General features: G+C 34.9%; 151 protein-coding genes, 21 pseudogenes and 3 riboswitches (1 of these 175 running past the window's edge). Of the genes and pseudogenes, 44 read left to right on the top strand and 128 right to left on the bottom strand.

Translation table 11 applies throughout. From position 1 onward, the window contains the following. Positions 1–148 precede the first annotated feature (148 nt). Positions 149–419, top strand: a pseudogene (locus tag JFU18_RS27665) (IS4 family transposase); the annotation flags it as partial. Between the two features lie 81 nt (positions 420–500). On the opposite strand, the pseudogene JFU18_RS27660 reads toward JFU18_RS27665, so the two are convergent. From JFU18_RS27660 to JFU18_RS27650, 3 genes and pseudogenes are all read right to left on the bottom strand, one after another. Next, positions 501–688, bottom strand: a pseudogene (locus JFU18_RS27660) (ParM/StbA family protein); the annotation flags it as partial. A 35-nt stretch (positions 689–723) separates the two neighbouring features. After that, positions 724–1,125, bottom strand: a complete 402-nt coding sequence (locus JFU18_RS27655) for a peptidase U61 (RefSeq protein ID WP_201050390.1) — start codon at positions 1,123–1,125, stop codon at positions 724–726. Positions 1,126–1,248: 123 nt separating this feature from the next. Beyond that, a complete protein-coding gene (locus JFU18_RS27650; protein ID WP_201034028.1) occupies positions 1,249–1,635 on the bottom strand; it encodes a YflT domain-containing protein in 387 nt (128 codons plus the stop codon). Between the two features lie 113 nt (positions 1,636–1,748). Between JFU18_RS27650 and JFU18_RS30005 the strand changes: the two genes are divergently transcribed. Next, a complete protein-coding gene (locus tag JFU18_RS30005; protein ID WP_080448183.1) occupies positions 1,749–1,904 on the top strand; it encodes an acyl dehydratase in 156 nt (51 codons plus the stop codon). 118 nt (positions 1,905–2,022) lie between these two features. Here the strand turns inward: JFU18_RS30005 and JFU18_RS27645 are convergent, their stop codons facing one another. Continuing rightward, the gene (locus JFU18_RS27645) at positions 2,023–3,561 is read right to left on the bottom strand and encodes an alpha/beta hydrolase (protein WP_201050388.1); all 1,539 of its coding nucleotides are present in this window, start codon (positions 3,559–3,561) and stop codon (positions 2,023–2,025) included. Positions 3,562–4,130: 569 nt separating this feature from the next. On the opposite strand from JFU18_RS27645, the pseudogene JFU18_RS27640 reads away from it, so the two are divergent. After that, positions 4,131–4,495 (top strand): annotated as a pseudogene (locus JFU18_RS27640) (YxeA family protein). A 115-nt stretch (positions 4,496–4,610) separates the two neighbouring features. On the opposite strand, the gene JFU18_RS27635 reads toward JFU18_RS27640, so the two are convergent. From JFU18_RS27635 to JFU18_RS30000, 5 genes and pseudogenes are all read right to left on the bottom strand, one after another. Beyond that, positions 4,611–5,321, bottom strand: a complete 711-nt coding sequence (locus JFU18_RS27635) for an alpha/beta hydrolase (RefSeq protein ID WP_201034030.1) — start codon at positions 5,319–5,321, stop codon at positions 4,611–4,613. A gap of 382 nt (positions 5,322–5,703) precedes the next feature. Further along, positions 5,704–6,399, bottom strand: a complete 696-nt coding sequence (locus tag JFU18_RS27630; protein WP_207192172.1) for a polysaccharide deacetylase family protein — start codon at positions 6,397–6,399, stop codon at positions 5,704–5,706. A gap of 421 nt (positions 6,400–6,820) precedes the next feature. Next, on the bottom strand, positions 6,821–7,504 hold the full coding sequence (locus JFU18_RS27625) for an N-acetylmuramoyl-L-alanine amidase family protein (protein WP_201034031.1): 684 nt from the start codon (positions 7,502–7,504) through the stop codon (positions 6,821–6,823). 126 nt (positions 7,505–7,630) lie between these two features. Further along, positions 7,631–8,633 (bottom strand): annotated as a pseudogene (locus JFU18_RS27620) (sensor histidine kinase); the annotation flags it as partial. Further along, a pseudogene (locus JFU18_RS30000) lies at positions 8,600–8,680 on the bottom strand (DNA-binding response regulator); the annotation flags it as partial. The pseudogenes JFU18_RS27620 and JFU18_RS30000, both read right to left, overlap by 34 nt. Positions 8,681–9,084: 404 nt before the next feature. Here JFU18_RS30000 and satA point away from each other — a divergent pair. Next, complete coding sequence (satA, locus tag JFU18_RS27615; protein ID WP_201034032.1) at positions 9,085–9,636, top strand: streptothricin N-acetyltransferase SatA; 552 nt, start codon at positions 9,085–9,087, stop codon at positions 9,634–9,636. Between the two features lie 98 nt (positions 9,637–9,734). On the opposite strand, the gene menA is transcribed toward satA, so the two are convergent. The 3 genes from menA to JFU18_RS27600 form a co-directional block, all read right to left on the bottom strand. Continuing rightward, positions 9,735–10,646 (bottom strand): 1,4-dihydroxy-2-naphthoate polyprenyltransferase, encoded by a 912-nt coding sequence (menA, locus tag JFU18_RS27610; protein WP_098168595.1) that lies wholly within the window; start codon positions 10,644–10,646, stop codon positions 9,735–9,737. A 393-nt stretch (positions 10,647–11,039) separates the two neighbouring features. After that, a complete protein-coding gene (locus JFU18_RS27605; RefSeq protein ID WP_201034033.1) occupies positions 11,040–11,423 on the bottom strand; it encodes a hypothetical protein in 384 nt (127 codons plus the stop codon). 185 nt (positions 11,424–11,608) lie between these two features. Further along, complete coding sequence (locus JFU18_RS27600; RefSeq protein WP_201034034.1) at positions 11,609–12,181, bottom strand: histidine phosphatase family protein; 573 nt, start codon at positions 12,179–12,181, stop codon at positions 11,609–11,611. 212 nt (positions 12,182–12,393) lie between these two features. Between JFU18_RS27600 and JFU18_RS27595 the strand changes: the two are divergent. Continuing rightward, positions 12,394–13,071, top strand: a pseudogene (locus tag JFU18_RS27595) (IS4 family transposase); the annotation flags it as partial. Between the two features lie 159 nt (positions 13,072–13,230). Here the strand turns inward: JFU18_RS27595 and mntA are convergent. Genes mntA through JFU18_RS27580 form a run of 3 tightly spaced genes read right to left on the bottom strand, consistent with a single transcriptional unit; the run spans position 13,231 to position 15,796 of the window. Beyond that, complete coding sequence (gene mntA / locus JFU18_RS27590; RefSeq protein WP_201034035.1) at positions 13,231–14,166, bottom strand: manganese ABC transporter substrate-binding protein/adhesin MntA; 936 nt, start codon at positions 14,164–14,166, stop codon at positions 13,231–13,233. A gap of 17 nt (positions 14,167–14,183) precedes the next feature. Further along, positions 14,184–15,050 (bottom strand): metal ABC transporter permease, encoded by an 867-nt coding sequence (locus JFU18_RS27585; RefSeq protein ID WP_201034036.1) that lies wholly within the window; start codon positions 15,048–15,050, stop codon positions 14,184–14,186. Then, positions 15,047–15,796 (bottom strand): metal ABC transporter ATP-binding protein, encoded by a 750-nt coding sequence (locus tag JFU18_RS27580; protein ID WP_201034037.1) that lies wholly within the window; start codon positions 15,794–15,796, stop codon positions 15,047–15,049. The genes JFU18_RS27585 and JFU18_RS27580 overlap by 4 nt, the downstream gene beginning before the upstream one ends. Positions 15,797–16,119: 323 nt before the next feature. Between JFU18_RS27580 and JFU18_RS27575 the strand changes: the two genes are divergently transcribed. Genes JFU18_RS27575 through JFU18_RS27550 form a run of 6 tightly spaced genes read left to right on the top strand, consistent with a single transcriptional unit; the run spans position 16,120 to position 21,271 of the window. Beyond that, complete coding sequence (locus JFU18_RS27575; RefSeq protein WP_098273952.1) at positions 16,120–16,479, top strand: ArsR/SmtB family transcription factor; 360 nt, start codon at positions 16,120–16,122, stop codon at positions 16,477–16,479. Next, entirely contained in the window at positions 16,469–18,901 is a 2,433-nt protein-coding gene (locus JFU18_RS27570; RefSeq protein ID WP_201034038.1) for a heavy metal translocating P-type ATPase, read from the top strand. The genes JFU18_RS27575 and JFU18_RS27570 overlap by 11 nt, the downstream gene beginning before the upstream one ends. Before the next feature lie 59 nt (positions 18,902–18,960). Next, a complete protein-coding gene (locus JFU18_RS27565) occupies positions 18,961–19,545 on the top strand; it encodes an SCO family protein (RefSeq protein WP_063217972.1) in 585 nt (194 codons plus the stop codon). 53 nt (positions 19,546–19,598) lie between these two features. Then, positions 19,599–20,279: a DsbA family protein gene (locus JFU18_RS27560; protein ID WP_201034039.1), complete on the top strand. Its 681-nt coding sequence runs from the start codon at positions 19,599–19,601 to the stop codon at positions 20,277–20,279. Beyond that, positions 20,276–20,710: a disulfide oxidoreductase gene (locus JFU18_RS27555; protein ID WP_201034040.1), complete on the top strand. Its 435-nt coding sequence runs from the start codon at positions 20,276–20,278 to the stop codon at positions 20,708–20,710. Before JFU18_RS27560 ends, JFU18_RS27555 begins: the two co-directional genes overlap by 4 nt. Positions 20,711–20,752: 42 nt before the next feature. Beyond that, on the top strand, positions 20,753–21,271 hold the full coding sequence (locus JFU18_RS27550) for a PCYCGC motif-containing (lipo)protein (RefSeq protein ID WP_201034041.1): 519 nt from the start codon (positions 20,753–20,755) through the stop codon (positions 21,269–21,271). Between the two features lie 142 nt (positions 21,272–21,413). Here JFU18_RS27550 and JFU18_RS27545 read toward each other — a convergent pair whose 3' ends face one another. The 7 genes and pseudogenes from JFU18_RS27545 to JFU18_RS27515 all read right to left on the bottom strand — a co-directional run bounded on the left by JFU18_RS27545 (position 21,414) and on the right by JFU18_RS27515 (position 26,322). Then, complete coding sequence (locus JFU18_RS27545) at positions 21,414–21,602, bottom strand: hypothetical protein (RefSeq protein ID WP_085311853.1); 189 nt, start codon at positions 21,600–21,602, stop codon at positions 21,414–21,416. A gap of 88 nt (positions 21,603–21,690) precedes the next feature. Beyond that, complete coding sequence (locus JFU18_RS27540; RefSeq protein ID WP_201050386.1) at positions 21,691–22,692, bottom strand: phosphotransferase; 1,002 nt, start codon at positions 22,690–22,692, stop codon at positions 21,691–21,693. 293 nt (positions 22,693–22,985) lie between these two features. Continuing rightward, a pseudogene (arsC, locus tag JFU18_RS27535) lies at positions 22,986–23,391 on the bottom strand (arsenate reductase (thioredoxin)). Between the two features lie 25 nt (positions 23,392–23,416). Further along, positions 23,417–24,457, bottom strand: a complete 1,041-nt coding sequence (gene arsB / locus JFU18_RS27530; protein WP_201034043.1) for an ACR3 family arsenite efflux transporter — start codon at positions 24,455–24,457, stop codon at positions 23,417–23,419. Positions 24,458–24,475: 18 nt separating this feature from the next. Further along, a complete protein-coding gene (locus JFU18_RS27525) occupies positions 24,476–24,913 on the bottom strand; it encodes an ArsI/CadI family heavy metal resistance metalloenzyme (protein WP_063217977.1) in 438 nt (145 codons plus the stop codon). A gap of 60 nt (positions 24,914–24,973) precedes the next feature. Then, on the bottom strand, positions 24,974–25,300 hold the full coding sequence (gene arsR / locus JFU18_RS27520; protein ID WP_161939634.1) for an arsenical resistance operon transcriptional regulator ArsR: 327 nt from the start codon (positions 25,298–25,300) through the stop codon (positions 24,974–24,976). 512 nt (positions 25,301–25,812) lie between these two features. Further along, positions 25,813–26,322 carry a DinB family protein gene (locus tag JFU18_RS27515; RefSeq protein ID WP_201034044.1) on the bottom strand — a complete coding sequence of 170 codons (510 nt, stop codon included), beginning with the start codon at positions 26,320–26,322 and terminating at the stop codon, positions 25,813–25,815. A 526-nt stretch (positions 26,323–26,848) separates the two neighbouring features. On the opposite strand from JFU18_RS27515, the gene JFU18_RS27510 reads away from it, so the two are divergent. Next, on the top strand, positions 26,849–27,097 hold the full coding sequence (locus JFU18_RS27510) for a cytoplasmic protein (RefSeq protein WP_201031366.1): 249 nt from the start codon (positions 26,849–26,851) through the stop codon (positions 27,095–27,097). A 397-nt stretch (positions 27,098–27,494) separates the two neighbouring features. Here the strand turns inward: JFU18_RS27510 and JFU18_RS27505 are convergent, their stop codons facing one another. The 5 genes from JFU18_RS27505 to JFU18_RS27485 all read right to left on the bottom strand — a co-directional run bounded on the left by JFU18_RS27505 (position 27,495) and on the right by JFU18_RS27485 (position 33,017). Further along, entirely contained in the window at positions 27,495–28,439 is a 945-nt protein-coding gene (locus JFU18_RS27505) for an acetyl-CoA carboxylase carboxyltransferase subunit alpha (RefSeq protein ID WP_063217980.1), read from the bottom strand. Between the two features lie 32 nt (positions 28,440–28,471). Further along, positions 28,472–28,918, bottom strand: coding sequence for a MarR family winged helix-turn-helix transcriptional regulator (locus tag JFU18_RS27500; RefSeq protein WP_000817662.1), 447 nt, complete (start codon positions 28,916–28,918; stop codon positions 28,472–28,474). A gap of 517 nt (positions 28,919–29,435) precedes the next feature. After that, positions 29,436–31,292 carry an alpha/beta fold hydrolase gene (locus JFU18_RS27495; RefSeq protein WP_201034045.1) on the bottom strand — a complete coding sequence of 619 codons (1,857 nt, stop codon included), beginning with the start codon at positions 31,290–31,292 and terminating at the stop codon, positions 29,436–29,438. A gap of 58 nt (positions 31,293–31,350) precedes the next feature. Continuing rightward, entirely contained in the window at positions 31,351–31,917 is a 567-nt protein-coding gene (locus tag JFU18_RS27490; RefSeq protein WP_001072320.1) for a TetR/AcrR family transcriptional regulator, read from the bottom strand. 335 nt (positions 31,918–32,252) lie between these two features. Beyond that, positions 32,253–33,017, bottom strand: coding sequence for an SDR family oxidoreductase (locus JFU18_RS27485; protein ID WP_201034046.1), 765 nt, complete (start codon positions 33,015–33,017; stop codon positions 32,253–32,255). Positions 33,018–33,184: 167 nt separating this feature from the next. On the opposite strand from JFU18_RS27485, the gene JFU18_RS27480 reads away from it, so the two are divergent. Beyond that, on the top strand, positions 33,185–33,625 hold the full coding sequence (locus JFU18_RS27480) for an Lrp/AsnC family transcriptional regulator (protein ID WP_001178566.1): 441 nt from the start codon (positions 33,185–33,187) through the stop codon (positions 33,623–33,625). A 135-nt stretch (positions 33,626–33,760) separates the two neighbouring features. Here the strand turns inward: JFU18_RS27480 and JFU18_RS27475 are convergent, their stop codons facing one another. Further along, the gene (locus tag JFU18_RS27475; protein WP_002192795.1) at positions 33,761–34,966 is read right to left on the bottom strand and encodes a M20 family metallopeptidase; all 1,206 of its coding nucleotides are present in this window, start codon (positions 34,964–34,966) and stop codon (positions 33,761–33,763) included. 88 nt (positions 34,967–35,054) lie between these two features. Then, positions 35,055–35,156, bottom strand: a riboswitch (SAM riboswitch). 75 nt (positions 35,157–35,231) lie between these two features. After that, entirely contained in the window at positions 35,232–37,541 is a 2,310-nt protein-coding gene (locus JFU18_RS27470; RefSeq protein WP_201034047.1) for an AAA domain-containing protein, read from the bottom strand. Positions 37,542–37,652: 111 nt separating this feature from the next. Here JFU18_RS27470 and JFU18_RS27465 point away from each other — a divergent pair, with 111 nt between their 5' ends. After that, complete coding sequence (locus JFU18_RS27465; protein ID WP_201034048.1) at positions 37,653–38,045, top strand: VOC family protein; 393 nt, start codon at positions 37,653–37,655, stop codon at positions 38,043–38,045. Between the two features lie 276 nt (positions 38,046–38,321). Then, positions 38,322–38,645: a hypothetical protein gene (locus tag JFU18_RS27460; RefSeq protein ID WP_201034049.1), complete on the top strand. Its 324-nt coding sequence runs from the start codon at positions 38,322–38,324 to the stop codon at positions 38,643–38,645. Between the two features lie 52 nt (positions 38,646–38,697). Here JFU18_RS27460 and JFU18_RS27455 read toward each other — a convergent pair whose 3' ends face one another. From JFU18_RS27455 to JFU18_RS27430, 6 genes are all read right to left on the bottom strand, one after another. Continuing rightward, positions 38,698–39,030: a DUF1904 family protein gene (locus tag JFU18_RS27455; RefSeq protein ID WP_201034050.1), complete on the bottom strand. Its 333-nt coding sequence runs from the start codon at positions 39,028–39,030 to the stop codon at positions 38,698–38,700. Positions 39,031–39,314: 284 nt separating this feature from the next. After that, positions 39,315–39,623 (bottom strand): monooxygenase, encoded by a 309-nt coding sequence (locus tag JFU18_RS27450; protein WP_201034051.1) that lies wholly within the window; start codon positions 39,621–39,623, stop codon positions 39,315–39,317. 181 nt (positions 39,624–39,804) lie between these two features. Beyond that, entirely contained in the window at positions 39,805–40,143 is a 339-nt protein-coding gene (locus tag JFU18_RS27445) for a DoxX family protein (RefSeq protein WP_201034606.1), read from the bottom strand. Positions 40,144–40,400: 257 nt separating this feature from the next. Continuing rightward, positions 40,401–40,820, bottom strand: a complete 420-nt coding sequence (locus tag JFU18_RS27440; RefSeq protein WP_113935859.1) for a MarR family winged helix-turn-helix transcriptional regulator — start codon at positions 40,818–40,820, stop codon at positions 40,401–40,403. A 472-nt stretch (positions 40,821–41,292) separates the two neighbouring features. Continuing rightward, positions 41,293–44,490: a bifunctional P-450/NADPH--P450 reductase gene (cypD, locus tag JFU18_RS27435; RefSeq protein ID WP_201050384.1), complete on the bottom strand. Its 3,198-nt coding sequence runs from the start codon at positions 44,488–44,490 to the stop codon at positions 41,293–41,295. 505 nt (positions 44,491–44,995) lie between these two features. Then, positions 44,996–46,474, bottom strand: coding sequence for an MDR family MFS transporter (locus tag JFU18_RS27430; protein ID WP_033715031.1), 1,479 nt, complete (start codon positions 46,472–46,474; stop codon positions 44,996–44,998). A 464-nt stretch (positions 46,475–46,938) separates the two neighbouring features. On the opposite strand from JFU18_RS27430, the gene JFU18_RS27425 reads away from it, so the two are divergent. Further along, on the top strand, positions 46,939–47,508 hold the full coding sequence (locus JFU18_RS27425) for a hypothetical protein (protein ID WP_201034053.1): 570 nt from the start codon (positions 46,939–46,941) through the stop codon (positions 47,506–47,508). A 203-nt stretch (positions 47,509–47,711) separates the two neighbouring features. On the opposite strand, the gene JFU18_RS27420 is transcribed toward JFU18_RS27425, so the two are convergent. The 4 genes from JFU18_RS27420 to JFU18_RS27405 form a co-directional block, all read right to left on the bottom strand. Next, positions 47,712–48,110 (bottom strand): DUF1259 domain-containing protein, encoded by a 399-nt coding sequence (locus JFU18_RS27420; RefSeq protein WP_002033128.1) that lies wholly within the window; start codon positions 48,108–48,110, stop codon positions 47,712–47,714. A gap of 319 nt (positions 48,111–48,429) precedes the next feature. After that, complete coding sequence (locus JFU18_RS27415; protein ID WP_201034054.1) at positions 48,430–48,591, bottom strand: hypothetical protein; 162 nt, start codon at positions 48,589–48,591, stop codon at positions 48,430–48,432. A gap of 394 nt (positions 48,592–48,985) precedes the next feature. Next, positions 48,986–49,309: a PepSY domain-containing protein gene (locus JFU18_RS27410; RefSeq protein WP_201034055.1), complete on the bottom strand. Its 324-nt coding sequence runs from the start codon at positions 49,307–49,309 to the stop codon at positions 48,986–48,988. A gap of 20 nt (positions 49,310–49,329) precedes the next feature. Beyond that, positions 49,330–49,800, bottom strand: coding sequence for a hypothetical protein (locus JFU18_RS27405; protein WP_201050383.1), 471 nt, complete (start codon positions 49,798–49,800; stop codon positions 49,330–49,332). A 176-nt stretch (positions 49,801–49,976) separates the two neighbouring features. Between JFU18_RS27405 and JFU18_RS27400 the strand changes: the two genes are divergently transcribed. Together JFU18_RS27400 and JFU18_RS27395 are read left to right on the top strand one after the other, a co-directional pair. Then, positions 49,977–50,651, top strand: coding sequence for a response regulator transcription factor (locus JFU18_RS27400; protein ID WP_098169126.1), 675 nt, complete (start codon positions 49,977–49,979; stop codon positions 50,649–50,651). Continuing rightward, a complete protein-coding gene (locus JFU18_RS27395; protein WP_201034056.1) occupies positions 50,648–52,021 on the top strand; it encodes a sensor histidine kinase in 1,374 nt (457 codons plus the stop codon). The genes JFU18_RS27400 and JFU18_RS27395 overlap by 4 nt, the downstream gene beginning before the upstream one ends. A 260-nt stretch (positions 52,022–52,281) precedes the next feature. On the opposite strand, the gene JFU18_RS27390 is transcribed toward JFU18_RS27395, so the two are convergent. The 19 genes and pseudogenes from JFU18_RS27390 to JFU18_RS27300 all read right to left on the bottom strand — a co-directional run bounded on the left by JFU18_RS27390 (position 52,282) and on the right by JFU18_RS27300 (position 73,805). Further along, the gene (locus JFU18_RS27390; protein WP_002017170.1) at positions 52,282–52,497 is read right to left on the bottom strand and encodes a hypothetical protein; all 216 of its coding nucleotides are present in this window, start codon (positions 52,495–52,497) and stop codon (positions 52,282–52,284) included. A gap of 352 nt (positions 52,498–52,849) precedes the next feature. Next, a complete protein-coding gene (locus JFU18_RS27385) occupies positions 52,850–54,295 on the bottom strand; it encodes a L,D-transpeptidase family protein (RefSeq protein ID WP_201034057.1) in 1,446 nt (481 codons plus the stop codon). 215 nt (positions 54,296–54,510) lie between these two features. Then, positions 54,511–54,852 (bottom strand): annotated as a pseudogene (locus JFU18_RS27380) (YhfM domain-containing protein); the annotation flags it as partial. Between the two features lie 319 nt (positions 54,853–55,171). Continuing rightward, positions 55,172–55,801 (bottom strand): class I SAM-dependent methyltransferase, encoded by a 630-nt coding sequence (locus JFU18_RS27375; protein WP_063217998.1) that lies wholly within the window; start codon positions 55,799–55,801, stop codon positions 55,172–55,174. Positions 55,802–56,043: 242 nt separating this feature from the next. Then, positions 56,044–57,342, bottom strand: a complete 1,299-nt coding sequence (ltrA, locus tag JFU18_RS27370; RefSeq protein WP_201034360.1) for a group II intron reverse transcriptase/maturase — start codon at positions 57,340–57,342, stop codon at positions 56,044–56,046. A gap of 556 nt (positions 57,343–57,898) precedes the next feature. Beyond that, positions 57,899–58,894, bottom strand: coding sequence for a D-cysteate sulfo-lyase (gene cuyA / locus JFU18_RS27365; protein WP_201034059.1), 996 nt, complete (start codon positions 58,892–58,894; stop codon positions 57,899–57,901). A gap of 245 nt (positions 58,895–59,139) precedes the next feature. Beyond that, positions 59,140–60,378 carry a DUF4073 domain-containing protein gene (locus JFU18_RS27360; protein WP_201034060.1) on the bottom strand — a complete coding sequence of 413 codons (1,239 nt, stop codon included), beginning with the start codon at positions 60,376–60,378 and terminating at the stop codon, positions 59,140–59,142. 196 nt (positions 60,379–60,574) lie between these two features. Next, a pseudogene (locus JFU18_RS27355) lies at positions 60,575–62,116 on the bottom strand (serine hydrolase domain-containing protein). Positions 62,117–62,664: 548 nt separating this feature from the next. Next, entirely contained in the window at positions 62,665–63,810 is a 1,146-nt protein-coding gene (locus JFU18_RS27350) for a hypothetical protein (RefSeq protein WP_002190120.1), read from the bottom strand. Continuing rightward, positions 63,807–65,144, bottom strand: a complete 1,338-nt coding sequence (locus JFU18_RS27345; protein ID WP_002190121.1) for a F390 synthetase-related protein — start codon at positions 65,142–65,144, stop codon at positions 63,807–63,809. Before JFU18_RS27345 ends, JFU18_RS27350 begins: the two co-directional genes overlap by 4 nt. Beyond that, a complete protein-coding gene (locus JFU18_RS27340) occupies positions 65,137–65,988 on the bottom strand; it encodes an MBL fold metallo-hydrolase (protein ID WP_201034061.1) in 852 nt (283 codons plus the stop codon). The genes JFU18_RS27345 and JFU18_RS27340 overlap by 8 nt, the downstream gene beginning before the upstream one ends. Further along, positions 65,985–66,971, bottom strand: a complete 987-nt coding sequence (locus tag JFU18_RS27335) for an NAD-dependent epimerase/dehydratase family protein (protein WP_201034062.1) — start codon at positions 66,969–66,971, stop codon at positions 65,985–65,987. The genes JFU18_RS27340 and JFU18_RS27335 overlap by 4 nt, the downstream gene beginning before the upstream one ends. After that, positions 66,968–68,131 (bottom strand): ATP-grasp domain-containing protein, encoded by a 1,164-nt coding sequence (locus JFU18_RS27330; protein ID WP_201034063.1) that lies wholly within the window; start codon positions 68,129–68,131, stop codon positions 66,968–66,970. The genes JFU18_RS27335 and JFU18_RS27330 overlap by 4 nt, the downstream gene beginning before the upstream one ends. Further along, entirely contained in the window at positions 68,121–69,110 is a 990-nt protein-coding gene (locus tag JFU18_RS27325; protein WP_201034064.1) for a beta-ketoacyl-ACP synthase III, read from the bottom strand. Before JFU18_RS27325 ends, JFU18_RS27330 begins: the two co-directional genes overlap by 11 nt. Before the next feature lie 679 nt (positions 69,111–69,789). Next, on the bottom strand, positions 69,790–70,434 hold the full coding sequence (locus JFU18_RS27320) for a hypothetical protein (RefSeq protein ID WP_201034065.1): 645 nt from the start codon (positions 70,432–70,434) through the stop codon (positions 69,790–69,792). Between the two features lie 91 nt (positions 70,435–70,525). Beyond that, the gene (locus JFU18_RS27315) at positions 70,526–70,939 is read right to left on the bottom strand and encodes a DUF6892 domain-containing protein (RefSeq protein ID WP_201050382.1); all 414 of its coding nucleotides are present in this window, start codon (positions 70,937–70,939) and stop codon (positions 70,526–70,528) included. A gap of 171 nt (positions 70,940–71,110) precedes the next feature. Continuing rightward, positions 71,111–71,869, bottom strand: coding sequence for a DUF975 family protein (locus JFU18_RS27310; RefSeq protein ID WP_201034066.1), 759 nt, complete (start codon positions 71,867–71,869; stop codon positions 71,111–71,113). A 351-nt stretch (positions 71,870–72,220) separates the two neighbouring features. Next, complete coding sequence (locus JFU18_RS27305; protein WP_201034067.1) at positions 72,221–73,141, bottom strand: class I SAM-dependent methyltransferase; 921 nt, start codon at positions 73,139–73,141, stop codon at positions 72,221–72,223. Between the two features lie 190 nt (positions 73,142–73,331). Next, entirely contained in the window at positions 73,332–73,805 is a 474-nt protein-coding gene (locus JFU18_RS27300; RefSeq protein ID WP_002128099.1) for a DUF4188 domain-containing protein, read from the bottom strand. A 482-nt stretch (positions 73,806–74,287) separates the two neighbouring features. Here JFU18_RS27300 and JFU18_RS27295 point away from each other — a divergent pair. Continuing rightward, positions 74,288–75,453 (top strand): annotated as a pseudogene (locus JFU18_RS27295) (LPXTG cell wall anchor domain-containing protein). Between the two features lie 71 nt (positions 75,454–75,524). Here the strand turns inward: JFU18_RS27295 and JFU18_RS27290 are convergent. Continuing rightward, positions 75,525–76,196, bottom strand: a complete 672-nt coding sequence (locus JFU18_RS27290) for an ABC transporter ATP-binding protein (RefSeq protein WP_012261244.1) — start codon at positions 76,194–76,196, stop codon at positions 75,525–75,527. After that, entirely contained in the window at positions 76,196–77,260 is a 1,065-nt protein-coding gene (locus JFU18_RS27285; RefSeq protein WP_201034068.1) for an ABC transporter permease, read from the bottom strand. Before JFU18_RS27285 ends, JFU18_RS27290 begins: the two co-directional genes overlap by 1 nt. 185 nt (positions 77,261–77,445) lie before the next feature. Here JFU18_RS27285 and JFU18_RS27280 point away from each other — a divergent pair, with 185 nt between their 5' ends. Both JFU18_RS27280 and JFU18_RS27275 read left to right on the top strand, forming a co-directional pair. Then, a complete protein-coding gene (locus JFU18_RS27280; protein ID WP_201050381.1) occupies positions 77,446–78,108 on the top strand; it encodes an ArsR/SmtB family transcription factor in 663 nt (220 codons plus the stop codon). A gap of 28 nt (positions 78,109–78,136) precedes the next feature. Next, positions 78,137–79,396, top strand: a complete 1,260-nt coding sequence (locus JFU18_RS27275; RefSeq protein WP_201031406.1) for an MFS transporter — start codon at positions 78,137–78,139, stop codon at positions 79,394–79,396. Positions 79,397–79,513: 117 nt separating this feature from the next. Here JFU18_RS27275 and JFU18_RS27270 read toward each other — a convergent pair whose 3' ends face one another. From JFU18_RS27270 to JFU18_RS27260, 3 genes are all read right to left on the bottom strand, one after another. Continuing rightward, positions 79,514–79,984: a DinB family protein gene (locus JFU18_RS27270; RefSeq protein ID WP_201034069.1), complete on the bottom strand. Its 471-nt coding sequence runs from the start codon at positions 79,982–79,984 to the stop codon at positions 79,514–79,516. A gap of 237 nt (positions 79,985–80,221) precedes the next feature. Continuing rightward, entirely contained in the window at positions 80,222–81,598 is a 1,377-nt protein-coding gene (locus JFU18_RS27265; protein ID WP_201034070.1) for a sensor histidine kinase, read from the bottom strand. A 1-nt stretch (position 81,599) separates the two neighbouring features. After that, positions 81,600–82,277 (bottom strand): response regulator transcription factor, encoded by a 678-nt coding sequence (locus tag JFU18_RS27260; protein ID WP_000781971.1) that lies wholly within the window; start codon positions 82,275–82,277, stop codon positions 81,600–81,602. Between the two features lie 610 nt (positions 82,278–82,887). On the opposite strand from JFU18_RS27260, the gene JFU18_RS27255 reads away from it, so the two are divergent. Then, complete coding sequence (locus tag JFU18_RS27255; RefSeq protein ID WP_002033084.1) at positions 82,888–83,400, top strand: DUF6141 family protein; 513 nt, start codon at positions 82,888–82,890, stop codon at positions 83,398–83,400. Positions 83,401–83,622: 222 nt separating this feature from the next. Here the strand turns inward: JFU18_RS27255 and JFU18_RS27250 are convergent, their stop codons facing one another. The 3 genes from JFU18_RS27250 to JFU18_RS27240 form a co-directional block, all read right to left on the bottom strand. Next, a complete protein-coding gene (locus JFU18_RS27250) occupies positions 83,623–84,465 on the bottom strand; it encodes a YitT family protein (protein WP_242488464.1) in 843 nt (280 codons plus the stop codon). 331 nt (positions 84,466–84,796) lie between these two features. Continuing rightward, entirely contained in the window at positions 84,797–85,066 is a 270-nt protein-coding gene (locus tag JFU18_RS27245) for a 2TM domain-containing protein (RefSeq protein WP_201034071.1), read from the bottom strand. 216 nt (positions 85,067–85,282) lie between these two features. Next, entirely contained in the window at positions 85,283–85,924 is a 642-nt protein-coding gene (locus tag JFU18_RS27240; RefSeq protein ID WP_201034072.1) for a hypothetical protein, read from the bottom strand. 290 nt (positions 85,925–86,214) lie between these two features. On the opposite strand from JFU18_RS27240, the gene JFU18_RS27235 reads away from it, so the two are divergent. Both JFU18_RS27235 and JFU18_RS27230 read left to right on the top strand, forming a co-directional pair. Next, complete coding sequence (locus tag JFU18_RS27235) at positions 86,215–87,246, top strand: S66 family peptidase (protein WP_201034073.1); 1,032 nt, start codon at positions 86,215–86,217, stop codon at positions 87,244–87,246. 196 nt (positions 87,247–87,442) lie between these two features. Next, on the top strand, positions 87,443–87,838 hold the full coding sequence (locus tag JFU18_RS27230; protein WP_201031412.1) for a DUF3224 domain-containing protein: 396 nt from the start codon (positions 87,443–87,445) through the stop codon (positions 87,836–87,838). 231 nt (positions 87,839–88,069) lie between these two features. On the opposite strand, the gene JFU18_RS27225 is transcribed toward JFU18_RS27230, so the two are convergent. The 9 genes from JFU18_RS27225 to JFU18_RS27185 all read right to left on the bottom strand — a co-directional run bounded on the left by JFU18_RS27225 (position 88,070) and on the right by JFU18_RS27185 (position 98,027). After that, complete coding sequence (locus JFU18_RS27225; RefSeq protein ID WP_201031413.1) at positions 88,070–88,447, bottom strand: hotdog family protein; 378 nt, start codon at positions 88,445–88,447, stop codon at positions 88,070–88,072. 85 nt (positions 88,448–88,532) lie between these two features. Further along, a complete protein-coding gene (locus JFU18_RS27220) occupies positions 88,533–89,780 on the bottom strand; it encodes a DUF1015 domain-containing protein (protein ID WP_016101045.1) in 1,248 nt (415 codons plus the stop codon). A 13-nt stretch (positions 89,781–89,793) separates the two neighbouring features. Further along, positions 89,794–90,966 carry a 3-phosphoglycerate dehydrogenase family protein gene (locus JFU18_RS27215; RefSeq protein ID WP_002185427.1) on the bottom strand — a complete coding sequence of 391 codons (1,173 nt, stop codon included), beginning with the start codon at positions 90,964–90,966 and terminating at the stop codon, positions 89,794–89,796. Positions 90,967–90,978: 12 nt separating this feature from the next. Continuing rightward, positions 90,979–92,061: a 3-phosphoserine/phosphohydroxythreonine transaminase gene (gene serC, locus JFU18_RS27210; protein WP_002084568.1), complete on the bottom strand. Its 1,083-nt coding sequence runs from the start codon at positions 92,059–92,061 to the stop codon at positions 90,979–90,981. A gap of 209 nt (positions 92,062–92,270) precedes the next feature. Continuing rightward, positions 92,271–92,462, bottom strand: a complete 192-nt coding sequence (locus JFU18_RS27205; protein ID WP_002084566.1) for a DUF378 domain-containing protein — start codon at positions 92,460–92,462, stop codon at positions 92,271–92,273. 88 nt (positions 92,463–92,550) lie between these two features. After that, positions 92,551–93,618, bottom strand: a complete 1,068-nt coding sequence (locus JFU18_RS27200) for a glycoside hydrolase family 113 (protein ID WP_201034074.1) — start codon at positions 93,616–93,618, stop codon at positions 92,551–92,553. A 138-nt stretch (positions 93,619–93,756) separates the two neighbouring features. Beyond that, a complete protein-coding gene (locus JFU18_RS27195) occupies positions 93,757–96,147 on the bottom strand; it encodes a penicillin acylase family protein (protein ID WP_201034075.1) in 2,391 nt (796 codons plus the stop codon). 79 nt (positions 96,148–96,226) lie between these two features. Continuing rightward, the gene (locus tag JFU18_RS27190; RefSeq protein ID WP_201034076.1) at positions 96,227–96,988 is read right to left on the bottom strand and encodes a DnaD domain-containing protein; all 762 of its coding nucleotides are present in this window, start codon (positions 96,986–96,988) and stop codon (positions 96,227–96,229) included. A 457-nt stretch (positions 96,989–97,445) separates the two neighbouring features. Continuing rightward, complete coding sequence (locus JFU18_RS27185) at positions 97,446–98,027, bottom strand: TetR/AcrR family transcriptional regulator (RefSeq protein ID WP_002190148.1); 582 nt, start codon at positions 98,025–98,027, stop codon at positions 97,446–97,448. 221 nt (positions 98,028–98,248) lie between these two features. Here JFU18_RS27185 and JFU18_RS27180 point away from each other — a divergent pair, with 221 nt between their 5' ends. Together JFU18_RS27180 and JFU18_RS27175 are read left to right on the top strand one after the other, a co-directional pair. After that, positions 98,249–99,481 carry an MFS transporter gene (locus tag JFU18_RS27180; protein WP_201034077.1) on the top strand — a complete coding sequence of 411 codons (1,233 nt, stop codon included), beginning with the start codon at positions 98,249–98,251 and terminating at the stop codon, positions 99,479–99,481. 131 nt (positions 99,482–99,612) lie between these two features. Beyond that, entirely contained in the window at positions 99,613–99,786 is a 174-nt protein-coding gene (locus JFU18_RS27175; RefSeq protein ID WP_002013769.1) for a hypothetical protein, read from the top strand. 153 nt (positions 99,787–99,939) lie between these two features. On the opposite strand, the pseudogene JFU18_RS29995 reads toward JFU18_RS27175, so the two are convergent. Then, positions 99,940–100,191: pseudogene (locus JFU18_RS29995) on the bottom strand (IS1595 family transposase); the annotation flags it as partial. A gap of 90 nt (positions 100,192–100,281) precedes the next feature. Between JFU18_RS29995 and JFU18_RS27170 the strand changes: the two are divergent. Further along, a pseudogene (locus JFU18_RS27170) lies at positions 100,282–100,559 on the top strand (hypothetical protein); the annotation flags it as partial. 68 nt (positions 100,560–100,627) lie between these two features. Here JFU18_RS27170 and JFU18_RS27165 read toward each other — a convergent pair. The 12 genes and pseudogenes from JFU18_RS27165 to JFU18_RS27115 form a co-directional block, all read right to left on the bottom strand. Continuing rightward, positions 100,628–100,955, bottom strand: a pseudogene (locus JFU18_RS27165) (DUF3895 domain-containing protein). Positions 100,956–101,258: 303 nt separating this feature from the next. Then, positions 101,259–101,438 (bottom strand): annotated as a pseudogene (locus JFU18_RS30575) (hypothetical protein); the annotation flags it as partial. 154 nt (positions 101,439–101,592) lie between these two features. After that, complete coding sequence (locus JFU18_RS27160) at positions 101,593–102,078, bottom strand: immunity protein YezG family protein (protein WP_201034078.1); 486 nt, start codon at positions 102,076–102,078, stop codon at positions 101,593–101,595. Then, the gene (locus JFU18_RS27155) at positions 102,079–102,519 is read right to left on the bottom strand and encodes a DNA/RNA non-specific endonuclease (RefSeq protein WP_000804099.1); all 441 of its coding nucleotides are present in this window, start codon (positions 102,517–102,519) and stop codon (positions 102,079–102,081) included. A gap of 125 nt (positions 102,520–102,644) precedes the next feature. Next, positions 102,645–103,880 carry an IS110 family RNA-guided transposase gene (locus tag JFU18_RS27150; protein ID WP_201034079.1) on the bottom strand — a complete coding sequence of 412 codons (1,236 nt, stop codon included), beginning with the start codon at positions 103,878–103,880 and terminating at the stop codon, positions 102,645–102,647. Positions 103,881–104,034: 154 nt separating this feature from the next. Continuing rightward, a complete protein-coding gene (locus JFU18_RS27145) occupies positions 104,035–104,820 on the bottom strand; it encodes a recombinase family protein (protein WP_201034080.1) in 786 nt (261 codons plus the stop codon). Between the two features lie 534 nt (positions 104,821–105,354). After that, positions 105,355–105,822 carry a DUF2004 domain-containing protein gene (locus JFU18_RS27140; protein ID WP_002141600.1) on the bottom strand — a complete coding sequence of 156 codons (468 nt, stop codon included), beginning with the start codon at positions 105,820–105,822 and terminating at the stop codon, positions 105,355–105,357. A gap of 14 nt (positions 105,823–105,836) precedes the next feature. Further along, positions 105,837–107,639, bottom strand: a complete 1,803-nt coding sequence (locus tag JFU18_RS27135) for an HNH endonuclease (protein WP_201034081.1) — start codon at positions 107,637–107,639, stop codon at positions 105,837–105,839. Positions 107,640–107,671: 32 nt separating this feature from the next. Then, the gene (locus JFU18_RS27130; protein ID WP_002013799.1) at positions 107,672–107,998 is read right to left on the bottom strand and encodes a hypothetical protein; all 327 of its coding nucleotides are present in this window, start codon (positions 107,996–107,998) and stop codon (positions 107,672–107,674) included. Next, positions 107,998–108,717, bottom strand: a complete 720-nt coding sequence (locus tag JFU18_RS27125) for a DUF5081 family protein (protein WP_002137255.1) — start codon at positions 108,715–108,717, stop codon at positions 107,998–108,000. Before JFU18_RS27125 ends, JFU18_RS27130 begins: the two co-directional genes overlap by 1 nt. A gap of 22 nt (positions 108,718–108,739) precedes the next feature. Then, positions 108,740–109,045: a WXG100 family type VII secretion target gene (locus JFU18_RS27120; RefSeq protein WP_016091772.1), complete on the bottom strand. Its 306-nt coding sequence runs from the start codon at positions 109,043–109,045 to the stop codon at positions 108,740–108,742. 25 nt (positions 109,046–109,070) lie between these two features. Further along, entirely contained in the window at positions 109,071–109,493 is a 423-nt protein-coding gene (locus JFU18_RS27115; RefSeq protein WP_002033061.1) for a hypothetical protein, read from the bottom strand. Between the two features lie 375 nt (positions 109,494–109,868). Between JFU18_RS27115 and JFU18_RS27110 the strand changes: the two genes are divergently transcribed. Further along, positions 109,869–110,951, top strand: a complete 1,083-nt coding sequence (locus JFU18_RS27110; protein ID WP_201034082.1) for an S-layer homology domain-containing protein — start codon at positions 109,869–109,871, stop codon at positions 110,949–110,951. Between the two features lie 147 nt (positions 110,952–111,098). Here the strand turns inward: JFU18_RS27110 and JFU18_RS27105 are convergent, their stop codons facing one another. The 5 genes from JFU18_RS27105 to phaZ all read right to left on the bottom strand — a co-directional run bounded on the left by JFU18_RS27105 (position 111,099) and on the right by phaZ (position 114,553). Continuing rightward, a complete protein-coding gene (locus JFU18_RS27105; protein WP_201050380.1) occupies positions 111,099–111,548 on the bottom strand; it encodes a VOC family protein in 450 nt (149 codons plus the stop codon). Between the two features lie 308 nt (positions 111,549–111,856). Next, positions 111,857–112,057 carry an NETI motif-containing protein gene (locus tag JFU18_RS27100; RefSeq protein ID WP_000166305.1) on the bottom strand — a complete coding sequence of 67 codons (201 nt, stop codon included), beginning with the start codon at positions 112,055–112,057 and terminating at the stop codon, positions 111,857–111,859. Beyond that, positions 112,041–113,237 carry an MFS transporter gene (locus JFU18_RS27095; RefSeq protein WP_201034084.1) on the bottom strand — a complete coding sequence of 399 codons (1,197 nt, stop codon included), beginning with the start codon at positions 113,235–113,237 and terminating at the stop codon, positions 112,041–112,043. Before JFU18_RS27095 ends, JFU18_RS27100 begins: the two co-directional genes overlap by 17 nt. Positions 113,238–113,350: 113 nt before the next feature. Then, positions 113,351–113,575 (bottom strand): hypothetical protein, encoded by a 225-nt coding sequence (locus tag JFU18_RS27090; RefSeq protein ID WP_002013808.1) that lies wholly within the window; start codon positions 113,573–113,575, stop codon positions 113,351–113,353. Positions 113,576–113,635: 60 nt separating this feature from the next. Then, positions 113,636–114,553 carry an intracellular short-chain-length polyhydroxyalkanoate depolymerase gene (gene phaZ / locus JFU18_RS27085; RefSeq protein WP_201031426.1) on the bottom strand — a complete coding sequence of 306 codons (918 nt, stop codon included), beginning with the start codon at positions 114,551–114,553 and terminating at the stop codon, positions 113,636–113,638. A gap of 174 nt (positions 114,554–114,727) precedes the next feature. On the opposite strand from phaZ, the gene JFU18_RS27080 reads away from it, so the two are divergent. From JFU18_RS27080 to JFU18_RS27065, 4 genes are all read left to right on the top strand, one after another. Beyond that, complete coding sequence (locus JFU18_RS27080; RefSeq protein WP_002013810.1) at positions 114,728–115,147, top strand: MarR family winged helix-turn-helix transcriptional regulator; 420 nt, start codon at positions 114,728–114,730, stop codon at positions 115,145–115,147. A gap of 15 nt (positions 115,148–115,162) precedes the next feature. After that, positions 115,163–116,362: an MFS transporter gene (locus tag JFU18_RS27075; protein ID WP_002128166.1), complete on the top strand. Its 1,200-nt coding sequence runs from the start codon at positions 115,163–115,165 to the stop codon at positions 116,360–116,362. Positions 116,363–116,461: 99 nt separating this feature from the next. After that, positions 116,462–117,721: a serine hydrolase domain-containing protein gene (locus JFU18_RS27070; RefSeq protein ID WP_201034085.1), complete on the top strand. Its 1,260-nt coding sequence runs from the start codon at positions 116,462–116,464 to the stop codon at positions 117,719–117,721. 159 nt (positions 117,722–117,880) lie between these two features. Next, on the top strand, positions 117,881–118,252 hold the full coding sequence (locus tag JFU18_RS27065; protein ID WP_201034086.1) for a cupredoxin domain-containing protein: 372 nt from the start codon (positions 117,881–117,883) through the stop codon (positions 118,250–118,252). Between the two features lie 313 nt (positions 118,253–118,565). Here the strand turns inward: JFU18_RS27065 and JFU18_RS27060 are convergent, their stop codons facing one another. The 3 genes from JFU18_RS27060 to JFU18_RS27050 form a co-directional block, all read right to left on the bottom strand. Beyond that, complete coding sequence (locus JFU18_RS27060; RefSeq protein WP_201034087.1) at positions 118,566–119,654, bottom strand: saccharopine dehydrogenase NADP-binding domain-containing protein; 1,089 nt, start codon at positions 119,652–119,654, stop codon at positions 118,566–118,568. Positions 119,655–119,774: 120 nt separating this feature from the next. Beyond that, positions 119,775–120,086, bottom strand: coding sequence for an ArsR/SmtB family transcription factor (locus JFU18_RS27055; protein ID WP_002013825.1), 312 nt, complete (start codon positions 120,084–120,086; stop codon positions 119,775–119,777). 65 nt (positions 120,087–120,151) lie between these two features. Continuing rightward, the gene (locus JFU18_RS27050) at positions 120,152–120,346 is read right to left on the bottom strand and encodes a hypothetical protein (RefSeq protein WP_201034088.1); all 195 of its coding nucleotides are present in this window, start codon (positions 120,344–120,346) and stop codon (positions 120,152–120,154) included. Positions 120,347–120,745: 399 nt separating this feature from the next. On the opposite strand from JFU18_RS27050, the gene JFU18_RS27045 reads away from it, so the two are divergent. Continuing rightward, complete coding sequence (locus JFU18_RS27045) at positions 120,746–121,021, top strand: hypothetical protein (RefSeq protein ID WP_002165394.1); 276 nt, start codon at positions 120,746–120,748, stop codon at positions 121,019–121,021. Between the two features lie 355 nt (positions 121,022–121,376). On the opposite strand, the gene JFU18_RS27040 is transcribed toward JFU18_RS27045, so the two are convergent. The 9 genes and pseudogenes from JFU18_RS27040 to JFU18_RS27000 all read right to left on the bottom strand — a co-directional run bounded on the left by JFU18_RS27040 (position 121,377) and on the right by JFU18_RS27000 (position 130,175). Further along, a complete protein-coding gene (locus tag JFU18_RS27040) occupies positions 121,377–121,610 on the bottom strand; it encodes a hypothetical protein (RefSeq protein ID WP_002131164.1) in 234 nt (77 codons plus the stop codon). A gap of 265 nt (positions 121,611–121,875) precedes the next feature. Continuing rightward, a complete protein-coding gene (locus JFU18_RS27035) occupies positions 121,876–122,022 on the bottom strand; it encodes a BC1881 family protein (RefSeq protein WP_000738549.1) in 147 nt (48 codons plus the stop codon). 551 nt (positions 122,023–122,573) lie between these two features. Continuing rightward, entirely contained in the window at positions 122,574–123,035 is a 462-nt protein-coding gene (locus JFU18_RS27030) for a CarD family transcriptional regulator (protein WP_002131165.1), read from the bottom strand. Positions 123,036–123,253: 218 nt separating this feature from the next. Beyond that, positions 123,254–123,697 (bottom strand): annotated as a pseudogene (locus tag JFU18_RS27025) (acyl-ACP desaturase); the annotation flags it as partial. A gap of 70 nt (positions 123,698–123,767) precedes the next feature. Further along, on the bottom strand, positions 123,768–124,649 hold the full coding sequence (locus JFU18_RS27020; protein WP_201033798.1) for an IS3 family transposase: 882 nt from the start codon (positions 124,647–124,649) through the stop codon (positions 123,768–123,770). Between the two features lie 8 nt (positions 124,650–124,657). Further along, the gene (locus tag JFU18_RS27015) at positions 124,658–124,954 is read right to left on the bottom strand and encodes a transposase (RefSeq protein WP_201031948.1); all 297 of its coding nucleotides are present in this window, start codon (positions 124,952–124,954) and stop codon (positions 124,658–124,660) included. Between the two features lie 375 nt (positions 124,955–125,329). Beyond that, positions 125,330–126,559: a serine hydrolase domain-containing protein gene (locus JFU18_RS27010; RefSeq protein WP_085311913.1), complete on the bottom strand. Its 1,230-nt coding sequence runs from the start codon at positions 126,557–126,559 to the stop codon at positions 125,330–125,332. Positions 126,560–127,066: 507 nt separating this feature from the next. Then, positions 127,067–128,593 (bottom strand): annotated as a pseudogene (locus tag JFU18_RS27005) (thiol-activated cytolysin family protein). Between the two features lie 412 nt (positions 128,594–129,005). After that, entirely contained in the window at positions 129,006–130,175 is a 1,170-nt protein-coding gene (locus JFU18_RS27000; RefSeq protein WP_201034090.1) for a serine hydrolase domain-containing protein, read from the bottom strand. A gap of 366 nt (positions 130,176–130,541) precedes the next feature. On the opposite strand from JFU18_RS27000, the pseudogene JFU18_RS26995 reads away from it, so the two are divergent. The 3 genes and pseudogenes from JFU18_RS26995 to JFU18_RS26985 all read left to right on the top strand — a co-directional run. Beyond that, positions 130,542–130,798: pseudogene (locus tag JFU18_RS26995) on the top strand (IS4 family transposase); the annotation flags it as partial. 433 nt (positions 130,799–131,231) lie between these two features. Further along, entirely contained in the window at positions 131,232–131,381 is a 150-nt protein-coding gene (locus JFU18_RS26990; RefSeq protein WP_170972744.1) for a hypothetical protein, read from the top strand. A 162-nt stretch (positions 131,382–131,543) separates the two neighbouring features. Further along, positions 131,544–132,077 carry a GNAT family N-acetyltransferase gene (locus tag JFU18_RS26985; RefSeq protein ID WP_201034091.1) on the top strand — a complete coding sequence of 178 codons (534 nt, stop codon included), beginning with the start codon at positions 131,544–131,546 and terminating at the stop codon, positions 132,075–132,077. 712 nt (positions 132,078–132,789) lie between these two features. On the opposite strand, the gene JFU18_RS26975 is transcribed toward JFU18_RS26985, so the two are convergent. The 3 genes from JFU18_RS26975 to JFU18_RS26965 all read right to left on the bottom strand — a co-directional run bounded on the left by JFU18_RS26975 (position 132,790) and on the right by JFU18_RS26965 (position 136,329). Continuing rightward, positions 132,790–133,458 carry a protein kinase family protein gene (locus tag JFU18_RS26975; protein WP_201034092.1) on the bottom strand — a complete coding sequence of 223 codons (669 nt, stop codon included), beginning with the start codon at positions 133,456–133,458 and terminating at the stop codon, positions 132,790–132,792. 404 nt (positions 133,459–133,862) lie between these two features. Continuing rightward, complete coding sequence (locus tag JFU18_RS26970) at positions 133,863–135,503, bottom strand: M20/M25/M40 family metallo-hydrolase (RefSeq protein WP_201050379.1); 1,641 nt, start codon at positions 135,501–135,503, stop codon at positions 133,863–133,865. Positions 135,504–135,579: 76 nt separating this feature from the next. After that, entirely contained in the window at positions 135,580–136,329 is a 750-nt protein-coding gene (locus JFU18_RS26965; RefSeq protein WP_137058891.1) for an IclR family transcriptional regulator, read from the bottom strand. 263 nt (positions 136,330–136,592) lie between these two features. On the opposite strand from JFU18_RS26965, the gene JFU18_RS26960 reads away from it, so the two are divergent. The 3 genes from JFU18_RS26960 to JFU18_RS26950 all read left to right on the top strand — a co-directional run bounded on the left by JFU18_RS26960 (position 136,593) and on the right by JFU18_RS26950 (position 140,288). After that, positions 136,593–138,017 carry an amino acid permease gene (locus JFU18_RS26960; RefSeq protein ID WP_201034093.1) on the top strand — a complete coding sequence of 475 codons (1,425 nt, stop codon included), beginning with the start codon at positions 136,593–136,595 and terminating at the stop codon, positions 138,015–138,017. Positions 138,018–138,322: 305 nt separating this feature from the next. Then, a complete protein-coding gene (locus JFU18_RS26955) occupies positions 138,323–138,670 on the top strand; it encodes a VOC family protein (protein ID WP_201034094.1) in 348 nt (115 codons plus the stop codon). Positions 138,671–138,941: 271 nt separating this feature from the next. Further along, entirely contained in the window at positions 138,942–140,288 is a 1,347-nt protein-coding gene (locus tag JFU18_RS26950) for a short-chain fatty acid transporter (protein ID WP_201034095.1), read from the top strand. 40 nt (positions 140,289–140,328) lie between these two features. Here the strand turns inward: JFU18_RS26950 and JFU18_RS26945 are convergent. The 4 genes and pseudogenes from JFU18_RS26945 to JFU18_RS26930 form a co-directional block, all read right to left on the bottom strand. Then, positions 140,329–140,682: pseudogene (locus JFU18_RS26945) on the bottom strand (group-specific protein). Beyond that, the gene (locus JFU18_RS26940; RefSeq protein WP_201031434.1) at positions 140,679–141,254 is read right to left on the bottom strand and encodes an NAD(P)H-dependent oxidoreductase; all 576 of its coding nucleotides are present in this window, start codon (positions 141,252–141,254) and stop codon (positions 140,679–140,681) included. The pseudogene JFU18_RS26945 and the gene JFU18_RS26940 overlap by 4 nt, the downstream one beginning before the upstream one ends. A 22-nt stretch (positions 141,255–141,276) precedes the next feature. Further along, entirely contained in the window at positions 141,277–141,666 is a 390-nt protein-coding gene (locus JFU18_RS26935; protein ID WP_201034096.1) for an SWIM zinc finger family protein, read from the bottom strand. 264 nt (positions 141,667–141,930) lie between these two features. Continuing rightward, positions 141,931–142,251 (bottom strand): hypothetical protein, encoded by a 321-nt coding sequence (locus tag JFU18_RS26930; RefSeq protein ID WP_002110869.1) that lies wholly within the window; start codon positions 142,249–142,251, stop codon positions 141,931–141,933. 38 nt (positions 142,252–142,289) lie between these two features. Further along, a riboswitch (SAM riboswitch) is annotated at positions 142,290–142,388 on the bottom strand. 121 nt (positions 142,389–142,509) lie between these two features. Between JFU18_RS26930 and JFU18_RS26925 the strand changes: the two genes are divergently transcribed. Further along, on the top strand, positions 142,510–142,701 hold the full coding sequence (locus tag JFU18_RS26925) for a hypothetical protein (protein ID WP_002084448.1): 192 nt from the start codon (positions 142,510–142,512) through the stop codon (positions 142,699–142,701). 31 nt (positions 142,702–142,732) lie between these two features. On the opposite strand, the gene JFU18_RS26920 is transcribed toward JFU18_RS26925, so the two are convergent. The 9 genes and pseudogenes from JFU18_RS26920 to rraA all read right to left on the bottom strand — a co-directional run bounded on the left by JFU18_RS26920 (position 142,733) and on the right by rraA (position 152,341). Then, complete coding sequence (locus tag JFU18_RS26920) at positions 142,733–143,455, bottom strand: YwiC-like family protein (RefSeq protein WP_201034097.1); 723 nt, start codon at positions 143,453–143,455, stop codon at positions 142,733–142,735. A gap of 184 nt (positions 143,456–143,639) precedes the next feature. After that, the gene (locus JFU18_RS26915; RefSeq protein ID WP_201034098.1) at positions 143,640–144,341 is read right to left on the bottom strand and encodes an ECF transporter S component; all 702 of its coding nucleotides are present in this window, start codon (positions 144,339–144,341) and stop codon (positions 143,640–143,642) included. Beyond that, a pseudogene (locus JFU18_RS26910) lies at positions 144,314–144,607 on the bottom strand (ABC transporter ATP-binding protein); the annotation flags it as partial. The pseudogene JFU18_RS26910 and the gene JFU18_RS26915, both read right to left, overlap by 28 nt. 141 nt (positions 144,608–144,748) lie before the next feature. After that, positions 144,749–145,879 carry an RNA-guided endonuclease InsQ/TnpB family protein gene (locus tag JFU18_RS26905; protein WP_201034099.1) on the bottom strand — a complete coding sequence of 377 codons (1,131 nt, stop codon included), beginning with the start codon at positions 145,877–145,879 and terminating at the stop codon, positions 144,749–144,751. 640 nt (positions 145,880–146,519) lie between these two features. Next, positions 146,520–147,890, bottom strand: a pseudogene (locus JFU18_RS26900) (ABC transporter ATP-binding protein); the annotation flags it as partial. Next, entirely contained in the window at positions 147,863–148,741 is an 879-nt protein-coding gene (locus tag JFU18_RS26895; protein ID WP_033710053.1) for an energy-coupling factor transporter transmembrane component T, read from the bottom strand. The gene JFU18_RS26895 and the pseudogene JFU18_RS26900, both read right to left, overlap by 28 nt. Before the next feature lie 23 nt (positions 148,742–148,764). Continuing rightward, positions 148,765–149,577 (bottom strand): DUF4430 domain-containing protein, encoded by an 813-nt coding sequence (locus JFU18_RS26890; RefSeq protein WP_201034100.1) that lies wholly within the window; start codon positions 149,575–149,577, stop codon positions 148,765–148,767. Positions 149,578–149,700: 123 nt separating this feature from the next. Then, positions 149,701–151,521 carry a DUF4430 domain-containing protein gene (locus JFU18_RS26885; protein WP_201034101.1) on the bottom strand — a complete coding sequence of 607 codons (1,821 nt, stop codon included), beginning with the start codon at positions 151,519–151,521 and terminating at the stop codon, positions 149,701–149,703. Between the two features lie 340 nt (positions 151,522–151,861). Then, on the bottom strand, positions 151,862–152,341 hold the full coding sequence (gene rraA, locus JFU18_RS26880) for a ribonuclease E activity regulator RraA (RefSeq protein WP_002190176.1): 480 nt from the start codon (positions 152,339–152,341) through the stop codon (positions 151,862–151,864). Positions 152,342–152,539: 198 nt separating this feature from the next. Between rraA and JFU18_RS26875 the strand changes: the two genes are divergently transcribed. Further along, the gene (locus tag JFU18_RS26875) at positions 152,540–153,970 is read left to right on the top strand and encodes a YfcC family protein (RefSeq protein ID WP_201034102.1); all 1,431 of its coding nucleotides are present in this window, start codon (positions 152,540–152,542) and stop codon (positions 153,968–153,970) included. 142 nt (positions 153,971–154,112) lie between these two features. Here JFU18_RS26875 and JFU18_RS26870 read toward each other — a convergent pair whose 3' ends face one another. The 4 genes and pseudogenes from JFU18_RS26870 to ybaK all read right to left on the bottom strand — a co-directional run bounded on the left by JFU18_RS26870 (position 154,113) and on the right by ybaK (position 159,361). Beyond that, a complete protein-coding gene (locus JFU18_RS26870; protein WP_201034103.1) occupies positions 154,113–154,940 on the bottom strand; it encodes an endonuclease I family protein in 828 nt (275 codons plus the stop codon). 474 nt (positions 154,941–155,414) lie between these two features. Beyond that, positions 155,415–156,296, bottom strand: coding sequence for a 5'-methylthioadenosine/S-adenosylhomocysteine nucleosidase (locus tag JFU18_RS26865; RefSeq protein ID WP_088039825.1), 882 nt, complete (start codon positions 156,294–156,296; stop codon positions 155,415–155,417). Between the two features lie 174 nt (positions 156,297–156,470). Beyond that, positions 156,471–156,574, bottom strand: a riboswitch (purine riboswitch). A gap of 199 nt (positions 156,575–156,773) precedes the next feature. Then, positions 156,774–157,499: pseudogene (locus JFU18_RS26860) on the bottom strand (helix-turn-helix domain-containing protein); the annotation flags it as partial. Positions 157,500–158,884: 1,385 nt separating this feature from the next. Next, positions 158,885–159,361, bottom strand: coding sequence for a Cys-tRNA(Pro) deacylase (ybaK, locus tag JFU18_RS26855; protein WP_016100996.1), 477 nt, complete (start codon positions 159,359–159,361; stop codon positions 158,885–158,887). A gap of 341 nt (positions 159,362–159,702) precedes the next feature. Between ybaK and JFU18_RS26850 the strand changes: the two genes are divergently transcribed. Next, positions 159,703–160,998, top strand: coding sequence for a histidine--tRNA ligase (locus JFU18_RS26850; protein ID WP_207192169.1), 1,296 nt, complete (start codon positions 159,703–159,705; stop codon positions 160,996–160,998). A gap of 155 nt (positions 160,999–161,153) precedes the next feature. On the opposite strand, the gene JFU18_RS26845 is transcribed toward JFU18_RS26850, so the two are convergent. Together JFU18_RS26845 and JFU18_RS26840 are read right to left on the bottom strand one after the other, a co-directional pair. After that, positions 161,154–161,435, bottom strand: coding sequence for a DUF1292 domain-containing protein (locus tag JFU18_RS26845; RefSeq protein WP_201034104.1), 282 nt, complete (start codon positions 161,433–161,435; stop codon positions 161,154–161,156). A 363-nt stretch (positions 161,436–161,798) separates the two neighbouring features. Continuing rightward, complete coding sequence (locus JFU18_RS26840; RefSeq protein ID WP_201031444.1) at positions 161,799–162,851, bottom strand: pyruvate kinase; 1,053 nt, start codon at positions 162,849–162,851, stop codon at positions 161,799–161,801. A gap of 267 nt (positions 162,852–163,118) precedes the next feature. Between JFU18_RS26840 and JFU18_RS26835 the strand changes: the two genes are divergently transcribed. Then, complete coding sequence (locus JFU18_RS26835) at positions 163,119–164,792, top strand: alkaline phosphatase (protein ID WP_201034105.1); 1,674 nt, start codon at positions 163,119–163,121, stop codon at positions 164,790–164,792. Between the two features lie 84 nt (positions 164,793–164,876). Here the strand turns inward: JFU18_RS26835 and JFU18_RS26830 are convergent, their stop codons facing one another. After that, positions 164,877–165,557, bottom strand: coding sequence for an NAD(P)H-dependent oxidoreductase (locus tag JFU18_RS26830; RefSeq protein ID WP_002167961.1), 681 nt, complete (start codon positions 165,555–165,557; stop codon positions 164,877–164,879). 127 nt (positions 165,558–165,684) lie between these two features. On the opposite strand from JFU18_RS26830, the gene JFU18_RS26825 reads away from it, so the two are divergent. Next, a protein-coding gene (locus tag JFU18_RS26825) for a winged helix-turn-helix transcriptional regulator (protein ID WP_002128279.1) crosses the window boundary here: on the top strand, positions 165,685–165,792 show its 5' portion. It continues 267 nt past the right edge of the window; the window shows 108 of its 375 coding nt (coding positions 1–108); the start codon lies at positions 165,685–165,687; its stop codon lies off the right edge, out of view.

The following is a 165,792-nucleotide window of genomic DNA, read 5'->3' as shown; positions in this document are numbered from 1 at the left end:
CCCCCATTTATTGAACATTCTAAATGGATTTGGAAATAATAAATGGGGTACCACCACATCGCTATCAAGATAATAAAAAGAAATGCCCCCTAGAATGAAAAAATACGCTATTCTTTCTGTAGAATCATAGGAAAGGATGGCGTTTTTTATGTCTGTTTCTGTGTCTGACGAATTACAACTATTTGCTCAAGAGATTCAAAGTTTTTTATCTCCAAATACCTTATGGGATCTTGCTAGAGATGTTGGCTTTGTACAACGAAACCAGTAAGTACCAAGCAAAAGATTTAGTAGCTTTATGTGTATGGTTGAGCCAAAATGTAGCTATGACTTCTTTAACTCAGTTATCTAGCTGTTTAGAAGCATCAACAGAAGTACTCATCAGTCCTGAGGGATTGAATCAACGATTTAATAAAGCGGCCTAATTCAAAAAATGGAACCCGATAGGGTTTATTTCGCATGCAAATCTTTAAATTCTCTACACTTAGCCTTTTAAAAAAGAAATTTCCCATGTAGTATGCAAAGTCTAAGTCTATAAAACTTACCTTTGTTAAATCTTCACTTTCAGCATGATTAGGTACAGGGCTAGTGTGGAAGCTTCACTCTTGATCGTCATCTCAGAATCTACATCCTGTCGATATGCCCGCTTGGTAAAGCCAATTCCTACATCAATCGCATACAGAGATTTCATACTTTTTTCCTCACTTTCTCTTTTTAGACTTAAATCTAGGCACTCTCTTCTTTCCCTTCTTTCATATATTTCTTTTCATTTTTCGTTTTTTCCCCGTCTATGTCCTTACTATTTTGATTTATTTCGTAATCCTTTTCATCTTTTTTCTTTTTTTTATTTTCGTTTTCTGTTAAATCTTTAATGGTAGAAATGACAACTGGTGTGGCTGTAAGCAGTTGTGGTAATGTTTGTTTTGCAACATTAGCTGCAGTTACAGAGAATTGTTTACTTGTCTCAGTTACCTTCTCCAATGTTTCCTTTATGTTTCCTCCTTGTAGTTTGTCTTTTACGCTTTTTCCTTTTGTTTGTATAGCTTTCCGATTTTCTTTTTTTAATAGGGAGACCATGACTCCGGTCGTAATCCCAATCACAGCATATTTAAATATTGTATGTTTCATTTTTCTCATCCTTCTCTACTTTTATTTTCTTCAATGCTACAGCCTAACATATAGTCTATTTCAATCTTTTCTTGAAATAGGAAATTAGCATTACCTTACCTATTTATCAGATGTTGCAATCTATTAGAGGGAATGATAGTTTTGCGGCTGCCTATCACTCGCCATTGGTGTTTCAGCTGTTACTAGGAGTAAAATTCTCCCTTGATCTAGTTTTTCTTCATATAAGTTAGCTTTCTCCTTCGACAACCCCATTTCTTCCATTTGATTTCGGAGTTCGTCCCCTTTTTTGGAGAAAAAGTTGATAATACTTGTGCCCAATCCTTGTTCTTTTACTCCAATCGTATTTGTGTTTGTATCATCCGCAATCCTTTTTGTTAGATGTTTTTCATGTGCTAAGACATAAATGTCATCTTGGCGAATCCCTTGCAATTCTAGCTCTTTTACTTTCATAACTACTTCCTGTTCATTTTGATATTCATGAACCACCGGTTTTCTTTCATTCTTATGCATGGTATCTCTTTCCTCCTTTAGATTTTTTATTTAGTTGTTATGTAATATGTAATACACCTATTTTAAAGATGTTAAACTTAAATTTTCAAAAAACTTAATACAATAGGTTATTAATGTTTTTGAATATCAAAGCGATGTCACGAGAACTTTGCTTTAATAACAGTGTTACAAATAACGATTTGTTTGGAAGGCAAGCCCCTTATTTTATAGAAAATTTCTATTTAGAAAAAGTTACAAAAGGAGTACAAGATATTTTTTTCGTTAATTAAATCAAAGGAAAATATAAAAACACTCCTTTTCAAAGAGTGCTTTTAAAAAACATATAACCTAATAAAAATGTTTCTATTTTGATTACAGAAAGAAAGTCTTTATTAAAACATATGGTTGCTAATTTAATTGCGATCTTCCTTGCACCCAAGCAGCAATATCACTTATAACATACTCAGGTATATTAGCAGGACTATAATATTCATCCGGCTTACTTATTTCCCCATCACCCTCTGTAAAGAAATGATTTAACTTTGGATATAGTCGATAATCAACGTTATCTCGTTCTTTTAATTGTTCTTTCCAAAGAGGAATTTCGATTTTTGATTGAACTTGATAGTCTCTTTCTCCTTGAATAATAAGAAGCGGTGTCTTTTGTTCTTTTGACATTTCTGCTGCTTTAATTTTCCGGATAGAATCCCAAAATACTGCTGATCCTAAGTAAAAATCTTTTGGGGGATTCTGACTAGAGAAATTGGGATCATTTAATAATTCAAATTGCGATTTGTAGAATTTATATTCCTCTAGGTTCATTGCTCCAATAGAAAAAAGGTACTCAAATTGATCTAAAACAACGTCTTGGATCGTACGAGCTGGCCCTCCCATTACAATTGCCCCAGCAATATTTTGATTTTGGTCTTTTTCAATCATTTTCGGAAGCATCATTCCACCTTGACTATGACCCAGAATATAAATTTGATTCTTATCTATTAGAGGCTCATTTTTAAGAAATTGAGTTACAAGAAGAGCATCATCTGTTGTCTCTTTATCAACTGTATAAAAGGGACTGAATTGTGTTTTCAACCCATGTTCATATGTTCGTTTATTATAGCGAAGGACAGCAATTCCCTTCGATGCAAGACCTTCAGCTAAATCGCGAAATGGTTTTAAAGCAAACGCTGTTTCATCCTGATCAGTTGCTCCAGATCCTTGAACAAGAATAACCGCTGGGAAAGGACCCTTTCCTTTTGGAACAGACAATGTTCCTGGTAATGGAAATGCACCACTTCCAACTACTACTTCTTTATCAACAAATGATTCAGGCTTACTATATGATGGACGCTCTGCAACAGGACTAAACGACATGCTGAGTTGAAAATCGTCTATTTTTCCAGATGGATCTAGTTTTATTAGTAAAGGTACAGTCATTTGTTCAAAAACTAATTGAATCTCCACATTTGTATGAACAGGATTTGTCTCTTTTTGTGTAACCTCTCCAATTTCTATAAAAGAACCTGCTTGTAATTGAACTGGCAGTCCCTCCCAATAGCTCTTCAACCATTCTTTGGATATTATTTTCTGTAATGACCTTGAGGTTAAATCAAATGCAGATTTATAATCTTCACTATTCATATGGCGAATAAATGAAAGAGTAGTAGATATAATAGGATTTTCATCATCACTATTGTCTACTTTTTTTATAGTTGTGTTTGCTTCCTTTAATTTCGAAATAAATTGGTGGTTAAATAGATAATTATATGTATCAGGATATAAGCTTGTTTTCAATACTTCCGTATTCCGTCCCTCATACAAACTTGAAGAACTCGTAAAATTCCCAGTTGAAATTACTTCCTCCGCATATGAGACTGAGGGAATTGTTATTGTACAAATTGCACTGACAAGTAATAACTTATTACTTATTCTTTTTTTCTTACCCATAATTATTGATTCTCCTTTCAAAATTAAAAATTTCTAATACAGTATGCCAACTATAAGGAAAATAAAAATTATCAAAGAGATTAATAATCTATTTTACGATCCCCCTCTCAAGTTAAAAAGCTATCATTAACAAACTTCAATAAAAAATGCCTTCCCCTCTTTTTTTATCATTGGATTTTCCAATGACATAGAAGCACAGCGCTGCATTACATGTAACTGCCCATGGGATTCTCTATTCCAAAAGAAAAAGCACCCGACTAGATGCTTTCTTTAATTGTTCTCACTATAATTTATTTAGATAATTCTCTTATTACTGTAAGATAAATTTATTCTAGTTCCTAAATCCCACTTATTTCTTAATTCACTCATACCAATATAAAACCAAATAACCTACCATCAAAAAATAAAGAAAACAGGTTATTTGGCTATTCATTCCGTAAGCTTAATGCTCAAGGTAATCTTTTTTCACACGGTTAAACTTTATTAAGAAAATCTTAAGGAATTTCCCTCTATATTTATAAGAATTTTTTTATACTGAATCATGTAAATGAACAAGAGGAGAAACGATCATGAAGAAATTTGTAATTTGCATACTAGGAATAGGCCTCCCTATATACTTACTACCTTTCATATTACGCGGAGATTTAGACAGATTTAATCCGATTGCTGAAGAAAAAATGTATACGCTATTGCGGAGGAATATGGCGTTCCAGATTACCATCATAAAGGAAGAGCTATGTACTCGCTAAAAGGTGTTGATGAATTAAGGAATGAGAAGGAATATAAAATAGGAACGAACACTCCTAATGATTTTATAAGAAAAACTTACTTAAAAATTCATGTGAAAGGTAAGTATGTCTATTCCTACGACATTATTTCTGAAAAGGACATTCCGGAGAAAATAAGGGGACAATTGAAGATAGCAAATAAATAAAAGAGCCAATTCGTACGAGTTGGCTCTTTATTATCTCTCCCACCTACCGTTAGGCTATCTTCCTACACATGCTTGAGATGGGAGAATCCTTTCGGTAAATTTATTACATTCGCTATCATTGTTTTAATAACCATTCTTCAATTACTTTCACTGTTTCATCTCGTTGTGCTTTTGGCGTAATTAAACTCGCATTATCACCTTTTTGCTCACCATACATGCCAAAATGCGCATGATTGCCGCCTTTTATCATGTGCATAGTTGTATTCTTTGACATTAACTTTTTATTGTTCTCTATTTTTTCTACGGTTGCTAAAGCATCTACTTCCCCATAAATTGATAACATCGGAAGCGATTTAGTAGAGAAATCATCTGCAGGATACGAACCTAAGAAAATGATCCCGTCTACCTTGTCTTCATGTTGAAAAGCATACTTAGAAATCATAGCTCCCCCCATTGAATGCCCCGCAACATACCATTTTTGAACTTCAGGATACTTTTCAATTACACTGTCTACCACATTGATTCCAAGTATCGCTAAATTTAATGGTAACTTAGGCATCACTACAAAATGCCCATCTTTTGCAAGAGCTTCCCCTAAGTAACTATAAGCCTCAGCTTCTACTTTAGCTCCTTGATAAAAAATAATCCCTACTTTAGCATCTTTCTGTCCAAAAACTATATTATCTTCATCTTTTTTATCATCTACTAACGACAAAGCCTCTTTCGTTGGTTTATAAGTAAACTGCGACCAAACAAAAAAAGTAATACTTCCCATAAGTAAAATACCTAGTAAAGAGTACAGAACAATTTTCATCCACTTCTTCACATATATGCCCTCCCTAAGATGTGTATATTCTATACTTTAATTATTATTACTATAATTGTCGAATAATCTTAACTAATAAAGTGAAACTTTAATCAGTGGGGTTTTACGGGCAGTTGATCCCCCACCTAACTTCTTTGCTTCCGCTGAATTTTGAGGTGGGGGTCTTACTGCCCGTTAATGCGGGATAAGTTTAGAAAAAATAATACGAGCCCTGAAATGCCGTTTTAACATAAATTCAATATATTATTTTAAAAAGAAGCTTCATAAGCTAATTAAAATTTTATAAAGAAAAAGCCGATTTCCTTATCGTATAGGAAATCAACTTTTGGCTTAGTTATTGATTTAGTAATAAAAACACCTTTTTAAGATAACTAAGTTTATACTATAGACGTTGATCTTTCTGGAAGTTTAGACGAAAATGATCTTCATCACTATATACACCAAATTCATACCCTTGCTCTTTATAAAATTTAATAATTTCAGGAAGAGCTTGTAATGTTTGCGCCTTTTCATGCATTAAAACAACTTCTACTTCTTCTGTTGTCTGTTTCTTTACATTTTCGATAATCTGAGTTGGATTATCTTTTAACTTCCAATCATTTGAGTCTATTGTCCAATCCCAAACTTTTATTGCTGCTTCTACAATTTGTTTACGAACTTCCTCTCCCTCTAATCCTGGTGCAGATCCATATGGCGGACGGACCAGTTTAGGAGTTGTACCCGTAATATTATGGATAAGATCTAACGTTTCTTTCATCTCTGGTACAAATTGTCCCTTTTTGTATAGCTTATCACTATTATGTGTCATACTATGTGCACCAATATAATGTCCTTCTTTTACTGCTCGTTTTACATTTTCCTGAAAACCTGTATTTTGTAAATTACTACCTTGCATAAAAAATGTCGAAGCAACATTTTGCTCTTTTAGTACATCTAAAAATTTCCCAGTCAATTCGCTAGGACCGTCATCAAATGTTAAATAGACAACTTTTCCTACCGGTTTTCCATCAGGTCTTTTTTGTTTTGCTGGTGATGTTTCCTTTTTCTTTTCTTGTTGTTGCGTATTAACTTGTTTCATACTTTCATTAGCTACTCCCTTCGCTGGGATAGAGTGCCATTTTCCAATTAAAAAGAAAGTGAAAAAGGTCGTTGCTAAAACAACTCCTAGAGATATTATTACCTTAGTTAATCGACTTTTTTTTTCTTACTTTGTGATTCTTTCATTATTTTTCGATCCTTTCCCTATTAATTTTCATATTCATTATTTATAAGGCTGAATCATTAGTTTCAACCGGTGTTTACAATAAATAGATTAATAGAGATGGATAAAGATAAAATGCAGATAATGTCGAAATCAGTTAAAGAATAGCTTATTGCATCCACTCTTTAGAAAAATATTTGTTTTTAATTTGAAAACTGGATATACACCAAAAATAAAAAATACTACTCTTCCTAATTAAGATTTAGAAAGAATAGTATTTTTCTATTTGCCTATTTTATTACATCGTAAAATAATTAATAATGCCATCCACAATTCCTTTTTGCGATTTTGCTTGGAATTCTTCTGAATTCATTCTTTTTTCATCACTCGCATTAGATGTAAACCCTAATTCTATTAGGATAGCCGGAGAAGGATTTTCTCGCAAGACAAGAAAATCACTGCCATGAATGCCTCGATCTCTGCTGTCTATATTTTGATCAAAAATAGCTTCTTGTACAATCTTAGCTAATTTTTTATCTTTCCTTTTATTAGATCCATAATGAGTTGTTATTCCCTTTACATTTGTATCCTCAAAAGCATCATGATGAATGCTAATATAAAGATCCGCCGAATGGTCTTTCACTACTTTAACACGCGCTTGTAATTCTTCCTTTTGCTTTGTTTCTGGAAGTAAACTCATATCTTGTTCACGTGTCAATATAACTTTTGCATCCGTTCTTTCTTCTAATTCTTTCTTTATATTTTGTGCTACTTTTAAATTAAGCTCTTTTTCAATCGTTCCAAACTTCTTTCCTTTCGTCCCTCTATCTCCTCCACCATGCCCCGGATCAATTACAATAGTTTTTCCTTTTAATCGTAAATCCTCTTTTGATATATTTTTGTGCCCCTTAGCATGTATGAAACTAACACCAGTGCCCATTATTAATATAATAAACAAAAGCAATATCGCTCTTTTTTTCATTTTAATAATCTCCTTATCAGCTTTTCATTCCGTTTCTAATGAAAATAGTACTGAATGCTGATAAAGATAAAATGCAGATAATGTCGATTTTGTTTAAAAATGATAAAAACGTGTAGAACGAAAATTCTACACGTTTTTATTTAAATAGAAGAAAAATAATACTCCATCTTCTGTATTCAAAACACCATATTCCGCGTCATGCAGTTCTAATATATTTTTTGAAATAGCAAGGCCCAATCCTGTTCCACCTTTGGAGCGTTGACGAGACGTATCTCCTCGATAAAAACAATCCCATATTTTCTCTAAATGTTCTAGTTCAATATGTGCTCCTTTATTTTCTACACATACTTTTACACGTTCATTCTCTTCTATTGTAGAAATAATAATATCCTCATGTTCTGGTGTGTAACGAATCGCATTCGTAATAAAGTTAGTAACCACCTGTTCTATTCGATGTGGATTTGCAACAACCTCAATTTTAGAAAGTTGTTTATGCACATGTAATTGCTTAGCTGTTATATCCGAAGTTAATTGCTCACATATATAATCAATCATCTCGTCAATATGGAAAACATCCATTTCCATTTTATCTACTTCCTTTGACATTGCTTTAAAGTAATAATCCTTTTTATTACTAGCAACACCATCCTCCAAAATTGAAATACAGCTCTTCATAATACTTAAAGGTGTTTTTAACTCATGTGAAACACCAGACAATAAATTCTTTACGTGTATTTTCTAATTGCTTTTCTTTCTCTATATCTTCCTGCAATTGATGAATATACGAATGCAACGCTTTAGAAAGTGTATTAATATTTTGTGATAAATCACCTATTTCATCCTTTGTAGTAATAGGTATCGTCTCTGAAAAATCTAAGCCTGCGATTTTTTTTGTAGTATCATTTATTTGTAATAGTGGTTTGGCAATTTTCTTTGAGTAATAGAACGATGTCAAAACAATTAAAATCAGTACAAATAGAATTAAATATACATAATAATCCTTTATCATTTGCACAGCTTCATCAACTGGTTGCAATGATGTCATAGCAAATATGTAATTTACCTTACCATCTGCATCTATTGTTGGTTTGATTAATAGTTTATATTTAATATCATTTTCTTCATAATCTCACGTAAAATATCTTCATCTTCTACGATTAATATTGTTCTTTGCATCTTTTATCTTCTCCACGATTTATTTTATCCCGCTTTAATGGGCAGTAAGACCCCCCACCTCAAAATGCAGCGAAAGCAAAGAATTTAGTCGGGGATCAACTGCCCATAAAAGTCCGATTGGTTCAACTAATAATCAGTGGGGGATGAAGAAAACCCCCACTGATTAAAGTTTCACTTTATTGTTAGGAAGAAATAGTTCATTTTATATGTTAACCAATTATAAATCTTTCACTATTTCCGTCACTACTACATACAACATAGTTATATCAAGATAATAGCGTGACAGTATAAAGATAAAATGCAGAGATAGCCTTACTATTGAAATGCTATTATAATTTTGTAATTGGAATGAATTTGAATCACATAAAGAACCAGAAGAAATACTATTATTTGGAGGTATCACGATGAGCCTTGTAATTAGAGAGTTAGAAACAAATGATTTAGATAATTTCCCGGAGATTGATGGCAGTTTTATAGTGAATGCTCGGTTAATTCTTTCTCTTTCAAAAGGAAATAGACGCATACAATATACAGTAGAAGACGTTCCGAGTTATGAAAAAAGTTATTTACAAAATGATAATGAAGAACTGGCGTACAATGAATATATGAATAAGCCTAATCAAGTAATTTACATAGCACTGTTACATAACCAAATCATTGGATTCATAGTGTTGAAAAAGAATTGGAATCACTATGCTTACATAGAAGATATCACGGTGGATAAAAAATATCGTACACTCGGAGTTGGTAAAAAATTAGTTGATCAAGCAAAGCAATGGGCAAAAGAAGGCAACATGCCCGGGATCATGCTTGAAACGCAAAATAATAATGTCGCAGCATGTAAATTTTATGAAAAATGTGGATTTGTAATTGGTGGATTTGATTTTCTTGTTTATAAAGGTTTGGATATGACAAGTGATGAAGTTGCAATTTATTGGTATTTGCATTTCAAATGAGAATGTTCTTAACGTTAAACAAAATCAAAATAAAAACCCCACTCTCTCTATACTAAAATTGAAAAAGTGGGGTTAATTTACTTAACAATATTTTTTATTTAAAACAGATAACTAATTAATAATCCTGCTGATAATAAGAAGCCAAAAATCGTATTTGTCATCGCTGTTGATTTCATTGCGATGCGCATATATCCAGGATCCTTTGCTCCTTTTTGGAAACTTTGAATTGCAGAGATTGGCTTTCTCAAACCTAGGAACATAACTAATGCCCAAGGGCTTATATAACCCATCAATACAATCACCGCAATCCATAAATAAGCAATGAAAAAGGCTACAGCTAGTGTTACTATTGCTTTTTCTCTCCCAAGGAGGATTACCAACGTCTTTCTTCCACCTTTAATATCTTCTTCGATATCTCGGATGTTATTCGACATGTTGATTGCACCTACTAAAATTCCAATTGGAATGGAAATCAATACACTTTCAATCGTTATCGTATTTGTTTGAATAAAGAAAGCAATGAGTACAAAACATGTCCCCATTAACAATCCAGAAACTAATTCTCCAAACGGAGTGTACGCAATTGGTAATGGACCGCCTGTATATAAATAGCCAACCGCCATCCCAATTAAACCAATGACGACTAACCACCAGCTGCTATTCATACAAATATAAACTCCAATAATTGCTGCTACTACATACAATAAAAGTGCAACTGTTAACACATTTTTTGGTTTCAATCCGTGACGGACAATTCCGCCACCAATCCCAACAGAATCAGCGGTATCTAATCCACGTTTGAAGTCATAGTACTCGTTAAATAAATTCGTTGCTATTTGCAATGCTAAACACGCACTCATCATCGTAATAAATAAAAGCCAATGAATTTCTGCAACATAAAGTGATGCCACTGTTCCTAAAATCACAGGAGAAAACGTCGCCGTTAAAGTATGCGGGCGCGTCATCTTCCATATTAATTTAGCGGAACTAATTTCTTTTTCATTCCCCATAACTCTGTTCAATCTCCCTACATTTTAAGTATAAATTACTAGCAGTATCTTTCTATCTATTTCCTGCTTCACATCTATTATATCAAAAAAAGAATTAGCGATAGAACTTTAATGCTCTTGCTTGCACCATAACTTTGCATCAAAATATCGTTTTTTCTAATATGGGGTACAGCCGCATGTCCGTCAACTTAAGAAATTGGTAGTTCCCCAAAACGAAGAAAATTTTCGTTTTGAGGACACTTCAAAATATTAGCTTGAGGGCATGGGACTGAACCCCTAATGCTTTATTTTAATAATAATTCTTTTCATAAAATAAAACCCATTTATCAGTCTAAACCATTTTTTAGATTTAACAATAACAAGTGTACATTTTTACCTTTCAGATGGTCTCTTTTATTCTAATTTCTTCATTTCTTTCAGCCGTTCTATATCCTTTTCTGAAGCCTTTTCTATTTTATACAATTCATAGCTACCCTTTGTCTCATTTATTACTACAAATTCAATTTCATTCCGAATATAGCTTTTAGTTTTTCCTTTTTTATAACCAATAACATTATCTAATATAGTTTCTCCACTATCTTTTTTATATAAATTATAGCTAACAGGTGGACGACCAATTACATACTTATTATCAGAAAATCCGACTATATCATCTCTCCCTAATCCTGTCGAAACACTCCAGACAAAAATAATCTGAAATATAGAAAAAACAACCATACCGCATAAGAAAACAAATAGGATTGCTTTAAAAAATAACTTTAAAAATATCCTGCCCAAAAACATTCCCTCCCATTTCACCTCGGGATAGCAAGAACAAAACGTGAATTTTGCACGCTAAGAAACCGAATTTTTATATTGTTGAACTCAATCCCCGTCAGTGCCATAAGAAAAAGGGTTACCGCAGTAACCCTTTTTCTTATAATACACGTCATTTAGGTAAGCTATGGATGAATAAAGTCAATCTATGAAATTTCCCACAATCTTTTAACTTCCACCAATTCCTGCCCATTGAATTCCATTCTATATATATCTGGTTTTGATGTCTGTAGTAAAAAATTCAAGTCATACTTACTGTCATAATACCCCATCATCAAAGTCATTACAGCTCCATGAGTGCCTAATACTACTTTCTGTCCTCGATAGGTGTTTAATAATTCTTTTAAAACTTTTATAGCACGTTTCTGACAGTCGACATTCGACTCTCCTCCCATTAAAGCAAAGTCAGGGTCTAAGAATGACTTTTCTATCAAAGGGAATAATTCTTTATCCGACATTCGTTCCTCTTCAGCAATAAAAATTCTCTCTTTTAAGTCCTCAAATACTATAACTTCTTGTCCTATTTGCTTCGCTAACTGCTGAACAGTTAGAATTGAGCGATTGTATGGACTTGAGATAACAACGTCGATTCCCTCACCTTGTAATGCATCTATTATTCGTTGAACATCTAATTTTCCTTTTTCAGTTAATCCTCTTGTCTCTTCTTTTCCAAATTTCGGTGAATCCCCGTGTCTCACCATATATATGAAAGTTTTCATAATTACCTCCATTTTTCCAGTTCCCTTTACAATTCCTCCCTGATGTTAGCATATATATCCAAGTTTGTCTCCTTTAATTAACAGAAAACTGTGCGAATTTGAAATGAATTCACGATATTTGTAAGAAAGACGCGAAGTTTTCACTATCCTCAGGTATAAAAAAACGTTATTCTTTCTAAACAAGCTTGATTATTAGAAAGGATGAGATTTTTATGAATCTTTCGATTCGAAGCGAGCTACAATTATTTGCTGAAGAATTACATCAACATCTTACCCCCTCATTCTTAGAAAAACTCGCTAGAGAACTAGCTTTTGTACAACGAAAGCGTAAATTTTCAGGACGTGATTTAGCTATTATTTGTGTATGGATTAGTCAACCTGTAGCGAATGATTCCTTAGTTCGACTGTGTAGTCAACTTCATGCTGTTACAGGAACTCTTATGAGTCCAGAAGGACTAAATAAACGCTTCAATAAGAAGGCTGTTTGCTTTTTAAAACATATCTTCTCTATATTATTTAAAAATAAAATTTGTGAAACATCAGTGATTCCAAGCTCTTCAATTACCTATTTTCAACAGATTCATATTTTAGATGCGACGATTTTTCAAGTGCCAAAACATTTAGCTAGTGTGTATCCTGGATCGGGTGGTTGTGCACAAACAGCAGGTATAAAGATTCAATTAGAATATGATTTACATAGTGGACAGGTTTTAAATTTTCAAGTTGAACCGGGTAAGAACACTGATAAGACCTTTGGAACAGAATGTTTAGCAACATTACGACCTGGCGATTTATGTATTCGGGATTTAGGCTATTATTCACTGGACGATTTAGATCAAATGGACCAACGAGGCGTGTATTATATATCGCGACTTAAACTAAATAATTTGTACAATTACATCCGATTTACATTGGATACATCCTAATTATTAAACATAGAAAATTAAAACATAATACATAAACGAAAGGGCCGACTCCTAGGAGTTGGCCTTTTTTCTCTTATTTTAAAAATCTTCAATAGTTACTCTACCTTGATAAACAGATAGGTTTTACTTTTGTAACCCATTAATAATTGTATCTATATTCCATTTCATCATTTTCAAATACGTATCTCCATCCTCACCTGTTTTACCTAGTGAGTCTGTAAAAATTGTCCCTGCAATCGGCACGTTTGTTTCTTTTGAAACAGTTTCCATGCTACGTCGATCTACACTTGTTTCTACAAATAAAGCTGGAACTTTGTTTGTTTGAATTACACTTACAACATCTCTAATTTGATCTGGCGTACCTTGGTTTTCTGAGTTAATTTCCCAAATGTATCCCGTCTTAATGTCATACGCTTTTCCAAAGTATTTAAAAGCACCTTCACTAGAGATTAAGAAACGTTTTTCCTCAGGAATTTGATGAATTCTATTCACTGTCTCATCGTGTAACTTTTGAAGTTCTGCTACATACTTGTCGGCATTTTTAGTATAGAACTCTTTATTTTTAGGATCTTCTTTAATTAATGCCTTTTTCACATTTTCAGCATATAAAATACCATTTTTAATATTCATCCATGCATGTGGATCTGGTTCTTTTTCTAACCCCTTAGTTTCTAAATAAATAGCCTCTACACCTTCACTTACTTTATAAACCGGTGCATCTTTTTCTGATTTGTTTGCAGTTTTCAATAGTTTTTTAAACCATGCTCCGCCCTCTTCTAAGTTTAATCCATTGTAAAACACCATATCTGCATCTGTCATTTTCATAACATCTTTCGGTAATGGATCATATTCATGCGGGTTAGCTCCAATCGGAACAAGACTATGAATCTCAACTTTATCTCCACCAATTTGCTTTACCATATCATATATAATGGAGTATGTAGTTACAACTTTTAATTTTCCATTGCCCTCTTCTTTTCCATTGGTGTTACTCGAACACGCTGTTAATGCAAATACGAAAATACAAAGTATCGATAATAAAACATTTTTGAATTTCATCTTTATCCTCCAATCAATTATGACAACTCTGCTCTATTTTTTCTAATTTTGATAGCTCTCCAAAACAAACCTTGTGACGGTGAAAAAAAGAATGCCAATGCGAAAAAGAATGTTGCGACAAGAACAATTGTTGCACCTGAAGCAAGATTATAAGAGAAACTAAAATATAGCCCTACTACAGATGAAAGTGCACCAATACCTGCGGCTAAATAAATCATGACCCATAAACGATTTGTTAATAAATACGCTGTAGCCGCTGGTGTAATAAGCATAGCGACAACTAGAATAATTCCCACAGTTTGAAGTGAAGCAACTGTAACCATTGTAAGTAAAATCATTAAACCGTAATGAATCCATTTGTTCGGCAATCCATAACTTTGCGCCATCGTTGGATCAAAAGTGGATACGAGTAGTTCTTTATAAAACAAAATCACAAGACCAATAATGACAACTCCAATATTAAGTGTCATCCACATATCGGAAGAGCGAACTGATAGAACATTCCCAAATAAAATATGATACAAATCCGAACTACTCTTCATAAAGGTAATTAAAATAATCCCTATAGCGAAAACAGATGTGAACATAATCCCTATCGCCATATCATGTTTAATTCTACTATTTTGACTTACAAATCCAATTCCAACCGCAGTAATAACACCTGTTAAAACCGCCCCTATGAAATAGTTCATACCGATCATATAAGAAAGTGCTACTCCAGGAAGAACGGCATGTGAGATCGCATCACCCATTAATGCCATACCTCGTAAAATAATAAAACATCCTATTACCCCACAAATCACTCCTACCATAACGGAAGTTAAAAGCGCCTTCTGCAGAAAACTGTACTGCATTAATGCATCTATAAATTCTACAATCTTCATGATGAATGTACCTCCGCTGCATTATTAAACAATATTCCTTGATTCACATATGCTTTTGACATAACAGTTGGTTCTAATACTTGTCGTACTTCCCCGTAATGAATTAAGCTTTTATTCAGTAATAGTAATTTATCAAAATAGGACTCTGCTTTACTTAAATCGTGATGTACAACAACAATCGTTTTCCCTTCTATACGTAGCTCTCTAAGAATTTTAATAATTGTCTCTTCACTTGTTACATCAATTCCAACAAATGGTTCATCTAGGAAAAATATCTCTGCCTTTTGTGCTAACGCCCTCGCTAAAAAGACACGTTGTTGTTGTCCGCCTGAAAGCTCACCAATTTGACGATTTTTAAACTCTTCCATTCCGACCTTTTTTAAACATTCAAAAGCCCAATCCCGATGCTCTTTCTTCGGTCTTTTCATCATACCTAAAGATGGATACGTTCCAATTAGCACGACATCTATAACTGTGATCGGGAAGTCCCAATCTATATCACTCCTTTGCGGTACGTATGCAACATGTTTTCTAGCGCTCCGAATATCCTCCCCAAGAACTTGAACGTATCCCTTATCATTTGGAATTAAATCTAAAACAGCTTTCATTAAAGTAGATTTTCCCGCTCCGTTTGGACCAATAATTCCAACGAGTTTCCCTTTTTCAATATCGAAGGAAACATTTTGAACGACTTGATTCCCTTGGTAAGATACAAATAAATCTTTGACAATTATAGCCTCATCCATTTTTTATGCATTCCCCTTTCTTTTTTTCGTATATGTAATTATTTTGCACTAAGGCAACTTTCAAACAAAAAAATATAATGTGAATGTAAATTCACATAAAAGTTTCCTTCAGGAAACTTTTTTATATGAGTCAAATTATATAAGTTAGATACAAATTTGTAAACTGCTTTTTATTACTTTATGAATATATTGTGAAAAGTTGCCTCTAAAAAACAAAAATATCAAACTTTTCTAAATTCATTTTTGACACACATATTAGCCAATGCTAATATGAATAAAGAATAACATATTAGTAATTACTAATACGAATGGAGAGAATACAATTGTGCAACTCAAATGATTCAGATGTAAAAGCCAAGTTCATCCGTGGCTTTGCTGATAAAACAAGATTACAAATTCTTCAATGTATGATGGATGGCGAAAAAACAGTATCTGAAATTGTGGAAATCACTCAAGGAAATCAGTCAAACATATCTCAGCACCTAAACTGTTTAAAAGGATGTGGAATCATTCTAGGCAGACAAGAAGGAAAATACGTCCACTATTCCTTACGTAATAAGCAAATTGAACAGTTACTCACTATGTTTGATGTTGTTTTTCATGAAGTACAAAATGAAGTAGCGTCATGTGATAAAAACGATGCTTGTTTATCTCAAAAAGGAGAAAACGATCATGACAGATAAGAAGGAAAAACAAACTTCATCATGTTGTTCTTCAAAAAAAGAGATTCCGATTGTTCCTATCGCAAAGGAAACCTCTTGTTGTAGTACTGAAAAAGAAATAATAATAGAAACTTCGTCATGTTGCTCCTCTAATAAAGAGATTCCGGTTGTTCCTATCACGAAGGAAACCTCTTGTTGTAGTGGAAACAATGATTTTATAAAAACAGAAAATAGTTCTTCCTGCTGTTCATCTGAATTAGCTCTAGAAAAAGAACAAACAAAATCAAAGTCTTCTTGCTGTAGTGATAGCTCATGCGAAGACACGTCACCTCTTCTTGCTACTCAGAAAATATCTGGAGATGGCGTACAAACATATCTTGTGGAAGGAATGGATTGCGGTGCATGTGCCTTAACAATCGAAAAGCATCTGCAAAATGTTTCAGGCGTAGAAGAAGTTCGAGTAAACTTTGCTACTGGAAAAATGCATATTCGTCATGACCGTGATGTGGATGACATTATAAAAGAAGTGTCTAACGCAGGATTTGCGGCTTCCTTGGCAGGATTTCGTAGAGGGGCCGCTCCTGTTCAAAAAGCTAAAAATACAACTTTGATTCTCTCAGGATTATTTTTAGCTTTAGGGTTTGGAGGAAGTTTTACAAACATATCCCCTCTTCTTATTACACTTCTCTATGCGGCGAGTATTGGTATCTGTGGTTATAAGCCTGCTAAAAGTGCCTTTTATGCAATTAGAAGTAAATCACTTGATATGAACGTTCTTATGATATCAGCTGCAATTGGTGCTGCATTAATTGGTCAATGGCTAGAAGGTGCAACCGTTGTTTGGCTATTTGCATTAGGAGCAACTTTACAAAATAAATCAATTGAACGTACACGGGAATCTATTCGCGGACTGATTGATTTAGCACCGTCAGAAGCTTGGGTAAAAGTCGGAACTGAACTTATAAAAAAATCTGTAGATGATATTGCAGTGCATACAAAGATCGTTGTAAAACCCGGTGAAAAGATCCCATTAGACGGCACAGTTATAGGAGGCACTTCTACTGTAAACCAAGCTCCGATAACTGGTGAATCTATCCCAATTGATAAACAAATTGGTGATTCCGTATATGCGGGGACGATAAATGAGGAAGGTTCACTTGAAATCACGGTAACTAAACTTGTTGAGGATACTACGTTATCTCGAATTATCCACCTTGTAGAGGAAGCGCAGGAAAAGAAAGCACCGACAGAAGCATTTGTGGATCGTTTCGCAAAAATCTATACACCAATCGTTTTTGTATTAGCGATTGGTGTCATGATCATCCCTCCCCTTCTTGGGATGGGCGAATGGATGGAATGGATTTATAAAGGATTAGAACTTCTTGTTGTTGCGTGTCCTTGTGCTTTAGTTATCTCAACTCCTGTTGCGATCGTATCTGCAATAGGAAATGCCGCAAGAAACGGCGTACTCATTAAAGGTGGTACTGCACTAGAAATTGCAGGTTCATTAAATGCTATTGCGTTTGATAAAACAGGTACATTGACTGAAGGAAAACCAAAAGTAATGCATGCGCGAAGCTTACATTGTACGGAAGATGAATTACTATCCATTGCCGCAACAATTGAAGAATATTCTAATCATCCAATTGCAAAAGCCATTACAGCGTATGCGAAAGAACACCAATCTTCTCTTCAAAGTGGAACAGATTTCCGCGCCATTGTAGGAAAAGGTGCGCAGGTCACGATAGACGGCGAAACATACTACGCCGGAAATAAAGCATTATATGAAGATTTTGGGGTTTCACTTCAAATATGGAACGAACCGATCGGGGAGATGCAAAGAATTGGTCAAACCGTAATACTTGTTGGAACGAACAAAGGAATTTTAGGAATGATTTCAGTAGCAGATTCTATTCGCTCTACTACTTATGAAACGATTCAAGAATTAAAACGAGCAGGTATTCAGGAAACTGTTATGTTAACAGGAGACAACGAAGGAACAGCTGAACATATTGCACAGAAAGCAAAAGTAGATCGTTATTTTGCTAACTTACTTCCAGAAGATAAAGTGCAATCTGTAAAACAACTTCAATCTGAAGGAAAAATAGTAGCTATGATTGGGGACGGTATTAATGATGCCCCTGCCCTTGCTACTGCAAATCTAGGAATTGCCATGGGCGGTGCTGGAACTGATACAGCAATGGAAACGGCAGATATTGTATTAATGGCAGATAATCTTGAAAAACTTCCGTATACGATGAAACTTAGCCGGAAAGCATTGCACATTATTAAACAAAATATATGGTTCTCATTACTTATTAAATTTATTGCCCTTGCCTTTATCTTCCCAGGGTGGCTTACTCTTTGGATGGCTGTACTAAGTGATACAGGCGCTGCGCTTATTGTAATCCTAAACAGTATGCGTTTATTACGAAACAAATAATAAAATGCGGGGCTACCTAATAGCTCCGTACCTTAAATAAATTTTGAAAGGATGTACATATGAAAAAAATGCGTGTCATTACATTACTTATCCTTATTTCTATCATTACGATTTTAGGAGCATGTAGTGATAATAAACTAAGAGATTCACTCGATTGGGATGTAGAAAAGTTTACATTTACAGATCAAAATGGCAAAAAGTTTGGCTCATCTGAATTGAAGGATAAAGTTTGGGTAGCCGATTTTATTTTTACAAGTTGTGAAACTGTTTGCCCTCCTATGACAGCTAATATGGCAAAACTTCAAAACATGTTGCAAAAAGAAGGTATTAAAGATGTAGAGTTTGTATCGTTTAGTGTAGATCCTGAAGTGGACACACCTGAAAAAATAACAGAGTTTATGAAAGTATATGAAATGGATGCGAAGCGAACTCATTTTTTAACAGGGTATACACGACCAGAAATTGAAAAATTTGCAAAAGATAACTTCCAAACACTTGTAACGAAACCAGACAATAATACACAAGTTATACATGGTACAAGTTTTTATCTTGTAGACAAAGATGGGAAAGTTGTGAAGAAGTATTCAGGTCTTCAAAACACACCGTATGAAGATATGATCCGTGATATTAAAAGAATTCGCTAAATAAAAACCGCTTATTATGTTTCTATTAAACTTTAAAAATCCGAGGTGTTTACATGAAAAAAAGGCAAAGTTCTCACATGAAATTATTGTTCGTTGTCACATTAATCATTTTCGCTGCTGTTACAGCTTTCGTCGTTTTAAATAAAGAAGATAAAGTTGCGACAAATAAAGTAATAAAAGATTTACCCCCTATCGGCAAACAACCTACTTTAGGAAAAGAAAATGCGCCAGTCTCTATTATTGAGTTTGGCGACTTTAAATGTCCTGCTTGTAAAGCATGGGGTGAGCGTATCTTCCCTCAGCTTCAAAAAGACTATATCGATACAGGAAAAGTTAAATTTTCATATGTAAATGTTTTATTCCACGGAACAGAATCTAAATTGTCTGCTTTAGCTGCTGAATCTGTTTATAAACAAGACCCACAAGCATATTGGAGATTCCATAAAGAATTATTTAACGCACAGCCAGCAAATCACGATGATCCATGGATTACTCCTGAAAAACTATTAGAAATTGCGAAAACATATACACCAAGTATTAATACTGTTCAACTTGAAGAAGATTTGAAAAAACAAACAGCGCAAGAAGAAGTAAATAAAGATGAAAAATTAACACAAGATTACGGTGTAGAACAAACACCGAGCATTGTCATAAATGGAACAATGTTGTCTGATCCTTATGATTATGAACAAATCAAAAATTTAATTGAAAAAGCATTAAAGGACAAAAAATGATGAATACAACAAATAAGAATTTTGAATGGCGTAATTACACTTTATATTTTGCATGGATTGTATCAATGATAGCGACACTAGGTAGTCTATTTTTCAGTGAGATCCTTGGATTCGTACCGTGTGAATTGTGTTGGTACCAACGAATTATGATGTATCCGCTCTGTATTATTTTAGGCATTGCAACGTTCTATAATGAAAAAAACATAAAAAAATATGTATTACCAATTTCTATTATCGGCGGGAGTATTTCACTTTATCACTATGCAATACAAAAGTTTCCTAGTGTTTCAGAGATTAATCCGTGTGTGCAAGGTGTCCCTTGTAATGTCGATTATATTAATTGGTTCGGTTTTATAACGATCCCCTTCTTAGCGTTAATTGCTTTTTCTTTCATTACTTTGTTTATGGTGTTAACGAGATCGAATGAATAAAAACATTATGTAAAGGTAGCTCTACAGAGAGGAGACTGTATGATGTCAAAGATCGTACCTATATTTTTATTAGTAAGCCTATTAATTGGCTGTAGTTCCATTAATGATTCATCACCTACTAAGAGCGACAACACACAAAATCAATTACAAGAAACAAAGAATAATGGTGAACATTTTAAAGGTGATACATTAGAAACAACAGCTACTGTAGAAGCTCTTCCTTCTTTCTTATCATCAACTAAAAATGGACAAGTCTCACAAATTTATGGAATGGTAGGAAAAGATATCGAACTCTTACAATGGATTCCTTGTTATTGTGGGTGTGATGAAAACTCAGGACATAAAAGTAATAAAGATTGTTTTATCCGTGAGATGAAAGAAAATGGTCAAGTTACATGGAATTCACATGCAATGAATCACGCAGAGTGTGTAGATATCGCTTTCCAAGCTGTTTTAATGAAACAAAACGGAGCGTCTCCTTTAAAAATTCGAGAATACATCGATAAACAATATAAAAAAGACGGTGTAAAAGCTACTCCAACACCGATGCCAAGTGCTTAACATAATAAAATTATTTATCACTAAAAAAACAGCCATATTGATGGCTGTTTTTTTAGTAATTGATTGTTGCTATTTTCCCAAGCGATAAAGAGACTACTCTAGTCAGGTGCATAAAGTTTGTTTGTTTCATATTCTCTTCGTATTATGCAACAACCTCAAATTTCAATGTGTTTCGATTTACTACGATATATTCACCTTTTGATTTATTCATTACTAGAGAGACTTCTTTAGTATGTGTTATTTCAAAACTATCATTTTTTATATCCACCAATAATTTTACTTCCACATCACTTTTTCCATATTTCAAGCCACTATAAGATAATTTCGTCATTGTTATCATCCCTTTTTTATATTACCTATTTTTATTATACTATACATTATTGAAACTTATAAAAAAGCAACAATCTTTACGAAAAAGCCTACCCAAATGAACTGGCTCTTTCTCCACTTAACAATGAAGACAATCTTTCTCTTCTTATTTTATAGCCTTTCAAATGTTCCTTTAATCCCCTCCCATCATCTAATACATTCATCGTCTTTTTAACAAAATTCCAATTCAAACTACCAGATAACCATAGTAATGAAGAAAGTCTTTTATACTCGTTTAAAGTTAAAATATTACTAGCTTTATACCCTTCTAAAAATGCACTAGCAACACTCGAACATACTTCATGAGACTGTATTCCTTTTGTTCGAGAGTACCATTTTATTATAAAGGCTAGTCCTTCAATACGATCTACATACCCAATAGATTCAAAATCTACAATTCCTTTTACACATTGACTTGAGTTCCATATAACATTTAAAGGATTTAAATCTGTCTGTACAATAAACTCTAAATCACTCGCATGTGCGCATTCTATATGATATTTAGCTAGATCTATATACCCCCGCAATTCTTTACATGTACTGCCCTTATTTTCTAACAGCTTTATAAACTCACCATATCCATCTAAATGAGATTTCTTTTGAAAAATCGAGCTTTGAAATGTACTAGAAATATCATGTATCTTTCTCGCTTCCTTTCCAAAGGATTCTGCCATAGTTTCTGTACAATAAGTAATATGCTCTCCTTCAATCCAAGTAGACAATACAAACCGGTACTGTTCTTCATTCCAAGTGAGTAATGTAAAGTAATCCCCCGCCCTATTCTCCTTAATCTGCATAAATGGAATTCCATGCTCTCGTAAATAATACGTAAATCGTACTTGCTCTTTCAATTGTTCATTTGATAACGTTCCAAAGGCCGGATTGATTGTTCGATCGCTATTTATAAACCTTGCGGAATATCGATCTCCATTTACCATGATTTTATAGTGTAGATCTGTATGCCGACTATTTTTATGTAATTCTTCTTCCACTATTAGTGTATGAATTTCTTTAAAATAATTCATTAATATATCTTTTATTATGTGTTTCATACTATTCTCCTTACATGTAAAAACTTTTAAGATAAGAGGTTTGTAACACCCGCCTAATTTACTCAAACGGAAAATAATAACCTACATAATTAAACACATTTGTAAAAATCATTCTTGTTTAATTCAGAAATCATACGTTACACCGCCTTCCTGAAACTGTTCTATTATAACAGAATATTCCTTATTTGTTCTGGTAGTTGGTTTAAACCGCTGCATTAAGTAAATGGATATATAATGAAATATATAGTAAAAAAGAGCGAACCTCCTGATAGAAGGTTCGCTCTTTCCTTTATTTACTCCCCTATTTCAGAAAATCGTTTTATACGTTCCCCAATTTCATCGCGAACACGTTGAAATTCAGACCACTCTTTTCCTCGTTGGATCATCGAATCCCCAGTGAACACGGTTCACGTGCGAAGGTGTCGAAGGACAAACAGAATCTGCATGACTACAAAGGGTAACAACTAAATCAGCGTTATTTAAAATATTTACATCAAGTATATCTGATGTTTGATCTGTTATGTCGATATTTACTTCTTTCATCGCTTTAATAGCATTTGGATTTACTCCGTGTGCTTCGATCCCTGCAGAATATACATTCCACTTATCTCCTACATATTGTTTGCCCCATGCTTCCGCCATTTGGCTTCGGCATGAATTTCCTGTGCATAAGAAATAAATTGTCTTTTTGTTTTCCATGTTGTTTTCCACCTTTATTTTTAAATTATACTGGTTGATCATTAAAATATTTACGCTTAAACCAAAAAGCGACGTTTACAAGTGCAATCATTACAGGTACTTCAACTAAAGGCCCGATAACAGCTGCAAATGCTGCGCCTGAATGAATACCAAACACACCAACTGCTACAGCAATTGCTAACTCAAAGTTATTACTACCTGCTGTAAATGCTAACGTTGTAGTCACCGGATAGTTTGCACCAATTTTTCTTCCCATAAAGAAAGAAACAAAAAACATTACAATAAAATAGATTAATAACGGAATTGCTATTCTTACTACATCTAATGGTACGCTAACAATCATTTCCCCTTTTAAAGAGAACATAATGATGATTGTAAATAATAATGCAAGTAATGTAAGTGGACTAATCTTCGGTATAAATACCTTTTCATACCATTGTCTTCCTTTTAACTTAACGAGTACAAAACGTGTTAACATACCTGCTATAAAAGGAATTCCCAAATAGATAAATACTGATTTCGCTACTTCTACCATTGTAATATCGACAATAGCCCCTTCAATCCCTAACCATTCTGGAATGACTGTTACAAACACGTATACATAAACGGAGAAGAATAACATTTGGAATACCGAGTTAAAAGCCACTAAACCTGCCGCATACTCTTTATCCCCATCAGCAAGGTCGTTCCAAACAATTACCATTGCAATACAACGTGCTAAACCAATCATAATGAGCCCGACCATGTATTCTGGCTTATCTGGAAGAAAAATAATTGCTAAAACAAACATAAGTACAGGACCAATAATCCAGTTTTGCACTAAAGATAAAACCAACACTTTTACATCTTTAAATACCCGGCCCATTTCCTCGTAACGAACTTTCGCCAACGGTGGATACATCATGACAATTAAACCAACAGCGAGCGGGATGGACGTCGTTCCAACTTGTAATGTATTTAGTCCGTCTACTACACTAGGAAACACAAACCCTAAACCAATCCCAACAGCCATAGCTAGAAAAATCCATAGTGTTAAATATCGATCTAGAAAAGATAAACGTTTCATTTTATTTTCCATCTCCTATTAACAACAAGAATTTTTTTCTACTACGTTAGAAGTCGTGCAACAAGATGAATCTTCAATTTTATGAACATCACTATGTGCTTTCGTATAAAAGAATTCCCACTCGTTCCCATCAAAATCCGTTACCCAAAACTTATCTTGAACTGCATAGCAACAAGTCGTATCCATCTCATCACGTGCAAAGAACCCTTCTTTTTCTAATCTTTCTTTATGAAATGTAATTTCTTCAGCTGTATCCACTTGGAAACCAAAATGATTTACCTGATTTCCCTTCACTTCATCTCGTACGTTTAGCGTAAAATTAAGTCCTGGCGTCTCTAATAAAAATTTTGCATAATCTACTTTCACCTTTACTGGTGATACGCCAAATACCTTTTCGTAAAATTCAATAGACTTCTCTAAATTCGTAACATTTATCCCAACGTGAACATATCTCATAGCTTCTTCCTCCTCTTTACATGTTATTAATCAATTTTTTTTGATTAATAGTGCAAAATCTTAACAGCAACTACCTTTGCCTGTTTTTCTAAAGATACAGCATAATTCTTCTGATAATAAATTATTTACTTCCGCATCATTTAAATCATAATAACTCCACGTACCCTTTGTTTCTTTTACAATTAAACCTGCATCTAATAAGATTTTTAAATGATACGACAACTTAGATTGCGTCATTTCAAAAACTTCTGTTAAATCACATACACAAGTCTGGCCCCGCTGGCAAAGTTCATACATAATCTCTAAACGCTTCTGATCCGCCAACGCTTTAAACTTTTTCTCATATAACTTAAAATCCTGTGCCACTGTAGTTTCCTCTCCCTTCATCAATTTTTTTTGATATTTATAGTATATACGCTGATTAATTTATTATGCAACTAATTAATCAATTTTTTTTGATTTACAAAAACCTCCTCACATCATATCTTTGCTACAACTAAAAAGGACCATAGCCTTTTCAAAAATAAAAAACTACGGTTCTTTTTACAACTTAATAGTTACAATGTTTCCGAGGAATGGAGTCTCTATAACTGTTTTAAATTTTAATTTGACCATTATAGCGTAGTGCCCCATCACCATCAAGCTAAGAAAAACAAATACCCCCAAATGAAAAAAATCGATATAACTCTTCGGCAAATAAAGATAACTCTTGTTTTTGGTACATATTCATAAAAAGCACGTCACCCTTTCTCATTAACATAAGAGAATAGTAATGTGCTTTTAATTTCAAAAATAGTCTAAATCCTTAAGTTGATGGTTGTGGGGCGGGACCCCAATAAGAACGGTATCTAAGGTTGGATGAGAGGTGTTAGTTCCATTCCAAAGGCCTCAGCCGAAGATTAACTCAAGTACCGATTTCGAATGACCCCCATGTGATGAAGTTCGTGTCCTGCGATGCCGTACGCGAGGGCGCGCACCGTAATGCTTAGGTTGTTGGCTGTGCCCTTGCGGGTCCACGCCTCCGCCGGTAGCCCGCGCAGCAATGTGATCGTTGATTGCCGTACGGCCCGGTAGTCTTCGGCCAATTGCTCGGTTGTCCAACTTCCGAAAGGAGGCATGAACAATTCCTGATTAAAACCAGTCAGAGACGTCTGGTCCCCTCTTGCGAACCGGAGCAGGCGGTAGGTCATGACGCGTTCCGCATCTGCAATGTGGCCCACGACTTCTTTCAGCGTCCATTTTCCTTCCGCATACCGATATGCGGCCTGGCTTTCGGTCAACGATGCCAGGAGCTCGGTCATTTGCTTTTCCTGGGCGAACAGAATATCGATGATGTTACCGTCCGGCACCAAACGGATATATTCGCCGGAGTTCCCGGCGTATTCTTCTTCTGAAGGTCTTTGATTCATGCGTATTCACCTCTTTATGTACATATAGAAAATTATAGCGCTCGTCTATGTCTAATAAATTCGCGAAATGATAGAACTTCCCTTCTAATAATTGAGGATAAGCAACTATTTAGTTGGTCAGTCGCCACACTATCCTGATTCGTTAGCACAATAAAAATTATCTGTTATACAATATTTCGAAGTTATTAATATATATAGGTAACACTTTCTTTTTTAATTTAAAGATGAATTTTCAATTGTATTTTGAAATGAACCGGAGTAAAACACGCTAGTCTAACTACTTTTTCATACAAGATTTTATGCAAAAAAGAATAGCGAAGATCCCTAGAATCCCCGCTATATCAATGATGTATAAAATCTTGTGTAAGAGATAGATAGACATAGAGACAAAAAATTTAGTAAAAACAAGGAGTTTATGAAAAACTTGCTACCGACAATAGGACGTTATGTTAACCGAACATGTATAAGATATACAAAGGAGAATTTAAGTAAAGTATCGAAGAAAATTACGAAAAGAGGGATACCAATGGAAAAATATTTTGAGGAAGCACATCGTTTTTGTTCTCATAATAGAAACCTCTTAAAAAAAGATATTATATGTGGTTGTTTCCACTGCTTAAAAATATTTAGTCCTAAAGAAATAACAGATTGGTGGGAAAAGGAAGAAGATACAGCAGAATGTCCTCATTGTGGAATTGATTCGATTATCGGGGAAAGTTCTGGGTTTCCCATCACAAAAAATTTTTTAGTAGAGATGAATAAGAGATATTTTTAAAGATTTATTGACTACCGACTTCGAGAATTATGTAAATAAGCTGTCCATGTGGACAGCTTATTGTTTTTTTGCTTAGCATGCAAAATTAGTGTCTTGTTGGCGGGACCCCATTGCCATCAACCTAAGCTTTTGAGATACCCCCATACCGAAATTTCCACCTTTTCACAGTTACTTATGAGAATTCAGCTCATTTTTTCGTTTTGGGGAACAATCAATTTCTTAAGTTGATGGGTATGTGATAATGCTTCCATTTGAACAAATTTTCCTTTTCCATACCGATCACACATCTTTTGTAGAGTAATAGTATCAGCATATCCCAGTTTAAGAGGTTACTTACAAAATATTTAAAATTTTTTTACGAGAATCCTCCGAAATGTAATACGGACTTTAAATATTTTCATTTATAATTCTCTATTTGTCTATACTTTTCATACCGCTGTTGTATAAGCTCTTCCGAGGATAATAGTATCAATTTTTTTAGAGATGATTCGATTACAGATTCAATCATTTTTGCCTGTGATTTTATATCATTTTGTGCTCCACCTTTAATTTCAGGAATGATTTCATCAATAATTCCTAAATGTTTTAAATCTTTTGCTGAAATTTTCATATGTTCAGCAGCTTCTGGAGCATACTTAGCGTCCTTCCATAGGATAGATGCTGCTCCTTCTGGCGAAATTACCGAGTACCATGAATACTCTAACATATGGATATGGTTACCGACACTAATGCCAAGAGCTCCACCACTTGATGCCTCTCCAATTACAATACAAACAATTGGTACTTTAAGTGTAGCCATTTCAAATAGATTTCGAGCTATCGCTTCAGAAATTCCACGTTCTTCAGACCCTTTCCCTGGATAGGCGCCTATTGTATCAATAAATGTAATAATAGGGCGATTAAATTTATCAGCTTGTTTCATAAGTCTTAGCGCTTTTCTATAACCTTCTGGATGTGCCATTCCAAAATTTCTTTCTATATTTTCCTTTGTATTTCTACCTCTTTGATGACCAATAACCGTAACGGGCATCCCTTTAAATTTTGCAATACCACCTATCATTGCTTTATCATCACCATATAATCGATCACCATGAAGTTCGAGAAAGTTTGTAAACAATAAAGGTATATAGTCCAATGTCGTGGGTCGGTTACGTAGCCTTGCAATTTGAACTCGTTGAAAAGGTGTAATATTAGAATAAATTTTATCTTGCATTTTATTTAAACGTTTTTCTAATTCATGAATTTCTGACGATAAATCTACATTATTTTCTTTCATAATTTTCTTTAATTCATCAAATTTCTCTTTTAATTCAATAATAGGACGTTCAAAATGCAAACTCATTTTATCCTCCAAATGTTATGACTTACCTCACTCTAATCAAAAGGCTTAGAAATAGAATCAATAAATAATTCAAAACCATCCACAACTATTTTTTGTTCTGATTCTGATAAATTATTGAGAATACTTTGATAAAATGTAATGGATTGCTCTCTTAAGCAATTAACAGTTATGTGACCTTTTTCTGTGAGGTGCAGAAAAAGTTCTCTTCTATTTTTTTCATTTACTTCACGATAAATAAGCCCCTTTTTTACTAACTTATCTACCAATCTACTTACAGTTGAAGTCTCTAATCTAAGTTTATTGGATAGTTGCCAAACAGTTAGTTTTTCCACCTCTAGTTCCTCTAACGCCATCATTTGAGAAGTTGGTAAAGGTTTTTCAAATGGTCCATTGGGCAAATTTTGAGATTCAAAAACCCCAGTTATTATAATCATTTTCTTAATATCTGTTCTTAGTTTTAAGGCATCTTCTCTTTTCAAATAGGTCACCCTCCTACAACTAATGTATCATACATCAATTGTATTATACATGAATATGTTTTTTCACAAGCTTAACCTAAGCCAATATTACAACATGGACGAGATATTTCTTCTTGTTAAAATGGTATAAGTAGATTGTTTTCTACAAATGGCAGAACATCAATTATGTATCAGGGGCCTTTATGGGGTACCGCTCATCGCAATCAAGCTAAGAAAATAAAACTACCCAAAAAACGAAAATTTTGTGATAACTTGTAACAAAAAACTCATAATTTTTTTGGGGAGTTCTAAATTCTTAAGTTGATGGGCATGGGGTAGCACCACATCGCCATCAAGCTAAAATTTTATAGCACCCCCAGAACGAAATTTTGTACTATCTTGTAACAAAATGCTCATTTTTTCGTTTTGAGGTATTTGCGTTTCTTAGTCTGATAGTGATGGGGTGGGCCCCACACAGTACGATTTTATTTCAAAGACACAACGATCTTACTACACACTGTTTATTTATCCCACACTCTCATCTGCTAGTATTACTATTTTTTATTACTAATGTTGCCGTTTCACTCGGATGGCTAAGAGGAAAATGATGGCCATATGGAACAAAATCAACCTTACCAAGATGCGATGGAGCAGAATAGCCTCTGTCATACTCCCCCCAAATAATGTGAAGATTATACTTTGTTACTTCATTGAAATCACCTTGATCGTTTTTCAGTAGTAAACTGTTAAGCTGAACCGTAGTATTTAAAATTCTAGGAGAAGTAAAACTGTTACTTATTTTTTCGATATAATGTTCAGGGATGCTCTCCATACTTTCAAACAAACCATTACTTAATAAATAACGCCCTATCAAATTAGTAGTTGCCAATTTTAATGTCCATTTGTTCATAAATTGGGGAACATTTAGCGATTTAGCATTTTTTTTAGCAACAGGTGGCTGAAGTAAAGTGATTGAATACTTCTTATCTATGTACTCTTGTACCAATGCTTCCAGAAGAATAAACGCACCGAATGAATGGCCAATTAGATGTGCACCATTAGTAGCTTTCTCCAATAACTTTTTCACTACATTCAAATAGATATCTAGAAGATTTTTCTCTTGTTTAAAAGGAGAACGTCCCAAACCTGGAAGATCCAAGATCCATACAGGTTGACCAGTTTTTTCATGAAGCTCTTGTGCTAAAGGAAATAAATCCTCTCCATCACTCAATAAACCATGTAATAAAATAAACGGTTTACCCTCTCCTTGTAATTGGTAAAGGGTAGTGTTATCGCATAATGTTCGTTTAAATAAATGATTATGCTGGCCATTTTGATACATCATTCGATAATCCAGATCAGCTACTACGGCAGGGAAAAATTTCATTACACTCGTCTTCTTAAACCAATCTCCTCCCATAATTTTTTTCGCTGAAACATTTGAAAATTTTCGTTTTGTAATAAAATTCAGTCCATCAGAAGGAATTTTTGTTATTTTACTTACTCCACTATTCATAATTGCTTTCATAAGTGGCATTGGGACAGAGATTTTTGGTGCCCTCATATTCATACTTTCCGACATAATACTTAATAATTCAGCAATGTTCTGATCGTGCTGTTTGTCTTCAACAAGTGTATATGTTTGAATAGTCGGTTGTTCCAATCTGAAAACCTGCACAATAAACTTCGCAAGCTCATCGTTTGAAATCAGTGGTAACCTATATCCCTTACCTCCAGGAATCACTGGCATGAGCCCTCTTCGCATACTCATCACAAGCAAACCTAATCCTGCTATCTGCTCTGTACTCCCTGTTTTACTACTACCGACTACAGTTGGCGGATTAATTACAGAAAGCGGATAACCTACTGCTGATGCCTGGTGACGGATATAAAGATCTGCTAAAAATTTTGTTCTCTCATATGGATTTTTTATTTTCAAATAATTGTTTCCTTCTTTAAACACATCAATTGCAATCTTGCTATTTTTATCATCAAAGGGACTCATATAACCTACAACATGAATAAATTGTTGCAAGCCCTTCAATTGATGAATGCTTTTAGCTAATTCACTAATGTGTTTGGCGCCATTTAAAAATACGGAAGCTGCCTCTTTACTTGTCGCTTGAATATCCATGGGGCCTCCTGCGTGAATAATCACATCCGTTTTCAATACCCTCTCCTTATCTTCAGCACTTAGACCTAAATCTATTTTCGTCAAATCACCTTCAATAAAGTGCATAACTGCCTTTTTTAAGATGCCTCTTTCTTGAAAAATGCGTATTGCTTTACTTTTCGACCTTACTAAAAGAAGAATTTTAACATTCTCTTTGGCTAATTCTTTTACTAATTGCTTTCCAATAAAGCCTGTTCCACCAGTTAAAAATACTGTTCTCATATAAAATCCCCTTTTTAGTACTAATTAGTACTAATTTGATGTAAAAAAAATGCTTCTTTTATCGAAGCAATTTTAAAAAATGATCTGCTGTTTTCGTAATTACAGTTGCATCCTTCAATGTTTCTGAAATAAATAACGCTCCTTCAAGATTTGTAATAAAAAGTGATGCAACCTCATCAATATTAATCGTGTTTCTGAATTCTCCATTCTCTACCCCTTGTTTAAGTAATAGAGAAACTTTCTTTTGTAATCCTGTAAAAAAAAGACCTATTTTTTCTTTTATTTGCGTGGCCTGTTTAGGACTTTGAATATAAAGAGTAATAAATGGACAGCTCCCCTTATACTCTCTCGACTGAACTCCTTGTGATAATTGCTTTAAAAACAGTTGGATACGATCTTCAACTAAAAATTGGTTCTGAGAAAGTACGTCATCAATTGCAGATTGATACATTTCAATCCAATAATCAACGACCCCTTCTAATAATACTTCCTTATTAGAAAAGTGATAATACACATTAGACTTTGAAACTTTGCTTACACGTACTAATTCATCCATACTTGTATAAGCAAACCCTTTTTCTAAAAATAATGTTGCAGCTACTTCAATCACACGTTTTTGATTCATTAATTTTACCTTTTTCATAACTAGAACTATATAGTACTAATTTAAATGTTGCAAGGATTTATTTTAATTTAGAAAAAAGTTTGATTAAAAAAGTTCCACTAACATTGATTTTACTGCAAAAAAATCTTATTTTGAATAAAGTGGAACTGAACCCCGAAATTGTGAATTCACTATCGTCTAATAGGGGTCACCATACATACCCATCAACTTAAGAAAAAGAAATGCCCTCAAAACGAAAAAATGAGCGGCTTCTCAAAATAGCTATCTGTAGAGAAAGAAAATTTTAATTTAGGGGGATATGAAAATATTAGCTTCATGGGTATGAAGTAGTGCCCCTATAAACAAAATCCTCCAGAAACATCTAAAATTTGCCCTGTTACCCAGCGGCTATCAGAAGAAGCAAGGAATGCTACTACATCTGCAATATCTTCAACTTGCCCTATTCGTCCGAACACAGATGAATTCGTAGCAAAATTTCGTATTTCCGGATTATCTAGCAATTTCGCATTTATATCTGTCTTCGTATATCCAGGCATAATTGTATTCACTGTTATACCTCTTTCTCCAAGATGTTTAGCTAGAGGAAGTGTCATCGTATTTAGTGCCCCTTTACTTAAACCATATGCAATGGACCCTGCAAAACCAAGTCTTACTTCAGCTGATGAAATGTTAATAACTCGCGCCTCCGCTCGTAATAACGGTAATGTTTGCTGAATTAAGAAGAACGGTGCTTTAATATTTACAGACATAATTTCATCAAAAACTTCTTCTGTCGTATTTTCAATTGTTCCTTGTGTACCTATCCCTGCATTGTTTACTAGAATATCAATCTCTGATGTACCAACTCTTATTTGTAATTCATTCTTCAATTGTTCTACTATCTTTTTGACACCATCAATTGAATTGAAATCCGCTTCAATTAAGAATGCCTTTCCTCCATTTGATTCAATCTCACTAATTGTTTCATCTGCAGCTGCTTTATTTCGGCCATAGTGAATTGCAACTAATGCACCGTCGTTTGCCAATCTCGTCGCAATCGCACGACCAATACCACGACTCGCCCCTGTTACTAACGCTACTTTCCCATCAAGATTCTTCATTTTTTCCACCCTTCCTACATTTTCGTTTAATAAATCCTATACTTATATTTTCATGCAAACACAAATCATTTTAAATACAGATTTATAGGTAATTCAGTTCGTTCACTTATGATATTATAGTAATAATTTACGATTCACTTTAGAAAATAAAGCAAGGAGGCTATCCAATGCAAAACGCAGTAAAACTAGATGAAATTGACCATAAAATTATGAACTTGTTGTATGAAAATGCGAGAATTTCTGTTTCAGAAATAGGACGTATTATATCCATGACGCAGCCTGCTGTAAAAGAACGCATTAACAAGCTTGAAGATCAAGGGGTTATAGCTGCATACCGAACGAAATTTGAGCCTTCTAAAATTAATAAAAACATCCAAGCATTCATCATGTTTAAAACGAGTCAATGCTCTGATTTCATCCAATTTTGTAATGCCGCTCCCGAAGTAACTGATTTATATCGAATTAGCGGGGAGTTTAATTATATGATGAAGGTCATGAGCGATTCGATGGATTCTCTCGCTACATTTTTAGACTCTTTAATGCAATTTGGATTATCATCTCCTTTAATTGTTTTAAAGAGTGAATTTGAAGAGAAATTGTCGTTCTGATAAGAGGGTACTAAGGTAGAAATATGAAGTGTATGTGGAAAAATTCTTTTATAATATAATAAAACCAGCCATAGGCTGGTTCTTTTTTCATTCAATTTCCTACTAAAAAATCCCGAGTATAATTCTCCTTCTTCCCTATCCTTGATTCTTCCGCGCCTCCCTAAACTCCTCCTTCACCTTTTCTAACAAACCTTCTTCTGTAATTAATCGATACGCTGTATTTGCTAGTGCTTTTGCGGATGTAATTAGCGCTTTATCTCCTAATTCTGAACGTGCCGCTTCTCTAAATTCATTCGTATGTGCAATTAAGTCATCTGGACCGATTTTAATGTACGGATGAATTGTCGGTACGACTTGGCTTACATTTCCTGCATCTGTTGAGCCAATTCCTACTCTTTCTTTACGGTTTACATCTTCACCTAGTAGTTCTAACTCTTCCGCTACGACGTCATTAAATGTTTTTGTTACGAGTAGTTCATCGATTTCATTTTGGAATTGATGAATTTTTACTTTTGTACCTGTTGCTAACGCTGCTCCTTGTGCGATGTTTCTTACTTTCTCTGTTACTTCCGCACATCTTTTTCTCGTTGCTGCGCGGATGAAGAACCTTGCTGCGGCGTAGTCAGGAATAATATTAGGTGCTTTCCCGCCCTCAGTAATAACACCATGAATTCTCACATCTGATGGGAGTTGTTGGCGAAGTGCATTAATACTGTTATACAGCTGGATAATCGCATCTAATGCGTTAATTCCTTCTTCTGGTGAGGCCGCTGCGTGAGCTGTTTTTCCGTAAAAATGAAAATCTAGTGGATCAACTGCTAGTGACGGACTCGTTGGAGCTGTTTTTCCGCTCGGATGAATCATAAGCGCCGCATCAATGTTTTTAAATAAGCCAGCTTTCACATAACTCGATTTTGCGCTACCATTTGGCCCGCCCTCTTCTGCTGGTGTTCCGAACACGACAACTTCTCCGCCGATTTCCTCAAGCGTTTCTGATAACGCGATCGCTGCTGCAACGCTAATTGTTCCGATTAAATTGTGACCACACGCATGACCGAGTCCTGGTAAAGCATCATACTCAGCTAAAAATGCGATAACTGGTCCTTGTTTCCCGGAACTTTTTCGCGCGATAAATCCTGTTTCATGACCAGCTATATTGTGCTGCAACTGAAATCCTGCGCTTCCTAACAACAAACTTAACGTTCTTGATGCGTAAAACTCTTGGTTACCAATCTCCGGATTCGCATGAATATTATGACTTGTTTCTATGTACTTTTCCTTATTTCTTTCTATACTCTCTTCAATTGTTTTTCTTTGTGACGTTACTCCTGTCGCTCCCATTTTTCTTCCTCCTTTTATTTTCACGTAAAAAAGCCTCTTTCTAAAAGATAGAAAGAGGCTTCTGTATATACAGTCAAAATGAGCTTCTTTCTTATCTTTCAAGTTACCTTGCTGGAATTGGCACAGTATTCATAAAGAATCCGCTGCCGAGGTGTCATAGGGCCAGTCCCTCAACCTCTCGTGATAAGAATTTTCATAAAATTGTATTAAATTATTTTTATTCTAAGTTTATTCCAAGTAAAAGTCAAGGAATTCCTATATGAATTTACCGAATATCTAAAAACCCTTTTAATACGCCAATTGTTTCAGGTGCTTGTAATCTTGCACATATGTACGGAAATTCCATACTACCTTCAAACATCATTTGAGATGTAAGAGGTGCTCCTGCCCAAAAGATTTCATCATCGATTACGATAAACGGGAATGCTTTATTTTGTCTTTGTAACTTTACATTTTTTAACGGAACTGGTCCATCACTATACACTGTTATTTGCGCATTTGTACGCATTAACGCTTGCCAGACTCGTTTATCTACTTGCTTTGTACTTGGAAGTGAAATAATAATTTTTCGTTTTGCGACTAAAATATCTTTCAATAACCCTTTCGGCTCTTCAAGATTCATTTCCATAAACCAGCGTAAACGTTTCGAAATTTTCCGCTCCCACAATTGTCTTGATGTCGTGCGATCATATACATCTCCGTGACGTTCTATATGAGCTGTTAATTGTGATAACGCTTGTTTTCTCGAAAGATTTTTACGCATGTAGTGGCAATCTGATAATTGAATGAACTTCCCTCTCGCTCTCGTAACTGCAACGTTGACGAGGCGATGATTTTTATGGTCAAAGAATAACACGCCAGGTCGTTCTTGCGGATAACTATCTACCGTATCAAAAATCATCATATCTCTTTCAGACCCTTGAAACTTATGAACTGTCGCCGCTAAAACTGGTATGTTTTGATATTTCGTTTTCTGCAACATTTCTCTAATGCACGTTGATAAAAAGCGGGACTGTGCCCTGTAAGGCGTAACTACACCGATAGATTGAACACCGTCTAACAATCCAATTAACATCATTTGCATCGCTACTAAACCAGACATAATATTAAAACGAGAACCGGAAGCAGCGTCTTTTAAAGAAAAGGCTCCCATTAAGCTCGTATCAAATAAAACACTCGCCTCATTTGCGAACGGTTGCAGTTTCGCAAGTTCTTTACGCTCTGAAACAGATGGATGATCGTACACTCTATTTTTATAAATAAATGAATTCGTAAACTTCGATATATCCGTATGCATACGTCTTTGCTCCTGCAGCATAAAAAGGTTCGGATGTGCTTCTGATTTATTTACAGAATCAACAATCCCTGCATGATAAAACATATCTTCACCGAGCCATTTGCGAACGAGTTCATGGTTCGCCATCGCAATCGGAGGTAACTGTAAAAAGTCACCACAAACGACAATACGTTTCCCAAGTGAAGCAGCTAATGCGATTTGCGGAACATAAGCCATACTTACTTCATCTACGACAACTAAATCAAATGTACGCTCATAAATAAGTGAATCAATTGCACATTTCGATAAAGTCGCACCGATTACTTTCGCATTTTCAATGTATTCTTTTTCTACTTCTTTAATTTTCGCTTTTTGCTTTCGAAGATCACTTTCAATCTCTTGTATACGCTTCTTATCAGCAGAAGTCGCTTTATATGATAAAATCTTTTCACGAAGATCTTGTCGTGTCTCTTCTAAATAGAGTCTTTCTTCTCCCCAAGATCCATTCGTCGTTTCAACTAACTTCGATGCAAGTAACGTTTCATGATTTCGTATATGTTCATGTTGACTATAACCGTAACGAACAATTTCTCCAGGCGTCCATTTCTTCTTCTTCTCAATTTGCTTCGTTACTTCACTCATTAATACGTCTACTGCCGCATTACTATGAGCTAACACAAGTACCGATTTTCCTTTTTGATAATGAGCAGAAATAATACGCGATAAATTGTACGACTTCCCTGTTCCCGGTGGTCCCCACACGTACGTTGTTGGATTGTAAAAAGAACGATACGCCAATTCATTTTTCGTATTTTTCATCTTTTCAATATGTTTCGGACTGCTCGTCCCATCAACAAGACGCTTTATACGATTACGTTTTAGCTTATCTTTATGTGCCTCTTTCAATCGCTCTTGTAGTTGTTCTAACAATTGCCACGGTTCACTGTATAAAACCGCTTCTCGTATTTCACCTTGTATATAATCATTTAATTTCAGTTCTATTTCTAATCCATGTACAGATAATACTTCCCCTGTCGCTTCCTCACCATCGAACTCAATTCGAATTGGTGAACCTTCCGGTAAGCTTACTTCCGAAATAAGCTGAAATACGTATACTGTACTTTCATAATCTGTATATAAAAAACGACCGTTAATGATAGAGATTTTACTACCACCTATCGTTTTCCAATGTTTAATTTCATATGTTAATGCATAATGCCACTCTTTCATTGTTTCCGATAATGAAGGAGTTTGAGTAGTTGTATTCATCGTATAATCTCCTTCCTTCTCCCCAAACATACTTTCTCACTATACCATATAACACGCTAAAATTTGTAAGGTTTTTATCTTGCTTATTTTCTTAATTTTCAATAATATATTGTATATAATTTTCAGAAAGAAGGAATCCACATGCCAGTTAGACGAATCGAACACGTTGGACTTATGGTTACAAACATAGAAACATCTATTTCATTTTATAAAGAAGTAGTTGGCTTACAGCTCATTAAACGTATGGGGCACCCAAATCCAGACTTAAAACTCGCTTTTTTAGGTGTAGAAGAATCGAAGGAAACAATACTTGAACTCATTGAAGGCTACAACTCTTCTCTTCCGGCAGAAGGAAAAGTACATCACATTTGCTTTAAAGTGGATTCATTAGAGGATGAAATCGAAAGACTAAAGAAACACAAAGTAACCTTTCTACTAGGAGAAGAAATTGAAACATTACCAGATGGAACACGTTACATATTCTTCGCTGGCCCTGACGGAGAGTGGATTGAGTTTTTTGAGACGGAGAGATAAAGTGAAACTTTAATCAGTGGGGTTTTGTTCATCCCCCACTGATTATTAGTTGAACCAATCGGGCTTTTACGGGCAGTTGATCCCCACCTAACTTCTGTGCTTCCTCTGGATTTTGAGGTGGGGGTCTTACTGCCCGTTAATGCGGGATAAAGTAAGACTTTAAGATAGAAAAGGAGCCGGAATTCCGGCCCTTGTTTTTAACTAGTAACAATAAAACATACCTTCAATCCGAAAATTTACCTATATTAAAAACAATTATTTTATTAGGAGTAAAGAATGATAAATACAATCTATATTATTATTTTTTGGATACTTATACTATTTCCAATCCTTTATATAATTAAGATAAAGCATTGGAATTTAAAAGTAGTTGCCGTATTTGTTGGAAGAATCCTATTAAGCATTATCTTTTTCGTAAATGGAATAGTGCTAGGAATGCAACGAAATTGGTCAGAGCCTCCCTATGAAACAGAATGGGATTTCTTTATAAAGTCTTTATTAAACGGAAAAACTGATGCACTTATACACTTATCACTTCTAATTATTATCATTACTTTAGATTTAGCAGTTATATTTTATTATAGAAATAAAAAGAAATAGGATATTCTCTCCTATTTCTTCTCTTAATGTTATAAAAATTTTTCAAATAGCTCTAACTTGCACAATGCTTCCCGTTAATATAATACACTGATTCTGTGAAAACCGTAAATACAACCTCTACTTCTGGAAGTCCAAAATCCATTACATATGTAGTAATGGCCTTGGCAAATCGATCACGAATTTCCTGTCCACGCTCGAACCATTTCACTTCAATAAGAGGAAACGCTTCTATTTCTTCTCCATTGAATACAAACGTAGAACTTGGTAGTTCCAAGGTGAAATTATCCGTACCACACTCACAGATATCTGCGAGCTCTTCTACTAATGGCTTGCTTATGCTTTTTAATTGTTCAATAGTAATTCCACGAAACACAACATGCGGCATGTGAATCCCTCCGTTAGATAGCTTTATATTTGCTCACATCATAACACAATTTATTTTGCTGCACTAACATCTATTGGTACATTTCAATGACATTCTTAAGAATGATCATATGTTATTGAAGCAATACATGTATTGTAACCTGAAAAATAATAAAGGGGTATTGTCACATCGATATCAAACTATCAAAAAGAGATGACCCTAAATTAAAAAACACGCTATTCTTTCTGTAGCATCAATTCAAAAAAAGAAGGGATTACCCCCTCCTTTTTTAAATTCCGTGTCCCTCAATATTTACTATAACCACGATTCAGTTTAGTTAACTCTTCATTAATGTGAAAAATTTTCACTCTAATATCTTTAACACCAAATGCTTGAAGTCTGTTCTTGTGCATTTCTCCATATTTTTCAGCATCTTGTTTTTCTTCAAATACATAGATGCCTCCAGCTTCTTTCGTTTCTTGATTCTCCGTCCATATTTTCCAATGGAATCCTTCTTCTTCATTAATACTTTTTGCTAAATCCCAAAATGCTTTTTCCATTTCTTCACCAAAAGGACCTTCAAACGGAAAATCAACTTGTAATAAATATGCCATTTTTATTCACCCCTTTTTCAATTCGAATGCATGTAATACCTTAAATGAATGCTACTATTATTCCTGCATTCATTTAAGATTTCACCTGCTTTTTCACAGACACTTTTATAAAATAATTACAAAATGATAGCAACTTAAACGCGTACATTTTAACGGCTTAAGATTATGTTTAAAAAATATGCTACAAACTTACCCCTACACTAAGAACAAACAAAACAAGCGCAGGTATCGCTTTCTTAAAGGGATCTTTCGCTAATACGATAAGAGTTAATGCAGCTGCAAGCATAGTACCGCCTAACAAAAATCCTGCCAATAAAGCTGCTATTGGGACCCAAATTCCTATCAACATTCCAATTGCTCCTACAATCTCAAAAGCCCCAGTTAAGAAATTAAAAAACGAAGGTAAACCAAATCGTTTGAACTCATCTGCCATTTTCCCAGATATAATTTTCGAACCTGTCATTAAAAAGAACAGAAACAAAACAACTTTTACAATATTAATTAATATTAAAATAGTAATCACATCTTTCTTATTTATTTGATAAAAACTCAGTATTGTTCATATAGTAGCTACTATCCTTTCCAATATTAAAGAGATGCAAAGTACATGCTATAGCATGTATGATACAGAAATTTGACTGCAACAAAGTGATCCTGAATCAAACATCATACAAAATAAAGCTATCTCCCCATTCATTCAAACAAATTACATGCTATAGCATATATAAGACGGAGTTTGTTCCTTATAAATAGTATAGCATCAATAAGGAACAAATATTAATAGCGCGTATCATACAATTTGTTTAATAATGATTGTAATTGTTTAATCTCTTCTTCTCTCAAATTACTCGTAACGAAATGGTGAGCGTCTTTCACTACAGGCAAGATTGTTTTCTTTAAATCGTCACCTTTTTCAGTTAAAAAAAGGTTGTGTGAACGCCTATCTTGGTCATTCAAAGCCTTCTTTACAATCCCTTTTCTCTCCATTGACTGTATCATTCTTACGACAGTAGTTTGATCTTTATCAATAGCTTCTGCTAACTCTTTTTGAGTAGTACCCCTTTGGCTACAAAGAACACTAATGATCCCCCACTGCTCTGGCGTAACTCCATAAGGCTTTAATCTCTTAGTAAAATAATTAGTCATTTTCACATCAGTACGATGAACAAGATAGCCTATTAAATCATGTAAATTCATATATCACCTCTATAAATTAAAATATAAAAGGGCATAGCATATCAATCAATTATTCACAGTGAATTTGTTTGTTTTACTAATTATATGCTATGGCATATATATTAAAGTAGGGCATTTTAATTGTCAAATGATTTATCTCCTATTTTTCTACGGCAAGATTCATTCAAGCGGTTATATCCCCCATCGATTTGACACTGTGCTAAAAACTGTTAAGCCAGTGCGCAAAAATTTAAATTTCAAATCACGTCAAGAAATTGGTTAACACCATACCCATCAAACTAAGATTATGTAACTTTGGTTTCATATAAGATTTTTTCTTTTTCTACAGTATCAATCCAGCTTATTAAAAATAAGAAAACCCCATATTCGATAAAAAATACAGGGTTTTTATAAAGCAGTTTATTTTGTTTACAGTTATACTTAGTCGAAAGAAGTTCGTGAATTAAATATTACTTATCTAACTAAGAAGAATTTAGATTCCGGCCCAAACATCTTTTCCATATCGCCCTTCTTCTTGTACACGATCCAGCCAATTCCTTGCTTCTTGTTCACTGACTTCATGAATTTCTTGATATGCTTGACAAAGGGTGTCTTCTACGTCAGGAGCCATTTTACTTCCATCACCACATATATAAAGATGAGCCCCATTATCTAATAACGAAATTAAATTGATTCTATCTTGTTTTATTAAATGCTGTACATATGTTTTAGGATATCCTTCTAAGCGAGAAAAAGCTGTGTGTAAAGAGATTAATCCATCTCTTTCATCATTTTCTAGTTCTGTACGATAGAGATAATCCTTTTCAGGATGACGACAACCAAAATATAGATGTGCTTGTCCTAAGTTAATACCTTTTTGCTTTTGAACACGACGCGCTTGCAAGAATCCACGGAATGGTGCAATTCCAGTACCTGGTCCAACCATGATAATTGGTGTTTCTGGATTTTCAGGTAATTGAAAGTTTGATTGTGGCGTTCGAATGAAACAGATAATCTTATCTTTATTATGACGCTGAGCTAAATAATTAGAAGCGACTCCTTCATATGTCCCTACCCCACTCCATGCAGGTGCATTAACAACACCAACCGTAATGCTCAGACGATCCTGTGCAACGAGTGGAGAGCTTGAAATAGAATAGTAACGCGGTTTGAGCGCAGGAAGAAGTTCTAAAAAGCGTTCAAATCGGAGTTCACAAGCCTCATACTTTTCAAGAAGGTCCAACATTGACATACGTTTCTTTAATATTTGTTCATGATAAACTCCCTCTTCCAATAATAATTCCAATTCCTTTTTATGAGGAGGGCATGCTGTGAATGTCACCATTTCTCGTATTTGTGCTCGAGTGGCTGCTTCTTGAACTTCTACACTATAACTAAGAAGGTCAAATAAACTAACAGGACTGTCTAAAGGTATGTGATTTACACTTCGTCCACTTGCACTCAGTATGACTTGATCCTTCCCATTTAATCCAAAGCGTTTTAAAATTCGGTTGACATTTTTCTTACTATTAATTGGCAGCACCCCAAGGTGGTCACCTTCTTGATACGTAGCGCCTTCTGGCAAGGATATCTCAATATGTCGCGTGCTTCTTTCACTGCTAGATGATTGAAGTTCACGATTTTCTAGTATAGATGCATAAACTGCTTCATATGTTCGCGCAAGAGGAGATCCTCCAAGACGACTAACAAATTGTAAACTTAATGTACTGCGTTCTTTCTCAATGTTTTTGTTAAGTTCCAATCCAAATGCCTTCATCGCATCAGACCACATACTTTGTTTCCATTGCTCGAGCTGTTCCTCGAAATCGCCACTTGCATCTGCTTCTCCACGTGTCGAAAATCTTGTTGCTCCTTTTTGAGCCATTTGCTCATCAATGTATCTTGGAATTCGCTGATAAGTACTCGCCCAATTATGATCTCCACAACCAAAAACTGCGTATTGAACACCTTTTAGCTCATTTGGTTTTAATTCCTCCAACCATTGCACAAACTGCCCTGCATTACTTGGTGGTTTTCCATTATAAGAAGAAGTTACAATAAGAACCGCCCCTTCTTTTGGCAGACTTCCAATTCCATCATTAAGAGCTACCACTTCCGTTTGAACACCTTCTAAACTAGCTGTATCTGCTAGTTCTCTTGCAATACCTTCCGCTACCCCTGTATCCGATCCATACAGAACAAGAAGCGAAAGATTATCGGCTCCAATAATAGAAGGAGTCTTCTGAACTTGCTGTTCGATTTCATCGTTTTTCAGTTTCTCCTCGATAGGCGCAAGAACAGTAGTATGGCTAATAGTTTGTTTTCGGGGTAGAATCCTAATTTTAAAATCACCAGGCTTTAGCGTTAATGTTTGTTTTACGTCCAGCTGATAGTCTTGATAATCAATTAATTCAAAATGTTGAAGAAGCATTCCCATTACAAGTGTGGCTTCATGAAGTGCAAACTGCATACCGATACATGCTCGTTGACCATTTCCAAATGGCTTATAAGCATGATGAGGAACCTTATCCAGCTCTTCAAATCGTTCAGGTTGGAATTCTTCCACATTGTCTCCCCACGCGTCTTTATCCCTATGTAGCTGTGGAATCAGAACAGAAATACGATCTTCTCCTTTCTTAATTGGATATTTCCCACCAATCACTGTATCCTCTTTTGCATAGAGACTGAATGCTGGAGCAGTAGGCCATAGACGTAGCGATTCATTTAAAATCATCCGGATATACTTTAATTTCATAACTTGTTGGTATGTTGGAGTGGGATCTGTTAAAACCCGATCTACTTCTTCATAAGCTTTTTTCAATTTATCTGGATTCTTTAATAAAAAATAGATTGCAAAAGATAATAATCCACTTGTTGTTTCATGCCCGACTATTAAAAAAGTGATAATTTGGAAACGAATATTTTCATCATCTAATTTTTCACCAGTTTCCGGATCCTGCACATTTAACATACGGGAAAGTAAATCATTTTCTTCCTGATTTCCACTACTTTTACGTTCAGCAATAATATTATCTACTAAAGAAAACATAGATTGAATATCATGCTGAAATTGACGTTTCGTTCTCCACATGAGTTTATCTTCTATATCCAGCCGCTGTAATTGGTGCATCGCCTCATCTAGAGCACGGCTCATGCTAGTAATAAAAGGATGAGGGGTCTCACGATAATAGCTATTAAATCGATAATTAAAACCACATAGACCAATTGTATCCAATGTAAGGCGAGTCATATCCTCCGGAACATCTACGTTTTCATTCGGATTAAGCCGTGCCCATTTTTGAACGAGTTGTACAGCAATATCGACCATCATAGCATGATAATCTTTCATTGCTCGTTGGCTGAATGTAGGCATCAAAATATTATGAGCTTTTTTCCAGTTAGGCTCGTGAGTCTCGCTTGTAAATAATCCGTCTCCAGCAAAGGCGCGAACTTTCGCTAAAGCACCCTCTATACTTTTATCAAATCTTGTTTCGTCACAGACTTCTGCTACCAGTTCATGTCCAGAAACGACAATGATGGTATCACTTAAAGTTTGAATTCGAAAAATGGGACCATACTCTTCCGCTATCTTGATAAAGGATAGGGTCGGTTTATCTTTATCGATTAATGGGAGATTCCCCAGCAATCCATATGTTTTCGGTTGAGGAATGGCAGATACTTTTTTATCCATTAAAAACACCCTTTCAAAAAAGCATGAAATAAAATATCCCATTCAATAAAAAGAAGATAGCAATGAATCGCCTGGGATAAAGATATGTAATTGATTACCTTATTTTATCTTTTCCCGAACTATTCACGATTATGATATTGCTTATAAGGTTGGTAATCTAAGTTGTTTGTTGATATTAGATTTATAACTTGCAGAGAAAATACTAAATTAAAATGAAGCGTATTATTATAATGTTTATCACAAATTGAGAGCTAAAGATTGTAGTATTGGGAAAACCAGTAGTTCCTAATGTCAATTCAAACAAATACGATAAGCAAGTATACTGTGTTACTAATGAAAAAGGATCTGATATGAATATCAGATCCTTTTTACTATATATAATTATTTCACTGGTTCTTTTCCAAGTTTAAATACCAGCGCCTTAGCAGCAGAAATTTGCATTTCTTCATAGTCTAACTAAACAGCAAAAACTTATAGGAATCATGACCTTAAGTTTTATTTTACTCTACCGATTTAACCTCTCCACAGCTTCCGCACTTGTATCTACACGTTTAACGAAAAAAACTAATAGTAGTGCAACAACATTCATGCCAAGCGCTACATAGAATGAATATTGAATTCCGGATAATAAAGCCTTCTGAGTTAACATTGCCTTCGTAGCCTCTGTGAAGGTTGTAGGATCTACATCAACCATTAGACTTTCAGCTTTTGTTTTTGTTACAGAATTCATAATCGTAACAAGAATAGCAGTACCAATCGAACCGGACACTTGTTGAGCTGTATTATTAACAGCTGTACCGTGCGGATTTAAGCGAGTTGGTAATTGATTAAGTCCGTTTGTCATAAGTGGCATCATCACCATCGCCATCCCAAACATCCGCAATGTGTAAATAAGAATAATATGTGTGTGACTAGAATCGAGTTGCAGGTTTGCTAGCATATAAGTTGAAACGGCTGTAATGGAAAGTCCTACTATACCAAGAATACGAGGGCCATATTTATCAAATAGTTTACCTGTAATTGGTGACATAATCCCCATTATTACCGCACCTGGAAGCATCATCAGCCCAGAGCTCAGCGGTGAAATACCGCGGACATTTTGTACATAAGCTGGGGTTAAAATCATACCCGAAAACATGGCCACTGCGTTGACAATTGCAATTACAGACGCAAGTGCAAACATTGGGTACTTGTAAACACGTAAATCCAATAACGGTTCATTCATTTTTAATTGGCGGACAATGAAAGTAATTAGGGCAATAGCGCCTATGATTAAGGTTGTTAAAACAACTTTATTCGTCCAACCGTCGGAGCTTGCAGAACTGAATCCATATAACAAACCGCCAAAACCGACAGAAGATAATAATAATGAGAGATAATCAAGTTTTGCATTTTTGTTTTGTCTCATGACATTCTCCGATTTCCAAATCCCTAACAGTAAGCTAATGATTGCTAACGGTAAAATCATTTCAAAAAGCAAACGCCAGTCATAATACTCTACAATATAACCCGATAGTGTCGGTCCAATTGCTGGAGCTGTAATCATAACTAATCCAAAAATCCCCATCGCTGTTCCCCTTTTTTCTCTTGGAAAGCTTACTAGCATAATATTCATTAACAAAGGCCCCATGACTGAAGAACCTGCTGCTTGAACCATCCGGCCAGTAAGTAATAAACTAAAGTTCGGCGCTAAAGCCGCTAAGGCCGTACCAAAAATAAAAATCACCATAGATGTAATAAATAAGCTCCTATTGGAGAAGCGGGTTATTAAAAATGCTGATGCCGGAATTAATATACCACTTACAAGCATATACCCTGTAGAAAGCCACTGGATCGTCGAATAATCTTTAATGTCTAAATCCTTCATTATTGATGGCAAGGCTACATTTAAAAGCGAGTTATTTAGAAATGAAACAAATGCCCCAATAAAAAGGATTACAAGCATTAAATATGGTGGTTTTCTTTTATGTAATGTTTCACTCATATATTCATTTGCCCCTTCATTATAAATTCCATTGATTCGTTTAAATCCTTTGCATATCTGCACAAGAATGCATTGTCCTTGCAGTATTTTGCCAAACTCTTCGAATGGATATTCTCTTTTTTGCAATTCTACTTGCTCAACATAACATGTTAAAATCTTTTTTATTGATTAAACCTTTATAAACACGTTTGTTAACCGAAATTAAATTAGGCTGAAATAAACAAAAGGAGCAACTGAAAATACCCTTCTAAAAGCCCCCCATCTAACTTTTTTGCTTTCGCTGAATTTTGAGGGGACGGTGTCTTACTGTCCACAAATAGCGGAATAAATCAATAAATCAACAAGACCACACACCCATTCCTTTAAATACGGGCTTGTAAATCTAGTTATGTAACCATCCATAAAAAGGAATATTACATAGGCTAAGTCTAACATTACATTTTTAAAGTGAGGGGAATAAGCTTATGCACCAATATTGGTATTTGAATTCAAATGGAAACGGGGAGCAATATAATAACCAAATTTCAATGTCATCATTACATTCACAACCTCAAATAACTAAAGCTCAGGGAATGGATGGTCTGAAGGTTCCTGATAATTTGAGTTGTCGAGTCTATCCATTTGGTTGGGATTCACCAGCCAATTATACGGGTTTCACTCCCGAGCCCCCTCCCTTCCCTTTAGGTCAGCCAATCCATTATGCAGGGATGATGCCCCAAGGACATCCTGCTAATTGGGCTCCATTACCAGGCCATGCAGGTTTTAATTTTCAAAAACCTCCCATCCCCTGGCCCCAACCATTCAATCATACAGGGATGTTCGCACAAGGTCATATTGCCGCTTTACTATCACCGCCAGCCAAAGCTTTTCATTTTAATACCAATAATAAATGGGGTGTTTTTGGAAATTCTCCAGGATGGGGGAATAACGGGCAGCCAGGAATGCTTGGAAACTTACTGACAGCAGGAAAAGGAACCATGAATGGAATCGGAATGCTTAGTAGTCTAATCGGTATGAGAAAATTCTTCTTTTAGTTAATTAGAACGGGAGGATAGGTCCATAGCTCAAACATGTCCCCTTAATGTATTTATTGTATGGTTCCAGTACTCCCTCCAAGTTCGTTTGCTAGTCAAGCGAACTTAATTAATAAAATACAAGGGAAAACCTTCATCTTATGTATGAAAGGATCTTTCAATTAAAGATCCTTTTATATTGCTCATTTAACTAAATAAATTGGTTAATTGCATAACGCTCTTCTAACTTTCCTTGCGAAACTTAGCGGATCATCAACGTCTTCGATATTAACGTAAATTAAATTCGGCTCATCACATAACCACTCATTGTGTATAGACGAAACGATTATTCCTTGTTTAATAATTGTAGCAACAAATTCAGTAACTTCTTTTTGTAAGAGCGCTATCCGACCTAGACATAATGCCTGTCCAGTTTTATTATCTCTTGATTCGAATGAGAAGGAAGTTGTTACTCTAAAACGTTTTCCTAAAATAGTTGCTTGTATTTCATCCCGATTTATTGTTGCCACGCATTTTCCACCGGCGAATCCTTCTTGGCCACCGATAATTCTTGCAAACTGTTGACAAATTAATTCATCATTAATCGCCATGCCTTTAATCATCCCCCTTTTACTGTTAGGTTATGAATGAATACATCGGTCTGAAACGGTAATGAATCTATTCTATTACAAAAAAGATGATAGCAATCTAACGAAATCTATTAGCTTGATTACTTGAATTAACTCGGCTATTATATGTTAAAACATTTTTAAAGAGCATAAAAAAGACACCCTAAGGTGCCAGCCTCCAACTTGAGAATCGTATCTATGTATGGAGAAATTTAGAAAAGAGAAGCTTCTAACTATAATTTATAGAGCTCTTATACCATGAATTACTTACATACATATTTCCTTATTTACCCGAAGAAAAATCCCCGTTATATTACTTTCTGATCAGTCTCGTTAAAGCCATCCCAATAAACCCAGCGCCCATTCCTATTAGCCATCCAGCATGAGTATCGCCTAATATAGATCCCACTCCTCCGCCAAGAAACATGCAGCCAACAAATACTAATCCTCCAATTCCCCAATTCGTCCGTTCCATAATTCAATCACACCCTTTCAATAAAACATATGCTTTTAGCTATCTAAACTTTCTTGCATAGGATGGTTAATTTTTTTGCTTAGGTTTAGCACTTTCAGGGAATTCAAAAGATGCGGAGATTGGCCGATTTGAATGAATTGCAGAAGAAGAATTTAATTTTTATGTATTATAATAACTTACGGGCTGTGGAACAAATTTTTCTTCCACTAACCAACTAATAGAAGCCTGGAGATTTTCCACAATCGGAAGCTCATCCCATCACTATCAAGCTAAGAAAAGCAATTACCCCCAAAACGAAAATTATATGCATCATTGACTACTGTTAACGAGAATTATGTAAATAAGCTGCCCATATGGGCAGCTTATTGTATTTTTTCAAATACGCGATATTTTTTTAATCTTCACTATCGATTTCTATTGTACCTGTTCTAGCACTAACATTTAAAATATTTAACAAATTATCAGGTGTCTTAATTTCCACTTCATATTCAAATTTAGATTGTGCTAAATTGTCATCTTCTAATTCGAATTCTTTTTTCACATTAATAATTTCTCCATTTGTATGCGCTAAAGAAATTTCACGAACTTGTTTCTCAGTGTAGTTTTCATTCTTTTTTGCATAATTGTAACCCATACCATAATATCCACCAACAATAGCAATACCACTTACTAAAATAGCAATTACACTTATTATTATTTTCTTTTTATGTTTTAACATTTTCATCCACTCCTTAATGATTAATCATCTATTCCAAATCTTGCTTCAAGTGCATTTTCTGCTTGCTCTAATTGATCTTCCAGCATATCGTGTTCTCTTTCTTGCGCTTTATATTGTTCAATAGTTATCGTTCCAGCTCGATAATCTGCTTCAAGCTGATTATCAGATAGATCTATCTTGTCATCTAATTGATCAATTTCTTTTTTTGCTGCTAAGTACGTACTTAAGTTTTCTTCTTTTGCTCCAACTGGTTTCGTGTTATTTGCCTTTTCAACGATAGATGTGACTTCGTTTTTGAAATCTTGTATTTGCTTCGTAGCATTTGTTGCAGGCCCTGTTTTGTGTGGTTCTTGTTGTAGTTGAGCACCTTCTATTTGTGATGTATCGTTTTCTACTTTCAGTTGTTGTACTTCTGTATCGTTAACAGCTTGAGTCGAACAAGCTGTTAAGAATAAACAAGACATTGCTCCAATCATCATCCATTTTCCCATTATGTTCTCCTCCCTTTACATGTGCACCTTATCCATGTCTTTATATTACTGAACAAACATTAAAGGAAGATTAATGCGCAAAAAAATAAAATGATATAATTAAATAGTTTCTAATCTTTCTTTAATGTTTTGAAATTATAGTGATACATATAAATAAGAAGAAAAGGAGAATGTTAATGCGAGTTCTTATTGTCGAAGATGAAAAAGACTTACAAAATATATTGGTAAAACGATTAAATGCAGAATATTATAGTGTCGATGGATGTGGGAATGGAGAAGATGCTTTGGATTATATAAGCATGGCTACCTACGATTTGATTGTGCTTGACATTATGATTCCCGGAATAGATGGTTTACAAGTATTACAAAGATTACGTGCGGACAATAATACAACTCCTGTCTTGCTTCTTACAGCTAAAGATACAATTGATGATCGCGTAACAGGACTCGACTTAGGTGCGGACGATTATTTAGTAAAGCCGTTTGCTTTTGATGAACTGTTAGCAAGAATTCGAGTGTTGATGCGAAGAAACACAGGAAATACATCTAATGTGTTTGAAATCGCTGACCTAGTGGTGGATTGCAATATGCATAAAGTAACAAGAGGAGACCAGGTTATCACTCTTTCCAGTAAAGAATTTGCCATTTTAGAATATATGATTCGTAATAAAGAAGTTGTGTTGACACGAGATAAAATTGAGCAACATGTGTGGAATTACGACTATGAAGGTGGATCGAATATTATTGATGTTTACGTCCGCTATCTTCGCAAAAAAATTGATAGCCAGTTTGAAACGAAGTTAATTCATACAGTACGAGGAACTGGTTACGTATTGCGAGTAGAATCATGAAAAGACTATCAATAAAAATGAGAGTGACCCTATGGTATACGGGGCTAGTTGTAATTATTATGGCACTCGTGTTAGCTTTTATTTTAACTTCTTCAGATAAAGTTTTGCTTTTTAATATGAAAAATCAATTGAAGAGCACAGTAAAAGAAAGTGTTGAAGATATCGAATATAAGCATGGGCAGTTAAAGATTGACGATGAATTTGAAGCCTTAGAAGATGGAGTAAATATCATCATTTATAGTAAACAAGGTGAGCTGCTGGCAGGACATAATCCAACAACCTTTAATAAAAAGGTATCGCTTAAATCCGATGAAATACAAACCATTAAAGACAGTAATAAGGAATGGATAGTATATGATTTTCTCCATAATGTAGGCGGCGATGAGCAAGTCTGGGTTCGTGGCATAATGACCATGAATCAATTATCATCGACCATGAATACGCTTATTGTGGTAACACTCATCTCATTTCCATTACTTATTCTCATTGCAGCAGCGGGAGGATATTTTATTACGCAAAGAGCGTTTCGACCTGTGCAACAAATGAGTGATTCAGCCAGTGAAATTGGTGATGGTAAAGACCTTTCGAAGAGAATTAATTTACAAGGTTCATCGAAAGACGAAATGTATCATTTAGCACAAACCTTTGACAAAATGTTTGAGCGATTGGAGACATCATTCGAAAGTGAAAAACAATTTACATCTGACGCATCTCATGAATTAAGAACACCAACATCTGTTATTATTTCGCAATGCGAATACGCTTTATCGCAGAGGAATAATCCGAAAGAAATGGAAGAATCGTTAGAAGTAATTTTAAGGCAATCGCGTAAAATGTCCGCGTTAATCTCGCAACTCTTATTATTAGCACGAGTTGACCAAGAAAAGCATAATACTTTTCAATTTGAATGTATCAATATGAGTGAATTAACGGAAATCGTTGTAGAAGAGCTTTCATTAATGGTTCAAGAAGCTTCGATTAATATAACAACAAATATAGAGGAAGACCTGTTTATTAAAGCAGATCAAACATTGATGATGCGTTTATTAATGAATTTACTAACGAATGCGATTGCTTATAGCAAAGCGAACGGCACTGTGAATATCCAACTGTTCCGGGATGAAACCAACATAATAGGTAAAGTCTCCGATAATGGCATAGGCATCAGCGAGCAACATATTGTAAAAATATGGGACCGCTTCTATCGAGTTGACGCAGCACGAACATCTTCAAACAATGGAAACACAGGTTTAGGATTGTCGATGGTAAAATGGATTATAGAACTACACGGAGGAGAAATTACCGTTGAAAGTGAATTAGGAGAAGGCAGTACTTTTACATTTAAACTACCAATTGAAAACCGAGCATAATGTATGCTCGGTTTTAGCTTTAGAATACAGATTGATTAAAAAGCTCTCTTCAGTCCTTGTTTAATAATTGTAGCAATAAATTCAGTGACTTCCTTTAATCAACATAGATCATGCACTATGAAATAAAGTGAAACTTTAATCAGCTCCCAACAAACTTCTGTACCCACCTAAATTTTGAGCTGGGAGTTTTACTTTCCACAAATAGTAAGAAGCTAAATATATAGTAAAACCCCAGAAATCCAAAGGTCTCTGGGGCTCCATTATATATTTAGCTCTTTTTGCTTTTTATTTTGTTTATGTCTATGCAGCAATTTTCGACTTATGAGAGAAATCAGTAATAAGATCAGTATTAGTACGAAAAGTTGCATAAATGACAAATCAAAATATTTAGCACCTGTAACTATTAAAAGTGTAGAAATCGTACCTTTTACAATGAAAAAAATAATAATCCATAATCCGCCTTTTTTCCAGTTCATTTTTATTTTACCCTTTCCTACGCTTAAATTCTTAAATGGGACACCTTAATAGAAATCTATTATATTAATAAAAAAGTAAACTTTTTCACAAAAATCATGTCCAATTACATGCGACGATTTCATAATAAATGAAAATGATATTCAGTGTCAATTTTATTGACTATTTGAATATCTATTTATCATCTCAATCTCTTTCTACTTCGTTTCTTATAGGCAATGAACTCTTGTTTTCAAACAAAAAAAACACCTCCATTGAATTTGCACACTAAATATGCGAATTCAAGAGGTGTTTTTTCATGTACCATCAGATAAGATTTCCTGCTTTATTTATTTCTTGATACGTAGCTATTTTCTAGTACACAATAACTGGATCATTAGTGTTCAAACTGTCATATACAGTTTTTGCAACATTAGGAAGAAGGTTTACACACCCGCCTGATCCCCCTGTTAAATAAGCATTATTTGCCCAGTCTTTTCGCCAGCCTGCATCATGGAATCCTTGGCCGCTATTTGTGAATGGAACCCAGTAATCTACCTTAACTGCATAATCAGCTTTACCTACTGCGCTGCCTTTCAGCGTGTATGGTGTTCGTTTATATAGAACGTACCACACACCTGGTGATGTATCTTCACTCGTGCTATGTTTACCAGTTACTACATTTGTTGTGACGACTAATTTCCCATCTTTATAAATCCAAATTTGTTGATCTGCAATTGAAACTTCCGCATACGTGTCTCCGATGCCATTATTCGATGTTGTTTCATAACCGATACCTTCCTTCTCCCAACCATTTCCATGGATATTAGAAGCAGATAGCGATTTTTCACCCTTTTCAAAAGCTTGTTGAACTTGTTTTGTTTCTTTTTCAACATCTAGTGCCCAGCCGTAGCCTTGTCCTTTTACTGATATGACCGAACCGGAATGGGTTTTAAAGCTGAAATTTTTATTTAATGTTGATTTAGCATTATTAATTTCAGCAATCTTATTTTTAATGTCGCTCGCATCGATTGTAACTTTCATATCCTTTGACATAGAGGCATTCTGAATTAAATCTTTCGCTTTTAAAGGATACACTTCATTCTGCACTTTATACTCAACAGACTGCCCAAGAAGATTCTGTAGTGCTTTCTCCTCTTTTTTGACAATTGGATCGTCTTCTTTAATAGGCTGTATGTATGTAGACTTCAGATGAATTTCGCTTTTATATTTCTGCTTGTCGTAATCTTTCAGTAGACTAGTAACGTCATACTGTTTTCCTTCAACGCTTTTCGAGATAACAATCTTTCCTTGTTCGAGCTTCGCCATAGCATCTTGAGGCGCTTGTAATTTTTCATTCATAGAGATGAGCTTTTCTTCTACAAGTTTTTTCATCGTTTCACTACGATACTGATCCGCCTTTTCCGGTAGCACTGAATAATTTTTTCCCTTTGAGGAAGGGAAAAATGTCCACTGGCTTTTTAATAGTTTCTTAACTTGAGGAAAATCTTTTTCCGTAAGTTCCGTTTTTGTATCTTTTTCATCTAAAATTTGTTGTTGATCAACATAGACTTTGTTTTCTAGTCCAGATGTTTTTAATTTCTGTATTGCCTGATCAGCGTTCAGACCACCGACTTTTGTGTCATTAATCGTAACATTTGAATTGAAGTGAGTTGCCTGATAATAACTCATTCCTCCAATGAGAAGTACAATTACACCAACACCCGCTGCAATAAGCTTCCAATTTGTAAAACGTTTGCTTGATCTTACTCGTTTTCTCTCAACTTCTTCAACTGATTCATTTATTGGATTATTGTTCATCAATCTTTCCCCCGTATACATTAACGTCAATCGATTTTAAACTAAAACCATTGACTAGTGTACCTTATTTTTCCTAAAATTTCATTATTTTTAAAAAGATTTTATCGCATTTAATTGATTAAATTTAGACTTTTTAATAGAAAGACACACTGAATAATTCCTTACAAGTAGTGAATCATTACAATAAATCTGAAAAAGTTAAGTACCATATACTTTTATTCAACTAACTTTTCTCCCGTAACAATCTCAAACAAAGTGGCTGCATTTTTCCCTTCTAATTGAGCATAGCGATTATCCCCCGCCATAACTTCTACTTTATCTTTATTAGGACTTATCCAAATTTGATACAACACAGCTTTCGCCTCTATTTTCGGATTTTTAAATTGAAAAACAAAGTGATAATCAGCTGAACGAGACATTTCCACTTTTTTATTTTCAAAATGAATATCATTTAATATTTTCTTTACTTGCAACACTTGATTATTGTCTGTAACTACTTTCAAATCCTCATAATTATCATCACCAACACGTTTTTGCACTTCGATTCTTTGATCTTTCCTTTGGTTCAGTTACCATTTCACTTAAAATACAAATATAATCCGTAACCTAAAAAAATTATTAATATTATAGAAATACTGAGTATTGTGTATATGACCCCTCTTAATGTTGTACTCATATAATCACCCCTCTCACGCTTCAACAATTCCATTATATAACAAATAATTCGTTGGAAGTTTAAAACATGTTTTAAACTAAATTAAGCGAAGTAAGGGATGCCATTTGACTTCCCTTACTTCGCCTTTAAAGAATAATTAGTGAGTAGCTTACACATCAAGCTTATTAAGTAACCTTTCACTATTTTTTACACAATTGTAATTATAGTGTTTTTTGACATTTGATCATTATAAATTTAAATGGAGGTTTACTTGCCATATTTTTATGTGGCTCCAAAATTTCCGTAGTTTCTATCAGTCCATATTTTCCAAAGTCTTGTTGTACCGAGTCAACATCATAAAAATACATTTTTACCCCTTCCATTATCTCGAAGTAGTCTTTACCAAGTTGTTTTCCCTTCCCAAACATTGGGGCATCTTTAGAAATAGTAGTAAAAATCATATATCCGTTTGGTTTTAACTGACTATAACAATCTTTAATAAACTTCTCTCTCTCATCCTTATTCAACAAATGAATAAGTGCATAAGAAAATATGCCATCATACAGTTTGTTATCAAAAGGCATATCCGTAACTGAACCATGGAAGAAATCAGCATTAAGTTCATTTTCCCTCGCCAATTCAATCGCTGTTTTTGAAATTTCAATACCTGTTACTTGTATTTCGTTATCAATAAAAACCTTTGCATTTCTACCGTACCCAATACCAGGAATCAATATATCCTTCACTTTCTTTTCAAGGAAAATGTCCTTCGTCAAAATTGCAGAGTCTGAAGGTTCAAATCCCCACATCATTTGATTTTCTATAAAACTTGCTTCCCAAAATTCTGTCATACATCAATCTCCTTTATATATCGTTGTTTACCGTTGAATGTTGAAAAATCATCGCATATTCACGAAATTGTATCAAACTTCAACATTAATTCGTAGAGTAGAAAACTGAAACAGATTAAATTTTCTTTAGGGATGGCTTTGCCATCCCTTTTCTGTTTCAGCTTCCCCTCATCAAACCGTACGTGAGGTTTTCCCTCATACGGCTTTCCGATGTTCTTCCTTCTTTGGCGTTCAGTTTTGTTCTATCCTCCTACTTTCACGAGTGTATATGTTGTTTTCTTCATCAAGTCCTTGATACGACCATGTTTCTTTCGAACATTTCTTTTCTTATTCCAAAAAAGGTTAAGTCGTTCTAGGACGTACCAGTCTATTTTACAGAGCCACCTCTGTCCAATTGAAGATAAGCTATAATAATTCTTGAATCCTTGCAGAATTCTATTTAAACCTTTCACCATCTCTTCCAATTGTAGATACAGTTTGTTCCTCGGCTCTGTGTATCTTTTAATGCGTTCCCGCATTTTCTTCATGGCTTTCTGGCTCGGAATATGTGCCATCACATGCACTTTCTTCCCGCCTTTCACATGTTTAGGGTATTTTCGGTGGTGAAATCCTAGAAAATCAAATCCCTCGTTTCCATCCCACGTATTCACTAGCTTCGACTTTTCTGTATGGATTGTAAGTTCTAACTTATTCATAATGGATTGTAGTATCCGAATACTCTCTAATGCTTGTTGTTTTGTTTGACATACGATGACAAAGTCATCCGCATATCGAATTAGTTCCCCCAAATGTTTACACTTCTTTTCCCAAATGGTATCCATATAGTTTAAATATATATTAGAAAGTAATGGAGATATCACGCCACCTTGTGGTGTACCTAATGTCGTTTCATGAAATTGCGCATGTTCCATGATTCCCGCTTTCAACCATTTTCTAATGAGTTTTAACACTCTTCGGTCACTGATTCTTCTTTCTACAAGCCTCATTAATTTGTCATGATTAATATTGTCAAAGTATCCTTGTATGTCTACATCTACAATCCAATGAGATGTTTTACTCGCTTTCCGTATCTTCGATATCGCTTGATGTGCGTTTCGTTTCGGGCGAAATCCATACGAACAGTCTTGAAAATCGGCTTCGAAGATAGGTTCTATCACCAATTTCGTTGCCATTTGTACAACCCTATCCTTGATCGTGGGAATTCCAAGCGGTCTTTGTTTTCCATCACCTTTTGGAATATACATTCTTCTTACAGCTTGTGGATGGTAGGATTTACTTTTCAATTCTATATATAATTCATTGAGAAAGTTTCGTTCTCCATATTGATACACGATTTCTTCAATCGTCTGTCCATCAATTCCACCGCTCCCTTGATTCCATTTTACCCTTCTCCATGCTTCAGCCAATATGTCAGGACGATATATTTTGTCATACAACGCGTGAAACCTACGACTTGAACTTTCTTTGGCACAAAGATATAAAGTCTTCCAAAGTTCTTGAGCTTTTACATCAGTGTAGTTAGCTAGTTTTCCAGCATTCACTCACTCTTACCTCCTTCCAACTTATGAACAAAGTAGAGGTCCTTCCCTACATAACGTTGTGTTGTCGTTATGATATTCAGTACTATGACCTCCTCCGACTCCCTCTTTACAGTCCACCATTTCGTATATGCTTATAGGTTTCCTCTCTCCTTTCTGAAAGAAAGGGCAAAGGAGGGTCTCCCCAGTTCCAGACACTACTTTCTCAACATACCGCCCTCCGTACCCCGAGGGATTCTTCGATGTCGTATTTCCAAGTTCTTCACATCTTCCATGGTCTTCGCCCATATTCACCAGGCTCGACTTCCCTTTGTCCTATTGCTAGGTTGCTTTTAACGAGGCGGCAAGGTTCACTTTATGTTACGGTCTGTTGATTCGCTCGCACTTCTAGTAGAAGTTACTTTGTCACAGGGCTTCAACCTTAGGATTTCTCCACCAGCTGCCTGTCAGCTACTAGGCGACTTGGCTCTTACCTAGGCTGGACTTTCACCAGCAAGCAGTGCCCAGCTTAGCTGGGCACGCAAAACAAAAAGCATTGGATACCCAATGCTTTTTACACTTACGCAAATAGAGAAGTATTCGCATATAAAGCTGGTGAACCACCTGAATGTACGAATAAAATGTTGTCTTCTTTATTAAATTTTCCTTTTCTAATTAAATCAATTAATCCTGCTACTGCTTTACCTGTATAAACTGGATCAAGTAAACTACCTTCTGTTTTCGCAAGTAATTGAACTGCTTCTACCATTTCTGGCGTCGGTAACGCGTATCCTGGTCCTACATATTCATCAAAGCATGTAACTGCCTCGCGTGAAATAGAGTTTGGGATACCAACGTGAGCTGAAGTTTCATCTACAAGTTTTGCTACTTTCTCTTCTTGCTCCGCTTTTCCTCTACTTACGTTAATTCCGATTACAGGAATTTTACTTTGTGTTCCGGAAAAACCAGTAATTAAACCAGCATGCATACCAGCGCTACCACTTACACAAACAACTGAACTGAAATCAATTCCTTGCTCAAATGACTGAGCCATAATTTCTTGCGCACAAGCAATATATCCCATTGCGCCAGTAGGGTTCGATCCACCAACTGGAATGACATATGGTGTATTTCCTTTTTTACTGACTTCTTTCGCTACTTTATGCATCTCTTCCATAAGGTCTGTTCCGTTTGGTACAACAATTACGTTTTCAGCACCTAATAAATGATATAAGAAATAGTTTCCGTTAAAGTCTGGCTTTTCTTCTGGCTCAAGCCCTTCTTCTAGCACAAGAATACATTTCATTTTTTCTTTTACCGCAGCTGCAAGTGTTAGACGGCAATGGTTTGACTGAATACCACCAGCTGTAATTAACGTATCTGCACCCTTTTCCTGTGCATCCGCAACTAGAAACTCTAACTTTCTCGTCTTATTACCGCCAGCTGTTAAACCAAGTAAATCATCTCGTTTAAAATAAATAGTTGGCCCACCAAGTGCTTCAGAAAAATTGTTTAATTTTTCAATTGGTGTATATGATTCTGTATATTTTTTTCTCGGAAATTTAGCTAAATTCATCAATAACGCTCCTTTTATACTCTTTCACAGTAAATGTAACCATACTATTATTACATGGAAAAATGATGAAGTCACCTTTCTGGATTAAAAATGTATCAAAATTCGGTACATGCAATTGCATTTACGATTTTAACTTCAATACGGTACATGAAATTTATATCAGCGATTTTTCAAATATATCGACTTACCGACAAAAAACGACAAAACAAAAAGAGCCCACTCATTAAAAAGTAGGCCCTTACCAATCACTTATTTACCGAAAAACGAAGAAGCTGCGTTAATCCTGGCTCTAAATTCATTTCGCCTTTATGGCGTACGTATACAATTTTAGTCCCATCAAATTTTGGAGGATTCGCTTTATTGTACGTGTACCACTCATTCGTTCCTTCTACATTGTACTCCATATACTCTGTTGCACCAACGATTACGTTTTTACTATCATCAGCCGTTACATCTGGTGCCATTTGTGCAATTTTTGCATCACTAATTAATAAGTTCTTTATACCTTTATCACGTTTATAATCGTAAGCCGTTACGACAACATCGTTACCATATGCTTTCACTTGCAACCCTTGTTTAAAAGAAGATCCATCCGGAGCATGAATCTCGCCGCCATTTGGACCAGCTGACCTCCAGCCTGTTTCAATACCTCCTGTATTTACAACTGTAAATCCTTTTTCATCTCCGCCTGCAATTTTCTTTTTACCAGCCCAGTCTGGTAAATTTAAATCCCAGTGCGTATGGCTCGTGAAAAAGACAACTTGCGGGTAATCTTTTAATATATCGTACAATTTATCCACGTTTAAATAGTCATTTAAATACGGTGATTGTCTTGAACCAGATACAGAATCAGGTAAAACGTGGTGAGAAAAAATAAAAATCGGCTTATTTTTATCTTTTTGACTGTAATCTTCTAAATTTTGTTTCAGCCAACCTAATTGTTCCTCACTTAAGTACACTTGATCTGACATTTTTGAATCATGGTACCTCATATATTTTTCTGTCCCTAAAAATAATAGTGGATAACCATCTAATTCTTTTTTATGGTACACCTTTTCTTGTCCGCTAAATTTCAAATATCGATTAAATAGCGTTTTTTCTGCTACACCGTTTGGCCATGTACTTTGAGATAACTTTCCATCAGCTGTCCATTTCCCAGCGTAAAACTCATGGTTCCCAATAGCCGACCATACATTTTCCGGATGCTTATTTTTGTTTAACACATGCTTCACATCATCATATTGTGACTGCTGTCCTTCTGGCGTTATATCCCCATTCATAATAAGTGCTCTAGATAGCGGCGTCACTTTGTTCATATCTTTTAATACGTGATCAAAATCCGATAAATCCCCTTGAATGTCACTAATTACATTAAACAACGTCGCTGTTTTTCGTGCTTGTGCTTGTTCTTTTCCCTCAGCATTCATCGAAAACGTTGGTAATAACACTGCCATAACGGCTAACGAAGCAACTGCCTTTTTCATACAATTTCTCCCCCTAATAATAAAATGTATAAACTAACATGTTCTGCTTTCTCTTAGGTGCTTGTCCAATTCACATTATAGGGAGGGATTGTAAAGATAGATGGAGTTAAAAGTTAAGTGTTTTTTAAGAGATTTTGTCGTTTTTTGCAAACCACAATTAGCGATTCACGCCAATCTAGCTTTCTAACCTTTAACATTACATAAATGTAAATTTTGATGTTAAATCTTTTAGTTTTATACGTTGTTTTTTATTACTTCTAATTTTCGGGAAAAATCCACTAATTAATAATGTTATAATCCATACCATTATTAGAATAAAATTTATTGTATTACCGGAATTCAAGCTGAAAACTCTCCACAAATAGGCAGCTCAAAAAACGAGAATAGCAGTAATAATAAGTAAAAATGTCCTAACTACTAATCCGATGTAGGATTTCTTCTCTTGCTTAAAAATGAAAGTTCTTCTACTTTTGTACAATCTAATCACAAATAGCAGTAAATATACACTAAGTGTGGCTCCAATAACAATTGATGTAATGGAATTACTTTTTCTCTGCTCAGCTAGAGAGAAGTAACTTTCAGGTAATTTTCCAGTTTCATATTCCATCCATGCGTGGTAAATATCCTGTCGTAAGTCTATACCACCTTCACCATTTGTAAGGATTACCAATCCATCCTTTGTATTAGGAATGAAACCATAAAAAGAATGCCAGCCTCGATTGTCACCAGAATGATAAATTAATTTCCATTGATTAGATAGTTTTTTTTCAAATATACCTAAACCATTCTCCCCTAATACTGGCTTTTGCATTTCCTCAACACGTCCACTTTTGATGACACCATTCCCTTTATTATTTGTATCCATACTTGCAAGTATCAATGTCATCATATCCGTAACATTTGTCTTGAGACCTGCAGCAGCCTGTTCGGTAAATTGGTAACTAGGGAGCTCCTCTCCAAAATATCCATAAGCTTTCGAAAGGTTATGATTTTCAGGACCTTGTAAGAATGAACTAGATTTCATTCCTAAAGGTTTCATAATTTGTTCTTCCATATAGCGATCAAACGGTATTCCGGTAACCTCTTCAATTACAAGTTGTAAAATTGTATATCCGCCACCAGAGTAAATTGTTTCTGAACCTGGTTTATTGGTAACCTCCACTTGTTCATTAAGCCATCCTTTTCCAGACAGAGACTCCTCGATAGAATTAAGATTTTTCCCTGGTGCAACCCCAAGGTATCCTTTATGTGCAGACAGTCCTGCTGTATGACTTAATAATCTTCTTATCGTGACTTCATTATTATTAAACTCTGAATTAGGTAATTTCCATTTGGTCAGATATTTTCCAACGGGATCATCTAGTGATAAACGACCTTCATCTACAAGATGCAAGATTCCCCACGCTGTAAGGCTTTTAGATATGGAACCAGCTTGAAACAAAGTATCATCACTCACCGCTTTTTTTGTCTTTTTATCTACATAACCGTAGTTAAGTGTATAAGCAATACGCCCCTCATGTACAATCCCTATTGCAACCCCTGGTACCCCATAATTCTCCTGCCATTTTGGGACCTGTTCATCCAGCTTTTTTTTGAAATCCTCTATACTCCTATCAGTCAACGTGCCTGATTCTGCCCTCACCACATTTGTAAACCATGCTTCATTCGTAATGAATATACAAATCATTAAACATAAAATACTTTTGCATATTATCGATGCTTTTTTTCTATTCTTCATTTGCTCCACCTCTTTTTTCAGAATATTCTACCCATCAATCAGAGTATCCCATTCTAATATCCCGTTCTATCGATTTTTATTACTTAACCTTACAAAATTGTAATAAAAATCAAAGCGCTACATACTTAGGGGTTTTATTGTCCTTTATCCGAGGGCAATGAAATTCATAACAAGATAGACATGAATTTATATTTATGGTTTCAGTTAATGCCCTTAAAATACTAGTTCGGTTAATCAATTGGATATATTCCACACTACAAATATTTATTTTATAAAAAGAAGAACCCCACACATTTTGATTAAAATGTACGGGGTTCTTTTGGCTTCCTTAAATTTTCATGAAAAAGATTGATTATTTTATGTAGCTTACTTAAATAAACACAGCTATTCGTTTAACATAGAGATTTCACTTTTTAAAAAAACATTTTGTTCAATCAACTAACAGAACAAGATTAAACACTTAACTCATATTATTAATTTTTCTTGTTTCTGTGGATAAATATAAAATACTTATAGCTCCTACATATTACGAATCTTAACTTTTTTGTTTAAAAGCGATGTTTTTTTGCCATCGGTTCTATATATGTATTTAATATCCACATTAATACTTTCCATACCCTTTGTTGGCTAGGTGGTAAATGAGCGTTATATACATAACTGTATTCGATCTGCTGTATTGCACCACGATTTCTTTTGAACTCTCCAGCCCCAGCACTACAATGACAAATTAAATCTTTTTCGATAGAATCCATTGTAATAAGGAGGGAAAGTATACGGTATAAACCTTGTTGCTGGTCAGAGTTTGTATTATAGCCAAGGATCGGCGTTGTCATAACTCCATCCCTAATAAAATAAGCAATAACACCATCAATTGTATCCCCTTTTTTTATGGCCTTTATCTCAAATAAACGATGCTGAAGAGCATTCCATAAATAAGCGGGTGTAAACATTGGGTTATGGGCGGAATATTTTTCAATATATAGTTGGTTGTATAGCTGGGAAATTTGTAAAATATCCTCCTTTGTTAATTCTTCATTCGCAATGATTTCATAATTGCTTTTCTCTAATAAACTTTTATCGTTTAATAAGTCTTTTCGTTTTTTTCGATTCATTTTTTTATAGTGTTTCGGATCAAATAAGTATATAGAACGAGACATAATTTTCTTGTAACCTACTGTAGATAGTGCTTCTGTCGTTACGGGATATAATTCGTTATTTAAAGAACGAATTAAAATTGTATGCTCTGGAAATTTCTCAACAAATAGATTCGTAATTTGTTCGATTTGTCGTTCGTTGATAGAGTGATAAAGATTTGTTGAAAGCATCCAATTATTTACGACAATTACTTTATTAATATTCGTTCGTCGTAACCAACTTCCCATAAGATGAATTGGATAGGTTAATAGCTTCTCTAGCCATGGTTTTTTCAACTCCCATAGCTCTTCTAACGCATAAGATACGTAATGTGTATAAGGAGAACATACATATGAATTTTCGAACTCTGCGTTATTAAGAGTAACTGGTAAGATGAGATCATCAATTTCTAATAGAAAGAGCTGCGTGTTAACATTTTCAATAAATGCTGTAACGCCCTTTTGAAAAAGAGGCAGGAAACTATCTCGCACATATGCTCCATCTTTTTTCGATTCCCAATCAATGCTATGCAAGGAATGAACATCATGTAACTGAATCATTTATGTTCACCACGCCTTACAAGACTTTCTATTCTTTTTAATTTTTTATCATATACTTGAATATCGTAATGTGAAAAGAAAAAATGTGGTATCGCACACTTTTTAGTAGCCCACAGTGTCTGTAACTCTTTCATTACATTTGATTTACATAATTCCAGATTTTCAGGGAGTGCTTTAAGTTTAATTTCAATTTTGTCTACGCTATGCTGTATTACTTTAAATTCTTGAATGTCACTAGATGCAAACAAAATTGCTCTTCTAATGAAATCTGGAAAAATAGATATTTCTTTATTATCCAATTCACTTATTCCAATAAATATATCGTCACATCGACCATCAATTCGTTCTAATGCTAAGAAAGGTGAACCACAGCTGCACGGCATTTTTTTCTCAATTAATATGTCATTGAGACGATAGCGTATAATAGGCTGTGTTTTCCTCATGAAATCAGTAATAATGGGAACGAATATCCCTTTCTCTTGATCTAAGTATTCTTTTTCAATATGAACGAGGTCTTCATTAATGTGTAACGTCCCCTGCTTGCAGGTGGTAGCAAGAAAACCTTCTGTACATTGGTAAACTTGGTGTACTGTTTGCTTAAAAGTTGCACGAATAAAGTCTCTATCAATATCTTCAAGCACTTCTGCTACAGAGATAATTTTTTGGGGACAAATCGTAATGAGTCCTTCTTGCTGCCAGTAAGCGATTTTCCGTAACATAGACGGAGGTGCAATTAAAATAGATGGCTGTATTTCATTTAATCGCGTGATATGCTGCTGAAACGAATCTAGTAAATCAAAAAAATGAAATGAGATTCGCTCATTTTTTGTCGCTTCGTATAAATTGCTATTTGCACGTAAGAAAAAAGCAATCGTGTGTTTATGTAAAATGCTAGATGGAAGCACCTTTCCAATAATCGAGCCAGCCCACAACGTTTGTTCTTCCTCAGAAACGAGAAAAACCCCACGATTTCCACTAGTACCTGATGATAAACCAACAGTTATATTACGAATGGTTGGGGAGAAATTCCGGGTCTTTTCTGCTTCAAATGCTACATGAAACGCTTCTTCCTTTGAAATATGAACTGTATTTAATGTATCAAAATGTTCCATCATTACTTCTTTATCAATAATGGGGAGTGCAGCCAAATTCCCCTTTTGAATTTCATTTAAAAATGGCGTATATAATTGGCGATAAAAAGGAGACGCCTCTATCGTGAACAAAAGCTGTTTTTCTATTTGTTGTTTATGAAACTGTTCCAACTGTTTACGATTTGAAAATCTCGAGCCATATTTTGTTTTCAAGTATTGCTTGAGAATTCGTAGTTTATTCATAGTACACCCCTGCTTTAATTTTATCCCATGTATGTTCACAATGAGTTGGTACAATTTCAATCTCAGGTGATGTTTGTGATAAATGGTGTAACTTCTCAATATTCTTTCGATAAGATTTTGGATCGCTAGTTAAAAGATTGGCAATCTTACTAGGAAATACAAGATTTTGATAAGTTTTACTTAGCCACACTGCGTCTGCACAAAGAAAGACAATTTTATTACTCTGTAAATGAACGAATAGACCAAATTGTCCCGTTGCATGTCCTGTTAAGTCAACAGCAAATAATGAGCCATCATCAAATACATCATACCCCTCTTCAAACTTTCCATATGTAGAAGGTAAGTTAAGCGGTGGAATTTGATCAATGAATGACATTCTTTTCTCTAAATCTATCGGCAGTGTATCTTTTAGACACCCTTTTAATAGAGCACCAAATTTACTTCTCTTTTTAATATCCTCATAAGCTTTTGCGAAGGTTAGTATTTTCGCTTTTGGAAAGTCAGGTAAACCAGCTGTATGATCGCCATGGAAATGAGAAAGAATAATATATTTAATTTCTTCTGGCTGAATACCATCAAGAAGAAGTTGCTGTTTAATAGATTGCTCTTCCGTGAAATGAACAGGCGTAAGTTTTGCATATACAGAGTAAGGAAATTTTTTTGTCGCCTCTTTAAAATGTCCCGCATATCCAGTATCAAATAAAATATATCCTAATACTGGATGCTGGAGTAACCCTACTGTAGCAGGAAAGCATATTTGTTTCCAACTGCCCTTGGAGTATGCAATTTTTTCTGGATGTGTGCAATATCCTGTATCATATAGCTTTAAAGATTTGATTTTCATTGTATTTTCCACCAGTCTACAAATTTTGTAATTCCTTCTTCTATACTGATCTTTGGAGCATATCCTAGTTCTTCTTTAGCTTTATCAATATTTAATGTCTGGCTTTTTGAAAGGACACTAACAGTATATTTTGTGAGAATAGGTTCTTTTCCGAATAAAATAGTTTTTGAGATTCCTTCTAGTATAGCAGCTAGTGAAAAAGCGGTTTTGTAGGAAATTTTTTTATATTTTACTTCCTTATCAAGACGCTTCATTACATTTTCTATGACCTCATATAAATTTACACGCTCGTCATTTGTTATATTGTACTTTTGACCTAATGTATGTTTTGGGGAATGCATACAAAGAAGTAAAGCATCTACAACATTCTCAACATACGTAATATCAACAAGAACATTTTCAGTACCAATCCTCGGTAAAGCACCCTTTTCACATACTTTAATAAGACGCGGAAGAATAGCGTTATCTCCTGGTCCGAATAAAGCGCGCGGACGTATTGTGATAACTGGTAAACCATGCATGAAAGCTTGATCAATAGATTGTTCGGCCATGTGCTTCGTTGTTGCATAATGATTTACAAATGTATTAGGAAGTTTCGCGTTTTCTACTACATTTTGTCGCTCATCATAATAGAAATAAATACTTGGTGTTGATACGTGGATAAGGCGTTTTATACCGTACTTTTGACATCCCTCGATAATATGTTTCGTTCCTAACACATTCGCATTATAAAAATCTTCATATTTGCCCCAAGGGGAAGAAAGTGCGCCGCTATGAAAGATATAATCTTTATCTTTACAAACTTGTAGCACACGATCCCTGTCTTCAAGAGGACAATGAACAAACTCGATTCCATTTTGTTCTAATACCTTACCGATTGTTTTATTTCTTCCCGCTGCCGTTACTTCATAGCCCATATTTTTCAGTCGAAAGGCGAGTTTTTGTCCTAGAAAGCCCGTTCCACCAGTTACTAGCATTTTCATAAATCTTCACCATCCCACGATATGTCATATGTTGTTTGCTCTAAAATAGTCCGTTCATGTTTATAACTTTCACGCCATAATTTATACATGCTAAAAAACTGATAAAAAAATGGTTTCCAATCATTGTGACGATAAACGATATCTGGATAAGAGCATAGAACTTTTAACCATCGCTTACGCTTTTGTTTACTTTTTAAATAAGGAAATCCATATAGAAGCATCGCTAACCGAATTGCGCACTCAGAGTTTGGTCTTGGAATGAGTGTATTGTTTACTGTTTCATGAAAGAAAGCCGGCAATATTTCCTCATCGAATAAATGTAATCCACTTGTAGTACGTGGATTACATTCAATCGGAATCGCATCCCCATCCTCTGTAACGATAAAATCAAAAGCAATTTGTCCTGAGAAATTCAGCTCTTTTACAATATGCGTAACAAACTGATCAATTTTAGGATGATTCATATGCTTAAATGCAATGGTAGCGCCTAAGCCTGCCGTGAATTCCGTTTTATACGTAGAGTGAGCTAACACTTTCCCAGATTGTGCAATACTGTAGGAACAGTGCTGCGTTCCTCGTATAAACTCTTGCACAATATAGTTCGACTTATCTATCATGCTTTCTTTTAGAGCATCCTCTTTTGTAATAAATTCCACTTTATCAGAAAAACGGGAGAAAATCGGCTTTTGTACAAAAGGAGTATGAGCTGGCGTTTTGTGCATCATTGAACTTATCGCTTCTTCAATATTTACTCTATATGTTGCAGGTACTTGCCACCCTAAATTCGCTACGAACTGAATAAATTCCCACTTATTATGCAGTAATGAAAGTTTTTGAAAATCATCTACTAATACATGGCAAAATGCGCTTAATTCTTCTCTATATTTAGATATATAAAACACTTCTTCACAAGTAGGAATAAGCAAATCCACATTGTGACGTTGAATAATGGATAGTAGCGCACGGATACTTTCATTTGTTTTCCACTTTGGAGAAGGAATTTCATAAAAATAATCCGTACTCTTTGAAACTTTACTTAATGGATAAGGAATACTATCTGCAATAATAACGGTATGTCCAGCGTTATGAAACAGTCTGCATAAATGCAGAGTTGCTGGTGCACGTGCCCCTGTAATTAATACTATTTTCTTAGTATTCAAGAAGGATGCCCCCGATTGAAAGTCCTGCAGAAGTACCTAATAATAGTATTTTATTTCCACGTTGCACTTTCTTTTGCTTAATCGCTTCGAAAAGAGCGACTGGAATAGATGCGGAAATCATATTACCGTAGTCTTCAAAAATGGTCATAAAGCGCTCTTCATCAACCCCTAATTTTTTACGAATGAGTCTCATAGCTGGCCCACTTGCTTGGTGAGGAACAATTAAATCAATATCGGCCAGGGAATAACCCGTATCCATAAGTAGCTTGTCGATAAACTTCAACAAATACTTAGAAGATAGTTTAAAAATGGCTCTTCCATTCATATCGAATAAGAAGTCTTCTTTTCGTTCCTCACTATACTCCCTAGGATGAATCATCGTTCCACCGCCACGAATTTCTGATAAATGCGCACCAGAGCTATATGTTTCCATATGGGAAGCAATAATAGAAGATGTATGATCACCTTTTGTTATGACAACAGCTGCCGCACCGTCACCGAATAAAATGCTGCTTTCATTTTGTCTCCAATTTAATCCAACAGAAGAAATTTCAGAAGAAATAATAACAACATTTTTGTATCTCCCGCATTCCATTGCGTAAGAAATTGTATCAAGTGCTGTTATGAAACTTAGACATGTTGAATTGATATCAAAACATGGAATACCAGAATGCTGTAGCCCGAGCTGTTCTTGAATAAGTGATGCTGTAGAAGGTATTGCCTGTTGAATCGTTCCGCTTCCGCAAATAATACAATCGATATCATCCCAAGTTAACTTAGCATCTTCTACAGCTTTTTTTGCAGCTTCCGCCCCCATATAAGAAGACGTTTCCCCATCAACAAAATATCTTGTTTTTACCCCAGCTTTTTTTAATGTCCAGCCTTCTGGCACATGTAGCATGCGATCTATTTCAAAAGATTCTACCTTTCTTTTCGGAAGATATGTGCCAATTCCTTTTATACTAATATATCTTTTCATTCTCTATCGCCTCTTAATCTTTTTATAAATTTAAAAATCCTTTACATCTAAACATTGTTGTGGATACATACAGAAAGTATTTTTATAAAATCCTGCTATCCCCTTATGTACTTCTAATCCTATTTCTCTTCAAAAAAGAGCAAGCTCTCTACTTGAGAACTTGCTCTTTTTGCATGAGAATTCTTCAAATACACAATCTAGAAAAAAACTTTTATATCAATTTAATTATATTATAACAATTATCCAAAAATATTTAATAGTATTTTTTGTAAATAAAAGTGAAAATGTGGTACAAACTTACGCGAGAGGATAGTTTATTGAGCAGCAAATATACACATATGGAACGAACATACATGTAATTTTAACATCTTCTATTTCCCCTTTTGTTTTCACAAAAGTTACTGTAATTTAAAACCTAAAGTATGTATCTCCATATCTTTTATACCTATTTACTATTCTATTGAGATTGAAGTATGATAAATCAAACCGAGGTAGTAAATTCAAATAAAAAATCTACTACTTTTGTAGAAGAAACCTTCATTAAATTCAGATGTAATCATATTTGAATAGTAAAAGAACGCTATTTTTTTAATAAGAATCGCGTTTTTTTACGCTTGATTGCAATTAATATTTTTCATTTAATAGATGTGTAGCGATATACCTATCAGTAATCTTTGTATTAACAATTATGCGTAACTTCTAGCTCATTATTAGCATAAATTGTTCCGTAAGTAGCACAAAGTAACATTCCACCACAAACCTCACTACTCACTTGAAAGTTTATGTTATCTTCAAATGTATCTATACTATTAGGTCTAATTGTATCTACAAGTTTTTTGAAATCAAGAACCGGTAAATATTTCGTTATGATTTCATAGCTTAATAAATTATCTTCATTATTATATGCATTATATTTCTGAATTTCTCTATAAATCGGACTTGGACTATACGGATCATATTGCAATTGTCCATTTTCATCTTCGAATTTTTTTATTTCTTCTTTTACTATATAATCTGGATAATCTTCACTACTTTCATCTTCATCACCAAATTCCCAAAATGGATATTCTATATCACATAAATGCGTTATAATCCACATTAGAAATTGCTCATTTATAAATCCAACATTGGTTTCTAACTCTTTGAATCTATTACCATAATATTTTTTAGCTTTTTCTACCATTTCTTCTTGAGTCATATTATCCGTCGCCCCTGTTATATCACATCCATCTAAATCTATAAAAATGCTATTGAATTTACCTAAAATGCCCAAATCAACAGTTTTACTCCAGTAGCCTTCACCATCTTTATCGATTATTATCATAATATCCTCCATTCTGCTTTGTTCGTTGCATAAGAAAAAGTGACTCTTTCTTAATAAGAATCACTTCCATTATTATATAACTTTTCCCTCATTAATCCTCAATTTCAATTCCGACTTGTTTAAATGGTTCTAATACTTTTGGGTAACACATTGAAATATATTCCACTATTTTTAGATTTTTTAAATTTTGAAATCCTTCAACAGATATTACATCAAATAAACTGTCTTCACCATCCCAATCTGGCTTTAAGATATGATAAATTTCATTTCCTCCATCAAAGCAAAGGGATTCAATCTTTTCCAAATCACTTGTTTCCAAAATTAACTCTTCTAAAAAATCTCTAATTTCAACAATTGGCCCAGCTCCTGAATACCATTCGAAATTATTCGTATACTTTTCTATTAAGTCTTTTAATTCTTTTGAAAATAATGGCTCTTTATCTAATAAAGCATCAATTACTACTAATTTAAAATTAAAATCCTGAAATATCTCACTCTTCCCCATTTTAAATTCCTCCAATGTTATAATATCCTTACCCAAATTATTATAAGTAAAACATATCCAATTGCAGCTACTTTATTTCTTTCAATATCATATTAAAAAGGGATATGCTTAATTGCATGACCACAATCGAGAAAATATACATTAAAAATATTTTCTTACTAATTATATTCTTTATATACTCACCTTCGCTTCTCTAGCATCCTGTTTCTTAATTAAGTCTAAGTAAAAATGCGAGACAGTTGTGTTGTAATAAGGGGAAATGAATATGAATGACAGATTAAATGTAAACATACCTATAAATGCTGTTAATAAAAACCAACCAATAAAAGATAGCCAAAGAACAAATAACTTGAACTTATGCCCTTTCATTATTCTTTTACTCTCCCTTAGTGCTTCACTTGCTGTATAATCCGGATTCTCTATTAAAATATAATATGCCATTGAATAAGAAAAATATTTAATAATACCTGGAACAATTAATAACAGGCTCCATAAAAATAGAAAAATAGCCTGCAACACTCCTAATTTCATTGATTTAAACAAATTGTTCTTCCTAAACCCCACAAATACATCGTCCACCTTAGCATCTTCATTTTTACCTAAGCGTAAGGTGAAAACAGAATACCCATAATTAAAGATACCTTGTATGACACTGTAAATTAAGAAACAAATCAGTCCTATAAAAAAATAACTTAGAATAAGTAAAACTAGTGCTGTTGGATCTACTTGTGGTTGCCCACCAATTGAATAAATAAAGAAAACATCCAAACCAATTACCCCAATAAACAGGCCAAGTATTAAATATATAAAACTAGCAATCGCTGATGCACTTAAAGTTGGTACAAAATAGTATAACGCCGATACCCCTATACTTACTCCCCATTTCCCATCTAACGAATTAAGTGCTGCTTTCTTTAAATTTCTTATCAAACTTGCACCCTCCTTTTTTCCATATTTTAGTAAATAAAAATTTTACAAATAAAAGAACTTGTAACAAGCCCCACTACAAGTTCTTTTAGCTTATCAAAACAAAATATACTTTCTACATAATCGGGGGTAATTTCTAAAATATGGTTTATTAAAATCATTATATAACATAATCGCGAATTTTCGTTGAACATTCTGTTTTTTCGACAAATACACCCCACATTCTTCCTTATGTTCATCTAGATGTAGTAACTCATGTAACAATATATCTATCATTATCTTTCTCAATAAATCCCATCCTCTTGTTTTCCACAAAAAAAGACACAGAGATCCCTCCCCATGCCTACTAATCCTCTACTTCTTCACCGCATGTACATAATGCACCGTCTCAAAAGCTTCTAAATAATCGTTTCGTCCTTCAAAATATAATGTATGAATATCCTTTGGTGCTAAGTGCTCATAAATGAGTAAACCCGCCTTCTCTAATAGTGCTTCCATTTCGGTATAAGAAAAACATGATTTCATCGGTTCTCCGCCTATCTCAGCCATCTTTATCATATTTTCAACTCGATTGGATAATCCTTTTTCCGTAAATAAATTTTCATCAGGATAATCGAAAACGATAGAACTTCCTGCTGGAACTATCTCGAATAAATATTCTATTAAACTGGAAAGTTCCTCTTTCGTTAAATAATACGTAACACCTAAAAGGCTAAAGAACGTCTTTTTATTTTCAAATCCTTCATTACATAACTGTTCATAGGAAAAACCTTTCGTGAAATCCATGGAAACAAAATGAAGATTATTTGGCATTTCAAGTTCTGCTTCCTTCACTCTTTTCTTCTTAAACGCTTGCGTAGAAGGATGATCCACTTCAAATATTTCTATTTCATTCTCTAACTCTCTATGTCTAAAACTAAATGTGTCTAAGCCCGCACCGAGTATAACGTATTGTTTTGCTCCTAAAGTAACTTCATGTAGTAATACTCGTTCACAATATGCCGCGCGTGCCAAAGGTGTTGGTGATAATTGAACTTGTGTAATCCATTTTAAAATTTCTTTCGGATTGTCTTGAAACTGCTGTGCAATGCCTTTATTGAAAAAATGTATTCCTTGAACCATGTTCGTTTCAATATCATTACGTTCTTTTTGTGAAATAAGATCTTTAGCTACATAATCATCAAAGATTTTAGGACTATCAAATTCACTATGATACGCCCTTCCGAAAGCTGAAACTAACGACGTTACACTTGCTTCACCTTTTTTCACGCACATACACTCTCCTTCATTTCCACAACAAAAATAGGGTCCCCCTGGCCAGGAGAACCCTATTATACACTTTATTTTTATATTGGTAAATTATAGCATAAATAAGTTTTTTTGTCAAGTTTTCACCCTGCTAACACTCCGACACTTTGTATATTCTCCGGCAGGAACATCGAAATTATATACACAATTTTCCGAATTATTTATTCATTCTTTTTTGAGCAGTATTAGTATCTTGAGATACCGGTATGTGTTCGGTAGCTCTAGATAAACCTGTTTTTGGCATATTAACATAGATTGCTTCAGAAGCACCTTTTTCTATTTGATAGGTTTCGTGAAAAACACCGACACTCCCATTATCTTTAATCTTATTATTGTAGGATTTCCAAGCATATGAATGGTTTTTTCCGTGAGCATAGTTTACTAATTCGTCGAATCCCTTCCAGTATTGAATTAAGATTACTTTTCTCCAACTAAATAAGAATTCTGTATGTAAGAAACCCCATTGTGGATTTTGATATAATTCTTTAATCATAGGTCCCATAGCATTAAAAACTGGTATCCACTTCCAAAATTTTAATAGGTTATTAATACGCATACCAATAATAAAAACAACAAATTCTTGATCCTTGCTATTGGCTATATGCCTGCCGTTAAAAATTTTAGCACCCACTTTAATCCCCCTTTTTTACTGAACATAAATAATGTGCAGCTCCCAAATAAACCATAACACTTTTCCATGAATCTTCCAATTAATTCAACATAGATTATGAAAGGCTGTATTTAACTATAAAGGGTATATATTTCCTACCCTTTTATTATTAATATTTGTTCTAAACCTCCTTTTCACCAGGAACATTTTCATAATATATTTCAATAACGATAGCATTGTCGCCCCCTTTCTAAACAGAATATTTTTTAGTTCATTTGAGTTAGGACAACATCACACTCCTTCGTATTTTTTGCAAGACTAGCTTTCAACCTTGAGGGAACACCCAAAAGCTAATCAACTACCCTACTCTATGAAATAAATAAGCGAATTTAAAAATTACATAATCATAGATTCTTATGCAAATACTTCCTCTAGGCGCCGAACATGGTATATAATAATAAAATAATCTACTTCTATATGCTCAATTTCACACAAAACAGCTCATGCATATGAAAGAAAAGAGGTACAAAAATATGAAAACAAAACAAACAATCGCTGCGTCTACACTAGCTTTAGCAATGATTGCTGGCGCAAACTCTACTCATGCGGAAGTAACTGATGCTACTCCCCAGCAAAGTACGGGAGATCGCTTAGCTGAAATTAAGCAACATAGACAAGAGTTAGATGCGAAATTACAGCAGCACAAAGAAAATGTGGATCAAACATTAAATGAACTTAACCAAGTTAAGGAAAATGTTGATACAAAGGTTAATGAACTACATGAACGTAAACAAGTTGCAGATGAAAAAATTGGCGAGATGAAACAACATAAACAAGAGTTAGATGCAAAACTTCAGCAAGACAAACAAATCGCCGAAGATAAAATCGCTGAAATTAAAGAGCATAAAAAGCAAGTAGATGAAAAAGTTGCTGAAATTAAAGAGCATAAGCAAACTGTTGATGAAAAGGTTAATGAGATTAAAGAACATAAACAAACTGTTGATGAAAAAGTGAATGAAATTAAGCAGCATAAAGAAAATATCGATGCAAAGGTTAATGAGCTTAAGGAAGTAAAAAAACAGGTAGATGACAAATTAGCTGAGTTAAAGAAAGCGAAACAAACTGCTGAGGACAAACTTGCTGAAATTAAAGAAAATAAACCGAATACAGGTAACACATTAGAAGAACTTAAGAAAATTAAAGGCAATTTAGATAGTCTTTCATCTAACTTAGAACTAGCTAAACAAGATGTGAAAAACAAATTAGCTGAGTTACAAGAAGCTAGACAAGATTTACTAAATAAAATAAACGAAATGAAACAAGCGAAACAAACTGTTTCAGACGATTTAACAAAGAAAAAACAAGACTTAGATATTAAAATAAACGATTTTAAACATACTGAGAAAAAATTGATGACAAATTAGCTGAGTTACATACAACAAAGCAAAATGTAGATAACAAAATTAATGAAGTATCACAACCAAAACAAACGACAGTGAATAATAACACTACTACTACACCTTCTACTGTTCCAGCGAAAAACGATGCTAGAGAACTTCCTAACGCTGGTAGTGAGCAATCAAGTAACGTGCCTTTAGGAATGTTATCTGTCTTAGGTGGACTTTTATTAGTAACACGAAATAAAATTAAAACGTTATTCTCAAAATAAAGCCATTATATCTATTTTAAAATAATCATACAAAGGCCAACTGCACAATATGTACGGTTGGCCTTTTTTCTTTATATTAACTGCCCATCTCTAAGCGTCAATATACGATCACATACATCAAGCATTCTTTCATCATGTGTAATCATAATTGCTGCTTTTTGACTTTCTTTCACTTCACGTTTCATCATTTCCACGACTTCACGTGCGCGTTTTGAGTCTAAGCTTGCCGTTGGTTCATCCGCTAATATTAAATCTGGGTTGTTCATGAAAGCACGAGTGATTGCTACCCTTTGTTTTTCCCCGCCCGATAGTTGATTTGGATAATGAGTTTTTCTTTCAGATAATCCAAATGCTGCTAGCAAGTGATCCGCACGCTTTTCCGATTCTTGTTTGTTGTCTTTTTTTAACTTTGCAATGTAAAGCAATTGTTCTTTTACATTTAAATATGGAACAAGATTTGCGAACTGGAAAATGAAGCCGATTTTTTTCAAACGAATGTCTGTCATTTCCTTTTCTGATAACTTCGTAATATTTTGCTCACGAATGTAAATATCCCCTTTTGACGGTGATAGTAAAGCACCTGCGATTGATAATAACGTACTTTTCCCTGATCCAGAAGGACCGACGATTCCGATAAATTCTCCAGCTTTCACATCAAGCGACATCGGATGAAGGGCTGTTACTTCCGTATTCCCTTCTCCGTACACTTTACTTACTTTGTCTAATTTTAATAATGAAGTCATTACATCCCGCCTCCAATTGCTTCTAATGCATCAACTTTTAATACTTGATATAACGAAATAAGTGTTCCTAAAATACTAATGACGATAAAGATTGCTGCATATTGTGCAATCATTGGTGTTGTTAATAAGAACGGCATACCCGCTGGTAAAATTTGTTCTAATCCTTGTACAAGAACTATACTGATTATCATCGCAACGACTGATAAGAATAACGCCTGCACGACTAAGCTATTTGCTAAATAAGAATTTTTCGTACCGATTGCTTTTAGTACACCTAATTGCTGTGTTTTTTGCAACGTAATTACGTAGAAGAATACACCGATTAGTAACGCAGCGATAACAAGTAAGAATGCAATGATCATCGTTAATGCTCCTTGCTCTTCTTTAAATCCTGGAATACTTTGCAGTACTTCTTTTTTGTCGATAACATGTGCATTTTTAATTTCTTTATCTGTATTAAGCGCAATTGCACTATAATCTTTTTGGTTTGGTTGTGAAATAGCACCCCATACGTCTTCATTTACATAAACGACTGGTGTATGGCTAAACATTTGATCTTTCGTAAATCCAACGATTGTAAATTCTTTCTTTGAAACAGGATCAATAATTGTATCCCCAATATCAATTCCTTTTTCTTTAATTGATTCATCAGCAACCATTTCGTTATTTGCTGTACCTAATTTCTCACCTTTTACAATGTTCGGTTCTAAAAATGAATCACGTTCACTTGAGAAAATAGCAACATCCACTTTTTTCGAACTATCTTTCTTTTCATACGTTGAAACTTTCACACGAAACGGAACGGCCTCTTTCTCGCCTACTTGATTTACTACGTTATCTACATCATCTTTCTTAATTTGTGAACGAAGTAATTTATTTTCCGCATCATCTGCTAAAACGAACTTATTTGCCTCCATATTTTGAATCGATGAAGCATTATCATATGATAGTCCATTTGCTAATCCTGAAATAACAAGGACTAAAAATGATAATAACACCATAATCAGTCCGATTAATCCGTATCTTAATTTTGATTGTTTTAATTCCCGCAGAGCTAAAAACATTTCGCTCGCTCCTTCCTCTTTCTTTCTATGCATTTATCATAAAAAAGAAATATGAACGGAATATGAACAGAAGATTACAGAGCAAAAAAATAAATTTTCTGAAAGTATTGAAAATAAATAGAATCCTTGATACAATTCAGTCAAATAATATTGACCGAGTAATTTAATTCAAGGAGTTGATCATGTTGAAGCCCGTATTAACACTAACTACTTATAGCCAACTAAAAGCATTAAGCGATCCACTACGTGCCGAAATGATGATACGTCTATGCGAACGTCCTTATACTGGACAATTACTATCTGAGAAATTCGGCATTTCAAGGGCGAAAATTCATTATCATTTAAAAGAATTAGAAAAGAATGGGCTTATAGAGATCGTTTATACAGAAGAAAAGAATGGGATTGTTCAAAAGTTTTATCAATCTGTCGCTAAAGGCTTCACCCCTGCCGCAGATCTATTACCTCATTTAGAAATATTAAGCGAATCCGGTCGCCAAATCTTTTTACAAATGATAGAAAGAACGAAAAGCCAAATTCTCTCTGCACCAGAAGAAGCTTTTACATTACAAAATGCAAGTGAAGATCCAGCTAAGTGGAATTACGTTTCATCCTGCTGGGAATTTGATGCAACGCCAGAACAATTTCAAGTGTGGGTAAAAAAGTTTTATGAATTAATGGCTGAATTAAACGAAATCACAAAAGGTGCAGATAAAGATCCGAATAGTAAACCTTATTATATTTCTACTACTGCACTTCAAATCGCTGAGAGAACAATGCAGCAATTTGTAAAAAAGAAGAAAAATCGTAATGCGATTTTTTTACATAAACGGTCAAATTTATTTTACTGAATAATTTTTTTATAAAGGAGTAGATAAAGTGGACGTATTAAAAAACCAGAATTTCCTCTTACTATTTTTAGGGAGAATTTTTACAAACATAGGAGATAGTTTGTATTATGTAGCAGCGATGTGGCTCGTATATGAGCTGAGTGGTGATCCTTTTTATTCTGGATTGGCTGGTTTCCTTACATTATTACCTTCTGCATTACAATTTCTTACCGGTCCATTCGTTGATAGATGGTCAATCAAAAACACCCTTGTAATCACACAAGTCCTGCAATGCATTCTTATATTAATCATTCCTATTACACACTACTTCGATCTATTAACAGTTCAGCTACTACTCATCATTATGCCCATCGTAGCCTTTATCGAACAATTCGCCTATCCCGCACAATCAAAAGCTTTACCACTTCTACTGCATAAAACACAATTATTAAAGGGAAACTCACTCTTTTCCTTTGCTTATCAAGGCATTGATTTAGTTTGTACAACTCTTTCCGGAATATTAGTAGCATTACTTGGCGCAATCACTTTATATATAATCGACTCTTTCACATTCGCAATTACTGCGATTTTGTTTCTTTCATTAAAAATGCCGACACAAACCGAAACAGGCACATCACTTTCAACAAAGCAATATTTCTCTGATTTAAAAGAAGGCTTTTCAATCGTCTTTCGTTCATTAATGGGCATCTTCTTAATCGGTTCAGTTGTCGCTAATTTTTCAATCGGTATGACGATGGCAATACTCCCTTCTTTCGCCGATTCTTTAGGGGGGGTTAAATTATACGGTTTCTTTTTAGCCGCTATATCCGCCGGTAGTTTAATTGGAGCACTATTCAGTTCATGGGTTGGTAAACATAATATTAGCCATGTCTCCATTATTAGCTTTGCGACTAGCGCTTTCTTTTGGTTTCTCTCTACGTTTGTACCGTTTCAATGGTTATCAATTTTTTTATTCGGCTTAGCTTGGATACCAATTGGTGCGACCAACATATTATTTGCGACAATTAGTCAAACTTTAATTCCAAATCAATATCTTGGACGCATCAATTCAGTCACACGAAGCATGGGTACAATCGCTATGCCGTTCGGCTCTTTAATTGGCGGATACACCGCAAATGTATTTAGTAGCCAACTCATTTTCGCGCTCGCTAGCATCGGAATTTTATTCATTTCTCTCGTATGGCTACTTCATCCGAAATTACGTTCATTGCCGAAAGCTGATGAAATTACAGCGGATACTTTTGGGCTTCGGTTTAAGGAAGAGCGCGGGAAAGGTGCGGCTTTATAGCAGGAACAAATTTAACCCCGTTCTAAATTTGAGACGGGGTTATAATTATAGTTATTTAATTTTGAATGTAAAATACCTCACTAAAAATATAACAATAGCACCAACTAAAACGTTCAATTATCGATTTGATGGCCATGATCCCTGCATTTTTCTTAATTGCATAATTTGGCCTGTATGATAAGCATCATGAAGCATGATGTCTAGTAATTTACCCTCAAGTGAACTTTGCTCAAGCTCTTTTTCGGAAATTGCACTCAATACCTTTCTTAAATTACGTTGGGCATTTTCACAACGTTCAACGACTTTCTTCCATTCCTTATCATCATTAGATTGATTGGTAAGATAAAAGGTTTCATCACCGTCGAGATTATGTATCCATTCACGGCCTTCCAAGTTTGCTGCAAGTCTCTCTTTGTAATAAATGAGATGATTAACGTTCTCCCAAATGGTTTTAGTTGCCTCTCCATATGGTTTCCAGATAGCCTGTTCGGCTGTAAGTCCTTCTATAGCATGTTTAAACGGTGCATACCAACTCTCTTTATCGAATGTGGAATCTAGTACGTTTAATAACAAGTCAATTCGTTTCAAAGTAATCGCCTCCCTAAATAGTTAAAGTTTCAATAAAATCCTTATAACTCTGTAGAGATTCTACATTTTTAAATAAACTTCCTGCTAATCTTATTCCACAAACTGACCCAATTGTGAAATAGAATGACTCGCATTTTTTCAAACAACTTTTTATCACTTTACACGTAAGTGATAATATATTGACCAATTGACAAAAATAAGAAGAGGCTGTTCTAAAAACAGCCTCTTCCTTTCCATCTATTTCGGAAGCTCCACCTGAACAGTAGTCCCTTCCCCTTTCGTGCTATATACCGAAACGTTTCCATTATGAAGTTCAACAATTTTCTGTACAATCGATAACCCTAAACCACTACCTTCTATGTTTCTTGCCCTTGCCGTATCTACTTTGTAAAAACGATCAAATATACGATCCATTTCTTCTTTTTCCATACCGATTCCGTTATCTGATATAGAAATGACAATACCGGATTCTAATTCTTCTACAACAAATTCAATCGTCCCGCCATCGTTTGAAAACTTAATGCTATTCGTAAAAATATTACTCCATACTTGATGTAGTAAGTTTTCATCACCTTTTATGACGATGTTTGGCACATCAAACTCAACAGCGATATCTTTTTCACGCCATTTCCATTCGAGCATAAAAATGACGTCTTTAATTTGCTTCTGCAGATTGAATTCTTTTATCTGTAAAACCTTCTCTTCTTTATCTAAAGAAGCAAGCGTAAGTAACTGTTTACATAAACTAGACATCCGCTTACTTTCACCCTCAATAATTTTCAAGTAACGTTTTCTTTCCTCTTCACTCATATTCTCCGATTGTAATGTTTTCGAAAAACCTTGTATCGAAGAAAGTGGAGATTGGAATTCATGAGAAACGTTAGAAACGAACTCTTGTCTCATTTGGTCTAATTCTTTAATGCTCTTTGTCATCTTTTGAAAATTAGTCGCTAGTGTACCAATTTCATCTTTTCGATTTTCATCTAATTCGATATCATATTCACCACTTGCAATCTTTTGAGTCGCTTTCGTAAATGTTCGAATAGGACGAACAATATACCCTGCTGCGATCGCTATAAAAATGATACTTAATACAACGATGAAACCAAGTAATACCGCTAGAAAAATTCTCATTTCACCAAATTGTTGCTGAATATCAGGGCGAATGAATAAAGCGTACTGTTTATCATCGTGTTTCAGCGGTACACCGACACTATTAATTAATTCATTATCGAAAAATCCTGTAATAAAGAGGCGCGTTGGATATGTGGAAACACCATTAAACGTTTCGCCATTCAATACTTTATGAACAGTATCATCACTAATTGTTATCTTACGAAACGCATTCCCAATACGCTTTCCATGATTTTCGTCATCTACAATATAAATTTCATACCCTAACTTCGCAATAGACTGTAAGTATGCCTCTTTGTTTTCTTCACTTTGCTTTTCATATAACGATTTTACTTCTTCCGCATACATTAAAATCTTTTCACTGTTATACGGTTTTAACTTCACTTGATAGTACACATTTGTTAATAAAAAACCGATAATACTGCTAAGTAGCATGATTCCAACCGTCATAAAAACAAATCTAGAGTATAATGATTTCATTTTATTTCAACTCCAACTTATAACCGAGTCCGCGTACTGTCGTAATTTGAAAGTCATCTGTTCGTTTTGAGAAACGATCTCGTAGCCTCTTCACATGAACGTCAACTGTTCGTTCATCTCCTTCAAAATCCATTCCCCATACTAATTCAATTAATTCTTCTCTCGAGAATGTTCTTCCAGGATAACTAGCAAGTTGTGATAATAATTCAAATTCCTTTAATGGAAGCAAAATCGTCTGACCGTTACACTTCACTTCAAACCCTTTTCGGTCAATTGTTGTACCGTGCAGCGTAATAATATCAGCACTCAGCATTTGATAACGACGCAATAATGCTTTCATACGGAAAATGACTTCAGCTGGCTCAAACGGTTTTACAATATAATCGTCCGTACCAGAAATGAATCCTTTTTCTTTATCTACTAGCTGATCTTTTGCAGTTAATAAAATAACAGGTATATCATGATACTTCCGGATTTCTTCGCATAACGTATAGCCATCAACAAACGGCATCATAATGTCTACTATCGCAAGATGAATATTTTCTTTCTCTAAAACGCCTTGCGCTACCTTTCCATCTTCCGCTTCAAAAACTTTAAAGCCCTCTTTTTGTAAATGGTAATGCAATAACTCTCTAATATGTTTATCATCATCAGCTAATAAAATATGTATCATCTTCATTAAACCCTCTCTTGTTCATCCTTCTACATCCTTACATTAAGAAACAATTGGATTTTTTGCAAGAAAAAGAAAAACAATTACAGCATTAATTTTTTCATGGCAATGAGCTAAATTTTAAAATCCATTACGTGAAATTATTGAGGTTATCAAAGATACTACGCATTAGAACCGCAATACAGTACAACAGATCGTATGATAATGTAGCTTTGGAATAAAGGTTCATAAATAATACCTACAAGCCAATATTTTACGATAAATAAAAAGAATCCATTTTGAAATAGATTTTAAATAGACTAAACTAAGAAGAGGATATTACGTTCAATATATGAGTATATATCCTCTTTTCTTATAAACATTAGATTACTTATACAGATAATAAAAATAAAACTCTATATGTATACTGAATTCGGAAAAGTTTGTATAATTTAGGTAGCTAACGTATCTCATAACGGAAAGCGTTGTGAGGTCTTTAGACTGAGCGTTAATTTTTTTAGGGGTGAAGTGCTATGAGAGTACAAGAGGTTCTCATAGAGAATAACAACAAAGGATACATATTACTGGATCAAAAAGGATTCCCTGTAATAAATCATTTAGGAGGTGACAATTATTAATGAAACAACAAGAACGTATTATCTTTCGTGAGGTTCAGCGACCACAACAAATTTGGGTATGGATACTCATATTTGGGATCGCAGCACTGATGTGGTATGGATTCATTCAACAAATTATCCTTGATACCCCGTTTGGAGATAAACCAGCTCCCAATGGTGTGTTAATTGCTTTGTGGTTGTTTTTTGGGATTGCCTTTCCTGTATTAATGCTTGGGGTATTGAAACTGATTATAGAAGTCCGTGAAAAAGGTCTTTATGTTCGTTTTGTTCCTTTTCATTTTCAATATAAACAGTACCTTTTCAAAAATATATGTCACTATGAAAGCATTACTTACAGTCCACTAAAAAGATTCGGAGGATGGGGAATTCGTTTTAACCTTAAGGGTGAAACGGCCTATAACATGAATGGAAAGAAAGGTATAGAGTTAAAGTTGAAATATAACACAGTGGTAATCGGCACTCAAAAACCGGACGAATTAAAAAAAGCATTGGACTCGGCACAAAAAGCATAATGAAAATTAATCGTCAACAAACGGGTATCATTGTGGAATAAGAAAGGACATTACATATTAGTCATATAAAATATATAATGTCCTTGAATTTATTTGTTTTTTGAAAATTTAGGTCTTGATAATTAAGTGATCAAAATAGATTCTCATATTTTCGCATTAAGATTATTTCAATAAAAAATATTGCTCATTTTCTGCCTTTTTAAAAACTAATTCTAACTCTTATTAAGCCTTAGAAATATCAACAAATCCTTCTCCGAACACATCACGAACATCATGTATAGCGATGAACGCAGCCGGATCTGTAGTTTGAACAATCCGTTTTAGCTTCACTACTTCTTGCTTATTAATAACAATATAAAGAATTTCCTTCGGAGTTTTCGTGTAATAGCCATGACCTGAGTACACAGTAACCCCTCTGCCCATTAAGGTAGTTACCTTCCCGGCAATTTCATTCGGGTTATCAGAAATAATCGTAATGGCTTTCTTCGGATTTAAACCTTCAATTACAAACTCCATCACTTTCGTTGCTACATATAGCATAATAATTGTTATCATCAGTTTTTCTGCACCAATGATGAAATAAGATGAAAACGCAACAATTAAATCGAAGAACAATAAACCATAGCTAATGCTCCATCCTAAATATTTATGCGTCATCCTTGCTAAGATTGTAGTACCTGCTGTTGTTCCGCCAACGCGAATAATAAGACCAATCCCGCACCCAATAAATATTCCTCCGAAAATGGCATTTACAAGCATTTCATCCGAAGCAATCGTCCAGCCTTCTGTCAAATGAAGAAATAGCGAGTTCGTAACTACAGCGATAATCGTATAAATTGTTGTAATCTTATTTAAAAATTTATAACCAGCTATTAACAAAATCGCATTTAAAATTAAGTTAACTAAGCCTGGTGACCATTCAAATAAATAGTACGTAATAATCGTGATACCAGTTACTCCGCCTTCTCCAAACTCGTTCGGAATAACAAACAAATTGACACCTAACGCAAATAGAAATGCACCAATAATAATAAAAATAATGTCTGTCGTTCTTTTTTCATACAGTACCTCACTTCTTATGTAAATATTTATTCTGTCATAAACTCTCACCATTATATCGTGGAATATTCAAATCGAACAGTGGTTTATTTTTATTTTAATATAGGATGATAAAACAACTTTATCCTATATCCACATGTAATTTAAAAAGTAAAACAACTGTATTTATTATGTACTACAAGTAAAGTTTTGATTTCACATGCAGTTGATGCTAAAAAAATGAATATGAACACTCGCACAAACTTCGAATACAAAACAAATAGGCGAAGCTATAGAATAGACTTCGCATCAAACATTTGATTCCAGGGATTTATATTCATACATTACAGAAATAAATTTACTTATCTTTCTCCATATATCCTTTAATCTTTCGTTCTTCCCACTCTTTTCCGAATATCCCAAATGGAAAAGTTGTCAATCCGTGTATAACGATACCAATCCCCCAACCTGCAAGTGGATATAAAAACCATAATTTACTTGAATCAGAGCTTATATTTATAATAAAAAGCATTAAGTTCACTAGTATATAGACCGTTAAATGAATATAAAACGCTTGTAAATTCTCTACCCTTTTTTTAGCTCGTAAATAAACCTCATCTCGCTCCACCCCTAAACACCTCTTTCCATATTGTTTTTTTCACCTTCGCTCCAGTATTAACATCATATTCTAATCGAAAATCCGTTATTCTCAAAAAAACATAAAACAAAAAAGTACCCATCGAATTATCATACATATGATGATTCGATGGGTACTGCATGATACATTTAGTTTTTACATTTATTGTTTGGAGTAAATTGCAAATAACGACTTATACTCGCCTTATTAAGACCAGATCCATACATCCTCATTATTTTCAACGTTGCTCTTTACTTCATGAACTTTTTCGATATGATCCGTTGTGTTGTAGTTAATAGAAATTCCGCCCCAGCCTACATACTTCATATCAATTTTTACTTTCTCACCTGTATGAAATACTTGTTCCTTCGTTAAGAAAACATCAATAATATCTTTTTTCCCGTTTAGCGATGGATACTCAACTACGACATATTTAGTAGAACTATCTCCTTCATCTTCCATCGTTCCTATTTTTGATACTTCCCCAATTACATAATCAGGAGAACCATCTTCTTTCATGTGCATACCTAATTTATTTGACGTATTTTCAACTGTATTTGCAATCATATATTCAGTAAAATTACGCATCATAGATCCAGTAGCTTTAACCTCATCCCCTACTTTCACATTTGAAAGGGAATCTATATATACACTTACAGGTTCCTCATATTGCTTAGATTTTACGACAATTACACCGTTATCTACTTCTACTACTCGCCCTTCTAACGTCGAGAAATTCGATTCAATAGAAGCGGCACTCGCTTTTGATAGTTCTAATCCTGGTAAATTCGTTCCTGATAATGCTGCGATTCCTAAAGCACCTGCTAAAATTATTTTTTTCATACCCATATGTAACCTCTCCATTCATGATGATTATATTTTTTGATTGTATACGACCAACCTGTAACTATTATAGTTACAGGTTATATAAAATAGCAACCATCTTTCTTATGCAATGTTGCATACTGTGATTTTCAAATATAAATCGATTATTCCTATATTCAACACGAGTGCTAAATTCTTGAATACCAGCAGGTAAACGGATTGATGATGAAGAAACTAATGTCATGCATCATATTTTTTCAATGCTACAGTTTGTATAATCGTAGTCCATTACATTATGTAGGAGCGGAGTTAAAATGTTAATAAAACCAAAGAGATTACAGGCAGGAGATATTGTGGCAACAGTAAGCCCTTCGTGGGGAGGAGCAGGTGATTCTGAGATAAGATGGCGATATGAACAAGGAGTAAAAAGATTAGAAGAAGTTTTCGGTCTTACGGTTGTCCCAATGCCGAATAGTTTAAAAGGTAGCGAATTCATTTATAACAACCCAGAGGCTCGTGCGGAAGATTTAATGACAGCATTTAAAGATACGCGCGTGAAAGCAATTATTGCGAATATTGGCGGTGAAGATAGCATCCGCTTACTTCCTTATATAGATTTTAATGTAATACGTGAAAATCCGAAAATTTTTATGGGGTACTCTGACGTTACCGTTTCACACTTGTTTTGTCATAAAGCAGGAGTTTCCTCTTTTTACGGTCCAGCCATTTTAACTGATTTTGCCGAAAATGTAGAGATGGATCCATATACATTTGAAATGGTAAATCGGACTCTCTTTTCAAATGAGACAATTGGCGAGATTCAACCAGCTCCTAAATGGACAAGTGAGCGTTTAGAATGGATAGAGGTAAATAAAGATACAAGGCGTACGATGCAACAAAACAATGGCTATGAACTACTTCAAGGCTCTACTACCGTACAAGGACGCTTAATTGGTGGCTGTATAGAAGTATTGGAATTTACAAAAGGAACGGAACTTTGGCCTGAGAAAAAACATTGGGAGAATACCATCATTTTCTTTGAAACTTCTGAAGACCAGCCAGAACCAAGCTATATAAAGTATTGGTTACGAAATTACGCAGCGCAAGGCATTCTTCAAAAAGCAAAGGGTATCATCTTTGGTAAACCAAAAGACGAAATGTATTATGAAGAATATAAACATGAAATACTGCAAGTTATGAAAGAACATAACTTAGAAGATTTGCCGATTCTTTATAATTTAAATTTTGGCCATACCGAGCCGAAGTTTATTTTACCTTACGGTGCGATGGCAGAAATTGATTGTGAAAATGGGTCTTTCTCTATTTTAGAGAGTGGCGTGGAATAAAGGAAAACTTTAAATAAGTATAGCCATTTTCCTGATCCTACAGAAAAAATAGCGTGTTTTTTCATTTTAGAGAGTATTTTATTTTGGTTAGCTTGATAGCGAAATGAAAGGACCCCAATAAATAAAATCACTCCTATGAGATATGACTGTGAATTGATACTTTTTAAAAGTATATAATTGGAGGGAGATTACGTTTATGGAAGTAACATTTACAGTAAGTAAATGGGATGAAAAACTAATTGATGATACTAGAAAAGATTTCCCTATTAATATTGCCCATGTTGAATATGATATTGATGGTGAATTAAAAGGAAAAGCTTTTGTTGAATACTTATTATATTATTTAGACTCAAATATAAATGATGGTCACTTGGCTACTGCTAAAATTTCTGGATTTTTACACTTTGAAGGAATTTATAAGGGGCAACAAGGGACATTTACAGCTATAGAGCAAGGAATATTTGATAAAGGAAATCTAGATTCCCCAGGAACAATTATTAAAGCTACTGGTAACTTAAAAAATCTGAGAGGGTCCTATAATTATCAGTTTACAGGTCAAACCAGTAAACTGATTTTAGAGTTTGAATTTTAGCAAAATACCCTATAATTTAGTGGAAAGGACATTTCTTGTAATACTAGGAATGTCCTTTTTTTGTTGACGAGCTTATTCAACTATTCTTCTATTAGTTAAGAAAAGAACAGAGTATATTACATAACGTCTTATTATCAGTATTCAGCAATGTGTAAAATTTTAATTATGGGGGGAATTAAAATCTAAGCCCGAGAGACATGGCCCCCACCTATTCATTACTTTTCCTACTTACTAAAGAATAATTCCCGAAAAACTCCCCTTCATAACTTCTTTTTCAAGTTGGTTCCTACATATAAACATCGCAATAATTTTTGTACGATGTTTTTCATCGGGTTCAAACTGTTCAATAGTTACGTCACAACGAATTGTATCACCGCTAAAAATAGGACGTAAAAATTCAAAATCCATCTTGCGAGCTAGTACGTTATAGTCACCGCCAATTTTTGTAGGCAGCGTTGATGTTAACAGCCCTTGTACAACAAATCTCCCCTGCTCATCTGGTGTAACATGATGAACACCTTCATCTTTAGATACTTCTGTAAATAAAACAACATCTTCTTTTGTAAAAGTTCGCTCAAAGGTGATTTTTTCGCCTACTTGTAATTTCATCGATACCCCTCCTCAAAAACACTTTTAACATAAGAAAAACCGAAACTATAATCATTTCGGTTTTTCAATCTAAAGAAGTCTATATTTATTTTAACGAATGAACAAACAACCCACTGCGCAGTTTCGGTTCAAACCACGTTGATTTTGGCGGCATAACTTCCCCTGCGTCTGCGATTGATAATAAAGCTTCCATTGATGTCGGATATAATGAAAACGCTGCTTTATATTCACCGCTATTTACAAGGCGTTCTAATTCTTCTAATCCGCGGATTCCTCCGACAAAATCAATGCGTGAATCAGATCGTGGATCATGTATTTCAAGTACTTGGCTTAATAAATGATCTTGCAGAATAGATACATCTAATCCTTTAACGAGATCATTCGCATCAAACGTTTCCTCTTTCACAGTGAGCTTATACCACTTCTCGTTTACATACATGCCAAATGATTTTGGTTCATTTGGTTTATACGGAGAACCATTTGCTTCTTCTACATAAAAGTACTGCGTAATTTGCTTTAAAAACTGCTCGACTGATAAACCGTTTAAATCTTTCACAACCCGGTTATAGTCCCAAATTGATAATTCATCATGAGGGAATAAAACAGATAGGAAGAAATTGAATTCCTCTTCTCCTGTGTAATTCGGATATTGCTCTCTTCGCATTAGCCCAACTTTTGCCGCTGATGCTGAGCGATGATGTCCATCTGCAATGTAAAGATTGGGAATGTCTTCAAATGCATTTACTAAAGTCGTAATTACTTCTTCATCTGCAATCTTCCACGCAACATGCCTAACACCATCTTCTGCTGTAAATGTAAAGATTGGCGCATGTTCTTCTTTCCAGCTTGCAATGAAACGTTTCACTTCTTCTTTTGTACGATACGTTAAAAAGATTGGCCCCGTATTTGCGTCGCACACATCTACGTGGCGAATACGATCAAGTTCTTTTTCATGACGCGTTCTTTCATGTTTTTTAATTGTATCATCTTCATACTCGTCAATCGATGTACAAACGACAAGGCCTGACTGCGTTCTTCCTTGCATCGTCAGTTCATAAATGTAAAGCGCTGGCTCCTCATCTTGAACGAACACTTCTTCTTGTATAAATTGCTTTAAATTTTCACCCGCTTTTTCATATACGCGATCATCGTACGGTGAAAGTGCCGGGTCTAAATCAATTTCTGCTTTATCAACGTGTAAGAAAGAATATGGATTCCCTTTTACAACTTCTCTTGCCTCTTCACTATTTAATACGTCATACGGTAAAGCTGCTACTTGTGCTGCTTTACCTTCTACTGGACGAATAGCACGAAACGGTCGGATTTTTGCCAAGTTTCTCTCTCCTTTACACAATCATTCGAACAGCTACAACACCTGTGATTTTGCTTATATTTTCCACAATATTCTCTTTCATTATATCATCAATTCCGTTATCAATATCAATCATTGTGTACGCCCAAGAATGTTTACTACGATTAATCATATCCGCAATATTAATATGATGTTCTGCTAAGCATCCTGTAATTTGTCCTACCATGTTCGGAACGTTTTGATGCATAATTGTAATTCGTTTTTTTCCGATGTACGGAAGTTCTACGTTTGGATAGTTTACTGAATTACGAATATTACCTGTCTCTAAATATTCACGTAATTGACGTGCAGCCATTACTGCACAATTTTCTTCAGATTCAGACGTAGATGCACCAAGATGAGGCGTTGCTGTTACATTTTTCATCTTTATCACATTTTCATTCGGGAAATCTGTTACGTAATGTGTAATAATATCTTCTTCTAACGCTTTTTGAAGAGCTGTTTCATCTACAAGTTCTCCTCTTGAGAAATTGAATAGACGCATTCCTTTTTTCATCGTCTCTATAGCGTGTTCACCAATAATTCCCTTCGTTTGGTTCGTAAGAGGAATATGAAGTGTAATATAATCACACGTTGCAAAGATTTCATCTAGGCTAAACGCTCTTTGTACTTGCGTAGAAAGACGCCATGCTGTTTCAACTGATATATACGGGTCGTAGCCAACAACGTCCATCCCTAAAGATAACGCATCGTTCGCAACTAAAGCACCAATTGCGCCAAGACCGATAACACCTAAACGTTTCCCCGCAATTTCTGATCCAACGAATTGCTTCTTCCCTGCTTCAACAAGCTGTGGTACTTCTTCTCCATCCAACTCTTTCGTCCAGCTCACTCCGTTTATAATATTACGGGAAGACATAATAAGGCTTGCGATAATAAGTTCCTTCACTGCATTCGCATTAGCCCCTGGCGTATTAAATACTACAATCCCTTTTTCCGTACAACGCTCAACAGGAATATTATTTACACCGGCACCAGCTCTTGCAATCGCCTTTAAATCTTCTGAAAACTCTTCTTGATGTAAAGAATAGCTGCGAAGTAAAATACCATCAGGATGACCTACTTTGTCTCCAATTTCATAGCGATTCCCATCAAAAATTTGCAAACCCTTTTCGGCAATTTGATTTAACGTCTGAACACGAAACATATCCCCATCTCCCTATCTATTTTCAAGCTCAAATTCCTTCATATAGTCTACTAATTCTTGTACACCTTGGGTTGGCATCGCATTGTAAACACTAGCGCGCATACCGCCGACTGAACGATGTCCCTTTAGCGTAACGAAACCGCGCTCTTTCGATTTTTGTAAAAACTGATTGTTAAGCTCTTCTGACGGTGTTGTAAACGGAATATTCATAAGTGATCGATACGTGGGATCAACTGGTGAAGTAAACAATTTAGATTCATCTAAAAAATTGTAAAGAAGTGAAGATTTCATTCTATTTTGTTCTTCAATCGCAGATACCCCGCCTTGTTCTTTCAACCACTCTAGTACAAGTTTTGCTACATAAATACTAAAGGTTGGCGGTGTATTATATAGGGAGTTATTTTTACTGTAAGTTTCATAGTTTAACATCGTAGGACAAGCACTATTTGCACTGCCAATTAAATCTCTTTTTATAATTACAATCGTTAAACCCGCTGGCCCTAAATTCTTTTGCGCACCCGCATATATGAGACCAAACTTCGTAACATCATATTGTTCTGATAAAATATTTGAGGACATATCCGCAACGAGCGGCACTCTTTCTAAATGTGGAATATCCACATATTTTGTCCCCTCAATTGTATTGTTCGTTGTAATATGTACATAATCTAGTTCTTCATCATTTGGTAAATCATCCATTTTAGGAATTGTAGTAAACTTCTCTTTTTCAGAAGAAGCAATCACTTGTACTTCTCCTACTTTTCCGGCTTCTTGCAGCGCCTTTTTAGACCATGAACCTGTCAGTACGTACCCAGCTTTTTTATACGTACTCATTAAATTTAACGGTATCATAGAAAATTGTAATGACGCACCGCCCTGTAAAAATAAAACTTCATACTCATCAGGAATGTTCATTAATTCACGAAGTAAGCTACTTGCTTCATCAATAATACTTTGGAAATAAGAAGATCTATGGCTCATTTCCATAACAGACATGCCTGTCCCGTTATAATTTACAAGCTCCTTTTGCACTTTCTCTAAAACTGGCAAAGGGAGTATAGATGGTCCTGCTGAAAAATTATACACTCTCTCCATCACCCAGATAACCTCCCTATTTCTCATTTTTATTATTTTTTAAACTTTCTGAATTATAACCTATATACAATACACGGTCAATTTGTTTTCCGTTATTACGGTGCAAGACGCAATGGAATCGCTTGCATGTGCACCTTGCTTTTTATAAACATACAAAAAAGTGTTAAGTACATAATCGTACTTAACACTCTAGTAATTAAGTATAATAGCTACTTACTCGTAAAGAACCGATCGAAAATTTGATAAATAGCTGAAAGACCAAAGAGCCAATAAATAGTATCCACAAGCGCCGGCATAGAACCAAACCATTTCTCAACTACATTATAATCTAACGCCACAAACAACCAATTCAAACCGCCAAGAATCACCAAAATTACTGTAAGGTATGACAAAAATTTCATTATGATTGCCCCCTAGGTGATAAGATGGTGAAAGGCCTTTCACTAAAATATATGTAATAGATTCTAAAACTTACCTATTTTATAAAATTTATTTTCGATACCGACCATTAATAACTGTCTCTGCTTCTTTACTATGTATTTGATATGAATGATTACTATCATTAGATCCGATAAACCAAATTGAAAAACCTTTAAAATATGGCTTCGCTTCTAATACATCTCGGTAAGCACGCCACCCGTTAAGTTGTACATCTTTCGAAAACACATTCGTAACATCTGGGTTCCACGGGCTTTGTAGTCCAAGTTCACGTGCTGGCACATTAAATCCACCAAAATAAACTGGCTTTCCAGTTGTTTTATGTAATGTCTCAAGTTGCTGAATGACATTTTGGCCACGATTGTATACTGTCGTCGCAAATAAGCTTTGTTTTACTTCTTCGTATGATGGATTTCTTTTTCCTGAAACTTCAAACCAACTATCAATACTTACAATGTCCACCTTTTTTAAATACGGGCGATTTATTTTCTCTTTAAATTTCGCCTCATAAGAAGGATCAAAGCTTGCAGTTAACCACCAATTCATTTGATACAAAACATTTCCTTTATACTGCTGGCGAACAAAATTAATCGTATCATTCCAATATCCTTCTGCATATTCCATATTCACGAAATTAGAAGCGATTTTCAGCCCATAAACATTGTACTTACTTGTAATGGAATTAAAAATATCTTGTAAAACAACCGTTTTCCAATTCCAGAAGAAATCGTTAATATTACTAGGGTTCCACTCTGTTTCTCCAATATTTCCTTGCTGAATAAATGGGAACGGTTCCACTATAACTTGAATATTACGCTTTAATAATTCTTGAATTAAAATAATAGCTTGTTGCTTTTGCGCCTGATTAATTACCATATTAGTCGAATTCACATTCGGAATATCCACTTGAATCGGTACATTCACCGTATTTAAATTCAAACGTTCTACATCAGCTAACACTTTCGCTACATTGCCTACTTCCCATACCGTTACGTTTCCTGATTTTATTTTTCCAGATTGAACAGTATTTACATCCGCCTGTATATTTCCCTGGAAACAAAAAGCAAACAACATGATACACACTCCTAAAATACTTACTAAACTCTTACTTTTCTTCACAAGTTTCCCCCTGTATTTTTTGGCTCTCTTGATTATTTTATACAACATTACACATATATTCCATAAGAAAAATAATTCAAAAAAAAGAGCGGTTCTCCCGCTCCTTTACAAACCATTCCATCTCAAAATATCTACACATTATTTAGGGACTAAATTTAACACTTTCCCTTCTATCCCATCTGTATTCAGTGTAGTCGTATGATACTCACCGTTCACCCAATCATCTATTTGATCATGATACCAATCGCTTCTAAAATGTCCTGACTGTCCCGGCCCCACTATATGATAACCGTTTGACATATCTTTCGTATCAATAACGAATCGCCAAGAAGCCCCATGATTTACAATACCGTTATCTCCGTAACTCGCTGCTTGAACGGTAACTTGGCTTCCGCCAATTGGAACTGGTTTCTCACGATTAAATGCAAGTAATGCTAACATACTAGATGATCTCGAAATCGGATGTGTAAAAGCAAGTTGATGGTAATCGCCCCACTTCCACTCCGCAACATTCGGTCCATATTCCTTCTGTAATTTTTTCATTACATTCTCGTACGATGTATGCACAACTTTTGTGAAGCCTCCGTACTTCGTAAACCAAGCGCTATTTTCTCCTGCTACTTCTTTTCGAATCAATTCATCAACTACTTGTGACTTCCCTTCAAATAACTCCATCACATCTTTCGGTATTTCTTTTGAAAATAGCGTATTCGAAATCTCTTTCATTAACAAATGGAATATTAATGGTGCCGCTTCATCTTTACTATCGTAAAAATTCCACTTTGTTAATTGTTTTACGCCCTCTTTCTCTACTTCATTTAAAGATGCTTTATTTAACTCTTTTAACAATATAGGAGTAAACTCTTTCCCATATAAATTTTTTTGATCCATCTGTAAATCTTCTAAATCTTTCACCGTATACTTTTCCTTCTCTTGTAAAAACTCTTGAATACGCATTTGCCTATATGGCTGCGCCCACGTATTACTAATATGGTACGGATAATTATCATCAACGATTTTATTATTTGCAGTTGAAATAAACCCTTGTTTTGGATTTATTACTTTTGGAAGTTGATCAAACGGAATATACCCTTCCCATTCATATTCGTCTGTCCATCCAGGTACAGGCAAACTACCATCGCCTTTTTTACGCACTGGTATATTTCCGTTCGCTTTATAAGCAATTGTGCCGTCATTTGATGCAAACAAAAAGTTTTGAGTCGGTGTGTGAAAATCTTGAAGAGCTGTCTCAAACTCATTCCAATCTTTCGCCTTATTCATATTTAATACAGCCTTTAACTCAGCTGAAGGCTCTAAAGCAGTCCATTTCAAAGCGAATACTGTTTTCGTTTTCTCTTTCCCCTTATCCGCAAACTCTGAAATGACTGGACCATGCCTCGTAACCGTAACGTTATACGGAATTGTTTTCCCGCCTTTTACTTTAATAGATTCATCAACAACCGTAGCCTTTTCCCACTTATCGTTATACAAAAATTCATTTTCATTATTAGGATTTCGCTTCTCAATATATAAATCTTGCACATCAGGACCTGTATTCGTAACGCCCCAGGCAATCTCTTTATTATGCCCTAACATAACACCAGGAACACCCGCAAAAATAACTCCACTCACATTTACATCTTTCGTTTCTAACGCAGTTTGATGCCATATAGAAGGTGTCGCAAGAGATAAATGAGGATCATCCGCTAAAATTGGCTTACCAGATACACTCTTTTCACCACTCACAACCCAGTTATTACTACCGTTAAACTCTGGTGGAATAACTGTCTTTGAAAAACTTTGTGCTACGTCCACATTTGTATTTTTCAATTCAGCTAGCAATCTAGGTGCATCTTTCGGATATGTAGGAAATAGCTCATTTGCTTGCTCTTCCGGAAGATTTTTCAACGCCCAATATCGAAATGCCTGCCCATGCCAATGTCCTCCTAAATCAAACGCCATATACTTTCCAATCGTTAAAGAGTCCACAATTGACCATTCAGCAGGTTCATAGCCTAATAAAGTAAACTCAACCGGCAATTTCTTTTCGGCCTTCGCTTCACGTATAAAAGTATTCACCCCATCAGCAAATGACTGCAGGGCATATTTCGCTTCCCCATCATATTGACTAACAGATGCTTCTGCCGCTCGCCGTAAACCGAGCGTTCGAAACAATTTATCTCGATCAACAGCTACTTCCCCTACAACTTCACTTAACATACCAGAAGCTTGTCTTCTACTTAAATCCATTTGAAACAAACGATCTTGCGCTTGTACATACCCTTGCGAAAAATATAAATCATGCGCATTTTCCGCTTTAATATGTGGTACACCTTTACCATCCCGCTTCACCGTAACAGCATGTTGTATATCCTCTAGCTTTATCGTTCCATCTATCTTTGGCATAGATCTCAGCGTATATATGTTCAAAAAAATCATAGCGCAAATAAACAAAAAAAGAACGATACTACTAGACCAAATAAAAATTCTTTTTCCCCTATTTCGTTTCTTTTTTATGACGACTTCCATACAATCCCTCCTCTCTCAATCTATTCGCTTCTATTGTGAAAGAACCTTTTAGAAAAGAAGAAATCATTACTTGCTCATGCTATGGATCATACAAACTGAATACTTCTCTCTTACGCACTATTTCCTTTCCTTTATTAAAGCTTACTCGTCCTTTCTTACACCAATTCCTCAAAATCCCCTTTACATAAGCAAGTGTCCCCTTATTATTTTCAAACGCAATTTTAAGTGCCTCTAGTACTTTATCTCCTGAAACTCTTTGCATCCATCCCTTTAATTCCTTCACTATATATGGAGATAAACTACTAATATTTTGTTCGTAAAACTTGTAAACTTCACTATGCGGAGTGACCTCCTCTACTCTTTCTACCTCTTCCTTCTCTTGAATAATTACTTGTTGTGAATTACTATCAATCTCTTCCTCTGGCATACCAAAATATTGAAGTAATAACGGAATCTTGCATTCTTCTTCAAGACATTTACGTAAAAACTTATGTAGGAACTCTTTACTTTTCACCATTTTCAGCTCACGTAATACACATTTCTCTATGTTCGTATTAAAAATAGGATTATAGTGTAACCAATTTATAATGAATAACTCTTTCGTTTCCGCATCATATACAATCTTCCCGTATTCCACAAACCGGTTCAATAACTTCTCAACAGTCTCCATACTGTAACCAGTTTCAAGCTCTGCCAAACGCTTCGGTAATATGTAAATACCACATTGCTTCGTTTTCGTACCAGTTAACAAATATATATAAAAATAACGCTCCTCTGGCGTTAAATCTAATATGAATTCATCTTGCCAAAAGTTCACCTGCACATTACGGTACACCGCCATCAGTTTTCCTCCCGCTCTTTACTAGTAAAAAGGAAAATTCCAATCCTTCAATATAAATATAGGAATGAGGTAACGGTTTTGGCATTCGAGTTCCAAATTTTTTTAACTACTACAACGACGGTTTTATTTTTTCGCGCTTGTTTTGTTCTTGTAGTTGTTTTTGTTTTTGTTTTTGTTTTTGTTTTTTCTTAGTGATTTATTACTTGGTAGGTGCTTATAAGGGGCTTTGAAGGGGCTTATATAGTGTTTTCATTTCTCTCTTATCCGATGCCTAATTACAAATGTCTCCAACAATCTTCATATATTGCAGACAACCATTATGATTCACCTGCTCATATTTACACGAAAATAAAAAGCACTTGTTGCCTTCGTAGACAATTCAGTGCTTAAAGTTAAAAGCTTATAAATAAAAGTGTCTATAATCGACATAGTTGATTGAAATACAATTCTGTTACATTTATTTTAGTAACGATAATATGATACATACCGAATTATCTACAACTGAACGTTCTGGGCGAGATTTCATTAACACTGTTAATCCAATTAATGAAGTGACTAGCGTTTGTGCCAATGCTTTAGCATTCACATCACTTTGCAGTTCTCCAGACTGAATTCCTTTAGTAATTAATTCTTGAAATATAACTGAAAGATACATTTGATGTTCTCTAGTCAGCACTTCAAATTTTTCATTATGAGGGGCAATCTCAACCATTGTGTTAATACAAAAACAACCTTTATTTGATTCTTTTTTATATTCCTCTTCCACCATATTTTCAAAAAATATACGAATGGCCTCTTTTACAGATTGTTCTTTTTGAAGTTTTGTTCGAATGCTAGCTGCGTGTAAATTCGTGTATCTCCGTAATGCAGCTTCAAACAGCCCTTCTTTATCACCAAATGCTGCATATAAACTCGGTCTTTGTATTTCCATTTTAGCAGTTAGATCACTTAATGAAGTAGCAGCGTATCCTTTCTCCCAAAAAAGTTGCATAGCAGCATCCAAAGCTTTTTCTTTATCAAATTCACGTAGTCGAGCCATTTAACCCCTCCTCTTTTTTCACCTGTTTTCTAAATTATAAATCACGTTTTTATGTACTAATCAGTATATTATATATCGTATTAAATTATAAATGATATGTCAAAAGAAACTGAATTTAATTCACAATTCACTTGACATAGTAACTTATCCCTGATTATATTTGACTTACGAAATAACATACCGTTCGGTACGTTATTTTAATAACAAAAGGAGATGATATTATGGATACTAAAGAAAAAATGACAGCTGCTCTTACACAGAATAATGATCAGTTCCAATCACCTATCAATACAATCATGCCCCGCTATATAACTCTATTATTTTCAATAGCTTGCGGGATGGCTGTGGCGAATATATACTTCGCCCATCCTCTACTTGATTCTTTATCAAATGCGTTTAAGATCAACCATTCAACTATTGGTGTCGTTATTACGATTACTCAAGTTTGTTATGCACTCGGATTACTTTTATTAGTTCCACTTGGTGATTTGTTAAACCAAAAAAGACTTATCATTGTTCAAATGCTTTTATCCGTTTTCGCTTTAATTTTGGTCGGAGTCGCTCCTTCCAGTACCGTACTTTTTATAGGTATGGCCTTAGTCGGAATTCTTGCGACTGTTACGCAGACACTCGTCGCATACGCATCCATTTTAGCTAACCCAAAAGACCGTGGGCGAATAGTAGGTTTCGTCACGAGTGGTGTCGTAATAGGAATTCTACTTGCACGTACATTTGCTGGAACATTAACAGATTTAGCGGGATGGCGTTCCGTTTATCTCACCTCTGCTGTACTTATGCTCTTCGTAATTGGTTTGTTATATCGTAATTTACCTAGTCTTGAACATAAAAAAACAGCTATGACCTATCGTAAATTATTACGTTCTGTTCTCTTATTATTTGTAGAAGAAAGGATCTTACGTATTCGCGGAATATTAGCATTGCTTATTTTTACTTCATTCAGTATTTTATGGACTTCATTAGTTTTACCTCTAAGTGTTGCACCATATAATCTATCCCATACAGCTATCGGAGCATTTGGTCTTGCTGGAGTTGCTGGTGCATTAGCTGCCACTAAAGCCGGACAACTTGCTGATCGCGGATTCGGAGAGAGAACTACTGGCATAGCCTTATCCTTATTAGTACTTTCATGGCTCCTAATTAAATTAATGAACCATTCTCTATTCCTACTAGTTATCGGTGTTATCCTTTTAGATTTAGCTGTGCAAGCTGTACATGTCACCAATCAAAGCATGCTTTTCACAGTGCGTCCAGAAGCGAGAAGTCGCCTCACTGCCAGTTACATGATTTTTTATTCTATCGGCAGTGCTACAGGCGCAATTCTTTCCACAAACATTTATGCAAGCTACGGATGGAACGGAGTTTGTATATTAGGTGCATCCGTTAGTGCTTGCGCTCTTTTATTTTGGGCAATGACCTTACGGCGATCATCATAAATAAAGGCTGTTTTCTCAAAGATTGTTACTGCTAAAACTAAAAGGCAGATTTAATCTACAAAACGTGTAGAATACTTTGCTATAATCAACCCAGGATATATAATTATGGTTAATCGAAAGGAGGGATAATAATGAAACAAGTAGCTCTCCATCAATTGCACAAAGAGCATAATAAACGAATAGCAGAATTTCATAAAAAACACGAAATTGAAATTCAACGTGGTGAAAATGGGAACGGTTTGTTAGCTAAATGGGAAAGATTTTTTTATAACAAGGTAATTTTCCCTCTAAAGAATGTGAAATAATACCTACCTATTAAATGAATTGTCATCCTTGTACAGTTCATTTTTGTATCGCATTTTAAGTCAAATACGCATTACTCTTTTTTTCTTATTCAACTAAACTACTCCATTAGTTAAATAACAATAAACCACTGAATCTACCTAAAAAGCATCTGATTAATGATGCTTTTTATCTTTTCTTAATGCTTCAACTGTGAAATATTTAGATTTTTGGCAAGCTGAAATAAGTATTTGCTCTATCCAATTTTCAAATGCTAAGTTTTTATGTAACTCAAGCCAACGATATCAGTAGAGGTGACTATCCAAATAATACGTACAAACGCCTTGAAATCGTTCCATCCATCTTTTCAAGCGGCGATGAAAGTTATTAACGTGTTGTATGTGGAATATCCCTTTTTTTACTCGTTGATAGAGAGCAACAACCTATACGAAAACAGCCTAAATAAAAGGAGAATAATTTATTAGTGCATTTTTTAATATACTTTTTTACAAAACTATAAAACTGTGAAAAATACGATTCAGGATTCTCCAGAACGAACAAAATCCGCTATGAATAATCTTCTAAACACTTTGCGGATTTCATATGCGCCACTACATGAAAAGGCAGTCGAGACTGCAAAAGAAGTTGGTATAGTTGAAGTAAAACGTAACAAGAAAAAAGCAGTTTTCTAAATGCTTACGAAAATATGCATTTAGAACTTAATAGAGAAAGACTCGGTTTCAAACGTAAATATGTAAGATGTAAAAAAACAAAAAGGGGTATCAATCTTTCTTGATTGATACCCCTTTTTACTTTGGTTACTGAACTAGCTCCGTAGAAAACATTCATTTAATTCTGGACAACTTATATGTTAAAAATTTCTTCATTCAATTTATAAACCCTATCTCTTTTCTCATCATTTTTGATAAAAGTAAGCTTTCCTTCTGTAACAAACCCTTCTAATATTAAGCATACTTGTCCAAAGGCTTTAGGCTTATTCGTTGTAAATCTTTCATCTGATATTTTACCAGATCGTATTAATTGTTCGCATAGCTCAAGTGCACTTATTTCTTCAGAATTAAATAATCCCAAAATATCTTTTTGCAAGGGCGATAAAGGTGCTCGGGATCTCAGCTACCTCCACTTTTTCTTTTTCTTCTTCAAATAAATCTTCAAATGAAATTTGATTCATTACATCTTTTCCTTTCTAACAACTGATTTGTATAACATGAACTGAATCCTATAGGTACGAGAACTTTAAATATTAGTTATTGTTATGTAGTACTTACCTTATTACATGAATTTCAAACTCATGTACATCATTTCATATAGTATGTTTTGATTATACCAAATATACGTTCTGTCTTCTATTGTAGAATTTTTTATAACAGGAATGAAAGTAATAGTGAATATTTATCTCCTCGTTAGTTGTATATCCTATGTGAAAAAACGGGAATAGTTTACATAATAAAATTATAGTTCTCTGTTGAATTTCAACGCAAAAAAAGCACTTGATTGTTGCCTTTAATCGACAATCAAATGCTTTAAGTTCATATGTTTTTAAGTAGCATAAATTTGTAAGTTTTATAGTAACAGTATGACAACTTTTGTATATCATGACAACTACTACGTTAAAACTTGCGAGTTTGCACGAGTTCATTAGTTTAGTATACATTCCATGTGTTTATATTCATCACCCAATAAAATGTCATCTCACCTAAGCTCGTACTTCGTTTTCTATTCTATCATTGCACGTAGTACTCTATGATAGGAAAACCATCATGGAGTATGTATTTTCAAACACCTTATATCTATAACTCTAGTAGAGATCATTTTTGTGTATTAATATATTCTCTAATTAGTTTCACATCACTTTCTCTCTTTTCATCAGGAGAAACTCCTAACTTTTTATACTTCCATATAATTAATCTCTCATAATGATTATAATTATTTTCTTCCTCTAATAAAGTATAATCAAATTCAACATCAAACTTACCAGTAGAATATAACTCAAATGTTAAATTAGTCCAAGGTTCCTGCTTATTTCTTTTAAATTCTTCCCATAACTCTCTGAAGATACTGTCAAGAAGATTTAATTGACGATCAGTCTCGTCTTCATCAATCCCTTCCATATCTTCAATATCTAAACTGTATATCGGTTCCTGCTTATTTTTTGGATAGTAGAAAAATACCGTCGAATCACTATATTCATCAACTTCTGAATATACCATTACTTTTTCCCATGGTTCTGGAATAATACTGTTTAACTGCATAGCTAATTTTTGATAAATACTTTCCAAGTTCTCTGTATTCATTTACTTTCCTCCATATACATTTTTCAAACTAGCTTTAAATTTTTCTCCATCAATTCTATATTTTATGTTAAAGCTAACGGGCCTTACAGAATTCCCCTCATATACAGGTCTAATATCAACTATAACTTCCCGCTTATCTCTTAGAGCTTTTGCCCAAGCAGATTCCAATTTTTTATAAGCACTTACATTAACATTACCATTCATTGCAACTATATTATCAATAAGCGGAGATCCATTAAATTGCGTACCGATTAAATGTCCACCATGATCGCCTTGAGTACTAGGAGCTTTAACTCGGTCTTCTCCTCCAGCAGCTAGCTGATGCTTACTATTACGTTCTCCCATCTCTAACGTTAATTCTCCAGAAGCTCTCTCAATTCTTCCTAGTTCATCTGTTTGATATAGATATCCATTCGTTTCATATTTCACATTAGGTTTCAATTTAAATTCATCTGAAAAGTGACTACCATCTTTAACTACATCATCAACAGCCTTACTAGTATTACCCGTACCCTATGTTGTAATCTTAAACCCTCACAATAAAAAAACAAACCACGTAAACCTTATTAAACTTCTTCTTTTTCTTCCACTACCGGCAACTCATAAGCTGTTTTATATTTCATCATGCCATATACAATGTTTACAAGCCTTCTCATAATACATACCAATGCTTGTCCTTTTGTTTTTCCCTCTTTAAGTTTCTTTTGATAATATGCATGAAACACTGGGTTTCTAGGTAACTTACTTCCTTTCGCTACTTGCACTTGCTGTACAGCTAAATTATAAAATAAAGCGTGTAACGCCCTGTTTCCTTGTTTGCTTTTATGTGTCTTACCTTTCCCACCAGAACCAAAGTAAACAGGCGCAATCCCCGCAAATCTTGCTAATTTGTTGGCATTTGGAAATCGCCTTACATCCCCAATTTCTGCAATTAATGCTGATGCCGTCACAAGTTCTATTCCCGGCATCGTCTCTAATTGATAATCTAGTAGATTTACTAACTGTTTTAATTCTCTTTCGATGTATTTCATTTCCTTCTTTTTAAACTCAATCTCCCGTACAATACTTCTTACTAAAAAGTTTCGCATTTCTTGATACTCTTTCATTGTTTGTCCATCTTCTTTTACAAGTTTTAATATGTCACTTGCTTTCTTTACTGAACATGTATTGTTGCTAACATCTAATAAAAAAGCTGTTAATTGCTTTATATTCGCCCCCTCTAAACAAGAGGGTGACGGATATTGCTGCCAAAACGCTAATGCTGTTTTCCCATCTAATTCTGAGAAAAACTTTTTATAACTTGGATAATGATGGTTTAATTGAATATGTAGTTGGTTCTTTAATGCACTTTGTGCTTTTACTAATGCATTCCTTCTTGAAACCAATTGTTGTATCGACCAAAATAAATCGTTTGGATTTACATTTGGTAGTTGCTCAAATTTGTTTACCAATATACGTGCCACACATTCCGCATCCCAACTATCATTTTTTTGTATCATCACTTGGCTCTTTCGTTCTAAAAATGATAAAGCTGGATTTACTTCTTTTACTACCTGTTCGTGATCTACTAAATATTTCGCTAACGCTCTTCCATAACCACCAACATCTTCTAAACCAAATACAACGGTTATCCCATCACACACATATGTCTCTACTTCTAATAAGAACTTCGAAAATGCAGATGGTTTATTCTCAAATTGTATTTCTCCTAGTTTCTCTTGCCGACAATTAATAATAACAGCCGTATGCTGCTCTTTATGTAAATCTACTCCTACATACAAATAGTTCTGCCTATGATGCATAACTCATCCCTCTATTCAATTATTTAGTCATATATAAAAATGTCGGCAACCTTAGTTCGAGCGTTCATCTTCCGATGCGCATAGGTACGCAAGCCTATCCATTTTCATAATTTCATAAGTACATATAGTAAAATGAGCGATTTTTTAAGTAACTTTATAAAATAATTGCTGGATGTTTCCCAATTGTTTGTATTTGCCCGTATGTATATACCCCTCGATAAAAGTTCTCTCGGTCTAACATACGTTTCACTTGCACTTTCGTAAACACCTTTCCTTTCTCAGTACAATACCCTTCCCTATTTAATCGTTCTGCCAATTGAGTTAGCGACCAATGTTTAAAAAAGTGTCTTAATTCAAATAGTCTACGTACAACTATCGCTTTCTCCGCATCTACCTCTAACACTTTTTGTCCTTTCTTTACTCTATAACCAAACATCACACCGCCCCCCGCATATCCACCTTGTTCTGCTTTTTTCTTTCTGCCTCTACTTAGCTTTAATACAATCTCAAGACGTTGATATTGATCTAATAGCTCTAACATACCATTTACTAAAAAGTCATTTGGGTCATGCGTGTATATACTGTAGTTTGGTTGTTCAATTGCTTTCACATCTACCTTGTGTTTCTTTAGCTCTCTTTGTATTAACACTTTTGCCATGTCTGAGCGCCATAAACGAGATGTATTGAGTACAATAACTTTGCCCATCTGATGATATGCCATATCCGACAATAGCTCTTGTAAACCTTCACGTTCAACTGTTAAACCATCTTCATCTACTACCGCTCCACTAATTCCTTTATCTTCATATATGTGAAGCAGTTGTAGTTTATTTTGAATACAGTACCGTTCAATTTCTTCTACTTGATACGTTAGGCTGTATCCTTCACGTACTTGTCCTTCTGTTGAAACTCGTACATAACCAACTACTTTCTCTTCCATATCAAACTCCCTCCCGTTACAGCAATTAAAGTCCCTGTAACGTTTACCCGTTTTTTGCGGATAACTTGTTTGTAACATGCATCCGTTAAAACGTACTTTACGATGACTTCAAAACATAACACAACCCTTTATTTTTTCTTCTACTATCGTCGTATACTGTACATAGCCATTACAATCTATAAAATTTAACAATTAATACACTTATAAAATTATAATCCTCTTTTAAACTTTCACGTTAAAACACAAAAAAGCACTCGTTGCCTTTAGTCGACAATCAAGTGCTTTAAGTAGCATTAATTTTGTAAGTTTTATTGTAACAGTATGACACCTTTTATATGTCGTGACAACTACTACGTTAAAACTTACGAGTTTGTACGAGTTCGTTAGTTTAATATACATTCCATGTGTTTATCATCATCGCCCAGTAAAATGTCATCTCGCCTAAGCTCGTACCTCGTTTTCTATTCTATCATTGCACATAACACTCTATGATGGTACAACCATCATGAAGTATGTACTTTTTAACAGCCTATTTTAAATTGCAACGTCTTGATAACCTACTTCAGTTACTTTTTCATTTAGCAAACGAATCCCTAGCCCATTTTCTGTATCCCATGTACAATTAAATGTAATTCCAATATCCCGACCGTCAAAAATACCTGCATAGGGAACAACAATCCCATCTAAACTTATCATTTCTAATATTTCATTAGTTGTTTCAACTAATGGATAGTTTTCATTTACTTCAATATCATAACCTAGTTCCTGACGCTCTTGTTTGTAATAGTCTAATATTGATTGCAAAAAGCTTTGTTGTAATTGTTCCCAATTTTGCATGAGTGAAGTATATGCTACATATTGTTCTTCATCAAACTTACCATCCTCATCACCTTTTACTATTAGTGCTATCTCGACTTCATTTCCCAAAAAGTTAATGCTAGTATCCTTAGACCACACAAAATCATATTCAAGCTCACCAAAAACCGCATCATTTATTTTCATCTTACTTCTCCTTTTTATTTTTTAGCAAATCCTCCTGGCTCAAACGCCCCTGCGTTTATCTCACCTACTCCACCAAGATGCCCAAATCTTTTATTTATCTCTGTCGGTACAAGTTGCATTATTTTCACATCATTTACTTCATGCCATGTTAATTGATTTTTTGTTCGATATTTGTCTATGTCTTTCGCGGTAACCCCACCAGGTTCCATTCCAAATTGGCGAGCTAGTTCAACTGAGTCATTTAGCTTATCTGCTAACTTTTGGTCTGCTTGAGCAAAATTGTATGTCCTAGCCTTTGTACCATAATTTCCTTTTCCTCCAAGCATATAGTCAATTTCAATTTGAGCCTTTGATACTGGTGAAAAATCAGGAACTCCGTTTTTATATTGAATACCTTTAATGCCAGCTTCATCTAATATACGTTTCAATTTAGGGTCTGGTGGTGGTTTAAGCGTACTTAAAGATTCTCCTCTGATTCCTTCAAATTCAACCTTCGAATTAATTGGTGAAGGTGTCTGATTATACCTTGCTTCATAAGAACTAGCAAAATCAGTTTGTCTAAAAGCAGGTGGAACTTCAGCCTCTCTATTACCCGTACCCTTAACCCCACCACTCTCCAAATTCGAGATCCTACTCTGAATACTCGCCTTTGAGGCATCATGGGCTTCTTGGAATTTCCCGCTATAGTTCGTTCCAGTTCTAGCGACACTTCCATCTGGCAGTATTTCTACACCTTTAACGAATGGGGATACGGAGTCCACACCTTTTGCTACTAGACCTTTAATGAAGTAATCCGCATCATTAATCTTATCTACGGTTTTCCAGCCTTGTATTTTTAAATTTTTTAATAGATTATTTTCCTTAAGCGATTGTACCACATTTTTACCCAAATTTGGATTAAAACCAGGCATTCCTTCTTTGTATTTTAATAATTTCGCTAAATCAGCTAATTCACTCGTGCCTTTGAATGCTTTTACTCCTTTTCCTACTGCTCCAACAACTGGGATTGCATCTAATCCGCCAAAAATGATGTTTCCTACCCTCTCTTCTTGGCTCAATTTCCGGTGTGTTCCCCAGTCTTCTCCGTCGATACCGCTTTTTATTTGTACAGCGCCGTATACTACTGCGGCAGCGGCCCCGAGTGGCGGGCAAAGGATTGTTGTGATGATGATTCCTAGGCCTATTCCTATGTCTCGCACCATTTCTAGTTTTTTCTGTTCATCTTCTATCGATTTGTATTCAAATCCTCGTGTGGATGGGACTACTTTCTTGTATTCTTCATAATTTAGTTTTGCATCTGGATTTTGTTTTTTTAGTTCTTTGTATTCCCCTCTCAGTACGTTATCAAATGCAGGTGAATCTTTAAAAATATCTTCTACAGTTATTTTATCTTTTTTTGTTTTTATTGTTTGCGGTACACTTCCGTATCCCGCGTGCGCATCTGGTAATACTGTCGTTGTTGTAGAGCCAATTCGGTTATTTGTTGTGAAACTGAGAATAGATGTATCTCTCATTTTTTGAGCGAATTTATCCATTTCTACTAAAAAAGGTTTATCTATATGTTCAGAGACTACTCGCCCTGCTTCTCCGCAATATTTTTGTAATGTCGAATAGCTTTCAAGTAATTCCCCGATTTTTTGCGATTGATCTTTTGGGTTAAAATGTATACTACCATCTGAGTCTAAATCTCGTATTCTTCCATCAATTCTTTTTAATAATTCATTTGCGTACCGTAATTTTATGAGTGCATCTTTTGTAATTCGATTCATACCATCTCCCATGTCTTGCCATGGTTCAGGTCTATATTTCACATCCATTTCGTTTTCATCCCCCAGCCGTATGGTGATTTCTACAACTTACTTAATCTTTCACGTAATTGTTCGTCCTTTTCAAGCATTTCTACACATACATTTCCTACAACTTTCGCCGATCTAGAATAGTGTTCAGCCAATTCAAGTGTTTTATGTAATATATCAGGATATTTTTCAATTACTCTCATCGCTTCACCTTTTTGATAAAAATCACAGCTTAGTAAACTCTCAATATTCGTTCCAATGACGTCTACATGGATTGTATATATGTTTTCTAACTTCATTACTATATCAAGTAGTTCTTGAAAATTAACTAATACTTCTTCTCCACCACTAGAACCGCCATCTCCCATTGATACTTGCATTATTCAATACCTCCTAACGAGAATTGTCTCGGGTCAATTAATTTTTTATACGGCATTTTTAACACGTCATACAATTTCTTATTCACCGCATAGAGGCTCACCCAGTCATATCGATTACGATCTACATCTATTTGAACGAAATCTTCTCCTTCAGTGAAATATAAGAAACATTCCCATTTCCCTCCTCTATTACTCCGAGGCCTCGTATACGTTTCCATCGCTATAACGCCTTTATTTGATAAATCTTTTTCCTCAAATGTTTGTTGTTCTGTTTCTGTCATTCTCTTTGAGAAAAATGTATCTTCTATTTCCCTCGGTTCTCTCAACAAGAAAGGGATGCGTGTTAATAATGAAAAATATACGTCTGGCTTTGGTATGTAGTCGATCTCGTATTTTTTATTTGGCTCTACTTCTGTTAATACAGCCACTCGATCTTTATCATGTTTCAAAAAACCAATTAATACATTATTAATTCTCGTGTATTCATGACAATTTTCATATTCCTTTAATAGCTCAATAATTTGAAAAGCTGCAGGGGTAATTCCATTTTCGCTTGTAAGTAAGCCTTTTTCTTTTAAACTCGTAGTTGCTTTCGTGACACATTCTTCATCAAGTAAAATAATTACGTCACGGTTTGGCAATCCAAATATATCCGTAACCCCAGCTGCACCTGCGAGAACATATAATTCAGCAGGTGCAAAATTCATTTCTTTTCCCATTCTTTTATCCCTCATTTCTCCATCACAACTGTTTTATCGCCCTTACTTCCGGTCTATCTCCGTACGTTTGAATACTTTTATCTAACTCTTTCAAAGCTTTCGTATGTCCTTCAAATGCCTCTACCATTTCTGAGTTATATTGAATGATTAAATCTAGATAACTTAAAAAGGCATCTCTCGTTTTTCCATTCCAGTTCGCACATGTAACATATGCTTTTAAGTTTTTCGCTTCGTTTAAAGAATCCTTCATACCATTTTCAATATTTTGCGCGTAAGAAATGGCACTTGCAGTGTTACTTCCTATAATTTCAACCTCTTTACCACTCATGTGGGTTCCCCCATTCTTTATATGTTTAATGGATAAGATTTTCAATTTCCTTTTTCTTTTCTTCAAAAGCCTTGGTCGCTGCATTGTATGCGGACGCTTTCTCCGCTTCTGCTTTCGCTTTATATTCCAAATACTTTGCATAAGCTGTACCTATCGCAGATCCAACATCGCTTAATGCACTTTTAAAATAGGATAATACTGTATTTAAGTCTTCATCCTTTTCATGACGTTTTTGTTCAAATTCAACTGCCGGAATTTTATTAGCTTCTAAGCCATTACTTTTACTCTCATAATCTCTCTTCGCTGATTCAGCATCTTGAATGAATCGTTTTAATTCTCTTTCTTGATCTTTTAAATAATCATGTAATTTATCATACTGGTCTCGTTTCCTCGCGCTTTCTGTAAAACCCGATGCATTTAAAAAAGCATTGTACAATTCATCTAACATCTTTCTCCCCCTTTATTACAATAACTATGTAGTTAAATTCATATATTTAAACATGAATATTCATTACATTGAGAATTTATAAATAATTATTTTTGCATATTGCTATTTTATCAAAGGGATTTTAACATTTCCATATTTTATAAAAAGCTTTCGCATTTTTCTTCAATTAAATAGCAATGAATATTTATCATCTACAAATTATAGTTTTATATAGATTATTGGAATTTAATCCACATTAAGTAAATTAATAACAAATAATCATCATTTACATGTTATAATTACGATGTGTACATTTAGCTGTATTAGCTGTATTAGATGTATATGTGTAATACGTATATTTAATAAAGTTAAATTAAACTGGGGAGGCTTTCTCAAATGGGCAAGAAAACAAGCAAAGCTAAAAAATTTTTGGGATTCGTAATCACCACAGCACTAGCAACTACAATGATGGTAGGCACAGCAAACGCACAAACAACTACGAATAACTATAAAGTAGCTGGCAATGCGAACACTGTATTTACAGATGTACCAAAGGACCACTGGTCAAAAACTGCTATTGATTACTTAGCAGCAGCAGGGATTTATAAGGGATATGGAAATGGAAAATTTGGTTTTGGGGATAATGTTACTAGAGGACAGGTAGCTTCTTTAGTCAATCGACATTTAGGTTTAATAGCAGATGATAAACATGGAAATATGTTTAGTGATATTACAAATCATATGTTTGAAAAGGATATCACAGCCATTGCACAAGCTGGAATTATGACAGGTGATGGATCAGGTACATTTCGTCCAGATGATGTATTAACTCGATATGAAATGGCAGTAATACTACAAAAAGCATTTCATTTAGAATCAAAAGGACAAGAGAAATTTAAAGATGTACCAAAAGGTCATTGGGCCTATGAATCTGTAAATGCAGTGCGTAGTAACCGTATAGCACAAGGTGACGAGTCAGGTAATTTTATTGGAAATACAATTGTAAAGCGTGAGCAGTATGCACAATTTTTATATAATGCAATAGCAAAAAACAGAGATTATAATTTCAACATCAATTCAAAAGAAGAATTGAAACAAATGTTAACAACCGCTTTACAGAATGGGACGTTTGGTCCATTTACATTAAATACATTACGTAAAGATATATCTGAAGTAAAAAAAGAATTTGGAGTGCCTGATGTTTTGAAGCAAGCACCATGTACAGAATGTGATGCACCTACTACAGCGGTATATGGAGATTATAATATTGATATGTACCCTTCGGACGCTAGATATATATGGGTAAAAATGGATATCACTATCAATGAATTAAAAGAGTGGTTTGGTGAGCCAGATGGAATTGGAGAGGATATGACTAGTGAAGGCTTTATATATAATCGAGGAAGCTATTCTCTTTATTTCAGCTTCTCTGATGGTTATATTCAACGCGCTGAAATATCTAAAAGTGAACATCATTAATACGTTACAAGCAATATAAAATATATAAAGCATAAAAAAATCCTTCAAGAACGTGCCTTTTCTTGAGGGATTTTATTTTGTTCCTATCTATTTAACATAATACAAAACTGTAAAACTCCTACTGATTAAAGTTCCACTTTATTTTTCTTAGTGCTCCGCATTCCATTCACTTAAATACGTTGCATATTCTAATTCATCTGGGTCATCATATAACATAGAAATAAACTCTAATTTATTTCCATCACAATCTAGAAAATATACGCTTGCAGCTGGCATCCACCTTTGGACAATTGGTTCTCGATTTCCTTTCCCTTGACTCCCTACTACCTCTATTCCACGCTTCTCTAACCATAATTTGGAAGTCTTTAAAAACTCTAAATCTACACGAAAAGCGAAGTGTTTCGTCTCAAATTCTTCATTTATATGTACTTCCCATAATCCGAGCATTTGCTCTTTACTTTCTCCTACCCAAAAGAACGCAATTCGTCTTTTCGATAGTCTTTTTGCTAATGCTAAACCTAACTTATTTTGATAGAAATCTATTGCCTTTTCTAAATTTCTGATATGTAAATGAGTTTCATATATGCTTTGTATCATTATATATTTCTCCCTCCTTTCTAATTTTTTTAAATATGTTTTGTTTTTATCATACAAATTAATATATTTTTAAACATCCTACTTTTGTATAATTGTTCTTTCCTTCAAATGTATAGGTGTCCAGCTCTATAACTGATGTCCCAATCCTAAAATTCAATACATTAAGCATCCTTAAATTTACATTTTCATGTAGTTAGTTTCTCTCTATACTACCTTCACTAACAAAGATCTCTAGCTAAGCCTTTCATTGTTCAGTAAAAAAACAAGCCATCCAACTCAAATGAATTGGATGGCTATTTGTTATGAGATTACTTCAATTTCCCCTCAAAAACAATTTTTCTACCGCATGGTTCAACTTCTGTTTTGCCGTTTTTCTTCACTTCATGAAAGATTGGTTCTTCCATGCGACGAGACGGTGCATATCCTTCTTGTTCCATACGTGCTAAGCAGTCTGTAATTGTTTCGTTTTCGAGTACTTCAAATTTCTTTTTATTAGGTTGTTTTGTCATGCCCTAACCTACTTTCTATTTTTCTTGATGCGAATTGATTCTTCATGTAGACCATATATACCATTGCGAGAATTCCCATTATAATCATAACCGCAATAAAAAAGCTTGTATACTGTATTTTTTCTATAAATACGCCTCCTAATACAGGTCCCATAATACTTCCTATACTAAAGGCGATTCCGGATAATATATTACCCGCTGGTAGTAAGTGTCTCGGTAATAAATCTGTCATAAATCCAAGCCCTAGTGAGAAGCACGAGCCAATGACCATACCTGCTATAAGCATACATGCAAAGACGATCCAGTAATATTGATCAAATACTGCTGCAAGTAGGAAAATGCCCGTACTTACACTGAACGTCCACGTTAAAATACGGTCTCTCCCGTATTTATCACTTAATATACCGAGCGGGATTTGTGTAATAATGCCCCCAACTGCGAATGCTGGTAATAAGAAGGAAACTTCCGATACAGACCATCCTTTGCGAAGTGCGTATACTGGTAAGTTACTATTTAACATCGCTTCAAGTACGCCGTATGCGAGCGGACCAATTAGCGCAATCCAAGCTAATCCAACGACTTGTTTATAACGAGAAAAGGATGATTTACTTTCAGTTTTTTCCTCATCTTGTGCTGGAAATGCATTTTTCGTTGGTAGTAGTAAAAGCCATCCTATTAAGCAAAGTATAGTAGATACGATAAATGGTGTTGCAAGACCGTACTGAACAGTGCTTGCTAAATACGGGCCAACTGCGAAACCAATTCCGAAGAATACACCGTATATCGATACTTGTCTACCTATTTTACTCGGGTCTGATGTTGTCGTAATCCATGTTTGTGTTCCGACATGAAGCATATGATCTCCGACTCCAACTAGAAATCTAAGAACGAACCATACCCAAAATGAAAAAGTTTGTGTAAAAAAGAATAATGAAATAATAACGAGAAACCCACCAATAACGATAATTGGCTTCATTCCAAACTTTTGCATCGGTTTTTCAAGAAACGGTGAAATAACTAATATCCCGATATATAATGCCGTCGCATGAATACCGTTAATACTTGAACTAACCCCTTCTTGTTCAAAAATCATTGCAATGGCAGGTAAAAGCATCCCTTGTGACAAACCTGAGATTGCTACAATTCCAACCATAATCCAAAAAGTAAAACGCATCGACATCCCTTTCCCTCTCCTTCTCACGCTTTCCACTTTTCATTATAAACTGTTTCTTCAAATGCGTGTACGAATATTCATAATAAAAAAGAAGCTAAAAGAATGAACCTTTTAGCTTCTTATCCTTCCCATACTTGCGCTTTCACATTGTAATGAAAATGCTTAAAATATGGATTTTCATAAAATGAAGGCCCAAATAAAATCGGATGTGTATGGACCATTGATTGCTGCACTTGCAAAGGAACTACAGCTGGTGAAACTTGCATATACATCGGATTTATAATCATTTTTATATATTGATGATCATTATATGGAGAATGATATATTAAAAATGGATTATGCATTGACTCTCTCCCCTTATACATACAAATGCTATAGTATATGCAAGTTTTATATTTCGGGAATTATTTATTGTCTAACCAATCCTCTACATGTTTTATAAATACATCTAAACAATCTATAAACGGTGAGTGTCCGCAATCTTCTAATATCTTCAACTCTGCATTTGGCAAATGTTTTGCTAATTCCTCACCGACTACTTGCGGTACGACGTAATCTCTGTCACCTTGTATGACGAGTGTTGGAGCTTTAATATGATGAATTTGCTTATTTCCCTCTACAACCCCATTATGTTCATCCGAAATATTAAATGTAATGAGCGCATAATTCACATCTACGAAATTACGTTGCGTTAACATATCATCTAAATACTTTTCATAACGATCCGGTTCAGGTTGATTATGTGTATATATTAATAGATTCCATACTGTACGGTAATATAATTTATTCATATTTTTTATCGCATCTAGCACTGGAGCAATTTGTACGGGATCTTGCGCGATTTCTTCTTTCGTCTTTACTAAACTTGATACGATCGGTTGCCCGTTAATATCTTTTTTAAAAATTGGATATCCCTTCATTCCCACTGATTCTACTAAAATCAACTTTTCGACAAATGTTGGATGATTCGCTGTAAATTGCATCGCAACACCACCGCCCATTGACCAGCCCATTAATGAAAATTTCTTCAAATTTAATTTATCTATAAAAAGTTTCACATCTTCTGCAAAGTCTTGTAAAGAATCTATCGCCTTATTATACGTTGATTGTCCAAATCCTCTTAAATCAATTGCGTAAATATGATATTGCTTTTGTAGTTTCTCAATAACTAAATCAAAGTGTTGTGACGATGTCATGTTCCCGTGAATGAGTACAAGAATTTCTGTATTTTGCCTTCCAACTTCCTGATACGCAATCGTTTCTCCGTTCGATAGTGAAACAAACTCCATTGTTGCAGGCTTAATCATCACAAGTTCCCCCATTCTATTTAATAGAAAGAAAATTCTTTACTTACTTAAAGAATAACATATAGAATGTATGTTCTCAACATAAAGCCTATACGAAATTTCCACATAAAACAACATGTCTATTACTAGACAATTATTATAAAAAAGTATATAGTTAGCTAGGTAACTAATTTGAAAGGATCAAAATACATGGACGAAAAACAACATTTTTTCCACATTGTCAGTCAAACTTCTCGTAAGTTTACGAAGAAATTTAATGAACGTGTATCTCCAACAGGATTATTTAGTGCGCAATGGGCTGTTATTTTCCGCATTAATCAAACTGGATCTTGTACCCAAACAGAATTATGTCAATATTTAAATGTTGAATCACCAACGATGACTCGTACGTTAACACGTATGGAAACTATGGGCTGGATTATTCGTACGGAAGGAAAAGATCGCCGTGAGAAGCTCATTTCCTTATCGGAAACAGCAATAGAAATGATTCCAGTATGGCAAGAAGAAGTTGATTCCTTTGAAGAAAAGACGCTAGAAGGTATTAAAGAAGAAGACTTACATGAAGCTTTTCAATTGTTACAACAAATTATCAAAAATTTAGATCATTAATATGGAGGGATGACGATGCAAAGTGAAAAACTTTGGACGAAGGATTTCCTCGGAACTTGTTTTAGTAGTCTGTTTCTCTTTTTAACATTTTACATGCTTATGACTACTCTGCCTGTCTATGTTATAGACAGCCTAAAAGGAAAACCTGAGGAAATTGGTTTAGTTGCAACTGTTTTTCTTATTTCATCTGTTTTATGTAGACCATTCACAGGAAAATGGCTCGATGATTTAGGAAGAAAGAAAATATTATTTATTTCACTTTCACTATTTTTAGCCGCTACTGTTATGTATTTCGGTACGCAAAGTTTATTTTTATTACTTGCCCTTCGCTTCTTACATGGTATTGGATTCGGAATGGCAACAACAGCAACTGGAACAATTGTAACTGATGTAGCACCAGCTCATAGACGCGGCGAAGCACTTGCTTATTACGGCGTATTTATGAGTCTACCGATGGTAATTGGTCCTTTTTTAGGTTTAACAATTATTTCTCATTTTTCATTTACTGTACTATTTATCGTTTGTTCAGTATTTTCATTACTCGCATTTTTATTAGGATTACTAGTCAATATTCCGCATGAAGCACCAGTAAACAAACAAAAACGAGAAAAAATGAAATGGAAAGACTTAATTGAACCATCTTCTATTCCAATCGCTCTGACAGGATTTGTTTTAGCCTTTTCTTATAGTGGCATTTTATCCTTTATTCCTATTTATGCGAAAGAGCTCGGTTTAAGCGAAATTGCAAGTTACTTCTTTATTTTATACGCACTTGTTGTGGTCATTTCTCGTCCATTTACAGGGAAAATATTTGATCGTTTCGGTGAAAATGTACTTATCTATCCCGCTATTATTATTTTCACAATTGGGATGTTCATTTTAAGCCAAGCGCAAACTTCATTTTGGTTCCTTGGCGCAGGTATGTTAATCGGTTTAGGATACGGAACATTAATTCCAAGTTTCCAAACGATTGCAATTTCTGCCGCTCCAAACCATCGACGTGGTTCTGCGACAGCTACTTACTACTCGTTCTTTGATAGTGGCATTGGCTTCGGTTCTTTCATTTTAGGTATAGTCGCTGCCAAATCAAGTTATCATAATATGTATTTTATCGCAGCTATTATCGTTGCGTTCACTTTACTTCTATATTATGGATTACACGGACGAAAACAAAAATTCAAGAAACAAAGTACAGACGGACAAATATCTGCTTAACGTTCATAAGGAAAGTAAACTTACCCGTTTACTTTCCTTATTTTGTATTTATTTTAAGACGAGCGTATACTTATAATAGAAACTAAAGGAGGTACCTATATGAATGTAAAGAAATCTCCCCTGCTATTACTGTTACTAGTATTACTATTCGTAGTTACAGGGCTTGGGTTTACTTTTTTTAAAAATAATAAAACGACCCCCACTAAAGCAAATGTCACAAAAGAAAACTGGTTAGACGATCCTTACTTACGCTGGTCGTATACACATATGAAAGAATTCACTTTAATAAATGAAGTAAAAAACAATCCTGATCAAGTTGCTCCCTTCCCTACCGCGTTACAAAACTTAGACGATTTTGCTGTGGAGCGTAGATTTGGAAATACGACTCCTCTAAAAAAATTTTTAGACGAAAACAAAACAGATGCTTTTGTCGTTGTACATAATGGTCAACTTGTTTATGAGCGATATTTCAATGGATATAACGAGAATGAACCTCATGGAATGGCATCATTAGCAAAGGTGTTTACTGGTGCAATTATACAATCGCTCGCTGAAGAAAATCTTATTGATGTAGAGAAAACAGCTGACACTTACATAAAAGAATTAAAAAATACACCGTTTGGAAAAGCAACACTTCAGCAATTACTGGACATGCAAGTTTCCGCTGAATACCCTACTCACGGATATATGCAGCTAGGACTAGAAAATCAAGATGCACAACTATATTTAGCTAGTAATATTTTACCCCGAGGTAAAAATTACGAGGGGCCTATGAAAATTTATGATATGTTACTAGAAGCAGAAGAAACTGCACCACCTGGTTCAGCTTTTTCTTACAATAACGGATCAACTGAAACACTCGCTTGGATTATCCGAACGATTACAGGGAAATCGTTAGCTGAAAATGTAAGCGAACGAATTTGGTCTCACATTGGTATGGAAGAAAACGCGTATTACGTTACAGATGAAACAAAAGTAGAACAAGCAAGCGCTGGCTTAAATGCAACTGCTAGAGATATGGCGAGGTTCGGACAATTACTATTAAATAATGGTCAATATAGCGGAAAACAAATCGTCCCTTCTTCTATTACAGAAAGTGTGAAAAATGTACAAGAAGGTGAGCTCGCAATTGGTCATGGTGCTTCCATTTCTTATCATAATCAATGGTGGATTCCGCACAATGAACAAGGTGCTTTCGAAGTGTTAGGCAGTTACGGACAAACCCTTTACATCGATCCGAAAGCAAGTATGGTAATCGTCCACTTCTCTTCTAACGCTGCGCCTAGTAATGAAATCCATTCGGTTTATTCCGATATGTATATTGATATTGCACATCATTTGGAGAAGCTTCCACAGTAGTGGAGGCTTTTTTTATTTACCCAAATCCTATTCCAGTTAGTACTTGGTTAGTAGGAGTTGCCGAAAGAATTACTATTTAAGCCACGCCTAAACCCCATTTATATTGATAATATTTTAGTAATTTGAAAACACTAGTGCTTAGGAAAGGAGGGATTACGAATGTCTGTGAAAAAGCTATTAACTGGATTAATCATTTCACTTGCGATGATTGTAGTTATAACTACTTTAGGTTCGCTCCGTGTATTTGCCGAATCCGACGTTGTGAGACAGCCTATTGAGGTTGAATTGAATGATGATTACTTTAATCCGAGTATCATCACAGTTCCGGTTGGGAAAACGACGACGTTGCTATTGAAAAACAAAGGAAATAGAGAACATACCTTTACGGTGAAAAAACTCGGAATTGACGCCGAAGTCCCGTCAGGAAAAGAGATAACAATTACCGTAAAACCTGAAACTCCCGGTACATATGAACTAATATGTCGGTTCCACTACTTGAAAGGAATGGATGGGAAAGTAATAGTCAAATAACAAGCGGTACCGGCCCTTACTTTTTATAAAGTGAAACTTAAATTCGCGGGGGTGTCCCTCCCCCGCAGATTATGAGCTCTCACTAATCAGTTTTTTACTGGTAGCATAAAATCGTTACATTTTCATAGCATATGAAATTTGTGTTTTGATGGTGCTACCCCATGTCCATCAACTTAAGAATTTTATAACACCGCAAAAAGAGAGAATGTACATTTTCTCATTAAGATGCATATTCTCTCTTTTTGGATATATTTGTATTTATTAGCTTGATAGCCATATGTGACCCCTACTACCACGAATAGAACGGTACCTTTTATATATTTTCTGTCGTAATATTAACTCCATATTCTCTATAAAAGTCTAAAATTGCACATGCATTCACACCCAAATCTAATAGATTTTCTGGAAAGTAAATTTTAGAATCCAGAACCACACTATCAGATGTTTGTAGAATATTCTCTGCTTGGACAGCTGCTCCTAAAGCAGTAAGATGTGTCTGTCCTAACGGATCTGATATGTTCACACATCGTCTATGCAATACACCAGTAGCATCATAACCTTTAAGGTGAATAACTATGTTATGTGCACTTCCCCTTCCGGGTTTATAGAGAATATTTTTCCTTAAATTGGCAAATTTTTCTCCGCTAATCATTTTCCAAATCCCTGTATTCACCAGAGAAACCAGTCCATATGTAGAGATTTTACTATCAAAAGCAATACGAAAGTTAGTCGAAACAGCATGAATTGATTCTGGCAGGGTTACGTGATCGGGAGTATCCAAACGATAACATTTGGTTATATAACCGTTGGGAAAGCGGACTTTGACTGGATTAGTCATTGGATAAGCCTGTCGCATTCCCTCTCGAGCTTTGACTTCAAACGGAATAGTTAACCGGTCCATATACGCTGTTGAATTTGGTCCTGCTTTGTCTTGAAGAGAATATAGTGCGTTGATATCAACCGTAACCTCTTGAAGATCTTTTGAATAAATTTTAGAAAAAAGGGCTGCTGTCCCCCCCATCCACCCTGAAGCTAATACAACAGGGGATTGCACCTCAACATTTTTTAATCCATCAATAGAACTCTTAAAGCGTTCAGTCCAACGAGTAATGTCAACCAATGGAATTTTTTTTCGAACTGCAGATAGGAGTAGTCTATCTTGAGGATCATTAACCGCATTAACAACTAATGTGAAATTATCATCCAAATTTCTTAAGGGATCATCTGTTGTGTTGTCTACCTTGACTATTTTTACTCTCTCTGATTCAAAAGGTAACGCTTTCCCTAAGGTTCTTCCTCCTAATCTAATTTCCAAATCAGGATGTCGATCATGTAAAATTCGAGCAATTTGACTACCAACAACTCCATACCCACCAACAATTAATACTGTTTTTTTATTCATCTGAAACCTCCATTTTAATTAGTGTGAGATTATAAGTTTAAATGATTAAAAACTTAAACCTTTCAACATATTATTGCTAAAAAAAGGGACAAAAGGTGTCCCTAAACTATAAATGAGTACCTAGTTCTTACATTCATCTTCAACTAAAGAAACAAGTTCTTTTAAAAGATTTATTGTTTCATTAAATTCAAGACAATAATACATTTCAGTGCCTTTTTTCTGAACTTGAAGTAACCCTGATTGTTTCAATATTTTCAAATGATGAGATACAGTAGGTCTTGACATGGGAATATTCTCCGCAATTTGCGTCACATTCAAGCTATCTTTATCAATTAAAAGTGATACAATTTGCTGACGAGTTGGATCTCCCAACCCTTGAAAACATGGTCTTAAATTTTCTAAAATATGCATTACTTTATCATTACAGTTCATTTCGCTAACATTACCTTCCGTTTAAGAATTTAATCATTTAAACGTATTATAAATTACATTACTATCTAATGCAATAAAGAAGTAGCACCAACTTTAAGTATAAATATAGAAAGTTTCATAAACAGCCATTTTCGATTTTCCAGATTTGTAAGAATGGTGGGTCTTTTTTCTATAACAATTTCCAAATCCATTCCAGCTACAACCAGGGCAAACCCATGAAATTCACGAAGCCTATATCGGATTGTATCAAAAGCTTCCAACTCAAGTGATCCTGCTTTTCCTGTTTATCCTCCTACAGAAAAACGGGCGAAAATCTCATCGATATGAGAAGAAAACAGTCTTTGATATATTAGGTGTCGTTTACAATTGTGCCATGTCTGATAATCAAGCGGCTTAATTCAAAAAAATGAAACCCGTTAGGGTTTATTTCGTATGCAAATCTTTAAGTTCCCTACACGTAGCCTTTAGAAAAAAGAAACAACCTCTACTATAATTGACGTTGTATAAACTTAGCTTGATAGCGATGTGGCGGTACCCCATGGCCATCAAGCTAAGTTTGTTTGAGGAGATGTACGAGACAGGTGTGAATTTAGGGGAATCCAATATTTTCTATTCAAATATGATAGAATAGAAGTATATCCAAAACGGAGGAACAACAAATGAACTCAAACACAAAACAGTTTATTTATGATATCCAGCAAAGAAAAAACAATTATATGGAAAATGTATTAAAGGCAATACAACACCCTAAAAAAGAGCAATCTGAACAGGTCATTCAAAATATAGTAGAGAAGATGGATATGATGATCAGTTTAGTTACTACTTACATGGTTATTGAATCAGAATCTATGAAAGAATTAAAAGAGCTTCAGGAAGAAATTATTCATGCGCAAGCATATATTCAAAAACGAAAATTTGAAGAAACACAGAGATAAAACCCTGTGTTTTTATTTGGTCGTCTATGACGCCAATCTATTATAAATCAAATTAAGGGATTAGGTACACTTACCATATTTTGTTCACTAAAGTCATTTCCCTCCAAACAACTCATTCTATAAGACTCCTTTCTAACTTACATTCTTTCTCTCACTATATGATATAAATCCTATAAATATGCTAGAAGGATAATTCATTATATGAACGAAAATAACATTTTAATAAGTTACGTTTTCTATTCCTAAATTACTAAATAATTATTTATATACGATTCTTTTTTACTAGTTAATAGGTAATGATATAGGGATACTTTGCATGTACATCTAGGTTGTTCCTTTCAGGCTATGTATCATTTTAAATACGCCCTTTATTAGAATAGTGCTCATACTTTTTTTGAGATTCTTTCGTAATACGTGCGTTAAGTAAAATTGCTAACAACAAAAACACTCCATATGTTCCCCCTGTAGCTCCTATGATAACCACACTACTACAAACAAGTACAATTAGTAGGAGCAACGAAACTAAATAAATATGTTCATAGTTCTTTGACATCTTCTCGTATTTTATGCGTTCTTTCCTTGCATCCATCTAAATTCCTCCTTTACATTATCCATTTCACTATCAAATAAATCTCGTCCTTAAAAGGGAAACAATATATCTTTTTAAATAATTAGCTTGTTTTTTTATCAACTAATTTATATAACGTAAAAAGAAATCCTACCAATATTAAGCTTTCCACCATGATAATCCCGACCCTCTCCTTCCGTTTTAACTCCAACACATCAGATAAAAGTAGCAAACAAAAAGGATCCTTCCTTCTTTTAAAGGCTGATCCTTTTCTTCATGCATTCAACTATTCTTGATTAATTAGAATAACAGCTGGTCCATCTACACGAATTCCACCAACTTCGATTTTTTCATAAGGCTCAACTGTAATAGAAATGACCCCTTCCCGCTTCTTTAATTCATTACTTAATTCTTTTGTTAACATTTTTTTCATGTGTGCACTCCTTCTTACTGCTTAATTTATTAGTGTTATGTAAATGAAATTAAAAATGGTTTCCTGGTCTGGAAACCATTTTTTGTAGTTGACCATATGGTGTTACCAGTTCGTTTATCAATTTTACGTAAAGAAGAGATAAACAATTACCTATTCACTGTCTCAGTAGATGTAAGGAACTCTTAAAGAGATAGCGGTGAGATCGATTGTTTTTTCTTCTAGAAATAATGACTTAGATAATATATTACCTAAAACAATGAAAGCCCTACCTCTCTTTCATCCTTACGGATCCTTGTCCGTGCCAGTGTGAATCAGGATTTCAAAAATCAAGTGACTATTTGATCGCGTTATTTGATGAAACTTCGAACGCTCGTAAAAGAAATTTAAAAATAAAAATGGATTAGATTGAAGTAATAACAAAAGAGGTTTCTACTCAAAAAGTGAGTTGAAGAAGTTGAATGTCTTTGAAATGATTTACTTTTAATAATAATCATATTCCCGAAAAATTCAGGATATTTTCGGGGTATGTAATACATTATCTATAATGAATCTTAACAGAAACTTTTTATTTGATTTTCAGTGATCCCTTTAATTAATCCTAGTTCACTAATCAAAAATTCATGTGCGTTATCTAACATTTTTTTTTCGCTTGTATTCAGTGCTTTTTCTTTCTTCATACGTATTAAATCACGTACAACTTCGGCACCTTCTTGTATTTCACCCGTTTTTATTTTGTCCGTGTTCACTTTATACCTTTGTTTCCATGGTAATAATCTATCTGATTCTCCATGCTGAAAAATGTGTATAATGTGTTTTAATGCAAGTATATCAGTAACTGGGCGTATACTCGAACTTAATATTTTCCCCATAGGAATCATGACTTGCATATTACTGATTGACATTTTTATAACATAATACTGTTGCTTTTTTCCTGAGAATTCTTTTTCTTCTATGGCTTCAATTATACCTGCTCCGTGCATTGGATAAACAATGTTATCGCCAATTTGAAACATATAATCCACCTCCATATATGGTAACCTTCTTAACCTTAACATATATGTTGTTTTTTATCAAATATTTTATAATATCATAAAAACATTTTTGTAGTCAACTACTTTTTTTGATGAAAATTAAATTAAGTAAAAAACACCCCCAAAACAATAGGGAGTGTGTCAGATTCCCCATAAAGGGAAGGGGAATTTCCCCGCTTATATTCTGAAATCTCTACTCATTAACATAGATCAGTTTTCCCTTGAAAACGACCAAATCGCTCCCGTATTTTTTTCAATCTTGTGTGGTACTCCATAATCTCAATTCTTGCTTTTTCAGCTAGAGGTGCAATTGGTCGTAAGTCTTTTAAACCCCAATAATCAACCACTACATCAAGTACTTGATGTAATGGTCCATAATTCGCTTCTTTTGCAATCACAGCCATTCTATTTTCAAAATCAGGCATGACAGCACCTGGCATTTTAAAATTTCTAATTATATTGGCAATATGATAGCAATAGTTAAGTTCCAATTCCAAATGTGTTCAAATGACGTCTCGATAAAAAGCATAATGAAGGGTCTCATCTTTGGCAAGGCGGCGTAATAATGTAGCAAGATCTGGATCATGCTTACTTGCAATCTTAGCGACATTATTGTAAAACACCATCGTTGCAAGTTCTTGTAGTTATATAAAATAAAAGGGCCTCCTAGGGTGCAGTGACCCCTGTCAAGTAGACAGTATTAAAAAAGCGCAACTAAGCAACCTGAGTTCTATATTTATATGGACTCAGGTTATTTAATTTCTTTTGAAATCTTTGATGATTATAAAAGTACATATATTTACGCACGGCAAGTTTGACCTCATTCGCTTTATGGAAGGAGTGTAAATGAAAACACTCTGCCTTAAAGTGACTGAAGAAGTTTTCCATACAAGCATTATCCCAACAGTTGCCTCTTCGAGACATACTTGTCTTCATCTGATATTTTTTAAGTAATTGATTATATTGACGAGATGTATACTGGGACCCTTGATCACTATGTAAGAGGATTCCCTTCACATTTCGTTTTTTCTTTGCCTTTTTAAGTGTATCTAACACAAGTTTTAAGTCGTTTCTACGACTGGTTTCATAGGCAACAATTTCATTATTGTATAAATCCTTAATAGCGGATAAGTACAAGCGCTGTCCATTGAAAATCAAATAGGTAATATCGGTTACCCATTTCTCATTCGGTTTTGAAGCTTGAAACTCCCTATTTAGATGGTTCTCTGAAATCACATAAGCTTCTTTTTTTCCGTAATAAGGTCGTTTTTTCCTAATTACGGCTTTGATACCTAGTTCACTCATCAATCTTTGGATGCGTTTATGATTCAAATGAAGGTTATATGTGGCTTTCAGCCACACTTGTATTCTTCTATATCCATAAATTCCTCTTAATTTTTTATGACACTTCAATATCTTTTTCTTAATTTCGATATCCTCTGATTGTTTTTTTGAAGGCGTCGTATGCCGTTTTATCCATTTGTAGTACCCACTTCTGGTTACACCAGCAATATCGCATAGAATGGTCACTGTATAACCTGTTTTTGTCATTTCATGGATGACTTCGAATTTTTTTATTTTGGATACGACTTTCATTCCTCCTTTTACATCCCTAAGAGCTTTTTTAACATTTCATTTTCCGCTTCTAATCGTCTGATCTTAGCTTCAGGATCTTCGGGTCTAACCCTTGGTCTACCTAAACCTGGTCCTTTCGCTTTACCGCGTTTTTCTTCTAGTCCTTTGATTCCTTCAGCTTCAAAGTGTTTCACCCAACGACTTACAACCGAGTGATGAATACCTAATTCTTTCGCAATGGTTTTATAGCTCATGCCTTCTATTAAGTATAAATCTATAGCTTGTTTCTTAAATTCTACATCGTAAGTGACTCTAATTTTTCCCATGAAAAAATCCCCTCCATAGTAAACAGGTTAATGTGCTTTCTTTTTCCTGTCTACTATAAGGGGATCATATCAGGGAATAGGTGGCCTTTTTACTTCAAAAAAAAGACTAGCAGTATATACTAGTCTTCTAAATGAGGTACCGCCACATCGCTATCAACCTAAGAAATCAATCACCCCCAAAACGAAAAAAACGATTTGAATTCACATAAATAACTGAGGATTTTTTATTTGGCTCTTATTAATAATGCCAAACTGTTCTCGTAGTACTTCCAACACTTCCCGTCCTGCCATAGCTTTTAACCATGGTATTGATGGTGGCCATCATGCGTATAATTTGTCTTGGAGTTTTCCTTTAAACAATACCTAAGTTCGGTTTCAGTCTTCGATTGCTTGGTAGACCGTGGTCCAGAAGTCTTGGATAAGATGCGATGGGGCCGGAGTGGACATCCCAACCTGGGTGAACAGAATTCCAATAAACTGTTTGTCTGGATCAGCGTAAGCTGTAGTGCCAGTTCCGCCATCCCAGCCGAATTGACCGATAGACGCGTAGTCTCCAAGATAGGTACGCACCCCCATCCCAAAGCCCCAGCCACCTTGTATCCCTTGTCCAAACGACAAATGGACGTTGTTTTTGGCCAAATCGTCTCGGTATGCTTGTTGTTCAGGAGTAAGACGGTTGGTGGTCATCAGCTGGACTGCGGGCCTAGACAGAATCCGTTTGGTTCCGTGCATCCCTTTGTTCAACAGCATCTGCAAATATGCGTGATAATCGTCGATGGTTGCGAGCAGCCCACCACCGCCTGCTTGAAATGCTGGAGGTTTGCTGTAACGTCCGCCTGTACCCTCATCCCACACGATGAACTCACCTGTCTGCGGATCTGGGTTGAAGGCAGGTGGAAGCCGGTCAATCTTGAGCTCAGGCACGTAGAAACCAGTGTCCTTCATTCCCAGTGGATCGAATATGCGTTCGCGCAGGAACGACTCGAATGTCTGACCCGTGACCCTGGCAACAAGAATGCCGAGCACTTCAATACTGATATGATACTGCCACCGCTCTCCGGGCTGGTAGCTTAGCGGAAGTGCACCTAGGCGACACATAAACTCATCTGGATCGGGCATATCCTGCCCTGGCGTGTCGAATATCCCACTCTCGAAGAACGCGTTCATGATCGGAGAACCCATCAACGTGAGATCCAATCCGAGACCGAATGTGGAGGTCAACAGGTCTCGTACAGTGATAGGACGCCGTGCTGGGACGGTCTCTTCCAGTGGACCATCGGGCTGTTTCAACACCTGCCGGTCAGCGAGTTCGGGCAGCCATTTGTCTACTGGGTCGTCTAAATGCAGTTTGCACTCGTCGAGCAGAACCATTACTGGTGAAACTGCGATCGGCTTGCTAGTGGACGCCAATCGAAAGATCGTGTCCCGACGCATTGGTGCGCCACCATCATGCCTCATTGTTCCAAGCGCTTCGACGTGCGTCTCCCCGTTTCGGCTGACTAAGGCGACGAGCCCAGGAATCTTTCCAGAATCGACATGCTGCGCCAGTACATTGCGCATTTTGCGCAATCCTGTTTCAGAAAAGCCTTTATTGTTTTGTCCCATTTTGTTCTCCTTTAGTTTAGATTGAGATTTCTAATACATATTGACAATCAATTATTAGTTCTTCAAATAGAAAAATTCCCCTTTTTAATAATTTCGACAAAATGTATTTATGTATATGGAGGCATCATACATCACTATCAACCTAAGATAAATTTATATCCATAATTCACAGAGAACGTTATTCTTTTTGTAGAAATATACAGAAAGGATGGCGATGTGTTGCTATCCCATTGTAGATTAAGTAAGAAGAGGCACTCTGATGATAGTGCCTTTTCTTTATAAAAAATCCAAATGCTGATACATAATAAATTAATAAAGATAGGCTAATTTAAATTTATGGAGATTTAATAATAAGGAATGAAATCATTGAAAACATTCATGCAGCCATTAAAAATATGATTATAAGATTCGCGAATTGATTATGATATATTTGAAAAACGCCGATATACTTTCAACTAAGTAAAAAAGCGCCCTGTAAACAGGGCGTTTCGGACGTATACGTTGCCTTTAATTATGATTAATATTAGCAGTTGGGTATAATGTTCTCCAATTGAAACCTTTATTTCATTTGTTAACGGAACATTTTGTTCATTAATAATTGTTCTCCACCATTCCCATGCAAGACCTGTACATTCTCTCGCTACGACTTTTACATTTTTTGAATTCAGTGGAAGTAGTATGACTGTAGCGAAATGAGCAGTTTTGTCTCTACCGCTTCCTTCCCAAGTTTTATGTGTTAGTACTTCTTTCCCATTTTGATCATATGAGAATTCATCCCAAGATACATCAAATTGAGCAACATATGCACCGTAATGATCAAGCGTCATTTTAGCACTTGAATATTCTGTAGTTGTCGTCTCAATATAATCTGTATTGTTATGAACAGCCGCAGTTGAATTATCTTTTAAGAAAGTGCTTGTATATGAAATTGGGTATGCTGGATTTTTAAGACTTAATTCTGCATTATCTTTAATGATATTTCGTATTTCATTAAAATCTTTTGTAATAACCTTGTTATGCTCTTTTGAATCTCCACCTACTACTACAGCGGTAAAAGTACTTTCTTCAAAAATATCTTTGTACTGTCCACTCGTTTCCACGCTGTTATTCTTAAGTAAGGCTTTAAAGGCAACTTGTACATCTTTGCTCTTAGATGTTGTTTCTAACTTCACATAAATTGTTCTGCCATAAGCTACATTTGACACCATAACAGGGGGAGCCGCATTACTTACCCCTTTACGAGTTAACTCACTAAAAGTAACACTATTATCAAAAAGATCTGATGGATTGTTAGGTAGTTCAGCACTTACTGTATAAAATATTTGCTTATATGCCGCAACCATCACTTTTTTCTCTCCATTTGCAATCGCATTAAAGTCAATGTTCAGCCCATTATCAAGATATTTAGCGTTAACATTAAGAGCACTTGCTATTTGTGATTTACTATAAACCATAGATTTTGCATACTGCATTCTTGCAGGTAACGTATGTGTTGTTGAATACTTTTCATTCCAAGTAGATACTAAATCATCTACTGCTCCAGACACATTACCATATGTTGGATTTGGAACGGTTATTGTATTTTCTTTTCTCATGCCAGGTAAGTCTATACTAATATTCAAAGGTTTTCTCTTAGGTACTTAAACTAGGTTGATTATCTGCAAAAGCTTTATTTGCAAGTTGTACGGCTCCTGGATAAGTACGATTAGCCACAGAATCAATAATCGAAATATCGACTGGTGAAGTTGTAAGTGATTTTTTCTCACGTTCAACTACTACAAATTTACCATTTGAATTGATACTTTCTTTCGGAACAAAACTCTCTACTCTATCACCATTTACTGCTAAAATATCTCTACTATCATACTTTAAACTTGCTATGCCAGTATCAATGCCACTAGCATTTTTTGTTGCATCATTTGCATTACCTGTTTGTGTTTCCGCGAAGGAAATAGATGAATAATTAATAGTGCATAAACTAACTAATAAACATGTTAGAAATTTTATTCCTTTGTTGTTTTTCTTAATTTCCAAAAAAATATCCCCTTCTGTTTTTCGTATTAAGGTATGATAATTATTTATAAATAATTGCCGAATAATAAACTTACATAAATACTTTTAAAAGTTCTTGAACTAATGGAATTACTCCACCTAAAAATTTCAAAACTGCCATTGCGATTTCCATATTATTTCCTCCTCTTTTGTTGTTGCTAAGATGTGATTTATCTTTATGTCCCTATTATAGTAATCGCTTTCATTTTCATCGACACATTCTTATATGCAATATTACATATAGGAGTCACCATACATATCTATCTATTTAAGAAGAATAAACGCCACCAAAACAAAAAAAGCCCCAAATTTTTTTGAAAATAAGTTGGGGCTTTTGAACTAGAAAAGTATATTTTTAACTATGAAAACTATGAAAAAAATTTTTCCTTTTTACCTACTTACCAAATTCAGCAAGTAAAATATTTTTAAAAGGATTAGGACTGTCAGCTCTACCCAAACTATTCCAATTGGCGACCAACGTATGCTTGCCTCCAAGTTTACCTCCAACAAGAGTAGTAAACCCTAGAATGCCACCTGTGTGTCCCCATATCGAGACACCGCTTGGAAGCTTAGTTTCATAGATTCCAAGACCATATCCATCGATTCCTTCTTTTCCTGTAGGAACTGTAGTAAGCATTTGTTTTAGTTGCTGTTCTTTCAGTAATTTACCCCCGAGCAAGTAAGAGAAGAATTTATTTAAGTCGTCAGCAGTAGAAATCATATCTCCAGCTGAGCTACCTGCACTTGGGTTATAATAAGTAACGTCTTTTAGCTCACTTACTCCGTCTGGTTGGACATATCCACGGGCATGCTTGGTGCCTGGAATAACGCTTGAATTGCCAGGTAGGAATGTATTCGACAATTCAAGCGGTTCAATAATCCGACTTTCAATCTCTTCCGCATAGCTGTTTCCGGTTACTTTTTCAATAAGAATACCTAGTAATACGTATCCTGTGTTTGAATAAGACCAGCCCTTTCCTGGGGCAAAGTCCGGGGGCAGAGAAATCCCCATCTTCACTAACTCTTCAGCCGTATACGATTTTTTTGTATCCGTAAAGTCAGCGTCTTTTGACCTTGAGTATTCAGCGATACCACTTGTATGGTTCAATATCTGCCGAATAGTAATCTGGTTACCATCATATCCGTTTCCTTGAATGACACCAGGCAACCATTTTTCGATGTAGTCGTCTAGATTCAAGCGGTTCTCTCCGACTAATTGAAGTACAACCGTTGCTGTGAACGTCTTCGTCACGCTGCCAATGCGAAAGCGAAAATCTGTTTTCATTGGTTTCTTGGTTCTCAGATCCGCTATCCCAGCGGCATAACTCCACGTTTTTCCACCCTCAGAAGTTTTAGCAAGTATCCCCGGGTATCCAAATTGCAATGTATCCCGCATTGCTTGCTTGACGGAAGTACGATCTCGTTGGGTGCTTGTTTGTAACGAACTAGATACATTTTGAGTGGGCTCTGCTTTTACAATTGAGGCTGGTGTTGTATATAACAGGGAACTTCCAGCTATTAAAAGGGCAAGACTTGCAAATGTAATTTGACTACGTGTTTTCATAAGGCATTCCTCTCCTCTATTCATATTGTATAGGTGGTTGCTTGATATTTCATACTCACCACACAGCTATCATCTCTACCGATGACAAAAAGTCAACATTGAATTCGTAATCATCTTCATAATGATTATTTTTACAAGCTCCATTCTGTCCTAATAAACGGTAAATCCCTCTTTTTGCATGTATGTTAACCTCAGAAATTATTTCTTTTCCATGAAACACTCTTATTAACTGGTTTGTTTTTCATATATAAGTTATATCTGTTCCTCCTTTCATGCTTCTTTATATTTTCATCATACACAATGAAAATCTCTTTTTCCTTACCTATTCCTTACAAATCCCTTACGTTCAAAATAGCTTCTGTGTCTCAAATGTGCCAATTAATTCTCATCAAGAAGAAACGAGAATTAAGCGAATATAAAGCGATTTATATCATAAAAGATTATTTTCTACTTATTTATGAATCTCTACAAAAAGACACCAAAGAATTAACAAAGATATTGTTTCGTCTGTTTGATCTCTTACAGAAAAACGGACGAAAATCCCATAGGTATGAGAAGAAACCGTCTTTGATATCTTAGGCGTCGTATATAACCTTTCTATGCCTCACAAGCATGTAGCGTAATCCAAAAAATTAAAACCCAATAGGGTTTATCTGGTATGAAAATATTTAAAGAACTTACACTGGATCGTTAGAAAAAAGAAAAAAGCCCATCAAGCTAAGGTTTTGAAGTACCCCCTAAATGAAAATTTTCTTTCTCTACAGTTAGTTTTTTTGAGAAGTCAGCTCATTTTTTGTTTGTGGGGTGTTAACTTTTCTTAAGTTGATAGGAATGTGGTGCTACCCCATTATGCAAAAGACAAAGGTTGGAATTTGATAGATGAAAAATAATAATTCCTTATTCAACTAACGCATGCATGAGTTAAACAACCTAAGGCTGCTTCGGTAGCCATTTTTTGTACCAACTGGCAGTTTGGTTTTCAATATGTGAAAAGGGATTTCTAAGTGATTAATTGAATATACATTTATTGTTTACTAATTTTTGGGAGGTCCCTTTATGGGGGATAAGCTTTGCTGTATTGCTACATATCAAGTTTTTAATGAAGAAAGACTAGGAGCTTCGCACGGTTCTATAATAACTTATAGTGCTGCTGTGACGGGATCTCCTGTTAGTGAGATAGGGTGTTTTTTAATTTATTTATCATAATAACGTACCCGAAGAGATTGATATGGTGACATATCAACCAACTGAGGTGGTACCACGAAATTGCAACTCTCGTCCTCAAGAATTATTTCTTTTGGGTGAAAGTTTTTTTATTATATAAGTTTCATTCTGTCATAATTTAAAGTTTTCGAGAGGAGAAATGATATGAATTCTATTTTATTAGATGTTCCGTTACAAATAGAAACAGACAGACTAATTCTTCGAGCACCACTTCAAGCTGGTGATGGGAATGTCGTACACCAAGCTATTAAGGATTCAATTAATGAGTTAAAACAATGGTTGCTTTTATTTCAGTCAATTCCTACTGTTGAAGAAACGGAAATTCTCCTGAGAAATGCCCATATAGATTTTTTGAAAAGAGAAAGCTTTCGCTATCTTATCTATCATAAGGATACTAATGATTTTATTGGAACTGCTAGCCTTCACGGAATTAATTGGAAAATTTCTAAATGTGAAATTGGATACTGGATTAATACGCAATTTAGTGGCAATGGATATATGACAGAGGTAGTAAGTGAGTTAACAAACCTTGGATTTCAGTTACTCAAATTTAGAAGGATTGAAATACGCTGTGAATCTACTAACACTAAAAGTCGTACGATCCCTGAAAAACTAGGTTTTGAGCTTGAAGGGATATTACAGAATTTACGATACGGGAAAGCCCACGCAGGACTTTAGTCCGTCTTTAGACATGGGATGAAAGCATCGTTTTTGCATAGCAAAACATGGTATACTTTATTCATAGTCATGCAAAAGACTCTAAAACGACTGTTCTCTGAAAATAGAATACATATGAGGTTGGGGTAGCCAATTCTTCTACTCCGTAAAATGTATTAAGTCGTCATGCAAAAGACGTAAAAACAGTTGAGAACGAACAATCTGTACGGTATGGTCACAGTACCGTAGCCCACGAACCTATATGGTCTGTTGTGGGAGTGGTGATGGCACACCGCAATCTTGCACGTCAGCGATACCAGAAATGGACTTCGCCTTTGGTAGCAAGAATCCCACTGACGTTAGTCAGCTGGCCCCTTTAGGGGTGGGAGTGTCAAGTAATGAAGATCTTTCAGCTGACAGTAAAAAACTAACTGATACCTGCATCTATGCAAAGATAAATTAGATTAAAAGTTTAATACTCAATTGAGTATGTTTACACAGTTTATTCCCCTTCTAATCCATTATTGTGATTTGTTTAGAACTATAGTACATCAATATATTTAAAATGAAATGTACTGAAATAGTATATTCTATTGTTACAATCATTTTATAAATAAATTACTTCATGAAGTTATAAAATTAGGACCGTACATATTAGACATATCTAAAATGTACGGTCCTTTTGTTTACTAGTGGTTCACTTATCTAACCTAAAGATAAGTATGTGGTCCTTTTACAATTTGAATTTCTTTTTAAGCTTCTTATATTTTCTATATGAACGTCGAACAATGTTTAACATGAAATACGGTATTTTAACAGGGAAAGGCAATTTATAAATAAATGGCAAGTAAAATGTAAAATATGCCTTTTCTAAGTCTCTCCACGTACTATCTTCTTTTGTTTTTAAGAAATCAGATACATCGACTACATATCCCCTTCCATTTTCCATCATCACATTTTTTCCGTGAACATCACAAGGAGTTAATCCTTGCTCCCTTGCATACTCTATAGCTTCATTGATATCAAGGATTACCTGCTTAGGAATTTTAATCCCCTTATGGATAGCATCGTATAAGGTAATTTCTTTTAAACGTTTCAATACTATGAAATTTTCTCCTTTATATATAAGATTCGAATAAGAAGGATGATTTCCGATTCTTCGGTATACTTCTGACTCTTTTTCAATTCCTTCTCCTTCTCGCGCGTAAACTTTCACTACCCAATCTTTGTATTCTTTGTGCATAAATACTGCGGCATAATTACCTGTCCCTAAACACTTCCAAAGTCTAGGAATATCTTTAACTACTATAGGCTCGAATTCATCCTCACTTCTTATGCTTACCTCTTTTAATAATTCGTCCTTTATCAATCTCACAAAACTATTTATACTCATCATTTCCACTCCGGTTTTGCTACAAGGGGGTACTACCCCATACCCATCAAGTTAAAAAGTACATTCTTCCCTAATACGAAAAAAATGAGCAGACTTCACTAAGTAACTAACTTTAGCGAAATAAATTTTTCATTTAGGGGGGTACTTCAAAATCTTAAAATGGATATTCTACGCAAATGTATATTATTGATACAATAAGTTATGTTAACTTCACATAATTATATTATACAAAAACTCAGCAAATACCGTTACAAAAAGTGTACAAGCCATATCTACTCTCTCTAAATAGTTTATTGCGAATCTATTTTAAGGAGAATTCTTACATCACAATTTCATAAATCTAAGGTTTCAAACTATTCATTACGAAAAAAAGACCGTATCACTACGGTCCTTTTCTCGCTCTTATGCAAACACTATGACTGTGTAACTTTATTAGAAACAAGTAGTTTTTCAATACATTTAGGTAACATATCTAATAACGTTTCAAATGCGTAATTTACGTCCAGACGCTCCGTCCATTGATGTGCATCTTTTCCTACTGGTCCCATATTTAATACTGGAACGTCAAACTCTTCTAATTCCTCTAGTGGAATCGAATAACCTTTATCCCATAATGGCATATTGTCTACAAGAGAACTCATTGAATCCAATGGGTTTTGTAAGCCCACATAGCTTAAATCTGAAATTCCTCCAAAATAATTTTGGTTTTCAAATGTAATGCTATGATTATAGTGGGCATACTTTTCCATTTCTACAACTACCTCTTTAATTAAAGGATTGTTGCGTGAACTCACAGCTGGATAGTATGGCGGCGCAAAGAAAAGTACAATCATTGGAGCCTTTTCTTTACATAAGATAGATAATTTGTCTACTAAATCAATAGTTACTGCACGATCATCTTTATCTTCTCTATTTTTTATAATATCGGATTGAATTTCATCTATTTTTTCTCTTCCATGTTGTTCAATTGCATAAGCGATAAGCTCTTCATACGTTAATACATTTACTTTAAGATTCGGCGGTATGAACGGATTATACTTAGAAAAATGATACGCTCGCTCCTCATACGATTCTTCGATTTTCTCTGCTACTTTCGTTACTTTTTGGCGTAACAATGAAACTACATCTGTCATCGTTTTTTCTAGTAAAAACAAATTAAATAATGTGACAGCACGATGAGGAATTTGTACAGAATAATCCTCCTTTAAATCTCTTTGAAGCAAGTTAGTTGGTGGTGGACTCGCTTCCCCTTCTACAATATCACAAAGGTCCGTATTCAACTCTAATTCCGCTGTTAATAATGCAGCCATATAGCTCCCATTTAATCCTGCAAAAGGTTCGCCTACATGTGTCTCTTTTCCATAGCAAAGGAAACCAGGTAACACCTTACCAATAGAACCAGTATAAATGTACTTATTTTGGTCACCAGGATGTCTTGAAAACATAGGCTCTGAATTTAGGACCGTTTTATATTCTAAGTCATGTTCTTTTGCTAAGTCTAATAATCTTGGAACAGCAGCTCTCATCCCTACAGAGTTCACTTCTTCATCTGGAACAGCCAATAAAAGAACATTCCCATCAAATCTTCCTTCACAAGCTTGCTCAACCATCGCCATTTGTAAAGCTAGACCACATTTCATGTCCATCGTTCCTCTACCAAATAGCCAATCTCCTTGTTCAATATCTTCACGTACATGATCTGGTAGCTCATCTTTATGAGAATAAAACATAGATGTTAATTTTTTAGGGTTAAATGCATCTTCTTTCCACACTCCATAATCTTGTACATCTACAACATCAAAGTGACTAACAAGAATTACAGTATTTTTCGTACTATCACTTTTCTTTACTAGGGCTGTAACAAAATATCGTCCATCCCCCGTCGGATTTTTTTGTAAATGATGCGGATTTTGTTTGAAATACTGTAAGTCAGATAATTGTTCTACAACAAAGTCTGGCAATATAACTTCAGCTTCTGAACCTGTAATACTAGGAATTTCAACAAGATTGCTTAATAATTGAACCAATTGGTCTTTAGATTGCCACTTTGACATATAAATCCCCCCTATTTTTCCGCATTATGAAAATCAATTCCAATATATGAATAAAAAATGACGACAGCTATCAAAATTATAATTCTGATGTACTGCCGATTTTTACTGATATTTCATGAGCTGCTTGTTTTACCTTACTAATAAGAAAAGATAGTCGATTATCATTAATTCGATGACTAATTAACCCAACACTTAATGCTCCTACTACTTTATGATTAAATCCTATAATAGGTGCAGCTACTGAAGCTGTCCCCTCTGTTTTTTCACCATAACTCACAGCATATCCTTCATTTCTGATCTGCTTTATTTGATCGAAAAGAATTTGCTTTTGTTCTGGTAAAGAAGAAAGTAAATGTTCTACAATGTGTTCCATTTCATTCGTGTTCATATTGGCAAGCATCGTTTTATTTGCGGCTCCAATCGAAAGTGGAATCTGTTCCCCTAAGTTATCGATAACTCGAATTTTTAAAGGGCTATCAATTCTTTCAATGATAATAGAATGTGTTCCATTTGGAATGTTCAAATAAACACTTTCTTCAACTTCAGAGGCCACACGCTTCATCACTTCTCTTGCAACAGATCTGTAGTCTACCTTCTCCAATTGACGTAATCCTATTTCCATCCACATTGGTCCAATCTTGTACTGTTTTGTTTCTGAAATTTGCGTAACTAATCCATGCTCCATTAAAGAGTTCAGTAACCTATGTACTGTACTAACCGGGAGATGTGTTCTATCAGCTATATCAGAAATAGCCCAATACTCTTTTTCATTTGTAGAATTCAGTAACTTAATAATACCTATCGCTCGATCAATGGACTGTACCATAACTCGCCTCAACTTTACTTGTAGTATGTTTAGCCTAATTACCTATCAATTTATCAAAAATTCAAACTGAAATCAATTAATTTATTTAATTTTCTAAAAATAGAGATATAACACTATCAAAAAATGAAAACGCAAACAAAAAAATATTGACTTTTCTTTTTAATTATCTGAAAATTAGAACAATATTTCACATCACGGAATACATTCCATAATACGGAAAAACATCAATTTTCATACTACCAATTATGAAAGTGAGGAAAACAATGACGCAAGTAAACAATACAAACAATGAATTAAAGCGCACGATGAAAGGTAGACATTTATTCATGATTGCACTCGGTGGTGTGATTGGAACGGGGTTATTTAACGGATCTGGTTTTATTATAAGTCAAGCTGGACCTGGTGGATCCGTACTTGCCTTTATGGCCGGTGGATTATTAATGTATCTCGTTATGCTATGTCTTGGTGAGCTTGCTGTAGCAATGCCAGTTTCAGGTTCCTTCCAGGAATATGCCACTAAGTTCATCAATCCCGCAACTGGGTTTACCATCGGATGGTTGTATTGGCTAAGCTGGGCGAATACGACTGGTCTTGAATTTACCACTGCTGGTATTACAATGCAGCGATGGTTTCCTGATATTCCTGTCTGGGTTTGGTGTTTAATATTTGGTGTTACAATATTCACTATTAACGCATTATCCGCTCGTAGTTATGCAGAAACAGAATTTTGGTTCTCAAGTATAAAAGTATCTGCCATTATTGCTTTCATTATTCTTGGCGGCGCCGCTATGTTCGGTTTTATTGATTTAAAAGGAAACGAACCCGCTCCGCTTCTTTCAAATTTCGTAAATCATGGTGGTTTATTCCCAAATGGACTTGCCGTTATCTTATTAACAATGGTTACAGTCAATTATTCCTTCCAAGGTACAGAACTTGTTGGAATCGCAGCAGGTGAAAGTGAAGATCCAGCAAAGACCTTACCTCGTTCTATTAGAAATATAATATGGCGCACGATGTTTTTCTTCGTCTTAGCAATCTTTGTTCTCGTGGCTTTAATTCCTTGGGAAGAGGCAGGATTAACAAAGAGTCCGTTTGTTGCTGTATTTGATAATATAGGTATTCCATATGCAGCTGATATTATGAACTTTGTTATTCTTACTGCTGTTCTTTCTGTCGCAAACTCAGGACTGTACGCCGCAACTCGAATGCTTTGGTCATTATCAAAAAATGATATGGCTCCAGCCTTTTTAAAGAAATTATCATCACGAGGGATACCTCTAAACGCTTTAATCTTGACGATAGCTATTTCTGCTTTTTCTCTTTTGACAAGCGTTGTAGCTGCTGAAACAGTTTACTTATGGCTCATTTCAATTTCTGGAGTCATTACAATTATTGTTTGGATGTCAATTTGTGTTTCTCAATTCTTTTTCCGTAAACATTATTTAGCCGAAGGTGGAAAATTAGAAGACTTAAAATTTAAAACTCCACTTTATCCACTTGTACCAATTCTTGGTTTTGGATTGTATGGCATTATATTAATAAGTCTTATCTTTATCCCAAGTCAAAGACTAGGAATCTATTGCACTGTACCATTTATCATCTTTTGCTACACCTACTATCACTTTAAGATAAAGAAAAGAATTGCTACTAACACTCATACAGAAACTAAAATTAGCGAAACTTCTTAATACTGTACGATATTTAAAAGACCGCACATTGCTTTTACTTCATATGCGGTCTTTTATCATTGACGCTTGTTCTATTACCTTTTTATCATTCCTTCATTCATTTTCCCAGGAACAGTTCCCCTATTTTCCCCATACTATTAGAAGGATGATGTCGGTATCGTTAATGTAGTAAATGCTACATTACCCGCAATTATGTTTACTGTTCATAAGTTGCTGATTTTCCTTACTATTACTCTTTTGTTTTGATATATTAAATACATACTACGTCACATTAAAAATTAAAAGTCAGACAGGAGTTAGATACGATGATAAAAGGTTTCGGAGGAATATTTTGGAGAACTAACAATCTTGATGTTATAAAAAAATGGTACAGTGAAGTGTTGAAGATTGAAATAGAAAATTGGAATGGGACTGTGATTAAACCCGAATTAGGAACTGAGACTATCTTTTCTTTCTTTGCCGAGAATGACAGTTATTTTCCTACAGAACAACAAGTGATGTTAAATTTCCAAGTACATAATCTAAACGAGACTATTCAGCATCTTGAACAAATTGTTGTACCCCTTGAAAAGAAAGAAGAGATTAGTGAATTTGGAAAGTTTATTTGGATTAAAGATCCTGAAGGACGACTGATTGAGCTTTGGGAGAAATAGCCGGTTGCAATCATTTGCTATTATGCTAACAGATGCTTTAGTTCAATAAGGTAAGTAAAAAAGTGCACCTCCGTTTATTAGACGCAGTCTAATAAACGGAGGTGCACTTTTTAATCTATCCAACTTAGTATAAGCCTATCGATTTATTAATAATATCAATCTATCAATAAATTACAATCATCTCGAATGTCTGAATTTTCCGTTAATTAAAGGTTATCCCCCAAACAACCTCGAACATTGTAATAAACATACATAAGGAGGTTGATCTATTTTGTTTCGTTCATTTACAAATGGATGTGTTGCCTTAGTGCAACGTTTCTTACCAGAACCATTTATTTTATCATGCTTATTAACCGTTTTCGTTATCTTCTTCGGTATGTTTGCAACGAGCCAAACACCTGTAGAAATGATTAATCACTGGGGTAATGGAATTTGGGGACTTCTCGCTTTTTCTATGCAAATGGCTCTTGTACTCGTGACAGGATCTGCATTAGCAAACGCTCCTCTTATTAAAAAAGGATTAACGAGAGCAGCGAAATTACCGAAAACAAATGGACAAGGTATTATTGCTATTTCAATCGTAAGTTTACTAGGAGCATACATAAACTGGGGATTTGGTATTGTTGTATCGGTTTTATATGCAAAAGAAGTGGCCAGACAGTTAGAAGGATTAGATTATAGGTTAGCAATTGCTTCTTCCTACTCTGGATTTCTCATTTGGCATGCAGGCCTTTCTGCTTCTACCCCTCTTACGTTAGCAACAGGAGGCGAAACGTTAATCAAAACGACCGCTGGGAGTATTAAAGAAGCGATTCCAATAACAGAAACGTTATTCTCACCATACGCACTCGTGCCAGTTATTATTTTTCTCGTTACGATGCCTCTCATTAACCGGGCCATGCACCCAGATGAAAAACATACGATAACTGTAGATTCTAGCGTATTCCATGAAGAAGCTGCCGCTCAAGAAGTAGGGAACAATACGTTCGCTGAAAAAATGGAAAATAGTATGATTATTACACTTTGCATCGGATTATTAGGTCTTATTTATATTTTTAACTATTTTAGTACGAAAGGCTTTAACCTTACACTTGATATCGTTATTTTTATGTTATTAATTGCCGGTCTTATTTTCCACCGTACTCCGATTCAATATATTCGCGCTTTCTCTGACTCAACTAAGAGTGCTTCAGGTATTTTACTTCAGTTTCCGTTCTATGCTGGAATTATGGGGATGATGATTGGAGTAAATAGTGAAGGTCTTTCGCTTGGAGGAGCTATTTCTACTTTCTTTATTAGTATTTCAAATGAAACCACATTCCCGCTCTTTACATTTTTAAGTGCTGGCATTGTAAATATTTTCGTTCCATCTGGAGGCGGTCAATGGGCAGTGCAAGCACCAATTATGATTCCAGCTGGCGCTGAACTTGGTGTACCTGCCGCGAAAACAGCGATGGCAATTGCATGGGGCGATGCTTGGACAAATTTAATTCAACCTTTCTGGGCATTACCGGCATTAGCGATAGCTGGTTTAAGCGCGCGTGATATTATGGGATTTTGTGTTGTTAACTTACTATATGCAGGATTTATCATTAGTCTATGTTTCTTATTTATTTAAACGAAAAGCTAGTTTTATACTAGCTTTTTTATATAATAAATCATTCATTATCTATACAGCTTATTACCTTTCTCCACTCTACCTCTGCATGATTTAATGCTTCATATGTAAACAAATCTTCACATACTTTTTCAATCATATGAGGATTGTTCTTAAGGAAATTCCACTACAATACTTTAGGGAGAACATACATTTCGCATTCTTCACTTCCCTTTATTACCTCATCAACTTCTCTTTCACAAATCCCTCTTATTAAATAATCATTTCTTAATTGTATTTGAATTTGTTGAAACGTTTCGCTGTATTTCTTCAATTGGACTAAACAATTAATATACGTACGCAAAAGTTCGTCATCACAATTGCAACACTTTATAATACGATCGATTTCATTCATAATGTACGAGCCGCTTCTTCTATTTGTAATAGCCACTTTTCACGCTTCTCTAGTTTACTCGTTTTCACAGATTGAAAAGTAGAACGTTTTATATCGCGAATACCACAAAAACGTAAAACCCCTCTTTTCATCATAATCCAATCCGCTGATCGATATAATAGGGCCACGTACCATAACGGTGAGTCTAACGTATTAATAACCCACGCTTTCTTTCCTTTAAATAAGCCTTTCGGTAATGACCCCTCATATTTATAAGCAAATCCAGCTACAAAAATACGATCGATAAATCCTTTAAAAATAGCAGGCATGCCCCACCACCATATCGGATATATGAAAAGAAGAATATCCGCTTTCTGCACTAATTCTCTATATCGCTTCGTCTCTTCTTCATTTAGTAAATCACGTCTTTTCTTCTCTTCATTAAATACAAGCACTGGATCAAATTGTTCTTTATATAAATCAAGTAGCGTAACAGAATGATTTGTTTCCTCAAGTCCTTTTTGCACATGCTCTAAAATTGCCCCATTAAAGCTTGAAGGATTAGGATGAGCGTATATAATTAGTACGTTCACTACAAAACAACTCCCTCTTTAGTTAAAGTTTCTCCTTCTTTAACATCTTCTCTACAATTTGCACATTTTTCGAACTTTGTAACAAACGATTTAATACTGTTAGTAACTCTTCTTTTTCTAAACCGTTCAGTTTCTCTTTAACCGTACTCTCACCAGCACCCTGAATATCATAAACAACTGCCGCCATATGTTTACAATAATTTTCGTACGGACACTCGCAGCTACTTTCTGCAAAATCTTCAAGATCGATAATCACTTCATAATTCCCTGCATTTCCAGTAACGAAAGCAAATACTTTCTTGTCGTGTATTTCAACATCTTCTACATGTCCCTCTTCATAATATTCATATCCTCTATCAACAATGTATTTCGGAATATACCTATGTAGTTCTTTTAATAAATATGCGTACATAACAACACCTCTTCCTTTAATTCCCTTTTGACTTCCAAAATCCTTCATGTTATTCTAATAACTGTCAAGTAGCGAGTCTACGTGACAAAACGACTGACACCTATTCGGCGAAGGTGTCTCTTTTCATTTGCAGCCGATATGAAGTGCCTCTTTCAGGCACATTCAATCTTTGACACTACACACTCAACACCCATTCCCTTGTATCAGGCTGCTTTAGCAGTCTTTTACGCTACATACTTCGTTATTTCAAGACAAAAAGAGAGCTTAGCTCCCTTTTCCCGCCTTATAAAATACCCCTTTTTCAGCATAGCGATATTCATCATCAGCTAAAGTAATTTTCCCATCCAGTTTGAGTTCATCTAATAGTCTTGATAAATAAAATTGATGTAACATTTTTTTAGTGAATTTTCCTTCATGATGCGAAACGATATGTTCTTGAATATCTAACAATGATATTGGCTTATCTTGCTCTATCATATATTCATAAACTGTACTACGCAGTTTTACGTATTTTTCGAGTGTCACAGTACTTCGCAACCCCTTTCTTCTTATTATATGTTTTCGTAATCGGTTTTTTTGCAACAAAAAAACCTCTCCGATAAGAAGAAGTTACGTATATCTTCGTCTTATCTCCCAGAACAAATATGTTCTGCTGGAATTAGCACCTGCATCGCGGTTGCTGGGTTTCATCGGGCCAGTCCCTCCACCTCTCTGGATAAGAAAATATTCACTTTAAATTTAACTATACGTAATTTTATTATAATTGTCAAATAAATATAAATAATTATATTTTCTTCTTTATTGTTCATACTACAAAAAGATGTACAAAAGGAGGCTACTACTTTGAAAAAGAATGCTCGTGGATACGTACAAGATTCTTTTCATTCCTTACAAGAAGCGAAACATTGTTTAGAAGATGCATTACAAACTGTTGAAGAAGATTTTAATCGTGCACGTATTGAACAATCACTTTACGCTGTAGAGCAAGCTCTTCAACGTTGCGATTACACCGTTCACATTTTAGAACAAGAATGAAAACTTCCCATCAAAAGATGGGAAGTTTTTTTCAAATGGCATACTTCATCATTATTACCGTTATTATTAAAAAATATACAGAATTAACGATTTCTAAAATCCCTACTTTTAATATAGAAATCTTTTTGCCATACAACATAATGGCCCGAATTACACTTGGTACAAATATGAGTGAACACCATGGATTTATAGCAAATACAATTACCGTTAATACAATATGGTATCCCCAAGATATAAAACGATACTTCGGATTATTTTTTTCACGAATCATTGTTTTTACATAAAACGTACTTCCTAAAAAATATAGAAATGAAATAAGCGCAATGAATAATGCTGTTTTATCTATTAATTTCATGGAGAAATAATAACTGATTAAACCACCTATACAAAACACTATAATCGCACAAACATCATTTAGTAATGCTCGTTCATTTTTTTGACGAGCGTAATACATATTTACAATAAACAATGGAATCATTAATACTGCGAATAAAAGAATTCGCCATTCATATAATAAAGAAATCATCCCAAATACAAATGCGATGATAAAATAAATAATTGCAGCGTGTAGAAATTCTTTTTTTCGTCTTTGCCTTATGTACATGAGAAATGGATAAGTGGCTAGATAGATAAAGAACCAGGCTAAAAACAATGGGATATGATAAAAAGTAGGTTTACCAAGTAATACACTTAATAGAAATGGGATGACAAGCATCGCCCATGCTCCATGTTGCTTCGGAATAACTAACTTCATTAACTATACACCTCCCTCTTGAAAATAATTCTCACCTACTATTATACAAATAATTTCATATAATAACGGAAGTATATTGGATCTATTTTTTGACAGTAAAAAATGCTCCTTACAATATGTAAGAAGCATGAAAGAGGCAAACGAATATGTAAGTCGCGACCCTACCTTATATGAGTATGCTTTTCTATGTCACGTTATGCTCATCTAATATACCGTATTTCTTTTTTAATCTTGTGAGGATCGTAATCCATGACGTACTAAATAACAGAAGGAAAATAACATTCGATATCGCGTGACTCAGATCAAAGTAAAAACTTGCGACATAGTAAGCAATAACTGTTTCCCACGTTGCTTCCTGTATAAAACCAAGAAGACCCCAAAAATTCATAATCCAGCCAAATAGAAATCCAACGGCAAATCCGTACAACAGTCTTCCCCACAGTTTTTTCATTAAAAATGTATTACGTAATAGTCCAGCTATAAACCCAATCATGCCCCAAGAGAACATTTGCCACGGCGTCCACGGACCTTGTCCTAAAAAAATATTAGATACAATAGCCGCCGTTGCCCCAATCATAAAGCCAGTTTCACTTCCAAAAACAATTGCAGAAACGATAATAACAAAAGAAGTCGGTTGTACACTTGGTAAAATAGAAAATGGTACCCGGCTAACCGCTGCAATCGCCGCTAACACAGCAACGATAACAATTTCACGTGAAACAAACGCCTTCCTTTCAAAACGAATATAGAAAGGTAACATAATGACAGCTAATAAAAACAAACTACTTACCATGTAATACCCGTCCATAATAAGAGTCGTAAAGAGTAGTGTACATATTACAACAGCAAAAATAAATATTATGAATGCAACATATCGTTTGGACACGCTTCGTACACATCCTCCCACGTTAATGCAAATGGCAACTCTCTACGGATGAATCGATTAATAGATGTTGTATAAAAGAAGTTACCACTAAAGAACTCTTTCGGTGCATCATTCATAATGACTTTCCCGTCAAATAACATCATGCACTGATCAACGTATTTCGCTGCAAACTCAATATCATGCGTTGCCATTACAATTGTTGTACCTTCTTTTTGCAACTGCTTAAATAGCTCTCCTACTCTTTCCTTTTTCCATGGATCTAGTCCGATACGATAAACTTAACTAAATCTATACAATTCAATCAAATTTACACAAGTTAGTGCTTCATCGTGTTCTCGCAACCCCGAAGGGGCGAGGGGTATAACACTCCACACGAGGCAGTATCGTTACCTCCTATTATCAAGCATTTATTTTACCCATCTTGATAAATTTATCGACGCATTTAAATCCCTATCGTGATGGCTATTGCACCCAACACAGTCCCATTCACGAATCTTTAAACTCCACTGTCCTTCTGGTTGAACTGAATGGTCGTATTTTACTCCACAACTTGAGCAAATCTTGCTTGAGGCGAACCATTTATCAGCTTTTACATACTCAATGCCATACTTCTCGCACTTGTATGATAAACATTGAAAGAAGAAGTTTAATTTTTGAAATGAAAATGCTTTCGATAGTTTTTTGTTTTTTAACAGGTTTGAGATAAGTAAGTCTTCCACAACAATCCTCATTGGTTTGGTTTTCACCAATTTAGCTGTTGCTTGATGGATATGGTTATTTCGGATATTCGTAATTTTCCTAGATAACCGAAGGTGCTCAGTTTTAGCTTTTTCATATCCGGCAGATTGAATTTTTACACCTTTTTTAAATCTCCTAGACATATCTCTTTGTGCTGACTTTTTCCTTTTCAAAAGTTTTTTAACCTTGGCATCTTTGTTTATATTTCGTTCTTTCATACCATTAGAAGCTACAAACAGCTCTTTTAAACCAACATCCACACCAATCGACTCATTGGTTAGTGCTTGTAATTCAAAGTCTTCTTGGAATCCTACACTAATCCACCAGTGACGACCATCAAAGGTAACTCTTGGATTTGATGGTTTTTTGTTTCTTGGTAGTTGTTGGCTTGTTTTCACTTCTCCAATGGACTGAATATCAACTACTTTCTTTCCTATAATCAGTCTTTCATAATTGGCATAAAATCCTTGGATTAAATCTTTTTTGGATTTATAAGAAGTGTGATAACCATTTTTGTACTTTTTGAACGAATGTTTTCTCGCCGTATCAAAATCTTTTGAAGCCTGTTTGGGCACTTGTGCATTAATGTCTTTTAACCACTCATATCTCTTTCGCTTCTTGATCTTTGTAAATCGTTTCTGTAAAGCTAACTGTGAAACAGATTTTCCAAATAGCTTATAGTATCTATCACTCATTCTTTTACAATAGTTATAAGCAAATCTTGCAGCACCAGCATGGTTTCTAAGCACTTTTTCTTGTTCAGGCGTTGGAATTAGTCTGACTTTCTTCGCCAATATCATCAGAATTTAACTCCTTTAATGAAAGATTTGTTCTTCTGAATAGTAGCGTGTTCCACCAGCATTCTCCTTAGATTACTCGGATGCAAACCTGTTAATTCTGATACTTGACTAACTCGTGAAAATTTCATTATTATTCTCACCTCATTGAACCAAACATAGCACATACGTTCGATACTTTCAATGAAGTTTGATAGATTCAATAAAATTTATCTTGTTCAACTAAGGGCGCAATTCCTTAGCCAGTTCTCTTATGAACTTCTCATGTTTTCACATGAGCGCAGACTATATGTTTATCTCTTTAGGGATAGAGGATTTTTCCACCACCATAGGCTTGTGGTGTACTCTCGTCAGTTATACGAGATAGTCGTTGAACGTTCATCTTATCCATTTTGACTTAGATGATTCGAGGCGGAAGACCCATTGTTCTAGTGTTTAGGATTTAACCTTGCACGATCTGATTGATTTTTTCTGCTTTCGCAACATTCACGCTCGCTATTTCTAGCCACGTTGTAGTTCAATCAGCTTTAGGGATTGCCCGCAGTTAACCCTCACTACTAGCCAATCACTTGACTAGCAGGGCTTACTGATATATTTAATTAACTTTGGTTATAATTGGTTAAATAAATCGTAACAGTTAGTTACCCTTTGTCGGTTCATCAAGCAATAATAAAGTCGGCTTTGATAATAACGTTGTACATAATGCGAGTAATTGTTGTTCCCCGCCGCTACAATCATGCGGATGACGTTCTTTAAGCGAATATAACCAAAACTGTTTTAGCATATTTTCTGCTATTTCTTTTCCTTGTTCTCCGTATAATTCACTTGCACGTTCATACACTTCTTCCCACACTGTATCAAATGTAAAATGATAGTATGGGTGCTGCGATACATATCCTATACTTTTAAATCGTTCTTTCGAATCAATTTTATGTATCACTTTTCCACTCCACTTTACTTTCCCTCTTCTAGCTTTTTGTAATCCTGCTAAAATCGTTAACAGTGTAGACTTCCCGGTTCCGTTTTTCCCAACTAGAGCTGTCCATTTTCCTTTTTCGATGTTCACTGTTAAATCTCGTAAAATAAGGGGACTATTTTTCTCATATTGAAAAGATATATGTTCTGCACTTAAGATCACTTCTTGCTTTTCACACTGTTCTACTTGCCCATCCCTATATGATATCGCTGAAAAATCATTCATTTTCATTTGCGCTTCTCGCACTGTAAACGGAATATCTTCTACATTCCACTCTAAAAACAATCTTGGAATTTGCGGGATAAATGGACGGAACTTTTCAACTTCCCACATGTTAGCTATAACCGTTTTAGGACTACCATCATAAACGATTCGGCCGTTATTCATACAAATAACGCGTGTTGCAAGTGGTATCACTTCATCCAGACGATGTTCACTTAAAACGATCGTAATTCCAAGTTCTTCATTAATACGTTTTAATAATCCTAAAAACTCTTTTGCAGCAATCGGATCTAGCTGCGCTGTCGGTTCATCCAGTAATAATAACTTCGGCTGCATGACTAATACTGCTGCTAAATTTACTAGTTGTTTTTGACCACCAGATAAAGTATGAACAGATTGATGTAACAAATCTTGAAATCCTAAAAAGCTAATGAGTTCCGCTATTCTTTTTTGAATAATATGTGATGGTAACCCGATATTTTCTAAAGAAAATGCTAATTCTTGAATCACTGTATCCATTACGAGCTGATTTTCTGGGTTTTGAAATACCATACCAATGTCTTGTGCAGATAATAAATCAGGTACTTCCTCTAATAAAACGTCATCATAAAATATCTCTCCTGAACGCGTGCCAATTGGCAGTAATTCCTTTTTAAAATGTTTTAATAAAGTTGTCTTCCCAGAACCTGAACCGCCAGCAAGTACTATAAATTCTCCTTTTTGAACAGAAAGAGAAATATGCTGTAACGCTTCTTCATTTTCATAAGCATATATAAATGATAAATTCTTTATTTCTGCATGCGCCACCATATCGATTCCCTTCCTTCCATCATAATTGGTAAACTAATAAACATCATAAATAGGAAAAACATCATTCCATCATATTGCTGGAACAGTATTGATTCCACTTTCGGATAGATAATCAATTTCCCTCCGCCATAATAACTAAATATAAATGAAGTTATTAATAGAAAAACTAAATAACTTAGCGTATACAAATCACGTCTTTCCATTCTATATCGAATATATGTCGTACGCTTCGTTACACCAAACCCACGAGCTTGCATAGAATCTGCCGTTTGAAGTGCATCTTCTAACGAACAAACTAATAACACTTGCAGTAATTTCATTCCATTTTTTATACGCTCAATGAGTGAACCTGAATCTAATTGCACACCTTTCGTTTTTTGGACGAGTGTAATTTTCTTTAACCGCCTAATAAACAAAGGAACAAACCTCACTGTAATCATCGTTAACAATGCTACTTTCGGTGAAATTCTTGAAAATAAATATAAAAATTTATGACTCGAAATAATATCGTTATAAGAAGCAAACGTAAACATAATCGCAACTAATAATAACCCCATAACAAGCCCAAACATAACTGCCTCAAGCTTAATCCGGCTATCTCCTAACCAAAATAACGTAGTCGCCCCTCTATGCGTTAATAAAGAATTAAATAAAATTACCATTAGAAAGAATACGATAGTACTTGGCAGCATGTTTCTTATTTTCTCGCCATTTCCTTGTACTATATTTAAGATTACTATTAGTATAATCGCTCCAATTAAAAAAAGAGGATGAAGACACATCATACATAGTATCATCACCCCAATATAATAGAAAAAATTAACAAAAGGATGTAAAGAAGAAAAGCTTATTTTCATAGTCCTTTACCGAAGATCCTTTCCTATTTTAATACAAACACCCACTCGATTGTATCGCCTGGTTTTACTTTAACTACACCAGCACTATAGTTTGGAAAAGCACCGTTCACACGATATTTCCAGCCACTAGTAGTAGTAATATCTTTCTCGTATAAATCATTAATACCTTTTACATAAATATCACCTTTAGAGCCCATTGCATCAACCTCTAGTCCTGTGCCCGTTAGCACACTGTAAACTGTGTCGCCTTCTTGTACATCAACCTTTTTCGCACCTAATAAGTATCCTTCATTTCCTTTTACTGAGATTGTTACTTGTTTCGCTTTAGGTTCTGGTGGTACTGGGTTTAGTGGTGGTACCGGTGGTGGCGGAGTTGGTACACTATTGTTCTCTTCTGGATTTTTCTTTTGCTCCTGCTTCGGTGTTTCTTTTGGCTGATTAACAACCTTTGCTTCTTCTTTTACTTCTGGTGCTTTCGGCTGCTGTGGTTTCTCTTCTTGTACTTTTTGTTGCTCTGGTTGTTTATTTGCAGCAGGCTGTTCCTTTGGTTTCTCTTCTTTCTTTACTTCAGGTTGTTCCTGCGCTTTTTCTTCTTTCAGTTTCTCTTCTACTTTTTGTTCTTGTTTATCTTTCTGCTCTTCTTGTGGTTTTTGTTCCGGTTCAGCTTGCTTCTCTTCCGGTTTCGGTACATCTTTTTGTTCTTCCTGTTTCGCTACTTCTTTTTGCTCTTCTTGCTTCGGTTCTGCCTTCTTCTCAGGTTTTACAGCCGTTTCTTCACATCCGGCTAATAATCCCAATGAAAGAACTAAAGAAATGAACCATTTCATCTTACTCATGCTGTCCCTCACCTTTCATATTAAAGTGAAACTTTAATGAGTGGAGATTTTGTTCATCCCCACTCATTATTAGCCCTCACTTTTATAATAAAATTAGGAGCAAATGATTGCTCCTAATTTTTGTTAAGCTGCTTTACGTCTCCATAATACATATGCAGAAGCGATACATAATACACCCATACCTACTTGTGTAGCTGCACTATGAGAAGATGCTCCTGTTTGTGGTAATTGATTCTTATTCTTGTTTGTTTCTTTATTAACTCGTTCGTTATCTACAACAACTTTTAGATTTTCATCTTTTGGTTGTTCTTGTAACTCTTCTTGTTGTTTCGGCTGTTCTACAACTTCTTTTTCTTCTACAGTTGTCTCTGGCTCTACAATTGGTTTCGTATCAATTTCATTCTCTACTACATTTGACCAATCATAAATCGATTTTCCAAGATCTTTAAACTGAAGTAAAGCTAAAAATGCTTGCTCTGTAGCCATTCCGCTACCTTTTTGATCACTTGGTAACCATTTAAACTCACCATTTGGAAGCTGGTATGACATTAAATTTTGTACTGCTTTATTAAGACGATCGTGATCTACATCTTTAACTAGCGATAGTCCAATAATTGCTTGTGCAGTACTATTAGAATTCTCTTGTCCATCAGCGGCAAAACCACCATTACCTAGCTGCTGCTTGTATAAATAATCAACAGCTTTTTGAATAGCTGGCTTTACATCTGCTTGATCTTGATAAGGAGCTAATGCTGCTAATACCATACTTGTTACATCAACGTTACTAGCACTTTCTTTACTACTTGAACTATCATATGTCCAGCCACCGTCTGTATGCTGCGCTTGTAAAAGTGCTTGTACTAAAGCAGCTCGATTCCATTTTGCTTCGGCCGGAATCTCATATTTCTTTGTATCTAATGCAAGTAATGTAAATGCGTATCCTGTAACGGAATTCACTTTATCTGATTCAAATAAATTTTGTACTAAATTTTGTCCCTCTACCTTTGTAGGATCAACATTCATTGCATTCATCATAATAATCGTTCTAGCTAAATCTGTTGCTGAAAAACGATTTAAACGCTTCTTAATCTTTTCAGCTACTGGCTTAACATAGTTTATTTTCGTTTCAAGCGGAACATTTACACCTGAACGAGCAAGTCCAATCGCAACCCAATCACTACCAATTCCATCTTGTAACATCTTTTCTGATGTTTTAGAAATCGCTTCGTTTAATTGTGCTGCTGGAATTTCAACTTTCTCTTCCTTTGGTTGTTCTGTTACTTTATCTTCTGGTTTACCATCTGGTTTTTCTGTTTTCGGTTCCTCTGGTTTACCATCTGGCTTTTCTGTTTTCGGTTCTTCTGGCTTACCATCTGGCTTTTCTGTTTTCGGTTCTTCTGGTTTACCATCTGGCTTTTCTGTTTTCGGTTCCTCTGGTTTACCATTTGGCTTTTCTGTTTTCGGTTCCTCTGGTTTTGGCTCTTCTACAGTTTTACAAGTGCCAAATTTATCTAACGTTTGTTGCAACGTTTGTTGACTCATATTGCTCCAGTCTGCAACGTAACGAAATGCAACAACATCCCCAGACTCTAATTTATAACTATCCGCCCCAACTTCTGCAGATTTATCATTTACATCATACAACCAACCGCTCGTTGCTCCGGCCATTAATCCATCGATGCCCTTTATATACGTTCCAAATGACATACTTTCAGATGTTACTTTGTCACCCATAACTTTTTGTAGCAAACTAAAAGCTGTTTCTCCATCTTCAATGGAAACTTCTTTCGGACATAACATAATTCCTTTTTGTGATTCACCAATAATTGCAAGTTTCGCTGTCTTTCCTTCAGCAAACGTAATATGTACTGTATTCGCAAAAGAAACAAATACAAGTGCCACTGCCATTAATGATGTAAGCAGCCATTTCTTTAACATTGCCATCCCAAAATTCCCTCCCTTTACTAACATTCACACAAAAAAAGACCCTTTAAGGGTATGCGGTTGACACTCTCTTTTTGTAAGTGTCGAACAAAAATGTACAACACCTCCTACCCGCATTATTCGCGGCTATATTTGTATAGGAAAAATAATTTCGTTTATGAACGCACCATTGTGATAACATTCACTTTTCTAGGCACAACTTACTTCCATTTAAGTTATCGTAAAACGATAAACCTATACATTCTGTTAATTTTAAATTTCTGTATTATTTTACTATTGACAAAGAATTTTGTCCATGCTTTATCGGATTTATTTTCTAAGAATAGTAACTTACTAACCTTTAACGATGCAAACTCTTTTCACTAATAATGACGCCATCTTCATCCGCATACACATATTCATTTGGCTTCCATTCTACTTGTCCAAATTGCAATGAAATACCACGCTCTCCTTTTCCTTCTTTTATACTTCTATTTGGCATCGTCCCTAACGCTAAAATACCAATATCTATATTCTTTAGTTCACTAGAATCACGAACATATCCATTCACAATAATCCCTGCTAGCTTTCTTTCCTCCGCAATAGCTGCCAAATTATCACCAAGTAACGCACAATTCGTAGACGCTCCGCCATCAACAACTAATACCGTTCCTTCTGGTAATGTTTGCAATCCTTCCTTCACTAGTACATTATCATCCTTCACTTTTACCGTTGCGATTTTCCCATAGAATTGTTTTTTCTTCCCGAAAGACCGAAAAGACTGGCGACATATTTGTAATTCCTTTTCAAATTCATCACATAGATCCGTAGTTTTCCACATCTCTTTCCCTCTTTTCTTTTCCTTTTATATTACATATTCTTGGATTTTTTTCGTTTCCCTGTCTAATGTTGCAACAATTTGTATGTGCAGAAAAAGGATAGAAAAACTATTGCCTTAAGAAGCCACCTTTATTATAATCTATTTCACAGATAAATTTCAGAATATTAAAAATTAACCAGGTGAAAAAGGAGGGGTTTTATGCAATTACAAACCGAGGTAAAAAAACAGCCGAGTAAACGAAAGTTTAAAATGCCTGACGCGTACGTACTACTATTTTTTATTGCTTTACTTTGTGCAATAGCTACATATTTCGTTCCTGCTGGAGAATTTAAAAGAGTCACAAACGGTACTGTTACAACGACAATACCAGGAAGTTATCATTCTGTTCCACAATCGCCGGTAGGGTTTGTTTCTTTTTTTACCGCTATTGAAAAAGGAATGACACTTGCTGCTCCTATCATCTTCTTAATTTTATTTACAGGTGGAGCCATTGCAATTCTTGAAAAAACAGGTGCTCTTGACGGTTTAATCTATCATGTAATTAACAAATTTCGGAATCAGCAATTACTTTTCATTTGCATTGTCGCCGCACTCTTTTCTATTCTCGGAACGACTGGTATTATCGTGAACTCAGTTATCGGCTTTATCCCCATCGGCATCATCGTTGCACGCACATTAAAATGGGACGCTATCGTCGGCGTAGCAATTATTTATTTAGGCACTTATGCTGGTTTTAATGCTACTATTTTATCTCCCTCACCTTTAGGCATTTCACAAAAAATCGCAGAACTCCCGATGTTTTCAGGAATTGGTTTACGTACGGCAATTTATATCTCTTTTTTAATTGCTACCATTTTGTATATTAATTGGTATGTAAAACGCTTAAAAAAATCGAATAAAGGAAGCATACTCGGAGATAACTGGTTTCCAAGTAATGCTCTTTCAAGTGAGAAAGAAACAGAGAAAACAGAAGTTCCTTGGACAATACGTCATAAATTAATTTTACTCGTTTCTGCTTTATCATTAATTGCATTTTTAATAGGCGCTTTTCGTCTACATTGGACGGACGCAGAAATGACCGCTACTTTTATATTCATAGCAATTACAGCGGGAATAATAGGTGGTATGAAAGCAAACGATATCACTTCTACTTTTCTAGCAGGCTGCCAAAATCTCATATACGGTGCTTTGATCGTCGGAATGGCTCGTTGTATTTCAGTCATTTTAGAACAAGGCAAATTACTTGATACAATCGTTAATCAACTCGCACAGTCTCTCGAAGGACATAGCCCTGTATTTGGCGTTCTCGGCATGTATGTAAGTAGTGCCGCATTACATTTCCTCATTTCATCCGGGACAGGAGAATCTGTTATTTTCATTCCGATATTAGCTCCATTAGCCGATTTCATGCATATTACACGCCAAGTTACAGTACAGGCTGTTATGCTTGGAGAAGGTGTAGTGAACTGCCTCAATCCAACTTCTGGTGTTTTAATGGGCGTTCTCGCAGCGAGCGGCATTTCTTATGGAAAATGGATTCGCTTCATGGCTCCACTTGCATTCATTTGGTTTATCATCGGACTTATTTTTCTTATTGTTGGTGTGAATATTGAATGGGGACCGTATTAAAAGACTCTTATTATACTTAACTTGATAAAATATCTATCCTATTCTCCAATCCTATAAAAATCACTTATTCTAGTATAGATATAAACAGGGATTGATCATAGTGATCAATCCCTTCTCTCAAAGCAAAATACCTTTAAATATTTTAATTCCAAATTTTATTTACCCATTCAGGATGATCAATAAAAGGATTGCGATTATGTTGATATTTTGTAAAAATCACTTCATTACGCTTTCGCTCTAAATCATCTACCGGGTCTTGTTCATTCCATTTTAGTAAAACGGATAGTTTACCCATGTATGGATCTTTATTGTTATTCACCTTTTCATTTAATTCTAAGTCTATTTCGCCGTTGTCTCCTTCATAACGAACAGCCATGTAAAATAGCATTCTAGCGATATCTCCTTTTACACTATCACGAGGTTCCCAAGAATCACTATCGTACTTACATTCTGTCGCTTCTGAATGATTCACACCACCATTATCAAAATCCAGATTTCCACGTGAGCTATTTACAGATACATCCGTCGCTCTTAAATGATGCAAATCTGTCCCAGCTCCTGCAGTCGTTCCAAAATCACCGTGAGATTTTGCCCAAACATGCTCTCGGTTCCAATTATCAACTCCTGAACCATTCGTAAGTTTCCCTTGCGAACGCCCAGTATATAAGAGTAGCACATTGTTTTTATTATTTGGATCTTCATCAGTATCTCTTAATGCTTCCCAAACCGCACTGTATGATATCTTTGTATGATCATCAATAATATTATGAAGTTCCTTCTTTAATTCTAAACCCATTTTTCCTATTGCATTATTATAATATGTATCGTCATAGCTTTTTACAATAATCTCTTGTGGTGATGCAGAAGCTACTTCACCGTGTATGATATCTGTGAATGATAAAGATGCAGTACCTAAAATAAAAAATGAAGATAGTGTAACCATAGCAAGCCTTGTATTTCTAAACTTCATATACCCATTTCCCCTTTAAAATATAATTTGAAGCTATTAACTAAAAAATGCTTTCTAGCCCCCAAAAACTTTTAGAAAGCCATACCCATCCTTTTCTATTTATTTAATACAAAACTCTATTGAGTCTGTATTATTTCCACACTTTTTGTTTATCTACTTTTCACAAGGAATATCCTTCTCTAGTAAAGATTATTAAATTATTCTTTACAATTAAAAAGTAGTTTAATGTTAACTTATAAATTTCAATTTTTTTATGCAATTATGCATATTTGATAAATCGTTCGACTTTTCTTTTTTCTATAACTGTCTTTATTTTTTGTGTAAAACCCTTCTTCCTCTGTAGAATAAGTACAAAAATAGATTGGATACCATGTAAGGCACCAATCTATTTTAATTAAAGATACTTTGGTAACTCTGAGTTCACAACACATTGTGCAGTAATGATAACATTTTTATATTGAGACAGAACTACTACTATTTATTTGGTATCGAATCTATATACTTTTTAACTACTTCATATACATATTCTTGATTTGCCGCCGCTGTGTTTGGGTTGTATTTTCCGCCGTTTGTTTTATTGTTAGATAATACGCGAATCCCTAAAAATGGTACGTCATAAGCTTTTGCGATTTGCGCTGCTGCTGCACCTTCCATTTCTTCTACAGATGTACCGTATTTTGTATGGAACCATTTAATTCTATCAACTTCATTATTCCAAACGTCTGCTGAACCTATAGTACCTTCCACCACTTTACCTTTTGTATATTTATCTTTCACTGCATTAGCTGCTGCAAGTAAATCCTTATCTCCCTCATAGTATCGAATTTTCTCAGCATTGGGATCTTCTCCTGCACTTCCTTCAGAAGCCATTAAGTCCATAGATATCCATTTTGCCGGTTCAATCCCTTGGTTCTCATCCATATTTGTTGTTTTTAATGATCCTATATTCGCGACTTGTTTTCCTAAAACAATATCAAATACGTTTAAATTAGGATCATGTCCACCTGATGTTCCTTGGTTAATAATCGCTATAGGCTTATATTTTTCAATAGCCACTGCTGTAGCGGCTGCTGTATTTTCCATTCCTTTACCTGTTTTCGCAACGATTACAGGATAATTGTCTACAGTTCCTTTATAAAATACGAAACTCCCAGATTTTTCTTCTTTCACATTTTTTAACCTTTTTGCAAATTTTTCAGCTTCTATTGGCATTGGACCTTGAATTAAGATAGGGTTTTGAGTGCTTTTTGCCTCTGCTGCTTGTTTTGGACTAGCATTACATCCTGCAAGTATTGAGAATGATAATGCAACAGTAGTTACTAGGGCAGCACATTTTTTCAACGTATTCTTCTTCATAAATAATCTCCTCTTTCTCTTGTTGTTTTCTATACTCGATGTTTTGGTCCAAAGAAAAAAGCTCTAGAAATTGTAGAAGAATCTCTACTTTCTAGAACTACGGTAGTCAAAGTTAATTAAGCAAAAGATGAGGCCATTGCTAAATTATAGAACGGTAGCGCTCAATACAGAAAGCGACCGAATACTTTAACCCGTAGTCCAGTTCTTTCATTGGGAACTAGGTAGAAACGCTCGGACCATATTACCGAGTATATACGAGTGATGTTATTTAAAATTATTATATTGGTAATATAACAAACTTTTAGTGTATACGCAATCTAAAAGTGAACATTTTTAATAAAAATAATAAAAACGTTCGTTTTTACAACTTAAATAGTTAGGATTTATCATTCTTAAATGGATAACGGCGCTAAAAAACTCACAACCTATATACTAAACTAGATTAACCTACAACAACCGATCTTTTACAGACAATTACTCCACCTTTTCAGCGTTTGAGGCATTTACTACTACATAATTCGGTATTGTCGCAACGAGTTGTATTAAATGTTGATACATACTAATTTGCATCATTTCATTCGCCTTTTCAGCATTTCCAAGCATTTGATACGCCTGCGCAATTATATCTTCCTCTGGAAAGTTAGGACGTATCGTTTCGCCAAGTAATTGAAGCACCTCATTTGGTCTATTGAGTATAAGATAGCAAGTTGCTTTAAACGATACCGCCTCTTTCACAAGAGAAACATCTTCACTTTCTCCCTGCACTCGGCTAAAGAGATACATTGCCTCTTCTAAAATTTCAATTCTTCTATCCATATCCTCTGTTAACATGTGGTGATTAATAAAAAGTAGCCCCATTTGAATTAATAATGGAAAACAAGAATAATATTTTTTTGTCACTTCCCTGCAATCCATCATTACTTCATCAAACGGTTCTTCACTAAAAGCTTCCGCTAGTCTATGATATAAATTTTTAATATCTTCCTGTTCCATTTGCAGTGTATAACAGATTAATTCATCTATACTTATGTTAAAGTACGATGCTAACAGTGGCACAAATGTAATATCCGGATAACTCTGCCCAGTCTCCCATTTGGAAACAGATGCTTTCGTAATACCGATATACGCCGCTAACTCTTCCTATGTAATTCCTTTTTCTTTTCTCTTATCCGCAATGATTTTATGAATATGAATTTCTCTCACTGTATCACCTCATACTTTTATTATATGTACTTTATTTCACACAAAATATAGATTTCAAGTCGACTTTCGTTAACAAAATCAACTGTTAGGAAACATCTCTCTAAAATAAAAGAAGCTCCAAATTTTATTATATTTAGGTCATAGATATTAAACTTAATAAAATCAAAGGCAGGAACATATTTGATATGTTCCTGCCTTTTTATTGTGGGGTACCGATACATAGCCATCTAGCTAAGATTTTGAAGTGCTTCAAAATCAAAAATTTCATCTCACCACAGTTTTCTATGAGAATCCAGTGAACAGCTTATTTACATAATTTTCGTTATTGGAAGTCAAAATGTTACGTTACAAAGATTACAATAGGGGGCAAAATTCCCTCTCCTAATTTTCCTACCGCATTTTGGACAAGTTACCACTCGACTTTCACTTGTTTGAAGTTCTATCTTACTTATTGCTATTACTCGTAAGGCAGCCATCCCTCCTATTAGAAGAAGCGTAATGAGCATTTCCATTTTTCTTGTTCTCCTTTCTTTCATTACAGTTACCTCTAATTATTTTCTAAGAGGTTTTGTGATTTTACATTTTTCCGATGCTTACGCAGATGTAACGAACCCACCAATAAATTGCTTAGACTTAATGCTATGAGTACCCATGTAATTGCTTTTCTTATACCTTCTACATATTGTCCATACGCAACTTATCCAGAAGCCACGGCTAGCATGAAACATGAAATACTCATCCATAAATGATTGACCTGTCTTTTCATGATGAAATCTCCACCTTTTTTCCTTATTGTACCATTTCAAAAAAAGTGATGTGCGGTGTTTTTTGGATTGTATATTCCATACAAGTATAGTTAACATAACGTTTCATTATCGGTAGCAAGGAAAAAGAAGAACCCTGCTCTCACAAGGGAACCTTCCTTTTTAGTTCTATGAATCTATACATTTTTTTATACATTCCTATCCTGGCACGGTTTTAGGGTTCATGTTTGTTACTAGATTAGCCAAAAAACTGTATAAAATCTTGCATGCTCTTAGCGTGGGGGTTTTCCAAAATACTGGCATCCCCCAATATGTGCTTTCTTATGGGTATTTCTTGAACCCTCATTAAAACACTTTCCCGTCCTTTGTCTATCTTTAAAAGTAACTCTGCTTGTTTATTTAAAGTCCTTGCAACGAGGCATTGTACTCCTCCTAAAGCCAAACAAATGATTAAAATTACACATCCATATTATACTAATTAAACTAAAAATTCATTCTCTTTTCATTTCATTTCATTCATTATATAAATAAAAAAGGATAATCCGCCCTCATAATGGACTAATTATCCTATAAATCTTTATCTAAATTTAATAAAATTAGAACTTCTTTTCCTATGTATACTTATTTCGTTATTTCACCAAACTGCGCTCTCGTCACTTTCGCCAAGTCATCAACTTTAAGCTCAATTTGCACTCCAATTTTCCCGCCACTTACAATGATTGTTTCAAGTGATTGGGCACTTTCATCAATACATGTAGAAAATAATTTCTTCATTCCTACTGGTGAACAACCGCCGCGAATATACCCTGAAACTTTCGTAATATCTTTAACAGGAATCATTTCTATCTTCTTTTCACCGACCGCCTTTGCGGCTGCTTTTAAATTTAGTTCCTCATCTACTGGGATAATGAACACATGATAATCCTTACTATTCCCTTGAGCGACAAGTGTTTTATATACTTCTCTCACTTCTCGTCCAATTTTCTCTGCTACGGATACTCCATCAATTTTCCCATCGTCCGGATCATATGACATCATCGAATATTCAATTTTTTCTTTATCTAATATTCGCATCGCATTAGTTTTATCTTTTTTCATAGCGGTCTCCTTAAAAAGTTATTTCATATTATTAAGTTTTCTTTTATTATACACTCTTTTCAATTTCTCCTACATAACTTCACGTATTCTTCAAAACTGAAAATATTGATATTTCCAAATTCATCTGATATAATTTGGAAAAACTTATGTTAAGGAGAGATTTTTAATGCGAACTTTTAATACTTCTTTCCAACTTCATCATCATACGTAACGCCGTGTATCCGAAGAAAAATTTTTCTTCGTGGGTACAGGGCTTTTCCTGTTGACCACGAAGCGTTCATAAAGCTATGTGGGTATTTTTATACCTGCATAGCTTTTTTTAATTTAAAAGAGGAGTGATTATGGTGGAAATGAAAAATGTAAAAGGGACAAAAGATTATTTACCAGAGGAACAAGTACTACGAAATAAAATTAAAAGAGCTTGTGAAGATACGTTTGAACGTTATGGCTGTAAACCGTTAGAGACACCAACGTTAAATATGTATGAGCTTATGTCTTACAAGTACGGTGGTGGCGATGAAATTTTAAAAGAAATATATACACTTAAGGATCAAGGAAAACGCGAGCTTGCCTTACGTTACGATTTAACAATTCCATTCGCTAAAGTCGTGGCGATGAATCCGAACATCCGCCTACCCTTTAAACGCTATGAAATTGGGAAAGTATTTCGAGATGGGCCAATTAAACAAGGAAGATTCCGTGAGTTCATTCAATGTGACGTTGATATAGTCGGTGTAGAATCAGTCATGGCGGAAGCTGAACTCATGAGCATGGCGTTTGAATTATTCCGAACGTTAAACTTAGAAGTAACGATTCAATATAATAATCGAAAATTATTAAATGGTATTCTTCAGGCGATTAACATGCCTACTGAACTAACGAGTGACGTAATCTTATCATTGGATAAAATCGAAAAGATTGGAATTGATGGTGTACGAAAAGATGTATTGGAGCGCGGGATTACTGTAGAAATGGCCGATACAATATGTAATACTGTTTTATCTTGCCTAAAGCTCCCTATAGCCGACTTTAAAGACACTTTCAATAATACACTTGTCACCGATGGAGTAGAGGAACTACAACAACTACAGCAATACTTACTCGCTCTCGGAATAAATGAAAATACGATATTCAATCCGTTTTTAGCAAGAGGACTCACAATGTATACAGGCACTGTGTATGAAATCTTTCTAAAAGATGGCACGATTACATCTAGTATCGGTAGCGGTGGTCGATACGATAATATTATCGGAGCATTCCGTGGTGATAATATGAACTATCCAACAGTCGGTATTTCATTCGGATTAGATGTCATTTATACAGCTCTATCACAGAAAGAAACCATATCATCTACAGCAGATCTTTTTATCATTCCACTCGGGACAGAATTACAATGTTTACAAATCGCCCAGCAATTGCGTTCTACTACTTCCTTAAAAATCGAACTTGAACTAACTGGACGTAAATTGAAACGTGCCCTTAATTATGCAAATAAAGAAAATATCCCGTATGTGCTAATAATTGGTGAAGAGGAACTATCTACAGAAACAGTTGTATTGCGTAATATGAAGGAAGGTACTGAAGTGAAGATTCCCCTCTCTTCCTTGGAAAATAACACATTTAATAACTATATATAATAAGCGCCACCCTCATTTGGGTGGTTTTTCTAGTGCATAAATAAAGAGTCATTCAGTTTACATAATATAATTATTGATTTCTATAAATGTGATTTTCAACCATATAAAAAAGAGGGCAGATATGCATCTCCCTCTTTTGTCTAACTCTTTTATTATTATTCTTGTTCTTGCTCGTCCATAATCTTCTCGAACGCTGCAGATACTTTTTCAAATTCCTCGTCATTCTCTATGTATGAGAATTCATTATCTTCTTCTACTTTTAAAAAGAAGATATCAATGTCTTCCTCAGTTTCTGTTTGAATGTCTTCTACAAAGGCAACCGCAATGTATTCTGCACCTTCGACATCCATCGCTCCAAGCACTTCAACTTCCTGTTCTTCATTATTCTCATCGGTAAGACTAAAAATTTTGCCTACTTCAATTGCTTCCATATTCATTCTCCTCCTATCATACTCTAAAAAATAAAACGTTCAAATTGCACACTTACTAACATATCTTTCCATAAAAAAGTTGAATTCATACAGAAAGAACAACAAATTCTTGCTGATTCAGCAAAAGTATTCAACTATAAGGATATCATTTATGAATAGGAATGAACATATTTTAAATGAGATAATTGGATTAATTAATTTAAAATCCTTCTTTAGATTTCCGAAAGACCTCCATGTTCCATAATGATTCTTTCATATAGGCAGCTGGAATGCCACCTTTCAATCTGTAAGTAAATACTAAAATAGCACCTCCTATCCTGATTCCTTTCCGTACGTTTTTAGGATGAGAGATAAATCCTTCTATATAAACTAAAGAGACTTATGCAGCAATTCCAATACATCTTTCATCGCAAAAGGACCGTCTTTTTTTACATGCTCAGCGAATTCCGAAACGAGACGTAACGTTTTCACACTTTCGATTGGATGCTCTCCTGACGCACTTTCAGCAGAAAGCATAACAGCATTCGTTCCGTCCAGTACAGCTTGAAATACATCTGTCACCTCAGCTCTTGTAGGAATAGAATGATCTACCATAGATTGAAGCATTTGTGTCGCTGTAATGACATATGTATTCGTTCGATTGCACTCACGAATCATCATTTTTTGTAACAGTGGAATAAATTGATACGGCAATTCCACACCTAAATCTCCCCTTGCGATCATAATGCCATCCGCTTCTTTGCATATGTCTTGAAAATTCTCGATTGCTTCCATCGTTTCTATTTTTGCAATTAAATTTGGGGAAGTTTCTTTATGTTCATGTATAAAACTTCGTATTTCCTTTATATGACTAGGTTTTCGAACGAAAGAACACGCAATAAAATCAACTTCCTCTTCTAGAAGAAATTGAATATCTTTTTTATCTTTCTCCGTAATAGCTGGCAAACTAACAATTGCGCCTGGTAAGTTCACCCCTTTATGAGAGGAAATATTGCCACCTGTTTTTATTCTCGTTTCTATTTTTTCCGAACTTATCTTTTCAACGATTAACTCAACTTCTCCATCATTAATAAGAATTCTACTTCCCACTTTCACGTCATTCGCGATCCCTACATAATCAACACTTGCTCCTTCTTTATTCCCTTGCACTGGATTGGTATGTAAAGTAAATAACTCCCCTGCTTCAAGTGTAATTTGTTCCTCTTTCATTTCACCCAATCTTATTTTAGGACCTTGTACATCCCCTAGAATTTTAATAGAATCGTCTAACGATTTTACTAAACGAATGATGTCTTTATGACTTTCATGCGTACCATGTGATAAATTTAACCGAACAATTTTCATACCATTGTTTATTAACTGAGCTAACGTTTCTTCATTATTACTCGCTGGCCCAATTGTACAAACTCGATCAATTGTCATGTCCCCACCATCCTTTTTTAAATGTTTCCCATAAAATAAAGAGAAGATTCTTTTTATAGGAAAGACCGTGTAACTAAGGGTGCAAAGAGGTTTTATATGAAGAGAATATTTTGCTGAAGAAATAGCTTGAATTTAACTTTTTGTGCCCAACATTTTGACTCAATCGTTATTGTTAGTTTCGTTGCAATGGGGTACTACTAATAATAAATCTTGTTTACATACGAACGTTAGATTGGGATATCGAAAACGACCTATGGAGGAACCACAATGACTACTCTTCGAAAAAAAATAATGGGACTAACATTAGCGGGAACGGTAGCACTATTTACATTAGCAACAGGAATCATAATGAACGATAACGAGGTAAAAGCTGAGGTAAAAAAAGCAGGAAAGCAACCTAAAAATGTGATTTTTATGGTTATAGATGGGACAAGTTCTTCTGCTACAACATTAGCCCGGTGGTATAAAGGTTCACCTCTTGCACTAGATCAAATTGTATCCGGAGGTGTTCGTACATACTCAGCAGAATCGGCTATTACGGACTCTGCACCAGCAGCCACAGCTTTAGCGACAGGAAATAAATCAAATTCAGGCTACGTGGGCGTATTACCTTCTGTTGTGAATTCACCTGGCTTAGAACCAGTGAAAGAAGAATGCAAGTTTCGTCCAGTTGCCAACGTCTTAGAAGGCGCAAAACGTTCCGGCCGCGCGACAGGAATCATTGCTACATCAGAAATTCAACATGCTACTCCGGCTAGTTTCTCTGCCCACCACGTTAACCGTAAAGATTTCGAAGTACTTGGTGAACAGCAAGTGTATCAAAATATAGAAGTTGTATTAGGTGGTGGAAAAGCAGCACTTCAGCCTACGACAAGCAACGGAATTCGTAAAGACAACGAAGATTTAGTAAAAGTAATTCGAGGAAAAGGGTACGACTTTGTCGAAACAAAAGATGCGTTATTAAACTCCAAATCAAATAAAATCTGGGGTTCTTTCTCTAATACTGCCCTTGCGTTCGATATGGATCGTAAAGCAAACCATCTAAAGCAACCAACTCTTTCCCAGATGACGAGAAAAGCAATTCAAGCATTATCAAAAGATAAAGATGGTTTTTTCTTATTCGTAGAAGGTAGTAAGGCAGATTGGGCAGCACATGCAAATGACCCAATCGGGATGATTAGCGATGTATTGGCATTTGATGATGCAGTTACAGAAGCATTAGAATTTGCGAAGAAAGACGGTAACACTATGGTCATTGCTTTAGCGGATCATGGTAATAGCGGTATTTCCATTGGTAACAGTAATACAACAAAAGGATATGATACCACACCAGTATCAGCTTACATTGCCCCACTGAAAAAGGCAAAAATGACACTTGAAGGTGCTACAAATAAACTAAAAGATGATTTATCTAATATAAAAGAGATCGCTGCTCTTTACGGTTTAGACGACCTAACTGATAATGAAAGAGAAAAGTTAAACGCTGCACAAAAGAAAACTGATGTAGGTCCAATCCTTACTAAATTATTGGCCAACCGGGCGAACATCGGTTTTACAACTGGTGGTCATACGGGTGAAGATGTATTCTTATACTCTTACGGTCCTCAAAAGCCATACGGTTTAGTCCAAAATACAGACATTGCGAAAATAATGGCCAAAGCAATGGGCTTTCAATTAGGAGAATTATCTAAAAAATTATTCTTAGATGCTGAAACATCCTTTAAACAAATTGGTGCAACTGTAACGATTGACAAAAAAGATGTACGAAACCCGGTGCTTGTAGTAAAACGCAATAATACGGAGGCCAAATTGTTTGTTAATAAAAACATTATCTATATTGGTGGGAAAGATTATGAATTAGGAGGCATCGTTGTAGAAAGCAACGGGAAATTCTATGTACCTGAAAAAGCACTTCAACTATTCACAAAGCATTCTCGCTAAATTTAAAAACAGACATAAAAAAACGCTATCCTTTCTATAGAAAGGGTAGCGTTTTTTTCGTTATATAGATACAAATTTATCTTATTAAATCCATTCAACAATAGTATCCATAGTTTGTCTTGTTTTATTAAATTTTGGTTCTCCTTTACGGTATCCGAATGCAACCATAACTGACACCTCAAGATTATCATCTTTTAAAATCCCTTCTTGACGAAGTAAAGAATCTACTTTTTCTTTATCGAATCCTTCCATTGGACAAGAATCAATACCGATTTGAGCTGCACTAGTCATCATATTAGCTAAAGCAATATAAGATTGCTTTGATGACCAATCAAATACAGCTCGTTCGGAGTCTAACAATTTAAAATCCGATTCTTGGAATTTTTTGAAGAATTCATATCTCATCTGTTGAGCTTCTTCAGGCAATCCAATAATATCTTTCATCATGTGCTGAATATACTCTGCATCATAGTGCATATCTTTGATGTTTCTTGAAAGAACAATGACAAAATGACTTGCTGTTGAAAGTTGCCCACCTGCTCCCCATGAATATGGTAATAGTTTTTCTCTTAATTCTTTATTTTGTACCACAATAAATTTCCAAGGCTCATATCCAAAAGAAGAAGGAGATAATCTTCCTGTTTCTAAAATAAATTTAAAATCATCTTCTGAAATTTTCTTCATAGGGTCAAACTCTTTACATGCATGTCTAAAGTTAAAAGCCTCAATAATTTTTTGTTTTGTATTTTGTTTTGTGTTAGTCATAAAAGATCCCCTTTTCATTAAATTATTATTTAACCAAATTATATTTTTAAAGTAACAATGATACAAGTACGCACATTTATGTGCTATAGTATCAAAAAAGATACTATTGTTAAGGGAGAGTCTTTTTATGATTAGTTCAAAAGAAGATGATGTAAATTATCCATTTTTAAATAAATATTCTTGTCCAGTAGAAGCTATCGTCGAGGTTATTGGTGGAAAGTGGAAAGGTGTTATT

Origin of the sequence: Bacillus sp. TH22 (assembly GCF_016651015.1) — a bacterium.
Classification (GTDB): domain Bacteria; phylum Bacillota; class Bacilli; order Bacillales; family Bacillaceae_G; genus Bacillus_A; species Bacillus_A mycoides.
The sequence above is the reverse complement of the archived record's forward strand: the minus strand, read 5'-3'. Positions and strand labels throughout refer to the sequence as shown.

Coding starts and splice junctions, on each gene's coding strand:
- JFU18_RS27190 (WP_201034076.1), bottom strand. CDS start 96,988: ATGGCGGTGTACCGTAATGTGCAGGTGAACTTTTGGCAAGATGAATTC.
- JFU18_RS27455 (WP_201034050.1), bottom strand. CDS start 39,030: ATGCCGCATGTTGTGTTTCGTGGAATTACTATTGAACAATTAAAAAGC.
- ybaK (WP_016100996.1), bottom strand. CDS start 159,361: ATGAAAAAAGATAAAACTAATGCGATGCGAATATTAGATAAAGAAAAA.
- JFU18_RS27090 (WP_002013808.1), bottom strand. CDS start 113,575: ATGCATAATCCATTTTTAATATATCATTCTCCATATAATGATCATCAA.
- JFU18_RS26990 (WP_170972744.1), top strand. CDS start 131,232: ATGGGGGATAAGCTTTGCTGTATTGCTACATATCAAGTTTTTAATGAA.
- JFU18_RS27140 (WP_002141600.1), bottom strand. CDS start 105,822: ATGAAAATAAATGATGCGGTTTTTGGTGAGCTTGAATATGATTTTGTG.
- JFU18_RS26835 (WP_201034105.1), top strand. CDS start 163,119: ATGACTACTCTTCGAAAAAAAATAATGGGACTAACATTAGCGGGAACG.
- JFU18_RS27405 (WP_201050383.1), bottom strand. CDS start 49,800: ATGGGAAAATGGATGATGATTGGAGCAATGTCTTGTTTATTCTTAACA.
- JFU18_RS27075 (WP_002128166.1), top strand. CDS start 115,163: ATGCAAAGTGAAAAACTTTGGACGAAGGATTTCCTCGGAACTTGTTTT.
- JFU18_RS27545 (WP_085311853.1), bottom strand. CDS start 21,602: ATGACGAAATTATCTTATAGTGGCTTGAAATATGGAAAAAGTGATGTG.
- JFU18_RS27100 (WP_000166305.1), bottom strand. CDS start 112,057: ATGACAAAACAACCTAATAAAAAGAAATTTGAAGTACTCGAAAACGAA.
- JFU18_RS27400 (WP_098169126.1), top strand. CDS start 49,977: ATGCGAGTTCTTATTGTCGAAGATGAAAAAGACTTACAAAATATATTG.
- JFU18_RS27480 (WP_001178566.1), top strand. CDS start 33,185: ATGCAAAACGCAGTAAAACTAGATGAAATTGACCATAAAATTATGAAC.
- JFU18_RS27065 (WP_201034086.1), top strand. CDS start 117,881: ATGTCTGTGAAAAAGCTATTAACTGGATTAATCATTTCACTTGCGATG.
- JFU18_RS27125 (WP_002137255.1), bottom strand. CDS start 108,717: ATGGGAAAAGAAATGAATTTTGCACCTGCTGAATTATATGTTCTCGCA.
- JFU18_RS27375 (WP_063217998.1), bottom strand. CDS start 55,801: ATGACAGAATTTTGGGAAGCAAGTTTTATAGAAAATCAAATGATGTGG.
- JFU18_RS27160 (WP_201034078.1), bottom strand. CDS start 102,078: ATGAATACAGAGAACTTGGAAAGTATTTATCAAAAATTAGCTATGCAG.
- cypD (WP_201050384.1), bottom strand. CDS start 44,490: ATGGATAAAAAAGTATCTGCCATTCCTCAACCGAAAACATATGGATTG.
- JFU18_RS27095 (WP_201034084.1), bottom strand. CDS start 113,237: ATGTCGATGCGTTTTACTTTTTGGATTATGGTTGGAATTGTAGCAATC.
- JFU18_RS27040 (WP_002131164.1), bottom strand. CDS start 121,610: ATGGATGCAAGGAAAGAACGCATAAAATACGAGAAGATGTCAAAGAAC.
- JFU18_RS27305 (WP_201034067.1), bottom strand. CDS start 73,141: ATGTGCGTGAAAAAAGGTGAAGCAAGTGTAACGTCGTTAGTTTCAGCT.
- JFU18_RS27255 (WP_002033084.1), top strand. CDS start 82,888: ATGAAACAACAAGAACGTATTATCTTTCGTGAGGTTCAGCGACCACAA.
- JFU18_RS27130 (WP_002013799.1), bottom strand. CDS start 107,998: ATGCAAGTATCAATGGGAGATGGCGGTTCTAGTGGTGGAGAAGAAGTA.
- JFU18_RS27150 (WP_201034079.1), bottom strand. CDS start 103,880: ATGCATCATAGGCAGAACTATTTGTATGTAGGAGTAGATTTACATAAA.
- JFU18_RS27115 (WP_002033061.1), bottom strand. CDS start 109,493: ATGTTAGATGAATTGTACAATGCTTTTTTAAATGCATCGGGTTTTACA.
- JFU18_RS27000 (WP_201034090.1), bottom strand. CDS start 130,175: ATGAAAACACGTAGTCAAATTACATTTGCAAGTCTTGCCCTTTTAATA.
- JFU18_RS27490 (WP_001072320.1), bottom strand. CDS start 31,917: ATGAATCAAAAACGTGTGATTGAAGTAGCTGCAACATTATTTTTAGAA.
- JFU18_RS27035 (WP_000738549.1), bottom strand. CDS start 122,022: ATGAAAAAAATGTTAACAAAAGAATTAAGTAATGAATTAAAGAAGCGG.
- arsB (WP_201034043.1), bottom strand. CDS start 24,457: ATGAAACGTTTATCTTTTCTAGATCGATATTTAACACTATGGATTTTT.
- JFU18_RS26985 (WP_201034091.1), top strand. CDS start 131,544: ATGAATTCTATTTTATTAGATGTTCCGTTACAAATAGAAACAGACAGA.
- serC (WP_002084568.1), bottom strand. CDS start 92,061: ATGGAGAGAGTGTATAATTTTTCAGCAGGACCATCTATACTCCCTTTG.
- arsR (WP_161939634.1), bottom strand. CDS start 25,300: ATGAAGGGAGAGGAAACTACAGTGGCACAGGATTTTAAGTTATATGAG.
- JFU18_RS27175 (WP_002013769.1), top strand. CDS start 99,613: ATGAAACAAGTAGCTCTCCATCAATTGCACAAAGAGCATAATAAACGA.
- JFU18_RS27105 (WP_201050380.1), bottom strand. CDS start 111,548: ATGATACAAAGCATATATGAAACTCATTTACATATCAGAAATTTAGAA.
- JFU18_RS26890 (WP_201034100.1), bottom strand. CDS start 149,577: ATGAGTAAGATGAAATGGTTCATTTCTTTAGTTCTTTCATTGGGATTA.
- JFU18_RS27390 (WP_002017170.1), bottom strand. CDS start 52,497: ATGAACTGGAAAAAAGGCGGATTATGGATTATTATTTTTTTCATTGTA.
- cuyA (WP_201034059.1), bottom strand. CDS start 58,894: ATGAATTTAGCTAAATTTCCGAGAAAAAAATATACAGAATCATATACA.
- JFU18_RS26830 (WP_002167961.1), bottom strand. CDS start 165,557: ATGACTAACACAAAACAAAATACAAAACAAAAAATTATTGAGGCTTTT.
- JFU18_RS27015 (WP_201031948.1), bottom strand. CDS start 124,954: ATGGGAAAAATTAGAGTCACTTACGATGTAGAATTTAAGAAACAAGCT.
- JFU18_RS26935 (WP_201034096.1), bottom strand. CDS start 141,666: ATGTACGCATATTTATTAAAAGAACTACATAGGTATATTCCGAAATAC.
- JFU18_RS26955 (WP_201034094.1), top strand. CDS start 138,323: ATGATAAAAGGTTTCGGAGGAATATTTTGGAGAACTAACAATCTTGAT.
- JFU18_RS27260 (WP_000781971.1), bottom strand. CDS start 82,277: ATGAAGATGATACATATTTTATTAGCTGATGATGATAAACATATTAGA.
- JFU18_RS26960 (WP_201034093.1), top strand. CDS start 136,593: ATGACGCAAGTAAACAATACAAACAATGAATTAAAGCGCACGATGAAA.
- JFU18_RS26970 (WP_201050379.1), bottom strand. CDS start 135,503: ATGTCAAAGTGGCAATCTAAAGACCAATTGGTTCAATTATTAAGCAAT.
- JFU18_RS26850 (WP_207192169.1), top strand. CDS start 159,703: ATGGTGGAAATGAAAAATGTAAAAGGGACAAAAGATTATTTACCAGAG.
- JFU18_RS27630 (WP_207192172.1), bottom strand. CDS start 6,399: ATGAAACAAGTTAATACGCAACAACAAGAAAAGAAAAAGGAAACATCA.
- JFU18_RS27110 (WP_201034082.1), top strand. CDS start 109,869: ATGGGCAAGAAAACAAGCAAAGCTAAAAAATTTTTGGGATTCGTAATC.
- JFU18_RS27060 (WP_201034087.1), bottom strand. CDS start 119,654: ATGAATAAAAAAACAGTATTAATTGTTGGTGGGTATGGAGTTGTTGGT.
- JFU18_RS27465 (WP_201034048.1), top strand. CDS start 37,653: ATGCCAGTTAGACGAATCGAACACGTTGGACTTATGGTTACAAACATA.
- JFU18_RS27205 (WP_002084566.1), bottom strand. CDS start 92,462: ATGAAATTTTTGTCATACCTTACAGTAATTTTGGTGATTCTTGGCGGT.
- JFU18_RS26870 (WP_201034103.1), bottom strand. CDS start 154,940: ATGAAGTTTAGAAATACAAGGCTTGCTATGGTTACACTATCTTCATTT.
- JFU18_RS27555 (WP_201034040.1), top strand. CDS start 20,276: ATGATGAATACAACAAATAAGAATTTTGAATGGCGTAATTACACTTTA.
- JFU18_RS27350 (WP_002190120.1), bottom strand. CDS start 63,810: ATGATTCAGTTACATGATGTTCATTCCTTGCATAGCATTGATTGGGAA.
- JFU18_RS27440 (WP_113935859.1), bottom strand. CDS start 40,820: ATGAATTTACATGATTTAATAGGCTATCTTGTTCATCGTACTGATGTG.
- JFU18_RS27070 (WP_201034085.1), top strand. CDS start 116,462: ATGAATGTAAAGAAATCTCCCCTGCTATTACTGTTACTAGTATTACTA.
- JFU18_RS27415 (WP_201034054.1), bottom strand. CDS start 48,591: ATGGAACGGACGAATTGGGGAATTGGAGGATTAGTATTTGTTGGCTGC.
- rraA (WP_002190176.1), bottom strand. CDS start 152,341: ATGTGGAAAACTACGGATCTATGTGATGAATTTGAAAAGGAATTACAA.
- JFU18_RS27655 (WP_201050390.1), bottom strand. CDS start 1,125: ATGAAACATACAATATTTAAATATGCTGTGATTGGGATTACGACCGGA.
- phaZ (WP_201031426.1), bottom strand. CDS start 114,553: ATGGGGGAACTTGTGATGATTAAGCCTGCAACAATGGAGTTTGTTTCA.
- JFU18_RS27430 (WP_033715031.1), bottom strand. CDS start 46,474: ATGAGTGAAACATTACATAAAAGAAAACCACCATATTTAATGCTTGTA.
- JFU18_RS27395 (WP_201034056.1), top strand. CDS start 50,648: ATGAAAAGACTATCAATAAAAATGAGAGTGACCCTATGGTATACGGGG.
- JFU18_RS27265 (WP_201034070.1), bottom strand. CDS start 81,598: ATGAAATCATTATACTCTAGATTTGTTTTTATGACGGTTGGAATCATG.
- satA (WP_201034032.1), top strand. CDS start 9,085: ATGAGCCTTGTAATTAGAGAGTTAGAAACAAATGATTTAGATAATTTC.
- JFU18_RS26840 (WP_201031444.1), bottom strand. CDS start 162,851: ATGACAATTGATCGAGTTTGTACAATTGGGCCAGCGAGTAATAATGAA.
- JFU18_RS26905 (WP_201034099.1), bottom strand. CDS start 145,879: ATGATATTGGCGAAGAAAGTCAGACTAATTCCAACGCCTGAACAAGAA.
- JFU18_RS27290 (WP_012261244.1), bottom strand. CDS start 76,196: ATGACTTCATTATTAAAATTAGACAAAGTAAGTAAAGTGTACGGAGAA.
- JFU18_RS27135 (WP_201034081.1), bottom strand. CDS start 107,639: ATGGATGTGAAATATAGACCTGAACCATGGCAAGACATGGGAGATGGT.
- JFU18_RS27485 (WP_201034046.1), bottom strand. CDS start 33,017: ATGAAGAATCTTGATGGGAAAGTAGCGTTAGTAACAGGGGCGAGTCGT.
- JFU18_RS27470 (WP_201034047.1), bottom strand. CDS start 37,541: ATGTTTGGGGAGAAGGAAGGAGATTATACGATGAATACAACTACTCAA.
- JFU18_RS27145 (WP_201034080.1), bottom strand. CDS start 104,820: ATGGAAGAGAAAGTAGTTGGTTATGTACGAGTTTCAACAGAAGGACAA.
- JFU18_RS27515 (WP_201034044.1), bottom strand. CDS start 26,322: ATGAATCAAAGACCTTCAGAAGAAGAATACGCCGGGAACTCCGGCGAA.
- JFU18_RS27410 (WP_201034055.1), bottom strand. CDS start 49,309: ATGTTAAAACATAAAAAGAAAATAATAATAAGTGTAATTGCTATTTTA.
- JFU18_RS27360 (WP_201034060.1), bottom strand. CDS start 60,378: ATGAAAAAGGCAGTTGCTTCGTTAGCCGTTATGGCAGTGTTATTACCA.
- JFU18_RS27385 (WP_201034057.1), bottom strand. CDS start 54,295: ATGAACAATAATCCAATAAATGAATCAGTTGAAGAAGTTGAGAGAAAA.
- JFU18_RS27495 (WP_201034045.1), bottom strand. CDS start 31,292: ATGAGAACAGTATTTTTAACTGGTGGAACAGGCTTTATTGGAAAGCAA.
- JFU18_RS27560 (WP_201034039.1), top strand. CDS start 19,599: ATGAAAAAAAGGCAAAGTTCTCACATGAAATTATTGTTCGTTGTCACA.
- JFU18_RS27325 (WP_201034064.1), bottom strand. CDS start 69,110: ATGAAAAGATATATTAGTATAAAAGGAATTGGCACATATCTTCCGAAA.
- JFU18_RS27180 (WP_201034077.1), top strand. CDS start 98,249: ATGGATACTAAAGAAAAAATGACAGCTGCTCTTACACAGAATAATGAT.
- JFU18_RS27450 (WP_201034051.1), bottom strand. CDS start 39,623: ATGGCATATTTATTACAAGTTGATTTTCCGTTTGAAGGTCCTTTTGGT.
- JFU18_RS26865 (WP_088039825.1), bottom strand. CDS start 156,296: ATGAAGAAGAATACGTTGAAAAAATGTGCTGCCCTAGTAACTACTGTT.
- JFU18_RS27525 (WP_063217977.1), bottom strand. CDS start 24,913: ATGAGATATGTTCACGTTGGGATAAATGTTACGAATTTAGAGAAGTCT.
- JFU18_RS27045 (WP_002165394.1), top strand. CDS start 120,746: ATGAACTCAAACACAAAACAGTTTATTTATGATATCCAGCAAAGAAAA.
- JFU18_RS27540 (WP_201050386.1), bottom strand. CDS start 22,692: ATGAAACACATAATAAAAGATATATTAATGAATTATTTTAAAGAAATT.
- JFU18_RS27230 (WP_201031412.1), top strand. CDS start 87,443: ATGGAAGTAACATTTACAGTAAGTAAATGGGATGAAAAACTAATTGAT.
- JFU18_RS27315 (WP_201050382.1), bottom strand. CDS start 70,939: ATGGGGAAGAGTGAGATATTTCAGGATTTTAATTTTAAATTAGTAGTA.
- JFU18_RS27120 (WP_016091772.1), bottom strand. CDS start 109,045: ATGAGTGGTAAAGAGGTTGAAATTATAGGAAGTAACACTGCAAGTGCC.
- JFU18_RS27340 (WP_201034061.1), bottom strand. CDS start 65,988: ATGAAAATCAAATCTTTAAAGCTATATGATACAGGATATTGCACACAT.
- JFU18_RS26875 (WP_201034102.1), top strand. CDS start 152,540: ATGCAATTACAAACCGAGGTAAAAAAACAGCCGAGTAAACGAAAGTTT.
- JFU18_RS27625 (WP_201034031.1), bottom strand. CDS start 7,504: ATGAAAAAAAGAGCGATATTGCTTTTGTTTATTATATTAATAATGGGC.
- JFU18_RS27320 (WP_201034065.1), bottom strand. CDS start 70,434: ATGATAATAATCGATAAAGATGGTGAAGGCTACTGGAGTAAAACTGTT.
- JFU18_RS26965 (WP_137058891.1), bottom strand. CDS start 136,329: ATGGTACAGTCCATTGATCGAGCGATAGGTATTATTAAGTTACTGAAT.
- mntA (WP_201034035.1), bottom strand. CDS start 14,166: ATGAAATTCAAAAATGTTTTATTATCGATACTTTGTATTTTCGTATTT.
- JFU18_RS27080 (WP_002013810.1), top strand. CDS start 114,728: ATGGACGAAAAACAACATTTTTTCCACATTGTCAGTCAAACTTCTCGT.
- JFU18_RS27010 (WP_085311913.1), bottom strand. CDS start 126,559: ATGGGACAAAACAATAAAGGCTTTTCTGAAACAGGATTGCGCAAAATG.
- JFU18_RS30005 (WP_080448183.1), top strand. CDS start 1,749: ATGTTTTTGAATATCAAAGCGATGTCACGAGAACTTTGCTTTAATAAC.
- JFU18_RS27030 (WP_002131165.1), bottom strand. CDS start 123,035: ATGTTTCAAATTGGCGATAACATTGTTTATCCAATGCACGGAGCAGGT.
- JFU18_RS27505 (WP_063217980.1), bottom strand. CDS start 28,439: ATGAGTTTGCATTTTGAACGTCCTATTATTGAATTAAAAGAGAAATTT.
- JFU18_RS26920 (WP_201034097.1), bottom strand. CDS start 143,455: ATGAAGTTAGTTATTCCGAAGCAACATGGAGCATGGGCGATGCTTGTC.
- JFU18_RS27215 (WP_002185427.1), bottom strand. CDS start 90,966: ATGTTTCGTGTTCAGACGTTAAATCAAATTGCCGAAAAGGGTTTGCAA.
- JFU18_RS27650 (WP_201034028.1), bottom strand. CDS start 1,635: ATGCATAAGAATGAAAGAAAACCGGTGGTTCATGAATATCAAAATGAA.
- JFU18_RS27345 (WP_002190121.1), bottom strand. CDS start 65,144: ATGAATAAACTACGAATTCTCAAGCAATACTTGAAAACAAAATATGGC.
- JFU18_RS27510 (WP_201031366.1), top strand. CDS start 26,849: ATGGAAAAATATTTTGAGGAAGCACATCGTTTTTGTTCTCATAATAGA.
- JFU18_RS27020 (WP_201033798.1), bottom strand. CDS start 124,649: ATGAAAGTCGTATCCAAAATAAAAAAATTCGAAGTCATCCATGAAATG.
- JFU18_RS27570 (WP_201034038.1), top strand. CDS start 16,469: ATGACAGATAAGAAGGAAAAACAAACTTCATCATGTTGTTCTTCAAAA.
- JFU18_RS27580 (WP_201034037.1), bottom strand. CDS start 15,796: ATGGATGAGGCTATAATTGTCAAAGATTTATTTGTATCTTACCAAGGG.
- JFU18_RS27335 (WP_201034062.1), bottom strand. CDS start 66,971: ATGAAAATGCTAGTAACTGGTGGAACGGGCTTTCTAGGACAAAAACTC.
- JFU18_RS26895 (WP_033710053.1), bottom strand. CDS start 148,741: ATGAAAATAAGCTTTTCTTCTTTACATCCTTTTGTTAATTTTTTCTAT.
- JFU18_RS27240 (WP_201034072.1), bottom strand. CDS start 85,924: ATGGGTATGAAAAAAATAATTTTAGCAGGTGCTTTAGGAATCGCAGCA.
- JFU18_RS27425 (WP_201034053.1), top strand. CDS start 46,939: ATGCACCAATATTGGTATTTGAATTCAAATGGAAACGGGGAGCAATAT.
- JFU18_RS27565 (WP_063217972.1), top strand. CDS start 18,961: ATGAAAAAAATGCGTGTCATTACATTACTTATCCTTATTTCTATCATT.
- JFU18_RS27185 (WP_002190148.1), bottom strand. CDS start 98,027: ATGGCTCGACTACGTGAATTTGATAAAGAAAAAGCTTTGGATGCTGCT.
- JFU18_RS27585 (WP_201034036.1), bottom strand. CDS start 15,050: ATGAAGATTGTAGAATTTATAGATGCATTAATGCAGTACAGTTTTCTG.
- JFU18_RS27235 (WP_201034073.1), top strand. CDS start 86,215: ATGTTAATAAAACCAAAGAGATTACAGGCAGGAGATATTGTGGCAACA.
- JFU18_RS27225 (WP_201031413.1), bottom strand. CDS start 88,447: ATGAAATTACAAGTAGGCGAAAAAATCACCTTTGAGCGAACTTTTACA.
- JFU18_RS27195 (WP_201034075.1), bottom strand. CDS start 96,147: ATGGAAGTCGTCATAAAAAAGAAACGAAATAGGGGAAAAAGAATTTTT.
- JFU18_RS27055 (WP_002013825.1), bottom strand. CDS start 120,086: ATGAACTGTAATGATAAAGTAATGCATATTTTAGAAAATTTAAGACCA.
- JFU18_RS27460 (WP_201034049.1), top strand. CDS start 38,322: ATGATAAATACAATCTATATTATTATTTTTTGGATACTTATACTATTT.
- JFU18_RS26885 (WP_201034101.1), bottom strand. CDS start 151,521: ATGGCAATGTTAAAGAAATGGCTGCTTACATCATTAATGGCAGTGGCA.
- JFU18_RS27475 (WP_002192795.1), bottom strand. CDS start 34,966: ATGGGAGCGACAGGAGTAACGTCACAAAGAAAAACAATTGAAGAGAGT.
- menA (WP_098168595.1), bottom strand. CDS start 10,646: ATGGGGAATGAAAAAGAAATTAGTTCCGCTAAATTAATATGGAAGATG.
- JFU18_RS27600 (WP_201034034.1), bottom strand. CDS start 12,181: ATGAAAACTTTCATATATATGGTGAGACACGGGGATTCACCGAAATTT.
- JFU18_RS26845 (WP_201034104.1), bottom strand. CDS start 161,435: ATGAATATGGAAGCAATTGAAGTAGGCAAAATTTTTAGTCTTACCGAT.
- JFU18_RS27645 (WP_201050388.1), bottom strand. CDS start 3,561: ATGGGTAAGAAAAAAAGAATAAGTAATAAGTTATTACTTGTCAGTGCA.
- JFU18_RS27420 (WP_002033128.1), bottom strand. CDS start 48,110: ATGATTAAAGGCATGGCGATTAATGATGAATTAATTTGTCAACAGTTT.
- JFU18_RS27550 (WP_201034041.1), top strand. CDS start 20,753: ATGTCAAAGATCGTACCTATATTTTTATTAGTAAGCCTATTAATTGGC.
- JFU18_RS27285 (WP_201034068.1), bottom strand. CDS start 77,260: ATGTTTTTAGCTCTGCGGGAATTAAAACAATCAAAATTAAGATACGGA.